This is a genomic window from Alteromonas sp. MMG017 (assembly GCF_018100795.1).
GTDB lineage: Bacteria > Pseudomonadota > Gammaproteobacteria > Enterobacterales > Alteromonadaceae > Alteromonas.
In genome coordinates this window covers 57672-288357 of the sequence record NZ_JAGJDY010000003.1, presented here as the reverse complement: position 1 = coordinate 288357, position 230686 = coordinate 57672, and the positions used below count along the sequence as shown (strand labels likewise).

The window sequence follows — 230686 nt, the reverse complement described above, 5'->3', positions numbered from 1 at the left end:
ACGTGATTGGCACGGCAACAACCCAAGAGTGGTTTGAAGCACAAGATGGTAACACCGTTGTTGCAGATATTGACGCATTAAGCTTCGATGATGCAACCGGCTATGTGCCAAGCAGTGATTCAGCGTTACTTGGTTCTGGTTTTGATGCGTCTACGCTAGATAGCTTCTTCGATAGCACTGATTATAAGGGTGCATTCGATGGCGAAGCTAACTGGACGCTAGGCTGGGTAACTGTAGGTCTTGAAGACTAATTTACTTTCGTCATTCATTGAAGCTAAGGCGCTTATGCGCCTTAGCTTTTGTGTTGAAAGGTCTTCCTAACTACAGCCCCATAGGAGTTTCCATAATGAAAAATAATCAATCGTCAATATTCAAGTTAGGTAGTCTGACGCTTGCCATCTCTACTATTCTGGGTTCAAGCTTATTGTCTACAGCAGCAATAGCGCAACAATCAGAAGATGAAGTGATTGAAGAAGTTGTTGCTACAGGTACCCGATTAAAAGGGACAGCAACAGCAGTAATGCAAGAGCGTCAAAACCAAGCGTTTGTTGCCGATATCATGGGTGCAGATCAAATTGCACGTACCGGTGATGGCGATGCAGCAGCAGCACTTCGTCGTGTAACTGGATTAACATTGGTAGATGGTAAGTTCATCTACGTTCGTGGTTTGGGTGAACGCTACTCAAGTACACAATTGAATGGTATGACAGTACCTAGCCCTGATCCTACGCGTTCAGTGGTTCCATTGGATTTATTCCCTTCAAGTATCATTGAAAGCTTGAATGTTCAAAAATCGTTTTCACCCAACATGCCTGGCCACTTTGGTGGCGGTAACGTCAATATCCGTACTAAGTCTATCCCAACTGAATTTGTGTTCAGTGTGTCTGGTGGGGCAGGTTGGAATTCAGAAAACAGTAATGACGGATTTTTCTATGGCGGTGGCAGCGATGATTGGACTGGACGAGATGATGGCACACGTGCCTTGCCGTCTATCATAGCATCGAATTTGGCCGCTTCTGGCTCTGACGGGTTTGAAGGTGATTCTTCACGTACGTTGGCGCAAACACAAGAGATACTGAATTCATTTAATTGGGATATTGGCCCTGAAAGTAAGTCTGCCGAGCCTGACTTTAATTTAGGTGCAACGCTAGGTAATCGTTACACATTTGATGACGACAGTGTATTGGGCTTCCTTGCGACGGTTTCTTACAGCAACGAATGGTCAATTACCGAAGAGCAATTGGGTAATGATATTGGTGGCGGACAAGATAACCCCCGTTTTACTAAATATCGTGACATGATTTCTACCGAACAAAATGTTCGTTGGAGCGGCATGTTCAATGTGGGTTATGAGTTAAATAGTAACCACAAAATTGAACTGGTTAATATGATGCTCCACGACATGCGTGACCGCCTGCGGGACGGCGAATACTTCGATGACAGTGAAAGCACCATCGGTGTGGAAGAGTTCAGTCGTATGGATATCATTTTCGAAGAGCGTGAAATGGTGTCGTCACAGTTGAAAGGAACACATAACTTCCTCGATATTGCTAACGGTGTGTTTTTTGATTGGTACGCAGGTACAAGCCGTGCCTCGCGTGAAGCGCCCGATATTATGGAAGTAACCTACCAGTTATTTTATGACGATGCTGGTGCGTTAGAGCTTGAACGTATCGATGATACTTCAGGGACTAACTTAAACCGTCAGTATCAAAGCCTTCAAGATGAATCTGATACTTATGGCTTTAATATCTCTACTCCTTTCTACGGTGATGGGTACGATATCGAAATTAAGGCGGGCTTTGATTATTACGAGAAAACACGGGATGCCGTAAATATCGATTTAGCGATTCGCCATTTTGGTATTAATGATGAATTTAAAGTGGGCAACCGACTGTATGATATTTTCTCAGAAGAAAATATTAATAACCCTGACTTCTACGCAAGTTCAACAGGTAGCTCGCTATTTCAAGACAATACCGGTGAAGGTGATAAGTATTCCGCAGCAAGTAAGTTGACTGCTGGTTACTTGATGGTAGATGCTTTTATCGATAAAAAGTGGCGTTTAAGTGGTGGTGCGCGGTGGGAAGAGTTCCAGCAAATTTCAGTGCCTTTTGTTGAACACTCGAATGAGTTTGCAGCAGAAACGGATGAAATTGCGGACAGCATTTATAACGAAGATGATATTCTTCCTTCATTCGCGCTAACTTATATCCCTAACGATGAAATGCAGTATCGTTTCAACATCAGCCAAACGTTAATCCGTCCTGATTTACGTGATATCAGTACCACATTCTTTATCGATCCACTTACCGAATTTCTTGTTCGTGGTTCACCGTCATTAGTTGAAACTGAGCTAATGAACATAGACGTCCGCTGGGAATGGTATATGTCTCAAGGGAACAACGTCTCTGTTGCGTTGTTCTACAAGGATATGGAAAACCCTATTGAGATGGTGCAGTTCGATGGCGGTGAGGGCGTACCTCAGTTGCTTACTGCAAACGGTGAAGAAGGTGAACTATACGGGGTTGAAGTAGAGTTTTTACATGACCTTAGCTTTATCAGTGATTCAATGAGTAACTTCTTTATATCTGGAAACATGACGGTGTCAGATTCAGAAGTAACTATTGGCAGCGGTGATCAAGATTCTTTGTTCTCACAGCAAGCACGTGAAGCCTATGGTGGTACCATCACAGCGACTATCACGAATGATCAGCGTCGTTTAGTGGGTCATTCTGAATGGGTTGCTAACCTGCAATTGGGTTGGGATTCAGACAACGGAGAGCATTCGGCTTCATTGGTGTATAACTCTTTTGGTGAACGTATTATTGCACCTGGTGTTCGCGGGTTTGAAGACGGTATAGAAAATCCTTTCCACTCATTGGATTTTGTTTATACCTACTATCCGGACTTCAACACGACGATAAAACTAAAATTTCAAAATATCCTCAACGAGGATAAAGAAATTGAACAGGAAGGACTCCTGTTGCGCCGTGAATCCGTCGGTACAGGTATTAGTGCCAGCGTAAGTTACGACTTCTAATTTAAAAAGCCCGGAATTGACCGGGTTTTTTATTGCGCGATTGTCTGCTGAATATGACGGTTATGTAATAAAACTGTCATGGAAAACTCCTATCCTACGCCCAGAATTTTATAGTCGGTAACCCCGATTTCTTTTAACTTTAAAGGTTTGAATGTATGAAGCTTATCAATTCTTTGCTTATTGCAGGCGCGCTTGTGGCGACACCTGTACTAGCACAAGACGATGAAGTACTAAATCCCGTTATCGATGAGGCGGCGAAAATTAATGAATCTGCTGCGAAGTCGCAGGAAAAGATAAACGGCATTACCGATCAGATTGACAGTAAACTTCAGCAATTCAAAACTTTGATGAAAGAAATTGAAGGTTTGGAAGTTTATAACACTCAACTTCGTAAACAAATTAACAGCCAAGAACAAGAAATGGATGACTTGAACGCTGCTATCGATGAAGTATCGGTTGTTGAGCGTCAAATTACGCCGCTAATGATGCGTATGATTGACGGCATGGAGCAGTTTATTGCCCTAGACGTGCCTTTTCTTCCTGAAGAGCGCAAAAACCGCGTAATGGATTTAAAAGCCATGATGGATCGCGCCGATGTTGCTGCATCTGAGAAATTCCGTCGTGTTATGGAAGCGTACCAAGTTGAGATGGACTATGGTCGCACAATGGAAGCTTACAGTGGCTTGCATACTATTGATGGCCAGGAGCGTGACGTTGAGTTTTTACGCTTAGGTCGCACAGCGCTTATTTATCAAACTCGTGATGCTAGTTCACAAGGTGTTTGGAACAAGCAAACTCGCCAGTGGGAAGCGCTAGACAGCAGCTACCGCACACAAATTACCAAAGGTCTGCGCATGGCGAAGAAACAACTTGCTCCAGACTTGCTAATGCTACCAGTGGCTATCACAGACTAAGAGGTTGATGAGAATGTTTAATTCAGTAAAACGTATCGCTTTTGGCCTAGTAGCCCTTAGCTTAAGCGCTGGTGCAGTAGCACAGAACGACCGCGCAATGGACCTAGACGCACTGCTTAAGCAGCTAGAAGAAGGTCAATTTGCACAGTCTGAGCAAAACAAACAACGTGAGCGTGACTTCGTAGCCCAGCGTGCTGAGCAAGATCAAGTATTGCGCGATACACGCGCTCGTCGTGACCAAATGTTGGCACAGTCAGAGCAGCTTGAAACCCAATTCGAAGAAAATGAATTTAAATTAGCAGACCTTAACGGTGCGCTAGATACACGTTTAGGTTCACTAAAAGAATTGTTTGGTGTACTTCAGCAAATTGCTGGCGACACGAAAAACAAATTTTATAACTCAGTAGTATCGGCGCAAATCACAGGTCGTTCAGACTTCCTTGATAAAATGGCACAAGACATGGGCTCTAGCTCAAAACTTGCGTCTATTGAAGAAATTGAGCGTGTTTGGTTTGAAATGCAACGTGAAATGACAGAGTCAGGAAAAGTGACCAAATTCACTACTGACGTCGTTGAAGCGGGTGGTCAGAAAGTATCGAAAGAAGTGGTACGTGTAGGACCTTTCGCACTCGTTGCTGATGGTAAATACCTTGAGTACAACGGTGTGACCGGAACGGTTTCAGAACTTATCCGTCAGCCTGCAGACCGCTATAATAGCTCTGCTGCTGAGCTTCAAGAATCGGCAAGTGGAGAGTTAGTTCAATTTGGTATCGACCCAACAGGTGGTTCAATTCTAGGTCTTCTAGTTCAAGCGCCAAATCTTAAAGAGCGTGTTGAACAAGGCGGCGTAGTAGGGTACATCATCCTTATCGTTGGTGCGTTCGGTTTGCTACTTGCCCTAGAGCGTTTGATTACTTTGTCGCTAATTCGCATGAAAGTGAACAAGCAGCTTAAGAGCAAAGAAATAAAAACCAATAACCCACTTGGCCGCGTGCTTAAAGTTCGTGACGATCATCCAAACGCTGATGTTGAAGCGCTAGAGCTTCACCTTACTGAAGCGATTTTGGGTGAAGTACCTAAGCTAGGGCGTAACCTTACTATCATCAAGATTATCTCAGTAGTAGCGCCGCTTATGGGTCTACTTGGTACGGTAACCGGTATGATTAATACCTTCCAGGCAATTACCTTATTTGGTACAGGCGACCCGAAACTAATGGCGGGTGGTATTTCAACAGCACTAGTCACAACGGTTCTTGGTCTGGTAGTCGCTATTCCGATGACGTTGCTATACGCCATGCTAAATACACGTTCTAAGAACATTGTATACATTCTTCAAGAACAAGCGTCTGGCGTTATTGCAGAGCGCGCAGAGCGGAGCTAATCATGATCGAGTTTCTGGAAGCAATTCGCGATTTCACAGAAACAGGTGGCCAGGTTCTTCTGGTCATCGGTCTGCTGATATTCGTTATGTGGCTTTTGATCCTCGAGCGTGCCATGTATCTGATGATTTGGCATAAGCAAGCTAAGAAAGAGGCGGTAGCGATGTGGACTGCACGTCATGACCGCGCTTCTTGGATTGCACAGCAAGTTCGTCAGAAAACGATTTCACAGTTAACCATGCGACTTAACGGTAGCATCCCGATTATTCAGTCTTTGGTAGCGCTTTGTCCGTTACTGGGCTTGATGGGAACGGTAACCGGTATGATTGAAGTGTTCGATGTAATGGCGATTGCAGGGTCGGGTAATGCTCGCTCTATGGCATCAGGCGTATCGAAAGCCACTATCCCCACTATGGCGGGCATGGTTGGTGCACTTTCAGGCGTATTCGCCTCTACGTGGCTCAACCGTATGGTGAAATCTGAACGCACGCATCTTGAGGATGCATTGACTATTCAACGTTAATGCTACGGCATTAAGGTAAGGTAAAAATTATGAAGCAGCACTTTCAAAACCTGGTTGATGAAGAAGAAGCAGCCATCGATATGACGCCCATGCTGGACGTTGTATTTATCATGTTGATTTTCTTTATTGTAACCGCATCGTTTGTAAAAGAAGCGGGTATTGATGTTAACCGTCCTGAAGCAGCTACTGCTGTGAAAAAAGACCGCGCTAACATCCTTATTGCTATCTCTGATAAAGGCGAGATTTGGATTAATAAGCGTCGTATCGATGAGCGCGCAGTACAGGCTAACATCGAGCGTCTTCACGCTGAAAACCCGCAGGGTACCGTTGTGATTCAAGCAGATAAAGAATCAACAACTGAAACCCTTATTAAGGTTATGGATGCCTCCCGTGCGGCAGGTGTTTTTGATGTTTCGATTGCAGCTCAAGAGCCATAAATCATGCCACGATATATAATCGCATTTGTTATATCCCTTGCGATCACGTTAGGCCTGTTCTTCTTGATGCAATCACTTATCAAGATGGGTGGCAGCGCGTTAACGGAACCGCCAAAGGGTAGTGTACTTGACTTTGTAAGGGTTAAGCAGGACGAACAGGTCGAGAAAAAAGATCGTAAGCCTAAGAAGCCGCCTAAGCCAGATCAGCCACCACCGCAAATGGAGCAGCCTCAAATGGACTCTCCTACCCCAGATGCAGAGGGGACATCCATGGATTTCGGTGCAGATGTTGGTGATGATATTTCTTTAGACGGCGGGTTAGCCCTTGAGTCTGGTGATGGCGAATATTTACCTATTGTTAAGGTGGCGCCGGTTTATCCTCGTCGTGCTTTACAACGTGGTATTGAAGGCTTTGTTATTGTTGAATTTACGGTAACTAGGCAAGGCGCGGTGCGAGACCCTATCGTGATAGAAGCCAATCCAGAAGGCATATTTGAACAAGCAGCAATGGATGCAGCAATGAAGTTTAAATATAAGCCACGAGTAGTAAATGGCGAAGCCACGGAAGTGTCTGGTATTCAAAACCGTATTACTTTCCAGATAGACGGATAATGACATGAGAATAAAACAAACGAATACATTGCTTAGCGCACTGGCGTTTGCCGTTGTTTTTGCAACTGTGTCTGTTCCTACTATGTTGGTTGCCAATAATGCTGTTGCTCAGGAACAAAAAGCCAGTGATAAGAAAACCCGTCGTGTTCCTACACTTCGCGGCAAGGTGTACGAGCAATTAGCACGTGCACAATCAGCTGCCGATGATGCAGGCGATGTAGAAGAAGCTATTGCTATTCTTAAAGAGGTAGAAGAAAAAGCTAACTCTATGAATAGCTATGAAAAAGCCATGATGTATAACTTTTTCGGCTTCATTTATTACAACGACGAAAACTACGATAAGGCCCTAGAATCGTTTGAGAACGTAGTGAACCAGCAGCCTATTCCTGAAAAGTTCGAAATGTCGACCCTCTTCAGTTTGGCGCAATTGCATTTAATGCAAGGTAACTATGATAGAACGATAGAGTTTATCGAACGTTGGGAAGTATTAAACAACGGGGTTATTCCACCTAAAAATAAGGTGCTAAAAGCACAGGCTTATTATCAAAATAAGCGTTATGACGACGCAGCTGATTGGATCACTCAAGCCATAGTTGAACATGAAGCAGAAGGTATGTTGCCAGATGAGTCATGGCTTATTCTTCAGCGTGCAGTGTTCTACGAACTCAAGCAGCCAACTAAAGTAAAAGATGTTTTGATTAAGCTAGTGAAGCTTTATAGCGAACCAAAGTATTGGATACAGTTAGCAGGCATGTATGGCGAGCTTGGTGAAGAGCGTAAGCAGCTTGCCATTATGGAAACGGCTTACCAACAAGGTTTTGTATCGTCACCTGCTGATATCTTTAACATGGCTCAGCTTTATTACTATCATCGTGCACCGTATAAAGGCGCATTGTTGATGGAACAAGCCATGAAAGAAGGGGTGCTTGAAGAGAATCTTCGAAACCTTAAGTTTTTAGGCCAAAGCTGGACTCTCGCCAAAGAGCAAGACAGAGCGATTCCGGTAATGATGCAAGCAGCAGAATTATCAGAAGACGGTGAGTTAGATGCTCAGCTAGCGCAAATTTTGCTTAATGAACAGCGTTGGGAGGAGGCGATTACCTCCGCCGATCGCGCGATTGAAAAAGGCGAGATGCGTAATCCTGGCTTGGTGTACTTGATTAAAGGCATGGCCCTTTATAATCAAAAGCAGTATGCACTTGCGCTTAACCAGCTTGCTGAAGCTGAAAAGCATCAGAAAAGCCGTGCTATGGCGCAGCAATGGAAACAGTTTGTTCAGTCTGAAAAGACACAAGCTGAAATCATTGAAGCTGAGCTTGGCAATAGCTAGCACGCTTACACGCGAAATAAAAAACGCCGCAGGCATCTACACGAGCCGGCGGCGTTTTTGTTTGTATCAGGGTAATTATTAGCCCAATAGGCTGAAGTCTTACTCTTAAAGCCGTTGGCTAAATGACAACGACACAAAATCTAATCCTGGATTAGGCTTCTTAAAACCTGCATTCGAATAGTGAAAGTAGCGCAGAGACACGCGGTATTCTTGGTATTGCCCGAACGTGGTTGAAAACCCAATTCTATCTTCAAACTGATAATGGGTAGACACGTCTTTACCTGCAAACTGTGTATCATCTAGTAACGACACGCCAATGCCCAACTCTAAATCGATAGGCTTGTTAAATACTGTGGTAAGTGGAAAGCGTAAAATAGGTGAAAGGGCGAGCACTACATTTGAGTCGTACTGATTATCGTCACCATATTCCCAAAAGTTAGCACTGGTTTCCATGGTTAAGGTCATAGGCCAACTTACATTTAAAGGCTGATCGATATTATATTGATAGGCTAATTTGATGCCATTTACCGCACCCTCTCCACGTATGAAGTCGATAGCGTAGCCATGAGCGCTTTGTGTTGGTACTGGCCATAAGCTAGGCGATTGGCTCTCGCTGCTACTAGCAGAAAATGGGGTAAATAATAGTACAAGTAATGCAGCAAGGGTAAAAATGTGTGTGTTAGTCATAGTATGTTCCTCCAACGCCCTATATGAGGGAGGAATATCGGTAACCCAATTCTAAAAAAAGACGTGGTTTATTCGATTAAATATGACAATTTTATTCTGATAATGTAGAGGAAAATGAACTAACAGGTTATCGTTAAAACCTGTGGTTTCACCTTAATATTCTGCGCTATTAACTGCTTTCGCTGATTCGCGCCACTCACAGAAGGCTCAGACCGTTAAGGCTAAAGGAATAAAGGCTCTAGGAATAAAAGCTTAAGGAAGCAAGGTTTCTATTGATGGGAGTTCATTTCTAGCTTCAAGTTCATTCCAATACGCCTTTGTTTTTAATACTTCCTCTTTGATAGACAAAAAAGTAGATACTAATTCTGGGTCGAAGTGCTTGCCCGATTCGCTCTCAATGTAGGCAAATGCTTCTTCATCTGGCCACGCTTTTTTATAAGGGCGCTTCATCGTCAGGGCATCAAAGACATCTGCAATCGCTACAATGCGTGCGCTTAGTGGAATTCGTTCACTCTTTAATGAATAAGGATAACCACTGCCATCCCACTTTTCATGATGATAGCGTGCAATTTCTGCCGCCAAGCTAAACAAGGGGGAATTACTGCGGGTTAATATTTCATACCCAATTGCCGCATGGGTGCGCATTACTTCCATTTCATCATAGGTAAGTCGCCTAGGGGCTTTTAAAATACTATCGGGGATACCTATTTTCCCGGTATCGTGCATCGGCGCGGCTTGTGCCAGTAATGAGGCGTCGTCAGGTGACCAACCAGAGGCTAAAGCTAAGCACTGACAATAAGCAGCCATGCGCCAAATGTGATGGCCGGTGTCAGTATCGTTGTAATGTCCTGCAGCAGCCAACATACTAATCGCGCTTTGCTGACTACGAAGCAACTCCTGCGTTCTGATTTTAACTTCTTGTTCAGTTACTCTTACTTGATGTGCTAACGAAATGTGAGTTTTCACTCGAGCAAGTACCAATGCGGGGGAGATAGGCTTAGTAATATAATCTACTGCGCCTAATTCAAAGCCTTTCTCTTCATCTTGACCTTGACCCAACGCGGTAACAAAGATGATAGGCACTTTAGCCAGCCTGGGGGCAAGTTCTGGTGACGTTTTAATTTGTCTGCATACCTCATGCCCATCAATACCCGGCATCATAATATCGAGTAAAATAAGGTCTGGGGTGAACTGCTCTACAACTTTCAATGCAATATGCCCAGTGGGCGCTACTTTTACTTGGTAATAAGGCGACAAAATACCCTGCAATAAATCGATATTTGCTGGCTCGTCGTCGACGACTAAAATACTAAAATCCGTCTTTTTCGATTTTTGGTTATCAGCCATTTAGCAGTGTATCCCTTAGGCGTAAAAGTTCTTCAAGTGCTCGGCCGTAATCGTAAACACTAACAAGTTGCCTTGCATGGTTTAATGCATGTGCCGATGCTGATGATGCATGTTTGTTGTATAGCGCTGATAGCAGAGACACTGCCTCAGCATCGTAAGATTCAAGGCTTGTGATCACCGCTGATAAATCTGAGATAGATAATGTCTCTTCTACTTCTTTTTCATCATACTCGTTTGGCAATGAAAGCGTATGAGCAATAAGTCGAAGAGTGGCGTCTAAAGCGAAAGAGATGTTAGATATCTTATGCGCATAATTAGACTTGTTTTCAAGGCTGCTTGGTAGCCCTTCTAGCGCGGCCACCAAGGTATCAGCTCCTATTTTTTTTGCATCGTCCAAGAGCGAGTTAATGGCATCATGCTTTGAATCGTTTTCAATCATGATATTAATAAGCTGCGCGAGTAATTCTGCATTTCCGTAATTTGAGTAAAACTCAGCGATGGACGTAAGATAGGGGTCGTCACTGTCATGCATGTTACTTAAATTGGCAGAAGTATGGATGTTGATATCGATGACATGTAATATTTCAGCCGCGCTTGCGGGTTTTAACAAGTGCGCGCACATACCTACGCTAGCCCCTTTTTGTATGTTCTCGCTACTACTATCAGCACTAAGTGCAATAATAGGGCAGTGCCAGCCGTTTAAATTATTGAGTTCTTCAGCAACAGTGAATCCGCTTTTTTTGGGAAGAATACAATCGAGCAGTACCACATCGAAGTTGTTACTCTTACCCAATGCCAAGGCCTGCTCACCAGAGGTTGCAGTGGTGACTTTCAACCCTGCATCAAGTAAAATTTGTTGCGCTATTTCAAGACTAATACTGTCATCATCAACCAATAGGGCGTGCTTTCCTGCTAAGCGTCGCTTACGCCAGAGCTTACTTTCCAGTCCGTCGGCGTGCGTTGCTAACGTGGAACCAGAGGTTGGAAATAATGCCCGTAAGATGTGAACATCGGTAAAAGGTAGCTCTATTATATTAAGCATGTTGAGTTTGACAGATTGTAATCGTCGCTTGGCTTCTTCGGTGTCGACGGGAGTGACAATACACATCAGGTTCAAATTTTCATATTCACCAAGTTTTATGTGGTTGACGAATTTTTGCCAAGCTGCGGGCTTAGCGGGAAGTAACACAATTACATCATGACGGCTGGCTGGGAACGTATCTGCATTCCCGTTAATAAAATGGCAAGGTATGGATAGTCGCGACAGTGTGTGAGCTAAAATATTGTTCGCTTCATCCATATCTTGACTGGTATTCACACACAGCAATGGATGATTCAATTCCCGCATGGGCGCGGCTTGACTCGCATTTATTGAGATTGTCTCATTAGCCTTTTCATGAACCATTCCAGGTAGGGTAAAACAAAAGTGAGTCCCTTTGCCAAGCTCACTGGTGAATTCAAGTTCACCATGCATTAGCTCAACTAAGCGCTTACTAATGGCCAACCCTAACCCAGTGCCGCCATACTCCCTCGAAATTGACGCATCTGCCTGCACGAAGGCATTGAACAGTTTTTCTTTGTTGTCTTCATCAATGCCAATACCAGTATCGCTCACACAAAAAGAAAGCGCCTCTCCTTCTTGGCTAACGATTAATTTAACGAAACCGTGACGAGTGAACTTAATTGCATTTCCCAGTAAATTAACCAACACCTGATAAATTTTGTCACTGTCACCTTTACAGGTAACATCTGTGTCTAAACGCATATCGAAAAGTAACTGTAGGTGCTTTTGACGCGCTTTATGCTGAAACACTTGCGCGAGCTTGTTCATCATATCGGCAAGATTAAAGTCAGCGCGGTGTAATTCAATTTGTTGGGCCTCAACTTTTGAAAAATCTAAAATGCCGTTTATTAGCGTGAGCAACGAGGTGGCGCTGCCTTTCACCTTCGACATGTAGTTCTGTTGCTGCGCTTGATTATCACTTTCAATTGCTAAATGAGTTAAGCCAATAATGGCATTCATAGGCGTGCGAATTTCATGGCTCATTGTGGCTAAGAAATCACCCTTAGCTTTGTTAGCGTTAGCGGCTTCTTTGTAGGCGTGCTGTAGCTGCCGTTCTAACCCTTTCCGGCCACTTATATCGCGAAATACACCCACGTGCCCGTTAGGCTCACCATGAATGTCCTCAAGGGGAACTGCAACAATTGAAATCGGGAAGATCCGTCCTCGCTTATCGGTAAAGAAGTCTTCATCGGAGCTATAGGTTTTCCCCTCACGAATAGCATGATTAACGGCACAATCATCTCTTGATAAAAGTGTGCCATCTTCTTTTTGATAATGAACCGCATTGTGGAATCTATGGCTTTGTAAATCCTCTAATTCCCACCCTAATAAACGTGATGCTTCAGGGTTTAAAAATTGAGTTTTGCCTTTGGCGTCTACAGCATATACGCCTTCACCAATGCTATTAGTAATGCTTTGATAAAACTGCCTACCTGTCTCTAGCCTCTTTTCTAACCTTTTCTGATTGGAAATATCGGTGCACAGCACGACCAAGTTTTCAACACGGCCTTGGTCATTAATGTTGGGTACGATGGTACAAAATACAAACCAAGGGGTACCGGATTTAGTAATACTTTGAAGCTCGCCGTGCCAAATCTCACCTTTAAATAAGGATTGCAGAATACCGAGGCGTGTAGACAACGGAACATTTTTAACATTGAGCATATCCGCATTGTTCCCGATAAGCTCGTCTCGAGTAAATTCAGATAACTGACAGCACTTATCATTAGCACTTAAGATAGTGCCGTTTAAGTCGAGCGTGACTACAATGCTGTGCTGATCCATTGCTCGTCTCTGGATCAGCATGTCGTTTTCTTTGTGTTGTTGCTCAGTAATTAAGTCTAAAACTAAGGTGGACAGCGAGGCTAGGCTAGCAATGTCATTATCAATTTCAGGTCGCGCTTGCGCCGTTAATAATGCATTAACCGATTGAACAAGGTTATCTGTAATGGTGGCTAATTCTTGCGGCGAGGTTTGCCCTTGTTCTAAAGTCGGCCTATCCGTACTACTTTTACATGCGTACCCGCCGCTTGTTGTCTCATCTTCGGCCTCAAGACCATGTTGACGGTATGTATTGTCAATAGAGGCAAGCAATGCACTAAGCCCCGTGGTAAGGCGGGATGCATCATGATTGTCTAACAAAGCAGTTTTATTGAGTATATCGTCTAACCAAAGTTCGCCTTCTTCTTTGTTTTCACAAGAAAATGCAGCTTTGATTTGCTTGATTAAAAGGGAGTTCACAGCGTTGGGGCAGACTTACGTTGGGCTTAATAGATTATTTATAGAACGGAAATGGTATTGCAGCAAACAAATCAGGTTATTCTTTGGTAGCAATAACCTGATTTTATTCACATTAACGGCAAGTAGCGCTAAGGCAATTTAGGCTGAACGTAGCTCTCTACGGAGTATTTTCCCTACGGTCGATTTAGGCAGCTCTTCTAAAACGGTAAGTTCCTTAGGGACTTTGTAATTGGTTAAGCTTTCTTTGCAAAACGCAATGATGTCATCGTTAGTAACGGGTTTGCTTACGGTGATGAACGCGCATACTCGCTCACCAGATTTATCATCTGGTTTACCGACTACAGCGGCTTCCATAATATCTGGGTGGGCAGTGAGTACATCTTCTACTTCATTAGGGTACACATTGAAGCCAGAAACAATAATCATGTCTTTCAAGCGATCGACAATTTTAAGTGCGCCAGATGCTACCCAAACGCCGATATCACCAGTTTTGAAGTAGCCATCTTTGGTCATAACTTTTGCGGTTTCATCGTCTCTGTTCCAATAGCCCAGCATAACTTGTGGTCCACGAACCGCAATTTGCCCTGATTCACCCTCGGCCACTGGATTATCGTAGCTGTCTAGCAAGGCAACTTCAGTATCTTGCAGTGGTTTACCAACAGTACCAATTTCTTCCTCGCCAGGTAGGTTAAAAGAAACTACTGGCGCGGTTTCTGACAACCCGTAACCTTCAGTAATAGTATTGCCGGTTACTTGTTTCCATATAGATACCGCGCCTTGAGTGAGGGCCGTACCACCAGACATAGTTAAATGCAGTTTTGAAAAATCGAGCTTGGCAAATTCTGGGTGACGACCCAAACCAACAAACAACGTGTTGATACCCGCAAACGCGGTAATTTTGTGCGGCTTTAATGTTTGAATGAAGCCGTCGATATCGCGAGGGTTCGGAATAAGCACGATATGGCTGCCCTTTGCGAACAGCGCCATCATACAAACCGTAAAGGCATAAATGTGATACAAAGGAAGTGGACAAACTACCACTTCTTCACCTTCTTTGAAGAAACCGCCTAGGTGGTCAAGCATTTGAACGCTATTGCTCATAACGTTTTTATGGCTAAGGGCTGCGCCTTTAGATACACCGGTAGTTCCTCCTGTGTATTGCAACATGGCAAGGGCTTCAAACTCTGTTTTAGGCCTCACAACTGCGGGCAAATCTGCACCGGCGTTAATCGCATCAGTTAACGAAACTGTACCTGTCATAGTTGGCGCCGTAGCAGCATCTAATAATTCAGTCGCCGATGTAGCAACGACGGTTTTAATTTGCGTGTCGCTTTTAATGGCATCAAATTTTGGCAGTAAATCACTTAAGATAACTAACGCTGTCGCGCCGCTATCAGTAAATTGATGCTTCATTTCCCGCTCGGTATAAAGCGGGTTAGTGTTAACCACTACCAAGCCGGCGCGCAAAGCAGCATAAACGGCAATAGGGTTTTGAATGAGGTTAGGCAGCTGGATAGCAATTCTGTCGCCAGCTTCTAGCTTGGCTTCATGAGTGAAGTAGCGCGCTAAGGCAGCAGATTTTTCGTCTATTTCTTTGAAGGTAAGGGTTTGACCTAATGCGGTATACGCAGGCTTATCAGCATGCTTAATAAGAACGGCTTCAATATTGTCGGCCAGGCAAGTAACGTTTTCTGGGTACGTTAACATAATGCTTTATCCTGAATGAGAGGTTTCAATGAAAGATGACTATGCCGCTACATTAACAAATGTTCATTTTTATTTACATACCTATTACATTATAGCTAAATATTCACCTCAGTGATGATTGCTGACAGTTTGAATAAATTTGAATAGGTTTGGGGATTGCTGGTTTGAGCAAGGTTTAAGCGTGTATCCAGCGTGATATTAGTGTTGGGAGTGGCGCTGGGAGTACTGGCGATTAGCTATTTAAAAGTGGACCCGACGTACTCGTTGCCCGCAATAAGCCATAAATGAAACCACCTATTAACCCTGCGAAACATTGAAGTAAAAAGCCATCATACCCACGTGCGCCTGCAATAAGCGTGACGTTAAGAATAGGCTGCATGGCAAGTAACGCGACGGCAATACTGCTTGCACCCGCCACGCTCGTTAACGTGATAAAGCGAGGTTTAGTAATGTTGTGCTTTATGGCGTATTTACGAATGATAGTGACAACCCCGAACGCAAGTAACAGTGCAACAGAGATAATAATGCCATAAGTGGGTAGCAAACCTACTACATCCTTCCATGCGGTAGATAGCCAGTCGGAGAGTGATATTGCCACCCCAAGATTGGATAGTGCGTTTAGTACTTGAAACGTGTGTAAACTGCTAGCCACTAGAAAGGTTGCTAACCACGCAGGAAGAAAACTTTTGATAAAAGACCACATAACCGCTGTTTCCGCTGTTTACGCTATTTTAAGGTGTTATAACAATCAAACTACTATTGCATGCTAAGGTAGCTTAATAAATAGGGGGAAGGAAATTATGTTTAGCCGAAGCGGGTGGGCAATGCTTGGTATCAACAAACTCGATACTAAAAAACTAGCTAATAGAAAACTAGACAATAAAAAGCGTGTGAGCACAATACGTGGAAATGAAAACTACCAGGCGCGTCGACCTTCACGACATGTAACCTTGATAATGCTTACGTGCTTGAGTTCATTATCAACCTACTGTGCTTCAGCAGATACCTCGGGTAAACGTACTATTGAAGAACAAGCCTCTAAAGCACTAACTTCTGATACGGCAATAACTAGGGTAATCACCGATGCTCTGCATTACCCCAAAGCACTTTTGCAATTGCCCGATAGCAGCTGGCTAGTGGCAGAACGAGACGGCACGATTGTCACCGTACCTTCTACTGTGGGTAGTTCTGGCAAACCATCTTCGCCCAAACAAGCCGAGTCAGCACAAGCATCAGCTCGAAAAACCTTGGCTCAACAAAAATTACCCCTTCCACAGCTTTATCAAAAAGGGCAGGGCGGTCTGCTGCACATGGCGCTTTCTCCTGATTTTAGCACTTCGAAAGTCATTCTTTTTTCGTACTCGAAGGGCACCGACGACGCGAATCGTTTGGCAATCATGCGCGGAGTTTTGGCTGATAATGGGCAAATTGAAGCACTCACACCAGTAATAGAAATTAACGACAGCAAGGCTACGCCAGTGCATTTTGGTGGCAAGCTGGTGGCCATGGATGATGACACTTGGTTGGTGACTACAGGAGACGGTTTCGATTACCGCGAGCAGGCCCAAGTATTAAGTTCACAGTTAGGGAAGGTGCTTCATTTTACCATAGAAGGAAAGCCTGCCTCGAATGTGCCTTTTAACAATGCACCGTTTGTTTACACCTTGGGGCACAGGAACCCACAAGGGTTAGTGAAAATGCAAAATGGTGACGTTTACTTGCATGAACACGGCCCAGATGGCGGCGATGAACTAAACAAGCTTACGTCTGGTGCGAACTATGGTTGGCCGGTGGTTACGCTAGGAAGGGACTATTCTGGGGCAACCATTTCCCCCTTTAATCAATACGAAGGCATGGTTAACCCACTCGTGGATTGGACGCCATCTATAGCGCCATCATCCATGGCGATATACAACCACAATACTTTTCCGGCACTCTCTAATCACTTGCTTGTTTCTGCCTTAAAAGCGAAAGCGCTTTATGCGGTTGACGTATCAAGCCAGCCTTTTCAGTATCGAAGAGTTTTTTCTTCAATAAATCAACGGGTTCGTGATGTGGCAGTAGGGGGCGATGGCGGTGTTTATGTGCTGACTGATGGGGAAAGTGCCAAGCTTATACAGTTACTACCACCTGATCCTTCAGTCGCGGCTACTAGCTCAGAACTAGCTCAGATTTATCACATTGAATCTAATAATTAGAAAATATTGTAAAATTACAACATTATTGTTTATTATTTCATCTGGTTCGACCATAAATACGAGAAATACCTAAGATAAGTCGTGCTTTGTATAGCTCGCTTTTCATATTGCCCAAAGAAGCAATATAAAACGAGCTTAACGCTAGATGTTTATTCTAACTCAATGATAATTAGTAATTATTTTTTGTTTTAGTCAATTGGCGTTTAACTGCCAGATTAGAAAATTGTCAATACGCTGAAGTTAATGAAAAGTGTAAATGGGGCTTTGCGCCATTCTGCCATTTTCTAATGATTACCTGATGCTTAAAAATCAGTTAAAATAACCACTATAATTTCATGCGTATAGCTAAGACCGACGTATAATTAACCCCTGCGTATAAAAAATACCTACGTATAACCAAGACCGAGAGAATTATATGAGTTTGTATTCAGAATACATGGCCGAAATCGAGACCCGTAAAGCGGAACTTGGTTTACACCCTAAGCCTATCGACAGTGCTGATTTACTGTCAGAAATTATTGCTCAAATTAAAGATACGAATAACGAGCACCGTGAAGACTCTCTTAACTTCTTCATCTACAACACACTGCCAGGTACAACAAGTGCTGCAGGTGTTAAAGCCGCATTCCTTAAAGAAATCGTACTAGGTGAGTCAGTTGTTGCTGAAATTACACCTGAGTTTGCGTTAGAGCTGCTTTCACACATGAAAGGTGGCCCGTCTGTTGAAGTACTTCTAGATTTGGCACTTTCAGACAACGAAGCCGTTGCTAAGACAGCCGCTGAAGTAGTAAAAACACAGGTTTACTTATACGAAGCTGATACAGAGCGTTTAGAAGCGTCTTATAACGCAGGTAATGTAATAGCAAAAGACATTCTTGAGAGCTACGCAAAAGCAGAGTTCTTTACTAAATTGCCTGACGTACCAGAAAAAATTGATGTAGTGACTTATATTGCTGCAGAAGGTGATATCTCTACTGATTTACTTTCTCCAGGTAACCAAGCTCACTCTCGTGCAGATCGCGAGTTACACGGTCAGTGCATGATCACCCCTGAAGCACAGCAAGAAATTGTTGAGCTAGGTAAAAAGCACCCTAACGCTAAAGTCATGCTTATTGCAGAAAAAGGCACCATGGGCGTAGGTTCTTCGCGTATGTCTGGTGTAAATAACGTTGCACTTTGGGCCGGTGAAGCAGCAAGCCCTTACATTCCATTTGTGAACAAAGCGCCAGTGGTTGCAGGTACTAACGGAATCGCACCTATCTTCTTAACCACGGTAGACGTTACTGGCGGTATTGGTTTAGACCTTAAAAACTGGGTTAAGAAAACTGATGCTAACGGTGAAGTGGTTCGTGATGAGAACGGCGACCCAGTATTAGAGCAAGCTTATTCTGTTGCGACTGGTACTGTGCTAACTATCGATACTAAAGCGAAGAAACTGTTCAACGGTTCAGAAGAACTTGCTGATATATCAAGCGCTTTCACTCCGCAAAAAATGGAGTTTATGAAAGCGGGTGGTTCTTATGCGGTAACGTTTGGTAAGCAATTACAAACTTTTGCTGCAAAAGTGTTAGGCACAGACGTTCCTGAAGTTTACGCACGTTCGAAAGAAGTATCTGTAGAGAACCAAGGCCTAACTGCTGTTGAAAAAATCTTTAACCGCAATGCGGTAGGCGTTAAGTCTGAGACCCCGCTTCACGCTGGCTCAGACGTTCGCGTTAAAGTAAATATTGTAGGCTCACAAGATACAACCGGTCCGATGACATGCCAAGAGCTAGAGTCAATGGCAGCATCAACGATTTCTCCGCTTGTAGACGGTGCATACCAGTCGGGCTGTCACACAGCATCGGTATGGGATAAGAAAGCTCAAGCCAATATTCCTAAGCTTATGTCTTTCATGAATAACTTTGGCGTAATCACGGCACGTGACCCTAAAGGGGTTTACCATGCAATGACTGACGTTATTCACAAAGTATTAAACGATATTACCGTGGACGATCGCGCTATTATCATTGGTGGTGACTCACATACGCGTATGTCTAAAGGTGTCGCGTTCGGTGCTGACTCAGGTACGGTAGCGGTAGCGCTTGCGACAGGTGAAGCGGCGATGCCAATTCCAGAGTCGGTTAAAGTAACCTTTAAAGGTCACATGAAGAGCCACATGGATTTCCGTGACGTTGTTCATGCTACTCAAGCTCAAATGCTTAAGCAATTTGGCGGCGAGAACGTGTTCCAAGGCCGAGTTATTGAAGTACAAATCGGTACTTTGCTTGCTGACCAAGCGTTTACCTTTACTGACTGGACGGCAGAAATGAAGGCGAAAGCCTCAATCTGTATTTCTAACGACGAGACTATGATCAAGTCGCTAGAAGTGGCGAAGAGCCGAATTCAGATAATGATCGACAAGGGCATGGAAAACGATGCCAACATGCTTCAAGGTTTGATTGACCTTGCTGACAAGCGTATTGCTGAAATCAAGTCTGGTGAGAACCCTGCACTAGCACCTGATGACAACGCGAAGTACTACGCTGAGGTTGTGGTTGATTTGGACCAAATTGAAGAGCCAATGATTGCCGACCCAGACGTAAACAACGACGACGTTTCTAAGCGTTATACCCATGATGTTATTCGTCCAGTGTCTTTCTACGACGGTAAAAACGTTGATTTAGCCTTTGTTGGTTCTTGTATGGTTCACAAAGGTGACATGCAGATTATCGCTCAAATGCTTCGCAACCTTGAAAAGCAAAATGGCAGTGTGTCGTTTAACGTACCACTTGTTGTTGCACCACCAACATACAACATTGTTGATGAGCTTAAAGCGGAAGGCGATTGGGATATCCTTACTAAGTACGCTGGTTTCGAGTTTAACGACGACAAGCCGAAAGAAGCAGCACGTACTAAGTACGACAACATCATGTACCTAGAACGTCCAGGATGTAACCTTTGTATGGGTAACCAAGAAAAAGCAGAACCTGGTGATACGGTAATTGCTACCTCTACGCGCTTATTCCAAGGCCGTGTTGTTGCCGACTCTACCGAGAAGAAAGGCGAGTCACTTCTTGGTTCAACACCATTGGTAGTATTGTCTGCTGTGCTGGGACGCTTCCCTACTATGGACGAGTACAAAGCTGCGGTTGAAGGTATTAACCTTACAGACTTCGCTCCACCGGCTGAAGATATGGCTGTTGCGCCTAAATTTTCGCCAAGCGTTGCTGTTAAAACAGTAAGCTAAGTTCAAACTTAACCTTTGGTTAATTGAAATTTAGTGTGAAAGCCTCAACCTTGGTTGGGGCTTTTTTATATATATGTTCCTACCTGATTCCCACCTGTATTCCCGCCTGAATTCTAAACCTTCATGTAAACCCGTCCTAAGCCCAGTTTACTCATAAGTTGAACAGCGTAAGCTTTTTTGTTTTTAACAAGAATGCGGACATGAATTTCAAACCCTTTTTCTTACTACTAATACTCGCGATAAGCTCGTTTCCAGCCTCATTGGCCGCTCCCGTTCCTGACGCAATGTCTAACGCTGCTAAGCCAATGCTTAACCCCATTACAAGAGTGCCCAAGCAGACTGTTCCGCCTATCCAAACCGCAGCGACCTACACGGCAGGTGATAACATCAATATTGCTGAGTATTTCGTAAGCGAAAAATTAGATGGCGTTCGGGCCCGCTGGACGGGAGTGCAACTTGTTACCCGAAATGGGAATAAAATTTATGCACCTACGTGGTTTACCGACAACTGGCCTGATGTAGCCCTTGATGGAGAGCTATGGACGCAGCGGAGCAGTTTTGAATCTATCGCTTCAATTGTACTTAGCCATACGCCTGATGAACGTTGGAGGGCGGTGAAGATGATGGTGTTTGATATGCCCGTCAGCGATGTACCTTTTGCCTCGCGCTTATCTACAATGGAATCATTAGTGAGGGGAGCCGATAGCAGCAGTTTGGCTATGGTCCCACAATTTACGCTGAGTTCTCAGCGGCTGCTTGAAGCGAAAATAGATGAGGTCACCGCAAAGGGCGGTGAAGGCTTAATGCTACATCACAAAGCGGCCTTTTATCAGAGCGGGCGCAGTAATCAGTTATTAAAAGCGAAACGGTATAGCGATGCAGAAGCCCAAGTGATTGGCTATGTAAAAGGAAAAGGGAAGTTCGCTGGCATGATGGGCTCTCTTATTGTAGAAACGCCTGAGGGTATACAATTTAAAATTGGAACAGGGTTTAGTATAAAACAGCGTCAATATCCGCCACCACTGAACAGCTGGATCACCTTCAAATATTTTGGCTTAACAAAAAAAGGTATTCCCCGCTTTGCGAGCTTTAGGCATATTCGTCCAGCTAAAGACCTACCAAATTTATAAGGCGTTATACCCACCTGTGGTATTCAAACATAGCTTGGTTTTAACGGTGGTAACCTCCATGCTGCTAATGACAGGGAGTGATGACTGGTAATGATGAAAGAAAGCGATAACAGAAATAATAAGATGAAATATTAATTAGTTTTAAAGTTTAATTTGTTTCTTATTAATAGCTTTAATCGTTCAATATTAAGTGCGCTGAATGGCGACTATAAACGAATAAAAAGCCTCAAAAATTTAATTTAGGCAGGTTAATCGTTATACTGATGAAGTATTTTTAATCAGACCTTGCGTCAAGACCGTACAAGACCGTTTATCCCCATTGCGCAAGCGACATCAAGAGGAAGACATCGTGTTACAAGACTATCGCAAACATGTAGAAGAACGTGCTGTTGAAGGGATCCCTCCTAAGCCGCTAAATGCTGAACAGGTAGCCGGCTTGGTTGAGTTAATTAAAAATCCACCAGAAGGCGAAGCAGATAACTTATTAGAATTGTTATCTGAACGCGTTCCTCCGGGCGTGGATGAGGCCGCTTATGTAAAGGCGGGGTTCTTAAGTGCTATCGTGAAAGGCGAAGATAGCTGCTCGTTAATTTCAAAAGAAAAGGCCGTTGAGCTTCTAGGCAATATGCATGGTGGATACAACATCGTGACATTGGTTGAGCTTCTCGACGATGACAACCTAGCGCCCCTCGCCGCTAAAGAACTTAAGCACACGCTGCTCATGTTTGACGCCTACCATGATGTTGAAGAAAAACACAAAGCCGGAAATGAATTTGCCACTGATATTATAAAGTCTTGGGCAGAAGGTGAATGGTTTACGTCGCGTAAATTAATGGACGATAAAATCACTTACTCAGTATTTAAAGTGACCGGTGAAACCAATACCGATGACTTGTCACCCGCACCCGATGCCTGGTCGCGCCCTGATATTCCCCTTCACGCCTTAGCGGCTTATAAAATGACTCGTGACGGTTTAGAGCCAGAAGAGCATGGCGTGAAAGGCCCAATGAAACAAATTGAACAGGTAAAAAACCAAGGTTATCCCGTTGCCTTTGTGGGTGATGTGGTAGGGACTGGTTCATCACGTAAATCGGCAACCAATTCCGTGTTGTGGTTCTTTGGTGAAGACTTACCCGGAGTACCTAATAAACGCGGCGGCGGTGTCTGTATTGGAAGTAAAGTGGCCCCCATTTTCTTCAATACGATGGAAGATGCCGGGGCCTTAGTATTTGAAGCTGATGTAGAAAAAATGAATATGGGCGATGTTATCGACATCTACCCGTTTGAAGGCAAAATCACCAATCATGAAACTGGCGAAGTATTAGCTGAATATGACTATAAATCTAAAGTAATTTTAGATGAAGTACGCGCTGGTGGACGAATTAACCTTATTATTGGCCGCGCGTTAACTGAAAAAGCACGAGAGACATTAGGCTTAGGCGCAACAGATTTGTTCCGTACCCCAGAGCAACCTGTCGATACCGGTAAAGGCTATACTCTTGCCCAAAAGATGGTAGGTAAAGCGTGTGGCGTTGAAGGCATTCGCCCTGGCACCTATTGCGAACCTAAAATGACCACAGTGGGCTCGCAAGATACCACAGGTCCTATGACGCGAGACGAGCTAAAAGATTTAGCCTGTCTTGGTTTCACTGCTGACTTAACCATGCAGTCGTTCTGTCACACCGCGGCCTATCCTAAGCCTGTTGATATAGAAACCCAGCACACCTTACCAGATTTCATGATGAACCGAGGTGGTGTATCGCTTCGCCCAGGCGACGGCATTATTCACAGCTGGTTAAATCGTATGTTGTTGCCAGACACGGTAGGTACAGGTGGCGATTCACACACCCGTTTCCCACTGGGTATTTCATTCCCTGCAGGTTCTGGCTTAGTGGCGTTTGCTGCAGCAACCGGTGTCATGCCCCTTGATATGCCTGAATCCATTCTGGTTCGTTTTAAAGGCGAAATGCAGCCAGGTATTACCCTGCGTGATTTAGTACACGCCATTCCGTTATACGGTATTAAGCAAGGCTTGCTCACCGTAGAAAAGAAAGGCAAGATTAATGCGTTCTCTGGTCGCGTGCTCGAAATTGAAGGGCTTGAGCACCTAACGGTAGAGCAAGCATTTGAATTATCTGACGCATCAGCAGAGCGTTCTGCGGCAGGCTGTAGTATTAATCTGTCTGAAGAGTCTATTGCTGAATACCTCAATTCAAACATCACTATGCTTCGTTGGATGATTAACGAAGGTTACGGCGACCCACGTACCCTTGAGCGCCGTGCTCAAAAGATGGAAGAGTGGTTGGCTAACCCTGAACTTATGCGCGCCGATGCGGATGCTGAGTACAAAGAAATTATCGAGATAGACCTTAATGATATTAAAGAGCCTATTGTGTGTTGTCCCAACGATCCTGATGACGCGAAAACCTTATCAGACGTAGCCGGTGAAAACGTAGACGAAGTCTTCATTGGTTCGTGTATGACGAATATTGGCCACTTCCGTGCTGCAGGTAAATTACTTGAGCAGTTTAATAAAACCTTACCTACCCGTTTGTGGATGTCGCCACCGACGAAAATGGATAAGGCTCAGTTAATGGAAGAAGGCTACTATAATATTTATGGCAGGGTAGGCGTACGTACAGAAATGCCTGGTTGTTCACTGTGTATGGGCAACCAAGCACGTGTAGATGCAGGCACCACAGTGCTGTCTACTTCAACTCGTAACTTTCCTAACCGTTTAGGTGATGGGGCGAATGTGTACCTTACATCGGCTGAATTAGCGGCGGTAGGCGCTATCGTTGGCCGTATTCCTACGGCAGAAGAATACATGGAATATGCGAGTAAAATTAACTCCATGTCGTCTGAAGTATTCCGCTACTTAAACTTTGATAAAATGCCAAGTTTCAAGAAGGCTGAAGAAGAGGCGAAGGCCAATATCATTCCAACGTTGAATGTTGCCTGATTTAGTGTATAAACTACAAAGCCGGGCACAGTAAGTGTCCGGCTTTTTTTATGGGTTAAAGGAATGTCTAATGGCTAAAACTACTTTCATTGCAATCGCGCTTTTTGTGCTTCTAGGATATGGCGCTTTGAATGCCAGCGCACAAATGGAACCTAGCGTAGAGTTTGATCAAATCACCTTAACGATTGACGGCAAACTTTATCAAATGGAATACGCGCATTCTTTTGAACAACGTGCCCAAGGGTTAATGTTCAGAGAGTCACTGTGTGATGATTGTGGAATGTTCTTTAAGTTTGCATCGTCAAGATACGCCAGTATGTGGATGAAGAATACGAATGTTGCTTTAGATGTCGCCTATATCGACAGAAATGGCGTAATTACAGATATAAAACCTCTAGAGCCTCACGACCTAACGTCGGTGCAGGCCACTAAAGAGGTACTCTACGCGCTAGAAATGAACCAAGGGTGGTTCGCTTCACACAATATAAGTGTGGGTGACCAGATAGAAATTAATCGTTAAACCGGTGCGAATAATCTATTCGCCGGTCAGTATCGAGCAACATGCTCGGTAAAAGAAATTCGGAGTAAAATCGTGGCAAATGCTTTAACCATCGCCAAGTTCGGCGGAACCAGTGTTGCGAACTATGAAGTGATGCAAAACTGTGCGCGAATTGTTGCCTCAAACAGTGCGACCCGTATTGTGGTAGTCAGTGCATCAGCAGGGGTGACAAACCACCTTGTGAATTTGGCGCACAGCCCACTTACCCAAGAGCAAATAGAATCTACTTGCCAGTCTATTGTTGATATTGAACTTGCCATTCTCAACAAGCTTGCTGATAAAAGCTCGGTTGAAAGTAAACTAAACGATTTGCTAGATGAAGTGAAATCGCTAGCATTCCACGAAGAGATTCTGCATAGAAACGATTTGAAAGACCAGTTGCTTTCTATGGGGGAGCGCATGTCGTCATTGATGTTTAGTGCAGTGTTGGCTGAACAAGAAGTGGCTACCATGAACTTCGATGTACGGAAAGTTTTGCGCACCGACAGTGAGTTTGGTGAAGCCGTACCACAAATTGACACTATTGAAGCTTTGGCGAAGCAGTTGCTAGCCCCTGAAATTGAAAATGCCATTGTGGTAACGCAGGGGTTTGTAGGAGCTGATGATGAAGGTCGCACTACCACATTAGGTCGCGGTGGTTCTGATTTTACAGCTGCGCTTATTGCTGAAGCTTTAGACGCCGATGCCTGTGAAATATGGACCGATGTGATTGGGGTTTATACTACCGATCCACGTATTACTGCAGCTGCTCGTCCGTTACCAGAACTTAGCTTTGAAGAAGCGGCTGAAATGGCGACCTTTGGTGCTAAAGTGCTTCATCCTGCAACCATGGAACCTGCTCTTCGTAAAAACATCAAAGTGTTTGTAGGCTCAAGTAAAGAGCCAGAAAAGGGCGGTACTTGGATTGTTCGAGACTGCGTGGAAGAGCCTCCTTATCGGGCCATTACTCGCCGTAAAGACCAAGTTATGGTGACAGTAAAAACACCTAAGATGATGTACGCACAGGGCTTCCTACAGCAGGTTTTTGCCATTATCGCGAAGCACAAGCTAAGTGTGGATTTGGTAACGACATCAGAAATCTCGGTGTCGTTTACCTTAGATAACCCTGCTAATTCTGTGGCACAGCGCTTGAACAAAGAAACCATTGCAGAGCTTGAGACTATTTGTGATGTGAAAGTGGAGAATGGTTACGACTTAGTCACTGTGGTAGGTAACCACATGCAAACGGCAATTGGTGTATCTAGCAAGATTTTCGCTGCGGTGTCTGACTTTAACTTACGCATGATTTGTTTCGGTGCGAACCCGCACAACCTGTCATTCCTAGTGAATGAAACTGACAGCGATAAAATAGTGAAGGACTTGCATAAAGCGCTCTTCGAATAGCGCGTTATGTTTTTCTCACAGACAGAAAAGGGAAGGTGTTAACCTTCCCTTTTTTATTTAAAGCTGACTATTTAAGTCAATCCAATCTAGTTTAACTCAATTCAAGCAAACCAAATACTCAGTGTGGTGCTATACCTTAAGTGGTGCTAGACCTTAAGTGGTACTAGACCTTAAACTGACGGATAGATTGCTGTAGTTCTTCAGCAAGTCTTGCCACTTCGTGGCTAGAGTCAGAAGTTTGCTGAGCACCTGATGTGGTTTCTTCAGCAATATTAACGATAGTTTCAAGCTTCTCGCTAATTTCTTGTGACACAGTATTTTGTTCACGTGCCGATTGTTCAATTTGAGAACTTACGTCGTGAGCTTTGTGTACAGCTTCAGAGATAATATCAAGGGCTTGCGTCGCTTTTTCCGTTTGCTCTACACAGGCTACGGTTTGCTCTTTACCTTGATTCATTACCGATACCGCGCGTTCAGCACCCGCTTGAAGTACCTCAATCATCGCGTTGATTTCCTGCGTAGACTGTTGCGTGCGGCTGGCAAGAGTACGAACCTCATCAGCAACTACCGCAAAGCCTCTACCTTGCTCACCCGCACGAGCCGCTTCAATGGCCGCATTCAAGGCAAGTAGGTTAGTTTGGTCGGCCACGCCGCGGATAACATCAAGAATGCCACCGATGCTGGCGCTGTCTTGATGAAGTTTGTTAATAACATCTGCAGCGTCTTGTACGTCTTTGGCTAGAATTTCGATAATACGTTTATTCTCAAGCGAGAGTTGACGTACATTTTCAGCCTCTGCATCCGCATGGCGAATTTGGCTCAGCGTATCTTCAGCGTTTTGCACTACCAATTGCGAGGTAGAGTGCATTTCTGTAGTCGCTGTTGCCACCTGGCCAATTTGCGACTTCTGATCTTGAATCGAATGGGTGGTTTGCGCAGTAACGGCAGAGGTTTGTTCTGATGCTGCGGCAAGTTGCTCGGCACGGGTATTAATTCCTGAAATCAGCTCTTTAAGGTTACCAATCAGGTTATTACAGTTTTTAGCTAATAGGCCAAATTCATCTTCAGCAGAATCGTCAAGGCGATGGGTTAAGTCTCCAGACGACGCCACGGTAAGCAACTCGTTCACGCGGTACAGCGGGCGAGTAATGGCACGAACTGTTATGTAACCAATAATGATGGCTATCGCAATAGACAGAATAACCACCGCACTGATAATAATGTTACCTGTGGTGATAGCGCTGTTCACTTGGTTTTCTACGTCTTTCGCTTTAGCATCAGCAAGAGAAAGAAGCTGCTCAAGTTCCACAATACCATTCGCAATGTTTTTATCTGACGCATTAAGCGCGTTTTCAGAGTCATTTCTGCGTTCTAGTCTTTCTACATGCAGCGCCATGACGCCATCACTGGCGGTAATCGCATTTAGAGCATCGTTTACCAATTCATTAATATCGCTAAGCGTACCAGATTGGTCGCGCTGCCCAGCGGCTTGGCCCATATCGCTAAGTAAAGTAGCAACCTTATCTACCACTAAGTCAACTTCGTTACCTAGCGTTTGAGAGCGTACGATAGTTTCTGTTTTTACGTATTCATAAGAAACGGTAAGTAAAGAAAGTAATGAGGTTTCTAGTTGGCTACCAATATCTGCTGCGCGTCTAAGATTTGGGTCGCTTTGCACTGCGTCAAGGTCTGAAAAGTCTAGTAGGTAAGTAGACGCATCGTCAGCATTGTCTTCAGCATCACCTAAACGGTCGTCAATAGTGTTTCGAATATCCATGAACTTTTGGTGGTTCAGGTAAACCGCTTCAACATTTTTAATGTAGTTATCATAGGAAGCTCGAACGCTGTTTAACTTACTTTGCAGTTCAGGTTCATTGGCAACCGCAGTGGCAAGCTTCTTATATTCAGTTTCGAACATATCTCGGCTTTGATTGAAAGCAGTGCGCTTTTCCTGAAGGCCCGATAAATTTTCTTCAATATAGGCTTCGAATGTCAATCTACCCATGTTCAGGAAGTTCGCTTTTAAGGCGTTACTACCCGCTACTGTAGGAAGCGCTATGTCATTTACCTCTTCGGTAGCTGAACCGATGGAATTGAGGTTAAACAACGAAACAACGCTAATGACAATCAGTAGACAAGTAATTGCTACAAAACCGCCGATTACGCGAGTGGCTACTGTAATCTTCATTGAAACTCCTAGACTATTTTTTATTCTTTTGCGTGTCGATACTACCCCGCACTACGTCCAAAATACACCTCAATGACCCAGAGAAAGGTATTAAAATACATAACATGAACTGTAATGGGATTATAGACTAACGTATATAACCAGAGTATCGGCAGGTAAGCTATTAAGTTAACAAGTAAAGCACAAGAATTTGTGATTTAGTAGTTTGCTGTATCAATTAAGTAATTTATGCATGTACTCTGATGAGCTTACCTGTATTGACATCCAGCATGGTCATTTCTTGACCCCAAACATAGCCCGTATCTAGTGCGACAAAACGATTATCTTGCGTCTCACTATTAAGTGCAGCCCAATGACCGAAAAGTACCTGTTCTTGCGCCTTAAGATGGGCGTTGCCTACTTTGAACCAAGGCACAACAGATTTTGAAGCCTGAGAAGGGTGGGTTTTTGTCTCAAACTCTAAGCTAGTATCTGCGTTTAAAAAGCGCATTCTAGTACATGCGTTTACAATAAAGCGAGTTCGCGGTACACCTTCAAGTTTATCAGACCACTTGACTGGCGTGTTGCCGTACATGTTTTTCAAAAAATCAGTATAGTGCTTCGATTGTAATTGTTGACTGATTTCATCACTTAAGCTGACGAGTGTGTCTGTACTCCAATGCGGGTAAAGACCGGCATGTACAATAGTTTGATTGGCATTGATTTTTTTAGCGAGGGGAAACTGGCGAAGCCAATCTAGCAATGCTTTTAAATCGGGAGCATCAAGTAAGGGCTGAAGGTTGTCAGCTTTCTTAGGTTTACGAATCTTGTTCGCCACAGCCAACAAGTGAAGGTCATGGTTTCCTAGCACTGTCTCAAAACTGCTACCTAAGCTTTTTAGATACCGTAAGGTACCTAACGAGTCTTCGCCTCTGGCAACTAAGTCGCCAACGGCGATGAGTTTGTCTTTATCCGCAGAGAATTTGGCTTTTTCTAGCAGTTGCTGTAGCCCGCCATAACAGCCTTGAATATCACCCACTACAAAGGTGTTGCGATAGGTCATAAGTCTCAAACTTAGTGAAGAATGTTGGGAACCGCTAAACGGAATACTTCAATAGGAACACGAAAACGTTCTCCATTTTCACGCTCCATTTCGTAATAGCCTTGCATATTTCCTACCGGGGTATCAAGTACTGCACCACTGGTATAGTCAAAATCTTCGCCCGGTTTTAATATGGGCTGTTTACCTACAACACCTGATCCACTTACCTCTGAGGTTTTACCGTTAGCATCGGTAATTTGCCAGTAACGATTAATCAGTTGTACCGTTTCTTGGCTGTCATTAACAATGGTCACGTGATAAGCGAACGCGAATTGTGGCGAATCAGAAGGTAGATGCTCGGGCAGGTGACGGGTTTTCACCCGCACCTTAATTTCAGACTCATTCATAAGCTAACTTTAATTTTCTTGTGCTTCTTCTAACGCTGATACTGCATTCGCTATGGTGGCGAAATCCTGCAAGGATAGCACTTCAGCCCTTACGGTTGGGTTTATACCCAGCTCGCTGATTTGTGCTTCAGTAAGACTTTCTTTTAACGAGTTTCGTATTGTCTTGCGACGTTGATTGAACGCCTGCGCGCATACTCGCTCAAGGGTAGCTACTGAAACCACATCCACCGGCGGTGTTTTATGTGGAATAAGACGTACTACCGCAGAATCAACCTTCGGGGGCGGCTTAAAGGCACCTGGTGGTACATTGAGTACCGGCATGACTTTACAATAGTATTGCGCCATTACCGATAATCGACCATAACTTTTAGAGCCATGACCAGCAGCTAAGCGATTCACCACTTCTTTTTGTAGCATAAAGTGCATGTCATCTACGCAGGCGGCGTGAGAGAACAAATGAAACATCAACGGCGTTGAGATGTTGTACGGTAAGTTACCAAAAACGCGCAAGCCTTTATCTTTCACAGGCATGGTTTTAGCCAGCTCAGTGAAATCCATTGTCATTGCGTCTTGCTCAATAACTGTTAGCTTATCGCCGTTAAACGGATGCTCGCGTAAACGCTTGGCCAAATCGCGGTCAAGCTCGATAACGGTAAGTGCTTCAACTTCATCGCAAACCGGATCGGTTAGTGCGCCTAATCCTGGGCCTATTTCAACCAAGTTTTGCTCGTGTTGCGGATTAATCGCCGACACAATCTGACCAATCACATAGTCGTCATGTAGGAAGTTTTGTCCGAAGCGTTTTCTGGCCGTGTGGCCTAAATGTGTTTTACTCATTGTTGATGATGTGCAAGCTCAATGGCTTTTTCCAATGCTTTTCTGAAACTGCCAGGATCGGCATTACCATGGCCTGCTAAATCAAGTGCAGTACCGTGATCGACGGATGTTCTTATAAATGGAAGGCCAAGGGTGATGTTAACCGAAGCGCCAAACCCTTTATATTTTAGCACGGGAAGGCCTTGGTCGTGGTACATCGCAAGAACAACGTCTGCATCTTCCAGATATTTAGGCTGAAATATAGTGTCCGCAGGAAGTGGCCCGGTAATATTTAGCCCTTCTTCACGCAACTCATTTAATGCCGGAGTAATAGTTTGAATTTCTTCTGTACCAATATGCCCATCTTCACCCGCATGGGGATTGAGCCCACACACGTAGATATGTGGATTACGAACACCAAATTTCAGTTTGAAGTCGGTATTGATAATATGGAGCACCTTGTGAAGACGTTCTTTCGTGATGGCACGAGACACATATTCTAAAGGAATATGGGTAGTCGCTAGCGCAACATTTAAGCCTTCAGTTGCCAACAACATGACAACATCAATGGTATTGGATTGATAAGCGAAAAATTCAGTGTGGCCACTAAAAGATACGCCCGCTTTATTGATAATACCTTTATGCACAGGTCCTGTGACTACCGCATGAAAGTCACCTTCCATGTTTGCTTGGCAAGCTTGTCGAAGGGTTTCTACTACGTATAACCCGTTCTCGCTATCTAGCGTTCCGGCTACCACATCGGCGGCTTTATCAATTTGCTTAATAAACAGTGAACCCGCAGGCTGAACCTGCGGGTTTGATGCATCATAAGGAAGTAAAGTAAGCGGTAAACCAAGCGCTTTCGCTCTGGTCTCTAGTATCTCGCCATCGGCGAATACCACTAACTGAGCTTGCCAAGATTCTTGAGCCAACTTAATAATTAAGTCTGGCCCAATACCGGCAGGCTCACCTGGTGTTACTGCAATTTTTATCGGTGTCATTTATGCTCTATATATTACTCGATAACTTCAATGTAGGCAGCGTCGCGCATTTCACGTAACCAGTTTTCCGTTTCTTCTGCGAACTTTCTGTTGAAAATAAGCTGATACGCTTTGTCTTCTTTGCGGCGCTCTGTTGCGTCGTCTACACGTCTATCGATTAATTGGATTAAGTGCCAACCGTGTACTGAACGTACTGGGTCGCTGTATTCACCAGCCGATAATTGCGCAAGGGCGTCTTTAAAAGCTGGTACGTAGTTGTTTGGATCTGACCAACCAAGCTCACCACCTTTTAGGGCTGAACCTGGATCTTCCGAATGTTCTTTAGCGAGGTCTTCAAATTCAGCTTCACCCGCTTCAAGCTGAGTTCTGAATTTAACAAGCATCGCTTTTGCTTTATCTTCACTGAGTATAATTGAAGGCTTAACGAGGATATGACGAGAGTTAACCTCTTCAATGGTTACTTTTTCAATGCCTCGAGTATCTAAAACTTTCAAGATATGAAAACCAGCACCACTTCTAATAGGGCCGACTAGCTCGTCTTTTGCTTTACCCTGAATCGCTTCAGCAAACAGGGTAGGCATAGCGTTAATATTCAACCAACCCATATCACCACCTTCTAAGGCTTCGTTACCTGATGATGATGCAATTGCTATCTTAGCAAAATCTGACCCAGAATTTAATAGAGAAAGGACTTTGTCTGCTCGCTCTCTTGCTGCATTGATTTGCTCGTCAGAAGGATCCGATGGGAAGCCAACAAGAATGTGGCCTAGACGGTATTCTTCTTGTTCAGCACCCTGTTGTTCCATGAGTTCAATAAGGGTTTCTCTTTCTTGATCGGTAATGTAAACACGGCGACGAACATTCGCGCGACGTACTTCACCCATTACGATTTCTTCACGAATATCTTCACGGTAGTCTTCATAAGCAATGCCTTCTAAACGCAATTGTCTGCGTAATTCATCTACCGTGGTATTTTGGTTTGCAGCAATATTTGCAATGGTTTGCTCAAGCTGTGGGTCACTTATTTGAATACCCATTCTTTGTGCCATCTGCAACTGAAGGCTCTTAGTGATCAAACGCTCGATGGCTTGAGTACGCAGAGCGCGGTCAGAAGGAAGGTCTTGCCCATTTGCCTCTGCATTACGTTTAACGTCATTCATGAGTGCATCTACTTCACTTTGAAGTACAACACCCTGATCGACAATAACCGCTACGCGGTCAAGCATTACTTCTTGCGCGTAGCTGCTAAACGACAACACTGCACTGACTAACAAGGCCCGGATTATGAACTTCATACTCACTCTTTTATTATTGGTTAATGCTTAACGTAGGGCTACTCCCTACGCTACAACGGATTAATTTAAACTATATGGCTGACGATAGCCAAACATGCCATCTTGTAACATGCTTCTTTGTGTACCAGACGTACCGATACCTTTGAATATAAATTGTAATGACACACCCGTATCGAAATCGTCGGTAGATTGCTCCCCCGATGAATCGTAACGGTTGCTTAAACTTCTTTCTGCCACTAATCGTATTGCCCAACAACAGGATTCATACTGAATACCTGCATAAGTCTCAATACTGCGGTCGCGCTCAATATCACGGTAAGTTCGTCCCACCCATTGCCAGTTTTCCGCAATAGGCCAACTCGCCGATATTCCCACTTGGTCAATGGTTTCACCACTTAAATCACGAACGTATCGATGACTTAACTGAATAAATCGCTTTGCATCTTGTCGATATTCTAAACCAACACTGCTTAAGTCAACTTTATCGGTGTCGGTGGTCACTTGAATATCAGAATGGGCGTACCAGTTTTTGTTAAACCGCCAGTCCATTTCAGCTGCAAGCGCCGAGCGGTCTTGATTTTTAGTCGCGGCAATGACCTTGTTATCTTCAAGGTAGAATATCTGACCCAAGCTAAGTACAAATTGTTCCCTATTGTTTTTATCCAATATTCGACTGGTTATACCCAGGGTAACTTGGTTGTTGTCTGATATTCTATCCAACCCGGTAAATTCTTGGCCTCTGAATAGCCCTTCAACATCGGTTAGCAAGGGCGTTGAATCGTAAAGTCCAATTGCTGTTTGGTCTTCATACGAGGTATACAGGTACTGAATTTTAGGCTCTAACGTCATGGCGGTATCGTTACCAAACCATGAAGAGTCTTTTTCGAAATACAGCGCGCCGAACAAGCGAGCTTGACCTAAAGTACGCTCTACGTTTTCTTCTAAGTCTGTATCTTGAATATTTTCTTGTTTATAAACCGTTTGCAATACGGTAGTTTCGGCAACAAATTCACCCCATGCAGCACGAATCGGCATAGCAAGAGTAGGGGCTACGTGAAAGCGAGTTGCTGTTGGCGCGGTTTCAGACGTGTTATCGAAATACGCCAGTTCAGAGTTCACACTGAATTCGAAATAGCGGCCAAAAGGCGTACGATAATCAATTTTAACTTCTGGCAGCGCGCGATAGCTGTCGGCGGTATCACCCAATATTTCAAAGTCTTTTACTTGCATATTTACCGTGAGATCTCGGGTGTAATAACCCAAGCTTACGGTACGGTAAAGGTGCGTGTCTGCGCTGTTATAATAATCAGAGCCTAAATCGACAATATAGTTGTCATCACTCAAACCATTGAAATCGATGCCCAATACCCAGTTATCGTTAAGTTGACCTTGATGCTGTAAACGGTAGAAGTAACGGTCAGGTGACCCTTCAATATCACTGTCACTCGGCAAGTACTCTACGTACGCGGTACCTTCACTTTTTTCGGTTAGGTAACGAAATTCGGTATTTAGTTGAACACCACGCTGGGTCATCACCCGAGGCGATATAGTCATGTCAAAGTTAGGGGCAATATTCCAATAGAACGGCTGGGTGTAATCGATGCCGGTATTACTAGAGCTTGTTATTTCAGGAAACAATAAGCCGGTTTGACGTTCATTACTTACTGGAAATGCGAAATAGGGGAGATAGAAAACAGGAACATCAGCAACATAAAAGCGGGTATGTTTCGCTTTACCCCATGCAGTGCCTTTTTCAATACTAATCTCACTGGCCCGAATCATCCAATCTTCATGGCCTTCAGGGCAGGTAGTAAAACTCACTTCCTTTAAAACAATACCCTCATTGGTATCAACCAATATGTCTTCGGCAGCGCCTTGACCAACAAACCCCGTTAATTGATAACGGGTGTTTTGCATTTCTAAGCGTTCTTCTTTCGAACGAAGTGACACCGCATCACTTTCTACGCTTAATTGAGCATCGCGAAAATGCACATCGCCTTTAGCCAGTACGTCTTCACCATTGCCATTCACTTGTGCTTGAGACGCACTAATGATGGCGCTATCAGACGTAATATCCACATTACCTGAAAACAGTGCTACTTTATTTTCGATGATTTCAGTTCGGTTGGCTTCAACCTTCACATGCCCCTTCGGCATAAGTGCTGAGCTTTTAAAGACAATGGGCTCCACCGAGCAAAAGGCTAGCGGTGAGACTGATTCTGGATTAGCTTCCTGTGCAAACGCGACGTGAGTAGACAAGGTCGCGGAAACAAGCATGGCGCAGGTCTTTTTCATGCGGTGGTGAATGGCCTGTTTTGTTATTCGGTGCTGACACTATATGGTGTGACCTTAAGGCGCACATATAGTTCTGCATAGAGTTAATAATACGCCAACCTAAGTAGCGTTGGCAGTTAACGCAATGTAATTAGCCGTCAATTCTAAGCACTTCTGCTGTATTTACCAACCATTGGATTAAAAAAATCGTATTTCTCTTTATCTAAATAGTGATTTACCGCATATTTACTGACTTATTGCATAAAAAACTACTCAATTAATGAAGTGAATAGACAAGTTTTTAGCTTGAAAAGCGTCAAGCTATACCTACTTCTAATGATTACTTTATTTTTATAGCCTTATAAGGCTTGCAGATCATGGTGCTTAAACAACGATTTCAGGCGTTGGTTGGGTGCAAAATCATCATCAACAATGCGCTAATGATTACAGGAGAATGCTGACATGGCTGTGTGGGGAAAAATCCTTGGTGTACTTTTTGGGTTTATGTTTTTAAAAATCCCCGGTGCTGTTTTAGGGCTAATTGTAGGGCATTTCTTTGATAAGGCTTACAGCCAAGACTTTAATCAACTTGGTGGGTTCGGCCGTTTCTTTACCGATCAAAACAGTATGAAGCAACAAGCCGTGTTTTTTCATAGCTTGTTCTCAGCGCTGGGTCATTTAGCGAAATCTGATGGCAAAGTCACTAGCCGTGAAATTCAAATTGCCACCGCACTCATGGATGACATGAAGTTAACCGGTGATGCACGAAAAGAAGCACAAGAAGCGTTTCGTGAAGGTAAAGCCAGAGACTTCCCTATTACAGATATTTTGAAAGGCCTGTATGAAGCCAGCCATGGTCGCCGAGATATTCTACAAGTTTTCTTAGAAATATTGATTCAAGCGGCGTTTGCCGATGGCAAGTTAACCCAAGAAGAGTATGTGGTATTAGAAAAAGTAGCGAAGCCACTGGGCTTTAGACGCCGAGACCTCGATTATCTTATTTCTATGTTTGAGGCTGAAATACGCTTTAGACAGCGAGGAGGACAAAGTGGCCAAGGCGCCCATGGCCAGCAGCGTTCTTCCCAGCAAAGCGCGTATACCGAAAAACAATCTCTTGATGATGCTTACCGTATTTTGGGTGTTACTGCGTCTGATGATGAAAAAACCATTAAACGAGCCTACCGAAAGCGTATGGCAGAGCATCATCCCGATAAGCTTGTATCTAAAGGCTTGCCTGAACAAGCGATGGAAATGGCCAAGAAAAAGACCCAAGATATTCAGTCTGCTTACGAGTTGATAAAACAAAAGCGTGGCTTTTAATGAAGCGTGAGCTTACTTATGTGCCTGCCGCAAGTCAGGCGCATATCGATGGCTTTATAGAAATGCTGTGGCTTGAGAAAGGGTTATCTGATCACACTCAGCAAAGCTATCGCACAGATTTGACTAAACTTGCCATTTTTTGCAATAACCAAGGCATCAAAGACATTGCGGTTCTTACCACCGAAATGATGCAAGACTATCTTGCCTACCGCCATGACACGGGGCTTTCAGCACGAAGCACACAACGTGCAATGAGTGCGTTACGGGCTTTTTATACGTATTTAATCGGTAAACAAATACGGGTAGACAATCCAATATCTTCCTTATCAAACCCTAAATTACCTAAATCTTTACCTGCCTCATTAAGTGAGCGTCAGGTAGAAGACTTACTCGCCGCCCCCTTAGTTGAAGACCCGATAGAATGCCGAGACAAAAGCATGCTTGAAGTGCTATATGCTACAGGACTGCGGGTAAGTGAGCTTATCGGTTTGCAAATGAGCGAGGTAAGCTTGCAGCAAGGCGTGGTTCGTGTGACTGGTAAGGGTAACAAAGACAGATTAGTGCCATTGGGTGAAGACGCCATAGAATGGCTGTTAACCTACATAAAAACGGCCCGGCCAGTCCTTGCGACTAAGCAATCAGACTATGTGTATTTGAGCAAACGTGGTCAAAAAATGACGCGGCAAACCTTTTGGCATCGTATAAAATATTATGCAGTGAAAGCCAATATTGACCAGCACTTGTCTCCGCATACTTTACGTCATGCCTTTGCCACCCATTTACTCAATCATGGCGCCGACTTACGGGTTGTGCAGATGTTGTTGGGCCACAGCGATTTGTCGACGACCCAAATCTATACCCATGTGGCGACCGAGCGATTACAAACACTTATTCACAGTCATCACCCTCGGGGATAACTCCACTAATTGGTAAGGCAAACTTCAGTGTTCCCCAGCGAGGGGTGTGTTAGCATTGCTTTAAATACTCACTAAGTATTGCTTTAGTGAAACGAGTAAATGAAATTTTTTTCAACGTTAAGCGGTCTTAGTTATATCCCATTTTAATATTTTGAAAGCATGGTTGCTGTCGGAGTAAATATAGTGAAAGTAGTAAAATTTAGCCTATTAGTTGCAATGGTGTTCACCACAAGCCTTTTTGCGAGTGTTGCAAGCGCAGCTGATGATGCGGCAATTAAAGATAAGCTGACTAATATGCTTGGCTTAGACGTTGACTCTCTTGCCGATTCTCCTATTCCGGGCTTGGTACAAGTATCTACCAACCGCGGTTTCTTTTATGTCAGTGATGATGCTAAATATTTAGTGCAAGCGCGTATTCTTAATATTGATGAAGGCATGCGTAATGAAACCGAAGTTGCCTATTCAGGCCTTCGTATTGAAGGCGTGAAAGAAATGGCGCCATCAGCCATTACGTTTAAAGCTAAAAACGAAAAGCATGTGATCAGTGTTTTCACCGATACCACTTGTGGTTACTGCCGAAAGCTTCATAAAGAAGTGGGCGACTTAAACGACATGGGTATTACCGTAAACTACTTGGCCTTTCCTCGTGCAGGTTTAGACAGCCAAAATTACCGAGACATGGTGTCGGTATGGTGTGCAGCGAACCCACAAAAAGCATTAACTGACGCAAAAGCGGGCAACGATGTTGCAACCGCTAAATGTGCCAATAAAGTTGCAGAGCAATATTTGTTAGGGCAAAAGTTGGGTGTCAATGGTACCCCTAACATCGTATTGCCAGATGGCTCGCTTATTCCTGGTTACCAACCTGCTGGTATGATTGCACAGGCTATTGAGCAAGCCGAATAGCGTCAATCTTAATTTTTTAAAAACGCACCATAGCAAAAGGTAATGCTTATGCTAGGTGCGTTTTTTTATGTTCTCGTTTTACCTACCTGATTCCCTTGGGTATCATTACCCTCTAATTAACCGTAGTGATGAATGTCGATGATATTGCCTGTAGTGCGCCGTGAAACTGGTGACGCCCCTCTTGCTTCTGCTTTACACCCTGTAATAGACCGGATTTATCGCGGCAGAAACGTACAAGATGTTAGCGAATTAGAAAATGGTCTGAAGGGCCTTACCCACTTTAATGAGCTTAAGGGTATGGCCGCAGCGGCGAGCATTCTGGCTGACACCATTGAGCAGGATAAGACGCTTATTATTGTAGGTGACTTCGATGCTGATGGCGCGACTAGTATTGCAGTGTGTATTCATGCATTGCACATGATGGGGTTTAATAAGGTTGATTATTTGGTGCCAAATCGTTTTGATTTTGGTTATGGCCTTAGCGTACCTATTGTGGATATTGCCAAGCAACAAGGCGCGGACGTTATTATTACGGTAGATAACGGCATTGCTTGTATTGAAGGTGTGATGCATGCAAAAGCATTGGGCATAGAAGTTATTGTTACCGATCACCACTTACCGGGTGATGAGCTTCCTCCTGCCGATGCTATTGTTAACCCTAATCAACCAGGCTGTACGTTCCCCTCTAAAAACTTAGCTGGGGTAGGCGTGGCGTTTTACATCATGTTAGCGCTTAAAACCGAACTACAACAACGAAACTGGTTTACTGAAAAGCATATTCCAGCGCCTAATTTGGCATCGTTACTAGACATTGTCGCCGTAGGCACGGTGGCCGATGTGGTGGTATTAGATAAAAACAACCGAATTTTGGTACATCAAGGCCTACAGCGAATTCGAGCAGGTAAATGCAGACCGGGTATTAAAGCCTTGGTTGAAGTGGCTAATCGAGACTGCACTCACCTTACCTCTACCGATTTAGGTTTTGTTATTGGCCCTCGCTTAAATGCAGCCGGCAGATTAGACGACATGTCTCAAGGCATAGCTTGTCTGTTAGAAGACGATACTATGCAAGCTCGCATGATAGCCTCGGAGCTAGATGCACTAAACCGCGAACGCCGAGAAATAGAAACTGGAATGAAGGCGCAAGCCGAACAAGTGCTAGAAAAAATGTCTCTCACTGAAGGCGATATTCCTGCCGCATTGGTAGTATATCAAGCGGATTTTCACCAAGGTGTAATTGGTATTGTGGCGGGGCGCCTAAAAGAAAAGTATTTGAAACCGGTTATCGCTTTTGCTCATCAAGACGATACGACCATAAAAGGATCGGCTCGCTCTATCCCAGGGGTGCATATTCGTGATGTACTCGATGAAGTGAATACCCGCTTTCCCGGCGTTATTGATAAATTTGGTGGCCATGCAATGGCAGCCGGTTTGAGTTTACCGGTTGCTAACTTAGCAGCATTCGAAAAGGCCTTCATCGACATTGCTAAGCAGCATGTAGATAAACTAGACGGTAACCAAGTACTACTGTCTGACGGCAGCTTAACGGGACAAGAGTTGTCTTTGTCTTTTGCCCATTTGCTTAGGCAAGCAGGGCCCTTTGGTCAGGGCTTTGAATCGCCACTCTTTGATGGTGAGTTTCAAGTGGTGCAACAACGACTGGTGGGTGAAAAACACTTAAAGCTGGTATTGCGAGAACCTTCAGTGGGCGAAGTAGATGCCATCGCCTTCAACATTGATATTAAAGCGTGGCCGAATGCCATGGTAAAACAGGTACGCATTGCCTACCGATTAGATGTAAATGTATTTCGCGGCCAAGAGTCTGTACAGCTTATTATTGAACAGCTAGAAAGCGCATAAATTAGACAGCTAGAAAGCGCATAAAGGCAAAGCGCGCAGATCATAGCGCTCACTCATCAGAACACAACGTGGTGCAAGGTGACTAATATGAAATCAGAGACTGACAAATTAATCAGCAAGCATGGCCAGTTAAATCAGTCTGATAATATGAAGGTGGTGTCTCATGTTCAGCGTGAAGAAAATGACTGGATACGGCACACGGTAATGTTAGAAGGCATTGATGTCCCGTTTATCTATCGACGAAAAAAGCAGTACCAAAGCTTAAAGGGCGCGCGGGTTAATATCACTTACTACCGACAGGTAGAGGAGGTGGCGGGCATTGAATTTGAAACCATGAAAGTGGTACGCATTAAACGAAGCTAAGCCCACTTATCTGCTAGCGCTGGTAAATAACACACAGGAAAATGAATGAATAACGACTGGTTGACTGCTTTTGTGTTGCACCGCCGAGCCTATCGGGAGACCAGTTATATTGTCGATTTCTTTACCTTAGAACAAGGCAAAATGAGTGCGGTGGCAAAGGGCGTACGTAACAGTAAATCTGATAAAAAAAGTCTGCTTCAACCTTTTCAAGCTCTCAAACTTCAACTTGCCGGTAAATCTGATTTAAAAAATTTGCGGCACGTAGAAAGCACTGCGCCATCCATTAATTTAGCGGGTACGCCGCTATTTTGTGCCATGTACCTCAATGAACTCACCAATAGAATAATGCCTGCTGGCCTTGCCAGTGAAGCGGTGTTTGAGGCTTACGAGCAGGCGCTTACGGCGCTATTTAACGATGATGACATTGAAATTACCCTGCGAAAGTTTGAATTGTCGCTTCTAGATGAAATGGGATTACTGCCTGATTTCACTGAAGATGTAGAGTATGAGATGCCCATTGAAGCAGAAAAACACTATGTGCTTCAGCCTGAGTTTGGCTTTTGTGCGCTGCCAGATGATGTGCCAAATGGCTACACTCGTAAGGGCTTGCCGGGCAGTGCCTTACTTGCCTTAGCTCAAGGTGAATTTACGCCCATGAGCAAACGGGTGGCCAAAGTTTTGTGTCGTGATTTACTCAAGCCGCTAATTGGTGATAAACCGCTAAAAAGTAGAGAATTATTTGTGGTGCGAAAGCACTAGTGCGATAAGTGTTACGCATATTTAATCACGCTTTTTGCCACGTGATAGTTCGAAAGTTTGTTACAATGGCGCTTATTCAATTTTAGACAGGCAATACGCGAAACTTCTATGCTCGCTGATTGCCAAATGCTTGTTCTACTATAGGTATCTGTTAATGAGTACACTTCTTCTTGGCGTTAACATCGATCATATTGCCACACTTCGAAATGCCCGTGGCACCAACTACCCAGATCCGGTGCATGCTGCTGATGTTGCAGAACGCGCGGGAGCAGACGGCATTACCGTTCACTTACGTGAAGATCGTCGCCATATAAAAGACCGAGATGTACGTATTTTGGCGCAAACTATCAATACCCGCCTAAACTTAGAGATGGCGGTTACCGATGAAATGCTCACTATTGCCGAAGAAGTGAAACCGGTATTTTGTTGTTTAGTGCCTGAAAAGCGTGAAGAGCTAACCACTGAAGGCGGTCTTGATGTTGCGGGTAATTTAGCCGTGATGAAACACGCTTGTGACCGTTTAGCGGCTGCAAACATTTTGGTGTCGCTGTTTATCGATGCAGATAAAAAACAAATAGATGCAGCGGTTGAATGCGGTGCACCTTATATAGAAATTCATACAGGCCAGTATGCTGAAGCAACCAGTGAAACAGAGCTTGAAAAAGAGTTAGCCCGATTAGTAGAAGGCATTGAATATGCCGATAAACTAGGGCTTAAAGTGAATGCTGGTCATGGGTTGCATTATCATAACGTGAAACCAATTGCGGCTATCCCTCAACTTATCGAGCTGAATATTGGTCATGCGATTATCGCACGAGCCGCGTTTGATGGCTTAGCGACTGCGGTAGTTGATATGCGCAAACTTATGCTAGAAGCACGAAGCGGCGTGTAAACTCGAACTTCAAAAAAGCACGTTAACGCTAGCAACAACTAAGAGAATACCTTGTGGCCATAGCTGGATTAGGCACAGACATTATTGAAATTGCACGGTTGAATAAAAGCGACGCTACCACTGAGCGCCTCGCTAAACGTGTGCTCACGCCTTACGAACTTACCCTTTATGTTGCTAGCAATGATCCCGTGCGCTACTTAGCCAAGCGTTTCGCCGCTAAAGAGGCTGCTGTTAAAGCCTTGGGCACTGGTATTGGTAATGGAATAAGTTGGCAACATATTGAAGTGCGTAACAATGACCTTGGCGCACCAGAACTTCACTTTTCCGGTGAATTTGCCACGCTGTGTAAACAGCGCGCTATTACCTCTAGCGTAATAAGTATATCTGATGAAATACACTATGCGGTTGCTACCGTTATTCTTGAAAATTAATGTAACGGGAGCACCACGTGGCCATATTTTATAAACCGAGCAAAGGCAAAAACAAAAGCAATGTGAAAGGGAGAGTGCGCGGCGCAGGCTCGGGCGAAAAGCAGCACATTGTAAAAACCAAACAATCTTGGCCCTCGGTTGATGACATCAATGCAGCCAATGAAGCGGTAACCATTGATGGTATGGATTGGCAGGGGCAGGGTGTTGCCCGAGGTGAAACCTTATACTTTGTTGATGGTGCTTTACCTGGTGAAACCGTACAAATAAAAGCGCTTTCAAGCAACAAGCAGATTGTTAACGCAAAAGTCACTAAAGTGAATACACCGTCAGCGCACCGTCAAAAACCGTTTTGCGGGGTGGCAAATCAGTGCGGGGGTTGTCAGCTTCAGCACGTAGAGCCTCAAGAAGCTCTCGCGCTACGAGACGATGCGCTTAAAAGTATGTTCCAGCGTAAACTCGGTTTCAACGAGGGGGCATGGCAAGCGCCCATCAGCGGCGACAGGCCACGCTATCGCCGTAAAGCCCGCCTAGCAATTGATGCAAGAAATCCAGATAAAATAAAACTTGGCTTTCGAGAAAGTGCCGGCAAAAACATTGTTGATATCGACGGTTGCCCGGTTTTAGTTGAGGCACTAAGTCAGCTTATCGCGCCACTTAAATCTGCCATTACAGGCTATGCAAGCGCTCGTCTTGTTGGGCATATCAGCCTATTGGCGGGGGAAAATGCGGTGCAAGTTACTGTGAAGCATACCCGCTCTCTAGCCAACGACTTTATTGCGTCGCTATCCCAGTTTGCTGCGGAACAAAACGTGAATATGACAATCGAAGACGGTAATGGCGATTTTACCTCATTGCATGAAATAGCACCTATCACGTGTAACACAGTAGATGGCTTTTATTTGCAGCCTGGACCGAATGACTTTGTTCAGGTGAACGCAGAAGTAAATACTAAAATGGTGGCACAAGCCCTGTCATGGTTAGCACCAAAAGCCGGAGAACGCATTGCTGATTGGTTCAGTGGTTTAGGTAATTTCACCTTGCCCATTGCTAACAGCGGCGCTACGGTAAGGGCAGTGGAAGGGGTTGCTGAAATGGTGCAGCGCGCCAAAAGTAACGCTCTCGAACAGGGCATTTCCAATGTTGACTGGATGCAGCTTGACTTAGCTGACGAAAAATCAGTGGATAAAGCGCTAGCTGGTGGGTTCGACAAAGTCTTGCTCGACCCGTCTCGTGAGGGGGCTTTGACGGTTTGTCATGCACTAGTCCGCGCTATGCCAAATACGATAGTGTATGTTTCTTGCAACCCGAACACTTTTTCGCGGGATGCGCGTATTCTGATAGATGGAGGTTATCAAATGCAAAAAGCGGGTGTGATTGAAATGTTTCCCTTTACCCATCACATGGAAACGATGGCGCTATTTACACGCCAACAGCAATAGCGAGCAGCGGTTATGGTGACAACAAGAAAAGTGCATGCAGCCGATAGACCTCCCTTTGAGGTTTGGCTAGACAGCCTCGATTTAAGTGAAGAAACCAAAGACAAACTACGCAGTGTGTCTTCTATGCCAGAGCGGCTTCTCGTCGGCCAAGAAATGGTCGAAATACTCTGTCAGTTAAATATGGATGATGTCACCTTGCAGGCGGCATTGGTCTTTCCTTACTGCGAACAACATTGTTTAACCGAAGCGGATATTGAGCAAGAGTTTGATAGTGAAATTCGTGACTTAGTCGTGGGTGTAAGGCGTATGGACGCCATTAAAACCTTACATGCTAGAAAAGCTAATGGCTCGCCGTTCAACGAAAAATCTGATGAACAACATATAGATAGTATTCGGCGTATGTTGCTAGCTATGGTTGAAGACGTACGTGCCGTTGTGATTAAAATGGCAGAACGTATTTGCGCCCTTCAACAAGCGAAAAAAGCAGATGAGGAAACGCGGGTTATGGTGGCCCGTGAATGTGCCAGCATTTATGCCCCATTGGCTAACCGTTTAGGCATTGGTCAATTAAAGTGGGAACTGGAAGATTTAGCCTTTCGCTATCTGCACCCTATTACCTACAAACAAATCGCGAAGCAACTTGACGGTAAACGTCGAGAGAGAGCGGATTATATCGATGGTATCGTTGATGATCTTCAATCATTAATGAATAGCGAAAACATTCGCGCCGATGTGTACGGCAGGCCAAAACACATTTTCAGCATTTGGAAAAAAATGCAGAAAAAGCGCCTTACCTTTGAGCAACTTTTCGATATACGTGCCGTACGGGTTATCGCCGAGCGGTTACAAGATTGTTATGCCGCGCTTGGCACGGTGCACGCCAGCTACAAGCATTTACCCAATGAATTCGACGATTACATCGCCACCCCTAAATCTAACGGCTATCAGTCTATCCACACAGTTATTGTGGGCCCTGAAGGTAAGCCAGTAGAAATTCAAATTCGTACGCACAAAATGCATCAAGATGCCGAGCTAGGTGTTGCTGCACATTGGAAGTACAAAGAAGGCAGTACGGGTAAGCAGTCGGGCTACGATGAACGCATAAACTGGCTTCGCCGCATATTAGCGTGGCAAGAAGAAGTGGCCGAATCTGGCGATATGGTGGAAGAGCTGCGCAGTCAGGTATTTGATGATCGCGTGTATGTATTTACCCCAAAAGGCGATGTTATCGACTTGCCTCAAGGCGCTACGCCCCTCGACTTTGCCTATTATATTCACAGTAACGTAGGGCATCGCTGTATTGGCGCCAAAGCCAATGGACGCATTGTGCCTTTTACTTATCAGCTGCATAGCGGCGACCAAGTGGAAGTGCTCACAGGCAAAGAGCTGAACCCCAGCCGAGATTGGATGCACCCAGGTTTGGGCTATGTGCACTCATCTCGCGCCCGCGCTACTATTCATTCGTACTTTAAAAAGCAAGATAGGGATAAAAACCTAACCGCAGGTAAAGAGCTGCTAGAGCGAGAACTGCATCGCGCCCACTTGCCGACTAAAATAGCCAGTGAAGTGTACGAGAAGTTTAACGGCCATAGTGCTGATGATCTCTATGCGGCCATAGGCACGGGTGATGTAAGGGTGATGCAAGTGATTAACTTCATCCATTTCTTACAAGAACCAGAGCCAGAAGAGCCTGAAATTAGCCCTAAAGTAAAAACAAAGCGTACGGCTAAGGGCGCAGGCAAAAAGGATGCAGTGGTAGTACAAGGTGTTGGTCATTTAATGAGCCAGCTGGCCAATTGTTGTAAACCCGTTCCTGGTGAACCCATTATGGGGTATATCACGCAAGGGCGTGGGGTAAGCGTACATAAGGAAAGCTGCGATCAATTGCAGCATTTGCTTGAACAGCACCCAGAACGCCAAATTGAAGTGAATTGGTCACAAGAGCTTAAGGTCGGGTTTGAAACTTCAGTCGATATCTTCTGCCATGACAGAACCGGTTTATTACGTGATATCACAACCGTACTCGCCAATGAAAATGTGCCATTACTGGGTGTGAATAGTTTAAGTGATAAACACAGGCAAACGGCGCTAATTACCATTTCAATTGAAGTACAAGACTTAGATACTTTATCAAAAGTACTTGCACGTTTACGTCAGTTAAAAGGCATTACGGATGCAAAACGCAAACAATTCTGAGTTGCCTGAGGTAAAACGACTTCAAGAAATAATGGCAAAGCTTCGAGATCCAAAGTCTGGTTGCCCTTGGGATGTTCAGCAAACCATGGAAAGCCTAACCCGTTATACTATTGAAGAAGCCTACGAAGTGGCTGATGCTATCGCGAAAGGTGAGCCTTCGGATATTCGTGACGAACTGGGCGATTTGCTGTTTCAAGTGGTGTTCTATTCCCGCATTGCAGAGGAAGAGGGCAGTTTTACATTTAATGATGTGGCAAAAAGCATTAGTGACAAAATGACTCGCCGTCATCCTCATGTATTTGGTGACCCTTCTTCTCAGCCAAGTAGCGAGGAAGGTTTAACTGCACAGTGGGAAAGTATAAAAGCCCAAGAAAAAGCCCTCAAACAACAGGCCTTAAAGCAAAACCTGAATGCCACTTCGAACACTAAGGGCGGTGAACCGGCTTTGCCCAGTCTTCTTGATGATGTACCGGTGGGAATGCCGGCATTAATGTATGCCCAAAAACTTCAAAAAGCCTGTGCAAAGGTAGGTTTTGATTGGCCAGAAGTGGCGCCTGTTTTGGATAAAGTGCGAGAAGAAGTTGAAGAGATTCAACAAGAGCTTGATGCCGACACTCTGAATCAGCAAGCCTTAGAGGAAGAAATAGGCGATACATTGTTTGCTATGGTAAATCTGGCAAGACATTGTAAAGTAGATGCCGATACGGCGCTGCGTAATGCCAGTAATAAGTTCGCTAAGCGCTTTAAAGTGGTAGAGTCTTTAGCTCATGAATTAGCTTCTGACGACTTAGCGATAAAAAACCGCGAGCCTGAGAGTGAAGCGTCACCCTTGGCATACATGACGCTTGATGAAATGGAAGCGCTATGGCAGCAAGCGAAAATCACCACTGCTAAGTCATAACGCTTTATAGGTGCTATTAAAAAGCTTAGCTGTTATAGCTTACTCGCTACTTTGGCTTCTAAACTTTCTATTTCTGCTCTGCGCCCTTTATCCGCAATAGGGCGGTTTTGTTTTTCAGGCGCGCTTTTGGCTAATATTAAATGCCGAGCAGCCTCTTCATATTCGCCATCATCAAACAAGTATTCTGCATAAAAGTAGTGGGTATCCATACTGTTTGGGTAAAGCGCTAGCGCCTTTTCAAACAAGCGCGCTGCTTTTTTGTCACTGCCAAAAGCAACCGGCCAGCCAGGTACATTGTGATACAACGCCGCTAATACGGTTAATGCAGTCCCTTCTAATACTTGCTCATCTGCCTCTATGGCTTTTTCTAGGTTTGCTCTTGCCGCTTTGGCAAAGTCTAATGCGCCCAAACCACCTTTTGCTTTTGCGGCACTAGATTGAGTGATGGCTAACCACGTCAGCGCTTCGGCGCTGTTATTAGATGATGCAACAAAGGCTTCTGCATCAGCAATAAGCGCTAAAAAGGCTTTTTCTTTTTCGCTGCTATCAGCTTCATAATTGATTGACGCCCACTGCTGCTGAATATCAAGCAATGTGCTGTTGTTGTCTGCGAAGGTAAGATTTGCATAAACCATAAGAAAGATACAAACCGAGATAAGTCCACGTGTACTGCGCATTGTGGGGTTCCTAATTGATGATAAGTAGATTTTTAGGCGGGTGTTTTACCAGTAATACGGGGTATAAAACAAGAAAAATGGCCACACCAGGTAATTATTCGGCTAAAAGCGCCTTGATGGCTTTTTCTTTCTCTAAATCCCAGCGGGCGTAATCAAGCACATAAGGTAAAGAATGGTTTTGCAGTAAATGCCTAGCGCGACGAGGATCGTCCGCCAATGACAGGGCGAATTTATGAGATTCGAATTTATTAAATAGAGTTTCAAGTGTGCCGTTTTCAATAAGTCGTGACAGGCCAATACGAATTCTTTTTGCTAAAGCACTGTTATCAGGATGCACGAAGAAGTATTCGTAATTGGGGTAAATAAGAAGATGATTTTTATCGATAGTAACGGGCTTATCGGCATGACGTATTAAGTCTGTTTTTACCTCAATAACATTTCGAGGAAAGCCATCCACAATGCCTTTTTCCACCATGGTGTACATTGACGTAAACCATAAACTCCATTCTTCGCCCGCCGCATTAAACCCATTAGATTTAAGAACGTGTAAGTCGGGCCAGTCGTTTCCCTGCACCAAGGTGCGGGTCTTAAGCTCATCGGTACTTAATGCATGTGGAAAGTTGTGTTGGGCATCTTTTGCAATCACGAGTACGCGATACCCAGCCAATCCTTTTAGGAGGGGAAATTTGATTGGGGTTAGTAATTTCTCACGCTCAGCATTAGTCACACTCCACATTATATGGGCATCACCTTTTAACAGGGATACTACTTGCCGACTTTGTGACATTGGGTGAGGGTGTAGGGAAATCTGTGCTTCACCATATTCGGGAGTTGCCGAAAATACAGCTTCAAGAACTTTTCGCTGATACAAACCATAATTGTCATCGGCGAATGCTTGAGTGAGCGTAACATCATTAGATTCGGCTTTAACATGTGTACTTGCCATAAATTGAAGCACAACTAAAACCAAGGCCGATAAACGCATTATTTCCCTATTCATTCTCTTCAAAAAAATCTTCTACTTGAAATTAACGGAATTAATTAGGCTTGTCACGGTTTCTGTAGAAACTTTGTGCAGAAAAAGAACCCTTAATTGCAAATTAGGGGTTCGCATTTTCGTCAAAACCTGTATAATTCGCGCCCTGCCCAGTTACGCCCACCTTTGGGAAGGTGGAAGAATCGACCGGCTCGAAGGGGTCTTTGTGTTGATTTTATGGTGATTTCTGGTGTTCAGAAATCAGTAACGACGATATTATTCGGGTGATATTTAAATGAAAACTTTTGTTGCAAAGCCAGAAACGGTACAACGTGACTGGTACGTGGTTGACGCCACAGACAAAACTCTAGGCCGTTTGGCTTCAGAAATCGCATTGCGCCTTCGTGGTAAGCATAAGCCAGAGTACACTCCTCATGTGGACACTGGTGATTACATTGTAGTTATCAATGCTGATAAAATTACGGTTACTGGCCGTAAAGCATTGAACAAAATCTATTATGCACACAGTGGCTATCCAGGTGGTCTGAAAGAAACTAACTTTGAAAAGCTGCTAGCTTTCAAACCAGAAATGGTTATTGAGAAAGCAGTGAAAGGAATGCTGCCAAAAGGTCCTCTAGGCCGTGCAATGTTCCGTAAAATGAAAGTTTACGCTGGTGCAGAACATAAGCACGCAGCACAGCAACCACAAGTTTTGGACATCTAAGGGGCAATCGAAATGGCAGATACTCAATACTACGGCACCGGCCGCCGCAAAAGTTCTACCGCTCGTGTGTTCCTGCGTCCAGGCTCAGGTAACATTCAAGTAAACAAACGTGCTCTAGACGAGTACTTTGGTCGCGAGACTGAGTGCATGGTTGTTCGTCAACCTCTAGAACTTGTTGAAATGTTGGAAAAGTTTGACCTATACGTCACTGTTAAAGGTGGTGGTTCTAACGGTCAAGCTGGCGCAATTCGTCACGGCATCACTCGCGCTCTTATGGAGTACGATGAGACGTTACGTCCTGCTCTACGTAAAGCTGGCTTCGTTACTCGTGACGCTCGTCAAGTTGAACGTAAGAAAGTGGGTCTACACAAAGCGCGTAAGCGTCCACAGTTCTCAAAACGTTAATTTTACGTTTTATGCAAAAAACCCGGCTTATGCCGGGTTTTTTATTTTCTGGCTAAAAATACCTATTTTCTTAAGCTGCTAATAATCATATCCCTTCATGATGCAAAATTACTTACGCATCCGGCCTTATAAACTTTTAAGTTCAAATTGCTCATAAAGCTAACAATGTTTTAATAAAAGCGCTGATTTGGCCGAATTTCGGTCAAATTCTTGATTTTATTCCAATCACTCACTAATTCTTAACAATGACCCCAGATTAATTTATTGCTTAAATACCAGTAAAACCTTGTGTTTATAAGGGCTTTTCTTTTATCATTTGCGGTCGAAATTTGACGAAACTTTAGTGAATTCTCGAAAGAGCACATAAGTGCCTTCGAGTTAACTTCATGACAAGCCATATGATGGGCGATCCTAACGTGATAAAACCAGTAAAAGTTAGGGTTATACATCATAATTATCCGAACCTGGAGAAATGTGGATGAGCAATGTATCTGTAGATGCAACAGAGTCTGCACACAATGACAACCAGCCAGAAAACAACACCCGTCGTCGGTTCTTGACCGTTGCCACGTCGGTAGTTGGTGGTGTAGGTGTTGTTGGAGCGGCAGTGCCTTTTATTGCGTCCTGGAATCCAAGTGCCAAAGCGAAAGCGGCCGGTGCTGACGTTGAAGTAGATATCAGCGGGATTGAACCTGGACAGCTAGTGCGTGTGATGTGGCGAAGCAAGCCTGTATGGATTGTTCGTCGTACCCCTGAAATTCTGGAAGAATTGAGCACTCACGAAGATAAACTGAAAGATCCTAACTCTGAAGCAGAGCAACAACCTACGTTTGCCCAGAACCGTTTCCGTTCTATGAAAGAAGAGTACCTTATCTTAGTCGGTATTTGTACGCATCTAGGTTGCTCACCGCAGCACCTTAAAGATGGTGCTTTCGAAGAAGTGGTTGAAGGGGTTCCAGATGGTTTCTTCTGCCCATGTCACGGTTCTAAGTTTGATATGGCTGGTCGTGTATTCCAAAACGTACCTGCGCCATTGAACCTTGTTGTACCGCCTTATCAGTTCGTTGATGATACAAATATCATCCTCGGCTCAGAAGCGGAGGCTGTGTAATATGAATGCTTTTTTAGAGTGGATTGAAGCGCGTATTCCAATTATGCGTGTGGCGAATATGCACGCCATCCAATACCCAGCCCCTAAAAACATGAACTTTTGGTACGTGTTTGGATTCTTGGCTACCATCGTTTTAGTTAACCAAATTATTACTGGAATCTGGTTAACAATGAATTTCGTACCGACTTCTGAAGGTGCGTTCGCGTCTGTTGAATACATCATGCGTGAAATCGATTACGGATGGATCATTCGCTATATGCACAGTACTGGCGCTTCGGCGTTTTTCATTGTGGTATATCTGCATATGTTCCGCGGCATGATTTACGGTTCTTACCAAAAGCCTCGTGAATTGCTTTGGGTGTTTGGTATGTTTATCTACCTTGCGCTAATGGCTGAAGCCTTCATGGGCTATGTATTGCCTTGGGGACAAATGTCTTACTGGGGGGCACAGGTAATTGTATCGCTATTTGGTGCGATTCCAGTTGTAGGTCCAGACTTAGTTATCTGGCTACAAGGTGACTATGTTATCTCGGGTGCTACGCTAAACCGATTCTTTGCACTGCACGTTATTGCATTGCCATTGGTTATTGTTATTTTAGTGTTCCTACACATTATTGCGCTACACGAAGTGGGTTCAAACAACCCAGACGGTATTGCCATTAAGCATAAGAAAGGCTCGTTACCTGAGTCAGAAAAGACTAAGTTCCAAATTCATGAGTACTACACTAGCAAGTATGATATCGCTGATGACATCTTGCCATTCTTCCCGCACATGGTGCTGAAAGACTTGGTAGCATTCTGTATTTTCTTAGCCTTGTTCACGTATATCTTGTTCTTCGCACCTGAAATGGGCGGCAAGTTCCTTGAGCATCCTAACTTTGAAATTGCGAACCCGTTGAAAACACCTGAACATATCTTCCCTGTTTGGTACTTCACGCCGTTCTACGCCATTCTTAAGGCCGTACCTGATAAGCTAATTGGTGTACTTGCTATGTTTGGTGCTATCGCAGCCCTGTTCGCTTTACCATGGATAGATCGCGGTCGTGTTAAATCGTGGCGCTATCGTTGTGGTTTACACACAGTAAACCTTATTGTGTTCGCAATTGTGTTCGTTTTCTTAGGTTACTTAGGTGCGACACCTCAAGAAAACTGGAAGATTGTTGCGTCGCAAATCGCGACTGTTATGTACTTTGGTTTCTTCGTGTTGTTGTTCCTATACAGCCGTAACGAGAAAACTAAGCCTGTACCAGAGAGGATTGCCTAATGAAAAAATTGATGTGCTTTTTAGCATTTTTTCTACCGGGTGTAGCGTTAGCCGCTGGTGGTAGTGTGCATCTTGATAAGGCACCTATCGACCTAACCGACAAGGCCTCGTTGCAACGTGGTGCGCAGTTGTTCATGAACTACTGCTTAGGCTGTCACTCAATGAAGTATCAGCGCTATCAGCGTACGTTTGCCGATTTAGGTATTCCTGACGAACTAGGAACTGAAAACCTTCAGTTCACTGGCGAGAAGGTTGCTGATTATATTACTCGAGCAATGCCTGAAGATGCAGCGGCAGGTTGGTTTGGTGCTGCGCCACCAGACTTAACGCTAGTAGCTCGTGTTCGTGGTGAAGATTGGATTTATACTTATCTACGTTCTTTCTACGTAGATGAGAGCCGTCCATTTGGAGTGAACAATAAAGTATTCCCAGAAGTGGGTATGCCGCATGTGCTTCAACCTTTGCAAGGTACACCAACTGAAATGCACGAAGAAGTTATGGTTGACGGCGAAATGGTTGAACAATATGTGGGCATCAAATCTGATGGTACAGGTTCAATGTCTCCAGATGAGTACGACCAAGCGGTTGCTGACATTGTTAACTTCTTAGAGTACACCGGTGAGCCAGCTAAGCTAGATTCACACCGTATTGGTAAATGGGTACTAATCTTCATTGCCGTACTGTTTGTATTTGTTTACTTGCTGAAGAAAGAATACTGGCGAGAAGTGCACTAATCGCACAGAATTATGTATAATAGCAAAAGGGGGCTTCTCGCCCCCTTTTTTAGTATTTGAATTTCGCCCGATTTAGCGGGCATAACTAGTTTCTCGACGGAGGAAATTGAATGGCCGTAGCCGCGAATAAACGTTCTATTATGACGTTGTTCTCTGACACAATTGATATTTACAGCCATCAGGTGCGTATTGTGTTGGCAGAAAAAGGTGTGGGTGTTGAAATAAGCTACACAGATCCTAGTAATCTGTCAGAAGATCTGTTGGAGTTAAACCCTTACGGAACCGTTCCAACTCTTGTTGATCGTGAACTGGTGCTTTATAAATCGCATATCATCATGGAATACCTTGATGAGCGTTTCCCGCATCCACCACTTATGCCTGTTTATCCGGTATCTCGTGGCCAAAGCCGTCTTATGATGCACCGCATCGAGCAAGACTGGTATTCGTTAGCAGCTCGTATCTTCCGTGGTGAAGGTAACGTTGAAGCTGCGCGTAACGATTTACGTGAAGCGCTACTTGCACTAGCACCTGTATTTGGTGAATTGCCTTACTTCATGAGCGAAGAATTCAGCTTAGTTGATTGTTATCTTGCTCCGTTATTATGGCGCTTACCTGCATTAGGTATTGAGCTAAATGGCGCAGGTAGCAAAGAAATTAATGCATACATGAACCGTATTTTCTCTCGCAGTTCATTTAAAGCATCGCTTACCGATCAAGAGCGCGAGATCCACAACCCACTATGACATCTATGACGTCTAATCAGCCCTACCTATTAAGGGCCTTTTACGAATGGATAGTGGACAACGATCTCACCCCATACATTGTTGTTGATGCAACTAATGAAATGGTGGAAGTGCCTTTAGAGTTTGTTAAGGACGGGCAAATCGTTTTAAACGTGTCGCCTAGTGCATGTGTGAACTTCTCATTGGACCTAACCGGGCTTTCTTTTCAAGCTCGTTTTGGTGGCCAACCAAGAAGATTAAGCATGCCTAGCGAAGCCATTATGGCGATTTATGCACGTGAAAATGGCGCCGGTACTGTATTTGCTACCGAAGAGGAGATGGCCAAAACAAGTAAGCCATCTGAACCTCAAGCCACTGGGCCTGCATCTATTGAGGACGTCGACGCGTCTGATAATACAGATGCACCCGTTCCCCCTAAAAAGGGAAAGCCTACCTTAAAAGTTATTAAATAAGCATTCTGACTTCCTGCTGCCTTAGCAGGAAGTCAGCTTATTCTTTACCATTCAAATATGTAGCTAGCTACGCTTTCTGTTACTTTCCCAGTTTACTAATATAGTTATTAACATTGACTAGTTTGAAGGTGAACTGATGCAAAACGCCCCCGTTAAAGACCTTATTGAGTTTAGTGATTTTGAAAAGCTGGATATTCGTGTAGGTACAATTATCGAGCTTGCCGAGGTGGAAAAGTCTAAAAAGCTGATGAAGCTCACAGTAGATTTTGGTGCTCATCAACGCTCAATTCTTGCGGGTATTAAACAATAGCGTGAAAACCCTTTCGAAATTAAGGGCAAGCAAGCGTTGTTTGTCGTTAATTTACCCGAGCAAAAGATGGCGGGCGAAGTATCCCAAGGTATATTGTTTGATATTGGCTACGCCGATAAGTTAACGCCTTGTTTGGCCATGCCTGAAACACCAATGCCAAATGGTAGTAGAGCAGGTTAGGTAGAATAACTCGGTATCTTTGCCCGTATCAGCAGCGAAGCTCTTTGTGCTAAAATAAACAATAAGTATCAAGTGGCCTAATTTATGGCAGTTTAATTCGCCAAAGGATGCCTATTTGTATCGTTATTGTTTTGTGTCTGTCTTTTGGTGCCGTCATCATGTTCAAACAAGAAATTAAAACGCTCATCGAGAATAAGCTTACCGAAGATGGCTTATTTGAAACCGGTGTTAAAGGTGTACAGCTATTCAGAGTGACCGAAGGGGTTCGTTGTGCACCTGCGGTGTACGAGCCTACGGTAGTGGCGATTGTCAGTGGTACCAAAGAGGCGATACTAGATGGGAAGTCTTATGTCTATGGCACTGACCAATACATGTGCTGCAGCATGTCTATGCCTGTAGAGGCGGGCACGCCTAGTGCGTCACCCGACAATCCACTGTTGGGGGTATTCATTTCCCTTGATACTCCTGTGATGACCGAGCTTACCATGGAAGTAGAGCGGGCTTGCGGCATGCAAAGACAATCAAAAGGAGCTAAGTTTCCGCCAAGTATTGCATTGTCTGATTGGGACAATGACTTTGCTGAAGCGCTAATGCGATTATTGCAGTTAAGCCAAAATACGGCGGATACCGCTGTACTTGGCGACAGTCGCCTTCGCGAAGTCTATTACGCTATATTGAAAGGGGGGGCTGGCGAATCGGCAAGACGCGCATTTGGGGTTGGCAATGAAATTGCTCGCGCCATCGACTATTTATCAACGCGTTTAGATGAAACGGTCACCATCGAGGATATGGCATCACAAGTAGGCATGAGTAGGGCGGTATTCCATCGCAAGTTCAAACAAGCGACAAGCATGTCGCCAATTCAATTTATAAAGTCTATGCGGTTGAATACAGCAGCTATGAAAATTGTAGGTGGTATGAACGTGAATGAAGCCGCGATGGATGTGGGTTACGTAAGCTCATCTCAATTTAGCCGAGAGTTCAAACGTTTGTATGGTCAAGCACCCAAGCAATGGAGCCGCGATAGGCAAATACCCGCAGGATTGCTTGAATATTAAACTAAAGGTGTAAGCCGATTGTATTGCATTGTCGTAAATATATTGGGATGGTAAATAAGTGCATTACACCTTGTAAAATCGAACAGTATATTTACGACTAACCACAAGATTGTAAAAGAAATTTCGTTCTTCAAGCACAAAAACTATTGGTCATAAAATAAAAATAATAGGCAGTGCAGTAGTGGAACAATTACTTTTAAACAACCGACAAAAATTACAAGCGGCTATTCCTCTCATTAACAGCTACAACGATAGGTTTGATGATTTGAACCATTGGTGGGGCAAAATCTCGCTTATAGGTAAAATTAACAGCCATAATGTATCGGATAGCATCTTACAAGAGATGCTTAGCACCAAAGAGAAATTCTCTGAGTTACAGGGGCGGCTCATTCAAAACCTGATGAAAGAGCACTTGTTGAAACGTTTGGCTGATGATCATAATAAATCCCAAGTCGCTATCGATATTCTTATCAGAAATTTGTTTGAACGTACTGCGGATGTAGGCTTTCTGGCTACTGATGATGATATCCGAGCTTTCTTGCTCAACACCGACTTGCAATCTGAAGACATTAACAATATTCGCTATCGTCTAGAAGAATACGTAAAGAAATACAGTGTATATGATGAAATTCTTCTTCTCGATACGCAGGGTCGGGTAAAGGCTAATTTGGACAGTGATAATCCGGTTGAATTTAGCGAAGACCCGCTAATTTCGAAAACCTTATCGTCTAAAGATGACTATACAGAAACCTTTCGTTATTCAGATCTTCAACCTCACAAGCGCAATGCATTAATTTATTCATGCGCGATTAGGGAAAGTAACGAAAAGGACGCAAGAACCCTAGGTGTTCTTTGTTTATGTTTTAAATTCGACGATGAAATGCAGTCTATTTTTAGGAACTTGCAATCTGAACGTGCCGCTAGCAGTATTATGATTGTATCTGAAAACAGAGAAGTCATGGCGACTAGCCATTCACAAAAATTCAAAATTGGTGAAAAAATACCTAAGTGTGGTTCCCCTGACTTAGTCACTATAAAACACAATAGCTTTATATCCACAACGTCGGCAACCAAGGGATACCAAGGCTTTAGAGGCTTATCATGGCAGGGCGTAGCTATGACGCCATTAACTAACGCTTTCAAGCATTCAAATGATACCGTGCAACTTCAAACAGACTCTTGTCAGTTACTTAATTCAAAACTCTTTTCCGATGAATTGAAGCAAATATTCAAAACATCGATGTTAATCAATGACGATCTGAGTTTAGTGGTATTGAATGGTATTATTGCTGCCGCGCGCAACAATGCTGTTGAATTCATGCCGGTACTTTCTGAGATCAAATCGACCGGCGAGAGCATAGCGTTAATTTTTTCTAATTCTATCGATAACCTACAATCTACCGTGATAAGCGCACGGCTTGGTGATGTAAGGTTTTGCGCAAGTTTAGCGGTCGATATTATGGATCGAAACTTATACGAAAGAGCGAACGATTGTCGTTGGTGGGCACTCACCACTGCGTTCCGACAGCACTTGCAACTTCCCACTGTTACGCCTGATGCCCAACAGGAAATATCAGACATTCTTGGTTACATTAATGACCTCTACACGGTTTACACCAATTTATACGTTTACGATAAAAATGGCATTATTGTCGCGGTATCTAACAAAGAACATGCGTCAGTGGTTGGAGACAAAGTTGATGCGCATAGTGGCGCTATAGATGCGTTAAGTTGTACAGATTCACAAAAATATTCGGTGTCGAGATTCGTTCCGAGCCCGCAGTACAATAACAAGCCCACTTACATCTACAACGCGTCAATTACCAGCTTAAAACAAAATAATGTTGTGGGCGGGATAGGCATTGTGTTTGATAGCGCCCCACAATTTAGTGAAATGTTAAACGATTCGTTACCAAAAGATGAAAGCGGGCATACTTTGATGGGCTGTTTTGGCATGTTTTGTCAGCGTGACGGCATGATCATTTCTTCTACAGAAGGTTGCCCTCAACACGTTGGGGAGGTTATTGAGATAGAATCATCTCTTTTAGGCTTAGCTAATGGTGAGAAAGACTCGCGTATTATAAATTACCAAGGGAAGAAATACGCAATAGGTATTGCTGCGTCTAAAGGGTATAGAGAATATAAGACAACGGGTGATTATCAAAATGATGTGGTGGCCTTCATCATGATGCCAAGCTAAATAACCTTAAAGCAACCTGTAAGCGATTGTCGCGGCCTTACATTAAAAACAGGGTCGCAGTGCCAAGGAATGCAAATATACCCACTACATCAGTGATGGTAGTGAGTATTACGCTTCCGGCTAGTGCAGGGTCTATTTTCAAACGTTTCATAATGAGTGGCAAGGTAGCGCCTGCCATTGCCGCGGCTATCATATTAACCAACATGGCAAAGGCGATAATGATGCCTAGCATGTAGTCTTGTTTCCAAAGTGCTATTACCGAAGCAATTAAGATTGCCCAAATCGCACCGTTTAAGAAACCGATAGATATTTCTTTGCTAATTAACCAGCGGGAGTTATTGGCATTAACGTGCCCAAGTGCCATACCACGAATAACGAGGGTGAGTGTTTGGTTACCCGCTACGCCGCCCATACTAGGTACTATGGTATTGAGTATGGCTAGTACAGCTAATTGGCTTAATGTGGCTTCAAATAAATCGCTTACCATGGCTGCCATTAGCGCGGTAACCAGGTTTACAGCCAGCCATACTGAGCGTCGCTTGGTACTTTGAAGTACGGGGGCAAAGGTATCTTCGTCATCGTCTAAACCCGCCATACTCATCATGGAGTGCTCGGCATCTTCACGAATAATATCAACCACGTCATCAATAGTAATTCGGCCGACTAAACGGTGTTTTTCATCAACCACCGGGGCCGATAACCAGTTATAACGTTCGAACAAGCTGGCTACTTCATCATCTGGCATATGAACAGGAATAGCTTCAGACTCTTCATCCATCACATCCGATACCTTGGCTTCGGTTTCTGCGGTAAGTAATCGCGTAACCGGAACGATACCGACTAAATTGTCAGTTCGATTCACTACATAAAAGGTATCGGTGTTTTCAGGTAATTCACCTTTAAGGCGAATATAACGAAGTACAACATCAATGGTCACGTCAGGGCGAAGAGTGATGGTATCGGTGTTCATGATGAACCCGGCGGTCTCTTCACCGTAAGACAGCGCTTGCTCAGCTCTGACTCTGTCTTGTGCATCCATTGAATCAAGAATGTCTTGCAGCACTGGTTCTGGAAGGCTGCTAAGGGTAACCGCTAAGTCATCGGTATCCATTTCTTCTAACGCGTCTACTACGTTGGCAGGCAGCATCTTGGTGATGATACCGTTACGTACATCGTCAGAGAGTTCTTCTAGAATATCACCGTGGAAATCACCATCAATAAGCTCCCATAGTTCGTCACGGGTGCGGCTTGGGCTAGATTCGAGAATATGTGCAACATCAGAAGGGGGTAATTCCAGCAGAAGCTTACGTACAGAAACAAATTGGCCGTTAATTAACGCGCCATTAAGTGCCCTGAGTTGGCTTTGTACGTATTTTGAGACCAGCGCTTCTGCCACTGCTTTTGCCTAAAAATGGAATTCTTTATAACGATAGGATATCGCACTTGCCATGACGCTGTCATGACAAAAGCGCAGCGGGGACAGACAATTACAGCTTATATGATGAAATTATAAGCGGCTTTATACTGAAAATAGTAACACGGGCAGGCGCAGTATTACTCGTCTTCGTTAAAACGGCCTTCAATTAAGGTTTCAATGGCGTTTAATGCTGCTTCAGCATCATTACCTTCAACCACAACGTTCACCTGTTCACCTTGGTGGCTTTCTAGCATCATTAAGCCCAACACACTGTTTGCATCGGCTTTCTTATCGCCTTTAACCAGCACGATTTTAGCGTCAAATTGATTGGCTAATTGAACCAACTGGGTAGCAGCACGGGCATGTAAGCCCAGTTTATTGACGATAGTCAGTGTTTTTTCAATGGTCATTACTGGTTTAACTCGCGGTGGCGAATTTGTACATCAGGGTGCATTTCGCCAAAGGTTTTCGCTAACGATTGAGCAATAAATACTGAGCGGTGCTGACCGCCAGTACACCCAATCGCAATGGTGACATAACTACGGTTATTGCGTTCCAAATGTGGCAGCCATGTGGTTATTAAGTTCTGAATTTGCCAAATAAATTTTGTCACAACAGGCTGAGAGCCCAAAAACACTTCCACAGGCGCGTCTAAGCCAGTTAAGTGCTTTAAATCTGGTTCCCAATGGGGGTTAGGTAGAAAGCGGGCGTCAAATACATAGTCGGCATCTTTAGGTATGCCGTGCTTGAAGCCAAACGATTCAAACACCAATACCAAGCGAGAACTTTTCTTACCTAGAATTCGCTCGCGGATAAGCTCTGCGAGTTGATGGATGGTGAGCTTATCTGTATCAATATACAAATCGGCGCGCTCAACAATAGGCGCAAGTAAATCTGATTCGGCTTTTATCGATTCAGATAAGGACTTGTTGAGCTTGGCTAACGGGTGAAGTCGGCGTGTTTCGCTAAAGCGCTTAACCAGCACATCGTCGCTGGCGTCGATGTACACAATGGTCATAGACCAAGACGAGGGTAGGTAATCTAAGATCTCTACCAAGTCGGCTGGATTTTTGGGCAGGTTTCTTACGTCGATACTTACCGCGACTTGGTCATATTCATCAACCACAGTATGGGTAAGGGTAGGGAGAAGGTTAACCGGAATATTATCTACGCAATAGTAGCCTAAGTCTTCAAGGGCACGTAGCGCAACTGATTTTCCTGAACCGGATCGACCACTGATAATAATCAGTTTCACCTGCATTTCTCCCTTTAAAATATGGTGCTGTGCTTTATTAGCTTAAAGCCGTAATAATGTCGTCACTGGTGGAGGCCCGCCTAATGGCTTTCACCGTTTCTTTATCACTTAGTTTACCGGCAACGGTAGCAAGTGTTTGTAAGTGACCCTCTGTTTTCTCTTCAGGCACTAACAAGGCAAAGAATATATCTACGGGTTGATCGTCAAGCGCATCAAAATCGATGGCAGGGTTACTGGTTACAATAATGGCGATAACATGTTCTAAACCCGGTAATCGACCGTGAGGCAATGCAATGCCATTGCCAATACCCGTACTTCCCATGCGTTCACGGGCAAGTAGGCTAGCTAACACTGTGGCCTGATCGATGTCGGGATTATTTTTAGCGGCAATGTCGCTAATAATCTCTAGAATACGTTTTTTACTATTACATTGAACCGCACACTCGGTGCGGTCCAAACTTACTATGGCTTGAATTTCCATACTAATATTTAGTGCTTTTTCAGCTTTTCCTTATGCTTGATAACTTGCCTGTCGAGCTTGTCGATCATGCTATCTATCGCCGCATACATGTCTGTATTATGAGATGAAGCAAACACTTCTGCGCCGCTAAGGTGCATGGTGGCTTCGGCTTTTTGATTGAGTTTTTCGACGTTCAGGATGACATGCACATTAGATATGTGATCAAAGTGACGCTCTAGTTTGCTGAACTTAGTATCGACATAGCTACGCAAAGAGTCAGTAATTTCGACATGATGACCGGTAAGGTTGATTTGCATATTTCGTCTTCCTTAAATTATCAAGGCCTTTAGATAAGGCTTTTGCGTTGGTTTGACGGCGGAATCGATAACGATTCCCGGTATTTTGCTATTGTTCGCCGGGCAACTTTAATGCCTTGTTCGGCCAACAATTGAGCAATCTTGCTATCGCTTAATGGCTTGCTGGGCGTTTCCGCTGCCACAAGCTTTTTGATTAGTGCGCGAATAGCGGTAGATGAACACTCACCACCAGATTCCGTTGCCACGTGACTAGAAAAGAAATACTTCAATTCGAAAATGCCACGTGGAGTATGCATATACTTTTGCGTGGTGACACGTGAAATGGTGGATTCATGCATATCTACCATTTCTGCGACATCATTAAGCACCATTGGTTTCATCATTTCTGGGCCGTGCTCGAAAAAGCCCATTTGTTGCTGCACAATACAGTTTGCGACTTTCATCAAGGTGTCGTTTCTTGACTCAAGGCTTTTTATAAACCATTTGGCTTCTTGCATATGCGAGCGAATAAATTGCGAATCGCTGCTGTTTTTAGAGCGTCTGCTCATGGCAGCATATTGCTGATTTACGCTTAATTTAGGCAGGCTATCAGGGTTAAGTTCTACCACCCAACGGCCATTCTTTTTGTTTACCGAAACATCAGGAATAACATATTCCGGCTCTTTGGTAATTAATGCACTACCTGGACGAGGATTCAACGTTTGCAATAAGCGCATGGCTTCGCGAAGTTGATCTTCTTTCAAACGGCTTTTGCGCATTAACGTACGGTAGTCTTTGCTGCTAAGTAGGTCTGAATACTCGTTGATAAGCTGTCTTGCTTCAGTAAGCCATGGCGTATCGTCTGAGAACTGGCGAAGCTGCACAAGCAAACATTCTTGCGGAGTACGTGAACCTGAACCGATAGGGTCGAACATTTGAATACGTTTTAGTACACATTCAACTTCGTCCATTTCCACCAATTCTTCAACATCGTCGGAATTCACTGACTCTAAAATCTGTTCAATGGGTACGTTGAGGTAACCAGATTCATCAATTGAGTCGATAATGGCGGTAGCAATTGCGCGGTCGGTATCCGAAAATGGCGTTAAACGCATCTGCCAAAGCAAATGGTCTTGAATATTGTCGGTAGTTTCACCCTGAAACAGTTGGTCGTCATCATTATTAGATGGACCTGGAGCGGGTGCAGATGAGGCCGAGTAATACTCATCCCATGTGCTGTCAATTGGCAACTCGTCGGGAAGGTCATTCTTTTCAAGCGCATCTCCAGCTTCTAACGAATCGCTAGATGCAGTTGGAGCCGCTTCTACAGAAGGGTCGTCTCCATCCATGTTGTTTTTCTCAACAGGGTGGTCATCGCCGCCTTCTTCAACTTCTAAAAGTGGGTTTGAGTCTAGTGCTTCCTGAATCTCTTGCTGCAGGTCGAGCGTAGACAACTGCAGCAGCTTGATTGCCTGCTGCAACTGCGGTGTCATGGTAAGTTGTTGACTGAACTTTAGCTGTAAAGATGGTTTCATCTACGTCTTATTTTTAAACTCTTGTTGTGAATATACCCGTGTTTAAAACTGAAAGTGACAATTCGGTTACAGTAACTATAGCCTGAATTGTTCTCCTAGGTATACATCCCTTACTTTCTGATTACTTAAAACTTGTTCTGCCGTCCCTTGCGCGATGAGTTCGCCTTGGCTCACAATATACGCTTTCTCACACACATCCAGTGTTTCTCTTACGTTGTGATCGGTGATAAGGATTCCAATTCCTCTGTCACGAAGATGTTGAATGATCTTCTTTATATCATTAACCGATATAGGATCAACACCTGCAAATGGCTCATCTAGCAAAATAAATTGCGGATTGGCTGCTAATGCTCGCGCGATTTCTACTCGGCGACGTTCACCACCGGATAAACTCATACCCGTACTATTACGTATATGGTTGATATTAAATTCATCAAGTAGCGCATCGGCTTCTTGTTCTTGTTCTGCTGAACTTAACCCTTTACGGGTTTGTAAGATAGCCATGATGTTTTCAAACACCGTCAATTTTCTAAAAATCGAGGCTTCTTGCGGCAAATATCCAATTCCGCGACGTGCTCGTTCGTGCATGGGTTCGTGGGTTAATTCGCTGTCATCAATGCTGATTTTGCCCTTATCAAGGGGTACTAGGCCAACAATCATGTAGAAGGTAGTGGTTTTACCGGCACCATTTGGGCCGAGTAATCCAACGATTTGCCCAGTCGATACTGATAAGCTTACATCGCGAACCACTTGACGTGCTTTATACGCCTTTGCAAGGCTCTGTGCGCTCAACGTTGCCATGATTAGTTGTCGTCCGCCTTATCGCCTTCGTTATTCGATGACGCTTTACGTATTGCCTCAGGCGTAAATACGGTAGTTACTCTGCCACCTTCACCATCTTCGCCGCCTGTTGCAAGCAATTGTTCTGTGACCATGTCGAAGGTAATCTTGTCGCCTTGTACTTTACTGGTGTCTTGCTGTAGCTCGGCACTACCTTGTAAAGAAATAGTTCGGTTTACCACTTCATAGCGAATTTCATTGGCTTTCGCTGTGACGGTGGCACCGTCTTCAAGTTCTTGCGAGTAGCTAGCTGGTTTGCCGCGAGCAACGAATATCTCTCGTCCATCACCTTCGCTGGCAATAACTTCAACTTCATCGGCATTTATTACCAAAGAACCTTGGGTAATTCGTACATCATCTTTAAACAATGACGTTTTGTTTTTGCCGTCAACAAATTGCGATTTCGAGTCGACTTTAATGGGTTTGTTAAAGTCGCTTTCAGCCGCTATAGCCACAGTAGCGAATAGGCTAACAGCTAGGCTGGTCGCTAATGCTTTAGAGGCTAGGCGAATAAATGGTTTGTACATGGTCTATTAACTCGTATTCCTGGGTACGCAAATTGGCGTTAAACCCATTGCTGTTAATCACATATTGTAAGCCACGTATTTCCACGGGCTGATCAGATGTCATTTGCTTAGTGTACAGGTTTATCTCTATAAACGCTGTGCGTATTGTTCTTACAAAGTCATCGACACTTTGGTTTTCAATAACGACATTATTTTCTAGCTGTATCAATTCGTTATTGTACAAAGTACCTTCTGTCGCGGTCACTTCCCACGGAGACTGTGCATCGTCGGTATACAATGTATATCTGGGCTTTTGGAATAAAACAAAGCCCAATTGGTCGTAATGTTCCATCGACGCCGCAAATACTTTGTGATTTAACTGGCCTTCTTGATTATACAAGGTGGTCGTTAAGTTTTTGGCTTTGTAAGCGGGCTTTAATGCATCTAACCCCTGATTAGTCTGCTGGGTAGGATCTTCTTCCATCCAAATCGGAATATACATGGCGGATGCCAATATAAATAACACCGAAATACTTAAGCCTAATCGGTCAAACCCTAATACCTTCATACGCTAGCACCTTGAATACCGTGCAGCTTGTCGTTTGCTTGAAGTAGAGTGTCACATATTTCACGTACCGCACCGAAGCCACCTGGTAACGTGGTGATCCAGTTCGCTTGTTGGGCAACCGCAGGATGGGCGTCTTTTACCGCAATTTTTACACTAGCGTGAGGGTACATGCCGGTATCTGGCATATCGTCACCTACCACCGCCACATGCTCGGGCTTAAGTGATAAGCGAGTCATAAGTTCGGCAAGTGCGTCAGATTTATTTTCTTCACCTTGCACGATGTGTGCAACATTCAGCGCTTTCATTCTATTTTCGACAATGGCAGAGCGCCTGCCCGTAATGACTGCTACTGCTACCCCAGAATTTACGAGCGCTTTTACGCCGTAGCCATCTCGGGTATGAAATGCTTTTAATTCTTCGCCCGCGTTACCAAGGTAAATACGGCCATCTGAAAACACACCATCTACATCACACACTAATAATCGAACATGCTTTAACGAGGAATACAAAGCCTCAGGCATAGCGGTATAAAGTGTATTTACGGTTGTTTGGGTGTCGCTCATTATAAAACTCCCGCTTTAAGTAGCATGTGCATGTTGAACGCGCCCACAGGCTTGCGGGTTTCATCCGTTACCATAAGCGCGCTTATCTTATGGGTTTCCATTAAGTTTAGCGCTTCTACGGCGAGTTGCTCTGGCATGGTTGTTTTACCGCCTTTGGTCATCACTTGTGTAACCGTTGCAGTATGCAAGTCTATGCGAGCATCTAAAATACGGCGTAAGTCACCATCGGTGAAAATTCCAATCAATAAGCCTTGGTTATCGATAACCCCAGTCATACCCAAGCCCTTATTGGAAATTTCCAATAGCGCTTCTGCAACGAGGGCGTTTTCGTCTACCAAGGGTAATTCGCCGCCTGTCAGCATAATATCACTTACTTTAAGCAGTAGTTTTCTGCCTAAACTGCCACCAGGGTGGGAAAGCGCAAAATCGTCAGAGGTAAAACCTTTGCGATCAAGTAGCGCGACGGCAAGGGCATCACCCATTACCAGCGTCGCGGTAGTGCTAGAGGTAGGTGCTAAGCCTAACGAGCACGCCTCTTTTTCTACACTGATATTCAATACCACGTCTGCGTGCTGGCCTAACGAACTGGTTACGCTGTTAGTCATTGCAATAACCGGCACGTTTAAGCGCTTTACAATGGGTAATAAATTAACAAGCTCTGCGGTTTCACCAGAATTAGAAATAGCGAGTAGCACATCACCTTTGCTTAACATGCCTAAGTCGCCATGGTTAGCTTCGCCTGGGTGCATGAAAAACGACGGGGTTCCGGTACTGGCAAGTGTTGCTGCAATCTTATGCCCGATATGCCCTGATTTACCCATGCCGCATACCACCACTTTGCCCGCGCAATTTTGCAGTAAGGTGCACGCAGTAACAAAGTCATCGTTCATGCGAGATGAAAGCGCTGATATTGCCTGCGCTTCTATCTCTATGACGCGCTTGGCTGAAGTGATGAAGCTATTTTCTTGTGACATTACGCAAAAAGCCAAAATTGATAACCAATAAAGCAAGCAATCAATAAGCCGCCATTTCTTCGACTTATTCGACGATTACCCATCAAGGTGAAACTAAATAAGAACAGTAACAAGGTTAGCCCGAGCACAACGAACATATCGCGGTTATAAACGTCAGGGTCTAACGCGCCTGGGGCGATTAAGCCCGGCATACCAAGTACGGCAAGTAAATTGAAAATATTAGAGCCAATAATATTTCCTAACGCTAAGTCATCTTCCCCTTTAAGCACACCAGCAATACTGGCAGCCAATTCGGGCAGGCTGGTACCTAGAGCAATAATGGTCAAACCGATAACTAAATCCGACATACCTAAATACTGAGCTATTTCTACTGCTGAACCTACCAAGAAGTGTGCACTCAACGGTAGCAATATTAAGCCAACAACAATCCAGAAAATAGCGGAAGAGGTGGGCACATCGTTAGGAATTTCATCGGTTGTCTCGCTCACTAACGGGTCTTCTTTATCCACTTTCATAGATAACCAGCCCATTAAGCCCAAAACAATGACGAAGAGGCTGATAAGAATGATGCCTTCCAGGTGAGTAAGTTCGCCATCGAAAAGAAAAGCAACCGCTATGACGGTAATAACAAGCAGGGCAGGGAGTTCACGCTTTAACGTAGAGGAGGCAACAAGAAGCGGTTTAACTAGCGCAGTAATACCAAGCACAAGGGCAATGTTGGTAATGTTTGAGCCTAATGCATTACCTACGGCGGTATTCATATTACCGTTAATAGATGCTGCGGCTGACACCACAATTTCAGGCGCAGACGAACCCATTGCGACAATGGTTAAGCCTATCATCATGGGCGCCATACCAATATTCTTGGCAAACGCTGATGCACCGTAAACAAAACGGTCTGCACTCCAGCTAAGTACAATCAGTCCAACTAAAAAAATGACTACGTTTAAAAGCACAACAACCAGCATAGTTAGGAATTTCACAAGATTGTCGCAAAAACAATGCCATTTGCCTATGGGAACTATCGCTTATTTTAGCAAAGGTGGTATTAAGTGCCCCTTAGAACGAGCTTACTGATTGAAAATTATTCGAATTTTCTAAATTCGAATAAATCGAACATAACTTGTAACGTTTTGCTTTTGTGCCGCGCTTGAAAAAGCGTACAATGACACTAAATTACACTGCTCAGTAAACTTTATCGATTTAACGTACTCAAAGGCATAGAACTTGCCTTTGCCTTAGCTGTTATCTAAAGCAGTTATACAAAACTAATAACGTTAAAGGCGACTTAAGTAGCTTAAACCTTACATCTATAGGAAGTGAGTGATGTGTGTCATTACTTGCTTTGCTGGTATCACTAATTATTCAAGGGTCGATAAATAAAATCGCTATGGACCATTTAGTCGAGATAGACAACCTAACCTTTCGACGCGCAGACCGTGTTATTTACGACGGTATTACGCTGAGTATTCCGAAAGGCAAAATTACGGCCGTTATGGGCCCCAGTGGTATAGGGAAGACCACCTTACTGCGCCTTATAGGCGGGCAATTAACTCCAGATGAAGGTGATATACAGTTTGATGGTGATTCTATTGTCGCCATGAGCCGTAAAGAGCTTTATCAAGCACGTCGTCGAATGAGCATGCTTTTTCAAAGCGGTGCTTTGTTCACTGACATGACGGTTTTTGACAATGTGGCGTTTCCACTGCGTGAACATACCAAGTTATCGGAAGATCTTATCGCTACAACTGTCGCATTAAAGCTACAGGCTGTTGGGCTAAGAGGCGCAGCGCAACTCATGCCAAGCGAACTTTCTGGTGGTATGGCACGTCGAGCAGCATTAGCTAGAGCTATTGCGTTAGACCCTGACCTTATCATGTACGATGAACCTTTTGCTGGCCAAGACCCTATTTCCATGGGCGTACTGGTTAAATTAATCAGAGGGCTTAACGACGCGCTAAATTTAACAAGCGTTGTGGTAACCCACGATGTAACCGAAGTGCTCACTATTGCCGATTATATTTATATTCTGGCTGACAAACGGGTGATTGGTGAAGGAACCGCGCAGCAAATTAGAGAAAGCGACTCAGAGTTAGTTCAGCAGTTCCTAAAAGGTAAAGCTGATGGGCCTGTGCCATTTCATTACCCTGCTCCGGATATAGAAAATACCTTTTTCGGAGGGGATAAATGAAGTTCTTCCAATCAATAGGTGCTAAGACCATTGGCAAGTTAACCGCCATTGGCCGCGCTACGTACATGTTAATGGGAGCGCTGTTTGCCGTTCCTAGATTAAAAAATATTCCGCTTACCATTAAGCAGGTTCATGTGGTGGGCGTTCAGTCTTTGTTAATTATTATCGTGTCAGGATTGTTTATCGGCATGGTGATGGCGCTGCAAGGCTATACTATTTTAGTTGATTACGGCGCTGAAGGTAGCTTAGGCCCTATGGTGGCGTTATCACTGCTTCGTGAGCTTGGACCCGTCGTTACCGCGCTGTTATTTGCAGGTAGAGCCGGTTCTGCACTCACCGCTGAAATTGGCCTAATGAAGGCCACTGAGCAAATTAGTAGTTTAGAAATGATGGCGGTTGACCCGCTAAGACGTATTGTCGCACCTCGCTTTTGGGCGGGCATGATTTCTATGCCAATGCTCGCGCTGATATTCAGTGCGGTAGGTATTTTAGGCGGTCACCTAGTGGGCGTTGATTGGTTAGGTGTAGATGTTGGCAGTTATTGGTCAATTATGCAGTCTACGGTGGAATGGGGCGAAGATGTGGTAAACGGCATCATTAAAAGCCTTGTTTTTGCCTTGGTTGTCACTTGGATAGCCATATTTAAGGGTTACGATTCTATTCCTACGTCGGAAGGGATCAGCAAAGCTACTACAGAAACTGTAGTGTATTCTTCATTAGCAGTATTAGGGCTGGACTTCGTGCTTACCGCCCTTATGTTTGGCATTGAGTAGGGTTGAGTCATGAATAAATATAAATCTGAAGTATTGGTTGGCATGTTCGTTGTATTAACCATTGGTGCGGTAATGTTACTGGCACTTAAAGTGGCTAATCAATCGGTAGGTGGCGATGGTGATACCTACACCCTATACGCTAAATTCGACAACATTGGTGGCTTAAAAGCACGCTCATCTGTAAAGGTGGGGGGTGTGAACGTTGGTCGTGTTTCTTCTATTACACTTGATCAAGAAGACTTCACGCCCGTAGTAGAGTTATCAATTTTGAAAAGTTACGACGGTTTTCCAGAAACTAGCTCAGTTTCCATACTGACCTCTGGCCTACTAGGTGAGCAATACGTTGGCTTCCAGCCAGGGTTTTCGTTTGACGGGGTAGCAAACCTTAAAGACGGCGATTACTTACAAGACACAAAATCGGCGTTGGTATTAGAAGATTTGATAGGGCAATTCTTATTTAGTCGCGGAAGTGACGAAGAGTAAGAGCTCAAAGGTTAATTAGAATTAATAAAGACCTGATGAAACCAAAAAGGGACTTTTCAGGTCTGTTGTAGTAAGCATTTAGTTTCAGGAGATAAACATTGAAAAAGTTAATGATGGTAATGGGTGTGTGGATGTTCTCTTTAGTGGGAATGGCACAAGCTCAAGAAATCAACGAGCAAAACCCGTATGAGTTGGTTAAAGGCGTTGCTTCTAAAACCTTCGATAGAATTAAAGCGAATCAAGAAGCGGTTAAAGCTGATCCTGAAATGTTGCGCACCATTATGGAAGAAGAGCTAGTACCTCATATCGACTATAAATTTGCTGCTTTCATGGTATTGGGCAAACACTTTAAATCAGTTCCGCAAGAAAAAATGGGTGAATACATTACCGTATTCAGACAATACCTTATAACGTCTTACGCGGTTGCGATGGGCTACTACGATAACCAAACGGTTCAGTTTGAACCTGAGTCATCGTTCAGTGATAAAAAATCAGTGACGGTTCGTGCCGTAGTTCAAGACCCTAAGCGTCCTGAGATTAAAATTGCATTTAAAGTACGTAAAGACTCTAAAACCAATGAGTGGAAAGCGTACGACATGGTTGCTGAAGGTATCAGCATGCTAAATAGTAAGCGTAGCGAGTTTGAATCTATCCTTCGCCAAGATGGAATAGATGCCGTGATTGCGCTAATGAGAGAAAAAATTGGTAAGCCTGTTGAGCTAAACCAAGATGAGCCTATCGATTTTGACGGAGAGACTGCGTGAGCCTTTTCCAGGTTAACGATAACGCCCAAGTCAGTGTGCATGGTCATTTAGACCGTGACACGCTGTCTAAAAACTTTTGGGAAAGTTTAACCTCTTCGCAAAGCGCTATATTGGCTAAAGCAGGTACGTGTTGTATAGACTTAGGCGATGTTGAGCGAGTAGACAGCGCTGGATTAGCTTGGATATTAAACGCAATTAGAGATGGAAAGTGTGAGGGGATTAATGTTAGCTTGCGTGAACCCCCAGAAAAATTACGTAAACTGGCTAAAATAAGCGACGTTGATGGCTTTTTACCAGTAGAATGATCTTAATTAGCTAGGTAAAGAACAAGCAGGTAAAGAAGTAAGTTATGGAATTGTCCGAAATTGAAAAAATTCTCACCGACGCCTTAGAACTTCAAGAAGTTCATGTACGAGGCGAAGGATCTCATTTCAACATTATCGCGGTAGGCGATATTTTTAATGAAATGAGCCGCGTAAAACGCCAACAGGCCGTTTATGCACCCTTATCAGATAAGATTGCCGATGGGTCTATGCATGCCATTACAATCAAAACCTTTTCAGTAAAAGACTGGGAGCGTGAGCGCCAGTTTCACATTCCTCAGTAAGCGGGTCTTTTTTCGTGGATAAACTTGTTATAAAGAAAGGCCCTGCACTGCAGGGAACCGTGCGTATTTCCGGTGCTAAGAATGCTGCGTTACCATTATTAATGACCAGTTTACTTAGCGACCAGCCATGTCGTTATACCAACGTGCCTCGACTGCGTGATATTAATACCACAGTAGCACTGTTACGAGAGCTAGGCGTTGAAGTAGCACAACCTGCTGCAAACGATGTTGTATTAGACTCAAGTACGCTGCAAAGCATCACAGCTTCATACGAACTAGTACGTACCATGCGTGCTTCAATTTTAGTGCTAGGTCCTTTGCTTGCGAAGCAAGGCAAAGCAAACGTATCACTTCCTGGTGGCTGCGCTATAGGTGCACGCCCTGTAAATCTTCATTTAACTGGCCTTGAAAAAATGGGCGCCAAAATTGAAGTAGACGAAGGGTACATTCGCGCTGAAGTTGACGGTCGCCTAAAGGGGGCGCGCATCTTTATGGACATGGTGAGTGTTGGTGCTACCGAAAACCTAATGATGGCAGCCGCGCTGGCAGACGGTACTACCGTGCTAGAAAACGCTGCGCGAGAGCCTGAAATTGTTGATTTAGCTAACTGCCTTATTCAAATGGGCGCGGTTATCTCTGGCGCAGGTACTGATAAAATTACTATTGAAGGGGTAGAAACCCTTAATGGTTGCGATTATCGTGTACTGCCCGATCGTATTGAAACCGGTACTTTCTTAGTTGCTGCTGCGGTAACAGGCGGAAAAATTCGTTGTACTCATGCAGCCCCTGAAACATTAGAAGCGGTTATCGATAAGCTTGAACAAGCTGGAGCGGTTATCACCCTAGGTGAAGACTGGATTGAGCTAGACATGCAAGGCAAGCAGCCTAAAGCGGTTCGCGTTAAAACGGCGCCACACCCTGCATTTCCAACTGACATGCAAGCCCAATTCGTTACGTTAAACTGCGTAGCGGAAGGTACAGGTGTGATTACCGAAACTATCTTTGAAAACCGCTTTATGCACGTACCAGAGCTACAACGCATGGGTGCTGAAATTGCCCTTGAAGGCAACTCTGCGGTATCTAAAGGCAGCTCAGCGCTTAAAGGTGCACCTGTAATGGCAACCGATTTACGTGCGTCTGCAAGCTTAGTGATTGCTGGATTAATTGCCGATGGTGAAACTCACGTAAACCGTATCTATCACCTAGACCGCGGTTACGAAGCCATTGAAGAGAAGTTAGGTGCACTTGGCGCCAACATCGAGCGTGTTAAAGAGTAAAAATTAAGAATAAAGGGCCACGAGCAATGTGAGTTAATTGCTTATCCGCGGCTTATAAAAAAGGCGCCTATGATGGTTTATCATAAGGCGCCTTTTTTGTGTTTTTGATAATGCTTTTATTTGTCAGCATAGGCTGTGCTGAAAGCGCTTTATTCTTGCGCTCTGAGCTCAGCAACTAATGCATTAATAGTAAGCGGGTTACCACCACGGCTAATTTCGAGTTCTAAGGTAGTACCAGGTGCAGTTTCTGCAATCATGTCTAAGGTTTTCGACGCGCTTTCTAAACGAATGCCGTCAATGGCCAATATGATATCACCTGGTTGCAAGCCAGCTTCATCTGCAGCACTTCCGTTAGCTACCGCCGTAACTTCAATACCTGGTCGGTTGCGGTACTCACCACCAATAAATCCTAATTGACCACGAATAACACGGCCATTATTGATGATTTTATCCATCACCCGCTTGGCGAGTTCATAAGGTACTGCGAAGTTAATACCATCTACATTTCGAACACGATTACGAGAATCACGTACTTGGAAATTCGCGTTGGTAATACCCAGTAGTATACCGTTACTGTCTACCAGTGCGCCGCCCGAATTACCTTGGTTCAACACGGCATCAGTTTGAATGAAATCAACATAATTAGATAGCCCGTTTCGTCCAGCGCGGCTCACAATTCCTTGCGTAATCGTTTGGCCTAAATCGAAAGGGTTACCGATAGCCATTACCACATCGCCTACGTGAATATCTGGCTCAGAAACTTGGGGAATAATGTGTAGGTTGTCTGCAGTTACTTTCAAAACGGCTAAATCAGTAAGTGGATCGTTACCCACTATTTGTGCTTCCAGAATTCTGCCGTCTTGTACCGCCACATAAATACTATCAGCATTTTCTACTACGTGGTGGCAAGTAAGAATATAGCCGTTTTCGGTCATGATTACGCCTGAACCTAAACTGGCGCGCTCTCTAGGCTGGTTGCGAAACAAGCCGGTGTCGTTCTCGATACTAACACTATAAATATTCACTACAGCAGGAGCGGAGCGGCTTAAAGGGGCAAAATAGCTTTCACGGCTAGCACTTACTGAGGGTTCTGTGAAAAGCCCTTGAGTGAGGCCACTACCTTGACGTAGATCCGGCAACAAAAACAACAGAAGCAAGGCTACTATTGTCCCAAGAAATATTGATTTTATAATGAAATTAACTATTGAGCTGCCAGTCACAAGCCACACTTACATTGTTTTTAATGCCAAAGCACGTCAGCCCACAAATTTGAGCCAAGTTAGTTGGCAAAATAAGGCTTAGTGTTGATGGTATTTTTATTTAATAAAAGTAAAGGATATCACCTTATCCGTCAATCTGTCGTCTTTAATCCGATTGGGCATAAGCATTTTACGGCAAACCTACATTTTCGGTGAATTACACATAAAAAAACAGCGCCTTTGGGCGCTGTTTTAATGCATAAGTTCGAGACAACTACTGACGAATCAATAAGTAAAGCGTAGAGTTTCCACGTTTAACATTTAGGGCAATAACCCCTTTTGCTTTATCTAACGCATCTCTAAATTCAGCCACAGATGGAGTGCGTAGGCGGTTCACACCCATCACAATATCATCAGGCTTCAAGCCAATACGTGCAGCAGGGCTGCCATTAGCCAGTTCAGAAATTACCACGCCCGCATTACCTGCTTCATCAGTACCATTGGTTAGCGTAGCGCCTTCAAGTGCCGGATGTATTTGGGCTGCCGTTACCGTTGACTGTGTTGCGTCACCAAGTACCACATCCAAATCCATCTTCTTACCTTTGCGCATCACGGTAAGTTCAACTTCAGCACCCGCACCCATACTAGAGATTTTGGCTCTTAGTTCTTGGAAGCTATGCAAGTTTCTGCCATTAATGCCGGTAATAATATCACCCGCTTGGATACCTGCTTTATCTGCTGCAGACTCTGGTGTTACTTCGCTAACAAAAGCACCAATATTGACATCAGCGTTCATGGCTTCTGCCAGACCTGCGTCTATATCGCTACCTAAAATACCCAATAGGCCGCGACGAACTTCACCATATTCAGCAATTTGATCAACTAAGCTTTTCATCATATTGCTAGGAATAGCGAAGCCAATTCCCACGTTACCGCCATTAGGCCCGAAGATAGCCGTATTTATACCTACTAGCTCTCCGCGTAAGCTAACCAGTGCTCCGCCAGAATTACCGCGGTTAATCGCAGCGTCGGTTTGAATGAAATCTTCATAACCACCAATATTCAAACCAGAACGGCCAAGCGCACTAACAATACCCGAGGTAACCGTTTGTGATAAACCAAAAGGATTACCAATAGCTACCACAAAATCACCCACTCTTAATGCATCTGAATCTGCTAACGGCAATGCAGTAAGATTATCTGAGTCGATTTTTAACAACGCAATATCACTTTGTTCATCAGAACCTAGTTTTTTTGCGGTAAATTCACGGCCATCGGTAAGCTTCACCGTAATTTCATCAGCATTGTCTACAACATGGTTATTGGTAACCACGTAGCCTTTATCTGCATCAATAATTACACCCGAGCCAAGACCTTTAAATGGTCGTTCTTGTACTTGCTCTTGCGGAGCGCCAAAGAAATACCTGAACATCTCCGGCACTTGTTGACGAGAGGTTTGCGTTCCCTCAACGGCAATACTTACCACTGCGGGTGTTGCTTCTTCTAGCATGGGAGCTAGAGAGGGCACCTCATCCTTTTTATCTGAAAAGAACGGCAATGCCGCATAAGAGTTCACGCTAAAGCCAAGAGAACTTACTAATACTGCAGACGCCACGACATACTGACGAAAAGACACTTTCATGCTCGCTTATACTCCTTCAGGTTATTGCGATATTGAATCATTTTACTAAAGACTCTGAAATAACTGAAAAAGTTCCTAAATTATGACTTGTCTGCGGTAGATTGCTCAGAACCGCCGACGAATAGCCCCGACCCTGAATTCGCAAAATCTTTTGGTTGGGTGTCGGATACTTTATTCACTTTAGACTTTTCAGAACTTTTTAAATTGTTGCGAAGGTAAGACGTCGCTTGTTCGCCATAAAAGGGCACTTTGGCGTCTTCATCGTCACTGCTTTGCGTAAGCAATGCTTCGTATTCTTCAATTTGTTGCTTCAGTGTTTCGCACTGACCTTCAATACCTTCAAGGCTTTGACGGGTTTGATGAATGTGATGTTGAGCTTGCTGAGCTAATATCTCTTTCACTTGCTGCTCTGTTTGAGCCGCGTTATTCCCGCCCGTTTTGGTTTGTACAAAACGACCTATAAAAAAGCCAATGATTAAACCCACCACTAGTAAAGCAAGAGACACTAACAGTTCCATTCTATTCTCCGAATTAACGTACTACTCACATTAAGTACACCTTGATACGTGCTACCTAATGCATTCGACCATTACTTGAATATAGCAAGAGCCAGTATGAAAAGCGCATAGAGATCGCATTAATTGTGTTTATACGAGCTATGCAAATTAACTAGGTACGATTCTACCGTGATTTCCATTAAAATTAAGGTCATAATTGATAATTTCAAGCAGGTCGGTGCAGCCACGGCCACTATTGACATTTTGCGGGAGTGGAATAGGCGATGACGCCATGGGAAAAATATCAAGCAGATTTGACGTCGCCTGAATTTCAGTACGATGCAGCACAAGAAAATGCGGTTAAAGAATTACAGCGTTTATTTGAGGAGTTAACCCAGCCAGAGAAAAAACATACGTGGCGGGTAAAGCTTAAGTCGGCATTTGGTAAAGGCCAAAAGAACGCTGGCATTCAAGGTATTTACTTTTATGGCGGTGTAGGTAGAGGAAAAACCTATTTGGTAGATACCTTTTACGATTGCCTGCCGTTTGAAAATAAAATGCGTGTGCACTTTCACCGGTTTATGCACCGAATTCATGACGAGCTTAAGCAGCTTACCAACGCACAAGACCCGTTAAAAACCATTGCGGCCAAGTTAGCCAAAGAAACCAAGGTAATTTGTTTTGATGAGTTTTTTGTATCTGACATTACCGATGCCATGATCTTAGGCACGCTAATGGAAGAGCTTTTCGGCTATGGCATTGTGCTGGTGGCAACATCAAACATTGTTCCAGATGACTTGTACAAAAATGGCCTTCAGCGTGCACGCTTTTTACCGGCTATCGATTTAATCAATCAAAATACACGTGTGATAAATGTAGATAGTGGTGTGGACTATCGGCTTCGTACTCTTGAACAAGCAGAAATTTATCATTACCCCCTTGATGGCGATGCGATTAAGAATTTACATAGTTACTTTACGCAGCTAGCACCTGAAGCGGGTTCAGAAAACCAAACAATAGAAGTGAATAACAGGCAAATAGACACCCTTAGAGATGCTGATGGTGTGTTAATGATAGAATTTAATGCGCTGTGCGGTGGCCCGCGAAGTCAAAGCGATTATATCGAGCTAAGTCGTTGTTACCACTCAGTGTTATTGGCTAACGTAAAAGAGATGGGTCAACACAATGACGATGTTGCACGCCGCTTTATTGCCATGGTAGATGAATTTTACGAACGCCATGTAAAGCTGATTATTTCTGCCGAAGTCGCGATGGACAATTTGTACGGCGAGGGGTTGCTAAACTTTGAATTTAGACGCTGTTTAAGCCGTTTGAGCGAAATGCAATCGCACGAATACTTAGCCACTGAGCACTTACCTTAACGAATAAAAACAGCGAGAGTGCCCGTGGCACTGTATTGTTGGGCATAAAATCGGTAGAATTTGCTCAATTTTTTCTGCTACTGATGGCAGAACTCCATTTGTAAAAAAGAGAATCTTAAGATGGGAAGAGCATTCGAAGTAAGAAAAGCCGCCATGGCCAAGACCGCTGGCGCGAAAACTAAAGTGTATTCTAAGTACGGTAAAGAAATTTACGTGTGTGCTAAAAACGGCGGCGCCGATCCAGATACTAACTTATCACTTCGCCGTTTAATGGAAAAAGCGAAAAAAGACCAAGTACCAGGTCACGTTATCGATAAAGCTATTGATAAAGCCGCTGGTGGCGCGGGTGAAGACTTTCAACCTATGCGTTATGAAGGTTTCGGCCCAGGCAACTGCATGGTTATTGTGGATTGTCTTTCTGACAACGCTAACCGTACCATTACTGAAGTACGTAACTGCTTTACTAAAACTAATGCAAAGCTTGGCGCACAAGGCGCGGTGTCGCACATGTTCGATCACCAAGCCGTATTCCAATTTGATGGCGACGACGAAGACGCTATTTTAGAAGTTTTGATGGAAGCAGATGTTGATGTGACTGAAGTGGAAGGCGAAGACGGCAAAATTACCGTTTATGCGCCGCATACTGAGTACTTCCAAGTTAAAACTGCACTTACCCAAGCCTACCCAGATATTAGCTTCGACGCAGAAGAGATGAGCTGGATCCCGCAAACGGAATCAGAGATCAGCGAAGAAGACATGCCTATGTTCGAAAAATTCATGGACATGTTGAACGACTGCGACGACGTACAAGACGTTTACCATAATGGTATAACACCGAACTAAACGCTTTTAGTACGCTACGTTATTTAAAAGCCCTCTGTTTTGAGGGCTTTTTTGTTTGTTTAGAAAAAAGGGAAATGTACAAATGCCTAGCCAGAAATATTATAGCAAACCCTAGGCGATAACTGCCGGATACCAGCTCCCCAATGTTAAGCCAAAAAGACCAATAAGAAAGATAGCAGAGACAACCAACAGCGTTACGCTTATGAGGTGTTTTAGTAGGGAAGTTCGATTGCTATTGCCAATAGCACTGTCGGTAGCATTAACGTTAACCATCCATATTAGCTGCGCAATAATATGAGGTGCTACGTAGGACAGCACACTTACACTTATTACTGCAGGGCCAGTAAAGTTTGCGGTATTAATACCAAGAGTGCCAAATAATGTCATCCAAGCGAAAATGAACAGCCTAAAAAAGAGCACGCCATTGGCGGCTAAAAATAAATGTAGCGCCCATCGTTGATGTAGTGCCACATTGGCGTTTCTTATCGCGCGAATCGCAAAGAAACTACTTACAATCACCATTCCGCCCGAAAAAGCCGTTAACCCATGTAGCAAAGGGTTGCCTACGGTGCCCCTGGATAGAAGAAGATACATACCTGCTAATGAAATACTGCATGCAAGAGTGACAAAAAGCCGGCCATTGTATTTATGAAAGGTTTTATATTTACGCCTAATGACTGGAATAAGTTGCAAGCTTCCGCCAATGATCATCACTATCGCCAATAAAACATGTGCACCATACATGGCATTGCCAAGTGAATCTCCCGCAACAAAGGCCGTGCTGTTAAAGCGATTCCATTGAGATACCCCTTGGGTTATACCTGTAAAGCCATAACCTGCAATCAGGTAACTCACAAAGAAAGCTTGTGTGATAAGCAAGCAAGAAAATCCTATTTTCTGACTGGTATCGTACAGCTTCGATGCGGCCGATAAGGTAGTAGGTGTTAGTGGATCAGATGCTAGGGTTTCAGGGTTTATAGAATTGGGTGCTAAGGTACTTTTCGCCAACATGTCTTTGCCTCTTGAATAAATGCTTTGCCCTTTAATGTCCCTCTATCGTAAAGAAAATAAGGGCTCATTCTTCTCAAATTCGAAAAATGAATACCTTTAGTTGGGACTTTTGACATACTCCTTAACAAAGTTCTTTTGTGCTTAGCGGCGATTCTTCTTACACTGAGGACAGAGATATATATTAAGGCGTAGAACCCCTGTGGCGTGGCAAAGCGATTTACCTTATTACCTTTTAGTGTGCTGTAGTTTGAGCATAATGCTTACCCATGCATTCAAAAATGATAAGCAATCGGTAAACTATTTAGTCGCCATATTTAGTGCATCGCTTTGTATGGTGGCCACGCAGAAATTAAGTGCTGATACTCTTGGCGTGTATCAGTATGTTATTGGGCTAGCAACCTGTGCCACATGCAATGTGGTTTGGTTAATTGCAAGAACGCTATTTCGAGAACATAAGCCCTTAAGCCGCAGGCATATTGCGGTAGCACTTGTGGTAGCAGGGTTAGTGATATTTAATCAAACGTGGCACTTAGTAGTATCGAGCGATATTACACACCTGTTAAACCAAGCACAGATGCTTAAACTTAAACAGGGAATGAATGAAATTACGACCTTGCTTTCATCAAGCATTTTAGCGTTGTCGTTTTGGGAAGCTTTGCGCGGGTTCGAGAACAAAAATAGCATCCAAAAGCGCCAGTCGATAGTCTTTGCCACAGCCTTTTTTCTTGGCCTATTTAACTCATCAATATTACCTAAATTTCTATTCACGCCTACAGAGATTGAATATTATGCACCTTGGTTAATATGTTCTTCGGCAATGCTAATTCTTGGCGCCATTCAGTACGTGGTTCACTCGCAAAAAATGAGTGTTCAGCTACGTGGACAAATAAAAAACCACCAACAGAATGAACCACGAAACCAAGTGAACGCTGGCACACCTAGTCAGTCATTAAATGTCGTCATCTCTGATTCTTCTTATCTTACTAGCACTAGTAGTGAGGGCGACGCAATACAACAAGATGAAGCAATTGATATGGCTATCGTGAAAGGAATAAATACGTTAATTCATCAAGAAAAAATATTTTTACAACCAAATTTAAAAATAGCTCATTTAGCGCAAGCGTTAAATACCTCGGAATATAAAGTCAGTAAAGCCATAAGAGGCTACTTTGCTGCGGCCAACTTTAACTTGTTTGTGAATCAGTTTAGGGTAAAGCATGCTAAGCAACTATTACGAGATAACGAATGCCAGCAATGGAGTATTTTAGTAATAGCATTAGAGAGTGGGTTTTCATCCTTAGCAACATTCAATCGGGTGTTTAAAGCTATCTCAGGGCAAATGCCGAATGAATATAGGAAACAGGGGAGTACGATGACTTATAGTGTGCCGAACCTATAAAACAATCAACGCAGATTAAACAGAGCCTTACTCTTTTTGAATTGTTCTCGTCCCTTCTAGCACTTCATCTGCACAATGGTTGCCATGAAGCACTGAAATGTCGCCTGTGGTTTCCAGCACTACCGCTCTAACCTGTTGCATGTCTAGTACGTTTGCTTCTCGAAGCTTTGCCATAAGATCGCTACGAGCCACCCGGGTTTCAGCTAGCGCGGAATCAATAATTTCACCGTCGCGCATTAATATAACAGGGGTATTTTGCATCAGTGCTTCAATTTTATCGGAGCGTCTGCGTAATCGTGCTGTTACGAACTGCACTAAGAACAGTGCTGCCATAGCAATCATGGCCTGAAAGAACGCGCTCCAACTATTGGTTTGAGACGCACTTGCTAGTAACGAACCTACTGCCACTGTCATCACGAAATCAAAATTGGTCATTTTTGAAAAAGAACGTAGTCCATTCACTCGTACCAGCAACACCACCCAAAACATGCTCATGGTGGTTAGCAGTAAGCCTTTAAGCAGTATATCCAGAGTAGGTACGGCGCTAAACATGATGTTCTCCTTAACATGGTGATTAACATTGTTTATACCGTGTTAGTAGACAAAGAGATTAGTATTCTTCGGTTTGATTTTTACTATTTCATACCCATATACAGCGCAACGGAATAATAAAAAGTTATCACTACCGCTCTCATGCATCGTTTCAAGCCTGAACGTCTCAATGACGATCACTCATCATTTCAGAAAAACTACGCGTCTTCAGTTTACGCGTGGGTGTTTTCTATTGTGGTGTCGGTGCTTGTATTCAGCGCACCATTTTCAGCTTATTCCACGAATGATACGGCTTCGTTTAACGAACAAACCCCGCAGATATCCTTTTCCGATTTTGGACTTTCTGTTGCTACGCGCTTTGGGTTTGCCCAGCATAGTCAACAGCAAGACGCTGATGTAGATAATTCTGATCAACATCTACTGCCCGGCGGGTATCGACTCAATATAGTTCTCGTCAACTTCTCGGGTGCTATCTTTAGCAAACCTTTTGAATATATTACCTTTCACTGGAAGGGCATATCGAGTCGCGGCCCGCCTTCTTCTCTGTAATACCTTACTGATATCACGCGCTGCACTTGCAGTGCTTCTCATTTTTTAAAGGTTTATTGCAGGACTTTTTATGACACGATTTTCATTTCGTGGCCTGGTGTATGCGCTAGTTATATTACTAGGCCTACTTAGCGCCGCCCCCAATATTTTACCCGATTCTCTGCGCCAGCATGTACCACAGTGGTACAGCCAACACACGCTTTCCCTTGGTTTGGATTTACAAGGTGGTTCTCACTTATTGTTAGAAGCGGATACCGATGCGTTATTTGCTCGGCAGTTAGACACCTATTCTTCAGCGCTTTTTAGTGACTTAAGAGAACAAAATATTCGCTACGTTAAACATGCTTCTAAACAAGGGCTAAGTGTTCAATTTACACTTTCGAACCCCGACGACCTTTACAAAGTAAAACAACGGGCAAGTGAAGTGTCGCTGCAGTCTAACGGTAGTAGCGCGCTTCTTCTTACACAGCAAAGCGTTATCCAGCAAAGCACTGCTCCAAAAGGTATTGCTGCAAAAGGTATTAGCCAAAAAGGGAATGCGATTGTCCTTGAGCTTACTGAGGAATACCAAGCAGCAGTAGTAAAAGATGCTATTGATCGCAGCCTCGAAGTTGTGCGTAAACGACTTGACGAAACTGGCCTCACAGAACCCAGTGTTACCCGCCAAGGTAGCGATGCTATTTTAGTGCAAATGCCCGGCATTTCAGACCCTTCCAATGTAAAAGCCTTGCTAGGTACAACGGCACAAATGCGTTTTCATTGGCAAACTCAGGTGAACAATAACGACAGTTTTACGCGAAGTGACATTAACGACAGGCAGTATTTGCTTGAAAAGCATGTGGCACTAGAAGGTGAGCATATTACCGATGCGGCAGCGGTGTTTAGCCCTGAAACCAGTCAACCCGTGGTGACGTTTCGTTTAGATAATGACGGTGCGCGGCAATTCGCCACCATGACTAAAAACAATATAGGCCGCGTGCTGGCAGTTGTATTAGATGACACGGTAGTCACTGCACCAGTTATCAATAGTGTTATTCCCGGTGGAAGAGGCGAAATTACCGGTAGCTTTACCATGAGTGAAGCACAAGATGTGGCACTCATGCTGCGCACAGGGGCATTGCCCGTTCCACTGCATATTATTGAAGAGCGTACCGTTGGGCCTGATTTAGGAAGCGATGCCATTGAAACCGGAGTGAAAAGCGGCATTGCAGGGGCACTGGGTGTTTTAGTCTTTATGCTGGCCATTTATGGCCGTTGGGGCGCGATTGCGAGTGTAGCGCTTACGGTGAATATGGCACTGGTCTTTGGCGTGCTTACCCTCTTTGGTGCCACACTTACTCTCCCTGGTATTGCTGGGCTAATACTCACCATGGGCATGGCAGTAGATGCGAATATCCTAATTAATGAACGTATTCGTGAGGAAACGAAAAAAGGGCGGCCAGCAGGTAGCGCGCTTAAAATTGGTTTTGAAAAGGCGTTTGGTACCATTGTAGATTCAAATTTCACCACGCTAATAGCAGTTAGCTTGCTTTTTGTTTTTGGCAGCGGACCGGTGAAAGGCTTTGCGGTAACCATTGCGATAGGATTGATAACCTCGCTGTTTACCTCGGTAGCGCTCACTAAATTGCTAATGCAACGGGCAATTCGCAAGCACCAAAGAGAGCCGATTAATTTATCTTCTCCATTGTTAGTCATGGCCGATAAATTGGGGCCGTTTAACTTTTTAAAGTCTAAAAAATTAGCGTTGAGCGTGTCACTGATATTAACCCTGTGCTCAATGGCGCTCTTCGTTAAGCCTGGCCTGCAATATGGCGTAGACTTTACTGGCGGCACTATGATGGAAATTTCTGCGCCGCAGCTTTCTACGGAACAGTTGCGCACAGTGTTAAAAGAGCACCACTTTGAAGATATTACTATTCAAGAGTATGGCGCAAAGAATCAGTACTTATTACGTGCACCAGTATCGGAACAATCGAACGCTTTATCTAATATAGGAGCAAATACAGGAGCCAATACCGGTACAAATACCGACGCTAATACAGTTGCCACGCAAGGCAGCAACATTGAAGCGCTAAAACAGGTGATACAAGACGCTGACAGTACGGTGGTATTTAACAAGGTTGATGTTGTGGGGCCGAAAGTAAGTGATGGTTTTGCCGATCTTTCCATTTTGGCTTTGCTGATTGCGGGTGGCGGTATGCTGGCCTATCTATGGTTTCAGTTTGAAGCGCATTTTGCTACCGCGGCCTTACTTACCGTGCTGCTTGATTTAACCAAAACCATTGGGTTTATTGCCTTAACCGGTATTGAATTTAATCTTACCGCGGTGGCCGCGCTACTGGCCTTAATCGGGTATTCAATTAACGATAAAGTGGTAGTGTTAGACCGCGTTAGAGAGTTACTGCGAATTAGCCCAGAGCGCTCGCTGGCTGATATTATTAATGAAGCGGTAAATAGCACGCTTAGCAGAACGGTATTTACCTCGTTAACCACGTTGCTCGCGTTGTTACCTATGGCGCTAGTTGGGGGAGACGCCGTTAATAGTTTTGCCGTACCCATGGTATTTGCCGTTGTTATAGGCACCTCATCTACTTTGTTTATTACTTCATCGTTACTCCATATGTTGGGTAAACGCAGAGAGCAAAAGGGGAAAGCACAGCTTCGGCCAACAGCCGAGGAGGTAAAAGCGTCGCTGGCACATATACCTTAAGTGCTTAAATCGAAATAGGTAGGGCGGTAAAATACCGCTTTGCCCATTTCATCTATATACTTCAATACTATTATGTTAGAAGGAGATAACTTGTGTTTGCCGTAGACCACATCATTCTACTCAGTGCTTTATTAGCCATTTTCGGCGTGTTGGTCAGCAAACTGTCTCCTCGTTTTGGTGTACCTGTACTCGTTCTTTTTTTGGGGGTGGGTATGCTTGCTGGTGAAGATGGTATCGGTCGAATTTCTTTTGACAATGCCGATGCCGCCCATTCCATAGGAACCTTCGCACTTATCCTCATTCTATTTGACGGTGGGCTTCAAACTTCAAAGAAGTCTATTAGGCGGGCGTGGAAGCCTGCTGCATTACTCGCCTCTTTTGGCGTGGTTGGTACCGCGGCAATAACGGGTGTAGCGGCCATGTATATTCTCGACTTGCCCCTTTATCTGGGATTATTGCTTGGTGCCATTGTCGGTTCTACCGATGCGGCGGCCGTATTCTCTGTACTTCGTAATGCGGGTATTTCTATTCCATCAAGACTAAAAGCAACCCTAGAGCTGGAAAGTGCATCAAACGATCCAATGGCCATATTCCTCACGGTTGGTCTTATCACCCTTATTCAAGATAGCAGTACAAAGGCGTCAGAATTAGCCCTGTTGTTTGCCAGCCAAATGGGGGTGGGTGCAATTACAGGTGCCGTGGTAGGGGGCTTAGCGGTGGCGCTATTTAGGCGCGTAACCCTTATGGCAATAGGTTTATATCCCGTATTCGTTATGTTGTTTGGGGTGTTGGCCTTTGGTTTAGCGGCGAACTTAAATGGCAGCGGCTTTTTGGCGACGTTTATTACCGGCGTAATCGTAGGTAATAGCCGATTTTCCTATCAACGAAATACCTTTGTATTCATTGATGGCCTAGCGTGGCTAAGTCAAATTGCAATGTTCGTTATTTTAGGCTTGCTGGTAACGCCTTCTGAACTTTTACACACATGGAAAGAAGGCTTGTTAATTGCGGTAGTGCTTATTTTTGTGGCTCGGCCGCTGGTGGCAATGCCATTGTTATTATTAAGCCGGTTTTCATTTAAAGCCTCGGTGCTTATTTCTTGGGTAGGGCTTCGTGGTTCTGTGCCTATAATCTTGGCTATTTTTCCGCTAATTTTTGAATTACCCAGCGCTGAGCTTATTTTTAATGTGGTATTTTTCATTGTGATGATTTCAGCCTTGCTACAAGGGTCAAGTTTACCCTTTGCCGCACGTAAATTAGGTTTAGTACTCGATAATCCTCGGGGGGAGTCGAATACGCTAGAAATCGTTAAAGTGGCAAAAGATAAACGGGAGCTCATTGAAATAGTGCTTCACTCTATGTCTGCCTCAACAGGCAAAAGTATTTCAGAGTTGGGGTTACCCGAAGATACTGTTGTGGCGTTAGTCGCCCGTGGTGAAAGTACGCTTATTCCCAAAGGAAGCACGGTATTACAGGCAGAAGATCAGGTTTTTGTCATCACAAAACTGCTGGATAAAAACATCGTAGAGACCTGCTTTTACGGCGATACTTAAAAGCTGCCAAGTGATTGTCGCTAAATAGGCCATCTTCATGTAGAATGCGCCGCGGAGTTGGCCAGGCAATCGCCGCTTTCGTAAGAAAGGGGAGGAAAGTCCGGGCTCCAAAGGGCAGGGTGCCAGATAACGTCTGGGCGGCGCGAGCCGACGACAAGTGCAGCAGAGAGAAGACCGCCTACGCCAGCAATGGCCGGTAAGGCTGAAAGGGTGCGGTAAGAGCGCACCGCACACCTGGTAACAGGTTGTGGCAAGGTAAACTCCACCCGGAGCAAGACCAAATAGGATCCCTTAACGTGTGGCCCGCATGGGGATCGGGTAGGTTGCTTGAATCAGTGAGTAATTGCTGATCTAGAGGAATGGTTGCCCACGACAGAACCCGGCTTATCGGCCAACTCCACCTTTTTTTCGTAAGTGAAGCGCTTGTTTCACTTACCATTCCTTCAAGCGCTCAATAATTCGAGTAAGTTATCCCAAGGTAACGGGCGCGATAAATAATATCCTTGTGCCCAGTCACAGCCGTTTTCTCGTAGATATGTCATCTGCGCTTCAGTTTCAACGCCTTCGGCAATAACGCGAAGATCGTAAAGCTTTGCCAAATTTTGAATAATCATCACCATCTTATTGCGAGCTTCGCGTTCCGAAAAAAGATCGTTAACAAAAGAGCGGTCAATTTTCAGACAGTCAGCAGGGTAATGTATTAACTGACTAAATGCCGTATAGCCTGTGCCAAAATCATCGAGTGCTAAAGACACCCCTAATTCATTCAGTGCTTTAAGGGTTTCTAAAGCACTCACATCGTCGGCTACAAATGCGGTCTCCGTAACCTCAAGCTCTACACTTTCTGGGGCAATGCTATAACGCTCTAATAGGTTTTTTACCTGTGCGGGAAATGCGTCGTTATGCAACTCCACCCCTGAAATGTTTATGCAAATCTGTCCCTTAAATAGATGTTCTTTTTGCAGAGTTGCTAGTGCTTGAAAAGCATTTTCAATCACCCATAAATCAATTTCTTTGATAAGGCCGGTAGCTTCCGCAACCGGTATAAAGTCGTCAGGACCAACCCCCTCTAACTCAGGGCTTTGACAGCGTAGCAGTACTTCAACCGCGACTATGCTGTTATCTTTACAGTCGAATATTGGCATATAAACTAAAGAAAAATGTGCTTCATTTAAAGCCTGTCTTAAGCCTTTCTCAATTTGTTGTCGTTGGCGTAGCGTATCGGCTATATTTTGAGTGAAAAATTTAAAGCAATTACGACCGTTATGTTTTGCGTCGTACATTGCTGCATCGGCATGATGAAGTAACGTGGAAGGATCGCAGGCATCATCGGGATACACGGCAATGCCAATACTGGCATATATCATATGTATGACGTCATCAACTTCAAAACCGCTGTCGAAAATATTAAGAATACGTGTTGCCACCACACTGGCATCAAGAGGGGCTTTAATATTGGGCAATAGCACAACAAATTCATCACCTGCTAGCCTTGCTAGGCTTTCTGTCTGCGGCTTTAGCAGCTGATCAGTAGGGCGGATTTCTTCCCAAAGTCGTTCACTGAACTCAAGTAATAGTCTATCGCCTGCTTCATGGCCGTATTGGTCATTCACCTGCTTAAAATTGTCTAGGTCAATATACAATAAGCCAACGCGTTGTTTATCTTTCTCTGCTCGGGACAAGAGGCGTTCTAGATTAGTTTTAAAGCTCCACCGATTGGGAAGGCCTGTCAACGTGTCGTAATAAGCCATCTTGCGAATATCATCATCATGCAATTGCATAATCGTTTTATAAGCTTGCTCCTCTGACCGCAAGGCGGCCAAGCAAATGGCATTTAGAGCCAACATGGTTAGAATGAACCGAATTGCTTCTACGAATGAGTAGTTAGTCATCAACAAAATAGAAGCAGGCGTAAATAGCAGTAAAATACTGGCTACACTGAAAATCACAAACCAAAATACAGCCGGCCAAAAGCGATTGATAAATAGATTGATGGCAACAATAGGGTAAACCCACAGCATCCCTGTATTGTGTTTACCGCCTGTAATGATTAAGCTCATTGATAAGAAGAAAAGAATGCCACTTAGAATAGAGGCTGCACGCTCAACATTGCCGGTACGTTTTAATAAATAAATATTGAGTAAGCCGACCAAGGCGTTGACGATTAATATAGTACCTAGGACTTCGGCGCCGTCGACTAAGCTAAAACTCCCTAACGCAAATAAGAAAATAATGCCTAATATGGTTAAAACTTGACAGAGCCTATAGCGGCGTCGGTATCGCACTGCCAACATTTCTTGTTGACCTGCTTTAATTTCAACGGTGTGAGTCATGTTTACCAAGGGTTCATTAAGTATTGATATTAAGCTATTGCTGCTTAACGGTATTTACTATCAATAAGTTAATTTTTTGATGTGTGTAAATAGGATAGACGACAAATCTACCCTATTCAAAGTGCATATTATTTTAGAGGATAAGAAGGAGGTGAATCAGCTAAGCTGTAATTTGGCTTCGGTGCTCTTTTCAGCCCAGTAGTTTACTTTTTCTAGTAGGTCTTGAATGTCGAAGGGCTTACTTAAATAGTCGTTCATGCCGGCGTTAAAACAGTCTTCTCTGTCACCTTTCATGGCATTCGCTGTTAGTGCAATGATGGGGGCATTCACATACCGCTCGCCAGCTTCACCGCGACGTATTCGACGGGTTGCTTCAAAGCCATCCATGTCAGGCATTTGGCAGTCCATCAATATTAAATCAAAAGTCACTTTCATTTTCTTTAAGGCTTCTAATGCTTCAATACCTGATTTCGCACTCAAGGTTTTGTGGCCGCTTAAATGCTGTTTCACAATGACTTGGTTGATATCATTATCTTCAACAATAAGAATTTTACGTTTTTGTGTTGCGGTATTGTGGCTATGAGCCGCACTTCGCTGGGGCGCTACTAAGCTATCGTCACCCTCTTTTAGCATAATGTTGAAAGTGAAAGTACTCCCTTCGCCTTTTTCACTTTCTAAACGAATTTCACCATCCATAAGCTCACACAACTGTTTACTAATAGAAAGGCCAAGCCCCGTGCCACCAAATTTGCGAGTTGTAGACAGGTCTTCTTGGGTAAAGACCTCAAAAATCCCTGCTTGTTTTTCTTTTGCGATACCTATCCCCGAATCTTTGACTGCGCAGGTCAAGCGAAGCTTGTCGCCATTGGTATGTTCTAAGGTGGTAGTGACGTCAATTTCACCCTTCTCGGTGAATTTAACTGCGTTGCCAATCAAATTAGAGAGAATTTGCCGGAAGCGAACCGAGTCTCCAATGACCACATGAAAACCTTGAAGGTTAAAATGAAAATGAAGGCGAAGCCCTTTTTCTTGACACAAAATGGCGTATTGCGACTGCAAGCTTTCTAGGGTTTCTAATAAATCGAAAGGTTGGTCATCTATTTGAAGTTGCCCAGCTTCAATTTTAGAGAAATCAAGAATGTCATTGACGATGTGCAGCAGGCCTTGAATACTAAAATTAGCAAGCGAGAGGTAGTGCTTTTGCTCGTCGTTCAGTGGGGAGTTCGATAGCAACTGCAGTACCCCAGAAATACCGTGAATAGGAGTACGTATTTCATGGCTCATACTGGCAAGGAAACCAGACTTCATATGCGCTGACTCTTCCGCCTTTTGCTTCGCATCTTGTAAATAACGCTCGGCTTGTCGCTGTTGTGTCACGTCTTGTTGGAAACCAATATAGTGGGTGACTTCGCCTCCAGACTTTACAGGAGTAAGTATAAGCCTGTTGTAGAAAGACGTACCGTCTTTACGGTAGTTAAGTATTGTGGTTTCAACGGGTTCACGGTTTGCAATCGCTTTGCGGATCAGCATGGTGGTATGACTATCTGTGCCCTCACCCTGCATAAGCCTACAATTTTTGCCAATAATATCTTCTTTATTGTGCCCTGTAAGCCGGCTGAACGCATTGTTCACATAAATAGTGGGCTGACCTGTACGTTTGATATCAGCGATAATAATAGAAACAGTGGCTTCATCCATGGCGTGATTAAGAATTTGCACATGACTTTCTAGGGAGCGCTGGGTGCTATAATCAACCCCGACGAAAATAGCGCCTTTGATGTTATGGTTCGCATCTTCAAGTGGCGTATTGGTCCATTTAATATGCTTTTCTAGTCCATCTTCGACCGAGAAATGTTTTAACTCCCCAGAAGATTTATTAATGAGCTTGTTGAGTATGTACTTAACCGTACCCTCACGCTCTCCGTACTGATCTTCACAAAAAACATCGAACCGTTTGTTGCTTAACATCACGCGATGGTTTTCATCTACCACTAAGAGCATATCCCCCATCGAATCAATAACATTAGAAAACTGTTCATTTGATAACGACATCTCTGCAAGGTCTGATATTAACGTATCAAATGCACTGCGAATATTGGCTAATTCTCGGGCCTCTTCTACAACCACTGGCTCTTGAATATCGGTATCTTTAATACGATTTACAATGTCTTTATAAAGGGCTGACAGGGTGTTCTCAGCAAGCAGCGCCGTGGTACGAATCATGTGAAAGTTAACTAAGATAATACCGACAATAATGGCCAACATGAGTAGTGCTAACCAATACAAACCTTTAAGGGCGTTGCCTATAGGTTTAATGCTATACAGAGTTAAGTTCTGATAGCGAGAGTCCTGCAATACATAGCCCATGGTATCCACATCACTAAACGGGGTGCCGGGAAGGATAAATTCAGGATCACTGCTGAAAAGTACTAATCCATTTTCTTCAGTAACGATTTGGTTGGTTAGTCTAGGGTAGGGAGCTAGTAAGGCTTGAAGGCTTTCCACATACATGACTAACGCACCTTCTGCTGCACCGCCTAGCAAAACAGGAACTGAAAAAAGCACCCCATTTTGGGTGATTGAAGAAAATGATAGCGACGCGCCAAGGGTCTTTTGCTGCCATGCAGTATCTAGTTTTTCAGAAATAGAATGACTCCAATTTTTCTGAATAACCATTTCGCCGGAAAAGTCGTATAACGCAAATTCTACATTACGGGTTTGGGTTAACTTTAACGATCTAAAGAACATAGGGAGGTAATTATCCCGCTGTTCTAAATCCACCAGTGAATTGATAATAATATCGTTAGATGCAAGGTCAGATAACTGCCGAGTGGTATCGTTAACGATGAAAGAAAGATCATGTTTTAAGCCTTCAATAGACTGTTTTTGAACGCTCTCAATTTGCTGCTTGGCAAAAAAGAAGGTAAACGCAAAAAGCATTAACGCTACAATTAAAATTAACCCGAACAAGCGGGGCAACATACTGGTTAATAAGCGCTTTCTAAGCGGTGGTGGCTGGAATTGCATTACTGATTTTCCAGAACGACCAAGTTACCTTTTTTATCAAATGAAGCCATAAAATAGTCCTTAGCCATTAATGCGTCATGCTGTGTGGGGGTAAATGCAGGGTCATAAGTTTTCAATACACCGTCGAAAGTACCTAAGTCTTCTAAAGTGTTTCGTAGCGCATCTACATCAGTGGTACCCGCTTTTGTTACCGCTAATGCTAGCATATTGACAAGGTCATACGCGTGCGCAATGCCTGTAACCGCGTGAATAGCTTCAGGATCAATTAAGCCATATTTGCTGTGATAAGCCTCTAACAATTGCTGGGCTTTTATGTGCTTTTGATAATCAAAGTGAAAGGTTTGCAAGACCGATAAATTCAGCAAGTCGGGCTCTACATGTAAACGCTCTATAAAGTTGCCTGAAGCAATGCCCCAATGGGAAATAACAGGTAAAGCTGTGAGGTTTTGGGCGGCTAATTCGTTCACTACCACCGCACCTTCAGGTGCATTTGCAACTAAAATGATGGCTTCTGCTTTGTCTGACTTGATAGCAGATATATCTTCTTCAAATTTCTTCTGTTGCCAGTTAATCCAGCGGGTAGTGGTTATAGTGAGCCCCACTTCGGCCGCAGCTAAGATTAGCGATGCCTCATTAGAGCGCCCCCACCCAGTACGCTCTAAAACGAGTGCAACACGTTTAATACCGCGAGCAGCAGCATGCTGGATTAGTACTTTTCCTGCCTCGGCGTCACGGACTGACACGCGAAATACATTATTAGGAGTATATTGGTTGTCTACCACTTGCGTACCCGCCGCCCAAGGAACAAGATAAAGCAAGTTAAGTTGATGAATAGTCTCAAGTTCGGCTAATGCCACAGGGGTATGTACGCCTCCTATTACCGCGATTAAATCGCTGTTGGTGGCGAGCTGTTTAATATTGTGAATACCGCGGGCAGGGTTGCCTCTATGATCTTTTAAGAGGATATCAACTGGACGGCCTAGCAAGCCCCCTTTTTTATTAATTTCATCTACCGCAAGTTCAACGCCTCGTTTAATGGCTACACCACCGTCCACGGCGACAGCCGAAAAGTCAGCATCTATACCAATATAAAGTGGTGTAGACGCCTCACTGCCGTTGGAGTGAAGACTTAACGTCAATAACGTTAACAGCCAAAATGTGAAACGTAAGCGCATAAAATCTTGAAGTTGAGGATAAGGCTAGTAATTGTATAGCATTAATTGGTTAGTTTTACCTTCCAAACCTTATTCTTTCGTCTATTTTTGTTTAATTATTAGTCATGCGTAAACCGCACTTTTAGCAAGGTTTTGTTAGGTGAAAAACAGCGTTAAGTGATTTGTATTGCTGCAATTAATTCGCAGATTGACGATCTTGGACTGGGGTGAATTGGTAGTAGCGTTTAAACTCTCTAGAGAATTGAGATAGGCTGTTGTAACCCACCGCTTCGGCAGCGTCTCCCACTCGATGACCTCGCGCGATTAACTCTCTGGCTTTAGACAATCTAAATTTCTTTATATATTGAACGGGTGAATCCAGCACGACATCGCGAAATGCGCGGTGGAAACCAGATACACTCATGTTCACACTTGCAGCAAGTGAATCTACATTTAACACCGATGCATAGTCATCGTGAATCGTTCGTAATGCTTGTGCGACTCTCGCATAGTGGCCGTTATCTGTTAATCCACATAATACATGACCAGCTGGGCCATTGAGGATATAGTATACAATTTCTCGCACAAAACCTGCTCCCAGTGCCTGTGCACAATTATCGTGTGTTAACGCTTGTAGTAGCCTGCGTGTAGCATCGGTAATATTTTCATCTAATGACTGCTGACTTACTGTAAACGTAGGGGCAGGGCTGTTTTTTGCCCTGTCGTCCCGCCACTGGGAAAGCTCAACCAGTAACGATGCGGGAATGTCAATGACCAAACCTAATATGCAATCGTCATCGTCTAAGGTGGCTGCACACTGCGCAGGCAAAGGCACACCGAAAACAATGTAATCACCTTTCTTGTATTCAATTTCACGATTATCAACATACAAGCGTTTAGTGCCTTGCAACATGATAATGATGCCCGACTGATAAAGTAGAGGCTGCTTAGGACTTCCGTGAGGATCGCGAAAAACTCGCACCCCTTCTATATGCGTTTTACTCACGCCATTCAGTGCCGATTTACCTTTAGCGTTTAAAAACTGTTTTAGAATTTGACTTAAAAAAGCCAGATCAGAAGTGGAAACTGGATTTTTTGTAGAAATAGGCAAATTTTTTCCAGAAATAGACGGTTTGTTTACACATAATGGCACTATTATGCATTAACACAGGCATGTAATGATAGAGGAAAGACCATGAAATTTTCATTCAGTAACCCAACTCGCATTCAATTTGGCCAAGGACAAATTGGCTCGATCAATACCCTTATTCCAAAAGACAGCCACGTTCTCGTGTTGTTTGGCGGCGGTTCGATTAAAAAGAACGGCGTTTACGACCAAGTAGAAAAAGCATTGGAAGGCTATAACTGGGAATCTTTCGGCGGCGTTGAACCTAACCCAACCATTGAAACCCTAGACAAAGCTGTTGCCCTAATTAAAGAAACCGGCGTTGACTATATTCTCGCGGTAGGCGGTGGTAGCGTGATTGATGGTGCCAAGTATGTGGCCGCTAGCGCAGTATACGATGGCGACGGATGGGACATTCTAACTGGTGAGCATAAGGTTGATAAGGCACTGCCTATTGGCGCTATTTTAACCTTGCCGGCAACAGGTTCTGAATCTAATGGTGGCTCTGTTATTAGTAAGAAAGCGACAAAGCAAAAATTGGCGTTTATGTCTCCGTTAGTTTATCCGCAGTTTGCTGTATTAGATCCAGATGTAATAAAAAGCCTTCCGCATCGCCAGGTAGTTAACGGCTTAGTGGATGCTTTTGTTCATGTTTGCGAGCAGTACTTAACCTTTCCGCAAAATGCACCGGTTCAAGATGGTTACGCTGAAACCTTGCTGAAAACCCTAATTCAACTTGGCGGAAAAATTGATAATAAAGATGACGCATGGCGCGCTAACCTTATGTGGTCAGCAAACCAAGCACTGAACGGCCTTATTGGTTCAGGTGTTGCGCAAGATTGGGCTACGCATATGATAGGCCACGAACTCACGGCACTTTATGGCGTAGATCATGCTCGTTCATTGGCGATTGTTCAGCCGTCACTACTACGGGTTCAACTTGAGACCAAATCAGCGAAGTTAACGCAGATGGGCCAAAACGTGTTTGGTTTAGTACAAAGCGATGATATTGCCCTTCGCACTATCGATGCTATCGAAGCGTTCTATCAAAGCCTTGAAGTGGCTACCCAGCTTACCGAGCATGCAGGCGACAAGCAAAGTGCAGTGAATGCCGTACTAGAAAACTTAAAAGGAAACAAAATGCTTTCTCTTGGCGAAACGGGTGCTATTACCCCAGAGGTCAGTGAGCAAATTCTTAACTTGGCAGTGGCTGAGTAATACCTATCTAAAAGCGGGCTGTCACTTTATGTTCAGCCCGCCTTCTTATTGTATATTGATACAAACTGGCACGATTCTACTATTAACAAGGTAGATAAAGTGTCGGTTTGTTTTTTAATTATACAACCAAAGTATGATTTTCAATTCCGTTTGCGCTTTCTGAGTTCGTTTATTAGGTTTAAAGAAGGCAAGGCGTATATCACGCCAGCGCAGATGGGAGTTAGCTTGCAAAGAAATTATCCCCCTTCCATTATTGATGTGGAAGCCAGTGGGTTTGGTGCCCGTAGTTATCCTATTGAAATAGGGATAGTGCGCTATGATGGTGCAAAATGGTGCAAACTCATTCGTCCCTTTGATAGTTGGGTTCATTGGGATCAAGAAGCAGAATCGTTGCATGGTATCACCAAAGCCATGTTAAACACTTACGGCGTTTGTCCGGTTAAAGTGTGCCACGAGCTTAATGCCTTTTTAAGCAATACCATTGTGTATAGCGACGGATGGGTGGTAGATAACCCTTGGCTTATTAAACTTTTTGCAGCAGCCTCGGTTCAAATGTCTTTTTCATGTCGTGCGTTGGAGTATGTCTTGAGCGAACCTCAAATGGCGCTTTGGCATGATGTAAAAACTAATATTGAATCGCAAAGCGACGATCGTCGCCATCGAGCAAGTACCGATGCGAAGGTTATTCAAAGCACGTATGTGGAAACGCGTAATAAAGTTGAAGCGGCAAAGCACCAAAATTAGCATCAGCTTTTTTAAATCAGAAAAAGTATTGAACACCTAACGTAAGCGCATTGTTTTCTTTGTCTCCCACCTCACGATGTTCAAATTCTAACGCCATATTCAAACCGCTTTCGTCACCGACTAGCCAACCTAATCGAGTAAACGTGCCTAAGTCTTCGGGTATGTAGCGCCATTCTGGATAGTATTGTAAAGGTGAGTGAGTCGTATTAAACGACGCATATATTTGCTGTTTAAAAAGTAGTGTTAATGCACGCTGGGCGCGAATAGAGAGTTGACTGTTTTTGCTGGCGTTAAAATGATTATCATAGCCAGGTACGGATTCAAGGCGCGTTTCATTAAAGCGACTTTTAATTTTCCATTTTGCTATTTTTTCGCTTTTGAACACGATGGGGCCGTAGTAGCCATCCCAGTCAGCAGCTTTCCAATCAGCGGCCTTGCTGTAAGTGGCACTCAAAGGGGCAAGCAATATTAAACAAACCACGCAAGTTGGGTAAGTTTTCATGAATAAATTCCTAGTCGAGTGAGACAGCGTAAACGTGTTCTTATGACTACCGATTATTATAAATTTAAGTGGTAGCTTCAAAGTCACAAAGGTGTTTTGTTCGCCCTAAGTGCCTATCTTTATCTTAAAAAATGACACAAAACTGAAACAAAAAATAGGTGCTGAATAGTAAGTGTAGTCTTTTATCTAAAAGGTGAAAAATAAACTTGTTAGATATTTCCATTGTGAACTAACTTTTAAAGGGTAGTAGTAAGACTTACTTCAATTTAGTGGGCAAAGCAGTACTTTCAAATAGGGAACATGGCCGGAGGTGAGTGATGCAAACGGAATGGGAATTTGAACGAAAGTTTTTAGTAAGTTATGTGCCAGAAGGTTTGTTAGATACACGAAAACCTGTGGCAATAAGACAGGGTTATTTGGCCACCGAGCCGGATAAGCATATTCGAATTAGGGACGAAGGTGGTAACTACACCATGGCAGTTAAACAAGGTGTTGGCCTTAAACGCAGAGATACGCGAATTGCGTTGGACTCTGAGCAATTTGCTGATTTATGGCCGTTAACCCAAAACATGCGGGTGGAAAAGCAGCGATATCGTATCGACTTTTTTGGTGCTCAGCTGGTGGTAGACATTTTCACCGGTAATTTAGCACCTTTGAAAGTGGTGGAAGTAGAATTTGACAGTGAAATGAGTAGTCGACAATTTCTACCACCTGATTTCGCTGAAACGGAGGTGACCCATAAGAAAGAATTTCAAAATGTCGCGTTAGCGCGATTTGGTTTGCCTGATATGGTTATTGCGAGCGGCAGTACGAGTAGTGCTTCTATGTTTGCAGGCTCCATATAGCCATTATATAGCTACCATATAGCCATATGCAGCGTAGAAACTGCCTAGATAAGGCTTAGAGATAAATAGATAAATATCTGAAATTAAAAAGGGGCGCTTTACTATATAGTAAAGCGCCCCTTTTCTGTCTTTAGCTTTCAACAGCCTTGAGCTATGTAAACAGCCTTGAGCGGGTAAACAGCCTTGAGCTATGTAAACAGCCTTGAGCGGGTGAATAGCCTTTGGCAGACTATACCGCTGAGTAAATTATACTGCTGAACGTAGTGCTTCAGCTTTATCAGTCGCTTCCCAAGGGAATGCTTCACGGCCGAAGTGACCATAGGCAGCCGTTGGTAAGTAGATAGCACGTTCTAAATCAAGCATTTTGATTAAACCGTAAGGGCGTAAGTCGAAGTGTTCGCGCACCAACGCCACCAAGGTTTTCTCATCAACCACACCAGTACCGAAAGTATCAATGCTGATAGACGTTGGTTCGGCAACACCAATGGCGTAAGAAACCTGAATTTCGCAACGCTTGGCTAGCCCAGCAGCAACTATGTTCTTAGCTACATAACGACCCGCGTATGCCGCGCTTCTGTCAACTTTCGATGGATCTTTACCAGAGAAAGCACCACCACCGTGACGGGCCATACCACCGTAGGTATCTACAATGATTTTACGGCCAGTTAAACCACAGTCACCAACTGGACCACCTATAACAAAGCGACCGGTAGGGTTAATGTGAAATTGAGTGTTGCTATTAAGCCATTCGCTAGGAAGCACCGGTTTAATAATTTCTTCCATTACTGCTTCACGTACTTGTGCAGTAGAAACAGAGTCACAATGCTGCGTAGAAAGTACTACCGCATCAATGCCTACAGGCTTGTCGTTTTCATATTTAAACGTAATTTGGCTTTTTGCATCTGGGCGTAAAAAGTCTAGCTTGCCAGATTTTCTTACTTCAGCTTGTTTTTGAACCAAGCGGTGAGAGTAAGTAATTGGCGCTGGCATCAGTACGTCAGTTTCGTCACTGGCGTAACCGAACATAAGGCCTTGGTCGCCCGCACCTTGTTCTTCTAAACTTTCGCGGTCAACACCTTGGTTGATATCTGGCGACTGTTTACCAATGGCGTTTAATACTGCACAAGAGTCAGCATCGAAACCCATATCAGAATGAACGTAGCCTATGTCTCTTACGGTTTTACGTGTGATTTCTTCAATATCAACCCACGCTGAGGTAGTGACTTCACCACCTACTAATACCATTCCGGTTTTAACGTAGGTCTCACAGGCCACGCGGGCACGAGGATCTTGCTCTAGAATAGCATCTAGAACCGCATCTGAAATTTGATCGGCGATTTTGTCCGGGTGTCCTTCAGACACAGACTCGGAGGTGAATAAATGCGTGGCCATACATGCTCCATAAGCGTTTATTGTTCAAAATAGGTGAGTATTGTACTAAAACAAGGTATAAATACCAGTCTTTACTTCTAGACGTCTAAAAGTCCTTTCGTTACGATTTGTTGACAGTGGCGGATCACTTTTACAGATAATTGAGTAAATTTAGCCACGCTTACCCAAAGAAGCGATATTGGTTAGCAAAGGAATGATGTGAATATTCATTATTTTAGCCAACTTTCGGTAATGGCAATGAAAAGCCATTGAACTGAATGGTGGCATGGGTAAGAATAACGCCCACATTAAGATATACAGCAATGCAGCGCTTTAAGGTTGAACAAAGGGATTTTGCCCACAGTGTTCCCTTAGCGAAATTCAGCTACAAAATAAATCAGGAGACAACATGCCCTCTCGTCGTGAACTTGCCAATGCCATCCGTGCTTTAAGCATGGACGCTGTTCAACAGGCCAAATCTGGTCACCCAGGCGCCCCTATGGGGATGGCTGATATTGCCGAGGTACTGTGGGGTGATTTTCTATCACACAACCCTGCAAATCCGTCTTGGGCAAACAGAGACCGCTTCGTGCTTTCAAACGGTCACGGCTCTATGCTGTTGTACTCTTTGCTTCATCTTTCAGGCTATGAACTGCCTATTGAAGAGCTTAAGAACTTCCGTCAGCTACATTCTAAAACGCCAGGGCATCCAGAATATGGATACGCCCCTGGTGTTGAAACAACTACTGGCCCGTTAGGTCAAGGCGTAAGTAACGCAGTAGGTATGGCGCTAGCTGAGAAAGTATTAGCGGCGCAGTTTAACCGTGACGGTCACGATATTGTCGATCACTACACATACACTTTCATGGGCGATGGTTGCCTTATGGAAGGTATTTCTCATGAAACTTGTTCCCTTGCTGGCACATTAGGCCTTGGTAAACTTATCGGTTTCTGGGATGACAATGGCATTTCAATTGACGGTGAAGTTGAAGGTTGGTTTACCGACGACACGCCAGCACGCTTTAAAAGCTACGGCTGGGAAGTGATTGAAGGTGTTGACGGTCATGATCCAGAGCAAATTAAAGCAGCCATTGAGCAAGCTAAATCGAACAGCGCTCAGCCTACGCTTATTTGCTGTAAAACCGTGATTGGTTTTGGTTCGCCAAACAAAGAAGGCACTGAGTCTTGTCACGGTGCACCATTAGGTGATGACGAAATCATTGCTACTCGCGAAAAGCTTGGGTGGAAACACGGTGCGTTTGACATTCCAGACGATATTTATGCCGGTTGGGATGCGAAAGCCAAAGGTGGCGACGCTGAAAGTGCGTGGAACGATGCCTTCGCAGCATACGAAAGTGCTTACCCTGAATTGGCGGCTGAATTTAAGCGTCGTGTCAATGGCGACTTGCCAGCAGACTTCAGCGATAAAGCCGATAAAATCATTGCTGATTTGCAAGCTAACCCGCAAAACATAGCGTCACGTAAAGCATCACAAAATGCATTAAACGCATTTGGCCCATTACTACCAGAGCTGCTAGGCGGTTCTGCCGACTTGGCGGGTTCAAACCTCACTATTTGGGATGGCAGTAAAGGCGTTGAAGCCACTGATGCTTCAGGTAACTACATTTACTACGGTGTACGTGAATTCGGTATGTCAGCCATGATGAACGGTATTACCCTTCATGGTGGTTTTAAAGCCTACGGCGCCACTTTCCTAATGTTTATGGAATACGCTCGTAATGCGGTACGTATGGCGGCACTAATGAAGCAACCTGCTATTTTCGTATACACTCACGATTCAATCGGTTTGGGTGAAGATGGCCCAACGCATCAGCCAGTAGAACAAGTAGTAGCACTACGTGCTACACCAAACCTAGATAACTGGCGTCCATGTGACCAAGTTGAATCTGCTATTGCATGGAAGTTCGCGATAGAGCGTAACGATGGCCCTTCAACATTGATATTCACTCGCCAAGGTTTGCCACAGCAAACGCGTGATGAACAGCAAGTTGCTGACGTTGCCAAAGGTGGTTATGTGCTTAAAGATTGCGCAGCTACGCCTGAATACATCTTTATTGCCACTGGTTCTGAAGTTCAACTTGCCGTTGAAGCAGCAGATAAACTAAGTGCAGATGGCAAAGCAGTTCGCGTAGTTTCTATGCCTTCTACCGACGTTTTCGACCGCCAATCGGCAGATTATCGTGAAAGCGTATTGCCTTCTAGCGTAACTAAGCGTGTTGCAGTTGAAGCACTATCGAAAGAAAGCTGGTACAAATATGTAGGTTTCAACGGCGCCATCATTGGTATGGATACGTTTGGTGAATCAGCACCTGCAGGTGACTTGTTCAAACACTTTAATATTACTACTGATGCAGTGGTAGAGGCAGCATTGTCTCTTAGCTAACGAGGTCGCCGCAGTCTATGGTAAACATTGCCATAAACGGGTTTGGTCGTATTGGTCGCAATGTATTGCGTGCGCTTTATGAAAGCGGACGCAATAGCCACTTCAACGTGGTTGCGATTAATGATGTCGCTAAGCCAGAAGGTATTGCTCACTTATTAAAATACGATACCGCCCATGGGCGGTTCGGTTTTGATGTGGCACTAGATAACAACACACTAAACGTAGCAGGCGATGCTATTCGCTTGTTAGCACAACCTGATATTAACTTACTGCCTTGGCGAGAAATTGGGGTGGATATTGTACTGGAATGTACAGGTAAGTTTGATGATAGGGTGTCAGGTCAATCGCATATTAATGCGGGGGCAGGTAAAGTGCTCTTCTCTTCTCCGGGTTCCCCCGATTTAGACAATACCGTGATTTTTGGTACCAACGATGACACGCTAAAAGCGGAGCATAAGTTGGTGTCTAATGGGTCGTGTACAACCAACTGCATTGTGCCGGTTATTCAAGCGCTAGACGCAGCCTTTGGGGTTGAAAGCGGAACGATTACCACTATTCACGCATCTATGCACGATCAGCAAGTTATCGATGCTTACCACCCCGATTTACGTCGTACTCGCGCAGCCAGTCAGTCTATTATTCCAGTAGACACACGGTTAGCCGCGGGAATAGAACGTATTTTGCCTAAATTTGCAGGTAAATTTGAAGCTATTGCGGTACGGGTGCCAACCATTAATGTTACTGCAATGGATTTAAGTGTAACCTTAAGTACGCAAGTAACTATTGCTGACGTTAATCAGGCATTGAAGCGAGTGAAAGCAGGGCGATTGCAGGGTATTTTAGATTATACTGAAGAGCCGCTAGTTTCTGTTGATTTCAATCACGATCCTCATTCTTGTATTGTGGATGGTACGCAAACCCGCGTTAGTCATAAGCAACTGGTAAAAACACTGGTGTGGTGTGACAACGAATGGGGTTTTGCAAACAGAATGCTCGACACCGCGCAAGCAATGTATGACGCAAGCTAATTAAGAATTTTGCTGCCAAGGTTGGTAGCGCCAGCCTTGGCAGCTTTCACAGTTATTCGATTAACAAGGGAAAGACAATGGCAATTCCAAGTATGAGTGATTTGGCCTTAAACGGTCAGCGCGTATTAATTAGACAAGACTTAAACGTGCCAGTAAAAGATGGCGTAGTGACCTCTGATGCGCGTATTAAAGCTTCCATCCCAACTATTAAAGCGGCGCTAGATGCTGGTGCTGCGGTAATGGTAATGTCACATTTAGGCCGCCCTACAGAAGGCGAGCCAGCGGAAGAATTCTCACTTCAGCCTGTTGTGAATTATTTGAACGACGCGTTAGACGTACCGGTTACCCTAGAAAAAGACTATTTAGACGGTGTTGATGTAGCACCAGGTTCTTTGGTTATTCTAGAAAACGTACGCTTTAATGAAGGCGAGAAAAGCGACGACGAAACCCTATCAAAGCAATATGCAGCCCTTTGCGATATCTTCGTAATGGACGCATTTGGCACCGCCCACCGCGCACAAGCGTCTACCCACGGTGTGGCAAAATTTGCCACTAAAGCGTGTGCAGGCCCACTTCTTGCGGCAGAGCTAGATGCCCTAGGCAAAGCGTTAGATAATCCTAAACGCCCTATGGTTGCGATTGTAGGCGGTTCTAAAGTTTCGACGAAACTTACCGTACTTAAAACCTTAGCTGAAAAAGTTGACCAACTTATTGTTGGCGGCGGTATTGCCAATACGTTTATTGCCGCGCAAGGTCATAACGTAGGTAAGTCTTTGGTAGAAATGGATTTAACTGAGCAAGCGAAGCAGTTAATGAGCGATGCAGTCGCCAATGGCGGGAATATTCCAGTACCTACCGATGTAGTAGTGGGTAAAGCTTTCGATGAAAATACAGAAGCAACACTTAAAGCCGTTAGTGATGTCGCTGACGATGATATGATTTTTGATATCGGCCCTGATTCATCAAAAGCCCTTGAAAGCATTATTAAAAATGCGGGTACTATTGTATGGAATGGCCCAGTAGGTGTATTTGAATTTGAACAGTTCAGTGCAGGTACAAAGGCGTTAGCCGAGGCTATTGCTGATAGCGATGCGTTCTCAATTGCAGGTGGTGGTGATACACTGGCAGCAGTAGATAAATATGAAATCGCTGATAAGATATCTTATATCTCTACAGGTGGTGGTGCGTTTCTAGAGTTTTTAGAAGGCAAAACATTACCTGCAGTAGCCATGCTAGAAGAAAAAAACAAATAAAATTAGCAGACTACTAAAAAATCGATTCCGATTTTCGCCGGCGATACATTGAAGTACGTCGGCATATAACGATAAACCCTACACCTGTTCTTAGAGCAGTATTATAAAAAAGGAGTGTTGCAATGGCATCACAAGCACAGCAGGCCATGCTAGATAAACTTAAAACGCAGGTTGGTTTTATTGCAGCTTTGGATCAAAGCGGCGGAAGTACACCAAAAGCGCTACGTTTATATGGCATTGAAGAGTCAGAATACAGTTCTGACGAAGAAATGTTTAACCTTGTTCACCAAATGCGTACACGTATTATCACCAGCACCCCTTTCAGTGGCGAGCGGGTTTTAGGCGCTATTTTATTTGAAAATACCCTAGACCGTGAAATTGAAGGCATGTCTACTGCGCACTATCTGTGGCAGAAGAAGCGCGTTATTCCTTTCTTGAAAGTGGATAAAGGGCTTGTTGAAGAGAGCAACGGTGTACAGGTGATGAAGCCGATTGTTGGTCTAGATGCGTTACTGGCTAAAGCCGTTGCGCAAGATGTTTTTGGTACTAAGATGCGTTCAGTGGTAAAACTGGCAAATCATCAAGGTATCAAAGATGTGGTAGAGCAGCAGTTTGAAGTAGGTAAGCAAATTATCGCAGCAGGTTTAGTGCCTATCATTGAGCCTGAAGTGGATATTCATAGCCCTCAAAAAGCGGAAGCAGAAGCACTGCTTAAACTTGAAATTCTCACTCAGCTTAATTTGTTGAGCGAAGGCCAAGAAGTGATGTTAAAGCTAACACTGCCTAATGAAGCTAACTTCTACAAAGAGCTTGTTGATCACCCTCGTGTACTTAAAGTGGTAGCGTTGTCTGGCGGTTACAACCGTGAAGAAGCCAATGCGAAGCTTTCAGAAAACCAAGGCATTATCGCAAGTTTCTCTAGAGCGCTAACTGAAGGTGTTTCTGACAAACAATCTGATGACGAGTTTGCAGCTACACTAGATGGTGCAATTGAAGGTATTTACCAAGCTTCAAAAGCATAAGTTTTTTTTATTGAAAGGGGCGCTGAAAGCGCCCCTTTTTTTTAGCTACACCCATTCCCCTATCTTTTTTACTAGCTGTTCCGATTCCCTTGTACTCATTCCCCCTGTTTAGGTCAAAATCTTACCAAATCGGCCCCAAATTCATCTTACAACCACGTTTACTCACCGTTTATTTTTAAAACAGATGATTTATTCCGTAAGATAAAGAAACACCAATAAAAATATCAGGGGTTCCATGTTTTCAACTCAAATTGTTAATTGCCAGCTCAGGCAAGGTAGGCGAGGTTTTCGTGTTACAACGCGTATAACCGTATTCTTGCTATGCATCTTTACAGGCCTTTCATCATTCTCATACGCCGAGGATGAGAATGAAGACACTGATAATAATATGTTTTTTCAATCTGAAGATATATTTGATTTAGAGTACGTGAGTGATGTACGGGTATCGCCCAATGGTAAACAAGTCGCCTACGTTCGCCGCTCCAATGACATTATGTCGGACAGCACACGCTCGAACATCTGGCTGGCATCAGTGGATGGAAAGTCTCATCGGCCATTATTATCATCTAAGAAAAGTTACTATTCTCCAAGGTGGTCGCCAGATGGTAAGCGACTCGCCTATTTGTCTAATGAAGAAGGCAAGCCTCAGCTTTACGTGCGTTGGATGGATACAGGGCAAACAGCCCTAATCACCAATGTAACTTCATCCCTTGGCAATATCACCTGGTCTCCTAACGGTAAACATATCGCATTTACCATGAGTGTGAATGTTGAAGAAAAGCCCCTTAAAGTCAATTTGCCTAAGAAGCCGAAAGACGCAAAGTGGGCACCTAAATTTGAGTACATTACCAAAGCCCGTTATCAAGCTGACGGTAAAGGAATTTTAGAACCTGCTTATACGCATATATTTATAGTTTCAACTGATGGTGGCACGGCTAGGCAACTAACCTCTGGTAATTATCATCATAGGGGAGGTGTAAGCTTCTCTCCTGATTCGCAAAAAATATACTTCTCGGCCAATCGCAGTGATAACTGGGAATATGAGCCGGTGGAATCCGATATCTTTACGGTAAATATGCAAGGTGATATTGAGCAGCTTACCGACTTTAAAGGCACGGAGTCCGCTCCGGTAGTATCACCGAATGGAAAGTATGTGGCGTATTCACGTCGTAGTGACGATAAAGTGATGTATAAAAACCGCTATTTATACATCATGAATGCAGATGGTACTGATCACAAAAACCTTACCGCTGATATCGATAATTCGGTGTCTAACTTTCAATGGAAAGGCAACAAGAGTATCTACTTTCAGCAATCGGTACGCGGCCTTGCTCAGGTTGATATTGTTACGCTATCTGGCAAGGTTAAATCTGTTGCTAAAGGCTTAGGGGGCACCACGTTAGGGCGTCCTTACGTATTTGGTATGTACCATGCTTCCGACAACGTAGTGGCTTATACCAAAGGGCGTACCGATCGCCCCGCAGATGTATTTGTTACCACTCGTAACGAACAACAACTCACGTTTTTGAACGAAGATGCGCTAGGTCATAAGCAGCTTGGTGAAGTTAATGAAATTGTATATCGCTCGTCGATTGACGATGAGGAAATTCAAGGCTGGTATATTTTGCCGCCTAATTACGATGAAACGAAAAAGTACCCGCTTATTTTAGAGATTCACGGTGGACCAAACTTGGCTTACGGCCCTGTGTTTACTGCCGAGCTACAGCGTATGGCCGCTGAAGGATATATTGTATTTTATGATAACCATCGCGGTAGCACGGGTTATGGCGAGCGCTTTGCACTGTTACTGCAAGGTAAGTACAGTTCTAAGTACGATTTTGCCGATCATATGTCTGGTGTTGATGCGCTTATCGATAAGGGCCTAGTCGACCCTGAGAAGCTCTTTATTACAGGCGGCTCTGCAGGAGGAATAGCATCAGCTTATGCTATAGGGTTAACTAACCGCTTTAAAGCCGCTGTTGTTGCTAAACCGGTTATTAACTGGCTTTCAAAGGTACTTACTGCTGACTCAGGGCTATATCAAATTCCTTTTCAGTTTCCCGCTAAACCATGGGAAAATATCGCGCATTACTGGGAACGCTCTCCGCTTTCTCTAGTGGGGAATGTAACAACGCCAACCATGTTGATTACCGGTACAGAGGATAAGCGCACGCCTTCATCTGAAGCCGAGCAGTTTTACCAAGCGCTTAAGCTTCAAAAAGTGGATACGGTATTAGTGAAAGTGCCAGGCTCTCCTCATGGCATCGCTTCAAAACCTTCCCGAATGATAGGCAAGGTAGAGAATATATTGGCATGGTTTAAGAAGTATTCCGCCGAGCAGAAAGACGAGGAATAATTGATTTCACGCTGTTGTAAAACCTAAAGCGTAAAACGCAAAAAGGGAGCATTAATGCTCCCTTTTTATTATTCGTAACCCGACCTACGGAAACCGGCTTATTTAATAGAAAGCGTTAAGTCTAACGCTTTCCAATAGGCACTTTCTCGAATCAAATCGGCTGCTAAAATGGGCTTTTCTTCTAACCAATCTTTAGGAAAAGTAAGGCTTAAGCCGCTCTTATCTACATCAATTTCTATATCGGGCAAGAAGCCCTCTTGGCGTTTAATATTAAGCAACGCGCCAATGCGCAGCAAGGCGATAAGCTTTTTAACCGCTGCTAAATCATACAAGTTAAAATTAGGAAGGTCGTTAGCCCGTACTTTCTTTCTATGAAAGCGCACGAGCGTAGCTAATAACTCTTGTTGTTCTTGCGTAAACCCAGGCATATCTACGTTAGCCAGAATATAGGCACTGTGGCGCTGTACACCGCGAGAGTTAATTTGAATGCCCACTTCATGCAACAACGCCGCCCAACCCAACATACTTTTGAAGTCGTGATGTTTAAGTTTCCATGCCTTTTCAGCATGGCTAAAGAGATTAAGTGACGTGTTAAGCACTAGTGTGGCTTGTGCGGTATCAACATCATAACGGGTGGCCAAGCTGCTAGCAGTTCTACCCCGTATATCGGCATGATGCAGTTCATCTTCCATTTGGTAAATCACCCCTTCGCGCAAGGCGGCAGGGGAATAAACTAAGGTATCTATCTCTAAGGCTTTAAATACTGCAATTAAAATAGCCAAGCCGCCGGCAATAACCACGCGTCTATCTTCAGTTAAATCAGGGTAGCTAAGTTTGTCGATATGGCCTGCACTAATAAATTGCTTCATTAGGTTACGCAGGCTTTTTAGCGTAACGGGAATATCGTGATCGTTGGGTTTATCTTGTTGGCACAGTGTGAACAACGAGCGAATCGTGCCCGACGTACCTACACATTGCACCCAACCTAATTTTCGGTACTTATCTTGAATAAATTCAAGCTCTTGTTCAGCGGCAGTAATGGCCAGCTCAAAAGCTTTGTTTTTTAAAGTCCCATCTGGGAAGAAGCGCTTAGTGTAGCTAACACAGCCCATTTGTAAGCTTCTACAAATAAGTGGGTTAAACCCTTCGCCAATAACAAACTCAGTAGACCCACCGCCAATATCTACCACTAGTTGCTGACCATCAGCATGGTTAGTATGTGCTACGCCAGAGTAAATTAGGCGGGCTTCTTCCACCCCTGAAATTACTTCTACGGGGTAGGGCAGAATATCTTTTGCAGCATTAATGAAGTTGTGGGCGTTTTTGGCTTTGCGCAGTGTGTGCGTGGCCACAATACGCACCGAGTCGGGTTCAAAACCGCGTAGACTTTCAGCCACAATACGTAGCATTTTTAGGCCACGCTCCATGGCTTCGTCAGACAAGATGTTATCGTCGTCTAAGCCTTCAGCCAATCGCACTTTTTGCTTAACTCGGTGCAGAATTTGAACAGACCCTGCAACAATACGCGCTACCACAAGGTGAAAGCTATTCGAGCCAATATCTAACGCGGCTACTTTATTAACCTCACGGCTTTCAACGGTATCAAAAACGGATTCATGCTGAGTCATTTCATGCTGAGTCATTTCATGCTGAGTCATTTAGGGTTCTATTTTCCTGCTTCTTTTTCTTCTTCTTTCACAAGATAGTCGTAAATTTCTATTTGTGAACGTAATTTTTTACGATTGCCTCGGGCAACGTACTTGTTGCTTTGTTCCTTGTCAATCACTCTCGCTTTCAGCGTATCACGGAATTGTATATCCATAATATCGACAATGCGCTGTTGCAGGTTTTTATCGTATATAGGGCAACCGACTTCAATGCGATTATCCATGTTACGGGTCATCCAGTCAGCAGAGGAAATAAACACTTTTCTCTCACCGCCGCCTTCAAATACCATCACCCTAGGGTGTTCTAAGAATCTATCTACAATAGATATTATTTCGATGTTTTCACTAATACCTTTTAAGCCAGGTATTAACGAACACATACCACGCACGATACCGCGAATTTTCACCCCAGCTTGGCTGGCGCGATATAAATCATCCATCAATTCATTATCTACAAGGTTATTAATCTTGAAGGTGATTTGCGCTGGACGGCCTTCTTTCAAATGCTGAATTTCTTGGCGAATCAGCGACTGAATACGGGTTCTGGCATTTAAAGGTGAAATTTGTAAATGCTGGAATTTATACCGGCGGAACGGATATTGAATTAAATCGAACACGGCTACTGCTTCATTGGCCAATTCTTGGTTTCTGGTGAACAAGCTGTAGTCCGTATAGATTTTCGCGGTTTTTTCGTTGAAGTTGCCCGTACCGAAATGCGCATAGTTAATCATAGCGCCACGTTCTTCACGGGTGATCACGCAAAGCTTTGAGTGAATCTTTAAGGTAGGCACGCCGAGAACCACACGAATACCCGCATCAGTCATACGTTTAGACCACTCAATGTTGGCTTCTTCGTCGAAACGGGCGCGAAGTTCAACGACTACGGTAACTTTCTTACCGTTGTCTACCGCATCAATTAGCGAGTTGATAATACGAGAGTTGCTGGCCACACGATAAATATTAATGCGAATAGCTTTTACGCTAGGGTCGAATGCCGCTTGGCGCACAAATTCAGTCACATGCAGGAATCGGTGATACGGGTAGTACAGCAGAATGTCGTGGGCGGTAATGGCATCGAATACCGTATTGAATTTAGAAAAGGCATTACTGTCGATAGCTGGTAGTGGTGCATGCTCTAAGTATTCGCGGCCCACGTTTGGAAAGCCAATGAAATCTTTAAAGTTACGATAATGCCCTGCAGCATGCATGGTATCGAGCTTGGTTATACGTAAACGCTTACGCAAATCCTGCATCATATCTTCAGGCATATCGTTATCGTAAATAACCCGAACAGGCTCGGCAATTAAGCGCTGTTTCATGCTCTCAGACATTTTCTCTACATAGCTTTCGTCAATTTCGTCATTAATAGAGTATTCGGCGTCTCGAGTCATCTTGAATGAAAACGACTCTACCTCGTCAAATTTTACAAAGCCGCGGAAGATGTCTTCTAAGCAAAGCTGAATCATGTCATCCAGCATAATAATATGCTTTTTCTTCCGGCTTTTTTCCGGCGGAATAAGCATAAAGCGAGACATGTCAGATGTAGGAACCTGAATAACCGCATAGCGAGTATTGCGGTCTTTACGTCGAAGGGCGACGTATAAATAAACCGATGTGCCATTGAGTCGGCTTAACAAGTCCATCTTCTTATCAATAATAATTGGGGCTATATGGCGAAGCACCTTATTCACAAAGAAATTGCGCACCCACTGCTTTTGATAGTCATTTAATTCATGCTTTCGCAAAATATGAATGTTGTAACGTGCAAGCGCTTTTAATACGTCTTTGTGGATATGGTCGAACTTGTCGGAAAGCTGTACTACTTTCTGCTGGATAATAGCCATTAACGCTGTTTGTTTTTCAGCTTCTTCTTCGTTGCCATCATTTTGGGCAATGGTAATTTGGCGTTTTACGTCAGCAGCACGAACACGATAAAATTCGTCAAGATTATTGGAGTAAATACCTAAGAACCGTATACGTTCTACAACAGGGTTGTTTTTATCAGCAGCTTCCTGCAAAACCCTTTCGTTAAATGCTAGCCAACTAAGCTCTTTGGGATAATATAATTCTGGGTTATCCATAATTTATCGTTTTTTCACTTCTTAAAATGGCCAAAGACTGACATCAGTCAGTGACATTACTGTGACAACCCCTAGATATAATAGGGTTAATTCGTAGTCCTTTACCTCAACGAGGTGGTTTGAAACCTTATTGTGTCGCTAGGGCCTTATTGTGTCGCTACGGCCTTACTGCTTGGCCTGTATGTCCACTACCAAGTCGTTCGCCAACGATTCAAGGGCATCTTGCAATGCATCGTCATCAAAATCTTCAGGTACTGCAATAACCGCATTGGCCTTAAAGATTAAACTTCCCCAGTTAGGCGCGCTTTCGCAACGTGATGAAAAGTTGAGGATGTTAAGGTTAAATTGGTTTAGCACTGAAGTTAGCTCTTGCACTATGCCTGCTTTGTCGTTACCCATGACATCAACGGTAAGTTGATTCGTTAATGTATTGGTTGCGGTATTCACGGCCACAGACTGAACCGATAAATCGGAAATGGCATTTAGGGCATCAACCAGTTTTTCGTTCTCGTCAGCGGGAACGTGTACTTCAACAAAACCGGTAAACATGCCTGCCATATGCGCAAAGCTTGAACCTTGCCAATTGCCTTTGTGCTGGTAAATGCACTTAGCTAGCGCATCAACCAAACCCGGCTTGTCTTTACCCATAATACTGATAATGAGCGATTGCATGAGAAACTCCTATTTCAGAATCTGTAGAAATACGTTTGCTACTGTGGTTTTACGGTAATACCATAAGTCACACTGAAAAAGCGCTACTGGTTAGTATTGCTAATAAACCTTGATAACAATAGTGTTTGAGGCAGCCTACTTTAGGCGTATTCACCCGAATTAACCTAAAAGTTTTCGCTTGCTATTAGCATAACAAAACTTACACTGCTCACCAGTGTAATTTACACCTGATAATATTATTAAATAAGAATGACTTCCTACAGCGATAGCATTAATAGAAAACGCCAGCGCAACGATAGGTGGGGGCGGTATATCGTCACCGGCTTTGGTGGTTTGGTATTGCTGACGCTGGTTATCTTAATTTCGCACCTAGTTAGTCAGGCTTTACCCTTGGCGTTAGTGCCTAATATTGAGAAAGAGCACCAGTTCGCATTACCCCAAGGCAGCCATGTTGAAAACGCCGGCGATTTGCTTGGCGGCCAGTTAGTGGTAATTAGCGGCGAGGAATGCCGCTTTGGCTTATTTGGCTACAATGATAATAATATCACTAAGCATCATGACTATATTCGCCCTTGTGATCATCAATTGTCGACTACCTCATTAATGGGCGAAAATGCAATTGTGGATATCTCCGCTGGTGGACAAGTTCGCGTGGTGCCCGTCAGGTCGTTAGCGTATCGCAGTGTATTGATTGCGAATAATTCAGATCCTATAGGTCAGTCTTCAAGCCTAGCATCCTCAACAATATCTTTTGCACTACCGAGCAAATATTGGTCACAAACTTCGTCCTGGCATTTTGCGTTGTCATCGAAGTGGGCGGCAATAGCGCTACATACACCATCGGGTACTTTTATTCGCTGGGTCAATCAACTTAACCCCACGCAAATGATTGATAAGTTCTTTGCCAATGTTGATAAAGTACATTTGTTGCCTGGAGCACAAATGATGTTGGTAGAAAAAGAGGGGCATTTGTTCCTTTCACGTCTTTTGGAGGATGAATCAGAACTCTCGCTATTAACGTCGTTCAATAAGTCCAGCAGCCACGACACTTCTATTTTAAGCCTAGAAAAAGACAGAACCTTTTTCCTACAAGATGACGCAAACCAGGTTAGCCGGTGGGTATTACATCGCGATGCTAACAAGCTTGGCTTCATTGAAACTTACCAGTTCTCGTTAAATGTGGGCGAACGGTTGGTTGATATAAAAGAGCATGCCAGTATTAATGTGGTGGCAGCGCTTACTGATAAACAACACCTACTATTTATCAACCGAGTATCAGGTGAAGTGGTCACAACCATAGATTTACCCGAACCTATACAATCAGTCTCTTGGTTCGGTAACCGACTTTACGGCTATAATGATGACGCTATTTTCATTTGGCAGGCAAACCACCTAAGCGGTATTACTACGTGGCGCTCGCTATTTGCGCCGCAACATTATGAGGGATATACCGACGCAGATACGGTGTGGCAAACCACAAACGCCACCGACTTCCAAGAAGCGAAGTTTAGTCTTACGCCATTAATAATAGGTAGCATGAAGGCATCGCTACTGGCGTTATTTATTGCCATTCCAGTAGCAATCGGCGCAGCCATTTACACCGCCTTTTTTGCCAAAGAGCGACTTCGCCATGCGCTAAAACCCGCCATTGAGATGCTTGAAGCGGTTCCCAGTGTACTTATTGGCTTTATCGCCGCCATTTGGCTATCACCCATGGCCGAACAATTTCTTTTCTCTTTTGCTTTTTTTCTTATTGTTATTCCATTTGTATTAATTGCAGTAGCCTTTGTTCAACGCCCCGTTGCCGATCGCTTGCCGGCTAAAATTAGACATGGTGCTGAGTTAGGCTTTGCGTTACTTGGCGTATTTATACTGGGTTATATCAGTGTGGTATGGGCGCCAGAGTGGTTCTTTAGCGTCATTAATGTAGATGGTTTTGACATGCTAGCCGCTGAGTCTGATAGCCCTATAGGTAAAACGACGATAGTGGTGGCGCTAGCGCTGGGCGTCGCTATTTCACCGAGTATTTACTCTATTGCTGAAGATGCCATTGGTGGTGTGCCCGATGAATTAAAGCACGCCTCGTTTGCGTTAGGGGCTACGCGGCTTCAAACCCTCAAGCATGTGGTATTGCATGTTGCCTTTCCGGGCATTATGGCGGCGATAATGCTTGGATTTGGTCGCGCATTTGGGGAAACCATGATTGTACTTATGGTGACAGGGAACACGCCGATATCTAGTTGGGGCTTAATTGAGGGCTTACGTGCATTAACGGCCAACTTAGCCATAGAATTACCCGAAGCCGATGTGTCATCGGCGCATTATCAAATTCTTTTCTTTACCGCTGGCATACTCTTTATTTTCACCTTTGTTGTAAATACGATTGCTGAATTTACTCGTCAACGCCTACGCAGTAGATCTTATTATGAATAATATTTTCAATGGAGGCTTTAACGCCGTTCATCGTCAGTCGTTAGTTATATCGTTAACGGCGTTTTTCACGAGCTTATTATTAATTGCTTTGGTCAGTGTGTTATTCCTTATCACCTTTCGTGGCGGTGCGTATTTTTGGCCCGAGCCCATTTACAATGTGACTTATAAAGTTCCTGCAACCAATGAAAGCGCTCTGTCTGACAATAGGATGTTCGCTCAGCTTTATATGGCTGACGAAAACGAGCAAATATATCAAGTTCACTTTGCTGACGAGAAAAGCCCGTATGGTTCACAAATGCAGTTGGCCAGCGCGCATATCATCAACAAAGAACTTGCTTATGGCAGTGCCGAAATAAAAATTAAAGATGGGCGCTTCGTATTGGGGCAGCCTGAATTTTTAACCACACCGGACAGTCGGCGGGAAGATTTATCGCTGTTTTCAGACATTCAAGACAGAGTATCGGCACTAAGTGCGCAAATAGAGAAAATCAGAAGCGAGCGACTATCGCCCATTCATGAGTCGTTGGCATCACTAGATAGCAAAGGTGTGGATCAAAATGCGCCGGCAAGAAAGCGCTTAGAGACGCAGTTCGAACGCTGGCAGCACGAAGTTATCCACTTAGAGGAAGAGCGAGACGAATATGAACTCAGTGTTACTTTTGCCAATGCGCAAGCGTACGCTATTCGAGTATCTGAAATTAAAAGCGTCGATTATGTAAGCCAGCTTAACTATTTTGAAAAGTGGCAGGTGGCATTGCGTCGTATCGGGACCTTCCTGACTGATTCACCCAAACAGGCGAATACGTCTGGTGGGGTGTATCCCGCGCTATTTGGCACTGTGCTAATGGTATTTTTAATGACCATTATAGTGACGCCGTTTGGCGTGCTGGCAGCGATTTATTTAAGTGAATACGCCCCTGATACGCCGTTTACCACCGCCATAAGAATAAGCGTTAGCAATATGGCAGGCGTTCCTTCAATTGTTTATGGGGTTTTTGGTTTAGGCTTTTTTGTTTATACCTTGGGCGGCAATATAGATGCACTTTTCTTTGCAGATAAATTGCCTGCACCCACCATGGGAACCCCAGGTGTATTTTGGGCGAGTTTAACAATGGCTATTTTAACCTTGCCGGTGGTTATCGTTGCCACCGAAGAAGGCTTGCGACGAGTACCCGAGGGGTTAAAGCGGGGGAGTTATGCCCTCGGTGCCACCAAGGTTGAAACTATCGCTAAAACCATTCTGCCCATAGCGTCACCTGGAATAATGACAGGCGTTATATTAGCGATTGCGAGGGCGGCTGGTGAAGTCGCACCTTTAATGTTAGTTGGGGCGGTCAAATTTGCCCCTACGCTACCTATAGACGGCGAGTTCCCGTATCTGCATCTAGAAAGACAATTCATGCACTTGGGCGTACTCATTTATGACGGCGCCTTTCATAGTCATACTGATGCGAAGAATTCTTCAATGATGTTTGCCGCCTGCTTGCTGCTACTAATCGTGGTATTTGTATTGAATGTGCTTGCAGTTATACTAAGAACGCGGTTAAGAAAGCGCTATTTACAAGGGTAACCTTTTACATGCTGAAGTTGTTTGAACGCAATACGCTCAACGTGGCTGACATCACAGATGACACCACGGCTATCGATGTGCGTAACCTCAATTTATGGTTTGGAAATAAGCATGTGCTTAACGACATTTCAATGCGTATTCCAAAAAATAAGATCACCGCATTAATCGGACAAAGTGGGTGCGGAAAATCTACCCTAGTAAACTGCTTTAACAGGCTTAACGATTTGTACGACGGCTGCAAATACGAAGGCGAAATTATTATTGGTGGTCGTAATATCAATAGTAAAAAGGTGAACGTATCGCGGCTACGTACGCAGGTAGGTATGGTATTTCAGCGGCCTAACCCTTTTCCCATGAGTATTTACGATAATGTTTGTTACGGGCTTCGCCTGCAAGGCATTAAAACCCGACGCCACTTAGACGATGCAGTAGAAAGTGCATTAAAAGAAGCAGCATTATGGGATGAAGTTAAAGACAGATTGTTTGAATCGGCTAATGCGTTATCAGGCGGTCAGCAGCAGCGCTTAGTTATTGCCAGAGCACTAGCCCTGAAACCCGATATTTTGTTACTAGATGAGCCTACCTCGGCGCTCGACCCATTAACGACCTTGTTTATTGAAGAATTAATGGCTGAGCTTAAGAAGCGTTGTACCATCGTGATTGTTACCCACAATATGCAGCAAGCCTCTCGAGTTTCAGATTACACGGCGTTTTTCCATCAGGGGCGATTGGTTGAATACGCAGACAGCGATTCGCTATTTACCATGCCAGAGAAGAAACAGACTGAAGATTATATTACTGGCCGCTACGGCTAATGAGCCAAATCAGCAGTAGCGAATAGGAGCGATACGATGCGTCAGGTTGCACTGAATACCCATATTTCCGGAACCTTTAATATCGAGTTAGAAAACTTAAGAAACTCGGTGTTAACCATGGGCGGCGAAGTAGAGCAGCAATTACTAGATACCTTAAAAGCGCTTAAATTAAATCACCCTGGCTTGGCTGAAAAAGTGGTGTTGAATGACCTTAAGATTAATTCTATGGAAATTCAGATAGACGAAGAATGTATTCGGATTATTGCCAAGCGCCATCCTACCGCAAGCGATCTTCGCCTAATCATGACCATATCTAAAGCCATTACTGACATTGAAAGAATGGGCGATGAAATAGAACGTATTGCTAAGCTGGTCACCCGCAACAAATTACCTAGCTCTGACACTATCAAAAGCAGCATGTTGTTAATCGGCGAACGAGTAGCGGCGATGATGCGGGGTACGTTCGATGCCTTTGCGCGTCAGGATGAAAGTGCGGCCTTGGCGGTATATAAACAAGACAACCGAATAGACAGCGAGTATAAACGCTTACTCACTTACACCACCACAGAAATGGAAAAAACCACAGAAGATATGCAAGACTGGCTAGACGTATTGTGGGCTATGCGTTCATTAGAGCGTATTGGCGATAGGTGTAAAAACGTGTGCGAATACGTGGTTTATTTAACCAGAGGGACAGATGTAAGGCATACGCCACTAGAAAACATTCACCAAAAGTTAGAAGATTTGACTTAAAAATTGGTCAAAAACTGTCACAAAACCGCAATACTTGCCCAAATTATCATCGTATGAATTTAATTCCGTTGCGTTTTCTGTTTTTTCGTAGATTTTCACTATGGCTCTGCAGACGATTACGCTATCATGCGCCGCAGCAAAGTATAATTCGTGCAAAAAATAATCTAAGCCTATGCTAAGAAACGTTTTGCCGTGTAACTATCATTTTTTGTCTACATCACAGCCGCATATTTGTCGGGTGATGTGGCAGTAGCTAGCTTAAATCGCGTAAAGATCAGGAGCGGTTATCCGTGGAATTTTTCGAGAGTTATGGTCTCATTCTTATTCTCCTTGCTGCCGGTGTCGGCTTCATTATGGCTTGGGGTATTGGTGCAAATGACGTCGCCAATGCAATGGGAACATCTGTTGGTTCTAAAGCGTTAACGATAAAACAGGCAATTATTATTGCTATGGTTTTTGAATTCGCCGGAGCATACTTAGCGGGTGGGGAAGTTACCTCTACCATACGTAAAGGTATTATTGATCCAGATTATTTTTCTGCTATCCCTGAGTACCTTGTGCTCGGTATGATTTCTTCCTTGTTTGCAGCGGGTATATGGTTAGCCTTTGCATCTTGGTTGGGATGGCCTGTATCTACCACTCACTCTATTATTGGCGCTATTATCGGTTTCACCGCAACTGGCGTAAGTATGGACGCGGTAGCGTGGGGTAAAGTAGGTGGTATTGTTGGTAGTTGGGTAGTAACGCCAGCTATCTCGGGCATTATTGCTTATCTCATCTTCATGAGCGCCCATAAACTTATCTTTGAAACCAAATCTCCGTTTGAAAATGCCAAGCGTTATGTTCCGTTTTATATGGCACTAGCAGGCTTCATTATGTCGCTCGTTACCATTAAAAAAGGACTAAAGCATGTAGGCTTGGAAGTGAGCGCTGTTAACGGTTATATATTGGCTGTGATTATCGCTATTGTGTTGGCCATAGTTGGTAAATGGTTTATTGGCCGTATGAAGTTCAGTGGTTCAGAAGACGCTGATTTACAAGCTGCTAATGTGGAAAAAGTGTTCGCCTTACTGATGGTTGTTACTGCCTGCTGTATGGCTTTTGCCCATGGTTCAAATGATGTTGCTAACGCTATTGGGCCATTGGCTGCGGTAGTGAGTGTGGTGACATCTGGCGGTGAAATTAATGCTAGTGCCAACCTAGCATGGTGGATCTTACCGCTTGGTGGCTTAGGTATTGTGCTTGGTTTAGCTATATTCGGTCATCGCGTAATTAAAACTATCGGCCAAGGTATTACTCACCTTACACCAAGCCGTGGTTTCGCCGCTGAATTAGCCGCCGCCACTACGGTTGTGATAGCGTCAGGCACTGGCCTTCCTATTTCGACTACGCAAACCTTGGTAGGTGCAGTATTAGGTGTGGGGCTTGCTAGAGGGGTGTCTGCGCTTAATCTTGGGATAGTAAGAAATATCGTGGTGTCGTGGATTGTTACCCTGCCTGCAGGTGCTATCCTTTCTATTATTTTCTTCTTCGCACTAAAGGCAGCCTTCGGCGTTTAATTGCCTATTAAAATTTGAAAACAAAAAACCGCGTTAAACGCGGTTTTTGTTTTTCTAAATAACGCTTATTTTTGACTAGCGCGGTAGCCTCGGCTTTTTGTATGACTTGCGCTTAAGTGGCTACTTTTAAGCGCTTATTCTTCAGCTTGTTCAGATTCATCAAGCTTGATGGGAGAGTCAAACCCTTCAGGCTTAATGCCTACCACAGCGCAGTTAAGTTGTTGAATAGTCTCTTCTGCCGTACCGCCCATAATAAAGCCTGGCACCCCAATGCGAGCCACTGTACCCATAACAATCACATCAGTGTTAAGTGATTTTGTGGTAGCCGCTATTTCTCTTCGAGGGTACCCATGCACGATATGTTTTTCAGGTTGCAAGAAATCAATAATGTCAGGAGCTAGCTCACTTTCTAATTCGCTCAATAACGATTCAAGGGCTTGCTCTCTTTCATCATGAATTTTTGCGAGATCGGTTTCCATTTGGTCGTTGTCTACGCTAATAAAACCATCTCGTACAATGTTCTCAGGAACCGCATCAAAAACGTGCACAATATGAAGCTGCGCAAACTCCAACATGGCGATGCGGGCAGCATGACGTAATATGTCTAAATTCAGCTTTTTACGAATTGAGATTTCGTGTTTAGGGTAGTGGTAATTTAAATCGAGTGCCGCCACCACGTTTTTATATTGGCTACGGCTCTTCTTACTCAACACCCAAACCGGACAGGGGCATTTACGAAACAAGCGTATATCTAGCCCACCAAATAGGCGGTCTAAAAAGCCTTCTTCACTTCGTTTAATAACCAAGTCGTAATCGTGCCTTAGCACGTCAGTTACAATATCAATCAGTGGGTGACCAATTTTAACCACGGTTTGCACGGGGTACTCTTTCGACCAGGTTTCTTCCTGCTCAGTTAGCCAATGTTTTGCCTGAGACTCCATAGATTGGTGTGAGTCAATATAGGCAAAAGACTCCATTACCATATTGGCATTAGGCGGCAAAGCTTCTAAGGTAAGCATGATAGTTAAAGATGCTTGATTACTCTTTGCAATATGAATGGCCTGGGCAACTACATCGTCTTGTCGGTGTGAGTCACTAAGTACACATAAAATATTAGTAAAATGGCTGTCCATAGAAATCCTTAGCTATTAATGCGCTATATGTTCTTATACTTCATCCTAACGCTTGAATTGCATGCTTGCTACCTTGAAAGCATGATTTACATCATAACAAAGGTCGATTTCATAAAAGGGTAATAACCGTATTCTTATTGGGTCTTTGTAATCTTTGTGCTAGATTAAAACTTAATTTTCTAATCAGTAAAGAGTTGTTATGAAGTGGCCTAATCTCAAACACTTACATTACCTAGTTACCCTATATCAAGAGCAGCATTTTCACCGGGCTGCCCAGCGCTGTAATGTAAGCCAATCTACATTGAGCACGGCAATTCAAAACCTAGAAGAACATTTTGGTAGCCAGTTGCTTGAACGGGAACACAAAACTTTTGTGTTTACTTCTTTGGGGTTAGATATAGTTGAGCGAAGCAAGTTGTTGCTGCAAGAAGCCGGTGAGCTGGTGGAATACGCACAAAATGCGGGAAATTGGCAACGAGGTACACTTAAGTTGGGGGTTATCCCAACCATCGCGCCCTTTTTATTTGAAGGTATGCTGGGAGCATTTAACGCATTCTTGCCTGACATCAACGTAGAGATGCAAGAAGACACCACAGAAAAGCTGCTTCAGCAGTTAATCGATGGGCGATTAGATTTACTTATTTTAGCGTTACCCATGGAGACCCCTGGATGTAAGCAAATGGTATTGGGGCACGACCCGTTCCATCTTGTGGCCCATGAAGAAATGGCTGACAAACTGCCCGACCCCGTCGATATCGCTTCTTTACCCAAGAAAAGTATTTTCTTGCTGCAACAAGAGCACTGTATGACCGGCCACGCGGTAAGCGCGTGCAACCTGCAGCACAGTGACCAAATTAGCTCGGTAGCGGCCAGCAGCTTGTACACCTTGGTTCAGCTAGCAAACAGTAAAATGGGTTATACCTTCTTACCCGAGCTTGCCATTAACCAATCTATCTTGGCTCATACCAACTTAAAAAGTTTTGCCGCCGAAGAGCAAGGCTTTAGAGAAATAGGTTTAGTGTGGCGTTCAGGCACCACGCGTATGCAATTGTTCCGTCGTATTGGCGAAATCATCTCTCCACTTCTACCTGTCCCCACCCTTAAATAATGTTTTTGGCGAAAAAGTTTCAAACTTTTTCGCCCACTGCTTCGACTCTAAGAGTAGGGAATATAAAAAACACCTATATCGCGGGGAACGCAGTGTTCATAAAACGGGATGAAAAGCTCGTACAACAAGCATTAAAAGGCAATAGAAAAGCGTGGTTCACGCTTATTTCACGCTATGAAACGGCCATGTACCAATACGGTATTCGCATGACCGGAAGTAGCCATGACGCCTCTGATTTGATGCAGGATATCTTTGTCTCGGTTTATCGAAGCCTAGCGAATTATCGCGGCGACGGCACGTTTAAAAGCTGGCTGTATCGTATAGCACATTGCCGATGCATGGAGTTGTACCGAAAGCGAAAAGCCTTTACCGACATTGATGATATTCCAGAGCCTTTATGCGAGACATCATGCCCTGAAATGCAGCTTACGAGCGACCGCCAAAGTCGGGCGGTAACGCAAGCTATGCAGGCTTTGCCGTTGACACAAAAAGCCGTGGTAGAGCTCAAATTCTTTGGGCAGTTCACCTTTGAAGAAATTGCAGAGCAAATGGATATTTCAGTGAATACTGCCAAGTCGCGTTTGTATAGCGCACTAACCAAATTAAAGTTGGAGTTGGAATAAATGAATCAACCTGACCATAGCAATGAAGCATTAATTATCGCGTGGGTAACAAACAGTCTTACCGAAGAACAAAAAGCCTCGTTTTCTAAAAAATACGCCCAAGATAGCGTTTTTGCGGCGGCGGCTGATAATGCCAGTTTACTGGCTGGCAGCGCCAGTGAATTTGTTACACCTCCAGTGCCTGATTGGAATAAAGCGCAGCTATTTCCGGCACAAGATAAATCGAGCTGGTTTCAGTGGCAAGGCTTCCCCGCACTGGCTTGTGCGCTATCAGCCGTTGCTATTGTATTAGTGTTTACGGGTATGCCCAATAAAGATAATGGGAAGTCATTAACGGCTAAGGCACCAAACACTGTGAATGCTGAGCAGCTATCGAACTTGGTTGCTGAGCAAGTACGTGTGCAAGTGCAGCAGCAAGTAGAAAAACAGCGGGAAATGTACCAAGAAGCGAATCAAGTGTTGTTTAAAGAATATGCGCAATCACTTGCGGTACAGCAACAGCAGACGAGTGCCGATCTAACTCAGTATTTATTGGCTTCTAGTCGAGATGCACGTAAGCAAGATTTTGCTGAGTTACTTCAATTTATTAACGATCAGCGTATTGATGATCAGCGATTTTACGCCCGTCAGTTCAGTAAATTACAAGATGAAATTGATGGCATAGGTATGGGGTATAGCGTTGTGCTTCCCAATTCAAATTCAGTGTCTACAGAAGACGAATAACCAATAGGTAGCCCTTATGAGAAGACTATTATATTTATGCTTACTAACGAGTGTTAGTACCTTAACCTTTGCACAAAGCAATGCCACTTCATATGATTCTTTGTCAGATGAATTGGAAATTATGTCGGGCGTAATGAACACCGCGTTTCGTCAAAACGCCAACCCAAAAGGGTGGCGGGTATCGCGACTAGAAAGTAGCTATCTGGCAGGCCAGGGGGCAGTGTTTACCCTATCTGTTCGTGGCAAAAGTGCTGATTGGATCCGCGATATTGAAACCATGGTGGAAGGCATGCCAACTCCTCCAGCAGCACCGGTTGCCCCAGAAGGTGGTGGTATTGTTTTTGAGCTAAGTCGTGAATGGGAAGATTTTGCTGGAGAAGCAAGCCGTCGAATTGCCAAAGTTTTTGAAGATAACCACGACCAAATACGTGATATCCGCTCTCGCTCTAGAGAATTAGCATGGGAAACCCGCGAGCTAGAGCGCCGCAAGCGCGATGTGTCTTTTGAGTTACGACAAGCCGACGATGATAGAAAAGAAGCGCTTCAAAAAGAAATGCAGGAACTCGAGTCATCTTTAGCATCCATAAGCGCTCAGTCGGCGGAAATGGAAGAGCAAGCGCGTCAATTAGAAGGTGAGCAACAGGCGAAGCTAGCTAAACAAAAGGAGAGCCGTCAGCAAGCTTATCGTTCATTTTTGGCTAATTTTGAAGCCAGTATTGGCAGCACATTTTGCCGATTCGGCTCAGGACTTCGGGGGTTACCTGAAGGAGAGCACGTCAGCATGATATTGAAAGACTTTGAATACGGCGATGACAACAACAAACACGACCGAATTTATGTGTTTAGCAAAGCGGATATAAAAGCCTGCGTGCAAGAGCGGATTGATGCTGAAGCGCTATTGACCAGTGCCACTATCTACACGTTCTAACTGTAGCTTTAGCTTTTAGCTAAACCCATAAGCTATGGCTTCGACATCGGCGTTTAACTAACAGCGCGAACCGAGAACAAAGCGACGTTAAGGGGCGGTATGACCAAGCTCTGCCGCCCATTGTAGTTCACCGCGCGACAACCCATTCGCCGAATTTGCTCCAAAGCTATGCAATGCGCTGTAGGCACTGTTTGAAGGCACACGACAGTAATGACACAAGGCATAAAACAGTAGGCTACAGCGATGCTGTGAACCATCACAGTGTAAATACACGCTGGCACCTTCAGCTAGCATTTGCGACAGTTCGTGTAGATATTGATGCAAGTGAACATCATCGGTAGGTGATTCTGCGGAAGGATGCAAAAAAGGCAGCCAAATCCATTCTAACCCAGCAGCTTTAGCACCATCGCGAATAATTGGGGCATCTTCCTCACCGGTTTGTACCGTGGCAAGGTGGCTAACACCCAACCCTTTCAACCTTGCATAGGTGTCTGATGTCGGTTTTTGTCCCAGACAGATTTTTCCCGCGCTAAGTGAAAACCACGCCAAGGAAGTTTGGCTATTTGCCCCTTTAGATACAGATGATGATTCGATTTTATTCATACCACATAATAATATATTGAGAAGTAATGGCAGCTGCACCCGCCCAATACGAATACATGCCAGATAGCATGGGTGTATTTTACCTTTTTCGCCACATAAAAACACACCCCAAGGCTGAAGCATAAACCACCCGCGACCAGTAACCACAATCCAGCACTGGGTAGCGCAATATAAAGCGGGTAAATAAGGCCAATGGCAATCCACCCCATCAACAAATAAGTCATCACGGATATTTTTGGAAAGCGGTGCTGCGCAACAAGTTTAAAGGCCACACCACCCAGTGCCAAACACCAAATTACCGCTGTCATAGTAATTCCGAGCACACCTCCAATCGACACTAATAGTAAAGGTGTGTAAGTACCCGCTATCAATAAATATATTGCGCTGTGGTCGAATAGTTTCAACCAACCCTTTGCTCTATGGTGCGATGTTGCATGGTAAAGGGTAGAGCTCAAAAACATAAGAATGAGCGTAGCGCCGTATATTGCGGCGGCGCTAATGGTTAGGGTGTTGTCTGCGCGGTTGAGTAAAAACACCATACCTACTATGGCAGCAATAAAACCCACACCATGACTAATACTATTAAGCCATTCTTCTAATACAGAATAGGCTTTTGCCGTAATGCTTGTCATGACTTCCTCCAACTCTGTTTTAATCTAGCGCCCATAATGATTCATGTGTACTGCTTCGTGCTTATTAACACTTCGGTATCTCGGCGCTTGTCATTCATATAGCGCACACGCTTTCAGCGTACACTTGTTCGCTCAAGTGTAACAGAAGCGTAGTCAGCGAGTATCACAATTTTAAATGGCGCGATGATGAAAACGTGGTTTTTAGTATCTTAGATAATAAAAGTATTCGCCACGTATCTCATAGCGTGTGAATGGCAATCAGCAAAAGTATCCAACGCAGCGTCTTGTTTAAGTCTAAAGGTTAGGCATTAGAGTTAAATATTAACGTTAGGTATTAAGATTAGGCATTTGACCCAGATATTTAGGTTGTCTGAGCTAGCGATTAAGGAGAAGTATTTAAATTAGCTATTTGGGAGGGGGAACACTGTTGGTAAAGCGGTAAACTCAATTAACGTCGTTTTACTGGTTATTGCTGCTATCTAATCCTTCAGGTTCAGCAAAAATCAGATAGTCGTCTGGGGCAACTATCTTATTTTGCTTAGCTTTATACATAGCGATATCTGCCAACTTTATTAAGGTATTCTTATTGCGACTCATGCGAGGGTAAAACGCCACGCCCACGCTCATAGAGACCACTGTGGGGGTAGTATCATCATTAAAATAAAACGGCTGCTTCACCCCTTCATTCACCTTAGATATGACTGTTTCAACAGACTCTTCGTCTTCAGCCTGTAAAAGCAGTACAAATTCATCTCCGCCCCAGCGGACCGCCACATCAACTTTACGGATTTTGTCTCTTAATTGCTCAGATACAAAAATAAGCACTTCATCGCCCGCATCGTGACCGAAAATATCATTCACGGCTTTAAATCCGTTTAGGTCAATTAACACTAGTGCAAAGTGGTGTCCTTTGTTCATCAACTTAGCAATAAGCTTCTCACCGCCATTTCGATTGTATATTCCGGTTAGTGAGTCGAAGTCCGCCTGCAATGCCAGATTTTGCAGTTCACGTTTTCGCGTTGAAATATCGTTGAAGGTGATTTGATAAAAACGCTCCCCGTCGTCAGTAATTAATGGGCTGGCAATCAACTGAACCCAAATGGCGGTTTTATTGGCTCCTGACTTCAATTTGAATTCGCCCGTGGCAAACTCGTTACGCGAAAATGCCTCTGGAAGTGAGGTTTTTATTGCAGCAGGGTTTTCAAATAACTCTTCTAATAGTTCGCCATAGTCCTGTTTTTCTTCGAGACCGATTTTTATAACGAGGTCGATAAAAGCCTTATTTCTAAGTTCAATTATGCCTTTTTCAGTCATTAATACCGTGGCTGACTTCGCATTTTCAAAAAGCATCCTAAAACGCTTTTCCAGAAATTCTATTTCTTCTCTTAATTGCCGTTCTTGAGAGAACTGTTCTTCAACTTTGCCTAGCAGCTGATTGGTATCATGCACTAATGCACCAATTTCACTGTCAGTGTGGTAATCAGGCACAGTAATACGCTGCGCTGTACCTGGGGTAATTTCATGTAGTGAACGCCCCACACGAAGCATGGGTGAAATAATGATGTAGTAAGTAATGATCAAGGCAACAATACCGACTACAAGCGCTTCTACGTATAGGGAATAGCTATTGTCGGTACTGATTTTCTCGGCTTGATGGATGATATGGTCAAAGTTTGGGTATATGTTAACTTCCGCTAACGATTCTTCGGGTATGAAAGGGTGTCGAACTAAAAATACCCGAGGTTCAGTGCCTTTGTTAATCGCATCGGTAACGTTAAGCTGGTAATACAAAGCGTCACTTCTGATAGATGCTGCAAGAATTTTTTCACTCTTAACCAACCCATTTATCGCCTCTTTGGCTAAATCTTCTTCTTCTAGAAATGAAGCTATGGACGCGGTTGCACCAACGGTTCGATAGAGTTCTTCGATATCGTAGTTCGCTTCAGTGATCTCGTTCTCGTACGTGACGCGATAAAAAAACTCCGCGGTGGTAAAAACCACCAACATGGCGGCAGCCACCAAGAAAAGCGCAAAACGAAAACCTAGACCACGAATATTAATCAAAGCGATACACTACCTTCATCTTGTCGGTAACAGACGACTCATAAATGTAAGCTAAGGCCGATTCATCCTTTTCGAGTCGCTGTTTAACGTCATCTATTGTCAGTTCGATTTCAGGTGGTTTAACCCGACCGGAAAACTTCAATCTAGCCCAATAGGCATTAACGCGAGCGGGAGGCAAGCCGACTAATGCCTCGTAAAATTGCGCTTTAAGTTTAGCCTCGACTTCAATGTCGATGGGCGTAGCTTGTTTTCCGTTTGGAAACGCAGAGTACTTGCCCATAAAGAGATTAATTAAGCCTTTTTTATCCAATACTTCCACGTCGTTTTTTTTATTTGTAACGACGACAATCTTATCTGGCGTGTACGCAAAGCAAGTGAAGCTGTGAAAGGCTATTAATGCAGTAAAAATAAGAGAGCTGAGGCGATAAAGTTTCATATCCCCCCCTAAAAGCTAAAGTTTAGTGCGAGGAACAGGGTATGTGCAACGTCGTCCCCACTATCAACAACTAACCCATCTCGGGCTCTAAGGCCGCCGCCTCTCGCTTCTATATCGGTTCTTTCAACTTGTACTTTAAAGGCTAAATTTTCTTTTACATCCCAACGCCACCCTAACGAGAGCGAATGTTGATAATGAGCCAACGTACTAGCGACTTCTTCCACATAAACGGCTAACTCGGCTGTATTTGCGTTAATGGGAAAGCCGGGCTGTTCTTCACTTAAGTAATAGGTGTCTGTTTTTGAGAATGAAAATAAGCCATAGAAAGTATGTGCTCCATAGAAATAGCTTATATTTAAAAAGCCGTTCAAAGAGTCCCGTAATGCAATTGAGTCAGAATCGATATGAGATAGCTCCCCAGAGACTTCCCAGTCGCCGAGGTAGCGATTTAAATAAACAGAGGTGTATTGAATAGACGCACCGCGTAAGCTCAATGAATCTGCGAAGGCGGTGGCACCACTCCAGAACGGCTGTAACTGTTCCACACTAGAGGTAACAAATGCTATATCTGCGTTATCATTTTCAGCTTCAATTCGTGTGTGTTTAAATGCAACACTCCAATCAAATGAGGCAAGTTCAATACCTACAGAGCGCAAATCATTAAAGATTACTGGGCTATAATCGTTTCTGGTATAGTCGCTTTCACCTTGGCCCCAGAAGGTTTTGATTAGTAAATTAAAATCGCGATAGGGTTTGAGGTAGCTGATATCCGCTCCATCAAAACTTCGGGCTGGCACAATGCCATAAACTTCTGTAGGCACTTTCACCCAAGGATAAGCAATCGAGACGTCTCTGGTATCACTAAAGTGAAAGATATCGGCGGCGAGTCTTCCAGCTCTTACTTGCCATGAAGGCGTGATGTCGTATCTTAGAAAGGCCATTTGCGCAATGGAATCTAGGTTTTGTTCATCTTGTTCTCGATAAACAAATTGGCCAACAAAATCGAGGTTAGCTGAAAAGCTGTAGTCGATTTGCAAGCCAATTAAACTCAAAGGTTTAAAGGCCAAACCGTCTTTTTTAGCTGCCTCTGCCTGTGAGCGGTCGGTACGGAATTGATAAGTTCGAGTATCGGCGGTTGCTGAAGCTAACGTACCAAACCCGCTAATTTTGAGTTTTTCTTGTTCGGCTAAAACGCTAAAAGTTGTCAGCAAGCTCATCATTACTGCAATGAGAGAAAACTGCTTTTTTATCATTTATCTTTACCTTTATCTTGCCTAGCGTGGAAGGTGGTCCAACACACCCTGTAAGCTCTTAAGTTTTAGTATTGTTGCTACTTCAAGCATAGTAAAGAAACGAAAAAAAACGACTGATAAATCAGCCGTTTTTTCCTTACTTACATCATATTGTAAATATTAATAAACCAAATAAGAGCGTATGAACTTACCAGTAGCGCCTTTTGTTCCTAAAACCGGCCGTGAATATACAGGCACCGGAGCGGTTACCCCTTCATTTCTTCTAATTCTAAGCCCTTTGTTTCGTAAACATAACGAAGGACGAAGCCGATAGACAGCAAGGCAAAGAAAGCATACAGACCGTAAGCACCCGCAAGCCCTATTCCCGCAAGAAGCATTGGGAAAGACCAGGTGATAACAAAATTAGTAAACCACTGCACTAACCCACTTACGGCCAAGCCAGAGCCTCTTAACTGGTTTGGGAACATTTCGCCTAGCATCACCCACATTACCGGGCCCCATGAAAAGTTGAAGCAGAAAACATAAAGATTGGCAGCGATAAGTGCAACAGGCCCCCAGTTATTCAACGCCAACCTTCCATCAACATGTTGTTCTGAATTTAGGAACGCTAACGTGACCACGGCAAGAGACACTGTCATGCCTATAGAGCCCCATTTTAGCAGTGGTTTTCTTCCAATTTTGTCAATAACAGATAACGCCACAACACATGCAGCAATGCTGATAGCCCCGCTTATAACATTAATAAGTAGTGCATCTGCTTCTGAAAAGCCAACCGCTTGCCACAATACGGCTCCGTAATAGAAAACAACGTTTATGCCGACTAACTGTTGAAGTGCAGCTAGCCCAATCCCTACCCAAACGATTGACCTTACTTTTCCAGAGTTTTTATGGATAAGGTCTTTTAATTGTGGTTTATGATCTTGCGACAAAGAGGCTTCAATTTCTGCCAGTTTATTTTGTCCACTAGCCCCGTAAAGTTTGCGCAATACTTCACTCGCTTGCGCTGTTTTTTTCTTAACCACTAAAAAGCGAGGGCTCTCTGGTATAAAAAGTAACATCAGGAAAAAAAGCAACGCTGGGATGATTTCCATCCAGAACATCCAACGCCAAGCTTCAAAGTCTAACCAAAGCACTTGCGTAGAGCCTGATGCATAGTCGGCAAGAAAATAGTTACTTAGAAAAGCGGCGAACAAGCCACTAATAATGGCTATTTGTTGAATAGACGCAAGCGTACCGCGATACTTTGCCGGTGAGACTTCTGCAATGTAAGCCGGTGCCATGACCGACGCAGCACCTACAGCAAGGCCTCCAATAATGCGAAATAAAACGAATTCTAACCCGCTACCTGCTATACCTGAGCCCCAAGCGCTGATAAGGAAAAAGACCGCTGCGACAAGGAGCAATGACTTTCTTCCGTATCTATCAGCTAAGCGACCGGCAAAAAATGCACCTACTGCACACCCAAGTAGCATGCTGGATACATTAAATCCTGTACCGACGCTCTGTGATTGAAACGCGACGCTTAGCCCTTCTACCGTTCCGTTAATGACCCCGCTATCGAACCCAAATAAGAAGCCCCCTATGGTAGCCACGATAGTAATAAATAAAACGAAGCCATTACCCGAGGCTTCGATAGGCAGGTCAATATTTGTTGTAGTGTCCATATTATTATTCTCTTTAAGGTGAGGTTCCGATTTCAAATGACTTTTATGACTGGCGAGCAAGGCTCATTTTCAAAATGATTTGGCTGTGAATCCTGGCGGTACTCAACGGGTGTTTTATCAAAGTGCTTTCGAAATAAGGCATACATATACTGAACTGACGGGTAGCCGCATCGCTGGGCTATATCACCACTATTAGCATCAGTTTCTTTGAGCATTTGACATGCGCGGTTTAGTTTCTCGTTGTGTATTTCTGTATGAATGCTGTGGCCTCTTTCTTCCCGAAATCGCGTTTCCAAGTTAGATCTCGAGATGCCTACATGATCTAGCACCTGGTCTACTTTAATTCCCTTACACGCATTCATGTGTATGAAGTGGGATGCTTGCATCACAAGTGGATCTTTAATCGCTTTGAAGTCGGTAGACTGACGCTCTGCTACCGTTACAGGTGGCACTAGCAATTGCTTATTTTTTATTAACGTTCCGTTTAATTGCTTATGTAGTAATCGCGCTGCCTGATACCCCATTTCCAAGCTGCCTTGTCGCACAGACGTTAAGCTAACTCTGCTTAAAAAGCGTGTTAGTTCATCGTCGTCAATGCCTATGACGGCAAATCTTTCGGGAATAAGAAAGCCAAGGTGGTCGCACGCCTGAAGTAAGTGGCGCGCGCGGGAGTCTGTCACCGCCACTATACCGGTGGGTGAGGGCAGGCTTTTGAGCCAATCGGTTAGGCGCTTCTGAGAATACTGCCACGTTTCGGCTCTTACTGCATGACCCCGATAAACATAGCATTCGTAGCCATAATGTTTCGCGAGAGACAGCATGGCTTGCTCTCTTTCTTGTGCCCATCTCTGCGCTTTACTGATTGGCGAGCCGTAGAATGCAAACCTTTCAATTCCCTTGTGCCGCAAATGATTGAAAGCCGCTTCCACTAAAGCGTAATTGTCTGTTGCTACATAGGGCACATTTGGATAGCTAGCGTCATCTTGGTAAGAGCCACCTATCGCCACTACCGGTACTTTGGTGTTACTCAGCGCTTGTTCGATAGCAGGGTTGTCAAAGTCTGCAATAACGCCGTCGCCACTCCACTCTTCGAAATGTTCAAGACGAGTTAAAAAGTCTTCTTCTAAATACAAATCCCAATCGGCATTTGATGATTGTAGATAGCTTCCGATACCTTCAATTATCTGCCTATCAAATATCTTACTTGCATTTAAAAGCAGCGTAATACTGTGCGCTTTTTCAACCATAATTAGTTCCTGCATATAAACAAATTACGTAAATTTCATTACGTTTATTGGTTTTAAATATACTAAACGACTAAGCGGTAATTAACAAAACGATTACAAAATTTCATAATTGATATTGACGCTTTTAATAATCAATATTTAAGACATAGCCACATATAAACGCGGAAAGACTATGTACTTAGGAATAGATTTAGGCACATCCAGTGTAAAAACAGTGTTAATGGATGAGGAGGGGGTAATTGAGGTCTCAGTAAGTAGACCGCTTAATATATCCATGCCTAAGCCGTTATGGTCCGAACAAGATGCTGGCGAGTGGTGGCAGGCAACGTGCGATTGTTTGGATGAGTTATCTAAACAGATTAAATTGTCCAACGTTAAATCAATAGGTTTAAGTGGACAGATGCACGGCGCAACATTGCTTGACCAGTCAGGAAACGTGCTAAGACCTGCAATTTTGTGGAACGACGGACGTTGCGTTGCCGAATGTGAGGAGCTAAGCAAGGCCGTACCTGATTCAGCTATGCGCACTGGCAACATTATTATGGCGGGCTTTACTGCACCAAAGCTGCTTTGGGTTAAAAAGTACGAACCCGAGGTATTTGCGAAAGTAAGAAAAGTACTACTACCCAAAGATTTTTTAAGGTATCAACTCTGCGGCGAGTTTGCTTCTGATATGTCCGATGCTGCCGGCACCATGTGGCTAAATACCGAGACTCGTCAATGGGATGAAGTGTTACTCGCTGCATGTGGTCTCAGTATTGATAATATGCCCGCACTTTTTGAAGGAAATGAAGTCACCGGCACACTGAAAGCTACACTGGCTAAGCGTTGGGGGATGCATGATGTCGTGATTGCAGGTGGCGCAGGGGACAATGCCGCCGGTGCGATAGGCTGTGGTATTTTTGAGCCAGGACACGCCATGTTGTCACTTGGAACCTCTGGGGTTTATTTCGCCGTTACCGACAGATTTTCAGTAAATACCGCTCAAGCTGTTCATAGTTTCTGTCATGCATTGCCCGACAGGTGGCACATGATGTCCGTCATGCTCAGTGCGGCAAGTTGTTTAGAATGGTATTGCATGCAAAGTGGCTACGAAGATGTAGCCGAAATGATTACAGACGTGCAGAATAATACTTCCCACTTAGATACTCAAATCCCACTATTTTTACCTTACTTAACAGGTGAAAGAACACCTCACAATAACCCAGCAGCAAAGGCCGCATTCTTTGGAGTATCTGTTTCGACTCGCCGTGTACATATGGCTCGCGCTGTTATTGAAGGAGTATCAATGGCGCTTGCAGATGGCATTGATGCCGTACACCAAAGTGGCGTGACGACAACGTCTATTAGTCTCATTGGAGGGGGCGCTAAAAGTATATTCTGGCGACAGCTTCTCAGTGACATTAGCGGGTACGACTTAGAGTACCGAGAGGGTGGCGATGTCGGGCCAGCATTGGGCGCAGCACGATTAGCAAAGCTTGCTGCCAACCCGGATTTATCACCCAGTGAAGTTTGTTTTAAGCCGAATCTTGAGGCGTCATACACACCTCAGAAAGAAATTCACAATGCATACCTCATCAAGCGCCAACAATTCAGAGAACTTTATTACGCAGTAGAGCCTTTTTTCTCGTAGCAACGCACGCGAGCCACATAAAATTAAAATCCTATTGTCATTTTTTACGCATTCTAGAGAAAGGAAAAAAATATGAATAACTACTTCGAAAATATCCCAGCCATAAAGTATGAGGGTGCAGAATCGACAAACCCTCTTGCCTTCAAACATTATAATCCGAAAGAAGAGATTGGTGGGAAAACGATGGAAGAGCACCTGCGGTTTGCGGCGTGCTATTGGCATAATTTCTGTTGGGATGGTGCTGACGTATTTGGCGCTGGTACGTTCAATAGACCTTGGCTTGCAGCGGGCGATCCCATGGAGCGTGCCAAGCAAAAAGCCGATGTGGCCTTTTCTTTTTTTGAAAAGCTAGGCGCACCTTTCTACTGCTTTCACGATATTGATGTCGCACCTGAAGGTGATTCAGTCAACGAATACATTCGCAATCTTTCAGAGATGACAGATGTGCTTGCCCGTAAGCAAGACGAGACGGGTATGAAGTTACTTTGGGGTACAGCAAATGTATTTAGCCACCCACGTTATATGTCTGGCGCTGCAACAAACCCGAACCCAGAAATATTCGCTCGTGCCGCGACCCAAGTCTATCACGCCATGAATGCAACAAAGGCGCTTGGTGGTGAGAACTATGTATTGTGGGGTGGTCGAGAGGGCTATGAGACACTGCTAAATACAGATCTTAAACGAGAGCGTCAGCAGTTTGGTCGCTTCATGAATATGGTTGTTGAGCATAAACACAAAATTGGGTTTAAAGGGCTATTGCTCATCGAGCCAAAGCCGCAAGAGCCTACTAAGCATCAGTACGACTACGATACGGCTACCGTATATGGATTTTTAAAAGAGTTCGGGCTAGAAAAAGAGTTTGCGGTTAACATCGAAGCGAATCACGCCACACTTTCTGGGCATTCTTTCCACCACGAAATAGCGACAGCGTTTGCGCTAGATATTTTTGGTTCCATTGATGCGAACCGTGGTGATCCGCAATTGGGCTGGGACACCGATCAATTCCCTAACTCGGTAGAAGAAATGACCCTCATTTGCTACGAGATATTGAAAAATGGCGGCTACACATCAGGGGGCTTTAACTTCGATACCAAATTACGACGCCAAAGTTTAGATGCTGAAGATTTGTTCTTAGGCCATATAGGTGGCATGGACACCTGTGCGCTAGGTTTAAAGAAAGCCTATGAAATGCTTTCAAATGACGTACTCTCAGAGAATGTGAAAAGTCGCTATGCTGAATGGGATTCAGCCGTGGGGCGTAACATTCTAGATGGTAATATGTCTTTAGCATCTTTAGCTGAACATGCGCAAACCAATGGATTAGAACCTAAGCCGGTCTCTGGTAAACAAGAGGGCTTGGAGAATTACGTAAACCGAATTATTTACAAATAAATTGGTGTGAAAACTTAAAAAGCTGCCAATGGCAGCTTTTTTTGCTTTTAGCTGAGAAGTGTTTAGTTGAGAAGCCTTAGCTGACAAGCTCTTATAAGAAAGCCCTTAGCCTAGAACGGCTTATGAAATGTTGTTTTAACTCATACTTACTATACCAATTAAAAACACCTACCTAGTGGTACACGGCCTCTGGCGCAAGCTCACCGTTGTTTAGGGCGTTTCATGCCAGAGCGCTTAATAACAGAGCACTCGACAACCTTGATAGCAGAGATTAGTGCAGTCGCATTCACCAAGTGAAGTACAAAAAGCGCAGCGGAATCGGCATTCGATACCGTGCGCGTTCAGTTTGATTTAGGTATCCCCAAGCAGGTTTACTTTGATAACGCGTTAATAGCACCTAGCACATATACCAAAGGGGCGTTCCAATTAATGGCAATCTCATTGGTAGAAAAGCTGCACCAATCGTCAATGTAGGAGTCTGCTGGTTTAGGGTAGGGGTAATCGCATTCATCTTGACGCCCGGCATGCGGGCCACCTACCAGCATGCCGGGTATGGGCGCTTTTACCCCATCGCTTGCTGATATGCGATGATGTGGCGACATAGGCGTGAGGCTTCCATAGCCCGTAACAAAGCTATAGCCGGTTGGGTTCATACCGAAAATATAAGAAATACTGTCGTAGACGGCATCTTTATATTTAGCATTGCCGTTGAGTTCGTAGGCGGTTAATAGAATTAAGGCTTTATTCAGCAGCACACTATTACTCCCCCATACATAATCATCTTCTTGCATTGGCACTAAATAAGGTGAAGTAGGTATCTGCTCGGTAATATTCTCGGCCAGCGTTATAAAAGCAGATTCTAGCCGAGCAAATTCTGAAACTGACAGCATGTCCTGTGCATTCTTTAATAATGAAATGAGGCCCAATGTTTCAACATCGGCCCACCCAGGTACACCAAAATTCACTTCACTATCTTTAATCGGGCTGAGGTAGCGGGTATTCCCTGTGGCAATAAATAACTCGGACGCCGCCCAGAAAAACTCGTCAACGAACTGGTCATCACCATACTCGCCGCTTTGTACATCGTCAGGTTGAACATAACGAACATCTGGGTTGTGCAAAGCCCATTGCCAAGCGGCTTCAGCCTGCAGTAACCATTGGTTAGCTATATCAGGAGCTAGGTCTTTATAAATACGGCTCGCCATGGCCATAGTGGCCGCAAAATCTAACGTAGCGCTTGTTGATACGCCAATCATAAAGCGCTGCGATTTATCGTCATGGGGCATTTCTATCCCCGCCCATTCCAGCGTAGTGAGTTTGTGAAAGGCAGCGCCGTCATGTCGCTGCATACTGGCCATCCAGTCTAGATTCCATCGTAGTTCGTTTAGTAAATCGGCAACCCCGTCATCTGATTCTGGGATAGCGACATCTACTGCTTGATAGTATTGAGGGTAATGTTCGTAGGCAGCAAGTAATGTGTAAGTCGCAATACCAGCATTAACAGTATATTTTCCATAGTCGCCTGCATCATACCAGCCCTTTTCAGAGGACAACGTGGTAAGAGCACCCATTGAAGAGGTAGTTGCAGAGGCGTGCACGTTTACTTGAGTATCCGGATGAGCAACTGGTCGTTTCCATTGCCCTGCATATTCTTCACTTAGCGCCATACCAGAACGATTAAAATAGTAAGACTTTAATGCAGCGCGATGGGCGTCGTCATAAATGGTTGGGCTTATTGTAAATGGCAAAGAGGGCGGTACACCTTCAACGTCAATGTAATACTCTCCAACTTCATTGAAGTCACTAAAACTGGCTAATTTTAAAAATGGGTCATTACTGAGCTCCCACATCTTCGATTCTTCCAGCTCTCCTCGATAGACAATGTCATCGCTTGTTGAGCGTTTTATTGCAAAGTTTCCTGATGCAGAGGTTGGCACTAGAGCATGCTTTTTCCCACTTGGCAGGTATCCCACCTGATTAAGTTTAATACTCAATGGTTTTTCTGAACGGGCTTGTTGAAATTTGGATTTGCGATTGTCATCTGAGCATCCGGTCATAAATAAGCTAGTCAGACCTGCGAATAGCAAAAGTAAAAAGGTTCGGCTTTTAAAACGCAACCTAACAGATAAAAAGCGATACATGAGAGACCCTAGTGTTATATAGTTTTTAGTTGTTACATTTTTGTCAAAATGCAACGATATGTCGTCTTTTTAAAGGCAGTAAACGTAAAAATAAACGCTTGATACCTGTATTTAAACGAATTTAGTCATGTTTAGTTGAAGGCTAAGAAAAAACATTCTATTTACACGCTTTAGGTTAATTCGCTTCTTGCGTCACGGTATTGAACACGTTATAAAACAACAAAAAAGTATTTGGTTATTAATGAAAGCCGTCTTATTTAACATACATGATCTGGTGTTGCTATTTACTGTTTATCAATGTTTTTTATTTGCTCTTTTCTTAGTAACTCTTAAGCGCGGCAAAAGAAAAACACATTTATTGCTTGCCGCCTTCTTACTTTCACAAGCTGCAATCCCTTTAGATAATCTCATCAACTTTGGTGAAATGTTCCGGTCTACGGCTTTGTCTTTTTCACCTAACCTTTTCTACTCATTCGGGCTAGCTTACTGGGTGGAAGCGCCATTATTACTTTTTTACATTCGAAGCCTAATATACAAAGACTACCAATTCAGGCGTTATGACCTGCTTTTCCTACTGCCTTTCGTTGCCTATAGCATTTATTTTGCGAATACCTGGTGGCTAGAAGAAGAGTTAGTAAAAATTGCTGCATTGCAGGGAGATACCATTGCTAATACTCCCTTCGAAGAACGGGCAATACATTTGTTTCGTGAAGCTTTTCGAGTGGCATGTGGCGTGCTGTGTTTAATAGAACTGAATAATTACCAGAAGCAGCTGAAACAACAAGTAGCAGAAACAGAGAGTGTCGATTTGACGTGGTTAAAAGCGCTGGTAGTGGGCTTTTTAATCGTTAGAGTTGTGGCAGTATTAACAGCGCTTGCCATTATCTCTGCGTATGAATTGGGGGTCTACATCGACCATGAGTTTTTAGGCTTAAGTTCAAACTATGCTGTCTTGTTAATGATATCTGGGTTGATATTCTTTAGTGCAGGGTATTCCACTATATTTAGAGGTATTGACAGTAAACTGACGCCTGCAGCCACAAAAGAAAAGCCGAAAATCGACCTTCGCCAGGTTGATAAAATCACCCGATATATGCGTTTGAATAAACCCTATTTAAACCATCTACTCACATTAGAAAATCTTGCTAACCAGCTGGATATTCCACCACGGGTGCTGTCTCACATTATTAATCATCATTTTAATAAAAACTTTTTTGAGTTTATTAATCATTACCGAATAGAAGAGAGTAAATTGCTATTGGAAAGCGAGTCGAATCGCCGGGCGACTATGCTAGATATAATGGATTCTGCGGGCTTTAACAGTAAAGCCACGTTCAATACATTTTTTAAGAAGTTGACTGAGAAAACACCTACCCAGTATCGAAAAGACTACTGGGAATAGACGGCAATACGTTCATCGCTACATAGCTATGCAACTGAGTAGCAAGGGGTAAGTGGCACGAATGTCACTTGAAACGCTACTTTGCCACTAACTGCTACTTTACATTAAGTTGTGCAATAAAGTGAGCATGTTCTGGAAGTACAGACGCTGACTTATCTATTACACTTGCAATATGGCTAAGTCGCTCATCAATTAATGATGTACTCATTCTATCGACTAGCGGGTGGTATCCTTCACTTCGCAACCCTTGTCCATGCATAACGGCAAGCCAGGATGTCTCATTAAATAACTCATTGTCTATGCGGAAAATACGGCCCGAGTCTTTGTACAATTGTACTTTTTGCTCCAACGAAACACTCAATGATATGTTGCGACAATAACGCCAAAATTCACTATCGTTTCTTTCTGTTAAAGCATAGTGCAACACAATAAAGTCTCTAATCTGTTCAAACTCTTTTGTGGTTTGCCGGTTGTACATATCAATGTCACTTTGACAAAACCGGTTGCTAGGAAAGAGTGTCATCAATCGTGCTATCGCAGATTGAATCAAATGCAGTCCGGTAGACTCTAGCGGCTCAACAAATCCAGCCGATAACCCTATACCTAAACAGTTTTTTATCCAACTTCGAGGACGCATTCCCGTTTTCCAAGCTAAGAAATTGGGCTCAGCTAAAGGTTCACCTTCTAATTGCGCCATCAGCTCATCTAGCGCAGCTTCCTTTTCTGTAAACTTACTCGCGTACACATAACCATTTCCAATTCGATGCTGCAACGGAATTCGCCATGTCCAACCAGCGGTTTTCGCTGTTGATTGGGTGTAAGGTTTTAACATGCTATCGGCAGATTTACACGGGATAGCAATGGCACTATCACAGGGCAATAGGTCGCTCCAATCATTAAACGTTGCGCCCATTTCTTTTTCTAAGAGCAAGCTTCGAAAACCACTACAATCAATATAAAACTCACCATCAATACAGTGCCCATTTTGAAGCGTTAGCGTATTGATATGACCATTTGGATGCTTGGAAACCGCTTCGACTTTGCCCTTGATATGCCGAACTCCACGCATTACTGCAAAGTCGCGTAAAAAGTTAGCGTATAAGGTACTGTCAAAATGATATGCATAACTCATATTGGCTAGGGGAGAAGTGTTCTGCGCATTAACCTTGCCAAACCGCCCACTTTTAGCCGCCATCGCTTCAATTGAATACGAACAAAGGTCGCCACCTGCACCTTCGTTGAAACGCTTAAGCCAAAAATGATGGAACGGCAATGCTTCCATGTTAATACCGAAGGTGCCGAAGGGATGGAAATAGGCGTGACCTTTGCGTTTCCAGTCTTTAAATTCGATACCGAGCTTGTAAGTCGCGTTAGTAGCACGGATAAAGTCCGCCTCATCGATACCCAAAATTCGGTTAAATAGTGTAATTTGAGGGATGCTCGCCTCACCCACAGACACCCCTTTAATGTCCTCGCTTTCAATAAGCGTGACACTATATTTTGAGAGGTCTAACACTTTGCTAAGTGTTGCTGCGGTCATCCAACCTGCCGACCCACCGCCTACAATCACGATAGACTTAATAGACATTGATTGAGACATAACTACCTCATAACGTTTTAGGTATGCCACTTCTGTGGCATACCTGATTCATTCTCAAAATGGTTAAAAGGTCCCTTTAGCGACCAAGCTTATTCTACGGTCGTTAACAAACCACGACCGGCCCACTTGATTCCCTTCGGCATCAACTTGCATCGAGGTACGTGTGACCGTATTGCTTAAATTCGTGCCTTGCAAACCCAACTCTATGTTGTCTGAGAACCGGTAAAAGAACGAACCATCAAGCTGCCCATTTGCTTCATTGAAAATAGGAAGCTGAGTAATAACATCTTTTGTGGTTAACAGGTATTCAGAGCGCCAATTATAAGCTAGGCGAGCGTTAAACCCGTTCTTCTCATACATAGCAACAATGTTCACATTATCTTTGGAAAGCCCCTCAAGCGGTAAGTTGTCAAAGGCAATGCCTTCCCCTTCAGAAGAGTCTGGCTTGTCTGGCGATAACCCAGGATTCGGTGAGCCCTCATCTTTCACATACGTGTAGTTGAATTGAAGCCCTAGTCCACTCCACGCGCCTGGTAGAAAATCAAAAAACTGCTGATAAGCAATCTCCACACCTTTCACACTGCCTTCATCGCCATTAGTGGCGCCATCAACTTGGACGACTTGCGTCACGCCATTATTTTCATAAACGCGATCGGTGGAGCCGTTGATAAAGTAGTTACTCAAATCTTTATAAAAGAATGATGTGGTTAACGAGCCAACGGTTTCTGGAAAATACCATTCAAAGGCGAAGTCGTAGTTATTGGCTTCCATCGGCTTAAGAAAGGGATTACCAGATTTTGCGGTATAGCGCTGGTATTGCGCACTGGTTATCTCTCTATCGTCGCCTTCCCCTGAGTATTCAATCTGTAAATTATCGCCCTGTATTTCAACGTAATTGCGAAGGTTTCCAAGATCAGGCAGCGCAATGGCCTTAGAGTAACCAAAGCGCAACAGCATATCGTCGTTCAAATTTAGTTTAAGATTGAAGCTTGGTAGTAACTTACTGTAATCACTTACTGCTGTTTGTTCCGTAGAGGCAGCATTACCGAACGCGGCTTGATCAGAGGGTAAAAAGTTCTCAGGATCATCATCTTGAACAGGCAGATTATCGGGGAATGTAATAAACCCATCCGTCTCATTTTCAATTTTAACGTAGCGTGCCCCCACATTACCGCTGAAAAAAAGCCCTTTCACTTCCCCCTCGAAATTACCTTGTATGAAAAAGGCGTTATTCGTTTCAGTAGTTTCGTTTATTTCATTGGGCAAAAAGTCACCGATAGCACCAGATCTGCTTGCTAAGGCCACCCAGCCAGGCATAAGGCTTGCGAATGTAGACTCTGCATCACGATAATTATCGGCAACCGACTCATTAGGAAAAAGAAAGGTATTGCCGCCAGGTGTCGTCAAAACACCACCCCTTGCGAAGTCATCGAATGACACGGCTTCGTATAAATCACCTAGCCCTGCGCCAAGTTCATCACCTTGGGCGTCGAACCAAGCATTGCCGTTCCCCGCCCACGCTTCAGACAACCAGCCCCAGTTAAATGTGGATTGGCGGGTGGTTTGTTGTCTTTTGGCATAGCGGGTGCCCACTTTTACAGATGTAAATAAACCGTCTTCGAACGTATATTTAGCATCTAACGCTACTGCCGCTTCATCGCCCTCGTTGGCCGAAACATGATCCATCGCACTGCGCCAAAAATAATTATAAGGGTTGGAGAAATGCGTTTCATCGTTGGCGTTAGCGGGGTCGGTTAAAAATATATCAGGCGTGCTGTCTTTGTTATTGGTAATTCCAACCACGGTACGAGTGGCACCCATTACCGAGAAATCAACAATATCTGAGGTTGACTCTACGTATTGTAAATCCGCGCTAAACGCCCACTCATCATTGGGGCGGTATCGCACATTTAATCCAATATCATCAACAACAGAGTTTTGCTCTCTGGCACGTGTAATCATTGCGTGTTGAGCACCGAAAATACCACCGGGCTGTCGCTCAGCATCATTTCCTCTCCAACCCGCGTTAGACGTAATTAATCCCGATTCGAACAGACCCTGCTCATCGATATCAAAAGTTGTACCTTCTGCTGGCACAAGGTCATTTATGACCGCATCATCTGCCAATTCAATAGCGCGCTCGGTCCACGACAAAGATGAATCGGAGCGTATAAACTGTGCCGTAGCGAGTATGGTGTCATCTACGTTTTCCCATTGCAGCGCTGCTGCTAGCCCTTGACGCTCTCGAAGGTCTTGTTTCCGGGTTAAACGAGAGGTGCGAGGCACCATGACACTTTCGCCATCAACTAATTGGTTTTGTGTTTCAAATCGCCCTACTTGGGTACCGTCCGATTGCGCTTTAAGTGTGGAATCTGAAAAGTTTAGCAGCAAGCCCCATTTGCCATAGTCACTTTCAAAAACATCCGAATACAATGCAGAAAAGGTTGGGGTAGTTTTTTCAATAAAATCGCTATAGGTGGCATCGGCTGAAAACGCTAAAATACGCTTGTCACTATCAAAGGGTTTGCGAGTAATTAAATTTACGGTACCCGCAATACCTCCTTCAATCATCTCTGCCGATTGATTCTTATACAACTCTACGCCGCCCATTAATTCAGGAGGAACATCCTGAAAACTAAGTCCTCTTCCAGAGTCGGCAGTAAAGGTATCGCGACCGTTAAATTCACTTCTAGTGTGGGTTAACCCCCTGACCACAACGCCACTTCCTTCAACGCCGAAATGATCTGGGTCGTTGGCGCCCGCAAAACGTTCAATGGAAACACCAGGTAATCGAACGATAGCTTCCAGCACACTCCTATCAGGCAATGCGCCAATATCCTTTGCTGATATTGCATCAAGAAAGGTATCACCGTAGCGCTTAAGTAATTGTGCGTCTGCTAAGTTTTCCTTTATACCTCGAACCTCAATGACCTCAACATCTTCTACGTCGTCGCCAGTCTGGTTTTTTTTGACGTCTTCTGAGGGTAAATTCGACTGCGCAAAAGCGAGTTGGGGTTGGAAAGCTAATAGCGTACTTAACAGGGCGCTGGATACAAGTGAGCGTTTAAAGCTAGGCTTTCTCACTGTATTAGTTATTGTTGATTTATTATGTGTTTTCATTTTTTTTCCCTAGTCACATTTCCAATAAACACCGAAGTGCTTAATCTCCATTTAAAAAATAACAACATAAACACAACAATTCGCCCAGCATAGTCGCGATTGGCTAATTTGAACGCAAAAATTTACACTAATGTAAGGTTTTAAATTTAAGTGAATGATTTTATTGGTTTAAATTTTAGGTTCAAGTTTGTGTAAAACGCATAGATGAACGCCTTTAAAATTGAGTGAGGCAATAAATAAACATATTTGTTACATTTATTTATCATTATGATGGGTTGGGAGTGCTGGTTTTATTGGGGTTGCAGCGTATAGGGTTAACGTAGGTTTATTTATTGCGCTTTCTTCTATAGTAGCGGTGAACTGAACGTTCAAATACGCAAAAGTGACATTGGTTTGACGATTTCTATTTTTCAAGTGGTTAGCGTAATCATCCCTTAGGAAAAGCCATGAGACATTTAAATTCATGAATCGAATAATCAAAAAACTGCCTGAGCGAATTCTTATATCCGCCTGCTTTTTACTTACTTCCCACAGTCATGGTGAAACACTGCCATTTCAAAACCAATCGCTGCCGGTTGAGACTCGTGTCGCAGATTTAGTTGACCGCTTAACCTTGGAAGAGAAAGTGAGTCAATTATTTGATAAGTCAGCAGCAATAGAGCGCCTTGCCATTCCCGAATACTATTGGTGGAACGAAGCATTGCATGGGGTAGCAAGAGCAGGTAAAGCAACCGTATTTCCACAAGCTATTGGTATGGCGGCAACCTTTGACGAGCCTCTTATTTATCGTATTGCGTCTACAATTTCAGATGAAGGGCGTGCTAAGCATCACGAATTTTTACGAGAAGATACCAATGCAATGTACACAGGCCTTACTTATTGGTCGCCTAATATTAATATCTTTCGCGATCCTAGATGGGGCAGAGGCCAAGAAACTTACGGAGAGGATCCGTTTCTAACTTCTCGAATGGCGGTCAATTTTGTGAAAGGCCTTGAAGGAAATGATCCCACGTACCTTAAGTCGGTCGCCACGTTGAAGCATTATGCTGTTCATAGTGGCCCAGAAGTATCTAGACACAGCGACGATTACGCAGCGTCTGAAAAAGATTTAACGGAAACCTACCTTAGAGCATTTGAAGACACGATTGCAGCTACAAATGTATCATCTGTAATGTGCGCATATAACCGAGTCAATGGTTCGCCCGCCTGTGGTAGTGAAGCGCTTCTTCAAGATACGCTACGAGATACATTTAATTTCTCCGGGTACGTTGTTTCAGATTGCGGTGCTATTGCTGACTTTTATGATGAAAACTCCCATCATGTAGTGGACAGCCCTGCTCACGCAGCCGCCAGTGCCTTAAAATCAGGTACAGACCTAAACTGCGGAGACCATCACGGCAATACATTTAGCTATCTAATAGAAGCTGTGGCAGAAGATTTGGTAGAGGAAAGTGATATTGACCAAGCGCTTACCCGGCTACTTACTGCACGCATGAAACTGGGAATGTTTGATAACAGCAGTACACATGCATATACCAAAATGCCTATGTCAGTGGTTGGGTCAAAAAAACATATTGAATTGGCACGAGAAGCGGCAGAGAAATCCATGGTTTTACTTAAAAACGATGGTGTATTGCCCCTGAAACGCAATAGTAAAATAGCACTTATTGGGCCGAATGCTGACAATCCCGCCATACTTGTGGGTAATTATCATGGCACACCCGTGCAGCCTGTTACACCGAAAGAGGCCTTTTCGCAGGCACTACCTTCAAACCAACTTGGTTACGCGCCAGGAAGCAGTATAACTGAAAACATTTTTACGCATTTTAGTCCTGTCCCTTCTAGCGTTTTCACCCATGTAAACATGCTAGGCGAATCAAAACCAGGTTTAGTTGCTAAGTATTACCCCTCAAGTCATTTCAATCTTCAGCCAAGCAAACGGCACGTTGAAATGAACATCAATTTGACGAGCGAAGACATACCTTTCAACAAAGCATCAAATCAAGAATTCGCGGTGCGATGGACGGGCAAAATTACCCCTCAAAAATCTGGAAATTATTACTTTAAAATGAAAAATGTCGAGGTCTACCTAGACGGTGAGCTTACAGACGAAAGGCGCTATCTTGAAGCAGGCAAGTCTTATGACTTCAAGGCTGAATCACTTATTCAGCGTTTTTGGCACAGTAATGTGATAGAACCAGAAATAAGCTTCAAATGGTTAATAGAGGATAAAAATCTAGAGAGTGAAGCGCTTAGAGTGGCAAAGGAATCTGATGTTATCGTATTTGTCGGCGGTATTAGCGCTGAATTGGAGGGGGAAGAAATGCCTCTTGAGATTGATGGGTTCTCCCATGGGGACAGAACGAATATCAAATTGCCCGAGAGCCAATCATCACTATTAAAAGCGCTTCATAAACTGGGCAAACCCATCGTTATGGTTAACATGAGCGGAAGCGCAATAGCGCTCAACTGGGAAGATAAAAACCTCAACGCCATTATTCAAGGCTTCTATCCTGGTGAGCAAACTGGGCCAGCACTACTGAACCTTCTTTATGGTGATACCAGTCCTTCCGGCCGACTACCGGTAACCTTCTATCAGTCGGTTAACGACTTACCCGACTTTAAAAATTACAGTATGGTAAATCGAACCTATAAGTATTACGAGGGAACTCCGCTTTATCCATTTGGTTATGGTCTTAGCTATGCAGACTTCCGTTACGATAAGCTAAAGGTCACTCGCTCTGAAAAGGGTCTTAATATTGCCACCACGCTATCTAATAAAAGTGATATAAGTGCTCAAGAAGTTGTTCAAGTTTATCTTGGAATGCCCGATGCACCAATTCGTACGCCTCAGCGAGAGTTGGTCGCCTTTAAGCGTGTAAACTTAGCGGGTGGGGAAAGCCAGTCAGTGAGGTTCACCATTAATGAATCGCAACTTGTTTATGTTGATGCGCAGGGGCAGCGCCAACCTTATAAAGGTAAATTGCTCGTGACGCTTGGTGGGGGACAAGGGGTGAAACGTAGCGATAACGTTGTGCAACACAGTATTAATCTTCCCTAATATTATGTTCGTTTATCCATAGTCAATGGATGAACGAACATACTTGTTATATTGCAGTAGTCAGTGCTATAGCTATGGCACTGACTTTTTAATCAGCGTTGAAACACCCTTGAAGTTTGTCCATTAATACAACAAGTTGCTTTGCTTCAGCTTTCGACATGCCATCTAGTTTACATAACATTTGGGTGGGAACATCCCGTGCTATTATTTTGGCATCTTGCCCCGATTTTGACAGCACTACCCGGCGCACCCGTTTGTCCTGTTCATCTTTAACCACGTTTAACAGCTCTTTTTGTTCTAGTTTTTTTAAAATCAGCGTCATAGCACCGCCATCTATCACAGTTTTATCCAGTAATTCTGCAATGGTGACGTTAGATTGTTCCCACAAGGCCATCATCACTACGTACTGTGGATACGTAATATCAAGGCTTTTAAGCATTGGGCGATAGGCACGAGTAAATGCATTAGACAGCGTGTAAAAGCGGTGGCACAGCTGGCTTTCTAATTTAAGCGTATCGGGTGCAAGTTCATCAAGCTTAGCTTCGTCAGACATGAGCGTTCCTAGAAGAGGTAAAAGACATGAATAATATTTTGCATGCAAAGGACTTGATCTACAAGCGGCATTAGTGTTAATTTATTTTGCATGCAAAATAAATTGCATTTACTTTCTATTAGACATTTCACTACACGGGTTCATTACACAATTTCATTACTGGGCTTCAATAAAGAATGCTCAAGTTGAGCGAAGCAATCGAGGATTTATATAATGCATACACTTCAACAAGTGGTTTATACCGGTACAGCAGCTGCAACAGGTGGTCGTGAAGGCACAGCAAAATCAAGTGACGGAAACTTAGATGTTACGCTTTCAACACCAAAAGCATTAGGTGGAGCGGGTGGTAATGGCACTAACCCAGAGCAATTGTTTGCAGCTGGCTATTCAGCGTGTTTCATTGGTGCACTTAAGCATGTGGCTGCGGCTGAAAAAATTAAATTGGGCAGCGATATAAGCGTAACTGGTGATGTGTCTATTGGGCCTATCGAAGTCGGTTTTGCTATTGCTGTAAAACTAAGCGTCGACTTAGGTGATATGGAGAAATCTGCAGCAGAAAGCTTGGTGGCTAAAGCGCACCAAGTATGCCCATATTCAAATGCCACTCGTGGCAATATTGATGTACAAATTACAGTAGCCTAGACGTCAATACCTCTCTTCCCCAAGATCACTCGAGCCGCTTTAAAGGTAGGGAAGGGGAGAAACGTTAATTTAACCGCTGGTGTCGTTGCTTGTCGTTTTGGGTTTAAGCATTCAGGTACTTCTTTGTTATTATAGATAAGACAGAATTATGGGTAAGACAGAAAAATAACAGGAAGTATTATGAAAAATATGAGCTGGGTAGCCATTTGTGCGCCGATGTTGTTTGCGTGTAGCGAACAACCCTCACAAGAACCGACAACACCATCAGCTGTTTCTGATAGTGCTGATAGCAAAATTGCTGCCGAGAGCGCAGTATCTAAAGTAGATGTGCTCAGTGAAATAGAGGCGGGTAAAGATTACCACTCATTCGCCAATCCATCAGAAGTGCGAGTTACTCATTTAGATTTAGACTTAACTGCAGATTTTGAAACATCAAAATTGTCCGGCAGTGCTACGTTAACCGTTGAGCGCAGTGCGCCTAACTTTAATACGGTTGTTCTTGATACTCGTGCATTGGATATTACATCGGTTACGGTTAACGGCAATTCAGTACCTTTTGATATGGGCAGCGCTGATCCTGAACTTGGCACACCACTTTCTGTTGAATTGCCTGAAGGCGCAGATAAGCTAACCATTGCCTATTCTACCTCGCCTGAAGCATCGGGTGTTCAGTGGTTAACGCCAGCACAAACCGCAGGAAAGCAACATCCTTTCTTGTTTACCCAAGCGCAAGCTATGCATGCAAGAAGCTTTATTCCGCTGCAAGACTCTCCACAAGTACGAGTAACCTACACAGCCACTATACATACACCTGAAGCTTTATTGGCAGTGATGAGTGCCTCTAACGATCCTACTACGGCTCGTGATGGTGAGTACTCGTTTACTATGCCGCAGCCTGTACCTTCGTACTTAATCGCATTAGCAATTGGTGATTTGAAATTCAAACCAATGGGCGAGCGCACAGGGGTTTATGCCGAGCCTAGTATGTTAGACGCAGCAGCAAAAGAATTCGAAGATACCGAAGCCATGTTAGAAGTAACGGAAAAAACCTATGGCCCATATCAATGGGATCGTTACGACTTATTGATTTTACCGCCGTCTTTCCCTTTTGGCGGAATGGAAAACCCACGCTTATCGTTTATTACCCCTACTGTCATCGCTGGCGATAAAAGCTTAGTGTCACTGATTGCGCATGAATTGGCGCATAGCTGGTCGGGCAATACGGTTACCAATGCCACGTGGCGCGATCTGTGGTTAAACGAAGGTTTCACCACCTATTTAACTTACCGTATTATGGAAATGATATACGGCCACGACCGATTTAAAAAAGAAGCGGTTTTGGGATACCAAGATTTACAAAACGATATACAAGCCCTCAACGAAGAAGATGAAATTCTAGCTATCGATCTTCGCGGAAGAAATCCAGATGATGTTTTCTCAAATATTCCTTACGAAAAAGGCGCGCTCTTTTTACGTGAAATTGAAAACAAAATTGGTCGTGAAAATTTTGATGCGTTTTTGATGCAGTACTTTGAAGATTTCGCGTTTAAAAGCATTACCACTGATACGTTTTTAGCCTACCTGGATGAAACCTTGTTGGCGCAATACCCAGATAAGTTAAGCAAAGCGCGCATTCAAAAATGGGTGTTTGAGCCCGGTATTCCTGAAGGAGCGCCTGTGCCAGAGTCGGATGCCTTTGATAAAATCGATACCACTCGCAAGGCTTGGTTAGCCGGTGAGGTAGAAGCGGTAAATATAGATACCGAGCAATGGACAGTGCATGAGTGGTTGTATTTCCTGAACAATATGCCAAAGGAACTATCCGCAGAGCAACTGGCTGCATTAGATGCTGCGTTCTCGTTAACCACCACGCAAAATAACGAAATAGCCCACAGTTGGTTGATGATTGCAGTGGCAAATGAATACAAGCCGGCCTACGACCGACTGTACGAGTACCTGGTTAACATTGGCCGTAATAAGTTAGTTAAGCCGCTATATCGTTCGCTTTCTGCAACACCCGAGGGCAAAGCGTTTGCTAAACGTGCCTTTGAAGAAGCAAAGCCGGGTTATCACCCTTTAACCATTCGAGCCAACGAAGGCTTTGTGGAATAAAAGCGATCTTTACAAGCCTTAAGGCGTAGAACTAATTAGGTATCATCGGTAGCACTAACGGGATGGTTAGCGCTACTGATGACGCATATTACCGATGTAATTGGTTCATGTAGCTAATACGCAATTAAGGAGACTGTATGTATACGCAAAAACTACAACCTGATTCTTCATTCCCCGATGTGCAAGTAACGCTAAGCACCGGCGAGGCTGTTTCATTAAGCAACAAACGTGAAGGTTGTGATTGGAAGATGGTGGTTGTTTACCGTGGTAAGCACTGTCCTATCTGTACCAAGTATTTAAACGCGCTTGAAGACTACAAAGGGCGTTTGTTAGAACTTGGCGTTGATGTAATAGCGGTATCTGCTGACAGTCAATCTCAGTTGAAAGAGCATCTTGAAGACTTATCAATTACGTTCCCTATTGCTTCGGGTTTGAGTGAAGAAGATATGAAAGGGCTGGGTTTATATATTTCTGTGCCTCGCAGCGAAAAGGAAACTGATCACAATTTCGCTGAGCCCGCGTTGTTTATTGTAAATCAAGACAACACAATTCAAATTAGTGAGTTAGCGAATGCGCCATTTGTACGTCCTGATTTAGAGCAGCTGGTATCCGGTTTGGAATTTATTCGCGATCCAGAAAATGATTACCCCATTCGCGGCACCTTCAATGGATAGCTTTAACGGATGGCGTTAAAAGATAGCTATAGCCGATTGTATTATCGCCGTTTAAATAGTTTGTTTAGAACCAAAAAGCCCGCTTAGCGGGCTTTTTTATGCTTATCATAAATACTTGTCATAGATTTAAGAAAAAGCTGCGGATACCAAAAAAGTTTAGCTATCGTCAGGGCGACTAAAAGTAATTGCCATCGCTGCGGTTTTTTTTTGAAACTCGTCGATGGTGTGACTTGGCAATTGCACATTAACAGTAACGTGTTGTGCATAGTCACAACTAACTATCTTGCCTGAAAATTGTTCGCATAAATGCCGGATGAATTGCTCGTGCTTAAAGTCGATATCAATAGAGATATCATAAAGGCGCACTTCTTCACGGGTGGGAAGCTGTTCCATAGCTTGCTGTGCTGAGGCTGAGTAAGCTCGCACTAACCCACCTGCACCCAGCTTTATGCCACCAAAATAGCGGGTAACTATAACCATGACATCGCCCACACCTTTGTGCTGTAAAACATTGAGAATGGGTTTTCCGGCAGTGCCACTCGGTTCGCCATCATCGGCCATTGCTGCGCTTGATGGGGAATGAGGGTTACCAAGTAAGTACGCCCAACAATGGTGACGGGCATCTGGATATTGTTGCTTCACATTTGCGAGGTGTGCCATCGCTGCTTCGCGACTATCTGCAAAGGCGGCAAAGGCAATAAACTTGCTTTTTTTAATCTCGTACAGGTTTTCAACCTGTTGAGCGGGGACGGGATACGACATACCGCCATTATACCTGAGTTTCGCCTTTGGCTAAATACAGGTACAACAGCGTTTTGCGCTTTACTACTTTACTAGAAGCTACTTGGCATTAACGTAGAATGCCTGAAACCGTTTCCGATACGTTTGTCGCACCTTTAAGGATTTCATCCATCACACCTTGAACTTGGGTAATTTGCTGACTGTTTAAATCTACGTTGTCCTTCACTACCGCCATTTTACTGGTAGATTTATTCGCCAGTTTGCGGTTTTCTGCAACTACCGATTCAATTTCTACTGTTGAATCACTGGTACGCTGTGCAAGTTGACGAACCTCATCAGCAACCACGGCGAAACCACGACCTTGCTCACCTGCACGGGCCGCTTCAATAGCTGCATTAAGTGCCAATAGGTTAGTTTGATCTGCAATACCGCTGATGGTGGTTACAATAGTTTCAATTTTAAGCGATTGCTCGCTTAGTTCGTGCATTAGCTTATTGGTTTGGTCTACTTCATCTAGTGCAACTTGGAACACATCAATACTGCGTTGAAGCGATGTTGTACCGTCTGCTGCAATTTGTGACGTTTCTTCAGCGGTTGACACGGCAAGTTCAGCGGCCTGTGAAATAGCATGCTTTTCTTGAATTTGCGCGGTTACATCAGAAGCGAACTTGATAACTTTAACCACCTTCCCACTGCCATCAAACACTGGGTTGTAAGTGGCTTCAAGCCATAACGTCTCTCTGTCAGCATTAATCCGTTCGTAGGTACCCGAAGAGAATTGGCCGCTTGCTAAGGACTGCCAAAACTGAGGGTTATTCTGATAAAAGTCATCTTTACAGAACATGCGATGGTGCTTGCCTTTGATTTCATCAAGACTGTATTTCACTGTCGCTGTGAAGTTTTCGTTGGCGGTAACAATGGTGCCATCTGGTTCAAACTCGATAACCGCCATCGATTTATTCAGCGCATCGGTAATCGCTCTACCAGAAAAAACAGCATTTTCTTGCTCGGTAACATCATGATAAATTGCATGAATTTCAACGTTATTACCGCTTGGTACATTTACGTAGCTGGCATTCAGCCACTTTGTCTCGCCCGTCTCTGCTTTCATCGCAACGGTATTCGTGTAAGATCCACCGTTTAACAATGACTGCCAAAATAGACGATAATCGTTGTCGCTCTGAATACCTGGAACACGAAGATCTGTGTGGTTGAAAGAGGGTGTTCCCGTATTTGGGCGCGCTAAAATGTCTAGAAGCGGAGATGATGCGTATAGACAATCTCCTTTCTCAGAATACACTGCGTAAGCAAGGTTATCTTTTAATGTACTTAGCATTGTTGCTAAGCCGGTATTCTCGTCCGTGAGTGAGGAAACTTCCTTATTATATCGTGAACTGGATACAAACATGACGGCTCCGTTATCTTCTAATAAAGTAAGAGAAGTATAGAACGGTTAATTTTAAAGCGCGTTTAGACAATAGGTGAAATTGGTGCTTTTTTTGGTATGTCATTTCATAACTAAATATTCAAGATGACCGTTTTTTCATACTTGAACACTTTTTGAACCATTCTTATCAGCATTTCAGAGTCAATTTACATGAAAGTTCTTCACACCTCAGATTGGCATTTAGGTCAAAGCTTCTTCACCAAAAGCCGTAAAAATGAACACGAGCAGTTTTTTAAATGGCTGCTTGGGGTGGTTGAGCAAGAAAGTATAGATGCCGTTGTGGTAGCCGGCGATATTTTTGATACCGGCACACCGCCTAGTTACGCGCGGGAGCTTTATCATCAACTTGTAGGGGACTTTCAGGGGATGGGGTGCACCTTGGTGGTGTTAGGCGGCAATCATGACTCGGTGTCGGTATTAAATGAAAGCAAGGAATTATTGTCTTATCTAAACTGCTACGTTATTGCTAGCACCTATGGCAATACTGAAACGCAAGTCTTACCCTTGCGTACCCGAGGTGGTGAAATAGGCGCAATATTGTGCGCTGTACCTTTTATTCGTGCTAGGGATGTTTTGAAAAGCGAAGCTGGAGAATCAGCGATTGAAAAGCGTCAGGCGCTGGGCGAGGCCATTAAGCAGCACTATGCCAACCTTTATCAAATCGCATTAGATAAACGCAGCGGGCTAAGCGTCGATGTACCCATTATTGCCACCGGACACTTAACGGCCCTAGGGGTAAGTCAGAGTGAAAGTGTGCGCGACATTTATATAGGAACGCTAGAAGGTTTTTCAGCTGAGGGGTTTCCTCCGGCAGATTATATTGCGCTTGGGCACATTCACCGCCCGCAAAAAGTGGCAGGGTGCGATCATATTCGATATTCCGGCTCGCCTATTCCGTTAAGCTTTGATGAACTGAAGTCACAAAAACAGGTACTGATAGCCACATTCGACAACAAAACATTAGTTGAAGTAGAAAGTATGCCTATTCCTCGTTTTCAAGCGATGGCAGTGTTGCGAGGCAACTTAGAAGAGATTGAGCTTGCCTTACAGCACAACGAGGCGGTAAAAAGCGCAAGCGCTGAACACCCAGCTTGGCTGTGTATTGAAGTAGAAACCCAAGATTACTTAACCGACCTGCAACAGCGCATTCAAGCACTAATAGACGACAAGCCTGCCGAAATTTTGCAATTAAAGCGAATGCGCAAACAAAGAACCAGCGCTATTTCAGCAGAAGAAAATGTTAATTTAAGTGAGTTGTCTGTACGCGAGGTTTTTGATGCAAGACTATCGTTGGAAGCCTTTGAGTCTGACGAAGATAAACAACGCAAACAGAGAATTCAAACCTTGTTCGAGCAGGTGGTGGACGATGTGCAGTTATCCCACGAGGACAGCGAAGATGCAGATGAAGCCAATGCAGTTGATGTGAACAAGGCTACTGATGAGATCAACGCTACCGATGTTAACAGCCCTAACGCATCTGCCAATGAGGGTAACTTATGAAGATTCTTACCCTTAGGCTTAAAAATTTAAATGCATTAAAAGGAGAATGGAAGATAGATTTCACCCAGTCTCCTTTTATCGACAACGGTTTGTTTGCTATTACCGGCCCTACTGGAGCGGGTAAAACAACGTTACTTGATGCTATATGTTTGGCGCTTTATCACCAAACACCACGCTTGGGCACTATTTCGGCTACCTCGAACGATATTATGACTCGCGGTACGTCAGAGTGTTTGGCAGAAGTTGAGTTCGATATAAAGGGCAAAGCGTATCGCGCATTTTGGAGTATGCGGCGTGCTAGAGGAAAGGCTGACGGTAATTTGCAATCTGCCGATGTGGAATTAGCAGAAGTAGAATCTGGAAAAGTATTGGCCACCCAAGTGAGGCCTAAAAGCGACGAGATAGAGCGCCTTACTGGGCTTAACTTTGCGCGCTTTACAAAATCGATGATGCTATCCCAAGGTGATTTCGCTGCCTTTTTAAATGCAAACGAAGGCGACAGGGCTGAATTACTAGAAGAGCTTACCGGCACTGAAATTTATGGCCAGTTATCTCAAGCGATTCACGAGAAATATAAAGCAGCAGAAACGACAAAACGGGAATTCAAACTAAAGCTAGAAGGCGTAGCTTTGCTCAGTGAAACGCAGCATAGTGAACTTAGTGCGCAGCTAGACCAATTCAAAACCCAGCTAGTTACTATAAATACAGAGATTGTCTCGCTCCAAGATCAACTTCAATGGCAACAGGCGTATGAGCAAAATCAACATGAGCTTACTAAGGCGAAGGCCGCATTAGTTGAAGCGAATAACGTTTATGAACAGGCAAAAGATGAATTAGCGCTATTAGAGGCCGGCGAGCCGGCGGAATTACTCCGTTTGCCGCATTCTGCGCTTAGTCAGCTTTGTGAAGATGTGCAGCGTATTGCTAAAAATCTCACCGTGAAACAACAGCAAGTGCCTGACTTAGAAAGCCAGCAACACACACGCCAGGCCGAGTTTGAAAACAGTGAAACGAACTTTGCGACTGCGAAAGCCCGCCAGCAGCGCTTTGAAACTCTGATTAACGAACAAGTCATTCCGATTGATACTGAAATCAATAAGCTTACTGATCGTATAGAGACAAATCAGCAGTCATTAGCGGATGCGAAATTAAAGCAGGGCAAGGCGCAAGAAAGCCATCAAGCATACTCTGATGAACTTGAAGATAAAAAGCGCACGCTAGATGAGCTAACCACCTACCTCAAGGCCCATGCGGCAAATGGTAAAATGGCAGGTGAAATCAGTGGTTGGAAAGAAAAAGCGGCCCGTTTTAGCCATGACGAAAATACCTTGGTAGAATTAACCCAAAAAATAACAACAACGCAGCAGCTTAAAGACAGCGCTGTGGCTGACCTAACTGCGAAACAACAAAACAAAACGAACGTGGCGGCGTTACATCAACAAAGCGCAGATAACGTTTCACAGTGTGAGGCTAACCTCAATCAACTACTTAGCAATGGCGATGCGGCCAGTATTCATGCCGACATCACTGCGCTCAATAACAACTGGCCTGTTCTTGCGTCTTGTGAACAATGGCAGCGGCTTTATATCAGTCACACAAATAGCCATGCAGACAAAGCCAAAAGACTAACCACGTTGTTATCAAGTATTGAAACCCTTAAACAAGAGCGGGCAGAGTTAGCGGCAAGTTATAAAGCAACGCAAAGTCATTTAAAAGATGTTGAGTCGTTAATTAAGTTAGATGCCGAGCTTGCGCATTTGCGTCAAACGCTCTCGCCAGGCGACGCGTGCCCTTTGTGCGGTGCCACTGAGCACGATGCTTCTTTAATGAATATCGATGTGCCTGAAACTATTGCTAAGCGCGACGAATTAACCCGTACACTTGAGAATATTGAAAAGTTGGGTACGCAAAAACGGGAGCAAATCAGTACCGCAGAGTTCGAAAAACAGCAGTGCGAGAATGTTATGGTAGAGGCAAAAGCTGCCTTTTCTCAACTAGAAGCCGACTGGCAACAGGCTATGTTAACGTTAAATGCGAGGGTTGAAATTTCAGATGTTGAGTCCTTCAATCAGCTTCAACGTAGCTGCAAAGAGCGTCAATCTCGTTTAAGCGCACAGCTTAGTAATTTACAAGCTAGCGAGGCTAAATTGGCCGATGCCAAAAACGATACGCTTTTGCATCAACAGCAAATAGACTCTATTAACAGTGAGATAGCGCTGTTAACAGCAAAAATATCGCAGCTGGAAGGGCAGTTACACGACTTAAACAATACAAAATCTAATGTTGAAAGTGCACTTGCCAATAACCGTCGCACACTTATTAACGAGATTGAAAGGGTGGGGTTAACACCTGATGCAAACATAACTGAGTGGCTTACTCAAAAGCACAACGATGTGGAAGCGTTTCAAGAGAAAACCCATTTACACAATAGTTTGTCTCACGAGTTAAAAGTCCTTGAAAGCAAATTGGTTGAGCTAAGCGAAGCTAAAGCGTCTGCGGATAAAGAAACCCAATTATACAACACGCGTATTCAAGAGACTGAGGCGCAGCGTGAAGTACTGCGTACTAAACGTTATGTTTTATTCCCCCAAGAAGATATCGGCGTTGCTAGACGTGAAATTCAACATACCTTCTCGGCAAAAGAGCAGCTATTTAAAGAATGTGATACTCACCTTCGTGAGGCGCAACGAGCGCTAGAAAATGCTACCGCCCAGCTAAAAGTACTTACCGTAGAATTAGAAGAGAAACAACAAGCTAAAGAAGTAAAACAAGTCGCCTTCGATACCGCATTGCAGCAAAGCCCGTTTGCTGATGAAACCGAGTTTTTAAATGCATTATTACCCTATGAGGAACGCCAGCGTTTACTTCAAAAGAAACAGCTGATTGAGCGCGAGCAACAGAATGCGCAGTTGTTACTAAGTACCGTCACGCAGAAGCACAACACCCTATTAGCACACGAACGCGCCGCAAAATGGGAGCAATCGGCAGTTGAAGCGACACAGGTTAGCTTGAACGAGAAAGGTGAGGCAAAAGATCGGTTACTTGCGCAACAAGGGCAACTATCTCAACAATTAGAGAGTAATAGGCAAGCGGTTGAAAAACAGCAAAGCTTAATCAATGAAATGCGTGAATTTGAAACCTCGTATGACGATATTGCTTATCTACACTCGCTTATTGGCTCAGCCAGTGGTGATAAATTTAGGCGATTTGCGCAAGGCCTAACGCTAGATAATTTAGTTCGGCTTGCCAATCAACAGCTCGATAGGTTGCACGGACGGTATCAACTTACCCGCAACACAAAAGACAGTTTAGGTTTAAGTGTATTAGATACCTGGCAGGGTGATGTGGTGCGGGATACTAAAACGTTATCAGGGGGGGAAAGTTTTCTGGTGAGTTTAGCGCTAGCGCTGGCGCTGTCTGATTTAGTGAGCTTTAAAACAAGCATAGATTCTCTGTTCCTAGATGAGGGCTTTGGTACGCTAGATGCCGAAACCTTAGACGTTGCGTTAGATGCATTAGATAACCTAAATGCTAGCGGTAAAATGATTGGTGTTATTAGTCATATTGAAGCAATGAAAGAGCGTATTCCTACCCAGCTGAAAGTAATAAAACGAAATGGCGTAGGGTTAAGTGCGCTGGAAAAATGTTACTCAGCGACAGAAATTTGACGGAAATTTGGCAGGTTTTAATTTTTGAAGCTACACTAAACTTAGCCTTTAGTGATTTATCGCATACAACACTGCGATCTTAAAGGTGATGCCGACTACGCTGTGTTGTAATTTCAACGGCGCATATCGTTTAGTCAGGGTGAAGTTTATAAGGTAATTACACGCAAAGTGGATCTTGCATAAGTACAGATTGTTGGGGGCGTGTAACCTTCCATGTGCGACCTGAATGCAAGATGGCCAGTAAAATTTCTGATTGCCGCTTTATGTATTTTGATAAGTGAGAGTGTGTTCGCGTCGTGCGTTATTACCTCACCATTAAAAAGCAAAGTGGGCACACCTATACCAATGGTGAAAGGCGAGCAGCATTTAACACTAAACTGTGATTTAGCCCTCCCGCATATTTTTCATTTTCCTCGTAACTTTGTGAATAAAGCCGTACTTTATCGGCTAGAGGCTGATGCTTCTAAAACAGATGCTTCTAAAACAGATGCTTCTAAAACAGATAGTCCTACACCAAATCATTCTGGGACTGCCAACTTCGAAACAGCCAGCTCTCAAATAGTCAGCTTCGAAAAAGAGAGCTTAGAAGTGCCCACGTTAACTCCAGCAATCGAGCTGCCTAGCGCTCGGCAGGCTTATATGCTTCCCACCGGTGCGGCTTCATACATCTTAAAGGTGGATGCGCAATTCGCTAGGGCACTGTACCCGAGCCTGTCCACAGTACCTGACTTTCACACATTTAATACTATTCATACCTTAACGCTAAGTGCATTTGCTGGATTTTGCTTTGCGTTGGCTATCTATGTTGGGGTGTTGGGTAATAGTATGCGAAGTTTTGGGTTCTACTCTTACAGTTTTTACGTGGCAAGTGCGGCCATCTTTTTCTTGTTGCAAGAAGGCATTTTTTACACCTTGTTACCCAATATACAGTTTCTAAATAGCGTACAGCTAAGTGTGCTTTTTGCAGGGCTAACCATTTTTGCTTCTTTGCGCTTTTTAGACCAATTACTCGATTTTAAAGCGTTGCTGAAAAAGTGGCAACGCAGCGTACTACACTATTTATCGCTAATAATATTAGTCTTGGTGAGCGTGCAGTTAGTGTTAAGTAGTGATGTGAGCATGATGGTAAACAAAGTCATGTCGAAATTAACGTTGGTTATCATGGCCGGTATTTTATCAGCAATACTTTACGCGGCGTATCATAAAGTCCACTGCGCAAAATTAGTATTGCTGGGGGTCTCGACGATAATGCTTGCCATGCTCGCCAGGTTTTATTTGAAAGACTATAGTCCGTTCCTTCAGCGGTACGGGCTTATTATTGCCGTCACGATAGAAGCTTTAATATTTGCTTTTGCTGCCGCGCAAAAAGTGAAAAAGTTAGATGACGACAGGATGGCCGCGTTTAAACGGGCAGCTACCGACCCCTTATGTCATATTCTTAATCGAGATGGATGGGAAGGGGCTGCGAAAGTACTGCTTGATGAATTCAATCACCATGGTGGCTTCATTACCTTGATGTTCATTGACGTGGATAATTTCAAACGAATTAATGATTCGTTTGGGCATCAATCAGGCGACGATGTACTACGTATTATTTCAAAAATTCTTAAAGGACAATGCCGCGAGCAAGATGTGGTGGGAAGACTAGGGGGCGATGAGTTTGTAGTGCTAAGTTATTGCCACAGCCGAAGCCAATCTGAGCGTCTGGTAAAGCGTATTCAGCACAGGTTTAGTGACTTAGTTATACAAACGCTTAACGTACAAATTCCAGTTTCGGCCAGTGTCGGGGGCTTAATTACAGATATGCCTTGTAGCGACCTAGAGACGTTACTCGACCAGGCTGATACACTGATGTACGAGCAAAAAAAGACACATCAAAGTGCAATGGCGCAACCCATTTAAAAGGTTCATGGTCTTTCATAACATGAGGACGTTCGCGCTTTATGTGATGATACGAGCTAACTTGTCAGTCCCACGGGTTTCTCACTACGGCAAACTTGTACAATCCATTAAAATAATCTTCAGGTAGCATTTCTTTTGCCGCAATAATGCGAGAATGGCGAAATTGGATGGCTTTTGCTTTTTGTTGGTAGAGAGTAAAGCTATGATAAAATGCCGTAAATTGAAGCTTTTATAAATTAAGTGCGGCGCAGAATATTAGCACGCACATGGCTTCATTGAGCACACCCTATTGCCACTGATGACAGCATGAAAATGAAAGTGAAAATGGAAACTAAATGGTAGACCAGAGTTATTACATTGGCGTGGATGGCGGCGGCACTCACTGCAGAGTGCAGTTAGAAGATGAGCAAGGTAACGTATTAAGCTGCGCCGAAGCAGGTTCTGCCAATATCATGACCAACGCTGCTGTCGCAATGCAGTCAATTATCAACGCTAGTGAAAAAGCCATTAGCGCAATAAGTAAGCCCACTAGCGCGATAGGTAAGCCCATTAGCGCGATAGGTAAACCCATTAGCGCAGTAGATAAGCACGGTAGCGCAACAGGCGAGCGCGAAGAATCAGCAATCAAGCTCAATCAAATACATCTTGCCGCAGGGCTTGCTGGCGCAAATATCCCCAGCGCGTTAAACGAGTTTCTAAGGTTACCCCACCCCTTCAAAAGCGTAACCGTCATCAGCGATTTGCATGCCGCATGCCTTGGGGCGCATAACGGCCAACCAGGTGCATTGATTATCTGCGGTACTGGGTCGGCGGCTACGGTTTTTACTGGCTCTAGCACCCGTACTAACTCGCACCAGTTTAATGATAAGGGCGGCTATGGCCTTTCAATTAGCGACAATGCAAGTGGTGGTTGGTTAGGCCTTGAAGCGGTTAAGCACTGCTTATTGGTATTCGATGAACTTATTCCTCAGAGCCTCTTATTTATATCAGTTTGTGATAGCTTGGCCGTAACAAATGCACACGAATTGGTAACAAAAGTGGCGGGGTTTAAAGGAAAAGAGTTTGGCGCACTGGCACCATCTGTTGTGGCGGCCTATGAAAAAGGATGCCCCGCAGCCAAGGTACTTATTCAACAAGGTGCTAGCTACCTCAACGCTGTTGGTGAAACACTTACCTGCAAGACAATTGTCGATAAGACATCAAACGAGAAAGCATTCAATAATCAAGACTTGCCCCTTTGTTTAGTGGGTGGGCTAAGCCATGTGTATCAGCCATTAATAAGTGCTGATCTTCAAGCTAGGCTAATTGAACCCAAATCGTCACCTCAGGTAGGGGTTATTCAATACGTAAAACAACAGGCAGCACTGGCTTAATGCAAACAATTACCGCACACAAAGTACTGACCATATCAGGCATTCAGTTTAATAAAACGCTATGCATAGAGCAGGGCGTGATCAAAAGCATTCGAGATGCCACAAAGCAAGAGCTTGCAGATAAGTACGAAGGTACGCTTATTCCGGGGTACGTGGATACTCAGGTAAATGGTGGCGGGGGAATACTTTTTAACCATACGCCTACGTACGATGCGTTAAAAACTATGGCGAATGCGCATTTGCAGTTCGGCACGACCAGTATGTTGCCAACGCTCATTACTGATAATGCACAGACTATGGCTAGCGCCGCCGATGCGGTTAGTGAAGCCATTGCCACCAACCATCCTAATATTGAAGGTATTCATTATGAAGGTCCTTTTTTAAGCGCAGCGAAAAAAGGCGTGCATGAAGAAAGCTTTATTCGTACGCCTAGTGATAGTGAACTGGCAACCTTGTGCCGAAAGGATATTGGCAAGGTACTGTTAACTGTGGCACCTGAAAGTGTAAGCTCCAGTTTTATTAAAGAAATGGTGGCAGAAGGGATAGTGGTTGCACTAGGGCACACCAATGCCAGTTTTGAACAAGTGAGCGATGCGCTTAACGCTGGGGCAACTGGGTTCACCCATTTATACAATGCAATGTCGGCGTTTACGTCTCGCGCGCCAGGCGCTGTGGGCGCCGCATTGTTGTTTGATAATGCGTATTGTGGGTTAATTGTGGATCATCACCACGTACACCCTAAAAGTGCCGAGTTGGCTATAAAGGTTAAAGGCAAAGAAAAGATAATGTTGGTGACCGATGCCATGGCGCACGTGGGAAGCAACCTAGATACGCTTGCGTTTTTCAATACAGAAATTAAGCGAAATGGCAGTAAACTCACCACCCCAGATGGTACCTTGGCCGGTTCATGTTTAGATATGCATGGGGCCGTTGTAAATACCTGTCATGACTTGGGCGCCAGCTTAACCGAAGCAAGTGCAATGGCCAGTAGTACGCCTGCAACCTTTATGGGTATGCAGCATAAGCTAGGCAGTCTCGCAGCAGGGCAATATGCGAATGCATTATTAGTAGATGATAATGTTAACTTGGTCAAAATTTGGGTTAAAGGAATGCTTCAATAACACAAGCTTCAAGGGTATATTACTCCTGTGTGCTGTGGATCAGCGTTCTGAGGCGACCTTCTCGGTGATTCAAAAAAATTGAATTTTCAGGAGCGTAACATGACCTACCGCGTTGCAATTGCCATATCAGGCGCCGTTTCTTTGGGCTCTTATGAAGCGGGTACGCTTTATGAAATTATCAACGCGCTTAAAGAACACAACGAAAATCCTTCCAATCCCAAAATTGAAATAGATGTACTTACAGGCGCTAGCGCGGGTGGCATGACTGCCGCAATGATAGCGCAAAAACTCTTGTATGATGGTGATGCTTTATCGGGTGAAAACACTAATGTAGGTTATGAGGCATGGGTGAAGTCGGTTGATATCAACGGATTGTTAACCCCTTTACCCGGCGACAATGCCAAAAACTCACTGCTCTCAAATGGCTTTGTAAAAACCATTGCTGATAAGCTCATTAATAGTCGGTACGTGAAGTCACCATCGCTGAGCGCTGAGCAAACCCAGCAAACCCCGCCGATAGTGCAAACACCGCATATTGCCAGTGCGACCTCCATTAAATTGGGGTTGGCCATGTCTAATTTAAACGGTGTAGATTACGAGGTAGATACGTACGCGTATTTAACTGAAACCTTGGGGCAGGGGAAGTTCATCCAAACTCGCCATCAAGATAGGTATACCGCTACGCTAGATAATACAACCGATAATAAAGCTATTTGGAGTGAGATAAGTTCGGCGGCGAGAGGATGCGGTGCTTTTCCTGTGGCGTTTTCACCGGTATCGCTTACGCGAGACTGGATACACGGTGACTACAGTGGTCGCGGCGCTGTTAAGTTTGAAAACAGTACCTTTAGCTTTATGGATGGTGGGGCATTTAATAACTATCCTCTTGGAATGGCAGTATCTTTGGCTGAACAAAATGATACAAACTATACCGATTACGAAAACCGCTTTTACTTTTACATTTCACCTAACCCTAGAGAAAGTGCAGCTAATCCAGAGTTTGATGCGAGCATAGCGTCCTTCGCTGACAGTGCCAAGCAAATGCTTAATAGCGTGTTTCTACAAAGCGGGTTTCAAGAGTGGTTGATTCAAGAGCAAGATAACGAAAAAATTCTCAAGTTAGATAAACAAGCCGACACGTTACGCGAAAAACTGTACACCGATACCAGCGAACAGGTTTCTGCAGAACAGGCTATTATAGATTCAATGATTGCGGTGGTTTATGGTGGTAATACATCTGAATATGCTGCTGATGTCGCCCGACTTGCGACACAATATCGCGTTGATGTTGAAGAGAAACCGCTTCCGCCAAGCCATTTCAAACTCTGGATAGATACGATTGCGGTACTAGAACATGCCGCGGGGTTAGGACCCACCAATTTAAAAACCATCTATACCATTACCGCGAAGAAAGATGAGCTTAGTGGTGAGTTACTAGGCGCTTTCTTAGGTTTTTTTGACGAGCGCTTTCGCCAGTATGACTACGAACGCGGCAGATTAAACGCCATGCTAACCATTAACGGTATTTTAGATAAACAGAAAGACGAAGCGGTTGTTCAAAAGCAATTACCACTGAACATTGAGAAGCGTGATCATTATAGTATTCAGCAGTTTTTAGATTCATCGCATTTAAATCATGCATCTATGGCTGATGTGAAATACGAAAACAGAGAGCTGGCGTATAAACGCGTTAAAGCGCGCTTTTTTGCATTCGCAAAAGACGCCGGTATCGCAAGTATTGCTCGTTTTTTTGCATGGAATTTCATTGTTAGAAAAACGGTGAAAAAAGTGTTGGTGTTATAGCGTAAAAGCCATTTTGACAGCTAGTTCAAAGGTGTTTGAGGCAATAAACTAAAAAGCCCAGCAAGGTAAATTTACCTTGCTGGGCTTTAACAATAAGATTAACTCTATAAAGGGTTACTTGCCATCGCTGTGCGCCAAGAACTCTTCGTAGTTACCTTCAAAGTGGTTAAGCTTATTATCTTTTATTTCGATAATTTGCGTGGCCAATGATGAAACAAACTCGCGGTCATGGCTTACAAAAATAACCGTGCCGTCGAACTTATAAAGCCCATTGTTAAGCGCTTCAATAGATTCCATGTCTAAGTGGTTGGTAGGCTCATCCATAACCAATACGTTGATGTCTTGCAGCATAAGTTTACCAAACAATAAACGGTTCTTTTCACCACCAGAACATACCGCTACTTTCTTGTTAAAGTCGTCTGAGCTAAACAATAAGCGGCCTAACATACCACGAACTTGTAGGTCGTCATGCTTAGGTAAGCGCCATTGGCTCATCCAATCAAACAAGCTTAAATCTGACTCAAAATCTTTAGTGCTATCTTGCGGAATATAACCAATCGCGGCATTTTCAGCCCACTTTATAGTACCGTGCTCAGGCGATAATTCATCAACCAAACACTTCAATAGCGTGGTTTTACCTGCACCGTTCTCACCAATAATGGCAAGGCGAGAGCCCGCTTCTAACAATAAGTTTGCGTTGTTAAATAATGGAAGCTCAGGATAACCATGGCCTACATCTTCTAGCGTAATCGCTAAGCGGTGAAGTTTCTTATGTTGTTCAAACACAATATAAGGCTTACGACGGCTTGAAGCTTTCACTTCAGCAAGCTCGATTTTTTCTAAACGCTTAGCACGAGACGTAGCCTGCTTCGCTTTAGAGGCGTTTGCAGAGAAACGCGCTACGAAGCCTTGAAGTTCTTCAATTTCAGCAGATTTCTTTGCGTTTTCATTAAGCAACTGCTCTTGAACCATCATTGACGCTTCAATGAATGCATCATAGTTACCAGGGTAAACACGCAATTCGCCGTAATCGATATCAGCCATGTGGGTACATACTGAATTTAGGAAATGACGATCGTGCGAAATGATCAACATGGTCGATTTACGTTTGTTTAGCTCATCGGCCAACCAGGTAATGGTGTAAATATCCAAGTTGTTGGTCGGTTCGTCGAGTAGCAAAATATCAGGGTCAGCAAACAAAGCTTGAGCTAGTAATACACGTACTTTTTTACCCGGCGCCACTTCTTTCATCAAACCAAAGTGATAATGTTCTTCAATGCCAGCGGCATTCAATATGTCACCCGCACGCGCTTCAGCGGTGTAACCATCCATTTCCGCAAATTGAGTTTCTAAATCGGCAACGCGCATGCCGTCTTCTTCACTCATATCTAGCTTGCTGTATATTTCGTCACGCTCTTTTTTCACTTCCCACAATTCACGGTCACCCATGATCACGGCGTCAACTACGCTGAACTCTTCAAACGCGAATTGATCTTGGCTTAAGATACCTAATTTAGTACCTGGCGCCATAGAAACGTTACCCGCACTTGGGGTTAACTTACCGCTCAAAATTTTCATGAAGGTAGACTTTCCGCAACCGTTTGCGCCGATAAGGCCATAGCGGTTGCCGTTACCAAATTTGGCAGAGATATTTTCAAACAAGGGTGCAGAACCAAACTGCATGGTGATATTGGCGGTGGTAATCAAAACAGGTATCCAGCGGGTAAATCAGAAGAAAAAAGATAGCTTGTCGAAAAACATAAAATAGAGGTTTTACACGAGTAAGCTTTGGGCGCGCACTATAAGGAATTAAGGCTGCTGTGTCGAGGAAATTTTGAGCTATTAGGCTTATCTTCACATAAATGTCGTAATCGAGGCTGCATTTGCAGTGAATCTATCAAAATACTTAACAAGGGGCGTTATAGCCCCTTATTGAATACTCAAAAACTGCCTAAGTTAGAAATCCGGTTAGGCGGACAAACGCTGTCCTTCCACTTGACTTCCTGCCAATTGTGCGCCTGCCATTTTTACAAAATCAGGCACTTCGTCTTTTGAACGCTTTTCAACAATAGGGTTGGTATCTACATGTTGAACTAGATAGTTTCTTCCTGCATCAACGCCTACTTTATAGTCGTGACGTAGATCGCTATCGGCACTACCTAACAATTTGCTGTGTAGTTTAGTACCAGCAAATATTTGAATAATTTCTACATCGGCAGGTGGGTTAGCAATAAAGGCTAGTTCTTGCTGATAAGCGTGTTCATGTTGAACCAAGTAGTTGATGGTTTTGGGGCAGTGACCTGTTGCGCATACTAGCGATTTTAATTTATGTAACCATGCCGATTGCGCTTGAAAATTCACATCAGCAGTGCGAATAACTACAATTTTTCTGGCTCCTCGGGCATAAGCTTCACGCACAGGTAAAGGCGCGCCTAAACCACCATCTAAGTAGTAGTCTGATTCAGATTGTACTTGAGTAAGCGCTGCTGCTATGTTTTCACTTACCGAAACCGCATTGTGTTCGGTGGTGAGTTTTACTCCCTGCTTGTATAGGAAGGGGAGTGCACTAGAAGCTTTCAATAGTTCACGCCACTGATTGCCGCTACCTTTAGGGGTTAAAAAATAAGGCTTACGATCACGAGAATTTGTGGCGGTAATGAGTAGCTCTCGATCACCTAAATTTTCTTTTGCAGCATTGAAATCTAACATACGATTGGCTTCTTTCGTTTTGTCGAAATACCAATCTAAATCAACAATATGCTTACCCACGAGCCCGCGACCTAACTGAAAGAAACGTTTGTGCCTGGATAAGCCACGAATTAATCGTTTTGCGTAGCCTTTTTGCCGCGCCAAAAAACTGGTTAAGTTCTGTGATCCCGCCGATGTACCTATGAACATGTCAAAAGGGTCGTAATCCGCTTCAAGCCATGCATCCAATACGCCTGCAGTAAAAATCCCTCGCTGCCCACCACCTTCAGCGATAAGTGCAACTTTATTGCACTTGGTGGCATAAAGAGGAAAGGACGTGGGCGCAGCAGAGGAATTCATTACGGTTACCTGTGTAAATCTTGTTAGTTGATTTAACCAAGTTTAACGGACGTATCTATGCGGCGAAAATTGAAAGAATGAATCGTTCTAATAGGAAAAAACCTACAAAAGGCTAGCAACCTCTTGTTGTATTACTTGCTCGATGAAGGGTTTTGATTTTGCGGGAAGATATTTTGTATGTGTTTCGATAAACACTGGGTTTACGTAAATACTTTTGATGGCCACGTTTACCCTATCAATGAAGGCAAGCGCTTCTGGTGTTTTGCCACATATGACATGACCAGAAACAAACGTTGGGTTGTCTGCAATATTATAACTTCTCATTTTAACAGGCATGCTGTCGCCAAATGCTTGATACAACGAGGCTGGGAAGATAAGGGCAAAGTCCGCTTTACCTGCAGAAATAATTGTCATGAAGCGAGCAAAAAATGTAGGGTTGCTTAACGTTATTATCTGTTTCTCATCAATGTTACGTAAATCCTTATCCACCCGCTCGCCATAAGAATAGGTTTCTGGCAAGACAATAGCTGAAGTTTCATAAGTATCAAGTGCCTTATGAATACTGACTACTTCGTCGTTGTCATTCAATAATGATGAAGCTAAAGGCACAAGTGAGGCGAGCTGATACAGTTGTTGCGTTTGAAAGAAGTTTAGCGGCAAAGAAAAAGTATACTTCTTTTCTCGCTCGGCTGATTTTATCTTGTTGATAACACAAACCGATTCGCCATTTTCTATCTGTTGGAAAGAACGTTTAAGTGAGACCTCTAATATAGGCTTATCGTAGCCTAAGGCATCAACCAATAGTTGCGCGGTATCAACACTTGCCGAAAAAGGGGCATGTGGTTGATTAATTCTGCTCGTTAAATTGTGATCGTCAGTATGAAGCGTTATCGATGATGTGTTGATATCGTTTCCACTTACCAATCCTGAAATAACTAAGCTAAGAAAGAAAACGACCGAAAGGGCGAAAAAGCGCATAGTGAGAAATTTTTTACTCTTAATTATTATGCCTAGAAGAGTAAACCTATTTCACTATTTTTAAAATACTTGATAGTAAACATATGAGGTTTATATACGCCTAACTCTCCATCGCCTTAAATAAGGCCATGCCGTTATTTTGGGATATATGAACCGAAACTACCGGTTATATGTACTAAATGTAATGTTGTAGATTGTAAAAAGGCAAAAGGAATTTTTATGAATTGTATGTCTAAATTACTGGTTGGCGCAACGACCGCTATCCTTGTTACTACGGGGACAGTGCAAGCTGAAGCAGTATCTTCTCATAATGTTATGCAGGCACAAGCACATGCTTACAACAAACAGCAGCTTCTTGAAATGGTTAACCGTGCTGATGTGCAAGAAAAATTGGTAAGCTTAGGTGTATCACAAGGTGATGCTGTTTCTCGCATAAACGGCATGACTAACAGTGAAATAGCACAGCTTAACAACCAACTAAATGATGCACCTGCGGGCGGTGTAGTGGGCGCAGTAATGACGGTGCTAGCGATTATTGCTATTTTGGATTTAGTAGGTGTAACCGACGTATATCCTTTTATTCGTCCAATTAATAGCTAAGCGAACATGAAGGTTAATGTATGTTTCAAAGCCTGCTTTTTTGCAGGCTTTTTACTGTTAAGCGGCTGCCAAGGAACGCCACAGGCAGACCGTATCGCTCTACAAAAACCTTCTGGGGTGCCATTAAACCATACCATAAACAATGTCCCGTTTTATGCCCAAGAGCAGTTTTACTGTGGGCCCACTACATTATCTGAAGTGTTCGAGTATTACGGCCACGGTGTTAGCGCGAGCGACTTAGCGCCCCAAATATTTATTCCTGATAAAGAAGGAAGTTTACAGCTAGAAATGATTACGGCGACGCGCCAGTATAATTTTCTGCCCTATACAGAGCGGGGAACGCTAACTAAATTAATGCAACTAATAAGTAGTGATATACCCGTTATTGTTTTTCAAAATTTATCTATTCAAATGTTGCCTCAATGGCACTATGCAGTGGTGACCGGATTCGATTTAACCTCTCGCACTTTAACATTGCATACAGGCGTTACTCCCAACCACACGATGTCCTTCGAGTTATTTGAAAAAACATGGGGCAGAGGAAATTATTGGTTGCTTGCGCCTGTTCCTTCGAATAAAATCAGCGATGGCATGAACCCGTTTACTTATGTCAGTGCTGCGTACGATATGTTAGAAGTGGGCAAAGGCGAGCAAGCAGTGGCATTTTTACAAACCGCTACCAAGCAGTGGCCTAATCAATGGCTGGCCTATTTCTTACTGGGTAATTACTATTTAGATGAGCAGCCAGACAAAGCGGTACATTGGTTTGAGCAGGGATACCAGGTAGGCCAAAATCAAGCAGCTTATATGAACAATTATGCTTATGCCCTTGCCAATAGTGGCAATATAACGAATGCGCAAACAATCATTAATGAAGCCTTGTTACGGTTTCCTGACGATGAAAATGTAAAGAAAACCGCGTCAACCATAAAAGCAGCTGAATGATTACTGCCAGTAGGCAATTGTTACCTTTAACTGATGATTAATTGCAAAGCGCCTACACTTTTTAGGTTCGGGCTTCAGAATCAAGCTCTAATGCATAACTGACCCAATAACAGGTGCTTCTTTAATTTTTGCTGCGCTATCGGGGTTACCTAATTCGCTAGCGTCTTCAACTAGTGCTGTCATCGCGTTAATGATATCTAGAAAATTGGAAAGCTGGTCGTGAGGCAAGTCCTTAGATAACGTTTCGATTTTATTGATAAGCTGTTTTGTAGGTAAGCGCATGGTGTCAAAATCTCGTTGTTTAGTGCGTATTACGCATTCTTTTGTTCAATACTTGCCCTTGAACTTTCAAATAGCTTGCCAACTTTTTTTGACGGTGAGGCTGACTCATTCTGCAATGTGGATTCTGGAGTGAGATTCCAGTTGATGTTCATCTGATTTCGTTTTGATTATTTTTTATTACTACCGAATAGGTACACTTCACATCGTTTAAAGTCGCTTAGTTGACGAGTCGTTGTTAAACGACGTTAATGCGATTCACATGCGAAGACTTTTTATTTCGTAGTTGTGCAAATAGAGATTATGTAAAAGAGTACAAATTGAAGTTACAAAAGAAATGGTGGCCCCACCCTGACTTGAACAGGGGACCTGCCGATTATGAGTCGGATGCTCTAACCAACTGAGCTATGGGGCCGTATTTGAAATCGCTTGCTTGAAAACGTGAAACGTATCAATGAAAAGCGAGCGCAAGTATAAGCAGTTTTATTTGCCTTGTCACGCCTAGGGTTAGGCTTTGTGAACAGTTTGCTTTATTTTTGTTCAGCTTTACGCGCATTTGTGATGAATTTGCATTCTTATCACCTTCTTTACCTTACTCGGTAACCTCAATCCTTGACGAGCCAGCCACATTGGCAGCACTATGAGGCTTAGCAATGGGCCAGTTGTTAATTTACCCCGCTGAGCGAAGCGGGAAATCCCACTTGGCGATGGCCCTCGCACATGAAATTCAAACAGGAAGTACAAATAGAAATGAAAATGCATTCGCGTTTTGGTGTCATATTGGCCGTTATTTTAGGGCTGTCTGGTTGCGATAAACTAAACTTTAACGAACGTGAAGTGGGCGAGATACCCTTTACGCTTACGGGCATAGAGAATGGCGCGTGCCCATTAATGGTAAAAGTCGGGCCTACGAAATGGCAATTAGATTACTTTGGCTTCTTCTTAACCAAGCCTGAAGTGCGTATCGACGGTAAATGGCAGCGAGTATCATTTAAGCAAACGCAATGGCAAACCCAATCTACTGCCTTATTGAAGTTTCATACGTTATGTAGCGCGCCTGAAAATGCAAATAACAAAATTGTGCTAGATGTGTCGGAAGGGCTTTTAAAGCTGGCGACTAACCTTCGGTTTACAATGGGGCTTCCCTTTGATGTAAATCATACCGACCCATTAGCTCAAGCATCACCGTTGAGTGATACCACCATGTTTTTAAACAAACAGTCGGGGCATCGTTTCTTACGCTTAGATTTATCTCATGCGGGGGCAAATAAAAAACAATGGCAGTATCATTTAGGCAGTGCTAATTGTGTGTCTGAATCCGTCGATACGGCGCCTGAAGCATCTTGTGCTTTTACAAACAGGGTAGAATTTATTTTACCGATGACTCAGCTCGACAGCGAGCTGGAACTTGAGATTTCGGTTTCGAATATACTCGCTCAGGTGGACCTTTTAGAAGCCGATAGCTGCGAATTTGGAAGCCCCGAAGCACCACCATGCAAGCAATTATTGCGTAACTTACTGAATAGACCATGGATAAAGTGGGATTAAACACATAGTAAGCGTTCAATGTAGACTTTCGGATACTAGAGAGGCAGGTCTTCGCAGGTCATAATAATGCTAGCGAATGGCTAACCTGAGTATTAGCTACGTGAAATAACATTTTTTAATTGATGATAGATGCTTTTATACGCGTGAACGTCGTTTTATGCTTATACTTTAAGTAGAGATAATAACCTATCGCCAATAGGTTATGCTGTGCACATAGTCTCAAAATTTGCTATCTTAATAAAATTGAAATTTTCCTGAACAGGGCGAACTGGCGCGGAGAAAAGAATGACAGAGAAGGCCTACCTGATAAGCGGTAGAAATACCATTATCCATAAAATTCGAAAATTAGACTTGTTAGTAACCAATGGCGACGAAAATCCGCCCATTATTGTTACTTACAAAGGTATCAAGCAATACGAAGGGAAAATCCCTGACAACAAGCGTGATGCCAAAATGATGGACATGGAGCTTGTTGACATTACAACAGGAGATGTATTTGGTGATGAAAAAACCTTAGTCTTTATTCAAACCCTTAATGGGAAAGAATACAAAATCGATTACACAAAAATCGGTACCAGCATGTTCATCAAAATCCATCAAGATAGCATTTTCTAGTCATTAGAAATTATAGTGGGGTCAGCAAACCTGCCCCCAGTTATCTGCCAACTGCGTATTAAACCCCGCTATTGGCCGTGCTTCTCCCTTAAGTTGCACATAGCGCTGTTCAAATATTGAAAACCTACAAATATCTACCGGCGTGACTTCTGATGCGTTAACGCTATTGATAATCCCTGCGGTTTCTAGCCCCTCGGCAATTAATTCGGAACAAAACCAACTACTGAAGTCTTCTTGGTTGTAGCTAATGCTTCCTAATATAGGGTGGCTATCTAATGCGTCTACAGCGGAGCCGAAAAGTTGTAGTACATCATAAGCTTTCCCTTCTTGAGCAAACATGAAATTAAAGAATTCACGCTTGTTTTGCTCGAACATATTGCGAGCGGATTCACCTAACGGCAACCACCACATGTCGCCGTCGTAAGTATGCACCCGCTCACTTAATCGATTAGTCATCACGCCTTTTTTTCCTTCATAGACGGTAGCTTCCATAACTTGATTAAAGTATCGACCAGACGCTTCATCACGCATTTTGGTTTGCATAACAATGGCAATGTGCGTAACGGCTGAGCGCGTAGTTAACTTTGTCCAGCGAGAAAAAAGGCTATTTCCGCCAAAAGCGATAATATCGCCTGGGCGCATTTGTTCTCTAATATGATGGTATTTTTGCTGTTCTAACATGATTACCTCCTTGTCTAATGACTGAGTGACTTGTATCAAAGTGTGTGCAACCCGCGACCAGTAAGCGTTTTAGTATGGTTAATTATCGGCTTTTATCGTCCGTTTATCGCTTGGTCTCACGTAACAGAGTTTTAACCTTTTTATAGCGCGAATGTCATATTTTTTCACTAGTTTATGCTCGCGAAGACAAAAGTAGTTGTCGACGCATCATTTAACTAATCTCATTTGAGGAACTTGATATGGATATGTCACGCCACGTTAGATTACCTGCTTTGTTTGGTCTTGGGATCACACTTGCGTTATCTGCAAGCCTAGCCAATGCAAATGGGTATCCTGAAAGTACTGAAAAAGACCTTGTAGCAGTTTGTGAAGCGATAAAAGAAGATAATCGTTTAGCGTTGCACAAAGCAGTAAAACGCAGTCGTATTAGTTATAAAAATTTGCACAAAGGATTAGTGTGTAACGGCGAAGATATGCTTTCTTTCGCCCAGTCGCATAACGCGACGTCAACAGGCGATTATCTTGCACGTAGACTGAACGCTAATAAATCAGTCTTAACGGCGAAACGTTAATAGCAAGAAAATCAGACGTTATGATTGAATTTTAAATCCCTGGATTTGGAGCTACTGTTTTTCAGTAGCTCTTTTTTTATTTAATGGTTTCGTAATCCATTAATAAAAGAGTAATACCTTTTCGCACATGCCCTCTACGCACAAATCCTCTAGGTATAAATCTAATGCGCACAACCTTAATGAGCATAGCCCGGCTATTTCTGCCTAATTCAGCTTAGAAAGAAAAACCTCGATAAAGACCAATGTCTTACTAGCGTCCTATTCATTCAGCCGATAGACTGTTTTCGATGAGAGGTAAGTGCTTCTTCTACAGATTTACCGTGTTTTCAGGAGAACAAGAAGTGTGATGGTTGGACTACAAAAATGGATAACCGGCGCGATATTAGTACTTGGGTGTTATTACCTCGGGACATGGCTGTCTTCCTCAACAGGGCTGCCATTGCCTGGCGCGCTTACTGGCTTGCTCATTCTTCTGGCCGTGCTTTTTATCGTCCCTAAAGCAGAGCCTCTTGTAGCGCGTGCCGCTTCCCCCTTACTCAGTCATATGTCGGTGTTGTTTGTACCTGCGGTTCTTGGTGTTAGCGCATATTGGAAAGAGATAGCACAAAACGGGTGGGCTATTGGGATCGCCATCGTTTTCACTACCTGCATTAGCTTGGGGATTAGCGCTAAAATAGCAGAAAAGCTACTTGCCTCACGTCATGGGCACTTTTCGCAAGTACCTGCCAACCAAGAAATAGCCGAACAAAACACCGAGCAACAGGACGTAAAAAAGGGCAGTGAAAATGATTGAGGCTATCAGAAATGCCGCTACGCTTTCGGGTGTTGCTTGGCTTGCAATCACGCTACTTTTATATTGGATTGGGCTAGCCATAAACCGAAAATATTACCGTTACCCTATTTCTCACCCACTTATTTTTACGGCGCTAAGTGTAGGTTCGGTTGTGTATTTATCAAATACTGCTATGGCGCATTACCAGCAGTCTGCTGGCTTGCTACATTGGTTGTTAGGCCCTGTCACCGTCGCGTTGGCATTGCCGATTTACCGGCAATGGCAGCGTTTGCGTCACTATGGTTTACCTTTGCTGCTAAGCATTATGGCTGGTGGAATTGTAGCGCCTATTTTGGCATGGGCAGCGCTGTGGGTATTCAACTCGCCAATCAGTATTCAACTCACCATGTTAGCCAAGTCTATTACCACACCTCTGGCCATGGAAGCATCGGCTCAAATAGGGGGGATTCCTGCCCTTGCTGCTGTGTTTGTGATTACTACCGGTGTGGTGGGTGCCATTGCGGCAACAAGTGTTTTTCGTATTTTTAAGGTATCCGATACTCAATCTCAAGGTGTTGCACTTGGGACTGTTGCCCATGCGGTAGGAACCGCGAAATCTCTACACATGGGCGATGAAGTGGCTGCCATGGCAACACTCGGTTTATGTGTGAACGGCATATTTACCGCTATTATTTTGCCATTATTATTTAGTTTTCTCTCACCATCGCTTTAATATTGACTACAATGGATAAAAGCATTTCATTCGAAAGTGCTATTGTTAGTTACGACGTGTCAGGTCAATATATGAACCGTCAAAATTTATCGCTTCAGTTCGAAGTATTAACGCCGATACAGTATTGATTACAACACATTGTAATTTTCACTGTTATCAAAAAGCTAGGTGGTAAGATTATTCAATGTTTTCTGTACTCGTCTGTGACGACTCATTAGTCGCTCGAAAACAAGTTGCAAAATGTTTGCCTCAGGACTGGGAAGTTGCTGTGCATTTTGCAAAGAATGGCCAGGAAGCTCTCGTCGCGCTTAAAGAAGGAAAAGGTGACTTACTGCTGCTTGATTTGAACATGCCTATACTTGATGGCTATGGCACGCTAGAAGCAATTAAAGCCGAAGGTTTGTCCACGAAGGTCATTGTAATTTCAGGTGATATTCAACCTGAAGCGTACGATAGAGTAACGGCCTTGGGGGCATTGGACTTTATTCGTAAGCCCGTATCGCCTCAAACCCTTGCTGAAGTGCTCGATAAATTTGACATACTGCACAGTGAGCCAGAACCTGTTGTTGAAGCCGCACCTTTAGATCCCGACATTCGTGACTGCTACCAAGAAATAACGAATATCGCCATGGGTCAAGCCGGTGACCACTTGGCGCGTATCATGAACGTGTTCGTTCGACTCCCTATCCCCAACGTAAACCTTATTGAAGTATCTGAATTGCACATGATGCTTTCAGATATTGAAAGTCATGAACAAGTTACCGCCGTGTGTCAGGGCTTTTTAGGGCCGGGAATCAGTGGCGAAGCCATTTGTATTTTGAGTGACTCTAGCTTTGAAGATGTGGCAAAAATTTTAAATGTGGAAGGCGAAGTGGATGATCAGCTTCAGCTAGAACTTTTAATGGATGCGGCCAGTATTCTTATTGGCACTTGCCTTACTGGCCTAGCAACACAAATGGATGTTAACTTCAGCCAAGGACATCCTATTGTTTTAGGGCAGCACAGAGCCATTACTGAAATTATCAGTATGAATCAGATTCGATGGAAACGAACCCTCGCCATTGAGCTAAGCTATGGCTTAGAAGGTTACAATGTTCAATGTGATTTGATTTTGTTATTTACAGAAGAGTCGATGAAAATGATGAATTCGAAACTTGCCCACTTGTTGGAGGACTTCTAATGAGCCAGCATTTGGATGATTTACTCGAATTCCATTGGATGATGGATATGCTGCAAACGGTTGATGTTGGCATCGTTGTGCTAAACCGACAGTTTAAAATTCAAGTCTGGAACGGCTTCATGGAAAGTCATAGTGGTATGTTGCCCAGTGACGTTCGTGATAAGTCGCTTTTTGATTTATTTCCTACCATTAAAGAAAACTGGTTTAAGCAAAAGTCTAAACCGGTATTTGAGCTAAAAACCAGAGCCTTTATGACCTGGGAACAGCGCCCTTATTTATTTAAGTTTCCTAACTACCGGCCGATTACAGGTAGTGAATCATTTATGTATCAAAACATCACACTGTCGCCATTAATATCGGCTACAGGAAATGTTGAGTACATCAGTATGATGATTTACGACATGACAGATGTTGCGGTTGGTAAAAAGCAGCTTGAGGCCATACAAGTGCATATGACGGAAGCACAAGAGCGAAATCAGCTCGCCCGCTAATATCCACTTTAATCGCTACAAGTAACATGCGAACCACCCCTCCATTTTTTATTCGAGTTAATCAACACGTGGCCGTAGTTCTGCGTGTTGCCGGAGTCATTATGCGAACGTTTTTCCAGTTTCTACTCTCACCCTTTTTATGGCCTTTAGAGGCGAAAGCAAAAGCTATTGCTTCGACAAAGCATTTCATTCTAGCCGCTACGGTTTTTATGTTAGCAGCATGTGGCGGCGGAGGCGGTGATTCAGATAGCGGCAGTGGCGGTGGCAATAGTGACTTAGTGATTAACGCCGGTGACGATGCAACGGTTACCGAGGGGGCAAGCTATTCATTGAGTGCGGTAGTGAGCGGCGGGAATGAAGAGTATACCTATCGTTGGTCGGCATCGCCTTCATTGACTATCACGCACGAAGACACGAGCGATTCTGCTGCTAGCTTTGAAGCGCCAAGCGTATCTAGTGCCACCGAATATACGATTACGGTAACGGTGAACGACACTGGGGGCAACGAAGCCAGTGATTTAACGGTTATTACTGTAGTGCCGATTAATATAGCCCCAGAGGCGATTATTGAAGTACCTGAGTGGGATGGACTAGACGCAAATAATTTCCCTGGTGGCGTAGAAGTTATTTTTGATGGTAGTAGCAGTACAGATGATGACGCTGCCGACGACAGTGCATCTATTTCTGATTACAGCTGGACGCAAACCGACGGCACTAATGTTATTACCGGTGAAGAAACGAATTTATCAACCCTTACCATAGTCACGCCTATTGCCAATGATGCGCAGACCCTAAGTTTTGAACTAACAGTCACCGACAGCGAGGGTACCACCGACACGGAGTCTGTGACTATTTTTGTGCAGTCAGAATCAGATACGCTACCCGTGGTTGACGCAGGTTCTTCGCAAGGCGTATTTAGTGGTGAAACTATTGTACTAGATGGCGATGCCAGTACCAGTATTCCAAGTTCGTTACCGCTTACTTATGATTGGGAGCGCAGCAATAACGTATCTTCAACAACGCTACCTGTTAATGCAGCAGATGCAGCAACCTTAAACCAAAACGTAGATATTCAAGCGATAGACGATGAAGATGATTTATCTACTTTTGCTATCGCGCCTGCGGTAACTGAATATACCGTAGTGGCTTACACATTAACCGTGACCGATGCCAACGGTAATCAAGTAGAAGACACCATTAATGTGGGCGTACGCCCCATGCCCACCCCGTTAATTAATGATACTGGCGTGTTGCAGCAAGCAACTAATAATGCGCTGACTGAAGCTCAACAAAATGAGTGGCCAGGTCAAGATGGGCAACGTGGCGCAGATGTTGTTGAGCAAAATGGATTAATTGAGAAAGCAGGAAGGGGCAAAGCGGGCTTCGATTATACTCGTTTGAATGCCAATGGTGATGAACAGGATGCCAGTGCAGATACGTGGTCGTGCGTACGCGACAACGTAACGGGCTTAGTGTGGGAAGTGAAAACCGACGACGGCACACTGCAAGATAAAGACTACACTTATTCATGGTATAGCGACGATGTTAATGGTGGCTATGAAGGTGACTTAAGCGGTAGCGATACGGTGTGCTCGCTGACCAGTTGTAATACCCAAGCCTATGTCACGGCACTTAATGCACAAGGGCTATGTGGGTTTTACGACTGGCGTATGCCAACCCACCAAGAGCTTTTCTCGCTTATGCATTTAGGTATTTCAGATAGCATGACAATTGACGAAGACTACTTTCCGTATACGGGCGTGCTTTCAGCAAACCCAGTGTGGTATTGGACGTCTGTACCTAGCGCCGACGGCGTAAATAGCGATGATGCGCAAAATGCATGGGCGCTGGATTTCGATTCTGGGGTAGATAACTTTTTAAATAAATCCTCGGCGGCAAAAGTGCGCTTAGTAAGAGCGGGGAGATAATCATGAAAATCTTAGCACCTGTATTAGCACCATTAGCAGCATCGTTGATGTTAGTTTCTACTAGTTTGTCTGCTCAAACCTGTTTGTCAGATGGGCTTGAAACCACACCGGATGATGACTTTACCACCATCACCAGTAGTACGGTGTTACATGAGCCAACGGACTTGGTGTGGGAGCGCTGTGCGGAAGGCCAAACGTGGGACGGATCTACTTGTGATGGCGAAGCCGTGAAGTACACGTGGCAGCAAGCATTAAAGTTAGCGCAAGCGGCCAGTGACGAAGACCTATTAGGATGGCGACTTCCCAATGTTAAAGAACTAGCCACCATTGTTGAGCGTGACTGTGTACGCCCCGCGGTGAACAGCACTATGTTCCCCGAAACACCACCCGATGACTTCTGGACTTCTACTCCTTCAGTTGACGATCCTGACAGGGCTTGGGTAGTGGCTTTCTTCAATGCGAGCCATTCAATTAAAGAGAAAGATCGCTTTATTTACGTAAGATTGGTGCGAACGTACACAAACGATTAGCGAATGTGCACAAACCTTCAAATTATACTTTAGACTAATGCTAAGGTTGTAAGGTAGGAAATGCGAAAGCGCGCACTTATAATGCGCGCTTTTCTTATTGCTAGCAGGCATCCATGTTTACCTTGATACTTCACCCTGATTTTTCGCAGTTTAGACTCATGTCACCTTCCTATTTGCGTGCAAGCTAGCCACAATAGTCTCATGAAATATTTTGAACGCCTTTTACTAGGTATTGTAAGCACCGTGCTACTTGTTGGGTGGGTTAAACCAGCCTCGGCAGAAATTGCGTGCAACATTGACTTTGCTTATGGCTTAGCTGTAAACGACACTCAACTTCGCGTTATGGAAAAGTCCCGCACGCGGGTGCAAATTAACGATCAAACTCAACTTTTTATTAATGGGCGTTGGCAAACCCTTACCGCGGAACAAAGCGAGTGGTTAGGAGAGTACGCCCACGGTCTGCATTACGTAGTACCTAAAATGATTGTTTTGGCTACCGAGGGTGTCGACTTAGCAGTAGATACTATTGAAAGTGTTTATTTAGGATTAGTGGGAAGCGATCACGACAGCTACGAGCGCTTAAATAGCGCCATGAAGCGAGTAAAAGTAAGAGTTAAAGACAAGTTCCGCCATGCAAGTAATCACTATTTCATTGGCCCAGGATCGCTTGAAAGCGTGGACGATTTTGTTGATAGTGAAATTGAAGCTCAGCTGGAAGAGGCAATTTCTACCTCGGTAGGTGGTATCTTGTCGGCTATTAGCGGGATCAATACCAACAGCGATGAAGTGAACAGTGAGAAGGTTGCTGAAATTACCCGTCAATTAGGCACGGTAGGCGAACAGCTTGAAAGAGATATGAATAGCAAAGCAACTAGCCTGCGAAATAAAGCAGAGTGGATTTGTAACAAGCTAAAACGATTAGATGTTGCTGAAGAAAAGCTTCGCGCTTCCATTCCGGCACTGCAACCGTATAACCTTATTACTTCCCACTCCCCAGAAGAAACGGAATAGCAGCTAGCCTCGCACTAAGCTCTGATCATTCAAGCCAACCCAAATCGTACTTATACAAAACAAGACAGTAACGTATTCAGGTAGCGTCTGCCTTTGGCGGTTACCTGCCAGTGGGTGTCGGTAATATCGAGTAGCCCTTGTGTCTGGGCATCCTTCAAAGCGTCTTGATATTCTTTTGTCAGTTCAACACCGGTTAGTGCGGTGTAATCCTCAATAGGGCAGGGCTCTACCAACCTAAAGCGGTTCATAAAGAATTCAAACGGTAAGTCTTCAGCAGGTACAAGTGTCTCAGTATCTAAATAAGGGCGGCTTATTTCCATGTAGCCACGAGGATGCTTAATTTTAACCGTACGCGTAATCGTGCCAGTGGATATGTCTGTAATCTTGCCGTGGGCACCGCAGCCTATTCCTAAGTAATCTCCAAAGCGCCAGTAGTTAAGATTATGCTGACACTGATGCCCCGTTTTTGCGTAAGCAGAAATCTCATATTGCTCGTAACCTGCCGCTTTTAATCGTGCGTGCCCTTGTTCTTGAATATCCCACAATATATCGTCATCAGGTAATTCAGGCGGACGTGAATAAAAGGGCGTATTAGGCTCAATGGTTAGCTGATACCACGACAAATGATAGGGTGATAACGCCAAGGCTTTGTCTACATCAGACATGGCATTTTCCACACTTTGCTCGGGCAAACCGTGCATTAAATCTAGGTTAAACGTGGGTAGGCCAGCACTATGGGCTTGATTTATGGCCTCGATAGCTTGGGTATCGTCATGAATGCGGCCAAGCACCTTTAAGTGGGCAGGCTGAAAGCTTTGTATACCTACTGATATACGGTTTATTCCGGCTTGATAAAAGCCCGCAAAACGACCACTTTCCACCGTGCCAGGGTTGGCTTCCATGGTAATCTCAGCGTCATCTGCCAAATTGACCCGCGTGCGAATCCCTTTAATTAAGTCGCTCATCGCCTCGGCTGAAAATAAGCTAGGCGTGCCACCGCCAATGAAAATCGTTTCAATTGGCCTATCGCCAATGCGCTTAGCATCTATGGCTAAGTCATCAAGGAGGTGAGCCACGTATTCTTTTTCAGGCAGTGCAGACTTTAAACCGTGTGAATTAAAATCGCAGTAAGGGCATTTTTGTACGCACCAAGGAATATGCACGTACAAACTTAGTGGAGGATTACGCAAAGGTGTTTCTCATGGTTTCTAATAATATAGCTAGGGCATTTCCGCGATGACTAATACGGTTCTTTTCAGTTTTATCTAACTGAGCAGCAGTGCAGTTGTGAGACGGCACGTTAAACACAGGATCGTAACCAAAACCACCATCGCCTTCACGGGCATTAAGAATTTCTCCTTCCCATTTACCTTGGCTAACTAGTGGCACCGGATCGTCAGCGTGGCGCATAAACACCAATGTGCAAAAGAAGTGAGCTTTGCGGTTATCAGAACCAGATAGCTCAGATAGTAACTTATCGATATTGTCGCTGTCGGTAGCGTCTTCGCCAGCAAAGCGGGCAGAATAAATGCCTGGCGCGCCGCCAAGAGCATCAACCACTAAACCTGAATCGTCTGCAATAGCGGGTAAACCTGTTACCTTGGCAGCATGACGAGCTTTAATAATGGCATTCTCAACAAAGGTAGTGCCGGTTTCAGGCACGTCTTTCACGCCCAATTCTTTCTGCGCAATAACGTCTACACCGTATTCAGCAAACAAGCTGGTGAACTCACGCACCTTGCCCTGATTACCAGACGCGAGCACTATCTTTTGAGGAAAAGTCATAAAAATACCTTAACAAATTTAATTTTTGGCTAGTTTGCTGATGTAGTAAACCTAGAATTCAGTGTTGCCGGACGATAGCTAGTGCGGTCAAGTAGGTGTGTTGGCTGCGTAGCAAACCCTCCGCCGCAGGGATTCGGCGGCGGAGCGTACAGGGATGTATTTACCGCGTGTTTGCGGAGCAGCCAATACACCTGATTGCCCGCGCCAACCTTGCCTTCGCCAATTTCGTCATCGTCTAGCACGCAGACGGTAGGATCACTTATCCACGCATCAGTTCATCGCGTTAACGCTTTTTGGTGCGTACTTTGGTTTTATTCTTTGGCTTCGCTTTAGACTTGGCTTTTGCTTTGTCTTTCGCGGTTAGCTTTTTCTTTCTCGGGCCAATTTTGGGTGCTTTGTTTTGCGGACGAAGTTCGGCAATAACACGGGCTTTAATTGGCTCTTCGGTGTAGCGTGCTGCTTTGGTAATAAATTCGAAGTCGTGGGCTTCTACCAATGAAATTGCGGTGCCTTTGGCGCCAGCACGGCCGGTACGGCCAATGCGGTGAACATATACGTCGGCCTTACGTGGCATATCGAAGTTAATTACATGGCTAACTTCAGGCACATCAATGCCTCGAGCGGCTACATCGGTGGCAAGTAGTACTGGCACTTCGCCACTTTTAAAGCGCGTTAAGGCTGCCATACGTTTATCTTGTGGCATTTCACCCTGTAACCAACACACCATAATATCTTGCGATGCTAAGTAATCTTTTAGCATTTGCAGGCGTTCACGGGTTTTAACAAAAACAACCGTGGTCGTCGCTTGTTCTTTTAATATATGAACGAGCAATGCCTTTTTATGGTTTAAGTCATCAGCTAGGTGGTACCACTGATGAATTTTGTTCTTTTCTTTGCGTGACGGAAAGGCTTCAATCACTTCAGGATTTTGCAGAATATCTTTAGCAAACTGACTTACACCGCCACCTTCTAACGTGGCAGAAAATAGCATGTTCTGTTTGCGCCAGCGTGCTTCACTCGCAATCTGGTTCACAATAGTGCGAAAACCCATGTCTAGCATGCGGTCGGCTTCATCAAGTATAAGGCACTCGATGTCACGACAATCGGCCATTTCATTTTGAATGTGCTCGAACAGACGTCCTGGAGTCGCCACCAAAATATCAATGCTTTGGCTAAGGGTTTCCCTGTCGGTACCATAGTTAATGCCACCGGTGATCACACCGCTAACAATGTCAGTGTGTTTGGTTAACTCAACAGCCTGTTCATACACCTGAAGCGCGAGCTCGCGGGTAGGCGTAAGAATAAGAATGCGGGTTGAACCGGGTTGTTTACGCGGGTAGTCGAGTAAAAACTGACAAACCGGTAATAAGAACGCGGCAGTTTTACCCGTGCCAGTAGGGGCAGACGCTAAAATGTCGCGCCCGTCCATTGCATGGGGGATAACCAAAGATTGTACGCTGGTGGGGCTCTCGTAGCCCATATCCGCCACCGCGTGGCAGAGTTCTTCGTCTAATTCGAGATCTTCGAAAGTCATAGTATAAAAACGCTTATATTGAATGGGGCGTATTGTAGCATTTATGGTACAAAACGTAGAAAAAAAACACGTAATAGATAATTTACTGAAGTGTTTTGTGTGAACACCTCATAAATCCATGTTGAAAGCCGCTTTTTAACGCGCTATGAGAAACTAATTTATTACAGCGCGTGTTCAGTGAGCCTTGTGAGAGCGATTTACCTGGGAGATTTTCTCGTAAGATTTGCCCTTGCGACTAATAAGGGAAAAACGTGATCGCCTTAGCAAAGTAATGCGCTTATTTTCTCTAATTTAGCGTTGTTCAGTGCTTCGCGAATTTCTGGGCCTTTAAATCCTTGTGCAATAATGTGCTGAACATCCACGCCATTGGCGGCCACTAATGTCTGCGTTATCAAAGCTTGGCGCTCTGACCAATGTGATGAATTCATAGTGCTGGTTTGTTTCGAATCAGAGAGTTGCATTGCAATAGGCTGCAGGGCATTGAGAAAAAGACTAAAGCGCTCAGGTCGTCGCCATGCATCGGTTTTATTAAACACCGTTAATAGGGTATCGGCTTCTAGTTTGTCGCTGCTGATAAGTGAAGCTTTGTGCTCACTCACCAATTCGGCAATGTCGCTCACCGTGTTTTGTACTTTTAGTCGTTTACACAGTTGCTGAACCTGTTTATACGTTAAGCCCGAACAAAGCGCGGCAAAACGCACTTCTATCGGGGCTGTATAATTGGAACCCTGGCTTTGAGTGCGTGTTTGAATTTGTTGAAGTGCCTGAATACCAGTATCAAACGCGCTTTCAGACCCACTGAGTTCTGCAAACCAGTCGTTCAAGCCGTGGCAAGACTTTAAAGTTTTGAAAAATACTTCGGGGGTGGCTTCAAGCAAACTTCGCTTAGTTTCTTGCCATACTCTTTCTGCACTTAGGCTGGTTAACTCACCAGACTTGGCCATGGCGGTCATCAGGCTTAAGGTTTCTTCAGCAATGGTAAAGCCTAAATAGGCATAGCGGGTGGCAAAACGAGCTACGCGAAATACCCGCAAAGGGTCTTCACTGAACGCGTCTGAAACATGACGAAGCACTTTATTTTGTAAATCTTGTTGGCCATGATAGGGGTCGATAAGTTCGCCGTCTTGATCTCGGGCAATGGCATTTACAGTTAGGTCGCGGCGTTTTAGGTCTTCTTCCAAAGTAACCGAGGTAGAAGCGTCGCACTCAAAGCCAGTATAGCCGCTGCCCATTTTACGCTCGGTGCGGGCAAGTGCGTATTCTTCCGAGGTTTTAGGGTGTAAGAATACAGGGAAGTCTTTACCCACTTGGGTGAAGCCTTTAGCTAGCATTTGTGCAGGTGTTGCTCCTACCACCACATAATCGCGTTCGGTAACCGTTCTCCCTAATAGGGTGTCGCGCACCGCGCCGCCAACTAAATAAACCTGCATGTAACCTCTGTATTGTAAATTTTCTTAAGCCAATGGGTATTATTACAGAAGCAGTTTACATAAGCACACTTTGACTTCTGTTCACGCTCTGGTAGTTTAAATCGCGTTTTCAACTTCAACAGCGAATACCATGTATTTGAATTACTTTGGGTTAAGCGATAATCCGTTTTCAATCGCGCCAAACCCCGATTACCTCTATATGAGCCCGCGGCACAAAGAGGCGTTAGCTCACCTTACTTTTGGGCTAAGTGAAAGTGGCGGTTTTGTTATGCTTACCGGCGAGGTAGGTACAGGGAAAACCACGGTTTCTCGTAAGTTATTGCAGCAATTGCCCGATAATACCCAAGTCGCAATGATTTTAAACCCAACGCTTTCTGCGCTGGAGTTACTCGCCACCGTGTGTGATGAACTTGGTTTACAGTACCAAGAAGAGAAAGCCAGCTTAAAATATTTCACTGACTTAATTTTATCTAAGTTGGCAGAAAATCACCAACAGGGCATGAACACGGTGTTGATGGTTGATGAAGCGCAGCATTTATTGCCAGAAGTGTTGGAACAATTACGGTTACTCACGAACCTAGAAACTAACCGTGAAAAGCTATTAAAAGTAGTTTTAATCGGCCAGCCAGAATTACAGCAACTGTTGAAGCGAAACGAGCTCAGACAGCTCGCCCAGCGTATTACTGCGCGGTATCATTTATTGCCACTCACTGCCCCGGAAGTTAGTGCTTACATAGCGCATAGGCTTAGTGTTGCGCATGGTGATGTGAGTATTTTTAGCAAATCTACCCTACGGGCAGTGCATCAAATAACCGGTGGTATTCCAAGAGTTATAAACTTGCTTTGTGATAGAGCATTAACCCTTTCTTTCACCAAACAACATGCCGTAGTGCAAAAGCCTATTTTCCTCGCCGCAGCACAACAAATTCTTGGTGAAGATGTGGTAAGCCAGCGTATGCAAGGTAATCGCAAATGGTGGCTTTTCAGCGCATTTGTGGTGGCTGTGTTCTGTGGCTATGGCCTAGGGAGTTTATATGTCTAATATACTTAGTATTAGTGACCTAAAGCCCGGCATGGTGATTGTTAGAATAACGCAACAGAACGGACCGGTTAAAATACGAAAATCAGGCTTGGTATCTAGCGATGCTATGGTGGAAGGCTTAGCAGAAATGGGTGTTCAGGAAATAGAAATAGATCCTGACCAAACGGTAGAAATTGCGCCTGCAACTACAGCCGGAACTGGGCATCGCACGCAAACCCAAGCGTTATTACGTGGCCAGCACGATACCAGCGCAAAGTTTGACAAAACGCTATCTGACCAATTTAATCGCAGTTTGTTTTTGCCTACTGTGCAAGGGCTGCCTTCCATGTGGAAGGTATACGGCAAAGAGCTTGCGACTTACTCTGCTATTGTCGCAGGTGGTTTATACTTAGGGTTTCTGGTTGCTACGCGAGGTGAATGGTGGCCTGCGGTTACGGCGTCGGTTGTGGAATCTATTCAACCTGAAGCCTCAAACACGACTGTTACCTTGGAGCAGGGCACCCAGTTGTCTAAACAACAGCCTAAACAACAGTCAGCACAGGCTCCTTTACAGACAGCTGCGCAAGCAAATGGGCAAGGAAGTGTGCAAGAAAATGTACAAGGAGCTGGGCAAACAACAGCGCCAGTGAATATGCCGCCAATAATGCCTAATGCATCTGATCAAGTATCAACGACTAGCGGCAACCCACCTTCTAAAGAAATTGCTTCGCAAGAAGTTGGTTCAGATAGTATCGCGCAAGCTTCTAATACCAACCCAAACTCTCAGGCGGCGCAAAGCAACGTACGGACGGGAAGCCAAGCTTCTTCGGGGAATCAAAATGACGCTGATGATACCTTCGATTTAGCGGCGGCTGAACAAGAAGGGCGGGTGCTGAACTCTCAGAACGTTCAAGATGAAAACAAGATTGAAGTTTCACCAGAACTGTTAGCCCGATTCAATCAAGCGGTGGCAGCACTAGATACCCAAGCCGAGAATGATGATTTTGAACCAAAAACGAAAGTGACGGTACGAGATAACATTCAGCGTGTCGATCAGTTGCCTGTGCGGCTATTAACGCGGTTGCCCTCTATGAATTTCAGTGCGCATATGTACGCATCACGACCTGATGATCGTTGGGTGCGAGTGAATGGCATACAAATGACTGAAGGCGATTGGATTGACGATAAGGTGCAGATTGTCAATATTGAAGCGCAGCAGGTGGTATTAGGTTTTGAAGAAGAGCTTTTCACCATGGCGGCGCTTACTGACTGGTAATGGCAAAGGAAAAGCAACGGGTATTGAAGTGAATGTTAATACCCTTTACTTATTAGTCAGGGTGCTTATTAGTCAGGATGCTAATTAGTCTGGCGCTTGATTTACCAATACGTCTTGAAAGAAAGTCGACAAGTTCACGTTGAAATCATCGGGTCGTACGCCCGACACAATTTCGTCATCATTCGCACTTAAATCTAGTCGAGTAATATCGTCATATTGCTGCGAAGGGACGCTATAAAATGTCATCACAATGGGGCTCATCGTGCTAAGTGGGTTTTGTTGGCTGACAATGGCAAGTTTTCCACTTTTTAGCCTAACAATTGAGCCTACCGGGTGCACTCCCATGCATGTAACAAACTGGCTAACTAAGGTTTGGTCGAGTCTGCCGTCTTCCGTTAGTCGTTTGAGTGCTTGGGTAGGGCTAATGCTTTTTTTGTGGGGGCGGTTAGACACCATAGCATCGTAGGTATCAATAATACCTGCAATGCGCGCGAATTCGGAAATTTCTATTTCTTTGAGTGCTTTAGGGTAACCGCTGCCGTCTATGCGTTCGTGATGTTGCGCGATAATCGATAGCACCAAATCCGAAATCTCACCGCACTGCTCCACAAGCTCAACACCAATATCAACATGGGTTTTCATCACCTCCCAATCTGCCGCTGACAAATCCTCAACGTTGTTGTGAACATCCATAGGTAAGGACGACATTCCAACGTCCATTAACAAAGCCCCTAAACTCGCTTGGTCTATGGTTTCTCTGTCATAGCCTAAAAATTGGGTAAACATGCCCATTAAAATACTACAGTTGATGGAGTGTTCTAACAGGTAAGCGTTGTTGTTTTTTATCAGGGTTAAGCAAGACAGGGCATCTTTGTTATCAAATATACTATCGATAAGGCTTTGTGCTAGGTCTTTCACTAACTTCAAGTCGTTTACTGCACCGCGGTTAAGCGCGGATAAAAAGCCGTTTTGTATATTTACCGCATCAAAGTAAAGCCCGTTGGCTTCTTTCATTGCGTTACGTGTAAGGCTGTTTTGTGCGACCTGTTGGTCTTTTTCTACTTTAGCAGGCGCTTGAGTGTTTGATTCTGGTGTAGAAAGCGGGGCTGAATCGGTCGATGGTTCGTGATTAAGAGACTTCTCGAAGTCTACTTGAACAGTCTGTATCCCACGGGATTTTAAGGTGTTGATAACTGTTTGGTGTTTTACAAGACCCTTTGAACGCATCTGTAAGCTGCCAGTTTGTTTAAGTACTTGGTTGATGTACATCCCGGGTTTGAGATCATCAATAGGTACTGCTTTCAGCATAAAGACTCCATTCGACTTTTTGAGCGGTGTTAACTACTTATTAAAGTTAGGCGAAGTAGGAGTACTTCGCCATCACTACAGGGCAAAATTGTGCTGAATCACACTAAAGTTTAAACCTAGCGTTTGAAGCTTAGTATTCAATACCCAGTTTTTAAGCCCAAGCAGGTTGCTTAGCTTCATAAGCTGAAATTTTGTCGGTAAGCTCTAAGGTTTGACCGATAGCATCTAACCCTTTTAGCAAGTTGGTTTTATGATGATCGGCAATGTCGAAGCTGAAGCTAGTCTCACTAAACGATACAGTCTGCTCTGGTAAGTTAACCGTAATTTCTAATGCTGGATTAGCTTCAACTGCTGCAAATAACGCGTCCATTTCACTGCTGGCAAGCGCAACGGGTAATAATTGGTTGTTAATGCAGTTGCCATAAAAAATATCAGCATAGCTGGTGGCAATAATGGTTCTAAAACCAAAATCGTTCAGCGACCATGGCGCGTGTTCACGGCTAGAACCACAACCGAAGTTTTCTCGGGTAAGTAGAATGCTTGCACCGGCAAACTCAGGTTTGTTCAATGAGAACTCTGGGTTAGGTACTTTTTCTTCTAAATCCAAATAACGCCAATCGTGGAACAAATGCTTTCCGTAACCAGCGCGTGTAACACCCGTTAGAAACTGCTTAGGAATAATTTGGTCGGTATCTACGTTCGCTTGGTCTAGCGGTACCGCTGAACCAGTATGTGCGGTAAAACCTTGTGTTGAATCAGACATGGGTTACTCCTGAAAATCTCTAACATCGGCGAAACGGCCAGTAATCGCAGCGGCAGCGGCCATCGCTGGGCTAACCAAATGGGTACGTGCGCCACGACCCTGACGGCCTTCAAAGTTTCGGTTACTGGTTGATGCACAGCGATCGCCAGCTACAAGTTTGTCATCGTTCATACCCAAGCACATAGAGCAGCCTGGTAGACGCCATTCAAAGCCTGCATCGGTAAAGATTTTGTCTAACCCTTCTGCTTCAGCTTGTTTTTTCACATGACCTGAGCCTGGAACCACAATGGCGGTAACTGAATCGACGACTTTGCCGTTTTTGGCAATATGGGCAGCCGCACGTAAATCTTCAATACGACCATTGGTACAAGAACCAATAAACACGTGGTTTACGGCAACATCGGCAAGCTTATCGCCTGCTGATAATCCCATATAGCCCAAGGCTTTTTTGGCGCTTTCTTTTTCGATAGGGTCAGAAAAATCATCTGGGCCTGGCACTGGTGTATCAACACCAATAACTTGGCCTGGGTTTGTGCCCCATGTTACTTGCGGTGCAATGTCGGCAGCCTCAAGTTCTACTACTGTGTCGAAGCTTGCGCCTTCTTCAGTGTAAAGGGTCTTCCAATAGGCTACTGCATCTTCCCAGTCTTGGCCTTTTGGTGCGTATTCACGGCCTTTAAGGTATTCAAACGTGGTGTCATCTGGGGCAATTAGCCCTGCTTTAGCGCCAGCTTCAATACTCATGTTGCACACGGTCATGCGCTCTTCCATGGTTAAACCAGAAATAGCTTCACCAGCGTACTCAATTACATGCCCTGTGGCTCCTGCGTGACCAATTCTGCCAATAATAGCTAGAATGATGTCTTTCGCAGTAATGCCCACAGGAAGCGTACCATTAACCTTAATAAGCATGCTTTTCGCACGGCTTTGCTTAAGGGTTTGGGTTGCTAATACGTGTTCTACTTGAGATGTACCAATACCAAATGCTAGGGCACCGAATGCACCATGGGTGGCAGTGTGGGAATCACCACATACTACTGTCATGCCCGGTTGAATAAGGCCTAGCTCAGGGCCCATAACATGCACGATACCTTGCTTTTGGTGACCAACAGGGAATAACTGAATGCCGTGTTGTTCACAGTTGTTAGCAAGGGTATGAAGTTGAAGCGCATTTTGCGGTCCACATGCATCTATCGCTAATGAGCGAGTAGAGATACTGTGATCCATTGTACCTACAGTGCGCTCAGGACAACGTACTTTGCGGCCTTTCTCATTTAAGCCAGCAAAAGCCTGAGGCGAAGTTACTTCGTGTATAAGGTGGCGATCGATGTAAATTAAGCTGTCTTCGCCTAATTGATCGATAATATGTGCTTGCCACACTTTGTCGTATAAGGTCTTGGCCATGGTGTTAATTACTCCTGCGCCATTAATTGTTTTACTATTTCATCACCGACTTGTGAGGTGGTAGACGCGCTTTCTCGCTTATCATCAGGAAGAAGTTCGCCTGTAAGAACTCCCGCTTCTAATGTAGCAATAACCGCTTTTTCAATAGCATCGGCTGCATCAGTTAGGTTCATGCTAAAACGTAACATCATGGCTGCTGAAAGTACCTGTGCAATAGGGTTAGCAATGCCTAAGCCTGCAATGTCAGGGGCAGAGCCACCCGCAGGTTCGTACAAACCAAAACCGTCTTCGTTCATGCTAGCAGAGGCTAACAAGCCCATTGAGCCCGTCATCATGGCACATTCATCAGAAACGATATCGCCGAATAAGTTAGAACACAGCATCACATCAAACTGCGCTGGGTTCTTCATGATTTGCATGGTCGCGTTATCAATATAGATATGATCAAGCTCTACGTCTGGGTAGTCTTTTGCCACTTCTTCAGTCACTTCACGCCACAAGCGGCTGGTAAGTAACACATTGGCTTTATCTACAGAAGTCACTTTACCCCGGCGTTTCTGCGCAGCTTCAAAAGCGGCAACCGCAATACGGCGAATTTCACGCTTGCTGTAACGCATAGTGTCATAAGCGAACTCTTCTTCACCTTCGCCTTCGCGCCCTTTGGGCTGGCCAAAGTAAATACCGCTGGTAAGTTCACGCACTACCAATACATCTACGCCAGATTTCGCAATGTCTTCACGTAGTGGAGACAAGGCTTCTAACCCAGGATAAATACGGGCAGGGCGCAAGTTACTGAATAAATCAAAATGGCTACGCAATGTTAATAATGCGGCACGCTCTGGGCGCTGCTCTAGTGGTAATGTGTCCCACTTAGGGCCGCCAATACTACCAAATAAAATGGCATCGGCTTGCTCACAACCTAGTAAGGTTTTTGACGGAAGGGCTTCACCTTCAGTATCGATAGCGTAACCGCCGACAGGGTAAGCTGTGCGGTTAAAGGCTACGTTAAATTTCTTTTCTACCGCATCTAAGACCTTGTTGGCCTCTTGCATTACTTCTGGGCCTATACCGTCTCCGGCTAATACGGCAATTGAGAACTGGCTCATTTAAACTCCTGCAACGCGTTCTTGTTGATTTTTCTGCTGGTCAATTTGATCAGCTAAATAAGTGTTGTTTAGTACAAAAATAAGGGCTTTAACACCAGCTTCAACAATATCGGTGGCAAGACCAATGCCGTGGAAACGACGCCCTTTATAAGTGGCGATCACACTCACTTGTGCTAGGGCATCGGCCCCTTCGCCTTTTGAATCTAATTTGAAGTCTACAACTTCAACATCTTCATGGCCCAAGATAGCTCTAATCGCATTATATGCGGCATCAACCGGACCATTACCAATACTAGATTGGATAATTTCTTCTTCGCCTACTCTTAGCTTTACGGTAGCGCTTGGAATAATTTCTCTTCCAGAAGTCGCTTGAAGGTTCATCAATTGATAATGCGCATGATCGTGCTTTTGCTTATCGAAGAACAACAAGGCTTCTAAGTCGTAATCGTAAACTTGGCCTTTTTTGTCAGCCAATTTCAAGAATGCGTCGTACACTGCTTCTAAATCGTAGTCTTCTACTTTGTAGCCTAACTCGGTTAAGCGATGCTTAATTACGTGACGACCAGAGCGAGACGTTAAGTTTAGGTTGTTTTTATTAATACCTACACTTTCCGGTGTCATGATCTCATAAGTATTTTGCGCTTTTAATACGCCATCTTGGTGAATACCCGATGAGTGACTAAATGCGTTAGCTCCCACAATCGCTTTATTTGCCTGAACCGGCATATTACATAATTGGCTAACCAATTTAGAGGTGCGCGAAATTTCCTGAGAATTGATGTTTGTGTTGATGCCCAACATGGCCTGACGAGTTTGCAAAATCATTGCAATTTCTTCAAGTGAAGCGTTACCCGCCCGTTCACCAATACCGTTAATGGTACATTCAACTTGGCGTGCACCTTGTTCTACCGCAGCTAAAGAATTTGCTACCGCTAACCCTAAATCATTGTGGCAATGTACAGAGATAATCGCTTTGTCGATATTTGGAACACGATTAAACAATTGTTGAATAATACCGCCGAATTCCGTTGGCGTAGTGTAACCAACCGTATCAGGAATATTTACTGTGGTAGCGCCTGCATTAATAGCGGCTTCTACCATGCGGCATAAGTAATCAATGTGGGTACGACCTGCGTCTTCACATGAAAACTCTACGTCATCTGTGTATTTACGGGCATGTTTAACTGCCGCAACTGCCATATCGACTACTTCATCGTGAGATTTACGTAATTTAGCACCTACGTGAATTTCTGAAGTGGCGATAAAGGTGTGAATACGAAACTGCTCGGCTACGCCAAGGGCCTGACCGCACGCATCAATGTCTTTTTCTAAGGCACGTGATAAGCCGCATATAACCGAATTTTTAACTTCTTTTGCAATCATTTGTACCGAGCGAAAGTCGCCTGGTGAAGAGACGGGGAAGCCTGCTTCAATGATATCAACACCTAAACGTTCGAGCGCTAGCGCAATCTGCAGCTTTTCTTTGGCACTTAAGCTTGCAGGTAAGGCCTGCTCACCGTCTCGCAATGTGGTATCAAAGATTTTCACTTGATTTGTCATAACGCTCTCTCGTTTATAAAAGTTAAAAAAAAACCCGTGCTAAGCACGGGTTTCTGTGTAATTAATCGCTGGTCGCAATCTACCCGTGCAGTCTTGCTGCCATAAGGAGTAGAGTTAGAAGAAAGCGATTGCGCATCATTTGCGTATTTTCTTTGCCGACCAGTTGATAGCGACAATGTACCCATCCACGCCTTTAAGGTCAACCTTTGATTCGAATAATGGGTATAAAATTTGGTTATAAATAATGGTTTTTTAAAAATAGGGTGTTTATCCTATTTTTTGGGGTTATTTGATACGTTTATTTCATGTTGCTCAAATTTATCCAGTGAAGAGCTGGTCGTTAGGATGTATATACTAATTTCGTGAAATTGCTAAAACGCTTGTGTTGTCTATTTAGTTGCCAAATTACGATGGAATAGCGAATTTCGCTGCTTAACAAAGGCGTATTGTTTCCGCGATTTTGATAGGGTAAATCACCTAGTATCTTCTTTAGAGCAAAATGATGAAACGCGCTATTTTTTCTTTAAGTTATTCGTTTCTTATCTTCACGTTTTCAACCATTGTTTTTGCAAAACCCTTTTCGAAAAATCTAACTGGCTTCGAGTATCCTTTTGATGTTCACACCATGGCATTTGAATCTCAAGGGCAAGGGTTAAGCATGGCATACATGCATTTACCGGCAAAGGAAGGGCAACCCACAGTATTGTTGTTGCATGGTAAGAACTTTGCCAGTAGTTATTGGGAAACCACAGCCAATTGGTTGCATGAACAAGGGTATGGAGTGGTTATTCCTGACCAAATTGGCTTTGGTAAATCAGATAAGCCGGTTAATTATCAATATAGCTTTGCGGCATTAGCGAACAACACCAAACAGTTGCTGACATCGTTGAACCTTGACGATGTGATTGTGACAGGTCATTCGATGGGCGGCATGGTGGCGTCGCGATTTGCACTGAATTATCCAGAAAGTGTGCGCAAGCTTGTGCTTATCAATCCTATTGGTTTAGAAAACTACCTTCAATATGTGGAATATAAAGATGTCGCGTTTTTTCTTCAAAATGAGTTGAAGAAGAAGCCTGAAAATATCGTCACATACCAGAAAACAAATTATTATGATGGCGATTGGAATGACACATATGCCTACCATGCCAGCCATTTAATGGGATGGATTGAAGGTGATGATTGGCCCCAACTAGCCAAAGTGAGTGCGTTAACTTACGACATGATATTTACTCAACCTGTTATCGAAGAATTTGATAACTTCCAAGTACCGGTTACCTTAATTTTAGGTACACGAGATAGAACCGGACCCGGAAGAGGTTGGAAAAAAGAAGGTGTTACGCGGGAGCTTGGCCGTTACGATAGACTTGGCGCTAAAGTTAAAGCTCGCAACAATGCCATAACAGTGAAAGAGCTTGACGGTTTGGGACACTTACCACACATTGAAGCTTTCTCTCGCTTTATAAAACGCTACGAAGAAGCGTTGGATTAAATACCGACGCTGTCGTGGGATAACTAACTGTGGCGGGATGAACTAACTGTGGCGGGATGAGTTAACTGTGGAGTGATGAGTTAACTCATCGCGGTCGCGTTGTACTTCAAGCCTGCCTTAGGAATGCCTAAAATAGGCACTAGCCTTAACCTTTCAGGGTGAAATTCTTCCAGTTTATGTGAGTGGACAGACGCATTTCTCGCAATGAAAGTGCTCTCGGAGCCCCCTTCGATTTATGACGCCACATATGCCCACTGCACGCAGAGGCCATAATTGCCGTGGTAGGTTTCAAAAGCTGTCGCTTTAATACCGTAATTGCATCGGTGACGCTGGACGTCCCGAGCCCTGTCGTGCCGAGCCCTGTCATGCCGAGCCCTGCTTTATGCTGACGTGTTTCAGCTTCACTATGTGCCATCTCGCCATCAAAAGAAAACCATCCGTGTTTATTCGTATGAAGCGTGTGTGTGGCGTGATTCACGCTATCTATTGAGTCGAGCTCTATATGCATACCTTCTAGCGTAGTTATGCAAATAGGTATAACCAAACCGTAATCTGCATATTGACCATACCACTGATGCTTTTTATCAATAGGTTGGCTGTGCCCTGGGCACTTTCCAGGTTGCTTGATAAACCAACTTCCATTGTGGGGATCAATATCTAGCGGTGAGGTATTGTCAATGAGGTATCGTGCCACACTTCGAATGTGGTGGGGCAGGCCAGCTAATCTTCGGCGCAATATCGACACATTTGAGGGGCCTTTATGCGCTATAAGCAAAAGCTCTCTTTCATATAACGCAGTACAAATTTCAGTGAACTGCGGTTGTGCTCCACCAAGTTCGCCTGAATTGCTAAAAAAGCCTGATTGTGTGGAAGACGTATGTCCGTCGGATGCCATAATACTGGTAAGACAATAAAAAAGACGCAATAAACCTACGTTAGCAGGATTTATGCTAGGTATCCAGAAACCCAATGCGACCTACCAATAAATAGAAGCATCTACGTTGGCGGTACAAGAGCATAAAGAGCATAACGCAGTTCACAGTCTTGAACGTGTTAAGTGGCCTTAATGTGATGAATGTAAGCTAACTCAAAAATGTATTTAGCTAGCTGACTGAGTAATGGCCATTAACATTTTACATTACCAATCTAGTGGCAATGAATATATTTATATAAGCAATTAGTATTACCACTTTTGAATAAGCCTTCATTTGGCGAAACAATACTAAAGAATAATTATTTAATATATCTCACATTTTCCTCTTAAAAAAATAACTAAAAAACGCAGTCAATAATGGCTAAATTACTGATAATTAAGCAGTAGTGTATGGTTTTCGGAGTGGGTGTTTTTATTGGTTAGTTATGGTGTTGTTAATTGGCATTACAATTGGTGTTAATAATTCTGAGTTTTTAAGTGATCAAAGGTTGACCATTGTATGTTTTTCGTCTAGCTTTGTAATCATCTTGTAAATGAAGTGTATCTTTAATAGTGCAGGATGTAACCACACATAACTTAGCAACGCTGTTTTGAAAGCCTGAAGGCTCGGTTCAAAACGCTGCAAGAGGAAACACACATGGGACACAAATTATCTAAAATCACATTAGCGATGTTGTCTGCAACATCGTTGAGTTTTGCCACTTCTACCCTTGCTCAAGAAGCTCAACAAGAAGCCGAAAAAGACGTAGAAGTTATTCAGGTTTCTGGTATTCGCGCCTCGTTAGCCAGTGCTCTAAATGAAAAACGTTTTACAAACAATTTAGTAGAAGTCATTGAAGCTGAAGACATTGGTAAATTGCCTGACCAAAACTTAGCGGAAGTGTTAGAAAACATCACGGGTATACAAATTACTCGTGAAGCAGGTGTTGGTACGGGTGTTCAAATCCGTGGTACAGACGCCAACCGTACAGAGATAAACGGCGTTTCAACAGTAGGCTCAGGCGCAGGCCGAAGCGGTATCGATTTTGAAGATGTGTCAGCAGCAATCATCGCTGGCTTAGAAGTTACCAAGTCACCAGATGCGAAAACAATTGAAGGTTCTGTTGGTGGTACCATCAACCTTAAGACAATTCGTCCTCTTCAATTGACTGAACGATTAACGTCGATTCGTGTTCAAGGTGAAAACAGTAGCTTGTCTACAGACAGCGGTTTCCAGCCTCGGCTTTCAGCGACGTATGGTGATAACTGGGAAAACGACCACGGTAAATTTGGTATTGTAGTGAGTGGTAGTTATTCAGAACAAGATGTATCTGCATTTAGACCACGTGCTGACCGAGATAACATAATTGCCTCTGACAGCGGCGTAGCAAGTGCCCAGTCATTCGACTTCCTTCCCATTCAGTTTTTCGTACAAGATTACGACAACTATGAATATGAAACGAAAAACTTCGTAGGTACCTTTGAATGGCAGCCAAACGACAACACTAAGTTTTTCTTCGACGCTATTATTAACGACCAAGAACGTTTGCAAGAAAGCTCACGTGTTCAGGCTTCAGGCGTAAGTGCACTTAACGATATTTCAGTACCTGATGCATTTGAAACGATTAACTTCGGTTCATTAGGTGGTACTGATTTAGGTTCAATGCAGGCTGCGCTTCGCGGTGTTATTCCAGTGAATCTTGATAACGATGACGACGATCCTAACCTTCGTTTGTCGACCGATACAAACTCTCGTATTACAGAAAGCCAAATCTTTAGGTTAGGTGGCGAATGGCAAGGCGAGAAATGGTTTGTAAGTGCTGAAGTTGCATCTTCATCTTCTGATACCACTACACCTAGCTTTAATACTACGCTTAACTTTATCAACCCTAATGCACCATTAGATGCTGGTGGCGGTAACGATAACAGTGTTCCGTTTGAATATGATTTATCTGGCGGCTCATTAGCGTTCGGTATTGCATCTGGGGCAGAATATGCGCCAACAGTAGAACAGCTTTTAGACCCTTCAAACGTTGTTTTACGTGATGTGAATATTGGTAGAGATACCACTGAAAACTCAGAAGATGCGATTCGTTTTGACTTTTCATACTACGTAGATTCGATGATTACGTCAGTTGACTTTGGTTACCGCTACAATAAATCAACCAGTACACGTGACGATGTTAACACCAGTGTTGGCTTAAGAAGTATGGAAGACAGCCCTCGAGGTGATTTATTCTCTGAATTACTGGTAGCCGGTCCGAACAACTTTAACGATGCAGATGGTCGCGAACTTTACGTTCGAGATTTCTTAATCATTAACCCTGAATTAGTGGCTTCAGATCCAGATGGCGTATTAGCTTCATTACAACAAGCCATGGAAGCGCATGGTTCTACAGCCACCCTGAATGCCCCAACATCTAGCTCGTCTGGTTTCTTCGATATTGAAGAAGAAACACATGCTCTTTATGCGCAAGCGAACTTTGAATATGAAATGTTCCGCGGTAATTTCGGCCTACGTTATTTGCAAACAGACGTAACCTCTGTGGGTAACTCAATTACTGTAGACGGTGATGGAAACGAATTGGTATCGCAAGTAACTAATACCGGTGATTACGATTTCATTCTACCTCGCTTAAATATTGTTGCTGATGTGGCTGACGATGTTGTCCTTCGCTTTGGTGCAGGTAAAGATATTCGTCGCCCTAACTTTGACGACTTATCTACGTCAGTAACATTCAGTACCAGCCCTAACCCAAATGTAGCCATTGGTAATCCTGGTTTAGAGCCTGAAGAAGTAACATCTTTTGACTTAGCGGCTGAATGGTATTTTGCTGAAGCAAGTGTGGTGAGTGTTGGTATATTCCACAAAACACGTAAAGCACTGCACGTTGACCAAATTGTGAGCCCATTTGAAGATCCAGTAACTGGCTATCGTGACCTTACTGCGCCTTGTGAAGGTGGCGGTGTGTTTAACCCCATTGCTGATATCAACGTTTTTGGACCTGAACTAGGCACAGGTATTTGTGTAGGCACAGAAACTAAGATTAACGACGCTGGCGAAACCACGCAGAAAGGTATCGAAATTGCGGTTCAATATGACCTTTCAAGCTTTGAGAAAGAGCTAGGTTGGGCTTCAGGTTTCGGTGTACTTGCTAACTACACTATTCAAGAGTTCGATGGTGGTGATTCTGAAAATACAGCAACAAGTCGTGCGGCAAATGTCTTTGCAGCCTCTACAGGTATCGATGATATTGAAGTGTCAGCAGTTCAAGGCCTACTGAACTTATCTGAAAACGCGTACAACTTCACTTTGTACTATGAGAAGTTTGGTTTATCAGCGCGTATGCGTTACACATGGCGTGAAGCGTATCGTTCGGATGACTTCGGTAGCACATCAAGCTTCCCATGGGGCTTCCCAGTGGTTCAAGAAGATCGTGGCCAGCTTAATGCAAGCATCAACTACGACGTGAATGAAGACTTCAATATAGGTATTGAGGCGGTAAACATTACTGAATCAGAAGTTGAACAGTCTTGTATCAATGAAGGTGCGTTGTTGTGCTTCCAAGGTCTTACCGACCGCCGAGTGACTTTAGGTGCTAACTACCGCTTCTAATTAGCGTGTAGCTTCACTAACAACACTAAAATAAAATACCCCAGCATGAGCTGGGGTATTTTTTTGTCTTAAATTAAGTTCGCTAGTCCTTAATCATTGTCATCTTTTTTGAATGGGGTGTTATTAAAAGGATGCTATTGAAAGGGCGCTATTTAAGGAGCGTGAGGAAAGGGCTTCAAACAGACACAAAAAAACTGCGTAAAGGTTACCCAAAATTATGGGTCTTTACGCAGCTTTTAATTAGGTAAGTAACCAGTACGCTTTTATATCAAGTGCACTCTTGTCTCAAGTGCACTGTGAATAGGCTACTGACCTTTAATTTCAGAGCGACCTTTATAAGTTGCCGCATCACCCAAGGCTTCTTCAATGCGAAGAAGTTGGTTGTACTTAGCAACACGGTCAGAACGACAAAGTGAACCAGTTTTGATTTGGCCAGCCGCAGTACCTACTGCTAAATCAGCAATAGTCGCGTCTTCAGTTTCACCAGAACGGTGAGAGATAACCGCTGTGAAGCCTGCATCTTTCGCCATCTTAATTGCGTTCAATGTTTCAGTTAGTGAACCAATTTGGTTGAACTTGATAAGGATTGAATTACCAATACCGTTATCAATACCACGCTTAAGAATCTTAGTGTTAGTTACAAACAAGTCGTCACCAACAAGTTGTACTTTTTCACCAATCTTATTGGTTAAGCTTGCCCAACCGTCCCAATCGCTTTCGTCTAAGCCATCTTCAATAGACACAATAGGGTACTTATCAGAAAGGTCGGCTAAGTAATCACCAAAGGCTTCAGAATCGAAGCTCTTGTCTTCGCCAGACAATACGTATTGACCATCTTTATAGAATTCAGATGCTGCACAATCAAGTGCAAGCGTAATATCTTCATTCATTTTGTAGCCAGCATTTTCTACTGCTTCAACAATAACCGCTAGCGCTTCGGCGTTAGAGCTAAGGTTTGGTGCGAAACCACCTTCGTCGCCAACAGCCGTGTTTAGGCCCTTAGCAGAAAGTACTTTCTTCAATGAATGGAAAATTTCAGCACCCATGCGAAGGGCTTCTTTGAAGCTCTTTGCGCCTACTGGCTGTACCATGAATTCTTGAATATCAACGTTGTTGTCAGCGTGCTCACCACCATTGATGATGTTCATCATAGGTACTGGCATTGAGTATTGACCAGGAGTGCCGTTAAGATCTGCAATGTGCTCGTAAAGGGCAACGCCTTTTTCTAAAGCCGCTGCTTTAGCAACCGCTAGCGATACCGCTAGAATAGCATTTGCACCATGAGTTTCTTTATTTTCTGTGCCGTCTAGGTCAATCATGATAGCGTCGATATCAGCTTGCGCTAGGGCATCTTTACCTAAAAGCGCAGGGGCAATTTCGTCGTTAATTGCAGCAACGGCTTTCATTACGCCTTTACCTAAATAACGAGACTTGTCACCGTCACGAAGTTCTAGTGCTTCGCGGCTACCGGTTGAAGCGCCAGATGGTGCCGCAGCACGACCCATAACGCCTGATTCTAAATACACGTCGGCTTCTACGGTAGGATTACCGCGTGAGTCCAGAATTTCGCGACCAATAATGCGACTAATTTTCGCCATGTTTTTTCCTTAACAATTGTTTGGGAACACAACGGGAGAAAGTGTTCCCTTATTAGAAATTAATGATTCTCTTTTTGATACTGTCCAGCAGCAGCGACAAACCCTTTAAATAATGGGTGTCCATCACGAGGGGTTGACGTAAATTCAGGGTGGAATTGACCCGCAATAAACCAAGGATGGTCAGGTATTTCCACTACTTCCACAAGTCGTTTATCAGTGGACAAACCACTTACCTTCAACCCTGCTGCTTCAATTTGCTCTCGAAGGTTGTTATTTACTTCGTAACGGTGGCGGTGACGTTCGTAAATTTCAGCACTACCATACATTTCATGTACCTTAGTACCTTCAATTAAATGACAAAGCTGACTACCTAAACGCATAGTGCCGCCTAAGTCTGAATTTTCAGTACGCACTTCAGTGGTACCCGCTTCATCAAGCCATTCTGTAATTAAGCCAACGACAGGGTAAGGCGTTTCAGGGTCAAACTCGGAGCTATTAGCATCTTCCATACCCGCTACATTACGGGCGAACTCAATGAGTGCTACTTGCATACCTAAACAAATACCTAAATAAGGCACTTTGTTTTCACGAGCATAACGTGCGGCGGCTATTTTACCTTCGATACCACGCTCACCAAAACCACCAGGCACTAATATAGCATCTAGCTTTTCTAGAATTTGTGGGCCTTTGCTTTCAACATCTTGCGAGTCGATATGGTGAATATTTACGGTTAAGCGGTTCTTCAACCCTGCATGTTTAAGGGCTTCGTTAACTGACTTATAAGCATCCGGTAATTCAACATACTTACCAATCATACCAATGTTAACTTCAGCAGTAGGGTTAGATTCTGCGTAAAGCACTTGTTCCCATTCTGATAGGTCGGCTTCTTTACAGTCTAAACCAAAGCGGTCTACCACAAGCTGATCCATGCCTTGCGCTTTAAGTGCTGCTGGAATGCGGTAGATGCTGTCTACGTCTTTAAGCGAAATAACTGATTTATCGTTTACGTTAGTGAACAACGCAATTTTAGAACGTTCAGTAGATGGCAATGCGCCTACAGAGCGGCACACTAGAATGTCTGGCTGAATACCAATAGAACGAAGCTCTTTCACTGAGTGCTGAGTTGGCTTAGTTTTTACTTCGCCAGAAGCTGGCATGTAAGGTACTAAGGTTAAGTGCATGTACATGGCTTTTTCGCGGCCAAGTTCAGTACCAAGCTGACGAATGGCCTCTAAGAAAGGTTGTGATTCGATATCACCTACCGTTCCACCAATCTCAACAATAGCCACATCGTGACCTTCAGCGCCTTCAACCACACGGCGTTTAATTTCGTTGGTAATGTGTGGGATGACCTGAATAGTGGCGCCTAAATAGTCGCCTCGACGTTCACGTTTTAGTACTTCTTCGTATACCCGTCCGGTAGTGAAGTTGTTACGCTTGGTCATACGGGTACGAATAAAACGCTCGTAGTGACCAAGATCAAGATCGGTTTCTGCGCCATCATCGGTAACAAATACTTCGCCATGTTGAATAGGGCTCATGGTGCCTGGGTCGACATTAATATACGGGTCGAGTTTTAACATGGTGACGGTGAGCCCGCGAGCTTCAAGAATTGCGGCTAACGACGCAGCGGCAATACCTTTACCTAGCGATGAAACTACACCACCGGTGACGAAAATATAATTTGTCATGCGAAACCTAGAACGTTGAGTTGTATTGGGTAAATATGAGTGTAGTTTAGGAACTAAACTACCCATACTTTGGACGGGTTAATAGTATACGCAAGTTAGTGTGAGCAGACAATCTGTTTGCCCACACAATCGCTTCTTTTACCTATTTGAGCACTGCTTTTGACGCAAGCGCTTCTTTTTAGGACTGACTTAAACGCTTTAGCGTGTAAATGAGGTCTAGCGCTTGGCGTGGTGAAAGTTCATCTGGTGATAAATTTTCTAACGCTTCAACAACCGGATGCGGTTTATCTGGGAATAACAACTGAGACTGAGCAGGTGTAGACGCCTTTGAACCTGACTTTTTACTGGTTGCTTTAGTGTGTTGCTTACCAGTTTTGCCCGCAGTGACAGATGATGTATCAGTTGTATTATCAGCACCGGATTCAGTTTCAGAAATAAGATGCGCGTTTTCCAAAATAGCGAGCTTTTGCTGCGCTGCTTTAATGACAGGTTTAGGCACACCCGCAAGCTGGGCAACCTGTAAACCGAAGCTCTTACTGGCCGCGCCATTTTGAACACTATGCATAAACCGGATGGTATCGTCGTGCTCAACTGCATCTAAGTGCACATTAACCACGCTCTTTTCAGTATCAGGTAACTCGGTAAGCTCAAAATAATGGGTTGCAAATAGGGTGTAAGCATTCAGCTTTTGAGCAAGGTAGCTGGCGCACGCCCACGCCAATGACAAACCATCATATGTACTGGTGCCGCGACCAATCTCATCCATTAAGACTAACGAATGTTCGGTGGCGTTGTGCAGAATGTTGGCCGTTTCTGTCATCTCTACCATGAAGGTTGAGCGACCAGAGGCTAAATCGTCAGATGCGCCAATACGAGTAAAGATCCTATCAATTTTACCAATATGTGCGTTTTGTGCAGGTACATAGCTGCCAATATAGGCTAACAGCGCAATCAACGCAGTTTGGCGCATGTATGTTGATTTACCGCCCATGTTAGGGCCAGTAATAATAAGCATGCGCTGGCTATCGTTAAGCGTTAATGGATTGGCAATGAAAGGGTCTTTCATAACCTGTTCCACCACAGGATGGCGGCCTTCTTCGTAGGTCAGCGCACTTTCCATACTTAACGTAGGGCGGTGCCAATCAAGACTTAACGCGCGCTCAGCAAAACAGCATAGTACATCGAGTTTAGCCAGCGCCGCCGCGGTTTCAATTAGCGTATTTAAGCGTGGCGCAACGTCATCAAAAAGTGCTTCATAAAGCTGTTTTTCAAGGGCAAGAGCACGGCCTTGGCTAGTAAGTACTTTATCTTCGTGCTCTTTAAGCTCTGGAGTGATAAAGCGTTCAGTATTCTTAAGGGTTTGCCTGCGAATATATTCGGCGGGTGCTTTGTCGCTATTAGCGCGGCTAATCTCGATAAAGAAACCATGAACTCGGTTGTAGCCTACTTTTAGGGTTGAAATACCCGTACGTTCACGTTCCCGTTGCTCCATGGCGTCAAGGTAATCGGTAGCACCTTGAGACAGTTTTCGAAGTTCATCTAATTCGCTATTAAAGCCTTCAGCAATAACACCGCCATCGCGAATAACCACAGGCGGGTTGTCGATAATTGCATTATTTAATAAGGTTTGTAGCTCTGGGTAGGTACTGATGGCCAGCTTTAATTCATTAAGCTGTGCAATGTTATACACCCCAAGCGCTTCTTGAAGGTCGGGCAGGGTATTTAACGCGTTTTTGAGCCTAGCGAAATCCCTAGGTCTTGCTGAACGTAATGCCAACCGTGCCATTATGCGTTCAATATCACCAATGGTTTTTAAATGGCAGCGAATAGCATCTGGCTCATTGTCGATTAGTGCTTCTATAGCATCTTGTCGGTTATGTAATTCGTGCTGGTCGGTGATAGGCGAATGAATATAGCGCTGAAGCAACCGGCTACCCATAGCGGTAGTGGTAGTATCCATTACGCTAAATAGAGTGTTTTCAATACCGCCGGCTAAATTGTGGGTAAGTTCTAAGTTTCTGCGGGTTGCAGCATCTAGCTGTACACGGCTGTCTTGTTGTTCTTTTTGAATACGGCGAATATGAGGCAGCGCGGTACGCTGGGTATCTTTCACATATTGAAGTACACAACCCGCGGCGCCAATGCCTTTGGTTAAATCTGATACTCCAAACCCTGCCAGCTCTTTCGTTTGAAACTGAGCGGTTAATTGTTCGGTGGCGGTATCGATATCGAATTCCCACTCGGGACGACGGCGCAAGCCTTTGCGCTGTTCTATCAGCGGTAAGCTTTCAAACCCTTCAGGATAAAGCAGTTCAGCAGGGTTAATTCGTTGAAGTTCACCTAGTAAAGCATCGTCGGTGTCGCACTCAACCACTACAAAACGGCCACTGGTCACATCTAATGTAGCCACGCCATAATGCATACTGTGGCCGCATACTGCGGCTAGTACATTATCGCGGCGTTCCTCTAATAAGGCTTCATCGGTAACCGTACCTGGGGTAACGATGCGCTGAACCTGACGTTCAACTGGGCCTTTACTGGTAGCAGGGTCGCCTACTTGTTCGCAAATGGCTACTGATTCGCCCATTTTTACCAAGCGTGCTAAATAGCTCTCGACGGCGTGGTAAGGGACGCCAGCCATGGGGATAGGATCGCCACCGGATTTACCCCGTGCGGTTAACGATATATCAAGCAGTTCTGCGGCTTTCTTGGCATCATCGAAAAACAACTCGTAAAAGTCGCCCATACGGTAAAACATAAGAATGTTAGGGTGCTGCGCCTTTATCGTTAAATACTGGCGCATCATAGGAGTGTGTGATTCCAAAAAATGCCTCGTGCTTTTTTATTGCTGATACTTGCGATAACTCAATTTGTTATATTAACAGAAGAATTATTAACAGAAGAGTGATTAAAAGAGCAGGGATGCTAAAATAATCGCTTTTCACGTTTGCTGTGTATTATTGATATGAGTACGGAATTTTCAACCATTTCCTAATTTCATTAATAGATTGATAGCTCACACCTGTAAGCACATCAGCACAGTTTAACGCCTTTCGGCCAAAGCTGATAACAGCGCCCATAGCGATAAAAGGACATTCATGGTATCTGACAATACAACAGAGATGGTGACTGCGTTAGGTAATGCCCTTCGCCGTAAAGGCTGGACGGTTTCAAGCGCAGAATCTTGCACAGGGGGAGGAATTGCGTTCGCGTTTACCAGTATTGCTGGCAGTTCGGACTGGTTCAATCAAAGTTGGGTGACGTATTCAAACGACGCTAAAATGCGTGAATTAGCCGTAAAGCCTGAAACCTTAAATGCGCATGGTGCGGTGTCGATGCAGACCGTAGAAGCGATGGCGGCGGGTGTTAAGCACAAAAGCGGAGCGAATGTCGTGGTAACCGTAAGCGGTATTGCAGGCCCAGGTGGTGGCAGCGAAGAAAAACCGGTGGGTACGGTTTGGTTTGGGTTTATCTGCGGCGAAAAGACTGAAGCCATTAAGCAGGTTTTTGCTGGAGACCGAGAGACTGTTCGCCTGCTTGCAATAGAATTTGCAATTACTCACCTACTGGCAATGTTAGCTGATTGATTAGATGATTATTCAAGAAGCAGCGAATAAGAACCTAATAAGCAAAATAAAATGAAAACTCCGGTTGAAACTGTATGCTTGTACAGTATAGAATGCATGCAACACTTGGTAAGGTGTCGTTAAGCAAATGTTGATGCAATAAATGCTAGCTGTATTGATGAATGATGCTGTTAGTAAAGGTAGCAAAGGCCGCTTCAACAAAGACATCACCAACTAAAGAATTTAACCGCTAATCCTAGAGGATATTGATGTGGACAGTAATAGATCTAAAGCTTTAAGTGCCGCACTTGGGCAAATTGAAAAGCAGTTCGGTAAAGGCGCTATTATGCGTTTAGGCGACAACCAAGCGATGGACATTGAGGCTATCTCTACAGGTTCACTCACCATTGATATCGCTTTAGGCATAGGTGGCTTGCCATGCGGTCGTGTGGTAGAAATTTACGGGCCTGAAGCATCGGGTAAAACGACACTTACCTTGCAGGTAATTGCAGAAGCTCAGAAGAAAGGTAAAACTTGTGCCTTCGTAGATGCTGAGCACGCGTTAGATCCAATTTATGCATCGAAACTTGGTGTAAACATCGATGAGCTTTTGGTTTCTCAGCCTGATACGGGTGAACAAGCGCTTGAAATTTGTGACATGCTGGTTCGTTCTGGCGGTGTAGATGTAGTTATTGTTGATTCGGTTGCAGCCCTTACACCAAAAGCGGAAATTGAAGGCGACATGGGTGACTCACACGTTGGTTTACAAGCGCGATTAATGTCGCAAGCATTGCGTAAACTTACTGGTAACATCAAGCGTTCAAATACTTTGTGTATCTTCATTAACCAAATTCGTATGAAAATTGGTGTGATGTTCGGTAGCCCAGAAACAACAACGGGTGGTAACGCACTTAAGTTCTACTCTTCTGTTCGTTTAGATATCCGTCGTATTGGCGCAGTTAAAGAAGGCGACGAGGTAGTAGGTAACGAAACTCGCGTTAAAGTTGTGAAAAACAAAGTGGCACCACCGTTTAAGCAAGCTGAATTCATGATTCGCTATGGCGAAGGCATCAGTAAAGAAGCTGAACTTATCGACTTAGGTGTTAAGCAGAAGTTGGTTGATAAAGCCGGTGCTTGGTACAGCTATAAAGGCGACCGTATTGGTCAGGGTAAAGCGAACGTAATGAAGTTCTTGAAAGAAAACCCAGCTATTGCCGATGAGATTGAAAAACAAATTCGCGCTGAGCTACTTTTACCTAAAACAGTGAAAGTAGAAGAAGTACCTGCTGCAGAAGATGATGCTCAGCAGTAACTCACAACGTACTATCTGTAATAGATAGTCGCGAATCGTGTTATTTAAAAGCCCACCAAATGGTGGGTTTTTTTGTGCTCGAAAAACATACTTCTTAACATTTTAACTCCATACTCTGCATTGAATTAAAATAAAAAAACAGTAAAGCTGTAATAAAAATAGAAAGGCAAAGACTAGTACGGTAAGCATTCGTTTATAAATAATAAAAAAAGGGAAGAGATAATGATTGAAATATCTAACCTTGCAAAACGCTTTGAGGTGGAAAACCCTAAAAAGCTAAGTGAGCAAGAAAAAAAGGATCCACGGTTAAAAGGACGCTACTTTCAATCAGTGAAGGATGTATCGTTTTCATGCGGTCAAGGAGAAGTGCTCGGTCTGCTAGGGCCTAACGGAGCAGGGAAAACTACCACGTTACGCATGCTTTCAACGGCACTAAAACCAGATGGCGGTACTGTAGTAATTGATGGTGAAGATGTACTTGCCAACCCAATTATTGCACGTAAGAAAATAGGCTTTCTGTCTAGTTCAACCGGCTTGTATGGAAGGCTGACGGGGCGAGAAAATATTGCTTATTTTGGCGAATTGCACGGGCTAGGTAAATCAACCATTTCTGCACGTATTGAAGAAATGGCTGATTTACTCGATATGCAAAGCTTTTTAGATAGACGTGCAGAAAATTTCTCCTCGGGTATGAAACAAAAAACAGCTATCGCCCGTGCTGTCATTCATGAACCTTCCCTAGTAGTGCTTGATGAACCCACCACTGGTTTAGATATTATGGCTACATCTACAGTCATGGACTTTATACAACGACTTAAAGACAAAGGAACGCCGGTTATTTTTTCGACCCATCATTTAGATGAAGTTCAAATGCTTTGCGACCGCGTAACGGTGATTAATCAAGGTGAGACTGTATTTAACGATTCCCTTGCCGCTTTCAGTGCGCTATCGGGCGGACAAATGCATAAAAGTTTCTTACAAACATTAAAAATGGATACTGGGGAGGTGGGCAATGTGGTTAATCTTTAAAAAGGAATTCAAAGAGTTATTGCGCGACCGCAAAACCATTATCTTTATGATTGTATTGCCCTTGCTGCTTTTCCCATTAATTTTTGGTGTAGCCATGTTTTTCATGAATTCCGCCACTGAAAAAGCTGAAAACGTAGTATTGAAATATGCCATTGTGGGCGAGCAATATGCACCAGAGATGTCGAGGCAGTTTGCTAGCGCAAGTGACAAATTTACGGTGGTGGATATTCAAGATGAAGCCGACTACGCCAAGCTCATTAAAAATGAAACGGTAGATTTTGTTTTAGTCATCCCTGAAAGCTTCAACAGTGATGTGCTTGCTTCTGGACAGCATAAGCTGCAATTGTATTTAAATGATGCTGGTTTAAATAAAGTAATGGGGCGAGTCTCTGAAATTGTTGATATTCACACCGATGAATTTCAAAAGTCAGCCTTTGCCAAACTGGGTTTAGACGAGAATCAGCAAAAGGCATTATTGGCGCCAATTGTCATTGAAAAAGAAAACATAGCGGATGATCGTGAAGTTTGGGGTGAGCGCCTGGGTGGGTTATTACCTTATTTCATTTTCATTCTATGCCTGCAAGGGGCTATGGCACCAGCATCTGACTTAGGCGCTGGTGAAAAGGAGCGTGGTACATTAGAGACATTGTTAATATCACCAATGGATCGCTACAAACTTGTGCTGGGTAAATTCTTAACCATCGGTTTAGCGGGGCTAATTACTGCCCTTATCACCGTTTCCTCCATGGCCATATGGGGCATTGTCTTATCGCAAGGAATGGCCATTGAGTTTGTGGCTGAAGTAATGGCAATGATAGGTATGATTGATTTTGTACTAATCTTCCTAATGCTAATACCGGTAGTCGCCATATTTGCCGCAGTATTATTATCAGTGTCTATTTATGCACGATCGTTCAAGGAAGCTCAAAGTTACATGGGCGCCTTGGTGATGGTAGTGGTTTTTCCTGTGCTAATTGCCATGATGCCAGGTGTTAAATTAGAAGGTGGTTGGATTTGGGTGCCACTTACCAATGTTGCATTAGCGATGAAGGAGTTATTTAAAGGCACTATGGATTACTTTGCCTTGTTCGGTATATTCACGTCTACAGTAGCAATCGCTGCAGCACTAATCGCGTTTTGTGTGTACTGGTTTAACAAAGAGAAAGTACTATTTAGATAAACCATAAGTAAAGTCGTGAAACTAAAAAAGCAGTGATGTGAGTCACTGCTTTTTTATACTTCATAATTTATATGCTTAACCACACCTTCCCACCCTGGCGGTATTTTTCCTTGCAGAACATAGGAGTATGCTAGTAGCTCTGCAATAACAAAATATAACGATTCAGGTATATCTTGCCCCAAATCTAAAGTACTAAGTACTTCGCTAAGATAGGGGTCTTCATGGATAAGAATACCTGACTCTTCAGCCATGGCGATAATCGCTTCTGCAAGGTCGCCGTAGCCTTTTGCGACAACTTTTGGAGCTGTTTTTTTATCCCCACCATCATATTTGAGCCCAATGGCACGCTTCGCTTTCTCACTCATACTCTGGTCTCAAAAATTTGATGTGGACGCTTATTTAGTGTTTCAGGTATATGTCCCCGCTGAAAACTCATTTTCTCAACATTCAGCCCTAAATCAGCTAATCGTCGTTCTAGAAAAGGCAAGGTATCAGCAACCCGAGTGAGTACGGTTTCGTTAGAAGTATAAAGGTCAATAGTGATGGTATCGGTGTCTATCTTAGATTTTGCGAGTAGTTGGCCCGCATCACCAATATCTAGCTTCATGGTGACATTCCATAAACGCCGATCTCCGTCTTTACCCTCTTTTTCGTGTTGTCGGTCAGGCTCTCTTTGCACTAAAAGTTCAGCCGGTGCGTAATGTTGAGACACAGAAGGTATTGCATAGAAAAAACTATCTTGCCCTTGAACCCGAGTTTCGGCTTGAGCGACTTTACTGTGTTGATGGTTTGCCAATAAAGTTTTTAAATTAGCCAGTAAATTTGTGCGACTATCAAGGTTGGCAACATCTTGCGCAACACGGCTAGAAGGGGCAGTTGCAGACGTATTGGTTATCGTTTTACTAATAATGCTATCCGGTGAATCAATTTGTGCTTTAAGAGATGGTTGTCTTGATAGTGCTCTACCCGCTAATGATAGCTGTAATAATGCCACTAAACCTTGCACAAAATTAGACGCCGCAATTGGAGACGTTAAGGTTAGCGGCGTTACCGCGATAGCGGGGGAGTTAACCAAAGCATGAATGCGCGAAGCCAATGATGCATCGGTGTTATTTTGAGTCGCTTGGGTGTTTGGTTGGGTATTTGGCGTCGAGGATTTTGCCTCTAAACCACTTTTTTCTACATCCTGTAAACTAGTTGCTTGAGTTGCTGCTTTATCACTCGAAGGGGCTGTATTTGGAGGGGGGGCTATGCCCTGTGTTGCATTTCCGCGAATGCCATTTCCCGACCCACCGAGCAAAGCGATTAGCTGAGAAATGCCTTTTCGCAAATTGGTATCAGTGCTACCTGTATTTATATCTCCGGCGGCCGTTTTCAAGCTAGCAGTATTGTCATTTGTGGAAGCGTTACTCTCTTGGCTCGAATTAGATGAGGCAGGTGTGGTAGTTGCATTAAATGGTTGGGATGTTAATAGTGGTCTAGCACTGGGTAATGCGTTGCGATTTATTCCCGTAATTTGCTTAGCTATTTGACTTAATACGGCAGTGGTTTTATCGCTGCCTTCGACGGTCCCGTTAAGTATTGCCGTTAACTGTGTAAGCGCTTGTTGGGTAGAGCCTGTCTGGCTAAGTAATGCGCGAGACAATGTAATAATAGCTTTGTGAACATCAGTCCCTTGTATCGAAGCACCTTTGCTACCTAACGCGGTGGTTAAATCCGGCGATGACTTAATTGATGGAGAACTCGACGCTTGATTAGCATTATCTGCTTTTGCTCGTTGAACTAAATTGTCATTACCATTTGCAGAAGTTTTCGCTGAGGCATCCGTCACAGTGGAATTATTGCCAGCCGTTTTTTCAACCCCTTTTCCAACCCCTCTTTCAACTATGGCTCCCACAGGAATAGCTGAAGCACTAAGTTTAGCGGCAAGTTGCTCTGAAGCCCTTGGAATGACAGTACCACCTTCAGGTGAAGGGTACTTCAATACTGCCTGACTTACAGCGGAATACGATGTTAGTGTATTGCCCTTAAGGCTGAGCATAGATACTTGCTGCAAAGTATTTGGTGTTTGAATGTTCGGAAGTTGCTTAGCAATTGTATCTGGCACATTAGCGTTGCCTATGTTGCCATGTCCGAAAGCGATACCTTGGGCGCGCAATGTATTGGTGATGACAGCCGAAACTTTGCTATCTGTTATCGATAAGGGGGCGGCTTGTAAAGTGGAAGCTGCTGATTGAGCACCCTGTGTGGCCAAGTTTGTATGTTTCGTTGACGTTATTGCAACTGCCAATTTACCCGTATCACCAGGCACTTGATTAAGTGACAGTGAAACCAGCTTGCCATTGTTTTTGATATCGCTACTTAATTGCGCTGCGGCGTTAGGCTTTAGTGCTACATTTAACTGCTGACCATCTGCTAGTGATAGACTCAGTTGATTATTCGTTAATTGCGTAACCGTTGCCTGCACATTAATGCGCATGCTTTGTTGTGGTGTCGGCATAGATGCCAGCATTGTCGCTAACGAAAGTGAAAGGGTTTTAAGCTGCATCGCGGTAACTTGACTGGTACTCATGCCTGTTTCAGTGCTAATAAGGACAGCTTGAGTTACTCCACCTTGACTGAAAGAGGTTAATTGAGGGCGCTGTGGCGGCAATAAATCTGCGCTTTTCAACAATGAAACCTGTGTTGCTGGTTGCCCTTGCGTTTGAATAGCAAGTATCTGTTCAGGCAATCGCGCCACGGTTACCTTCGCGGCGGTATCAAGCGCTGCAGCTTGGGATAAATTATTCATCACAGATGCTGCCGACGATTTCGACCCTGAAGTATTCTGAGTAATATTTGAAAGCAGTGCGCTTAACTGTGATGTCATAACGAGCTTATCGGCAAGATGAACGACGAGTTTAATCGGTTATATGAAGTATAGGTAATAAGTGAGGCATATCACCGCGTTTGTGATTGAAGTAAATCATATTTAATCATAATTCGCGACTGCGAAAGAATCTTACTGTGATAAACTACGCCGGTTTTGAATAGTCAATAGTAAAGGAGCTTGCGTGTCCGGTTTATGTGCATCTGGACTAACTTGCATAAAACGCGATCGTGTTTTGTTTGACGATTTTTCGTTAAATCTTAATGCAGGGGAATTAGTATATTTGCGTGGGCCTAACGGTGCAGGCAAAACCAGCCTTTTGCGTATCCTTACTGGCTTGAGTTCGCCCGAACACGGTGACGTGACTTTCGACGGCGTGAATATCAGTAGCAACCCTTCATTGTATTATCAAAACCTAATTTATTTAGGCCACAAAAGCGCATTAAATGGTGCTTTGTCTGCCATTGATAACTTACGCTTTTGGCTAGCGCAACATGGTATTCAAAATAGAGATCTTACCCAAGCATCTGATATCGATAGCACTATTTATCAAGTGCTTGAACGCTTAGGTTTAGTTGGCCTTGAAGATGTGCCCGTCAGGTTTTTATCTGCGGGACAACAACGCCGCGTTGCACTGAGTCGGCTTTGGCTTAAGCCGGCAGCGGTGTGGATATTAGATGAACCATTCACAGCCCTTGATACCGCTGGCGTAATATTACTTGAGCGCAAAATGAAACAACATGTGGCTGAAGGGGGCATGATTATTACCACTTCCCACCAAGCACTATCTGCTGAAGCGGGCACGCACCGTTGTGTTGATTTGGAGTACCGGTTTTGAAGTCTTTGCTGCTAGGTATATTCAAACGTGACATGCAGATTGCGTTTCAGCAAAAAGCTGAACTGGTTCAACCCCTCATGTTTTTATTGATGGTGGTGACCCTATTTCCCCTAGGCGTAAGCCCTTCTCCTGAAACACTGCAACGTATTGGCCCAGGCGTTATCTGGATAGCGGCTATTTTGTCATCCTTGTTAGGGATGGAACGCCTCTTTCGTGATGATTTTATTGATGGTTCATTAGAGCAATACACGTTAAGTGGTATGTCATTGCCAGCCGTTGCTACGGTAAAAGTACTGGCACATTGGTTGGTGAGTTTCGTGCCCTTGCTAATATTGTCACCGTTGCTCGCGATGTTTTTAAACCTAAGCATGGATATGTTTATAGCATTAATGCTTACTTTGTTAATTGGCACACCTTTGCTGTCGCTAATTGGTGCTATTGCAGTGGGATTAACAGTAGGGTTAGCACGGGGCGGACTGCTTTTAGCATTGCTTTTAATCCCTGTATTTATTCCGTTATTGATTTTTGCCACATCTGCTGTAGATTCTGCCGCACTGCAATTACCTTATCATCCTCAACTTGCTATTATTGGCGCCATGCTGTTATTGGCTGCTGCCGCTGCGCCGTTTGCCATAGCTTATTCTTTGAAAGTGAGTCAAAACTGATGTGGAAGTGGTTACATCCTTACGCTAAAACAGAAAATGCTTACCAATTGTGCGTCACCTTGCAGCCTTGGTTGTGGGTTAGTGCGTTGTTATGCCTGGCCGTTGGTACGGTGTGGGGGCTAGCATTTGCACCACAAGATTATCAACAAGGTGATTCGTTTCGCATTATCTACATTCATGTGCCAAGCGCCATGTTGTCTATGGGCACTTACGTGGCGATGGCGATTGCAGCATTGGTGGGAATGGTGTGGCAGTGGCGAACGGCCTACATGAGCATGATAGCCATGGCACCAGTGGGTGCAGTCATGACCTTCATTGCGTTATTTACCGGTGCAGCGTGGGGGAAACCTATGTGGGGTGCTTGGTGGGTGTGGGATGCACGCCTTACTTCAGAACTTATTTTGTTATTTTTGTATATCGGCGTTATTGCGCTATACGGCGCCTTTGAAGATAAACAACAAGCGGGTAAAGCCGCAGGCGTGATGGCGTTAGTCGGTGTGGTGAATATTCCTATCATTCATTATTCCGTAGAGTGGTGGAATACCTTGCATCAAGGGGCCACCATCAGCAAATTTGATCAGCCTTCTATTGCCCCTGAAATGTTGTGGCCATTATTAATTAGCTTGTTAGGTTTTGCCTTTTTTATTGGGGCAGTCACTACCATAAGGCTACGCAGCGAAATTGTGCGCCGTGAAATGCATCGTCCTTGGGTGCAAAAGTTAGCGCAAGCAACAAGTGAGAATAGCTAATGCAGTTTGATTCTTTCTCAGCATTTTTAGACATGGGAGGCTATGCCTTCTATGTATGGTTATCTTTTGGTGTAACCTTTGGCGTAATGATACTGCTAGTGGTATTCAGTTTTCGCCAACATAAAGGGTTACTGAAATCGGTTTTAAAAGAACAACAGCGTCAGGTGCGAATTAAAGAAGCGAGAGAAAAATCACACGCTTCATCAGCACGTTAAGTTGTAGTCAGTAGTTTTTAAAGTGAGATAGTTGCATGAACCCTAGAAGAAAGCAGCGTTTGGCGGTAGTGGGTATTGTTGGGCTGTTAATTGCCAGCGCTATTGGCTTAATGCTTTATGCATTGAACGACAGTATCGATTTATTTTATACGCCAAGTGAAATTATTGAAGGTAAGCAAGGGCAAATGCCTCATGTAGGTCAACGTCTTCGTATTGGCGGCATGGTTGTGCCCGGCAGTGTGAGCCGCGACAGCAAAAGTCTAGCGGTTTCCTTTGATTTGATAGATACGGGGCCCATCGTCACGGTGACCTACACTGGCATACTGCCTGACTTGTTTCGTGAAGGCCAAGGGATTGTGGCTACCGGTGTGCTTACTTCGGCAACAGAAATTACCGCGCAAGAAGTGCTGGCTAAGCATGATGAAGAATACATGCCACCTGAGTTGGCAGAAAAAATGAAAGGTATTAAGCATGAAAAGCCTGCTAATATGCCTGTCACCGATGCCTCATCTTCTTATCAATATGACGCGACACCAAAATTTGAAGCAAATTCTAAATCCAAGCCAGAATTAGAGCCAGAGTCAAAGTTTAAACCAGGAGCCCAGTAGTTATGGTACCTGAGATTGGAAATATCGCGTTAACTCTCGCCTTAGTATTATCTATTTTGCTTGCAGTCTACCCGCTATGGGGGGCCCACCGTCAGCACGATACACTCATGGCTACCGCAAAACCCCTTGCTATCGGCTTGTTTGTGTTCACCCTAATTGCTTATCTGTGCTTAACCTACGCCTTTGTTACCGACGATTTCAGTGTTGAGTATGTGGCGCAGCACTCCAATAGCCAACTTCCGCTTATTTATAAAATTACTGCAGTTTGGGGCGGCCATGAAGGCTCTTTTTTGTTGTGGGTATTGATGCTGTCAATTTGGACGGTTGCAGTTGCCATCTTTAGCCGCGGTATACCGCTTACCATGGTCGCAAGAGTCTTGTCAGTTTTAGGCATGGTAGGCATTGGTTTTTATTTGTTCATGCTGCTTACCTCAAATCCTTTCAATAGCATGCTGCCGTTTTTCCCTGTCGATGGGCGCGATTTAAACCCGCTGCTGCAAGATTTCGGCATGATCATTCACCCTCCAATGTTATACATGGGATATGTAGGCTTCTCAGTGGCTTTCGCTTTTGCTATTTCAGCATTAATTTCAGGCCAACTCGATTCTACATGGGCGCGTTGGTCTCGTCCTTGGGTTATAGCAGCGTGGGCGTTTCTTACCGTGGGTATTGCCCTTGGTAGCTGGTGGGCTTATTACGAACTTGGCTGGGGAGGCTGGTGGTTCTGGGATCCCGTAGAGAATGCATCCTTTATGCCTTGGTTAGTGGGCACTGCACTAATGCACTCTTTGGCGGTCACGGAGAAACGAAAAGCCTTTAAGTCGTGGACAGTATTGCTGGCCATTGCTGCATTTTCATTAAGTTTGTTGGGGACGTTTTTAGTTCGCTCAGGGGTGATAGTGTCCGTCCACTCCTTTGCCAGCGATCCAACTCGCGGGCTATTTATACTCGGTATTCTTATCGTGTTAAGTGGTTTTGGCTTATTACTTTACGCCATGCGTGCGTCTGCGTTAAAGAGCCCCGGTCGATACCAAGCCTTTTCCCGAGAAGTGTTATTAATGGGAAATAACGTATTTTTATGTGCCGCAACGTTAGTGGTGCTACTAGGTACGTTATTGCCACTGGTTCACAAAGAATTAGGCTTAGGTAGTATTTCAGTGGGGGCGCCATTCTTTAACCAAATGTTTACCCTGTTGATTGTTCCCTTTGTGTTGTTCCTAGGCCTAGGCCCGTTAACTCGCTGGAAACATCAAACCGCAGGTGCACTTAAAAATCAGTTGTTGGTTGCCGCTGGTATTGCCATCAGTGCGGCGCTTTTAGTGAACTTCAGTTACGACACGCCACAATACATGGGAATGCTAGGCATGATCCTCGTGTTCTGGATTTTGGTTACTACATTGCAAGAAGTACTTCAGCGGGTTAATGCTAACCCAAGTAATGCTGGTACTTTCACAAAACTAGGCAAGCTCACCCCAAGTCACTGGGGTATGGTGTTAGGTCATATCGGCTTTGCCATCAGTATTATTGGTATCACTTTAGTGTCTAACTATGAGTTAGAACGGGATGTGCGAATGGAAGTGGGCGAAACAGTAGAGCTTGGTGGTTATGCTTTTACTTTCACCGATGTTAAGCCATTTCAAGGGCCAAACTACACCGCTGATGTAGGTGTGTTTGATGTGAAAAAGACGGATGAATTTGTTGTACATTTAGAGCCAGAGAAGCGTATGTATACTGTTCAGCGAATGCCAATGACAGAAGCGGCAATCCACTCTACGGTATCGCGGGATTTATTTATTGCCATGGGCGAGCCTCTTGATGACGGAGCTTGGGCAGTGCGTATCTACATTAAGCCTTTTGTTGTGTGGTTATGGGCAGGTGCTGTGGTTATGGCGATTGGCGGTATTTTCTCGATTAGCGATAAACGCTACCGCATGGCCAAAGTGAAAAAAGTCTCGAAAGCTATCAATCGGATGACTGGAAAAGATAGTCACTCAGAAGCAGAGACGAAAAATGCGAGTGATGCCGGTAGTCAGGAGGTCACACAATGAAAAAGGCACCCTTAGTTGTCATTCCATTGGTTCTGTTTTCGATGCTGGTGATTTTTCTGTTTCAAGGGCTCTTTTCAGATCCTAGAGAGCTAGATTCACAAGTTAAAGGTAAGGCTCTCCCCGAATTTGCTTTACCCGACTTAATGCAGCCGGATACAACCTACACGCCAGCGTCACTGAAAGGTGAGGTGACTATCGTTAATGTGTGGGGAGTATGGTGCGTAACCTGTGCCGTAGAAATGCCGTATTTAACCCAGCTTAAAGATGAGCTAGGTGTGAAGTTTGTGGGCTTATATTTTGATCAAGATCTTGACCCTGACTTCGGTACAAAAACGCTCACTCGGGTGCAGCAAGAAGTAACCAGTATGCTAAGGCGTTACGGAAATCCTTATGCATTTAATATTTTTGATGTGTATCGCGATACGTCTTTAGATTTAGGGGTTACCGGTGCCCCAGAGCACTTCGTACTCGATGCCAACGGTGTTATTCGCATGCATCATATTGGTGACATTAATGAGCGTGTTTGGCAAAACAAAGTGGGCCCGCTTTATCAGCAGTTAGTGGCTGAGGCGAACGGTGAAACTGGAACTGATATTGATACTGATATTAAAGATACAGGGAGAGTAGGAGAATGAAGCGTTTAATCGTCCTGTTGACCCTATTTATCACTTTTTCGGTTTTTAGCGCTGAAGATAATTTTGCTTTTGATACGCCCGCGCAACGTGCTCAATTTTTAAGTTTAACCGCCGAATTACGCTGCCCTATGTGCCAGAATCAGAACATTGCCGACAGCGACGCCATGATTGCCCACGATATGCGCCGTAAGGTTTACGCATTATTAAAAGAAGGTAAGTCAGAGGCTGAAGTCATTGATTTCATGAAAGCCCGTTACGGCGACTTTGTGCACTACCAGCCACCGGTAACGATTGCCACTATGTGGTTATGGGCTGCACCTGTATTGTTTGTGATTTTCGCACTTTTATTTGTAGTGCGTCGGAAATCTTCAGCAGCGCCGCAGGATATCAAAGCCAAACTGGCTAAGGCAGATGCATTGCTTGAGCAGGAAAAAGAATGAGTTGGACCGAGTTTTATATTGTTGTTTCAGGGTTAATTACCTTAGTACTCATGCTATTGGCATTCCCCTGGCTTCGTAGAAAAAATCACGCTAAAGCTGATAGTTTAAGCAACACGCAAATTGTAAAGCAGCGACTGCAAGAGCTTGAAAGAGAAGTGAAAGAAGGCTTAATCACCGAGCACGATATGCGTGTGGCGGTAGATGAATTAAAAGTCGCGCTGGTTGATGAAAGTAGTTTTGAGTCCACGCGCACTGGCTCAGCAGGTATGCCTTTAGTTGTTGGTGGTCTAATCGCCGTCGTTGCCGGTGTGGTGGTATACGCTTCGGTAAATCAATTTAGCCAAGTACAGCGTGCATCTGATGCTATTGTGGCGTTACCGGAATTAAGCGCAAAATTAGCCAGTGGCAATGGAAGTGATTTAGGGCCTGAAGATGTAGCTAACTTGGCATTGGCTATTCGCCAGCGACTACGAGAAGCGCCTGAAGATGATACTGGCTGGTTATATTTGGGCCGGCTTATGTTAAGCCTAGGTCAAGAAGTGCAAGCAATCGAAGCGATAGATAAAGCGGTTGCGTTAAAGCCTGGGAATACTTCCCACCAAATTACGTTAGCGCAAGCCTTGATGACCACAGGGGATGTGAATAACCTCAACCGCGCACAAGGTGTGCTATCAAGGTTATTACAGAATACACCGGAAAATGACAATTTAGCGCTAATGATGGCAGTGGTATCTGCGCAGTTAGGCGATTTAGGAAACCTAACCCGTTATTATGGGCAAGTAAAAGAAAAATTGCCCGCAGGCAACGATATTGGTCAGAGACTAGCCATGCGTGAGCAAGAACTGCAAGCATTAGAAGGCCAAGTAGTTGTGCAAGATAGCAGCTCTATTAGTGATTTGTCTGAAGAGCAAAGCTCTGTGAAAGCTCCTGAGAGTGCCCCTAATAACGCCGCTAGTGCGAAAACAGGTTTTAATATAACCGTAGATGTATCGGACCAAGCCCGTTCAGCCTTACCTCAATCCGGCTTTCTTATCGTATTTGCGCAAGACGCGAACTCAGAAAACAGAATGCCGGCAGCCGTGGTTAAGATCCCGTTACAAGATTTTCCTATCACTATTGCACTAAATACGGATAATGCAATGATGCCACAATACACATTAGACTCACTGAGCAAGGTTACGCTTACTGCGCGTGTATCTGCCGATGGTGATGTGTCTGTATCACCCGGTGAGTGGGAAGGTAGTCAGGTTATCGAAGTGGCACCTCAAAATATGAAAGATATCAACGTAACGATAGAGAAGGAATTGTTGTGATTAAATTTTCAAAGTGGGCCTCGGTAAGTGCGCTTGTGTTAGCAAGTTTGCTAGGCGGGTGTGCAAGTCAGCAAGCTTCTCAACAAGTTGATCAAAATAATAATCAAGTACAAGATGCGGGTGACCCAAGGGATCCTCTAGAGCCAGTAAACCGCGTAATGTGGGACTTCAACTGGGAAGTGTTAGATGCATACGTACTGCGGCCGATCACGGTAGGTTATGTCACGGTGATGCCTCATTTTGCACGTGTTGGCCTGTCCAACGCTGCTGAAAACTTGCAAGAGCCAGCCAACTTTATGAACAATATGTTTCAGGGCAAAGTGGACGACGGTATGGATAGCCTAGCCCGCTTTGTGCTTAATTCGACCGTGGGACTATTCGGCACTATTGATGTTGCTAACCATATAGGTATAGCCAAAAAAGAAGAAGAGTTTGGCGAAACCATGGGTAAATGGGGCGTAGGAACAGGCCCATTCTTAATGTTACCCGCGCTTGGTCCAAATGATCCTCGTAGCTTTTCCGGTAACGTTGTAGACGGTATGGTGTATCCAATGGCAATTATTGATGGCCAGTTCGCTATTGCACGGTATTTAGTGTCCTTATTAGAGGGGCGTGCTGCACTGATTGACCAAGAGCAACAGCTAGAGCAGTCGGTAGATGATTATGCATTTGTGAAAAATGCTTACTTCGAAAACCTTGAGTTCAAAGTTACTGATGGTAAAAGTGGTGATAAGGCGATAGAAGAAGAACAGTTAGATGACTTCGCCGAGTTCGAAGCTATGCTTGAGTATGAAGAAATGGATGTTGAAGATGACTCTTCAACAGATGCTCCTGAAGAAGACGGCCCTCAAGGTCATTAACTCTTAGCTATTTAGCGCTTAGCTCTAGCTTGCAGCTAACTAAGCTAATACCTAAGAAGCTAAACACCTAAGAAGCTAAAAACAAAAGCCCCTGAACGGTAATTCGTTGAGGGGCTTTTTAGATTCTGCTTAGCGTATCTTTGCAAGTTGCCTCACTACATACAGAATTGGCTAACTAACCTTTGGGGTAACCCTGAGGATTTTGTGATTGCCAGTTCCATGTATCCGCACACATAGCTTCTAAACCTTTCTCAGAATGCCAATTCAATTCGGTAGCTGCTTTAGTTGGGTCTGCATAACATGCAGCTACATCGCCACTACGGCGCGGTGCGATAGCATAAGGAATCGTTTTACCCGATGCCTTTTCAAATGCTTTAATCATATCTAGCACTGAGTAACCCTGGCCGGTTCCCAAGTTGTATTTATCAAGACCCATATTTAAAGCAATTCTATCAATCGCTTTTAAGTGTCCATTAGCCAAGTCTTCTACGTGAATGTAATCACGTACGCCTGTGCCATCATGGGTGTCGTAATCGTCACCAAATACACTCAGCTTTGCTAATTTCCCAGTAGCGACTTGTGAAATATATGGCATGAGATTGTTTGGAATACCGTTAGGATCTTCACCAATGCTGCCAGATGCGTGGGCGCCTACTGGGTTAAAGTAACGAAGTAGCACAATGTTCCATTCGCTGTCTGACACAAACAAATCAGCCAACACATGCTCTACCATTAACTTAGACATACCGTAAGGGTTAGTTGGGTGTCCAGTCGCCATATCTTCCCGTAAAGGAAGGGCTGCCGGGTCGCCATACACTGTGGCAGAAGAGCTAAATACGATGTTCTTAACGTTGTGCTTTTGCATCGATTTACATAGGGTAAGCGTGCCATAAACGTTATTTTCGTAGTAAGACAGGGGCTGCTGAACCGATTCTCCTACGGCTTTTAGGCCCGCGAAGTGGATTACGGCGTAAATACTGTGCTCACTGAAAATACCATCAAGCACGGCAGTGTCGCGAATATCACCTTGAACGAAAGTGACCGATTTTCCCGAGATAGCCTCAACACGTCTCAGTGACTCTGCACTTGAATTCGCCAAGTTGTCGAGGACAACCACGCTGTAATCCTGTTCGAGTAGTTGAAGTACAGTATGACTTCCAATGTATCCTGCGCCACCGGTAACCAAGATGGTTTTCATGCATGCTCCTTGTCTGAATTAGGTGCCAAATATTTAGCACATATTGAATGTTGTATCGGTTTAACTAATAGCGGGTAAAGAAGAAATACAAGTCCCGCCCACAACAGTGATGTCCAGTTCGATGCGGTTTGTAATATAAGCACAAAAGCGGGTATGAAAACCAGTAGCTTGAGCACGTTCATGAGTGTTTTTTCTGGAACGGTCATCCGTGATGCTGCTCTGTCTAAACGCTTAACGCGTTCGGTAAGAGGGAGACCTTTCAGTTGAGGAATATTTCGGGTGGAAAAATAAAATTTCATAGCGTACTCAAATAAAAACCGCCGACACATATTGTGTAACGGCGGTTATTGTAGGTGATTGCAAGAAAGGTTAAAACCGTAATTGGTCTAATGAGTCCTTTTCAGCAGAATTTACTCACCTTTTTAATATTCTCATTAATAAAGTTAGGCCTTCGATTCAACGCCTGCTTTTTCCCAAAAACGTGATTTGAGGCTAAGCAGCGCAATCACAATACCAATGGCGATACTGAATAACGCGATTTGTAGGTAAAGGTTAGGCATTTCAGACACATTTTCAGGGTCAAAATTACCTGACAATAATCCGGCAATGATGTTACCGATAGAGTAGGTTAAAACGAAAACCCCCATCATTTGACCTGCAAAACGTTTGGGTGACAATTTACTTACCGCACTTAACGCAACCGGGCTCAAACATAGTTCACCAACTGTATGTAAAAAGTAGGTAGTGACCAACCACATGGGGGCTACTTTTAAACCTTGTGCAGCGTACTGAGAGGCCATAAACATCACCAAGAAGCCTGTCGCCATGATCACAAGACCAATTGCACATTTCAGCGTGTATGATGGGTCAATCATACGCTTGGCAAGGTTAATCCAAAGGGCGGCGAAGAAAGGTGAAAGAATAATAATAAATAGGGAGTTTGAAAGCTGGAACCATACCGTTGGGATAGTAGAAAGTCCAAACCATGATGTGAAGATTGAACCCGCGGATAAAGCTCTATCAGTGTAGTTCTGAGCAAATAAGTTCAATGAAGAGCCAGCTTGCTCAAAGCCTGACCAAAAACAGGCAGAAGCTAAGCAAACTAAAAATAGTGCCCACATACGTCGTTTTTCATTATCGCTAAGCGCACCTTTAAAGTAGATGAAGCCAAAGTATAAGAAAAAAACCGCGGTAAAAAATACCGCCACTTGCTGAGCAAGTAACAGAGGGTCAATGACAATTGTTCCCATGTGAGCAAGAACGATAACAACCACAGCCAAGGCGACGGTCGCAATAACTGCTGTCCACGCGGTTTTCCTAGCACTGCCGGTGTAAGGATTGGTAGGCGCAGTTGAATCTGAAGCTAGCGACGAGTTGGTAAAGTAGTATTGAATAAGACCGATAGCCATACCAATAGCGGCAGCACCAAAGGCATAGTCCCAGCCCCAGTTTTCTTGCAAGTAACCTGTTACCAAATAGGCAATAAGGGAACCAATGTTGATACCCATATAATAAAGGGCATAACCACTGTCTCTTCGAGCATCTTCATCGCCATATTGTTGTCCAACCATGGCTGAAATATTGGGTTTTAATAGTCCAGTTCCCGTTGCCACAAGAATTAAGCCTACAAAAAATAAGTTCTGTAGGTCGATAGCAAGTACTACATGCCCTAAGAAGATAATAATACCGCCATACCACACGGCCTTTTTACCACCAATGAGGCGGTCAGATAACCAACCACCAGGTAAACCTAAAAAGTAAACTGCACCGGTATAAAGGCCATAGATTGCCCCAGCGGTTGCTACCGTAAAACCAAGCCCTTGTGTTTGAAGGCTGGCGGTCATAAATAAAACAAGGAGGGCACGCATACCGTAATAACTCATGCGCTCCCACATTTCTGTGAAAAACAGCGTTCGAAGGCCCCCTGGATGGCCGAAAAAGCTGGTGTCGTTAGATTTTTTTATAGTCACGTTATCGTTCCATATTAATTATGGTTGTTATCGTAGAGCGCTTAATGAATACGCTCTTTTGGTATAGGTCCAATATAGGATAAGCCGTTATACTAAAGCTCGAGTAAAGACACAAGATTTGGACGTTAAACTCCACTTTTAAGACTGTCAAAAATGAGTTTTGCTTGAATTTTAAACGTTCTTGCACCGGTAGCGCTGTAAGAGTAATGCGGTGAAGAAACTTAATTAGCGAGGGAATGAATAGCGTTTTATCATGGTGTTGACTAGAAAATTTGTATCGCACTTTAATAATAAAGGCGAAGTGCGATACAAATAAGCTTTAGATATTGAGTGTTATAGTTCTCTGATTGTGGCTAGTACAATTCGAATGATGCCATAAAGCAATAAAAGTATGACGCCAAATAGCACCAAGTTGTAAATGACCGTAGGGTACTTATTGTCATCAGGAAGGGTAGGTGACTCAATAGTCACTAAATGCTGCAATTTTTGATAGGTCTCTACACGCGCGTTTTCAAGGGTAATAAGTGAAGAAGAAAATGCCTGAATGGCTAACTGCAATTGTACCTGTAGGTTACTGTATTGAGCCATCAGTTCACCAACAGAAAGGTCTGTGTCAGAGTTGTCGGGATCAGAAGTACTAATCTGTTCTTTGCGTTTATTAATTTCACGTTGCAACGCACCGATTTCACGCTTTATATTAATTACCTCAGGCGCTGCGTCAGACATCATCGTTGAAATGGTGCTTAATTCTGCTTTCTTTTGTGCCAAGGTGGCTTCTAATGAAAATGCAATTTGTTGAAAAGCCGCGCCTTCTGCGGTAGGGTCGAGTACATTATATTTAGACTGAAAACCTAGGATTTCGGTTTTAGCTAGCTGAAGTTTCTGCTCGACAATTTCGTGCTCGCCTTTCGCAAACGTCAACTTTGATTTGGCCAGATTGTTGTTGATATTGTTTATAAATTCTTCCGCTTTTACCACAATTGCTTGGTTTATAACTTGGGCGAATTCGGGGTTGAATGCGCGGGTACGAAGTGAAATAACGGACGACGCCGAATCTACACTCACTTCAACGTGATCTAAGTAAAACTGATAAAAGCTTTCTTGCTTATGAGAACTTGATAAGCCGCTAAAAAAGTCGGCCTCATCAGACATGTAATGTTCTCTTAAGCTAATGGTCTCATCCAAATACTTAATCATGTCTGCAGATTTGATATAAGCTTCCACCAACTGACTCTCATTTCCCATACCTCCGGAGCTGATGCCTGCTGACATAAGTAGTGAAGAAGGGTCAAAACTGCTACCACCATCACTAGATTTTACGATTAACTGACTTTGACTCTCATATTGTGGGGCTGCCCATATAATGAGATAGAAGGCATATAGAAACCAAGGCAGCACAAGCAAAAGCGTTTTATGCTGTTTCATCAGGTCATTCAGTTTTGTAAGCGTTTTTTCCACGTTTGATAAACCTATTTTAACGATTTTTTATTGGCTGCATCTTGCGTATACACGTCAATGCCTTCTTCGAGATCAGCGTAATAAGATAATTTACCATCATCTATAATGACGGCGGATGTACAGAACTCTCGAATTTGATCCAGTTCATGACTTACCATGATAACCCCCGCCGTTTCACTTTTTTCTTTAAGTGACGCTCTGGCTTTTTTTCTAAACAATGGGTCGCCTACTGATGTGGCTTCATCGATAAGATAGATGTCGAAATCAATATTCATACAACAAGCAAACACAAACTTAGCCCGCATACCTGAAGAGTAAGTGCGCACGGGTAAGTCAAAGCGTTTATCTAACTCAGCAAATGCTTGAACTTTTTCTTCGTATTCAGGCAACGACTTCACATTATTTATTCGTCCGATGAAGCGCGTATTTTCACGTCCTGTCATTTGTGGGTGCACGCCAGTCTGAAGCGCTACCGGCCATGACATCGCTTTATTAGTAAGCACGCGCCCTTTATCTGGGTATTCGCTTTTCGCTAACATACGAAACAAGGTTGATTTACCCGCACCGTTTTTACCCAAGATGGCCACATTATTTTCAGTCGGGAAATCAAAGTTGAGATTCTTAAAAATATATTGGGGCCCCATTTTGCTTGGGTAGCTTTTTGTCACGTTTTCTAGTTTGATCATCGTGACAGCACCTTTTTCCACGTAATGTGATAAAGAGAAAGGCTTAAGAATAAAAATACAATGGTGATTTCAACCACGAAGCTAAAAGATACCCCTTTATGTCCGTAAGACTCAAAACAAGCATATCGGGCAAGCTCATTAAAATGCACAAGAGGATTCCAAGTGAAATATGGCCAGAGATATTCAGGCATATCTTGGAGGCTGAAAAATACACACGAGATAAACATCAAGGGACGTGTAAGCATTGACTTAATTTTGTCTACTTCAGGAACAAAAGCTAGCGCAATACCAAACACCAAGCCAAGTGAAACAGAAAACAACCAAAGTAGGATATAAAGAGTGATCAACATCAGTGGATCATGAATCTCAAAGCCATCACCCAAAAGATAGAGTGCCAAAGCCAGTAGTGCGATAACTACGGTTTTTATTGATAATTCAACAAAGCCCGCAGTTACAACAGCTGCAAGCGGTTGAACCTGTCTGAAGGCATATAATGGTTTATTCCGTCGAATGGATGTTGATACCGATTGAAGGTTAGTAGTCAGTGTTTGGAGGCCGACCAACCCAATCATCATGAAAATGAAAAGTGGTATAGAGTGAACATCGTCGCCGCTTATCAAGCCTCTTATAAACGAAAGTGCGGCAATGAAAATAAAAGGCTCTATAAAGGCCCAGCTAAGCCCAAATTTATCATTGAACTTACTTTGAAACTCACGCAGGAAAAGTGCGAAAATCACACTTCTCCAAGCGTAAACTTGTTCTTTGAACGTTACCATAACTAGTCTGTGGCTACGTTCGCAGCAATGGCGATTTGATACACGATTTGAGTAATATCTTTCACTGCTTGAAGCACTTTAGTATCAATGGCTGGCAGCACAATAATCTGGTCACCAGGTAATAGATGAGCACCACTGCCGTTAGCAGTTAAAATACCGTTATCGATATTGGCAAAAGCAACGTTGCCATTTTTGCGTACTATCAAAATGCGCTCATCTTCAGCGCGTTCGGTGAAGCCACCTGCCCATGCAATATAGTCTTCGGTATCTGCATCAGGGTTAAATACAACTGACTGCGGAAGTAAAACTTCACCACCAATATGTATAAGATCCGTAATTTCTGGGATCACAATAGTGTCATTCGGCTCTAAAAGGATGTTCGCAGTGTCGCCATTTTCAGACACAACCACTCGACCTTGTGGTTCAACTTGACGGGCTCTCGCAATAAAGTCAGCCACAAGTTGAGCTTCCTGTGCACGTATTGCGCCTTCACCTGTAGAACTGATGGGGGCAGTGTACATACTGCGCTCCAAGCGCTCCAAACCTTGCTCAATAATCTCTTTTTGTTTTATCGCAACACTTTCTCGCAGAAGATAGATATTTTGCGTATCAGATAAGGTCGTGTCCGCTTCAATATGATCCAGCACATCAAGTAAACGTGTGCCTTTGTCTACCATCAATTGTGATGCACCTGAGAAGGCGCCAGCTACGTTAATTCGGTAGATTTGTGCTTCGTTGTCGGCCACGTACTCAACAGTGTCACCAGCCTTAAGGGGCAGGGCTTCAAAATCGGCTAGACTCAAGTAACGTGCAAATTGCTTATTGTCCCTAACGCCTGCGACTGACGCGTGAGAAGCAAACTCGCCTGGTCGAGCAAAGTAGTTAACTACCTCACCGTTAAGCTCTTCATCTGAAAACTCGAAAGTAAAACTATTTCGGGCACCGGTTTCAACCACGATAGTATTGCCGATGGGACGTACTAAAATAGTGTCACCATCTTTAAACGATACCTTTGGAAGCTTACCGTTTCTGAAAAATGCATATAAGTCTGCGGTAGCTATAACTTCATTATTGCGAATAACATCAATTTTTCGGAAGCTGCCACGTTGAAAATCAATACCGCCCGCTCGTTTCAAATAATACAACACACTGTCAGATGCTAGGCCCGCATATTGGCCAGGTCGTAAGATTGGGCCAGAAACGTATACCGCCACAGGCGTTGATGTAAGTAGGTTGACGTATACATTTACATCATTGGTATAAACCTGACGAATCTTACTACTTACTGTTTGGTTTACTGTGCCCGCTGGTGTGTTAGCAACCCGAATTGGGCCAATATTGGGTATAAAGATGTTGCCTTGGTTATCAACAGTGGAAACATCTGAATAGTTGATTGCACCCCAAAGCCATATAGAAATTTTATCCCCAGGGGCAACCAAATAGTTATCGTTTAAACCTGTGGTTCTCTCTGATTCGAAGCCACCAAGAAATAAGTTCGCAGCAAACGGTGGGTTGGTCATGGCTTGTTGTTGGGGGAAAACACTTTCAATAGTCGGCTCACCCGGAAGAGAAAGTCCGTCTCTAGGCTGAGTGCTAAATTGCCCCATTGTATTTTGCGTGCTACCTGCGCCTGGCAAAGTACGTTGGCTCTGAACGCTGAGAGGAGACACGCCTGTTGCAGCACTAGAGGTTGATGACGAGCCTGTCTGTTGAGCCCGTTGTCTTAGCTGTTCTATTTGCTCTGCACTCTGAGCATTCACCGTTTGAGATAATAAACCGATTGAAAGTACAGCTGCGGCGGTAAAAGAAACTAAATTTAACAACTTCAACTTATTCTCCTCGTGATTGAGCCGAGGCTACTAATGGGCTCAAAATAGACCAAGCTCCGCCGCGTTTACAAACGATAAGCTTGTCTTTGGTATATTCGTTTTCAGGCTGGGTGGCAGAAAGCGTAGCTTGAAATCGAATGCAGTCATTACCGGTGGCCGAGGTGTACAATTTAGTCGCTTGGTAATCAATGCCTTCAAGCATAATTTGAATATTCTGCCCCTGACTAAACGATGAATTTAAATTTGGAATGCTTATTGCTACATCTTCTTCGGCAGATAAAGAGTATGCTAGCGATGCGTGTACTAGTGGAATATCGGCGGTTGTCGATTTAGGCACATTACTGCACGCCGCAAGCAAGCTGGTAAGCGCAACGAGTAAGAAAGCCCTTTTTTGCGTATTTAACATTGACTGTCATATCCATATAGCAATTTGGCGCTAGGATACCATAAGAATAAAAAAAAACATGCTTTCGTCACGCGTTCGGCATGAATTGCAATTCGATGGATGCTTATTTGTTCTAAAGACAGTGCACTAAATGTGTGGTGTATGAAATTTGTTCAAAGTATTGGTGCTTATTAGCCAGTATTCATTCTGTTACAAAAGTTTTTTTGCTACTAAGGGTGGTTACAACAAAGAATGTTTATTATGATAAGGGAGTTTTTCCTATCCTGTTCAAATAAAAGAATGAAGCCCTCGGTAGGCCGTTAAAGGACGTTGTTTTAATATGGATACCAATTTGGTTCACATGTCACACTTTGGAAGAACACCTATCAGTGAAGCACTGATTTCTGGTGGTATGGGCCGTGGTGGCACGAGGTTTTGTTTAATATGTTAGCGTACCTGCAGTTTGTTCCTCTTTTTACTGCGTTTTTTGTAGCCCTTATTTTGTTAGTGGTGATGACACCGCTAGCACATCAATTCGGCTTGGTTGATCAGCCTAGCGCGAGAAAACGCCATGCGGGTATTATTCCGTTGACCGGCGGTGTGGCTATTTTTATGGCGGTATTGGTCGCAAGTGTTGCTACTGATGTCTGGATGAAAAATAATCCATTATTCTTTACTGCCTCGGCCTTTGTTGTGCTTCTCGGTATGCTTGATGACCGTTTCGATTTAAGCGCTAAAGGGCGTTTGATGTGCCAATTCGGTGTGGCTTCAATTATGGCGTGGAGTGCGCAAAACTATGTCACGTCTTTAGGTAATATTTTTGGCAATGGTGATATTGCGCTAAATATTAGTGGGTATTTTTTTACTGTTGTTTGCGTGGTGGGTGTTATCAATGCCTTTAATATGATTGATGGCATCGATGGCCTTGCTGGGGGCATGAGCTTAGTTATTCTGCTTACTTTAGCGGGGTTTCTAACTTTTACTGGCAACGGTGCTGCCATTATGGAGCCTTTAATTATAGTGGCTGCCATCGTACCATTTTTGGCCTTTAACTTAAGTTGGAAGGGCTTTAAAGGAAATAAAATATTTATGGGTGATGCGGGCAGTATGTTCGTGGGCCTAACGATTGTATGGTTGCTTGTCGACCATACTCAAGGTGCTAGTGCTGCATTCAGACCAATCACCGCGGTGTGGTTAGTTGGATTACCGTTAATGGATATGGCTGCAATAATGTATCGCCGTGCACGTAAGGGCCAATCCATGCTTCGCCCAGACCGCCAACATTTACACAATATTTTTATGCGAGCAGGCTTATCGAGCCGTCAATCTCTCATTGCGATCTTGTGTATGGGGGCCTGTTATTGCGTAATTGGGATCCTAGGCGAAATATACCTTGTGCCTGAATACATCATGTTTTGGGGTTTTATTTGTCTACTTGTCTTGTATAGTATCGTCATTCAAAATATTTGGAGCGTGCTTCGCTTTATCAAAAAGCTTTAGCGTAATATTCCTAATGCGTTGATAAATTGAATGCTAGAACTAAATTTCGAACGCCGGTGTAATAAGATTAGAAAGCGCTTTTCTTTTACTTTTCCAATGTTTCAACGCTTTAAAATTGGTAATTCTGTTTGGACTCAAACCTTTCAATTCTTCACAACAACTATAAGAACAAATGTGTTGAAACCTTGGTGGCCATGGCTGTCTATGGGGGCGACAAGGTTGAGTGGGTAGAACAAGCGATTGACAGTATCCTCAATCAGACCTATCGAGATTTTGTTTATATCATTGTCATTGACGGAGAAATTTCCGTTAAGATGATGAATAAACTTAAAGATAAAGCCTTTTCCGATAATAGGGTTGTACTAGCCCAAAACGCGACTAAACCTGGTTTAGCCAGCTGCATGAACAAAGCGGCCGAATGGGGACTATCGTTGAGTCCTGCGTACTTCGTAAGAATGGATGCGGATGATATCTCCATTCCAAACCGACTCGCACGCCAAATAAGCTACTTACGTAAGCATGCCTATATATCAGTATTGGGATCGGCGCTAACTGAAATCAACGAGCACGGTATCAAAGTGGGCGCGAGAGTCATGCCTTCGTCTCACAAGCAAATTGTGAGTATATTGCCGCGGCGGTGCTCACTGAATCATCCTACCGTGGTAATACGTTACACGGTGTTTGAACAGGGCTATAGATACGATAGCAACCTGATGAACACTCAAGACTATTTTCTTTGGGTGACCTTGGCTTCTAACGGCTTTGTGTTTAGAAACCTTAAAGATCGTTTATTGAATTTCAGGCGAGTAAATAACTTTTATAAGCGTAGAGGCTTTAGTAAGTCACTCAACGAATTTAGAGCAAGGTTTAATGCCATGCTTAAACTAAAAAAGCTAACGCCTTATAATGCCGCATATGCATGTGGTGTACTAACGCTTCGGTTAATGCCTGGGAAAGTCGTTAAATTAGCGTATAAACTCGATCGTCATTTATTAGATAGGTTTGGCAAACATTGAACTGTGGAATTGTCGTTGTACTTTATCACCCTGATATTCAACATGTGCAATCACTTATCGATGGGTTCATGCACTGTGAATGGCCTATCGTATTAGTTGACAATTCTTCTGAAAAAACCGTCTTATCGCTGTCTTCTCACTGCAAGTATTTCCATTACCCTGATAACGTAGGCATTGCTGAGGCTCAAAATATAGGCCTCAATTACCTATTTAAAAATGGTATGTCCCATGCGGTAGTGCTAGACCAAGATAGCCTTTTTACGGCGAATATGGCGTTAGACTTATTAGCCCAGTACCATACGCTTGAGCAGTCTTATAAGATAGCGGCCCTTGGCCCTTCAATACACTGTCAATTTACCGATAAACTTACCGTAGGCCGGGTTCAAAAGGGACGTCAAATCGATAGCCAGGTTATAGAAGTAAAACAAATTATTGCGTCAGGTATGATGCTATCTTCTTCTGCATTTTCTACGGTCGGAAATAAAGAAACA

Annotated in this window: 193 protein-coding genes, 1 tRNA gene, 1 other RNA gene and 1 pseudogene (2 of these 196 only partly in view); 113 read left to right on the top strand and 83 right to left on the bottom strand. The window is 44.0% G+C overall.

Features of this window, described 5'->3' with window-relative positions; genetic code table 11:
- From J8L84_RS05995 to J8L84_RS05960, 8 genes are all read left to right on the top strand, one after another.
- Window positions 1-251, top strand: partial view of a hypothetical protein gene (locus J8L84_RS05995; protein WP_211069885.1) — the 3' end only. It extends 3823 nt beyond the left edge of the window; only the last 251 of its 4074 coding nucleotides appear in the window; the start codon falls outside the window, past its left edge; its stop codon occupies window positions 249-251.
- A gap of 95 nt (window positions 252-346) precedes the next feature.
- The gene (locus J8L84_RS05990; RefSeq protein WP_211069884.1) at window positions 347-3043 is read left to right on the top strand and encodes a TonB-dependent receptor; all 2697 of its coding nucleotides are present in this window, start codon (window positions 347-349) and stop codon (window positions 3041-3043) included.
- A gap of 155 nt (window positions 3044-3198) precedes the next feature.
- Window positions 3199-3957 carry a DUF3450 domain-containing protein gene (locus tag J8L84_RS05985; protein WP_211069883.1) on the top strand — a complete coding sequence of 253 codons (759 nt, stop codon included), beginning with the start codon at window positions 3199-3201 and terminating at the stop codon, window positions 3955-3957.
- 13 nt (window positions 3958-3970) lie between these two features.
- Window positions 3971-5338, top strand: coding sequence for a MotA/TolQ/ExbB proton channel family protein (locus tag J8L84_RS05980; protein WP_211069882.1), 1368 nt, complete (start codon window positions 3971-3973; stop codon window positions 5336-5338).
- A 2-nt stretch (window positions 5339-5340) separates the two neighbouring features.
- A complete protein-coding gene (locus J8L84_RS05975; RefSeq protein ID WP_211069881.1) occupies window positions 5341-5859 on the top strand; it encodes a MotA/TolQ/ExbB proton channel family protein in 519 nt (172 codons plus the stop codon).
- A 29-nt stretch (window positions 5860-5888) separates the two neighbouring features.
- A complete protein-coding gene (locus tag J8L84_RS05970) occupies window positions 5889-6296 on the top strand; it encodes a biopolymer transporter ExbD (protein WP_013785412.1) in 408 nt (135 codons plus the stop codon).
- 3 nt (window positions 6297-6299) lie between these two features.
- Window positions 6300-6908, top strand: a complete 609-nt coding sequence (locus J8L84_RS05965; protein ID WP_211069880.1) for an energy transducer TonB — start codon at window positions 6300-6302, stop codon at window positions 6906-6908.
- A gap of 4 nt (window positions 6909-6912) precedes the next feature.
- Window positions 6913-8238, top strand: a complete 1326-nt coding sequence (locus tag J8L84_RS05960; protein ID WP_211069879.1) for a CDC27 family protein — start codon at window positions 6913-6915, stop codon at window positions 8236-8238.
- Window positions 8239-8343: 105 nt separating this feature from the next.
- On the opposite strand, the gene J8L84_RS05955 is transcribed toward J8L84_RS05960, so the two are convergent.
- From J8L84_RS05955 to J8L84_RS05935, 5 genes are all read right to left on the bottom strand, one after another.
- Window positions 8344-8925, bottom strand: coding sequence for an acyloxyacyl hydrolase (locus tag J8L84_RS05955; RefSeq protein WP_211069878.1), 582 nt, complete (start codon window positions 8923-8925; stop codon window positions 8344-8346).
- Window positions 8926-9177: 252 nt separating this feature from the next.
- A complete protein-coding gene (locus J8L84_RS05950) occupies window positions 9178-10272 on the bottom strand; it encodes a two-component system response regulator (RefSeq protein ID WP_211069877.1) in 1095 nt (364 codons plus the stop codon).
- A complete protein-coding gene (locus J8L84_RS05945; RefSeq protein ID WP_348771813.1) occupies window positions 10265-13576 on the bottom strand; it encodes an ATP-binding protein in 3312 nt (1103 codons plus the stop codon). The genes J8L84_RS05950 and J8L84_RS05945 overlap by 8 nt, the downstream gene beginning before the upstream one ends.
- 138 nt (window positions 13577-13714) lie before the next feature.
- Window positions 13715-15283 (bottom strand): AMP-binding protein, encoded by a 1569-nt coding sequence (locus J8L84_RS05940; RefSeq protein ID WP_211069876.1) that lies wholly within the window; start codon window positions 15281-15283, stop codon window positions 13715-13717.
- Between the two features lie 232 nt (window positions 15284-15515).
- On the bottom strand, window positions 15516-15986 hold the full coding sequence (locus J8L84_RS05935) for a hypothetical protein (protein ID WP_211069875.1): 471 nt from the start codon (window positions 15984-15986) through the stop codon (window positions 15516-15518).
- A gap of 97 nt (window positions 15987-16083) precedes the next feature.
- Here J8L84_RS05935 and J8L84_RS05930 point away from each other — a divergent pair, with 97 nt between their 5' ends.
- The 6 genes from J8L84_RS05930 to lysC all read left to right on the top strand — a co-directional run bounded on the left by J8L84_RS05930 (window position 16084) and on the right by lysC (window position 26744).
- Complete coding sequence (locus J8L84_RS05930) at window positions 16084-17481, top strand: PQQ-dependent sugar dehydrogenase (protein WP_247670591.1); 1398 nt, start codon at window positions 16084-16086, stop codon at window positions 17479-17481.
- Between the two features lie 415 nt (window positions 17482-17896).
- Window positions 17897-20710 (top strand): bifunctional aconitate hydratase 2/2-methylisocitrate dehydratase, encoded by a 2814-nt coding sequence (locus tag J8L84_RS05925; protein WP_211069874.1) that lies wholly within the window; start codon window positions 17897-17899, stop codon window positions 20708-20710.
- Between the two features lie 200 nt (window positions 20711-20910).
- Window positions 20911-21840 (top strand): DNA ligase, encoded by a 930-nt coding sequence (locus tag J8L84_RS05920; RefSeq protein WP_211069873.1) that lies wholly within the window; start codon window positions 20911-20913, stop codon window positions 21838-21840.
- A gap of 349 nt (window positions 21841-22189) precedes the next feature.
- Window positions 22190-24802, top strand: a complete 2613-nt coding sequence (gene acnB / locus J8L84_RS05915) for a bifunctional aconitate hydratase 2/2-methylisocitrate dehydratase (protein ID WP_211069872.1) — start codon at window positions 22190-22192, stop codon at window positions 24800-24802.
- A 70-nt stretch (window positions 24803-24872) separates the two neighbouring features.
- Window positions 24873-25322: a DUF192 domain-containing protein gene (locus tag J8L84_RS05910; RefSeq protein ID WP_211069871.1), complete on the top strand. Its 450-nt coding sequence runs from the start codon at window positions 24873-24875 to the stop codon at window positions 25320-25322.
- Between the two features lie 72 nt (window positions 25323-25394).
- Window positions 25395-26744 (top strand): lysine-sensitive aspartokinase 3, encoded by a 1350-nt coding sequence (gene lysC, locus J8L84_RS05905; RefSeq protein ID WP_211069870.1) that lies wholly within the window; start codon window positions 25395-25397, stop codon window positions 26742-26744.
- A gap of 163 nt (window positions 26745-26907) precedes the next feature.
- Here lysC and J8L84_RS05900 read toward each other — a convergent pair whose 3' ends face one another.
- The 7 genes from J8L84_RS05900 to lptD form a co-directional block, all read right to left on the bottom strand.
- Window positions 26908-28932 carry a methyl-accepting chemotaxis protein gene (locus tag J8L84_RS05900; RefSeq protein WP_211069869.1) on the bottom strand — a complete coding sequence of 675 codons (2025 nt, stop codon included), beginning with the start codon at window positions 28930-28932 and terminating at the stop codon, window positions 26908-26910.
- A 226-nt stretch (window positions 28933-29158) separates the two neighbouring features.
- Window positions 29159-29974 (bottom strand): symmetrical bis(5'-nucleosyl)-tetraphosphatase, encoded by an 816-nt coding sequence (locus J8L84_RS05895; protein WP_211069868.1) that lies wholly within the window; start codon window positions 29972-29974, stop codon window positions 29159-29161.
- An 11-nt stretch (window positions 29975-29985) separates the two neighbouring features.
- Complete coding sequence (gene apaG, locus J8L84_RS05890) at window positions 29986-30360, bottom strand: Co2+/Mg2+ efflux protein ApaG (protein ID WP_013785396.1); 375 nt, start codon at window positions 30358-30360, stop codon at window positions 29986-29988.
- A 9-nt stretch (window positions 30361-30369) separates the two neighbouring features.
- Window positions 30370-31197 carry a 16S rRNA (adenine(1518)-N(6)/adenine(1519)-N(6))-dimethyltransferase RsmA gene (gene rsmA, locus J8L84_RS05885; protein ID WP_057793809.1) on the bottom strand — a complete coding sequence of 276 codons (828 nt, stop codon included), beginning with the start codon at window positions 31195-31197 and terminating at the stop codon, window positions 30370-30372.
- Window positions 31194-32177 (bottom strand): 4-hydroxythreonine-4-phosphate dehydrogenase PdxA, encoded by a 984-nt coding sequence (gene pdxA, locus J8L84_RS05880; protein WP_211069867.1) that lies wholly within the window; start codon window positions 32175-32177, stop codon window positions 31194-31196. The genes rsmA and pdxA overlap by 4 nt, the downstream gene beginning before the upstream one ends.
- Before the next feature lie 14 nt (window positions 32178-32191).
- Complete coding sequence (surA, locus tag J8L84_RS05875) at window positions 32192-33478, bottom strand: peptidylprolyl isomerase SurA (protein ID WP_348771812.1); 1287 nt, start codon at window positions 33476-33478, stop codon at window positions 32192-32194.
- Between the two features lie 54 nt (window positions 33479-33532).
- Window positions 33533-35767: an LPS assembly protein LptD gene (gene lptD / locus J8L84_RS05870; protein WP_211069865.1), complete on the bottom strand. Its 2235-nt coding sequence runs from the start codon at window positions 35765-35767 to the stop codon at window positions 33533-33535.
- 441 nt (window positions 35768-36208) lie between these two features.
- On the opposite strand from lptD, the gene djlA reads away from it, so the two are divergent.
- The 11 genes from djlA to mazG all read left to right on the top strand — a co-directional run bounded on the left by djlA (window position 36209) and on the right by mazG (window position 47730).
- Window positions 36209-37066, top strand: a complete 858-nt coding sequence (gene djlA / locus J8L84_RS05865) for a co-chaperone DjlA (protein WP_211069864.1) — start codon at window positions 36209-36211, stop codon at window positions 37064-37066.
- Window positions 37066-37983 carry a site-specific tyrosine recombinase XerD gene (gene xerD, locus J8L84_RS05860; RefSeq protein WP_211069863.1) on the top strand — a complete coding sequence of 306 codons (918 nt, stop codon included), beginning with the start codon at window positions 37066-37068 and terminating at the stop codon, window positions 37981-37983. Before djlA ends, xerD begins: the two co-directional genes overlap by 1 nt.
- A gap of 183 nt (window positions 37984-38166) precedes the next feature.
- Window positions 38167-38889 carry a bifunctional protein-disulfide isomerase/oxidoreductase DsbC gene (gene dsbC, locus J8L84_RS05855; protein ID WP_211069862.1) on the top strand — a complete coding sequence of 241 codons (723 nt, stop codon included), beginning with the start codon at window positions 38167-38169 and terminating at the stop codon, window positions 38887-38889.
- A 138-nt stretch (window positions 38890-39027) separates the two neighbouring features.
- Complete coding sequence (gene recJ / locus J8L84_RS05850) at window positions 39028-40749, top strand: single-stranded-DNA-specific exonuclease RecJ (RefSeq protein WP_211070036.1); 1722 nt, start codon at window positions 39028-39030, stop codon at window positions 40747-40749.
- A gap of 87 nt (window positions 40750-40836) precedes the next feature.
- On the top strand, window positions 40837-41112 hold the full coding sequence (locus tag J8L84_RS05845) for a hypothetical protein (protein ID WP_211069861.1): 276 nt from the start codon (window positions 40837-40839) through the stop codon (window positions 41110-41112).
- A gap of 45 nt (window positions 41113-41157) precedes the next feature.
- Window positions 41158-41871 (top strand): DNA repair protein RecO, encoded by a 714-nt coding sequence (gene recO, locus J8L84_RS05840; RefSeq protein WP_211069860.1) that lies wholly within the window; start codon window positions 41158-41160, stop codon window positions 41869-41871.
- A 154-nt stretch (window positions 41872-42025) separates the two neighbouring features.
- On the top strand, window positions 42026-42763 hold the full coding sequence (gene pdxJ / locus J8L84_RS05835) for a pyridoxine 5'-phosphate synthase (RefSeq protein ID WP_211069859.1): 738 nt from the start codon (window positions 42026-42028) through the stop codon (window positions 42761-42763).
- Between the two features lie 53 nt (window positions 42764-42816).
- On the top strand, window positions 42817-43194 hold the full coding sequence (gene acpS, locus J8L84_RS05830) for a holo-ACP synthase (RefSeq protein ID WP_057793791.1): 378 nt from the start codon (window positions 42817-42819) through the stop codon (window positions 43192-43194).
- A gap of 17 nt (window positions 43195-43211) precedes the next feature.
- Window positions 43212-44633: a 23S rRNA (uracil(1939)-C(5))-methyltransferase RlmD gene (gene rlmD, locus J8L84_RS05825; RefSeq protein ID WP_211069858.1), complete on the top strand. Its 1422-nt coding sequence runs from the start codon at window positions 43212-43214 to the stop codon at window positions 44631-44633.
- Window positions 44634-44645: 12 nt separating this feature from the next.
- Window positions 44646-46829, top strand: coding sequence for a GTP diphosphokinase (gene relA / locus J8L84_RS05820; protein ID WP_211069857.1), 2184 nt, complete (start codon window positions 44646-44648; stop codon window positions 46827-46829).
- Window positions 46807-47730, top strand: a complete 924-nt coding sequence (mazG, locus tag J8L84_RS05815) for a nucleoside triphosphate pyrophosphohydrolase (protein WP_211069856.1) — start codon at window positions 46807-46809, stop codon at window positions 47728-47730. The genes relA and mazG overlap by 23 nt, the downstream gene beginning before the upstream one ends.
- A gap of 32 nt (window positions 47731-47762) precedes the next feature.
- Here mazG and J8L84_RS05810 read toward each other — a convergent pair whose 3' ends face one another.
- Complete coding sequence (locus J8L84_RS05810) at window positions 47763-48407, bottom strand: hypothetical protein (protein ID WP_211069855.1); 645 nt, start codon at window positions 48405-48407, stop codon at window positions 47763-47765.
- A gap of 94 nt (window positions 48408-48501) precedes the next feature.
- Window positions 48502-49392: a hypothetical protein gene (locus J8L84_RS05805; protein WP_211069854.1), complete on the bottom strand. Its 891-nt coding sequence runs from the start codon at window positions 49390-49392 to the stop codon at window positions 48502-48504.
- Between the two features lie 286 nt (window positions 49393-49678).
- On the opposite strand from J8L84_RS05805, the gene rplM reads away from it, so the two are divergent.
- From rplM to J8L84_RS05755, 11 genes are all read left to right on the top strand, one after another.
- Window positions 49679-50107, top strand: coding sequence for a 50S ribosomal protein L13 (rplM, locus tag J8L84_RS05800; RefSeq protein WP_013785378.1), 429 nt, complete (start codon window positions 49679-49681; stop codon window positions 50105-50107).
- Window positions 50108-50119: 12 nt separating this feature from the next.
- Window positions 50120-50512 carry a 30S ribosomal protein S9 gene (gene rpsI, locus J8L84_RS05795; RefSeq protein WP_013785377.1) on the top strand — a complete coding sequence of 131 codons (393 nt, stop codon included), beginning with the start codon at window positions 50120-50122 and terminating at the stop codon, window positions 50510-50512.
- Window positions 50513-50990: 478 nt separating this feature from the next.
- Window positions 50991-51623 (top strand): ubiquinol-cytochrome c reductase iron-sulfur subunit, encoded by a 633-nt coding sequence (petA, locus tag J8L84_RS05790; protein WP_013785371.1) that lies wholly within the window; start codon window positions 50991-50993, stop codon window positions 51621-51623.
- Between the two features lies 1 nt (window position 51624).
- Window positions 51625-52887 (top strand): cytochrome bc complex cytochrome b subunit, encoded by a 1263-nt coding sequence (locus J8L84_RS05785; RefSeq protein WP_013785370.1) that lies wholly within the window; start codon window positions 51625-51627, stop codon window positions 52885-52887.
- Window positions 52887-53621 (top strand): cytochrome c1, encoded by a 735-nt coding sequence (locus J8L84_RS05780; protein ID WP_057793768.1) that lies wholly within the window; start codon window positions 52887-52889, stop codon window positions 53619-53621. Before J8L84_RS05785 ends, J8L84_RS05780 begins: the two co-directional genes overlap by 1 nt.
- Before the next feature lie 110 nt (window positions 53622-53731).
- Window positions 53732-54364, top strand: coding sequence for a stringent starvation protein SspA (gene sspA / locus J8L84_RS05775; RefSeq protein WP_013785368.1), 633 nt, complete (start codon window positions 53732-53734; stop codon window positions 54362-54364).
- Window positions 54361-54816 (top strand): ClpXP protease specificity-enhancing factor, encoded by a 456-nt coding sequence (locus J8L84_RS05770; protein WP_126872494.1) that lies wholly within the window; start codon window positions 54361-54363, stop codon window positions 54814-54816. Before sspA ends, J8L84_RS05770 begins: the two co-directional genes overlap by 4 nt.
- 136 nt (window positions 54817-54952) lie before the next feature.
- Window positions 54953-55126, top strand: coding sequence for a hypothetical protein (locus tag J8L84_RS20405; protein WP_247670589.1), 174 nt, complete (start codon window positions 54953-54955; stop codon window positions 55124-55126).
- Window positions 55127-55162: 36 nt separating this feature from the next.
- Window positions 55163-55306 carry a hypothetical protein gene (locus J8L84_RS20400; RefSeq protein WP_247670588.1) on the top strand — a complete coding sequence of 48 codons (144 nt, stop codon included), beginning with the start codon at window positions 55163-55165 and terminating at the stop codon, window positions 55304-55306.
- 158 nt (window positions 55307-55464) lie between these two features.
- Window positions 55465-56364 (top strand): AraC family transcriptional regulator, encoded by a 900-nt coding sequence (locus J8L84_RS05760; RefSeq protein ID WP_211069853.1) that lies wholly within the window; start codon window positions 55465-55467, stop codon window positions 56362-56364.
- A 181-nt stretch (window positions 56365-56545) separates the two neighbouring features.
- Entirely contained in the window at window positions 56546-58564 is a 2019-nt protein-coding gene (locus tag J8L84_RS05755; RefSeq protein ID WP_211069852.1) for a cache domain-containing protein, read from the top strand.
- A gap of 37 nt (window positions 58565-58601) precedes the next feature.
- On the opposite strand, the gene mgtE is transcribed toward J8L84_RS05755, so the two are convergent.
- From mgtE to J8L84_RS05695, 12 genes are all read right to left on the bottom strand, one after another.
- Window positions 58602-59960: a magnesium transporter gene (mgtE, locus tag J8L84_RS05750; protein WP_211069851.1), complete on the bottom strand. Its 1359-nt coding sequence runs from the start codon at window positions 59958-59960 to the stop codon at window positions 58602-58604.
- Between the two features lie 158 nt (window positions 59961-60118).
- Complete coding sequence (locus tag J8L84_RS05745; protein ID WP_013785364.1) at window positions 60119-60391, bottom strand: HPr family phosphocarrier protein; 273 nt, start codon at window positions 60389-60391, stop codon at window positions 60119-60121.
- Window positions 60391-61236: an RNase adapter RapZ gene (gene rapZ, locus J8L84_RS05740; RefSeq protein ID WP_041453031.1), complete on the bottom strand. Its 846-nt coding sequence runs from the start codon at window positions 61234-61236 to the stop codon at window positions 60391-60393. The genes J8L84_RS05745 and rapZ overlap by 1 nt, the downstream gene beginning before the upstream one ends.
- 37 nt (window positions 61237-61273) lie before the next feature.
- Window positions 61274-61717, bottom strand: coding sequence for a PTS IIA-like nitrogen regulatory protein PtsN (ptsN, locus tag J8L84_RS05735; protein ID WP_211069850.1), 444 nt, complete (start codon window positions 61715-61717; stop codon window positions 61274-61276).
- Between the two features lie 8 nt (window positions 61718-61725).
- Window positions 61726-62013 (bottom strand): ribosome hibernation promoting factor, encoded by a 288-nt coding sequence (gene hpf, locus J8L84_RS05730; RefSeq protein ID WP_013785361.1) that lies wholly within the window; start codon window positions 62011-62013, stop codon window positions 61726-61728.
- A 29-nt stretch (window positions 62014-62042) separates the two neighbouring features.
- Window positions 62043-63527, bottom strand: a complete 1485-nt coding sequence (locus J8L84_RS05725; protein ID WP_013785360.1) for an RNA polymerase factor sigma-54 — start codon at window positions 63525-63527, stop codon at window positions 62043-62045.
- Window positions 63528-63602: 75 nt separating this feature from the next.
- On the bottom strand, window positions 63603-64328 hold the full coding sequence (gene lptB, locus J8L84_RS05720; protein WP_063456547.1) for an LPS export ABC transporter ATP-binding protein: 726 nt from the start codon (window positions 64326-64328) through the stop codon (window positions 63603-63605).
- A gap of 2 nt (window positions 64329-64330) precedes the next feature.
- Window positions 64331-64894, bottom strand: a complete 564-nt coding sequence (lptA, locus tag J8L84_RS05715; RefSeq protein WP_211069849.1) for a lipopolysaccharide transport periplasmic protein LptA — start codon at window positions 64892-64894, stop codon at window positions 64331-64333.
- The gene (lptC, locus tag J8L84_RS05710) at window positions 64863-65441 is read right to left on the bottom strand and encodes an LPS export ABC transporter periplasmic protein LptC (RefSeq protein WP_211069848.1); all 579 of its coding nucleotides are present in this window, start codon (window positions 65439-65441) and stop codon (window positions 64863-64865) included. Before lptC ends, lptA begins: the two co-directional genes overlap by 32 nt.
- On the bottom strand, window positions 65438-66004 hold the full coding sequence (gene kdsC, locus J8L84_RS05705; RefSeq protein ID WP_211069847.1) for a 3-deoxy-manno-octulosonate-8-phosphatase KdsC: 567 nt from the start codon (window positions 66002-66004) through the stop codon (window positions 65438-65440). Before kdsC ends, lptC begins: the two co-directional genes overlap by 4 nt.
- A complete protein-coding gene (locus tag J8L84_RS05700; protein WP_211069846.1) occupies window positions 66004-66978 on the bottom strand; it encodes a KpsF/GutQ family sugar-phosphate isomerase in 975 nt (324 codons plus the stop codon). The genes kdsC and J8L84_RS05700 overlap by 1 nt, the downstream gene beginning before the upstream one ends.
- On the bottom strand, window positions 66978-67934 hold the full coding sequence (locus J8L84_RS05695) for a calcium/sodium antiporter (RefSeq protein WP_211070035.1): 957 nt from the start codon (window positions 67932-67934) through the stop codon (window positions 66978-66980). Before J8L84_RS05695 ends, J8L84_RS05700 begins: the two co-directional genes overlap by 1 nt.
- Before the next feature lie 434 nt (window positions 67935-68368).
- On the opposite strand from J8L84_RS05695, the gene mlaF reads away from it, so the two are divergent.
- The 7 genes from mlaF to murA all read left to right on the top strand — a co-directional run bounded on the left by mlaF (window position 68369) and on the right by murA (window position 73073).
- Window positions 68369-69169 carry a phospholipid ABC transporter ATP-binding protein MlaF gene (gene mlaF / locus J8L84_RS05690; RefSeq protein ID WP_211070034.1) on the top strand — a complete coding sequence of 267 codons (801 nt, stop codon included), beginning with the start codon at window positions 68369-68371 and terminating at the stop codon, window positions 69167-69169.
- Complete coding sequence (mlaE, locus tag J8L84_RS05685; RefSeq protein ID WP_211069845.1) at window positions 69166-69942, top strand: lipid asymmetry maintenance ABC transporter permease subunit MlaE; 777 nt, start codon at window positions 69166-69168, stop codon at window positions 69940-69942. The genes mlaF and mlaE overlap by 4 nt, the downstream gene beginning before the upstream one ends.
- A 9-nt stretch (window positions 69943-69951) precedes the next feature.
- The gene (gene mlaD / locus J8L84_RS05680; RefSeq protein ID WP_013785351.1) at window positions 69952-70425 is read left to right on the top strand and encodes an outer membrane lipid asymmetry maintenance protein MlaD; all 474 of its coding nucleotides are present in this window, start codon (window positions 69952-69954) and stop codon (window positions 70423-70425) included.
- Between the two features lie 98 nt (window positions 70426-70523).
- Entirely contained in the window at window positions 70524-71189 is a 666-nt protein-coding gene (locus J8L84_RS05675) for an ABC transporter substrate-binding protein (RefSeq protein ID WP_057793747.1), read from the top strand.
- The gene (locus J8L84_RS05670) at window positions 71186-71494 is read left to right on the top strand and encodes an STAS domain-containing protein (protein WP_211069844.1); all 309 of its coding nucleotides are present in this window, start codon (window positions 71186-71188) and stop codon (window positions 71492-71494) included. Before J8L84_RS05675 ends, J8L84_RS05670 begins: the two co-directional genes overlap by 4 nt.
- A gap of 44 nt (window positions 71495-71538) precedes the next feature.
- Complete coding sequence (locus J8L84_RS05665; RefSeq protein ID WP_057793741.1) at window positions 71539-71796, top strand: BolA family protein; 258 nt, start codon at window positions 71539-71541, stop codon at window positions 71794-71796.
- A 14-nt stretch (window positions 71797-71810) separates the two neighbouring features.
- Complete coding sequence (murA, locus tag J8L84_RS05660; protein WP_013785347.1) at window positions 71811-73073, top strand: UDP-N-acetylglucosamine 1-carboxyvinyltransferase; 1263 nt, start codon at window positions 71811-71813, stop codon at window positions 73071-73073.
- 149 nt (window positions 73074-73222) lie between these two features.
- On the opposite strand, the gene J8L84_RS05655 is transcribed toward murA, so the two are convergent.
- From J8L84_RS05655 to J8L84_RS05645, 3 genes are all read right to left on the bottom strand, one after another.
- Window positions 73223-74293, bottom strand: coding sequence for a trypsin-like peptidase domain-containing protein (locus tag J8L84_RS05655; protein WP_041452585.1), 1071 nt, complete (start codon window positions 74291-74293; stop codon window positions 73223-73225).
- A 253-nt stretch (window positions 74294-74546) separates the two neighbouring features.
- Window positions 74547-75914, bottom strand: coding sequence for a DegQ family serine endoprotease (locus tag J8L84_RS05650; protein ID WP_211069843.1), 1368 nt, complete (start codon window positions 75912-75914; stop codon window positions 74547-74549).
- A gap of 80 nt (window positions 75915-75994) precedes the next feature.
- The gene (locus J8L84_RS05645) at window positions 75995-76432 is read right to left on the bottom strand and encodes a DUF1043 family protein (protein ID WP_211069842.1); all 438 of its coding nucleotides are present in this window, start codon (window positions 76430-76432) and stop codon (window positions 75995-75997) included.
- Between the two features lie 263 nt (window positions 76433-76695).
- Between J8L84_RS05645 and zapE the strand changes: the two genes are divergently transcribed.
- Both zapE and J8L84_RS05635 read left to right on the top strand, forming a co-directional pair.
- Window positions 76696-77793: a cell division protein ZapE gene (gene zapE / locus J8L84_RS05640; protein ID WP_211069841.1), complete on the top strand. Its 1098-nt coding sequence runs from the start codon at window positions 76696-76698 to the stop codon at window positions 77791-77793.
- Window positions 77794-77913: 120 nt separating this feature from the next.
- A complete protein-coding gene (locus tag J8L84_RS05635; RefSeq protein WP_211069840.1) occupies window positions 77914-78636 on the top strand; it encodes a YebC/PmpR family DNA-binding transcriptional regulator in 723 nt (240 codons plus the stop codon).
- A 111-nt stretch (window positions 78637-78747) separates the two neighbouring features.
- On the opposite strand, the gene J8L84_RS05630 is transcribed toward J8L84_RS05635, so the two are convergent.
- Window positions 78748-79647, bottom strand: a complete 900-nt coding sequence (locus J8L84_RS05630; protein WP_211069839.1) for a DUF2306 domain-containing protein — start codon at window positions 79645-79647, stop codon at window positions 78748-78750.
- A 199-nt stretch (window positions 79648-79846) separates the two neighbouring features.
- Here J8L84_RS05630 and J8L84_RS05625 point away from each other — a divergent pair, with 199 nt between their 5' ends.
- Window positions 79847-81046 (top strand): helix-turn-helix domain-containing protein, encoded by a 1200-nt coding sequence (locus J8L84_RS05625; RefSeq protein WP_211069838.1) that lies wholly within the window; start codon window positions 79847-79849, stop codon window positions 81044-81046.
- A gap of 27 nt (window positions 81047-81073) precedes the next feature.
- Here the strand turns inward: J8L84_RS05625 and J8L84_RS05620 are convergent, their stop codons facing one another.
- Window positions 81074-81598, bottom strand: a complete 525-nt coding sequence (locus J8L84_RS05620; protein WP_211069837.1) for a YetF domain-containing protein — start codon at window positions 81596-81598, stop codon at window positions 81074-81076.
- 141 nt (window positions 81599-81739) lie between these two features.
- On the opposite strand from J8L84_RS05620, the gene J8L84_RS05615 reads away from it, so the two are divergent.
- From J8L84_RS05615 to rnpB, 4 genes are all read left to right on the top strand, one after another.
- Window positions 81740-82147, top strand: a complete 408-nt coding sequence (locus tag J8L84_RS05615; RefSeq protein ID WP_211069836.1) for a hypothetical protein — start codon at window positions 81740-81742, stop codon at window positions 82145-82147.
- A 70-nt stretch (window positions 82148-82217) separates the two neighbouring features.
- Window positions 82218-84857, top strand: coding sequence for a protein translocase subunit SecD (secD, locus tag J8L84_RS05610; protein WP_211069835.1), 2640 nt, complete (start codon window positions 82218-82220; stop codon window positions 84855-84857).
- Between the two features lie 92 nt (window positions 84858-84949).
- Window positions 84950-86410, top strand: coding sequence for a potassium/proton antiporter (locus J8L84_RS05605; protein ID WP_211069834.1), 1461 nt, complete (start codon window positions 84950-84952; stop codon window positions 86408-86410).
- Window positions 86411-86463: 53 nt separating this feature from the next.
- Window positions 86464-86813: RNase P RNA component class A (gene rnpB, locus J8L84_RS05600), an RNA gene on the top strand.
- 40 nt (window positions 86814-86853) lie between these two features.
- Here the strand turns inward: rnpB and J8L84_RS05595 are convergent.
- From J8L84_RS05595 to J8L84_RS05580, 4 genes are all read right to left on the bottom strand, one after another.
- Window positions 86854-88743 (bottom strand): EAL domain-containing protein, encoded by a 1890-nt coding sequence (locus J8L84_RS05595; RefSeq protein WP_211069833.1) that lies wholly within the window; start codon window positions 88741-88743, stop codon window positions 86854-86856.
- A gap of 156 nt (window positions 88744-88899) precedes the next feature.
- Complete coding sequence (locus J8L84_RS05590) at window positions 88900-91770, bottom strand: ATP-binding protein (RefSeq protein ID WP_211069832.1); 2871 nt, start codon at window positions 91768-91770, stop codon at window positions 88900-88902.
- Window positions 91770-92945 (bottom strand): ABC transporter substrate-binding protein, encoded by a 1176-nt coding sequence (locus tag J8L84_RS05585; RefSeq protein WP_211069831.1) that lies wholly within the window; start codon window positions 92943-92945, stop codon window positions 91770-91772. Before J8L84_RS05585 ends, J8L84_RS05590 begins: the two co-directional genes overlap by 1 nt.
- Before the next feature lie 175 nt (window positions 92946-93120).
- Window positions 93121-94035, bottom strand: a complete 915-nt coding sequence (locus J8L84_RS05580; RefSeq protein ID WP_211069830.1) for an AraC family transcriptional regulator — start codon at window positions 94033-94035, stop codon at window positions 93121-93123.
- An 84-nt stretch (window positions 94036-94119) separates the two neighbouring features.
- On the opposite strand from J8L84_RS05580, the gene J8L84_RS05575 reads away from it, so the two are divergent.
- Entirely contained in the window at window positions 94120-95268 is a 1149-nt protein-coding gene (locus J8L84_RS05575) for an iron-containing alcohol dehydrogenase (protein WP_211069829.1), read from the top strand.
- Between the two features lie 225 nt (window positions 95269-95493).
- On the top strand, window positions 95494-96012 hold the full coding sequence (locus J8L84_RS05570) for an exonuclease domain-containing protein (RefSeq protein WP_247670587.1): 519 nt from the start codon (window positions 95494-95496) through the stop codon (window positions 96010-96012).
- 16 nt (window positions 96013-96028) lie between these two features.
- On the opposite strand, the gene J8L84_RS05565 is transcribed toward J8L84_RS05570, so the two are convergent.
- The gene (locus J8L84_RS05565) at window positions 96029-96514 is read right to left on the bottom strand and encodes a hypothetical protein (protein WP_211069828.1); all 486 of its coding nucleotides are present in this window, start codon (window positions 96512-96514) and stop codon (window positions 96029-96031) included.
- Window positions 96515-96831: 317 nt separating this feature from the next.
- Here J8L84_RS05565 and J8L84_RS05560 point away from each other — a divergent pair, with 317 nt between their 5' ends.
- Window positions 96832-97359, top strand: a complete 528-nt coding sequence (locus J8L84_RS05560; protein WP_211069827.1) for a hypothetical protein — start codon at window positions 96832-96834, stop codon at window positions 97357-97359.
- A gap of 246 nt (window positions 97360-97605) precedes the next feature.
- Here the strand turns inward: J8L84_RS05560 and metK are convergent, their stop codons facing one another.
- Complete coding sequence (gene metK / locus J8L84_RS05555; RefSeq protein WP_211069826.1) at window positions 97606-98751, bottom strand: methionine adenosyltransferase; 1146 nt, start codon at window positions 98749-98751, stop codon at window positions 97606-97608.
- Window positions 98752-99139: 388 nt separating this feature from the next.
- Here metK and tkt point away from each other — a divergent pair, with 388 nt between their 5' ends.
- From tkt to J8L84_RS05530, 5 genes are all read left to right on the top strand, one after another.
- Window positions 99140-101134, top strand: coding sequence for a transketolase (gene tkt / locus J8L84_RS05550; protein ID WP_211069825.1), 1995 nt, complete (start codon window positions 99140-99142; stop codon window positions 101132-101134).
- A 17-nt stretch (window positions 101135-101151) separates the two neighbouring features.
- Complete coding sequence (epd, locus tag J8L84_RS05545) at window positions 101152-102162, top strand: erythrose-4-phosphate dehydrogenase (protein ID WP_211069824.1); 1011 nt, start codon at window positions 101152-101154, stop codon at window positions 102160-102162.
- A 77-nt stretch (window positions 102163-102239) separates the two neighbouring features.
- Window positions 102240-103415, top strand: a complete 1176-nt coding sequence (locus J8L84_RS05540) for a phosphoglycerate kinase (RefSeq protein ID WP_211069823.1) — start codon at window positions 102240-102242, stop codon at window positions 103413-103415.
- Between the two features lie 122 nt (window positions 103416-103537).
- Entirely contained in the window at window positions 103538-104437 is a 900-nt protein-coding gene (locus tag J8L84_RS05535) for a fructose bisphosphate aldolase (protein WP_057793695.1), read from the top strand.
- Between the two features lie 316 nt (window positions 104438-104753).
- Entirely contained in the window at window positions 104754-106793 is a 2040-nt protein-coding gene (locus J8L84_RS05530; RefSeq protein ID WP_247670607.1) for a S9 family peptidase, read from the top strand.
- Window positions 106794-106891: 98 nt separating this feature from the next.
- Here the strand turns inward: J8L84_RS05530 and ppx are convergent, their stop codons facing one another.
- From ppx to J8L84_RS05515, 3 genes are all read right to left on the bottom strand, one after another.
- Window positions 106892-108421 carry an exopolyphosphatase gene (gene ppx / locus J8L84_RS05525; protein ID WP_211070032.1) on the bottom strand — a complete coding sequence of 510 codons (1530 nt, stop codon included), beginning with the start codon at window positions 108419-108421 and terminating at the stop codon, window positions 106892-106894.
- Window positions 108422-108459: 38 nt separating this feature from the next.
- A complete protein-coding gene (gene ppk1, locus J8L84_RS05520; protein ID WP_211069821.1) occupies window positions 108460-110541 on the bottom strand; it encodes a polyphosphate kinase 1 in 2082 nt (693 codons plus the stop codon).
- Between the two features lie 165 nt (window positions 110542-110706).
- The gene (locus tag J8L84_RS05515; protein ID WP_211069820.1) at window positions 110707-111213 is read right to left on the bottom strand and encodes an ACT domain-containing protein; all 507 of its coding nucleotides are present in this window, start codon (window positions 111211-111213) and stop codon (window positions 110707-110709) included.
- A 249-nt stretch (window positions 111214-111462) separates the two neighbouring features.
- On the opposite strand from J8L84_RS05515, the gene J8L84_RS05510 reads away from it, so the two are divergent.
- The 5 genes from J8L84_RS05510 (at window position 111463) to J8L84_RS05490 (ending at window position 118343) form a co-directional block, all read left to right on the top strand.
- Window positions 111463-113646, top strand: a complete 2184-nt coding sequence (locus J8L84_RS05510; RefSeq protein WP_211069819.1) for an ABC transporter permease subunit — start codon at window positions 111463-111465, stop codon at window positions 113644-113646.
- A complete protein-coding gene (pstA, locus tag J8L84_RS05505) occupies window positions 113639-115216 on the top strand; it encodes a phosphate ABC transporter permease PstA (RefSeq protein WP_211069818.1) in 1578 nt (525 codons plus the stop codon). Before J8L84_RS05510 ends, pstA begins: the two co-directional genes overlap by 8 nt.
- Window positions 115217-115224: 8 nt before the next feature.
- The gene (gene pstB / locus J8L84_RS05500; protein WP_057793688.1) at window positions 115225-116031 is read left to right on the top strand and encodes a phosphate ABC transporter ATP-binding protein PstB; all 807 of its coding nucleotides are present in this window, start codon (window positions 115225-115227) and stop codon (window positions 116029-116031) included.
- 36 nt (window positions 116032-116067) lie between these two features.
- Entirely contained in the window at window positions 116068-116784 is a 717-nt protein-coding gene (gene phoU / locus J8L84_RS05495; protein WP_211069817.1) for a phosphate signaling complex protein PhoU, read from the top strand.
- A 290-nt stretch (window positions 116785-117074) separates the two neighbouring features.
- The gene (locus J8L84_RS05490) at window positions 117075-118343 is read left to right on the top strand and encodes an inorganic phosphate transporter (RefSeq protein WP_211069816.1); all 1269 of its coding nucleotides are present in this window, start codon (window positions 117075-117077) and stop codon (window positions 118341-118343) included.
- A gap of 134 nt (window positions 118344-118477) precedes the next feature.
- Here J8L84_RS05490 and J8L84_RS05485 read toward each other — a convergent pair whose 3' ends face one another.
- Window positions 118478-119476, bottom strand: coding sequence for a universal stress protein (locus J8L84_RS05485; RefSeq protein ID WP_211069815.1), 999 nt, complete (start codon window positions 119474-119476; stop codon window positions 118478-118480).
- Window positions 119477-119675: 199 nt separating this feature from the next.
- Between J8L84_RS05485 and J8L84_RS05480 the strand changes: the two genes are divergently transcribed.
- From J8L84_RS05480 to J8L84_RS05465, 4 genes are all read left to right on the top strand, one after another.
- On the top strand, window positions 119676-120584 hold the full coding sequence (locus tag J8L84_RS05480) for a hydrogen peroxide-inducible genes activator (protein ID WP_211069814.1): 909 nt from the start codon (window positions 119676-119678) through the stop codon (window positions 120582-120584).
- Window positions 120585-120676: 92 nt separating this feature from the next.
- Entirely contained in the window at window positions 120677-121207 is a 531-nt protein-coding gene (locus J8L84_RS05475) for a sigma-70 family RNA polymerase sigma factor (protein ID WP_211069813.1), read from the top strand.
- A complete protein-coding gene (locus J8L84_RS05470; RefSeq protein WP_211069812.1) occupies window positions 121208-121930 on the top strand; it encodes a hypothetical protein in 723 nt (240 codons plus the stop codon).
- Window positions 121931-121946: 16 nt separating this feature from the next.
- Window positions 121947-122858: a hypothetical protein gene (locus tag J8L84_RS05465; RefSeq protein ID WP_211069811.1), complete on the top strand. Its 912-nt coding sequence runs from the start codon at window positions 121947-121949 to the stop codon at window positions 122856-122858.
- Between the two features lie 87 nt (window positions 122859-122945).
- Here the strand turns inward: J8L84_RS05465 and J8L84_RS05460 are convergent, their stop codons facing one another.
- The 7 genes from J8L84_RS05460 to J8L84_RS05430 all read right to left on the bottom strand — a co-directional run bounded on the left by J8L84_RS05460 (window position 122946) and on the right by J8L84_RS05430 (window position 130757).
- Window positions 122946-123461: a hypothetical protein gene (locus J8L84_RS05460; RefSeq protein WP_211069810.1), complete on the bottom strand. Its 516-nt coding sequence runs from the start codon at window positions 123459-123461 to the stop codon at window positions 122946-122948.
- Complete coding sequence (locus tag J8L84_RS05455) at window positions 123458-124093, bottom strand: hemolysin III family protein (protein ID WP_211069809.1); 636 nt, start codon at window positions 124091-124093, stop codon at window positions 123458-123460. Before J8L84_RS05455 ends, J8L84_RS05460 begins: the two co-directional genes overlap by 4 nt.
- 459 nt (window positions 124094-124552) lie before the next feature.
- Complete coding sequence (locus tag J8L84_RS05450) at window positions 124553-126157, bottom strand: sensor domain-containing diguanylate cyclase (protein ID WP_211069808.1); 1605 nt, start codon at window positions 126155-126157, stop codon at window positions 124553-124555.
- Window positions 126150-126593 (bottom strand): hypothetical protein, encoded by a 444-nt coding sequence (locus J8L84_RS05445; RefSeq protein WP_211069807.1) that lies wholly within the window; start codon window positions 126591-126593, stop codon window positions 126150-126152. Before J8L84_RS05445 ends, J8L84_RS05450 begins: the two co-directional genes overlap by 8 nt.
- An 8-nt stretch (window positions 126594-126601) precedes the next feature.
- On the bottom strand, window positions 126602-127846 hold the full coding sequence (locus J8L84_RS05440; RefSeq protein WP_211069806.1) for a hypothetical protein: 1245 nt from the start codon (window positions 127844-127846) through the stop codon (window positions 126602-126604).
- Window positions 127847-128091: 245 nt separating this feature from the next.
- Window positions 128092-129510 carry a sugar porter family MFS transporter gene (locus J8L84_RS05435; RefSeq protein WP_211069805.1) on the bottom strand — a complete coding sequence of 473 codons (1419 nt, stop codon included), beginning with the start codon at window positions 129508-129510 and terminating at the stop codon, window positions 128092-128094.
- Window positions 129511-129542: 32 nt separating this feature from the next.
- On the bottom strand, window positions 129543-130757 hold the full coding sequence (locus tag J8L84_RS05430) for a DNA-binding transcriptional regulator (RefSeq protein ID WP_211069804.1): 1215 nt from the start codon (window positions 130755-130757) through the stop codon (window positions 129543-129545).
- Between the two features lie 172 nt (window positions 130758-130929).
- On the opposite strand from J8L84_RS05430, the gene xylB reads away from it, so the two are divergent.
- Both xylB and xylA read left to right on the top strand, forming a co-directional pair.
- Window positions 130930-132390 (top strand): xylulokinase, encoded by a 1461-nt coding sequence (gene xylB / locus J8L84_RS05425; protein ID WP_211069803.1) that lies wholly within the window; start codon window positions 130930-130932, stop codon window positions 132388-132390.
- A gap of 72 nt (window positions 132391-132462) precedes the next feature.
- Window positions 132463-133782: a xylose isomerase gene (gene xylA, locus J8L84_RS05420; RefSeq protein ID WP_211069802.1), complete on the top strand. Its 1320-nt coding sequence runs from the start codon at window positions 132463-132465 to the stop codon at window positions 133780-133782.
- Between the two features lie 371 nt (window positions 133783-134153).
- On the opposite strand, the gene J8L84_RS05415 is transcribed toward xylA, so the two are convergent.
- Entirely contained in the window at window positions 134154-135839 is a 1686-nt protein-coding gene (locus tag J8L84_RS05415; protein WP_211069801.1) for a glycoside hydrolase family 9 protein, read from the bottom strand.
- 508 nt (window positions 135840-136347) lie between these two features.
- Here J8L84_RS05415 and J8L84_RS05410 point away from each other — a divergent pair.
- Entirely contained in the window at window positions 136348-137325 is a 978-nt protein-coding gene (locus J8L84_RS05410; RefSeq protein WP_247670586.1) for an AraC family transcriptional regulator, read from the top strand.
- Window positions 137326-137419: 94 nt separating this feature from the next.
- On the opposite strand, the gene J8L84_RS05405 is transcribed toward J8L84_RS05410, so the two are convergent.
- Complete coding sequence (locus J8L84_RS05405) at window positions 137420-138925, bottom strand: tryptophan halogenase family protein (RefSeq protein WP_211069799.1); 1506 nt, start codon at window positions 138923-138925, stop codon at window positions 137420-137422.
- A 63-nt stretch (window positions 138926-138988) separates the two neighbouring features.
- Window positions 138989-142045 (bottom strand): TonB-dependent receptor, encoded by a 3057-nt coding sequence (locus J8L84_RS05400; RefSeq protein WP_211069798.1) that lies wholly within the window; start codon window positions 142043-142045, stop codon window positions 138989-138991.
- A 463-nt stretch (window positions 142046-142508) separates the two neighbouring features.
- Between J8L84_RS05400 and J8L84_RS05395 the strand changes: the two genes are divergently transcribed.
- Window positions 142509-145106: a glycoside hydrolase family 3 C-terminal domain-containing protein gene (locus J8L84_RS05395; protein ID WP_211069797.1), complete on the top strand. Its 2598-nt coding sequence runs from the start codon at window positions 142509-142511 to the stop codon at window positions 145104-145106.
- Between the two features lie 88 nt (window positions 145107-145194).
- Here the strand turns inward: J8L84_RS05395 and J8L84_RS05390 are convergent, their stop codons facing one another.
- Complete coding sequence (locus tag J8L84_RS05390) at window positions 145195-145659, bottom strand: MarR family transcriptional regulator (RefSeq protein ID WP_211069796.1); 465 nt, start codon at window positions 145657-145659, stop codon at window positions 145195-145197.
- A gap of 213 nt (window positions 145660-145872) precedes the next feature.
- On the opposite strand from J8L84_RS05390, the gene J8L84_RS05385 reads away from it, so the two are divergent.
- The 3 genes from J8L84_RS05385 to J8L84_RS05375 all read left to right on the top strand — a co-directional run bounded on the left by J8L84_RS05385 (window position 145873) and on the right by J8L84_RS05375 (window position 149087).
- The gene (locus tag J8L84_RS05385; protein WP_211069795.1) at window positions 145873-146301 is read left to right on the top strand and encodes an organic hydroperoxide resistance protein; all 429 of its coding nucleotides are present in this window, start codon (window positions 145873-145875) and stop codon (window positions 146299-146301) included.
- A gap of 180 nt (window positions 146302-146481) precedes the next feature.
- Entirely contained in the window at window positions 146482-148413 is a 1932-nt protein-coding gene (locus tag J8L84_RS05380; RefSeq protein ID WP_211069794.1) for a M1 family metallopeptidase, read from the top strand.
- A 137-nt stretch (window positions 148414-148550) separates the two neighbouring features.
- A complete protein-coding gene (locus J8L84_RS05375; protein ID WP_211069793.1) occupies window positions 148551-149087 on the top strand; it encodes a peroxiredoxin-like family protein in 537 nt (178 codons plus the stop codon).
- A 156-nt stretch (window positions 149088-149243) separates the two neighbouring features.
- Here the strand turns inward: J8L84_RS05375 and J8L84_RS05370 are convergent, their stop codons facing one another.
- Entirely contained in the window at window positions 149244-149849 is a 606-nt protein-coding gene (locus tag J8L84_RS05370) for a YigZ family protein (protein WP_211069792.1), read from the bottom strand.
- Window positions 149850-149937: 88 nt separating this feature from the next.
- On the bottom strand, window positions 149938-151236 hold the full coding sequence (locus J8L84_RS20550; RefSeq protein ID WP_211069791.1) for a methyl-accepting chemotaxis protein: 1299 nt from the start codon (window positions 151234-151236) through the stop codon (window positions 149938-149940).
- A gap of 189 nt (window positions 151237-151425) precedes the next feature.
- Between J8L84_RS20550 and sbcD the strand changes: the two genes are divergently transcribed.
- From sbcD to J8L84_RS05335, 6 genes are all read left to right on the top strand, one after another.
- Complete coding sequence (gene sbcD, locus J8L84_RS05360) at window positions 151426-152775, top strand: exonuclease subunit SbcD (protein WP_211069790.1); 1350 nt, start codon at window positions 151426-151428, stop codon at window positions 152773-152775.
- Window positions 152772-156443: an AAA family ATPase gene (locus J8L84_RS05355; protein WP_211069789.1), complete on the top strand. Its 3672-nt coding sequence runs from the start codon at window positions 152772-152774 to the stop codon at window positions 156441-156443. Before sbcD ends, J8L84_RS05355 begins: the two co-directional genes overlap by 4 nt.
- Window positions 156444-156728: 285 nt before the next feature.
- Window positions 156729-158345: a diguanylate cyclase gene (locus tag J8L84_RS05350; RefSeq protein WP_211069788.1), complete on the top strand. Its 1617-nt coding sequence runs from the start codon at window positions 156729-156731 to the stop codon at window positions 158343-158345.
- Window positions 158346-158680: 335 nt separating this feature from the next.
- Entirely contained in the window at window positions 158681-159718 is a 1038-nt protein-coding gene (locus tag J8L84_RS05345) for a BadF/BadG/BcrA/BcrD ATPase family protein (RefSeq protein ID WP_211069787.1), read from the top strand.
- Window positions 159718-160839 (top strand): N-acetylglucosamine-6-phosphate deacetylase, encoded by a 1122-nt coding sequence (nagA, locus tag J8L84_RS05340; RefSeq protein ID WP_211069786.1) that lies wholly within the window; start codon window positions 159718-159720, stop codon window positions 160837-160839. Before J8L84_RS05345 ends, nagA begins: the two co-directional genes overlap by 1 nt.
- Before the next feature lie 99 nt (window positions 160840-160938).
- Window positions 160939-162642, top strand: a complete 1704-nt coding sequence (locus tag J8L84_RS05335; protein WP_211069785.1) for a patatin-like phospholipase family protein — start codon at window positions 160939-160941, stop codon at window positions 162640-162642.
- A gap of 114 nt (window positions 162643-162756) precedes the next feature.
- On the opposite strand, the gene J8L84_RS05330 is transcribed toward J8L84_RS05335, so the two are convergent.
- The 3 genes from J8L84_RS05330 to J8L84_RS05320 all read right to left on the bottom strand — a co-directional run bounded on the left by J8L84_RS05330 (window position 162757) and on the right by J8L84_RS05320 (window position 166668).
- A complete protein-coding gene (locus J8L84_RS05330) occupies window positions 162757-164349 on the bottom strand; it encodes an ABC-F family ATPase (RefSeq protein WP_211069784.1) in 1593 nt (530 codons plus the stop codon).
- A 261-nt stretch (window positions 164350-164610) separates the two neighbouring features.
- Window positions 164611-165690 (bottom strand): patatin family protein, encoded by a 1080-nt coding sequence (locus J8L84_RS05325; RefSeq protein ID WP_211069783.1) that lies wholly within the window; start codon window positions 165688-165690, stop codon window positions 164611-164613.
- A gap of 102 nt (window positions 165691-165792) precedes the next feature.
- Window positions 165793-166668 (bottom strand): hypothetical protein, encoded by an 876-nt coding sequence (locus J8L84_RS05320; RefSeq protein ID WP_211069782.1) that lies wholly within the window; start codon window positions 166666-166668, stop codon window positions 165793-165795.
- A 219-nt stretch (window positions 166669-166887) separates the two neighbouring features.
- On the opposite strand from J8L84_RS05320, the gene J8L84_RS05315 reads away from it, so the two are divergent.
- Entirely contained in the window at window positions 166888-167268 is a 381-nt protein-coding gene (locus J8L84_RS05315; RefSeq protein ID WP_211069781.1) for a PA2779 family protein, read from the top strand.
- Window positions 167269-167274: 6 nt separating this feature from the next.
- Complete coding sequence (locus J8L84_RS05310) at window positions 167275-168213, top strand: PA2778 family cysteine peptidase (protein ID WP_211069780.1); 939 nt, start codon at window positions 167275-167277, stop codon at window positions 168211-168213.
- Between the two features lie 87 nt (window positions 168214-168300).
- Here J8L84_RS05310 and J8L84_RS05305 read toward each other — a convergent pair whose 3' ends face one another.
- Window positions 168301-168495, bottom strand: coding sequence for a hypothetical protein (locus tag J8L84_RS05305; protein ID WP_211069779.1), 195 nt, complete (start codon window positions 168493-168495; stop codon window positions 168301-168303).
- A 335-nt stretch (window positions 168496-168830) separates the two neighbouring features.
- A tRNA-Ile gene (locus J8L84_RS05300) sits at window positions 168831-168907 on the bottom strand.
- Between the two features lie 305 nt (window positions 168908-169212).
- Here J8L84_RS05300 and J8L84_RS05295 point away from each other — a divergent pair.
- Together J8L84_RS05295 and J8L84_RS05290 are read left to right on the top strand one after the other, a co-directional pair.
- Window positions 169213-170040, top strand: coding sequence for an MbnP family protein (locus tag J8L84_RS05295; protein ID WP_247670585.1), 828 nt, complete (start codon window positions 169213-169215; stop codon window positions 170038-170040).
- A gap of 285 nt (window positions 170041-170325) precedes the next feature.
- Window positions 170326-170655: a hypothetical protein gene (locus J8L84_RS05290; protein ID WP_211069778.1), complete on the top strand. Its 330-nt coding sequence runs from the start codon at window positions 170326-170328 to the stop codon at window positions 170653-170655.
- Between the two features lie 21 nt (window positions 170656-170676).
- Here J8L84_RS05290 and J8L84_RS05285 read toward each other — a convergent pair whose 3' ends face one another.
- Window positions 170677-171336 carry a hypothetical protein gene (locus J8L84_RS05285; protein WP_057793571.1) on the bottom strand — a complete coding sequence of 220 codons (660 nt, stop codon included), beginning with the start codon at window positions 171334-171336 and terminating at the stop codon, window positions 170677-170679.
- 239 nt (window positions 171337-171575) lie between these two features.
- Here J8L84_RS05285 and J8L84_RS05280 point away from each other — a divergent pair, with 239 nt between their 5' ends.
- From J8L84_RS05280 to J8L84_RS05245, 8 genes are all read left to right on the top strand, one after another.
- Window positions 171576-171908 (top strand): DUF3718 domain-containing protein, encoded by a 333-nt coding sequence (locus J8L84_RS05280; RefSeq protein ID WP_061997219.1) that lies wholly within the window; start codon window positions 171576-171578, stop codon window positions 171906-171908.
- A gap of 346 nt (window positions 171909-172254) precedes the next feature.
- Window positions 172255-172701 carry a CidA/LrgA family protein gene (locus J8L84_RS05275; RefSeq protein ID WP_211070030.1) on the top strand — a complete coding sequence of 149 codons (447 nt, stop codon included), beginning with the start codon at window positions 172255-172257 and terminating at the stop codon, window positions 172699-172701.
- Window positions 172694-173413: an LrgB family protein gene (locus tag J8L84_RS05270; RefSeq protein ID WP_211069777.1), complete on the top strand. Its 720-nt coding sequence runs from the start codon at window positions 172694-172696 to the stop codon at window positions 173411-173413. The genes J8L84_RS05275 and J8L84_RS05270 overlap by 8 nt, the downstream gene beginning before the upstream one ends.
- 184 nt (window positions 173414-173597) lie before the next feature.
- Window positions 173598-174593, top strand: coding sequence for a response regulator (locus tag J8L84_RS05265; protein ID WP_211069776.1), 996 nt, complete (start codon window positions 173598-173600; stop codon window positions 174591-174593).
- On the top strand, window positions 174593-175084 hold the full coding sequence (locus J8L84_RS05260) for a PAS domain-containing protein (RefSeq protein ID WP_211069775.1): 492 nt from the start codon (window positions 174593-174595) through the stop codon (window positions 175082-175084). Before J8L84_RS05265 ends, J8L84_RS05260 begins: the two co-directional genes overlap by 1 nt.
- 209 nt (window positions 175085-175293) lie before the next feature.
- A complete protein-coding gene (locus tag J8L84_RS05255; RefSeq protein WP_247670605.1) occupies window positions 175294-177012 on the top strand; it encodes a DUF1566 domain-containing protein in 1719 nt (572 codons plus the stop codon).
- A gap of 2 nt (window positions 177013-177014) precedes the next feature.
- Window positions 177015-177542, top strand: coding sequence for a DUF1566 domain-containing protein (locus J8L84_RS05250; RefSeq protein ID WP_211069773.1), 528 nt, complete (start codon window positions 177015-177017; stop codon window positions 177540-177542).
- Between the two features lie 201 nt (window positions 177543-177743).
- Entirely contained in the window at window positions 177744-178553 is an 810-nt protein-coding gene (locus tag J8L84_RS05245; RefSeq protein ID WP_211069772.1) for a DUF2884 family protein, read from the top strand.
- Between the two features lie 50 nt (window positions 178554-178603).
- Here the strand turns inward: J8L84_RS05245 and hemW are convergent, their stop codons facing one another.
- The 4 genes from hemW to J8L84_RS05225 all read right to left on the bottom strand — a co-directional run bounded on the left by hemW (window position 178604) and on the right by J8L84_RS05225 (window position 183302).
- Window positions 178604-179743 carry a radical SAM family heme chaperone HemW gene (gene hemW, locus J8L84_RS05240; protein ID WP_211069771.1) on the bottom strand — a complete coding sequence of 380 codons (1140 nt, stop codon included), beginning with the start codon at window positions 179741-179743 and terminating at the stop codon, window positions 178604-178606.
- Window positions 179736-180338 (bottom strand): XTP/dITP diphosphatase, encoded by a 603-nt coding sequence (locus J8L84_RS05235; RefSeq protein WP_211069770.1) that lies wholly within the window; start codon window positions 180336-180338, stop codon window positions 179736-179738. The genes hemW and J8L84_RS05235 overlap by 8 nt, the downstream gene beginning before the upstream one ends.
- A gap of 283 nt (window positions 180339-180621) precedes the next feature.
- The gene (gene srmB, locus J8L84_RS05230; protein WP_211069769.1) at window positions 180622-181872 is read right to left on the bottom strand and encodes an ATP-dependent RNA helicase SrmB; all 1251 of its coding nucleotides are present in this window, start codon (window positions 181870-181872) and stop codon (window positions 180622-180624) included.
- Between the two features lie 260 nt (window positions 181873-182132).
- A complete protein-coding gene (locus tag J8L84_RS05225; RefSeq protein WP_211069768.1) occupies window positions 182133-183302 on the bottom strand; it encodes a CCA tRNA nucleotidyltransferase in 1170 nt (389 codons plus the stop codon).
- 130 nt (window positions 183303-183432) lie between these two features.
- Here J8L84_RS05225 and J8L84_RS05220 point away from each other — a divergent pair, with 130 nt between their 5' ends.
- Complete coding sequence (locus J8L84_RS05220; protein WP_057793548.1) at window positions 183433-184344, top strand: AAA family ATPase; 912 nt, start codon at window positions 183433-183435, stop codon at window positions 184342-184344.
- Window positions 184337-185599: a general secretion pathway protein GspB gene (locus tag J8L84_RS05215; protein ID WP_211069767.1), complete on the top strand. Its 1263-nt coding sequence runs from the start codon at window positions 184337-184339 to the stop codon at window positions 185597-185599. Before J8L84_RS05220 ends, J8L84_RS05215 begins: the two co-directional genes overlap by 8 nt.
- A gap of 84 nt (window positions 185600-185683) precedes the next feature.
- On the opposite strand, the gene J8L84_RS05210 is transcribed toward J8L84_RS05215, so the two are convergent.
- The 5 genes from J8L84_RS05210 to leuA all read right to left on the bottom strand — a co-directional run bounded on the left by J8L84_RS05210 (window position 185684) and on the right by leuA (window position 191740).
- The gene (locus J8L84_RS05210) at window positions 185684-186907 is read right to left on the bottom strand and encodes an HD-GYP domain-containing protein (protein ID WP_211069766.1); all 1224 of its coding nucleotides are present in this window, start codon (window positions 186905-186907) and stop codon (window positions 185684-185686) included.
- A gap of 151 nt (window positions 186908-187058) precedes the next feature.
- Window positions 187059-187670 (bottom strand): 3-isopropylmalate dehydratase small subunit, encoded by a 612-nt coding sequence (gene leuD / locus J8L84_RS05205; protein ID WP_211069765.1) that lies wholly within the window; start codon window positions 187668-187670, stop codon window positions 187059-187061.
- Between the two features lie 3 nt (window positions 187671-187673).
- Window positions 187674-189074: a 3-isopropylmalate dehydratase large subunit gene (gene leuC / locus J8L84_RS05200; protein ID WP_211069764.1), complete on the bottom strand. Its 1401-nt coding sequence runs from the start codon at window positions 189072-189074 to the stop codon at window positions 187674-187676.
- Window positions 189075-189082: 8 nt separating this feature from the next.
- Window positions 189083-190180 carry a 3-isopropylmalate dehydrogenase gene (leuB, locus tag J8L84_RS05195; protein WP_211069763.1) on the bottom strand — a complete coding sequence of 366 codons (1098 nt, stop codon included), beginning with the start codon at window positions 190178-190180 and terminating at the stop codon, window positions 189083-189085.
- A complete protein-coding gene (leuA, locus tag J8L84_RS05190; RefSeq protein WP_211069762.1) occupies window positions 190181-191740 on the bottom strand; it encodes a 2-isopropylmalate synthase in 1560 nt (519 codons plus the stop codon).
- A gap of 502 nt (window positions 191741-192242) precedes the next feature.
- Here leuA and J8L84_RS05185 point away from each other — a divergent pair.
- Entirely contained in the window at window positions 192243-193232 is a 990-nt protein-coding gene (locus tag J8L84_RS05185) for an alpha/beta hydrolase (RefSeq protein WP_211070029.1), read from the top strand.
- A gap of 145 nt (window positions 193233-193377) precedes the next feature.
- Here the strand turns inward: J8L84_RS05185 and J8L84_RS05180 are convergent, their stop codons facing one another.
- Complete coding sequence (locus J8L84_RS05180) at window positions 193378-194127, bottom strand: hypothetical protein (RefSeq protein ID WP_211069761.1); 750 nt, start codon at window positions 194125-194127, stop codon at window positions 193378-193380.
- A 676-nt stretch (window positions 194128-194803) separates the two neighbouring features.
- On the opposite strand from J8L84_RS05180, the gene J8L84_RS05175 reads away from it, so the two are divergent.
- Window positions 194804-197761 (top strand): TonB-dependent receptor, encoded by a 2958-nt coding sequence (locus tag J8L84_RS05175; protein WP_211069760.1) that lies wholly within the window; start codon window positions 194804-194806, stop codon window positions 197759-197761.
- A gap of 305 nt (window positions 197762-198066) precedes the next feature.
- Here the strand turns inward: J8L84_RS05175 and eno are convergent, their stop codons facing one another.
- The 3 genes from eno to mutS form a co-directional block, all read right to left on the bottom strand.
- Window positions 198067-199359, bottom strand: a complete 1293-nt coding sequence (gene eno, locus J8L84_RS05170; protein ID WP_013785244.1) for a phosphopyruvate hydratase — start codon at window positions 199357-199359, stop codon at window positions 198067-198069.
- 59 nt (window positions 199360-199418) lie between these two features.
- Complete coding sequence (locus J8L84_RS05165) at window positions 199419-201050, bottom strand: CTP synthase (protein ID WP_211069759.1); 1632 nt, start codon at window positions 201048-201050, stop codon at window positions 199419-199421.
- Between the two features lie 178 nt (window positions 201051-201228).
- Window positions 201229-203856, bottom strand: coding sequence for a DNA mismatch repair protein MutS (gene mutS, locus J8L84_RS05160; RefSeq protein WP_211070028.1), 2628 nt, complete (start codon window positions 203854-203856; stop codon window positions 201229-201231).
- 292 nt (window positions 203857-204148) lie between these two features.
- On the opposite strand from mutS, the gene J8L84_RS05155 reads away from it, so the two are divergent.
- From J8L84_RS05155 to J8L84_RS05140, 4 genes are all read left to right on the top strand, one after another.
- Entirely contained in the window at window positions 204149-204637 is a 489-nt protein-coding gene (locus tag J8L84_RS05155; protein WP_211069758.1) for a CinA family protein, read from the top strand.
- 250 nt (window positions 204638-204887) lie between these two features.
- Window positions 204888-205928 (top strand): recombinase RecA, encoded by a 1041-nt coding sequence (recA, locus tag J8L84_RS05150; RefSeq protein ID WP_211069757.1) that lies wholly within the window; start codon window positions 204888-204890, stop codon window positions 205926-205928.
- A 222-nt stretch (window positions 205929-206150) separates the two neighbouring features.
- Window positions 206151-206957, top strand: coding sequence for an ATP-binding cassette domain-containing protein (locus J8L84_RS05145; RefSeq protein ID WP_211069756.1), 807 nt, complete (start codon window positions 206151-206153; stop codon window positions 206955-206957).
- Window positions 206941-208137 carry an ABC transporter permease gene (locus J8L84_RS05140; RefSeq protein WP_211069755.1) on the top strand — a complete coding sequence of 399 codons (1197 nt, stop codon included), beginning with the start codon at window positions 206941-206943 and terminating at the stop codon, window positions 208135-208137. Before J8L84_RS05145 ends, J8L84_RS05140 begins: the two co-directional genes overlap by 17 nt.
- 53 nt (window positions 208138-208190) lie before the next feature.
- On the opposite strand, the gene J8L84_RS05135 is transcribed toward J8L84_RS05140, so the two are convergent.
- Together J8L84_RS05135 and J8L84_RS05130 are read right to left on the bottom strand one after the other, a co-directional pair.
- Window positions 208191-208502, bottom strand: coding sequence for an EscU/YscU/HrcU family type III secretion system export apparatus switch protein (locus tag J8L84_RS05135; RefSeq protein ID WP_013785237.1), 312 nt, complete (start codon window positions 208500-208502; stop codon window positions 208191-208193).
- Complete coding sequence (locus J8L84_RS05130; protein WP_211069754.1) at window positions 208499-211006, bottom strand: flagellar hook-length control protein FliK; 2508 nt, start codon at window positions 211004-211006, stop codon at window positions 208499-208501. Before J8L84_RS05130 ends, J8L84_RS05135 begins: the two co-directional genes overlap by 4 nt.
- Before the next feature lie 184 nt (window positions 211007-211190).
- Here J8L84_RS05130 and ccmA point away from each other — a divergent pair, with 184 nt between their 5' ends.
- The 10 genes and pseudogenes from ccmA to J8L84_RS05080 all read left to right on the top strand — a co-directional run bounded on the left by ccmA (window position 211191) and on the right by J8L84_RS05080 (window position 219377).
- The gene (gene ccmA / locus J8L84_RS05125; protein ID WP_211069753.1) at window positions 211191-211844 is read left to right on the top strand and encodes a cytochrome c biogenesis heme-transporting ATPase CcmA; all 654 of its coding nucleotides are present in this window, start codon (window positions 211191-211193) and stop codon (window positions 211842-211844) included.
- Complete coding sequence (gene ccmB, locus J8L84_RS05120) at window positions 211841-212509, top strand: heme exporter protein CcmB (RefSeq protein ID WP_211069752.1); 669 nt, start codon at window positions 211841-211843, stop codon at window positions 212507-212509. The genes ccmA and ccmB overlap by 4 nt, the downstream gene beginning before the upstream one ends.
- Entirely contained in the window at window positions 212509-213258 is a 750-nt protein-coding gene (locus tag J8L84_RS05115) for a heme ABC transporter permease (protein ID WP_211069751.1), read from the top strand. Before ccmB ends, J8L84_RS05115 begins: the two co-directional genes overlap by 1 nt.
- Window positions 213258-213473: a heme exporter protein CcmD gene (gene ccmD / locus J8L84_RS05110; protein WP_211069750.1), complete on the top strand. Its 216-nt coding sequence runs from the start codon at window positions 213258-213260 to the stop codon at window positions 213471-213473. The genes J8L84_RS05115 and ccmD overlap by 1 nt, the downstream gene beginning before the upstream one ends.
- Before the next feature lie 35 nt (window positions 213474-213508).
- A pseudogene (gene ccmE / locus J8L84_RS05105) lies at window positions 213509-213955 on the top strand (cytochrome c maturation protein CcmE); the annotation flags it as partial.
- Between the two features lie 128 nt (window positions 213956-214083).
- A complete protein-coding gene (locus J8L84_RS05100) occupies window positions 214084-216129 on the top strand; it encodes a heme lyase CcmF/NrfE family subunit (protein ID WP_211069749.1) in 2046 nt (681 codons plus the stop codon).
- Window positions 216126-216764 carry a redoxin family protein gene (locus tag J8L84_RS05095; protein ID WP_211069748.1) on the top strand — a complete coding sequence of 213 codons (639 nt, stop codon included), beginning with the start codon at window positions 216126-216128 and terminating at the stop codon, window positions 216762-216764. The genes J8L84_RS05100 and J8L84_RS05095 overlap by 4 nt, the downstream gene beginning before the upstream one ends.
- On the top strand, window positions 216761-217204 hold the full coding sequence (locus tag J8L84_RS05090) for a cytochrome c-type biogenesis protein (RefSeq protein ID WP_211069747.1): 444 nt from the start codon (window positions 216761-216763) through the stop codon (window positions 217202-217204). The genes J8L84_RS05095 and J8L84_RS05090 overlap by 4 nt, the downstream gene beginning before the upstream one ends.
- Window positions 217201-218517 (top strand): c-type cytochrome biogenesis protein CcmI, encoded by a 1317-nt coding sequence (ccmI, locus tag J8L84_RS05085; RefSeq protein ID WP_211069746.1) that lies wholly within the window; start codon window positions 217201-217203, stop codon window positions 218515-218517. The genes J8L84_RS05090 and ccmI overlap by 4 nt, the downstream gene beginning before the upstream one ends.
- The gene (locus J8L84_RS05080; protein ID WP_211069745.1) at window positions 218514-219377 is read left to right on the top strand and encodes a VacJ family lipoprotein; all 864 of its coding nucleotides are present in this window, start codon (window positions 218514-218516) and stop codon (window positions 219375-219377) included. Before ccmI ends, J8L84_RS05080 begins: the two co-directional genes overlap by 4 nt.
- A gap of 175 nt (window positions 219378-219552) precedes the next feature.
- Here J8L84_RS05080 and galE read toward each other — a convergent pair whose 3' ends face one another.
- The 8 genes from galE to J8L84_RS05040 form a co-directional block, all read right to left on the bottom strand.
- A complete protein-coding gene (gene galE / locus J8L84_RS05075; RefSeq protein WP_211069744.1) occupies window positions 219553-220575 on the bottom strand; it encodes a UDP-glucose 4-epimerase GalE in 1023 nt (340 codons plus the stop codon).
- Window positions 220572-220874 carry a DUF6170 family protein gene (locus tag J8L84_RS05070; protein WP_057796321.1) on the bottom strand — a complete coding sequence of 101 codons (303 nt, stop codon included), beginning with the start codon at window positions 220872-220874 and terminating at the stop codon, window positions 220572-220574. Before J8L84_RS05070 ends, galE begins: the two co-directional genes overlap by 4 nt.
- A 144-nt stretch (window positions 220875-221018) precedes the next feature.
- Window positions 221019-222539, bottom strand: coding sequence for a peptide MFS transporter (locus J8L84_RS05065; protein ID WP_211070027.1), 1521 nt, complete (start codon window positions 222537-222539; stop codon window positions 221019-221021).
- 339 nt (window positions 222540-222878) lie between these two features.
- Window positions 222879-224003, bottom strand: a complete 1125-nt coding sequence (locus tag J8L84_RS05060) for a capsule biosynthesis protein (protein ID WP_211069743.1) — start codon at window positions 224001-224003, stop codon at window positions 222879-222881.
- A gap of 11 nt (window positions 224004-224014) precedes the next feature.
- A complete protein-coding gene (locus J8L84_RS05055; RefSeq protein ID WP_211069742.1) occupies window positions 224015-224689 on the bottom strand; it encodes an ABC transporter ATP-binding protein in 675 nt (224 codons plus the stop codon).
- A complete protein-coding gene (locus J8L84_RS05050; protein WP_211069741.1) occupies window positions 224686-225465 on the bottom strand; it encodes an ABC transporter permease in 780 nt (259 codons plus the stop codon). Before J8L84_RS05050 ends, J8L84_RS05055 begins: the two co-directional genes overlap by 4 nt.
- 2 nt (window positions 225466-225467) lie before the next feature.
- A complete protein-coding gene (locus J8L84_RS05045; RefSeq protein ID WP_348771822.1) occupies window positions 225468-227246 on the bottom strand; it encodes a polysaccharide biosynthesis/export family protein in 1779 nt (592 codons plus the stop codon).
- A gap of 49 nt (window positions 227247-227295) precedes the next feature.
- Window positions 227296-227700, bottom strand: a complete 405-nt coding sequence (locus J8L84_RS05040) for a hypothetical protein (protein WP_211069739.1) — start codon at window positions 227698-227700, stop codon at window positions 227296-227298.
- 423 nt (window positions 227701-228123) lie between these two features.
- Between J8L84_RS05040 and wecA the strand changes: the two genes are divergently transcribed.
- The 3 genes from wecA to J8L84_RS05025 all read left to right on the top strand — a co-directional run.
- Window positions 228124-229179: a UDP-N-acetylglucosamine--undecaprenyl-phosphate N-acetylglucosaminephosphotransferase gene (wecA, locus tag J8L84_RS05035; protein WP_057793477.1), complete on the top strand. Its 1056-nt coding sequence runs from the start codon at window positions 228124-228126 to the stop codon at window positions 229177-229179.
- A 128-nt stretch (window positions 229180-229307) separates the two neighbouring features.
- Window positions 229308-230195 carry a glycosyltransferase gene (locus J8L84_RS05030; RefSeq protein ID WP_211069738.1) on the top strand — a complete coding sequence of 296 codons (888 nt, stop codon included), beginning with the start codon at window positions 229308-229310 and terminating at the stop codon, window positions 230193-230195.
- Window positions 230192-230686, top strand: the 5' portion of a protein-coding gene (locus tag J8L84_RS05025) for a glycosyltransferase family 2 protein (protein ID WP_211069737.1). The gene runs 375 nt beyond the window's last position; the window shows 495 of its 870 coding nt (coding positions 1-495); the start codon lies at window positions 230192-230194; the stop codon falls past the right edge of the window. The genes J8L84_RS05030 and J8L84_RS05025 overlap by 4 nt, the downstream gene beginning before the upstream one ends.

What these genes read in the sequence shown, in the direction of transcription:
- J8L84_RS05990 (WP_211069884.1), top strand. Translation starts at nt 347, where the DNA reads ATGAAAAATAATCAATCGTCAATATTCAAGTTAGGTAGTCTGACGCTT.
- J8L84_RS05985 (WP_211069883.1), top strand. Translation starts at nt 3,199, where the DNA reads ATGAAGCTTATCAATTCTTTGCTTATTGCAGGCGCGCTTGTGGCGACA.
- J8L84_RS05980 (WP_211069882.1), top strand. Translation starts at nt 3,971, where the DNA reads ATGTTTAATTCAGTAAAACGTATCGCTTTTGGCCTAGTAGCCCTTAGC.
- J8L84_RS05975 (WP_211069881.1), top strand. Translation starts at nt 5,341, where the DNA reads ATGATCGAGTTTCTGGAAGCAATTCGCGATTTCACAGAAACAGGTGGC.
- J8L84_RS05970 (WP_013785412.1), top strand. Translation starts at nt 5,889, where the DNA reads ATGAAGCAGCACTTTCAAAACCTGGTTGATGAAGAAGAAGCAGCCATC.
- J8L84_RS05965 (WP_211069880.1), top strand. Translation starts at nt 6,300, where the DNA reads ATGCCACGATATATAATCGCATTTGTTATATCCCTTGCGATCACGTTA.
- J8L84_RS05960 (WP_211069879.1), top strand. Translation starts at nt 6,913, where the DNA reads ATGAGAATAAAACAAACGAATACATTGCTTAGCGCACTGGCGTTTGCC.
- J8L84_RS05955 (WP_211069878.1), bottom strand. Translation starts at nt 8,925, where the DNA reads ATGACTAACACACACATTTTTACCCTTGCTGCATTACTTGTACTATTA.
- J8L84_RS05950 (WP_211069877.1), bottom strand. Translation starts at nt 10,272, where the DNA reads ATGGCTGATAACCAAAAATCGAAAAAGACGGATTTTAGTATTTTAGTC.
- J8L84_RS05940 (WP_211069876.1), bottom strand. Translation starts at nt 15,283, where the DNA reads ATGTTAACGTACCCAGAAAACGTTACTTGCCTGGCCGACAATATTGAA.
- J8L84_RS05935 (WP_211069875.1), bottom strand. Translation starts at nt 15,986, where the DNA reads ATGTGGTCTTTTATCAAAAGTTTTCTTCCTGCGTGGTTAGCAACCTTT.
- J8L84_RS05930 (WP_247670591.1), top strand. Translation starts at nt 16,084, where the DNA reads ATGTTTAGCCGAAGCGGGTGGGCAATGCTTGGTATCAACAAACTCGAT.
- J8L84_RS05925 (WP_211069874.1), top strand. Translation starts at nt 17,897, where the DNA reads ATGAGTTTGTATTCAGAATACATGGCCGAAATCGAGACCCGTAAAGCG.
- J8L84_RS05920 (WP_211069873.1), top strand. Translation starts at nt 20,911, where the DNA reads ATGAATTTCAAACCCTTTTTCTTACTACTAATACTCGCGATAAGCTCG.
- J8L84_RS05910 (WP_211069871.1), top strand. Translation starts at nt 24,873, where the DNA reads ATGGCTAAAACTACTTTCATTGCAATCGCGCTTTTTGTGCTTCTAGGA.
- J8L84_RS05900 (WP_211069869.1), bottom strand. Translation starts at nt 28,932, where the DNA reads ATGAAGATTACAGTAGCCACTCGCGTAATCGGCGGTTTTGTAGCAATT.
- J8L84_RS05895 (WP_211069868.1), bottom strand. Translation starts at nt 29,974, where the DNA reads ATGACCTATCGCAACACCTTTGTAGTGGGTGATATTCAAGGCTGTTAT.
- apaG (WP_013785396.1), bottom strand. Translation starts at nt 30,360, where the DNA reads ATGAATGAGTCTGAAATTAAGGTGCGGGTGAAAACCCGTCACCTGCCC.
- rsmA (WP_057793809.1), bottom strand. Translation starts at nt 31,197, where the DNA reads ATGAGTAAAACACATTTAGGCCACACGGCCAGAAAACGCTTCGGACAA.
- pdxA (WP_211069867.1), bottom strand. Translation starts at nt 32,177, where the DNA reads ATGACACCGATAAAAATTGCAGTAACACCAGGTGAGCCTGCCGGTATT.
- lptD (WP_211069865.1), bottom strand. Translation starts at nt 35,767, where the DNA reads ATGAAAAAGACCTGCGCCATGCTTGTTTCCGCGACCTTGTCTACTCAC.
- djlA (WP_211069864.1), top strand. Translation starts at nt 36,209, where the DNA reads ATGGCTGTGTGGGGAAAAATCCTTGGTGTACTTTTTGGGTTTATGTTT.
- xerD (WP_211069863.1), top strand. Translation starts at nt 37,066, where the DNA reads ATGAAGCGTGAGCTTACTTATGTGCCTGCCGCAAGTCAGGCGCATATC.
- recJ (WP_211070036.1), top strand. Translation starts at nt 39,028, where the DNA reads ATGATATTGCCTGTAGTGCGCCGTGAAACTGGTGACGCCCCTCTTGCT.
- J8L84_RS05845 (WP_211069861.1), top strand. Translation starts at nt 40,837, where the DNA reads ATGAAATCAGAGACTGACAAATTAATCAGCAAGCATGGCCAGTTAAAT.
- recO (WP_211069860.1), top strand. Translation starts at nt 41,158, where the DNA reads ATGAATAACGACTGGTTGACTGCTTTTGTGTTGCACCGCCGAGCCTAT.
- pdxJ (WP_211069859.1), top strand. Translation starts at nt 42,026, where the DNA reads ATGAGTACACTTCTTCTTGGCGTTAACATCGATCATATTGCCACACTT.
- relA (WP_211069857.1), top strand. Translation starts at nt 44,646, where the DNA reads ATGGTGACAACAAGAAAAGTGCATGCAGCCGATAGACCTCCCTTTGAG.
- mazG (WP_211069856.1), top strand. Translation starts at nt 46,807, where the DNA reads ATGCAAAACGCAAACAATTCTGAGTTGCCTGAGGTAAAACGACTTCAA.
- J8L84_RS05810 (WP_211069855.1), bottom strand. Translation starts at nt 48,407, where the DNA reads ATGCGCAGTACACGTGGACTTATCTCGGTTTGTATCTTTCTTATGGTT.
- J8L84_RS05805 (WP_211069854.1), bottom strand. Translation starts at nt 49,392, where the DNA reads ATGCGTTTATCGGCCTTGGTTTTAGTTGTGCTTCAATTTATGGCAAGT.
- rplM (WP_013785378.1), top strand. Translation starts at nt 49,679, where the DNA reads ATGAAAACTTTTGTTGCAAAGCCAGAAACGGTACAACGTGACTGGTAC.
- rpsI (WP_013785377.1), top strand. Translation starts at nt 50,120, where the DNA reads ATGGCAGATACTCAATACTACGGCACCGGCCGCCGCAAAAGTTCTACC.
- petA (WP_013785371.1), top strand. Translation starts at nt 50,991, where the DNA reads ATGAGCAATGTATCTGTAGATGCAACAGAGTCTGCACACAATGACAAC.
- J8L84_RS05785 (WP_013785370.1), top strand. Translation starts at nt 51,625, where the DNA reads ATGAATGCTTTTTTAGAGTGGATTGAAGCGCGTATTCCAATTATGCGT.
- J8L84_RS05780 (WP_057793768.1), top strand. Translation starts at nt 52,887, where the DNA reads ATGAAAAAATTGATGTGCTTTTTAGCATTTTTTCTACCGGGTGTAGCG.
- sspA (WP_013785368.1), top strand. Translation starts at nt 53,732, where the DNA reads ATGGCCGTAGCCGCGAATAAACGTTCTATTATGACGTTGTTCTCTGAC.
- J8L84_RS05770 (WP_126872494.1), top strand. Translation starts at nt 54,361, where the DNA reads ATGACATCTATGACGTCTAATCAGCCCTACCTATTAAGGGCCTTTTAC.
- J8L84_RS20405 (WP_247670589.1), top strand. Translation starts at nt 54,953, where the DNA reads ATGCAAAACGCCCCCGTTAAAGACCTTATTGAGTTTAGTGATTTTGAA.
- J8L84_RS05760 (WP_211069853.1), top strand. Translation starts at nt 55,465, where the DNA reads ATGTTCAAACAAGAAATTAAAACGCTCATCGAGAATAAGCTTACCGAA.
- J8L84_RS05745 (WP_013785364.1), bottom strand. Translation starts at nt 60,391, where the DNA reads ATGACCATTGAAAAAACACTGACTATCGTCAATAAACTGGGCTTACAT.
- ptsN (WP_211069850.1), bottom strand. Translation starts at nt 61,717, where the DNA reads ATGGAAATTCAAGCCATAGTAAGTTTGGACCGCACCGAGTGTGCGGTT.
- hpf (WP_013785361.1), bottom strand. Translation starts at nt 62,013, where the DNA reads ATGCAAATCAACCTTACCGGTCATCATGTCGAAATTACTGACTCTTTG.
- J8L84_RS05725 (WP_013785360.1), bottom strand. Translation starts at nt 63,527, where the DNA reads ATGAAACCATCTTTACAGCTAAAGTTCAGTCAACAACTTACCATGACA.
- lptB (WP_063456547.1), bottom strand. Translation starts at nt 64,328, where the DNA reads ATGGCAACGTTGAGCGCACAGAGCCTTGCAAAGGCGTATAAAGCACGT.
- lptA (WP_211069849.1), bottom strand. Translation starts at nt 64,894, where the DNA reads ATGTACAAACCATTTATTCGCCTAGCCTCTAAAGCATTAGCGACCAGC.
- lptC (WP_211069848.1), bottom strand. Translation starts at nt 65,441, where the DNA reads ATGAAGGTATTAGGGTTTGACCGATTAGGCTTAAGTATTTCGGTGTTA.
- kdsC (WP_211069847.1), bottom strand. Translation starts at nt 66,004, where the DNA reads ATGAGCGACACCCAAACAACCGTAAATACACTTTATACCGCTATGCCT.
- J8L84_RS05700 (WP_211069846.1), bottom strand. Translation starts at nt 66,978, where the DNA reads ATGTCACAAGAAAATAGCTTCATCACTTCAGCCAAGCGCGTCATAGAG.
- mlaF (WP_211070034.1), top strand. Translation starts at nt 68,369, where the DNA reads ATGGACCATTTAGTCGAGATAGACAACCTAACCTTTCGACGCGCAGAC.
- mlaE (WP_211069845.1), top strand. Translation starts at nt 69,166, where the DNA reads ATGAAGTTCTTCCAATCAATAGGTGCTAAGACCATTGGCAAGTTAACC.
- mlaD (WP_013785351.1), top strand. Translation starts at nt 69,952, where the DNA reads ATGAATAAATATAAATCTGAAGTATTGGTTGGCATGTTCGTTGTATTA.
- J8L84_RS05665 (WP_057793741.1), top strand. Translation starts at nt 71,539, where the DNA reads ATGGAATTGTCCGAAATTGAAAAAATTCTCACCGACGCCTTAGAACTT.
- J8L84_RS05650 (WP_211069843.1), bottom strand. Translation starts at nt 75,914, where the DNA reads ATGAAAGTGTCTTTTCGTCAGTATGTCGTGGCGTCTGCAGTATTAGTA.
- J8L84_RS05645 (WP_211069842.1), bottom strand. Translation starts at nt 76,432, where the DNA reads ATGGAACTGTTAGTGTCTCTTGCTTTACTAGTGGTGGGTTTAATCATT.
- zapE (WP_211069841.1), top strand. Translation starts at nt 76,696, where the DNA reads ATGACGCCATGGGAAAAATATCAAGCAGATTTGACGTCGCCTGAATTT.
- J8L84_RS05635 (WP_211069840.1), top strand. Translation starts at nt 77,914, where the DNA reads ATGGGAAGAGCATTCGAAGTAAGAAAAGCCGCCATGGCCAAGACCGCT.
- J8L84_RS05630 (WP_211069839.1), bottom strand. Translation starts at nt 79,647, where the DNA reads ATGTTGGCGAAAAGTACCTTAGCACCCAATTCTATAAACCCTGAAACC.
- J8L84_RS05620 (WP_211069837.1), bottom strand. Translation starts at nt 81,598, where the DNA reads ATGTTTAGCGCCGTACCTACTCTGGATATACTGCTTAAAGGCTTACTG.
- J8L84_RS05615 (WP_211069836.1), top strand. Translation starts at nt 81,740, where the DNA reads ATGCATCGTTTCAAGCCTGAACGTCTCAATGACGATCACTCATCATTT.
- secD (WP_211069835.1), top strand. Translation starts at nt 82,218, where the DNA reads ATGACACGATTTTCATTTCGTGGCCTGGTGTATGCGCTAGTTATATTA.
- J8L84_RS05595 (WP_211069833.1), bottom strand. Translation starts at nt 88,743, where the DNA reads ATGACTCACACCGTTGAAATTAAAGCAGGTCAACAAGAAATGTTGGCA.
- J8L84_RS05590 (WP_211069832.1), bottom strand. Translation starts at nt 91,770, where the DNA reads ATGCAATTCCAGCCACCACCGCTTAGAAAGCGCTTATTAACCAGTATG.
- J8L84_RS05585 (WP_211069831.1), bottom strand. Translation starts at nt 92,945, where the DNA reads ATGCGCTTACGTTTCACATTTTGGCTGTTAACGTTATTGACGTTAAGT.
- J8L84_RS05575 (WP_211069829.1), top strand. Translation starts at nt 94,120, where the DNA reads ATGAAATTTTCATTCAGTAACCCAACTCGCATTCAATTTGGCCAAGGA.
- J8L84_RS05565 (WP_211069828.1), bottom strand. Translation starts at nt 96,514, where the DNA reads ATGAAAACTTACCCAACTTGCGTGGTTTGTTTAATATTGCTTGCCCCT.
- J8L84_RS05560 (WP_211069827.1), top strand. Translation starts at nt 96,832, where the DNA reads ATGCAAACGGAATGGGAATTTGAACGAAAGTTTTTAGTAAGTTATGTG.
- metK (WP_211069826.1), bottom strand. Translation starts at nt 98,751, where the DNA reads ATGGCCACGCATTTATTCACCTCCGAGTCTGTGTCTGAAGGACACCCG.
- tkt (WP_211069825.1), top strand. Translation starts at nt 99,140, where the DNA reads ATGCCCTCTCGTCGTGAACTTGCCAATGCCATCCGTGCTTTAAGCATG.
- epd (WP_211069824.1), top strand. Translation starts at nt 101,152, where the DNA reads ATGGTAAACATTGCCATAAACGGGTTTGGTCGTATTGGTCGCAATGTA.
- J8L84_RS05540 (WP_211069823.1), top strand. Translation starts at nt 102,240, where the DNA reads ATGGCAATTCCAAGTATGAGTGATTTGGCCTTAAACGGTCAGCGCGTA.
- J8L84_RS05535 (WP_057793695.1), top strand. Translation starts at nt 103,538, where the DNA reads ATGGCATCACAAGCACAGCAGGCCATGCTAGATAAACTTAAAACGCAG.
- ppx (WP_211070032.1), bottom strand. Translation starts at nt 108,421, where the DNA reads ATGACTCAGCATGAATCCGTTTTTGATACCGTTGAAAGCCGTGAGGTT.
- ppk1 (WP_211069821.1), bottom strand. Translation starts at nt 110,541, where the DNA reads ATGGATAACCCAGAATTATATTATCCCAAAGAGCTTAGTTGGCTAGCA.
- J8L84_RS05515 (WP_211069820.1), bottom strand. Translation starts at nt 111,213, where the DNA reads ATGCAATCGCTCATTATCAGTATTATGGGTAAAGACAAGCCGGGTTTG.
- J8L84_RS05510 (WP_211069819.1), top strand. Translation starts at nt 111,463, where the DNA reads ATGACTTCCTACAGCGATAGCATTAATAGAAAACGCCAGCGCAACGAT.
- pstA (WP_211069818.1), top strand. Translation starts at nt 113,639, where the DNA reads ATGAATAATATTTTCAATGGAGGCTTTAACGCCGTTCATCGTCAGTCG.
- pstB (WP_057793688.1), top strand. Translation starts at nt 115,225, where the DNA reads ATGCTGAAGTTGTTTGAACGCAATACGCTCAACGTGGCTGACATCACA.
- phoU (WP_211069817.1), top strand. Translation starts at nt 116,068, where the DNA reads ATGCGTCAGGTTGCACTGAATACCCATATTTCCGGAACCTTTAATATC.
- J8L84_RS05485 (WP_211069815.1), bottom strand. Translation starts at nt 119,476, where the DNA reads ATGGACAGCCATTTTACTAATATTTTATGTGTACTTAGTGACTCACAC.
- J8L84_RS05480 (WP_211069814.1), top strand. Translation starts at nt 119,676, where the DNA reads ATGAAGTGGCCTAATCTCAAACACTTACATTACCTAGTTACCCTATAT.
- J8L84_RS05470 (WP_211069812.1), top strand. Translation starts at nt 121,208, where the DNA reads ATGAATCAACCTGACCATAGCAATGAAGCATTAATTATCGCGTGGGTA.
- J8L84_RS05465 (WP_211069811.1), top strand. Translation starts at nt 121,947, where the DNA reads ATGAGAAGACTATTATATTTATGCTTACTAACGAGTGTTAGTACCTTA.
- J8L84_RS05460 (WP_211069810.1), bottom strand. Translation starts at nt 123,461, where the DNA reads ATGAATAAAATCGAATCATCATCTGTATCTAAAGGGGCAAATAGCCAA.
- J8L84_RS05455 (WP_211069809.1), bottom strand. Translation starts at nt 124,093, where the DNA reads ATGACAAGCATTACGGCAAAAGCCTATTCTGTATTAGAAGAATGGCTT.
- J8L84_RS05445 (WP_211069807.1), bottom strand. Translation starts at nt 126,593, where the DNA reads ATGAAACTTTATCGCCTCAGCTCTCTTATTTTTACTGCATTAATAGCC.
- J8L84_RS05440 (WP_211069806.1), bottom strand. Translation starts at nt 127,846, where the DNA reads ATGATAAAAAAGCAGTTTTCTCTCATTGCAGTAATGATGAGCTTGCTG.
- J8L84_RS05435 (WP_211069805.1), bottom strand. Translation starts at nt 129,510, where the DNA reads ATGGACACTACAACAAATATTGACCTGCCTATCGAAGCCTCGGGTAAT.
- J8L84_RS05430 (WP_211069804.1), bottom strand. Translation starts at nt 130,757, where the DNA reads ATGGTTGAAAAAGCGCACAGTATTACGCTGCTTTTAAATGCAAGTAAG.
- xylB (WP_211069803.1), top strand. Translation starts at nt 130,930, where the DNA reads ATGTACTTAGGAATAGATTTAGGCACATCCAGTGTAAAAACAGTGTTA.
- xylA (WP_211069802.1), top strand. Translation starts at nt 132,463, where the DNA reads ATGAATAACTACTTCGAAAATATCCCAGCCATAAAGTATGAGGGTGCA.
- J8L84_RS05415 (WP_211069801.1), bottom strand. Translation starts at nt 135,839, where the DNA reads ATGACCGGATGCTCAGATGACAATCGCAAATCCAAATTTCAACAAGCC.
- J8L84_RS05410 (WP_247670586.1), top strand. Translation starts at nt 136,348, where the DNA reads ATGTTCCGGTCTACGGCTTTGTCTTTTTCACCTAACCTTTTCTACTCA.
- J8L84_RS05405 (WP_211069799.1), bottom strand. Translation starts at nt 138,925, where the DNA reads ATGTCTCAATCAATGTCTATTAAGTCTATCGTGATTGTAGGCGGTGGG.
- J8L84_RS05400 (WP_211069798.1), bottom strand. Translation starts at nt 142,045, where the DNA reads ATGAAAACACATAATAAATCAACAATAACTAATACAGTGAGAAAGCCT.
- J8L84_RS05395 (WP_211069797.1), top strand. Translation starts at nt 142,509, where the DNA reads ATGAATCGAATAATCAAAAAACTGCCTGAGCGAATTCTTATATCCGCC.
- J8L84_RS05390 (WP_211069796.1), bottom strand. Translation starts at nt 145,659, where the DNA reads ATGTCTGACGAAGCTAAGCTTGATGAACTTGCACCCGATACGCTTAAA.
- J8L84_RS05385 (WP_211069795.1), top strand. Translation starts at nt 145,873, where the DNA reads ATGCATACACTTCAACAAGTGGTTTATACCGGTACAGCAGCTGCAACA.
- J8L84_RS05380 (WP_211069794.1), top strand. Translation starts at nt 146,482, where the DNA reads ATGAAAAATATGAGCTGGGTAGCCATTTGTGCGCCGATGTTGTTTGCG.
- J8L84_RS05375 (WP_211069793.1), top strand. Translation starts at nt 148,551, where the DNA reads ATGTATACGCAAAAACTACAACCTGATTCTTCATTCCCCGATGTGCAA.
- J8L84_RS05370 (WP_211069792.1), bottom strand. Translation starts at nt 149,849, where the DNA reads ATGTCGTATCCCGTCCCCGCTCAACAGGTTGAAAACCTGTACGAGATT.
- J8L84_RS20550 (WP_211069791.1), bottom strand. Translation starts at nt 151,236, where the DNA reads ATGTTTGTATCCAGTTCACGATATAATAAGGAAGTTTCCTCACTCACG.
- sbcD (WP_211069790.1), top strand. Translation starts at nt 151,426, where the DNA reads ATGAAAGTTCTTCACACCTCAGATTGGCATTTAGGTCAAAGCTTCTTC.
- J8L84_RS05355 (WP_211069789.1), top strand. Translation starts at nt 152,772, where the DNA reads ATGAAGATTCTTACCCTTAGGCTTAAAAATTTAAATGCATTAAAAGGA.
- J8L84_RS05345 (WP_211069787.1), top strand. Translation starts at nt 158,681, where the DNA reads ATGGTAGACCAGAGTTATTACATTGGCGTGGATGGCGGCGGCACTCAC.
- nagA (WP_211069786.1), top strand. Translation starts at nt 159,718, where the DNA reads ATGCAAACAATTACCGCACACAAAGTACTGACCATATCAGGCATTCAG.
- J8L84_RS05335 (WP_211069785.1), top strand. Translation starts at nt 160,939, where the DNA reads ATGACCTACCGCGTTGCAATTGCCATATCAGGCGCCGTTTCTTTGGGC.
- J8L84_RS05325 (WP_211069783.1), bottom strand. Translation starts at nt 165,690, where the DNA reads ATGAATTCCTCTGCTGCGCCCACGTCCTTTCCTCTTTATGCCACCAAG.
- J8L84_RS05320 (WP_211069782.1), bottom strand. Translation starts at nt 166,668, where the DNA reads ATGCGCTTTTTCGCCCTTTCGGTCGTTTTCTTTCTTAGCTTAGTTATT.
- J8L84_RS05315 (WP_211069781.1), top strand. Translation starts at nt 166,888, where the DNA reads ATGAATTGTATGTCTAAATTACTGGTTGGCGCAACGACCGCTATCCTT.
- J8L84_RS05310 (WP_211069780.1), top strand. Translation starts at nt 167,275, where the DNA reads ATGAAGGTTAATGTATGTTTCAAAGCCTGCTTTTTTGCAGGCTTTTTA.
- J8L84_RS05305 (WP_211069779.1), bottom strand. Translation starts at nt 168,495, where the DNA reads ATGCGCTTACCTACAAAACAGCTTATCAATAAAATCGAAACGTTATCT.
- J8L84_RS05295 (WP_247670585.1), top strand. Translation starts at nt 169,213, where the DNA reads ATGAAATTCAAACAGGAAGTACAAATAGAAATGAAAATGCATTCGCGT.
- J8L84_RS05290 (WP_211069778.1), top strand. Translation starts at nt 170,326, where the DNA reads ATGACAGAGAAGGCCTACCTGATAAGCGGTAGAAATACCATTATCCAT.
- J8L84_RS05285 (WP_057793571.1), bottom strand. Translation starts at nt 171,336, where the DNA reads ATGTTAGAACAGCAAAAATACCATCATATTAGAGAACAAATGCGCCCA.
- J8L84_RS05280 (WP_061997219.1), top strand. Translation starts at nt 171,576, where the DNA reads ATGGATATGTCACGCCACGTTAGATTACCTGCTTTGTTTGGTCTTGGG.
- J8L84_RS05275 (WP_211070030.1), top strand. Translation starts at nt 172,255, where the DNA reads ATGGTTGGACTACAAAAATGGATAACCGGCGCGATATTAGTACTTGGG.
- J8L84_RS05270 (WP_211069777.1), top strand. Translation starts at nt 172,694, where the DNA reads ATGATTGAGGCTATCAGAAATGCCGCTACGCTTTCGGGTGTTGCTTGG.
- J8L84_RS05265 (WP_211069776.1), top strand. Translation starts at nt 173,598, where the DNA reads ATGTTTTCTGTACTCGTCTGTGACGACTCATTAGTCGCTCGAAAACAA.
- J8L84_RS05260 (WP_211069775.1), top strand. Translation starts at nt 174,593, where the DNA reads ATGAGCCAGCATTTGGATGATTTACTCGAATTCCATTGGATGATGGAT.
- J8L84_RS05255 (WP_247670605.1), top strand. Translation starts at nt 175,294, where the DNA reads ATGTTAGCAGCATGTGGCGGCGGAGGCGGTGATTCAGATAGCGGCAGT.
- J8L84_RS05250 (WP_211069773.1), top strand. Translation starts at nt 177,015, where the DNA reads ATGAAAATCTTAGCACCTGTATTAGCACCATTAGCAGCATCGTTGATG.
- J8L84_RS05245 (WP_211069772.1), top strand. Translation starts at nt 177,744, where the DNA reads ATGAAATATTTTGAACGCCTTTTACTAGGTATTGTAAGCACCGTGCTA.
- J8L84_RS05235 (WP_211069770.1), bottom strand. Translation starts at nt 180,338, where the DNA reads ATGACTTTTCCTCAAAAGATAGTGCTCGCGTCTGGTAATCAGGGCAAG.
- srmB (WP_211069769.1), bottom strand. Translation starts at nt 181,872, where the DNA reads ATGACTTTCGAAGATCTCGAATTAGACGAAGAACTCTGCCACGCGGTG.
- J8L84_RS05225 (WP_211069768.1), bottom strand. Translation starts at nt 183,302, where the DNA reads ATGCAGGTTTATTTAGTTGGCGGCGCGGTGCGCGACACCCTATTAGGG.
- J8L84_RS05220 (WP_057793548.1), top strand. Translation starts at nt 183,433, where the DNA reads ATGTATTTGAATTACTTTGGGTTAAGCGATAATCCGTTTTCAATCGCG.
- J8L84_RS05215 (WP_211069767.1), top strand. Translation starts at nt 184,337, where the DNA reads ATGTCTAATATACTTAGTATTAGTGACCTAAAGCCCGGCATGGTGATT.
- J8L84_RS05210 (WP_211069766.1), bottom strand. Translation starts at nt 186,907, where the DNA reads ATGCTGAAAGCAGTACCTATTGATGATCTCAAACCCGGGATGTACATC.
- leuD (WP_211069765.1), bottom strand. Translation starts at nt 187,670, where the DNA reads ATGTCTGATTCAACACAAGGTTTTACCGCACATACTGGTTCAGCGGTA.
- leuC (WP_211069764.1), bottom strand. Translation starts at nt 189,074, where the DNA reads ATGGCCAAGACCTTATACGACAAAGTGTGGCAAGCACATATTATCGAT.
- leuB (WP_211069763.1), bottom strand. Translation starts at nt 190,180, where the DNA reads ATGAGCCAGTTCTCAATTGCCGTATTAGCCGGAGACGGTATAGGCCCA.
- leuA (WP_211069762.1), bottom strand. Translation starts at nt 191,740, where the DNA reads ATGACAAATCAAGTGAAAATCTTTGATACCACATTGCGAGACGGTGAG.
- J8L84_RS05185 (WP_211070029.1), top strand. Translation starts at nt 192,243, where the DNA reads ATGAAACGCGCTATTTTTTCTTTAAGTTATTCGTTTCTTATCTTCACG.
- J8L84_RS05180 (WP_211069761.1), bottom strand. Translation starts at nt 194,127, where the DNA reads ATGGCATCCGACGGACATACGTCTTCCACACAATCAGGCTTTTTTAGC.
- J8L84_RS05175 (WP_211069760.1), top strand. Translation starts at nt 194,804, where the DNA reads ATGGGACACAAATTATCTAAAATCACATTAGCGATGTTGTCTGCAACA.
- eno (WP_013785244.1), bottom strand. Translation starts at nt 199,359, where the DNA reads ATGGCGAAAATTAGTCGCATTATTGGTCGCGAAATTCTGGACTCACGC.
- J8L84_RS05165 (WP_211069759.1), bottom strand. Translation starts at nt 201,050, where the DNA reads ATGACAAATTATATTTTCGTCACCGGTGGTGTAGTTTCATCGCTAGGT.
- mutS (WP_211070028.1), bottom strand. Translation starts at nt 203,856, where the DNA reads ATGATGCGCCAGTATTTAACGATAAAGGCGCAGCACCCTAACATTCTT.
- J8L84_RS05155 (WP_211069758.1), top strand. Translation starts at nt 204,149, where the DNA reads ATGGTATCTGACAATACAACAGAGATGGTGACTGCGTTAGGTAATGCC.
- J8L84_RS05145 (WP_211069756.1), top strand. Translation starts at nt 206,151, where the DNA reads ATGATTGAAATATCTAACCTTGCAAAACGCTTTGAGGTGGAAAACCCT.
- J8L84_RS05140 (WP_211069755.1), top strand. Translation starts at nt 206,941, where the DNA reads ATGTGGTTAATCTTTAAAAAGGAATTCAAAGAGTTATTGCGCGACCGC.
- J8L84_RS05135 (WP_013785237.1), bottom strand. Translation starts at nt 208,502, where the DNA reads ATGAGTGAGAAAGCGAAGCGTGCCATTGGGCTCAAATATGATGGTGGG.
- J8L84_RS05130 (WP_211069754.1), bottom strand. Translation starts at nt 211,006, where the DNA reads ATGACATCACAGTTAAGCGCACTGCTTTCAAATATTACTCAGAATACT.
- J8L84_RS05115 (WP_211069751.1), top strand. Translation starts at nt 212,509, where the DNA reads ATGTGGAAGTGGTTACATCCTTACGCTAAAACAGAAAATGCTTACCAA.
- ccmD (WP_211069750.1), top strand. Translation starts at nt 213,258, where the DNA reads ATGCAGTTTGATTCTTTCTCAGCATTTTTAGACATGGGAGGCTATGCC.
- J8L84_RS05100 (WP_211069749.1), top strand. Translation starts at nt 214,084, where the DNA reads ATGGTACCTGAGATTGGAAATATCGCGTTAACTCTCGCCTTAGTATTA.
- J8L84_RS05095 (WP_211069748.1), top strand. Translation starts at nt 216,126, where the DNA reads ATGAAAAAGGCACCCTTAGTTGTCATTCCATTGGTTCTGTTTTCGATG.
- J8L84_RS05090 (WP_211069747.1), top strand. Translation starts at nt 216,761, where the DNA reads ATGAAGCGTTTAATCGTCCTGTTGACCCTATTTATCACTTTTTCGGTT.
- ccmI (WP_211069746.1), top strand. Translation starts at nt 217,201, where the DNA reads ATGAGTTGGACCGAGTTTTATATTGTTGTTTCAGGGTTAATTACCTTA.
- galE (WP_211069744.1), bottom strand. Translation starts at nt 220,575, where the DNA reads ATGAAAACCATCTTGGTTACCGGTGGCGCAGGATACATTGGAAGTCAT.
- J8L84_RS05070 (WP_057796321.1), bottom strand. Translation starts at nt 220,874, where the DNA reads ATGAAATTTTATTTTTCCACCCGAAATATTCCTCAACTGAAAGGTCTC.
- J8L84_RS05055 (WP_211069742.1), bottom strand. Translation starts at nt 224,689, where the DNA reads ATGATCAAACTAGAAAACGTGACAAAAAGCTACCCAAGCAAAATGGGG.
- J8L84_RS05050 (WP_211069741.1), bottom strand. Translation starts at nt 225,465, where the DNA reads ATGGTAACGTTCAAAGAACAAGTTTACGCTTGGAGAAGTGTGATTTTC.
- J8L84_RS05040 (WP_211069739.1), bottom strand. Translation starts at nt 227,700, where the DNA reads ATGTTAAATACGCAAAAAAGGGCTTTCTTACTCGTTGCGCTTACCAGC.
- wecA (WP_057793477.1), top strand. Translation starts at nt 228,124, where the DNA reads ATGTTAGCGTACCTGCAGTTTGTTCCTCTTTTTACTGCGTTTTTTGTA.